This is a genomic window from Xanthobacter sp. DMC47 (genome assembly GCF_056313845.1).
The window spans coordinates 56,157-277,478 of sequence record NZ_JBQUZM010000006.1; the positions used below are offsets into that span (position 1 = coordinate 56,157).

At 67.9% G+C, this 221,322-nt stretch carries 217 protein-coding genes, 8 tRNA genes and 2 pseudogenes (1 of these 227 cut by a window edge); 124 read left to right on the forward strand and 103 right to left on the reverse strand.

Features of this window, described 5'->3' with window-relative positions:
• Window positions 1-282: the 5' portion of a DUF983 domain-containing protein gene (locus ACT54R_RS22340; protein ID WP_476330272.1), read on the reverse strand. 303 nt of this gene lie to the left of the window's left edge; the window shows 282 of its 585 coding nt (coding positions 1-282); the start codon lies at window positions 280-282; its stop codon lies beyond the left edge, outside the window.
• A gap of 66 nt (window positions 283-348) precedes the next feature.
• On the reverse strand, window positions 349-738 hold the full coding sequence (locus ACT54R_RS22345) for a hypothetical protein (RefSeq protein WP_476330275.1): 390 nt from the start codon (window positions 736-738) through the stop codon (window positions 349-351).
• A gap of 147 nt (window positions 739-885) precedes the next feature.
• On the opposite strand from ACT54R_RS22345, the gene ACT54R_RS22350 reads away from it, so the two are divergent.
• Window positions 886-1,722, forward strand: coding sequence for an aldo/keto reductase (locus ACT54R_RS22350; protein WP_476330278.1), 837 nt, complete (start codon window positions 886-888; stop codon window positions 1,720-1,722).
• Here ACT54R_RS22350 and ACT54R_RS22355 read toward each other — a convergent pair.
• The 5 genes from ACT54R_RS22355 to ACT54R_RS22375 form a co-directional block, all read right to left on the reverse strand.
• Entirely contained in the window at window positions 1,719-2,630 is a 912-nt protein-coding gene (locus tag ACT54R_RS22355) for a cation diffusion facilitator family transporter (RefSeq protein WP_476330280.1), read from the reverse strand. The genes ACT54R_RS22350 and ACT54R_RS22355 overlap by 4 nt on opposite strands.
• A gap of 75 nt (window positions 2,631-2,705) precedes the next feature.
• The gene (locus ACT54R_RS22360; RefSeq protein ID WP_476330283.1) at window positions 2,706-3,422 is read right to left on the reverse strand and encodes a TIGR02281 family clan AA aspartic protease; all 717 of its coding nucleotides are present in this window, start codon (window positions 3,420-3,422) and stop codon (window positions 2,706-2,708) included.
• 6 nt (window positions 3,423-3,428) lie between these two features.
• Window positions 3,429-3,665, reverse strand: a complete 237-nt coding sequence (locus ACT54R_RS22365) for a DUF1289 domain-containing protein (RefSeq protein ID WP_476330287.1) — start codon at window positions 3,663-3,665, stop codon at window positions 3,429-3,431.
• Between the two features lie 58 nt (window positions 3,666-3,723).
• Entirely contained in the window at window positions 3,724-4,512 is a 789-nt protein-coding gene (cobS, locus tag ACT54R_RS22370) for an adenosylcobinamide-GDP ribazoletransferase (RefSeq protein WP_168457824.1), read from the reverse strand.
• Between the two features lie 142 nt (window positions 4,513-4,654).
• Window positions 4,655-5,074, reverse strand: coding sequence for an outer membrane protein assembly factor BamE (locus tag ACT54R_RS22375; protein ID WP_168458261.1), 420 nt, complete (start codon window positions 5,072-5,074; stop codon window positions 4,655-4,657).
• Between the two features lie 236 nt (window positions 5,075-5,310).
• Here ACT54R_RS22375 and ACT54R_RS22380 point away from each other — a divergent pair, with 236 nt between their 5' ends.
• From ACT54R_RS22380 to ACT54R_RS22405, 6 genes and pseudogenes are all read left to right on the forward strand, one after another.
• Window positions 5,311-5,874, forward strand: a complete 564-nt coding sequence (locus ACT54R_RS22380) for a ubiquinol-cytochrome C chaperone family protein (RefSeq protein ID WP_476330293.1) — start codon at window positions 5,311-5,313, stop codon at window positions 5,872-5,874.
• Window positions 5,871-6,380, forward strand: a complete 510-nt coding sequence (locus ACT54R_RS22385; RefSeq protein ID WP_476330297.1) for a YceD family protein — start codon at window positions 5,871-5,873, stop codon at window positions 6,378-6,380. Before ACT54R_RS22380 ends, ACT54R_RS22385 begins: the two co-directional genes overlap by 4 nt.
• Before the next feature lie 171 nt (window positions 6,381-6,551).
• Window positions 6,552-7,622 carry a phosphate acyltransferase PlsX gene (gene plsX, locus ACT54R_RS22390; RefSeq protein ID WP_168457827.1) on the forward strand — a complete coding sequence of 357 codons (1,071 nt, stop codon included), beginning with the start codon at window positions 6,552-6,554 and terminating at the stop codon, window positions 7,620-7,622.
• Complete coding sequence (locus ACT54R_RS22395) at window positions 7,619-8,593, forward strand: beta-ketoacyl-ACP synthase III (RefSeq protein WP_476330302.1); 975 nt, start codon at window positions 7,619-7,621, stop codon at window positions 8,591-8,593. The genes plsX and ACT54R_RS22395 overlap by 4 nt, the downstream gene beginning before the upstream one ends.
• A 207-nt stretch (window positions 8,594-8,800) precedes the next feature.
• Entirely contained in the window at window positions 8,801-9,118 is a 318-nt protein-coding gene (locus ACT54R_RS22400; protein WP_168457829.1) for an integration host factor subunit alpha, read from the forward strand.
• Window positions 9,119-9,278: 160 nt separating this feature from the next.
• Window positions 9,279-9,557 (forward strand): annotated as a pseudogene (locus ACT54R_RS22405) (MerR family transcriptional regulator); the annotation flags it as partial.
• Between the two features lie 2,350 nt (window positions 9,558-11,907).
• Here ACT54R_RS22405 and ACT54R_RS22410 read toward each other — a convergent pair.
• Window positions 11,908-12,267 (reverse strand): septal ring lytic transglycosylase RlpA family protein, encoded by a 360-nt coding sequence (locus ACT54R_RS22410; RefSeq protein WP_476330307.1) that lies wholly within the window; start codon window positions 12,265-12,267, stop codon window positions 11,908-11,910.
• Window positions 12,268-12,529: 262 nt separating this feature from the next.
• Here ACT54R_RS22410 and ACT54R_RS22415 point away from each other — a divergent pair.
• Window positions 12,530-12,607: transfer RNA gene (locus ACT54R_RS22415), tRNA-Pro, on the forward strand.
• A 441-nt stretch (window positions 12,608-13,048) separates the two neighbouring features.
• Window positions 13,049-13,912 (forward strand): MBL fold metallo-hydrolase, encoded by an 864-nt coding sequence (locus ACT54R_RS22420; protein WP_476330311.1) that lies wholly within the window; start codon window positions 13,049-13,051, stop codon window positions 13,910-13,912.
• Window positions 13,913-14,102: 190 nt separating this feature from the next.
• On the opposite strand, the gene ACT54R_RS22425 is transcribed toward ACT54R_RS22420, so the two are convergent.
• Complete coding sequence (locus ACT54R_RS22425; RefSeq protein WP_476330316.1) at window positions 14,103-14,567, reverse strand: SAM-dependent methyltransferase; 465 nt, start codon at window positions 14,565-14,567, stop codon at window positions 14,103-14,105.
• A gap of 127 nt (window positions 14,568-14,694) precedes the next feature.
• Here ACT54R_RS22425 and mazG point away from each other — a divergent pair, with 127 nt between their 5' ends.
• Window positions 14,695-15,543 (forward strand): nucleoside triphosphate pyrophosphohydrolase, encoded by an 849-nt coding sequence (gene mazG, locus ACT54R_RS22430; protein WP_476330320.1) that lies wholly within the window; start codon window positions 14,695-14,697, stop codon window positions 15,541-15,543.
• 12 nt (window positions 15,544-15,555) lie between these two features.
• Here mazG and hflX read toward each other — a convergent pair whose 3' ends face one another.
• The 11 genes from hflX to dusB all read right to left on the reverse strand — a co-directional run bounded on the left by hflX (window position 15,556) and on the right by dusB (window position 29,818).
• Window positions 15,556-16,935 carry a GTPase HflX gene (gene hflX, locus ACT54R_RS22435; RefSeq protein WP_476330873.1) on the reverse strand — a complete coding sequence of 460 codons (1,380 nt, stop codon included), beginning with the start codon at window positions 16,933-16,935 and terminating at the stop codon, window positions 15,556-15,558.
• 170 nt (window positions 16,936-17,105) lie between these two features.
• Window positions 17,106-17,360, reverse strand: a complete 255-nt coding sequence (gene hfq, locus ACT54R_RS22440) for an RNA chaperone Hfq (RefSeq protein WP_024279016.1) — start codon at window positions 17,358-17,360, stop codon at window positions 17,106-17,108.
• A gap of 149 nt (window positions 17,361-17,509) precedes the next feature.
• Window positions 17,510-18,367, reverse strand: a complete 858-nt coding sequence (locus ACT54R_RS22445) for a D-amino-acid transaminase (RefSeq protein WP_476330323.1) — start codon at window positions 18,365-18,367, stop codon at window positions 17,510-17,512.
• Between the two features lie 14 nt (window positions 18,368-18,381).
• On the reverse strand, window positions 18,382-19,794 hold the full coding sequence (locus ACT54R_RS22450; protein ID WP_476330328.1) for a hypothetical protein: 1,413 nt from the start codon (window positions 19,792-19,794) through the stop codon (window positions 18,382-18,384).
• Window positions 19,795-19,817: 23 nt separating this feature from the next.
• Window positions 19,818-21,194 (reverse strand): Trk system potassium transporter TrkA, encoded by a 1,377-nt coding sequence (gene trkA, locus ACT54R_RS22455; protein ID WP_168457836.1) that lies wholly within the window; start codon window positions 21,192-21,194, stop codon window positions 19,818-19,820.
• Window positions 21,195-21,303: 109 nt separating this feature from the next.
• Complete coding sequence (ntrX, locus tag ACT54R_RS22460) at window positions 21,304-22,671, reverse strand: nitrogen assimilation response regulator NtrX (protein WP_168457837.1); 1,368 nt, start codon at window positions 22,669-22,671, stop codon at window positions 21,304-21,306.
• 3 nt (window positions 22,672-22,674) lie between these two features.
• On the reverse strand, window positions 22,675-24,870 hold the full coding sequence (locus ACT54R_RS22465; RefSeq protein WP_476330337.1) for a sensor histidine kinase NtrY-like: 2,196 nt from the start codon (window positions 24,868-24,870) through the stop codon (window positions 22,675-22,677).
• A gap of 278 nt (window positions 24,871-25,148) precedes the next feature.
• Complete coding sequence (locus ACT54R_RS22470) at window positions 25,149-25,964, reverse strand: substrate-binding domain-containing protein (protein ID WP_476330342.1); 816 nt, start codon at window positions 25,962-25,964, stop codon at window positions 25,149-25,151.
• A gap of 119 nt (window positions 25,965-26,083) precedes the next feature.
• Entirely contained in the window at window positions 26,084-27,526 is a 1,443-nt protein-coding gene (ntrC, locus tag ACT54R_RS22475; protein WP_168457840.1) for a nitrogen regulation protein NR(I), read from the reverse strand.
• 7 nt (window positions 27,527-27,533) lie between these two features.
• A complete protein-coding gene (locus ACT54R_RS22480; RefSeq protein WP_168458263.1) occupies window positions 27,534-28,619 on the reverse strand; it encodes a two-component system sensor histidine kinase NtrB in 1,086 nt (361 codons plus the stop codon).
• Between the two features lie 179 nt (window positions 28,620-28,798).
• The gene (gene dusB, locus ACT54R_RS22485; protein WP_476330348.1) at window positions 28,799-29,818 is read right to left on the reverse strand and encodes a tRNA dihydrouridine synthase DusB; all 1,020 of its coding nucleotides are present in this window, start codon (window positions 29,816-29,818) and stop codon (window positions 28,799-28,801) included.
• Between the two features lie 169 nt (window positions 29,819-29,987).
• Between dusB and ACT54R_RS22490 the strand changes: the two genes are divergently transcribed.
• Both ACT54R_RS22490 and ACT54R_RS22495 read left to right on the forward strand, forming a co-directional pair.
• Window positions 29,988-31,187 carry a bifunctional 2-C-methyl-D-erythritol 4-phosphate cytidylyltransferase/2-C-methyl-D-erythritol 2,4-cyclodiphosphate synthase gene (locus tag ACT54R_RS22490; RefSeq protein WP_476330352.1) on the forward strand — a complete coding sequence of 400 codons (1,200 nt, stop codon included), beginning with the start codon at window positions 29,988-29,990 and terminating at the stop codon, window positions 31,185-31,187.
• Window positions 31,188-31,189: 2 nt separating this feature from the next.
• Complete coding sequence (locus ACT54R_RS22495; RefSeq protein ID WP_476330356.1) at window positions 31,190-31,678, forward strand: CinA family protein; 489 nt, start codon at window positions 31,190-31,192, stop codon at window positions 31,676-31,678.
• A gap of 80 nt (window positions 31,679-31,758) precedes the next feature.
• Here the strand turns inward: ACT54R_RS22495 and ACT54R_RS22500 are convergent, their stop codons facing one another.
• From ACT54R_RS22500 to ACT54R_RS22510, 3 genes are all read right to left on the reverse strand, one after another.
• Window positions 31,759-33,504, reverse strand: coding sequence for an SPOR domain-containing protein (locus ACT54R_RS22500; protein ID WP_476330360.1), 1,746 nt, complete (start codon window positions 33,502-33,504; stop codon window positions 31,759-31,761).
• A 258-nt stretch (window positions 33,505-33,762) separates the two neighbouring features.
• Complete coding sequence (argS, locus tag ACT54R_RS22505; RefSeq protein ID WP_476330364.1) at window positions 33,763-35,523, reverse strand: arginine--tRNA ligase; 1,761 nt, start codon at window positions 35,521-35,523, stop codon at window positions 33,763-33,765.
• A gap of 36 nt (window positions 35,524-35,559) precedes the next feature.
• Window positions 35,560-36,765 (reverse strand): deoxyguanosinetriphosphate triphosphohydrolase, encoded by a 1,206-nt coding sequence (locus ACT54R_RS22510; protein ID WP_476330368.1) that lies wholly within the window; start codon window positions 36,763-36,765, stop codon window positions 35,560-35,562.
• 145 nt (window positions 36,766-36,910) lie between these two features.
• Here ACT54R_RS22510 and erpA point away from each other — a divergent pair, with 145 nt between their 5' ends.
• Entirely contained in the window at window positions 36,911-37,288 is a 378-nt protein-coding gene (gene erpA / locus ACT54R_RS22515; protein ID WP_081837719.1) for an iron-sulfur cluster insertion protein ErpA, read from the forward strand.
• A gap of 105 nt (window positions 37,289-37,393) precedes the next feature.
• Here the strand turns inward: erpA and ACT54R_RS22520 are convergent, their stop codons facing one another.
• Both ACT54R_RS22520 and ACT54R_RS22525 read right to left on the reverse strand, forming a co-directional pair.
• A complete protein-coding gene (locus tag ACT54R_RS22520) occupies window positions 37,394-38,560 on the reverse strand; it encodes an alginate O-acetyltransferase AlgX-related protein (RefSeq protein ID WP_476330373.1) in 1,167 nt (388 codons plus the stop codon).
• A 10-nt stretch (window positions 38,561-38,570) separates the two neighbouring features.
• Complete coding sequence (locus ACT54R_RS22525; RefSeq protein ID WP_476330378.1) at window positions 38,571-39,977, reverse strand: MBOAT family O-acyltransferase; 1,407 nt, start codon at window positions 39,975-39,977, stop codon at window positions 38,571-38,573.
• Window positions 39,978-40,141: 164 nt separating this feature from the next.
• Here ACT54R_RS22525 and xth point away from each other — a divergent pair, with 164 nt between their 5' ends.
• Window positions 40,142-40,930 (forward strand): exodeoxyribonuclease III, encoded by a 789-nt coding sequence (xth, locus tag ACT54R_RS22530; RefSeq protein WP_476330381.1) that lies wholly within the window; start codon window positions 40,142-40,144, stop codon window positions 40,928-40,930.
• Window positions 40,931-40,936: 6 nt separating this feature from the next.
• Window positions 40,937-41,353 carry a GFA family protein gene (locus ACT54R_RS22535; protein WP_476330384.1) on the forward strand — a complete coding sequence of 139 codons (417 nt, stop codon included), beginning with the start codon at window positions 40,937-40,939 and terminating at the stop codon, window positions 41,351-41,353.
• Between the two features lie 3 nt (window positions 41,354-41,356).
• On the opposite strand, the gene ACT54R_RS22540 is transcribed toward ACT54R_RS22535, so the two are convergent.
• From ACT54R_RS22540 to ACT54R_RS22560, 5 genes are all read right to left on the reverse strand, one after another.
• Window positions 41,357-42,202, reverse strand: coding sequence for a tetratricopeptide repeat protein (locus ACT54R_RS22540; protein WP_476330877.1), 846 nt, complete (start codon window positions 42,200-42,202; stop codon window positions 41,357-41,359).
• 554 nt (window positions 42,203-42,756) lie between these two features.
• Entirely contained in the window at window positions 42,757-45,546 is a 2,790-nt protein-coding gene (locus ACT54R_RS22545) for a valine--tRNA ligase (protein ID WP_476330387.1), read from the reverse strand.
• Window positions 45,547-45,831: 285 nt separating this feature from the next.
• The gene (locus ACT54R_RS22550) at window positions 45,832-46,215 is read right to left on the reverse strand and encodes a PopZ family protein (protein ID WP_476330880.1); all 384 of its coding nucleotides are present in this window, start codon (window positions 46,213-46,215) and stop codon (window positions 45,832-45,834) included.
• Window positions 46,216-46,838: 623 nt separating this feature from the next.
• Window positions 46,839-48,155, reverse strand: a complete 1,317-nt coding sequence (locus tag ACT54R_RS22555) for a TolC family outer membrane protein (RefSeq protein ID WP_476330390.1) — start codon at window positions 48,153-48,155, stop codon at window positions 46,839-46,841.
• A 229-nt stretch (window positions 48,156-48,384) separates the two neighbouring features.
• Window positions 48,385-49,047: a protein-L-isoaspartate O-methyltransferase family protein gene (locus ACT54R_RS22560; protein WP_476330394.1), complete on the reverse strand. Its 663-nt coding sequence runs from the start codon at window positions 49,045-49,047 to the stop codon at window positions 48,385-48,387.
• A 243-nt stretch (window positions 49,048-49,290) separates the two neighbouring features.
• Here ACT54R_RS22560 and ACT54R_RS22565 point away from each other — a divergent pair, with 243 nt between their 5' ends.
• On the forward strand, window positions 49,291-49,746 hold the full coding sequence (locus tag ACT54R_RS22565) for a group III truncated hemoglobin (RefSeq protein ID WP_476330401.1): 456 nt from the start codon (window positions 49,291-49,293) through the stop codon (window positions 49,744-49,746).
• 41 nt (window positions 49,747-49,787) lie between these two features.
• Here the strand turns inward: ACT54R_RS22565 and ACT54R_RS22570 are convergent, their stop codons facing one another.
• Entirely contained in the window at window positions 49,788-51,473 is a 1,686-nt protein-coding gene (locus tag ACT54R_RS22570) for a fibronectin type III domain-containing protein (protein ID WP_476330404.1), read from the reverse strand.
• Between the two features lie 288 nt (window positions 51,474-51,761).
• Here ACT54R_RS22570 and ACT54R_RS22575 point away from each other — a divergent pair, with 288 nt between their 5' ends.
• The 4 genes from ACT54R_RS22575 to ACT54R_RS22590 all read left to right on the forward strand — a co-directional run bounded on the left by ACT54R_RS22575 (window position 51,762) and on the right by ACT54R_RS22590 (window position 55,106).
• Window positions 51,762-52,742: a glycosyltransferase family 2 protein gene (locus ACT54R_RS22575; RefSeq protein ID WP_476330409.1), complete on the forward strand. Its 981-nt coding sequence runs from the start codon at window positions 51,762-51,764 to the stop codon at window positions 52,740-52,742.
• Window positions 52,743-52,825: 83 nt separating this feature from the next.
• Window positions 52,826-52,899: transfer RNA gene (locus ACT54R_RS22580), tRNA-Cys, on the forward strand.
• Window positions 52,900-53,055: 156 nt separating this feature from the next.
• Complete coding sequence (locus tag ACT54R_RS22585) at window positions 53,056-54,906, forward strand: ABC transporter ATP-binding protein (protein ID WP_476330413.1); 1,851 nt, start codon at window positions 53,056-53,058, stop codon at window positions 54,904-54,906.
• Between the two features lie 124 nt (window positions 54,907-55,030).
• Window positions 55,031-55,106: transfer RNA gene (locus tag ACT54R_RS22590), tRNA-Asn, on the forward strand.
• Between the two features lie 264 nt (window positions 55,107-55,370).
• Here ACT54R_RS22590 and ACT54R_RS22595 read toward each other — a convergent pair.
• The 13 genes and pseudogenes from ACT54R_RS22595 to ACT54R_RS22655 form a co-directional block, all read right to left on the reverse strand.
• Entirely contained in the window at window positions 55,371-56,489 is a 1,119-nt protein-coding gene (locus tag ACT54R_RS22595) for a tyrosine-type recombinase/integrase (protein WP_476330418.1), read from the reverse strand.
• A 23-nt stretch (window positions 56,490-56,512) separates the two neighbouring features.
• Window positions 56,513-56,776: pseudogene (locus ACT54R_RS22600) on the reverse strand (helix-turn-helix domain-containing protein); the annotation flags it as partial.
• Between the two features lie 130 nt (window positions 56,777-56,906).
• Window positions 56,907-57,872 (reverse strand): hypothetical protein, encoded by a 966-nt coding sequence (locus ACT54R_RS22605; protein ID WP_476330423.1) that lies wholly within the window; start codon window positions 57,870-57,872, stop codon window positions 56,907-56,909.
• Window positions 57,872-58,189 carry a DUF4326 domain-containing protein gene (locus ACT54R_RS22610; RefSeq protein ID WP_476330428.1) on the reverse strand — a complete coding sequence of 106 codons (318 nt, stop codon included), beginning with the start codon at window positions 58,187-58,189 and terminating at the stop codon, window positions 57,872-57,874. The genes ACT54R_RS22605 and ACT54R_RS22610 overlap by 1 nt, the downstream gene beginning before the upstream one ends.
• Window positions 58,186-59,160, reverse strand: coding sequence for a phage Gp37/Gp68 family protein (locus ACT54R_RS22615; protein ID WP_476330431.1), 975 nt, complete (start codon window positions 59,158-59,160; stop codon window positions 58,186-58,188). The genes ACT54R_RS22610 and ACT54R_RS22615 overlap by 4 nt, the downstream gene beginning before the upstream one ends.
• A 9-nt stretch (window positions 59,161-59,169) precedes the next feature.
• Window positions 59,170-59,619 (reverse strand): single-stranded DNA-binding protein, encoded by a 450-nt coding sequence (ssb, locus tag ACT54R_RS22620; RefSeq protein ID WP_476330435.1) that lies wholly within the window; start codon window positions 59,617-59,619, stop codon window positions 59,170-59,172.
• A gap of 2 nt (window positions 59,620-59,621) precedes the next feature.
• The gene (gene dnaN / locus ACT54R_RS22625) at window positions 59,622-60,743 is read right to left on the reverse strand and encodes a DNA polymerase III subunit beta (protein WP_476330439.1); all 1,122 of its coding nucleotides are present in this window, start codon (window positions 60,741-60,743) and stop codon (window positions 59,622-59,624) included.
• Window positions 60,740-60,946 (reverse strand): hypothetical protein, encoded by a 207-nt coding sequence (locus ACT54R_RS22630; RefSeq protein ID WP_476330444.1) that lies wholly within the window; start codon window positions 60,944-60,946, stop codon window positions 60,740-60,742. Before ACT54R_RS22630 ends, dnaN begins: the two co-directional genes overlap by 4 nt.
• A gap of 33 nt (window positions 60,947-60,979) precedes the next feature.
• A complete protein-coding gene (locus tag ACT54R_RS22635; protein WP_476330448.1) occupies window positions 60,980-61,294 on the reverse strand; it encodes a hypothetical protein in 315 nt (104 codons plus the stop codon).
• Window positions 61,295-61,435, reverse strand: coding sequence for a hypothetical protein (locus ACT54R_RS22640; protein WP_476330451.1), 141 nt, complete (start codon window positions 61,433-61,435; stop codon window positions 61,295-61,297).
• Window positions 61,436-61,440: 5 nt separating this feature from the next.
• Entirely contained in the window at window positions 61,441-61,632 is a 192-nt protein-coding gene (locus ACT54R_RS22645) for a hypothetical protein (protein ID WP_476330456.1), read from the reverse strand.
• A 98-nt stretch (window positions 61,633-61,730) separates the two neighbouring features.
• Window positions 61,731-62,492: a hypothetical protein gene (locus ACT54R_RS22650; protein WP_476330460.1), complete on the reverse strand. Its 762-nt coding sequence runs from the start codon at window positions 62,490-62,492 to the stop codon at window positions 61,731-61,733.
• Between the two features lie 63 nt (window positions 62,493-62,555).
• Window positions 62,556-63,356, reverse strand: a complete 801-nt coding sequence (locus ACT54R_RS22655; protein WP_296584259.1) for an XRE family transcriptional regulator — start codon at window positions 63,354-63,356, stop codon at window positions 62,556-62,558.
• Window positions 63,357-63,440: 84 nt separating this feature from the next.
• Between ACT54R_RS22655 and ACT54R_RS22660 the strand changes: the two genes are divergently transcribed.
• From ACT54R_RS22660 to ACT54R_RS22845, 38 genes are all read left to right on the forward strand, one after another.
• Entirely contained in the window at window positions 63,441-63,656 is a 216-nt protein-coding gene (locus tag ACT54R_RS22660) for a transcriptional regulator (protein WP_296584257.1), read from the forward strand.
• Window positions 63,657-63,962: 306 nt separating this feature from the next.
• Window positions 63,963-64,475 carry a hypothetical protein gene (locus ACT54R_RS22665; RefSeq protein ID WP_476330467.1) on the forward strand — a complete coding sequence of 171 codons (513 nt, stop codon included), beginning with the start codon at window positions 63,963-63,965 and terminating at the stop codon, window positions 64,473-64,475.
• Window positions 64,475-65,710 carry a DNA-methyltransferase gene (locus ACT54R_RS22670; RefSeq protein ID WP_476330472.1) on the forward strand — a complete coding sequence of 412 codons (1,236 nt, stop codon included), beginning with the start codon at window positions 64,475-64,477 and terminating at the stop codon, window positions 65,708-65,710. Before ACT54R_RS22665 ends, ACT54R_RS22670 begins: the two co-directional genes overlap by 1 nt.
• Window positions 65,707-66,693 (forward strand): hypothetical protein, encoded by a 987-nt coding sequence (locus tag ACT54R_RS22675; protein ID WP_476330476.1) that lies wholly within the window; start codon window positions 65,707-65,709, stop codon window positions 66,691-66,693. Before ACT54R_RS22670 ends, ACT54R_RS22675 begins: the two co-directional genes overlap by 4 nt.
• A complete protein-coding gene (locus tag ACT54R_RS22680) occupies window positions 66,690-67,898 on the forward strand; it encodes a DUF7146 domain-containing protein (RefSeq protein ID WP_476330479.1) in 1,209 nt (402 codons plus the stop codon). Before ACT54R_RS22675 ends, ACT54R_RS22680 begins: the two co-directional genes overlap by 4 nt.
• The gene (locus tag ACT54R_RS22685) at window positions 67,895-69,478 is read left to right on the forward strand and encodes a DUF5906 domain-containing protein (RefSeq protein ID WP_476330482.1); all 1,584 of its coding nucleotides are present in this window, start codon (window positions 67,895-67,897) and stop codon (window positions 69,476-69,478) included. The genes ACT54R_RS22680 and ACT54R_RS22685 overlap by 4 nt, the downstream gene beginning before the upstream one ends.
• 430 nt (window positions 69,479-69,908) lie before the next feature.
• A complete protein-coding gene (gene nusG, locus ACT54R_RS22690; RefSeq protein WP_476330485.1) occupies window positions 69,909-70,469 on the forward strand; it encodes a transcription termination/antitermination protein NusG in 561 nt (186 codons plus the stop codon).
• A 172-nt stretch (window positions 70,470-70,641) separates the two neighbouring features.
• Window positions 70,642-70,974 carry a hypothetical protein gene (locus tag ACT54R_RS22695; protein ID WP_476330489.1) on the forward strand — a complete coding sequence of 111 codons (333 nt, stop codon included), beginning with the start codon at window positions 70,642-70,644 and terminating at the stop codon, window positions 70,972-70,974.
• 170 nt (window positions 70,975-71,144) lie between these two features.
• The gene (locus ACT54R_RS22700) at window positions 71,145-71,786 is read left to right on the forward strand and encodes a P27 family phage terminase small subunit (protein WP_476330492.1); all 642 of its coding nucleotides are present in this window, start codon (window positions 71,145-71,147) and stop codon (window positions 71,784-71,786) included.
• 11 nt (window positions 71,787-71,797) lie between these two features.
• A complete protein-coding gene (locus ACT54R_RS22705) occupies window positions 71,798-73,591 on the forward strand; it encodes a terminase large subunit (RefSeq protein ID WP_476330495.1) in 1,794 nt (597 codons plus the stop codon).
• Window positions 73,588-74,820 carry a phage portal protein gene (locus ACT54R_RS22710; protein ID WP_476330499.1) on the forward strand — a complete coding sequence of 411 codons (1,233 nt, stop codon included), beginning with the start codon at window positions 73,588-73,590 and terminating at the stop codon, window positions 74,818-74,820. Before ACT54R_RS22705 ends, ACT54R_RS22710 begins: the two co-directional genes overlap by 4 nt.
• Entirely contained in the window at window positions 74,810-75,403 is a 594-nt protein-coding gene (locus ACT54R_RS22715) for an HK97 family phage prohead protease (RefSeq protein ID WP_476330502.1), read from the forward strand. The genes ACT54R_RS22710 and ACT54R_RS22715 overlap by 11 nt, the downstream gene beginning before the upstream one ends.
• A 49-nt stretch (window positions 75,404-75,452) precedes the next feature.
• Window positions 75,453-76,727, forward strand: a complete 1,275-nt coding sequence (locus tag ACT54R_RS22720; RefSeq protein ID WP_476330505.1) for a phage major capsid protein — start codon at window positions 75,453-75,455, stop codon at window positions 76,725-76,727.
• 51 nt (window positions 76,728-76,778) lie between these two features.
• On the forward strand, window positions 76,779-77,165 hold the full coding sequence (locus tag ACT54R_RS22725; RefSeq protein ID WP_476330508.1) for a hypothetical protein: 387 nt from the start codon (window positions 76,779-76,781) through the stop codon (window positions 77,163-77,165).
• Window positions 77,165-77,719, forward strand: coding sequence for a head-tail connector protein (locus ACT54R_RS22730; RefSeq protein WP_476330511.1), 555 nt, complete (start codon window positions 77,165-77,167; stop codon window positions 77,717-77,719). The genes ACT54R_RS22725 and ACT54R_RS22730 overlap by 1 nt, the downstream gene beginning before the upstream one ends.
• Window positions 77,720-77,891: 172 nt before the next feature.
• Window positions 77,892-78,395, forward strand: a complete 504-nt coding sequence (locus ACT54R_RS22735; protein WP_476330514.1) for a hypothetical protein — start codon at window positions 77,892-77,894, stop codon at window positions 78,393-78,395.
• 29 nt (window positions 78,396-78,424) lie between these two features.
• Window positions 78,425-78,751, forward strand: a complete 327-nt coding sequence (locus ACT54R_RS22740; RefSeq protein WP_476306431.1) for a head-tail adaptor protein — start codon at window positions 78,425-78,427, stop codon at window positions 78,749-78,751.
• Entirely contained in the window at window positions 78,751-79,212 is a 462-nt protein-coding gene (locus ACT54R_RS22745) for an HK97-gp10 family putative phage morphogenesis protein (protein WP_476330517.1), read from the forward strand. Before ACT54R_RS22740 ends, ACT54R_RS22745 begins: the two co-directional genes overlap by 1 nt.
• Complete coding sequence (locus ACT54R_RS22750) at window positions 79,209-79,622, forward strand: DUF3168 domain-containing protein (RefSeq protein WP_476330520.1); 414 nt, start codon at window positions 79,209-79,211, stop codon at window positions 79,620-79,622. Before ACT54R_RS22745 ends, ACT54R_RS22750 begins: the two co-directional genes overlap by 4 nt.
• 26 nt (window positions 79,623-79,648) lie before the next feature.
• Complete coding sequence (locus tag ACT54R_RS22755) at window positions 79,649-80,089, forward strand: phage tail tube protein (protein ID WP_394101886.1); 441 nt, start codon at window positions 79,649-79,651, stop codon at window positions 80,087-80,089.
• Window positions 80,089-80,523, forward strand: a complete 435-nt coding sequence (locus ACT54R_RS22760) for a gene transfer agent family protein (RefSeq protein WP_394105730.1) — start codon at window positions 80,089-80,091, stop codon at window positions 80,521-80,523. Before ACT54R_RS22755 ends, ACT54R_RS22760 begins: the two co-directional genes overlap by 1 nt.
• On the forward strand, window positions 80,520-80,693 hold the full coding sequence (locus ACT54R_RS22765; RefSeq protein ID WP_394105729.1) for a hypothetical protein: 174 nt from the start codon (window positions 80,520-80,522) through the stop codon (window positions 80,691-80,693). The genes ACT54R_RS22760 and ACT54R_RS22765 overlap by 4 nt, the downstream gene beginning before the upstream one ends.
• Complete coding sequence (locus ACT54R_RS22770) at window positions 80,677-82,740, forward strand: tape measure protein (RefSeq protein ID WP_476330523.1); 2,064 nt, start codon at window positions 80,677-80,679, stop codon at window positions 82,738-82,740. Before ACT54R_RS22765 ends, ACT54R_RS22770 begins: the two co-directional genes overlap by 17 nt.
• A gap of 1 nt (window position 82,741) precedes the next feature.
• Window positions 82,742-83,098 carry a hypothetical protein gene (locus ACT54R_RS22775; protein ID WP_476330526.1) on the forward strand — a complete coding sequence of 119 codons (357 nt, stop codon included), beginning with the start codon at window positions 82,742-82,744 and terminating at the stop codon, window positions 83,096-83,098.
• On the forward strand, window positions 83,098-83,607 hold the full coding sequence (locus tag ACT54R_RS22780) for a DUF1833 family protein (protein ID WP_476330529.1): 510 nt from the start codon (window positions 83,098-83,100) through the stop codon (window positions 83,605-83,607). The genes ACT54R_RS22775 and ACT54R_RS22780 overlap by 1 nt, the downstream gene beginning before the upstream one ends.
• Window positions 83,608-83,811: 204 nt before the next feature.
• Window positions 83,812-84,015: a hypothetical protein gene (locus ACT54R_RS22785; protein ID WP_476330532.1), complete on the forward strand. Its 204-nt coding sequence runs from the start codon at window positions 83,812-83,814 to the stop codon at window positions 84,013-84,015.
• Window positions 84,016-84,180: 165 nt separating this feature from the next.
• A complete protein-coding gene (locus ACT54R_RS22790; RefSeq protein WP_476330535.1) occupies window positions 84,181-84,627 on the forward strand; it encodes an NlpC/P60 family protein in 447 nt (148 codons plus the stop codon).
• Entirely contained in the window at window positions 84,624-88,052 is a 3,429-nt protein-coding gene (locus ACT54R_RS22795; protein ID WP_476330538.1) for a hypothetical protein, read from the forward strand. Before ACT54R_RS22790 ends, ACT54R_RS22795 begins: the two co-directional genes overlap by 4 nt.
• A 4-nt stretch (window positions 88,053-88,056) precedes the next feature.
• Window positions 88,057-89,937, forward strand: a complete 1,881-nt coding sequence (locus ACT54R_RS22800; RefSeq protein ID WP_476330541.1) for a sialate O-acetylesterase — start codon at window positions 88,057-88,059, stop codon at window positions 89,935-89,937.
• A 2-nt stretch (window positions 89,938-89,939) separates the two neighbouring features.
• Complete coding sequence (locus ACT54R_RS22805; protein WP_476330544.1) at window positions 89,940-90,752, forward strand: hypothetical protein; 813 nt, start codon at window positions 89,940-89,942, stop codon at window positions 90,750-90,752.
• Window positions 90,753-90,821: 69 nt separating this feature from the next.
• Window positions 90,822-92,177, forward strand: coding sequence for a hypothetical protein (locus ACT54R_RS22810; protein ID WP_476330547.1), 1,356 nt, complete (start codon window positions 90,822-90,824; stop codon window positions 92,175-92,177).
• Window positions 92,178-92,624: 447 nt separating this feature from the next.
• Window positions 92,625-93,410, forward strand: a complete 786-nt coding sequence (locus ACT54R_RS22815) for a M15 family metallopeptidase (RefSeq protein WP_476330550.1) — start codon at window positions 92,625-92,627, stop codon at window positions 93,408-93,410.
• A complete protein-coding gene (locus tag ACT54R_RS22820; RefSeq protein WP_476330553.1) occupies window positions 93,407-93,730 on the forward strand; it encodes a hypothetical protein in 324 nt (107 codons plus the stop codon). The genes ACT54R_RS22815 and ACT54R_RS22820 overlap by 4 nt, the downstream gene beginning before the upstream one ends.
• Window positions 93,727-94,155, forward strand: coding sequence for a hypothetical protein (locus ACT54R_RS22825; RefSeq protein ID WP_476330556.1), 429 nt, complete (start codon window positions 93,727-93,729; stop codon window positions 94,153-94,155). The genes ACT54R_RS22820 and ACT54R_RS22825 overlap by 4 nt, the downstream gene beginning before the upstream one ends.
• A 2-nt stretch (window positions 94,156-94,157) precedes the next feature.
• Window positions 94,158-94,460, forward strand: a complete 303-nt coding sequence (locus tag ACT54R_RS22830; RefSeq protein WP_476330559.1) for a hypothetical protein — start codon at window positions 94,158-94,160, stop codon at window positions 94,458-94,460.
• Window positions 94,457-94,783: a hypothetical protein gene (locus ACT54R_RS22835; RefSeq protein WP_476330562.1), complete on the forward strand. Its 327-nt coding sequence runs from the start codon at window positions 94,457-94,459 to the stop codon at window positions 94,781-94,783. The genes ACT54R_RS22830 and ACT54R_RS22835 overlap by 4 nt, the downstream gene beginning before the upstream one ends.
• A 34-nt stretch (window positions 94,784-94,817) precedes the next feature.
• A complete protein-coding gene (locus ACT54R_RS22840; RefSeq protein ID WP_476330565.1) occupies window positions 94,818-95,024 on the forward strand; it encodes a hypothetical protein in 207 nt (68 codons plus the stop codon).
• Window positions 95,025-95,447: 423 nt separating this feature from the next.
• Window positions 95,448-95,524 (forward strand) — tRNA-Pro (locus ACT54R_RS22845).
• A gap of 35 nt (window positions 95,525-95,559) precedes the next feature.
• Here the strand turns inward: ACT54R_RS22845 and ACT54R_RS22850 are convergent.
• The gene (locus ACT54R_RS22850; RefSeq protein ID WP_168457858.1) at window positions 95,560-95,706 is read right to left on the reverse strand and encodes a hypothetical protein; all 147 of its coding nucleotides are present in this window, start codon (window positions 95,704-95,706) and stop codon (window positions 95,560-95,562) included.
• 221 nt (window positions 95,707-95,927) lie between these two features.
• Between ACT54R_RS22850 and ACT54R_RS22855 the strand changes: the two genes are divergently transcribed.
• The gene (locus ACT54R_RS22855) at window positions 95,928-96,212 is read left to right on the forward strand and encodes a hypothetical protein (protein WP_168457859.1); all 285 of its coding nucleotides are present in this window, start codon (window positions 95,928-95,930) and stop codon (window positions 96,210-96,212) included.
• A gap of 185 nt (window positions 96,213-96,397) precedes the next feature.
• Here the strand turns inward: ACT54R_RS22855 and ACT54R_RS22860 are convergent, their stop codons facing one another.
• Window positions 96,398-97,252 (reverse strand): transporter, encoded by an 855-nt coding sequence (locus tag ACT54R_RS22860; protein ID WP_168457860.1) that lies wholly within the window; start codon window positions 97,250-97,252, stop codon window positions 96,398-96,400.
• Window positions 97,253-97,811: 559 nt separating this feature from the next.
• On the opposite strand from ACT54R_RS22860, the gene ACT54R_RS22865 reads away from it, so the two are divergent.
• The 3 genes from ACT54R_RS22865 to ACT54R_RS22875 are packed head-to-tail and all read left to right on the forward strand — an operon-like array spanning window position 97,812 to window position 99,868.
• The gene (locus tag ACT54R_RS22865) at window positions 97,812-98,648 is read left to right on the forward strand and encodes a hypothetical protein (protein WP_476330569.1); all 837 of its coding nucleotides are present in this window, start codon (window positions 97,812-97,814) and stop codon (window positions 98,646-98,648) included.
• Window positions 98,649-98,702: 54 nt separating this feature from the next.
• Window positions 98,703-99,320 carry a chromate transporter gene (locus tag ACT54R_RS22870; protein WP_476330572.1) on the forward strand — a complete coding sequence of 206 codons (618 nt, stop codon included), beginning with the start codon at window positions 98,703-98,705 and terminating at the stop codon, window positions 99,318-99,320.
• Window positions 99,317-99,868: a chromate transporter gene (locus ACT54R_RS22875; RefSeq protein ID WP_168457863.1), complete on the forward strand. Its 552-nt coding sequence runs from the start codon at window positions 99,317-99,319 to the stop codon at window positions 99,866-99,868. Before ACT54R_RS22870 ends, ACT54R_RS22875 begins: the two co-directional genes overlap by 4 nt.
• Before the next feature lie 12 nt (window positions 99,869-99,880).
• Here the strand turns inward: ACT54R_RS22875 and ACT54R_RS22880 are convergent, their stop codons facing one another.
• From ACT54R_RS22880 to ACT54R_RS22890, 3 genes are all read right to left on the reverse strand, one after another.
• A complete protein-coding gene (locus ACT54R_RS22880; protein ID WP_476330575.1) occupies window positions 99,881-100,402 on the reverse strand; it encodes a DUF192 domain-containing protein in 522 nt (173 codons plus the stop codon).
• Complete coding sequence (locus ACT54R_RS22885) at window positions 100,402-100,977, reverse strand: cold-shock protein (protein ID WP_476330578.1); 576 nt, start codon at window positions 100,975-100,977, stop codon at window positions 100,402-100,404. Before ACT54R_RS22885 ends, ACT54R_RS22880 begins: the two co-directional genes overlap by 1 nt.
• Before the next feature lie 98 nt (window positions 100,978-101,075).
• Window positions 101,076-101,846 carry an SIR2 family NAD-dependent protein deacylase gene (locus ACT54R_RS22890; RefSeq protein ID WP_476330581.1) on the reverse strand — a complete coding sequence of 257 codons (771 nt, stop codon included), beginning with the start codon at window positions 101,844-101,846 and terminating at the stop codon, window positions 101,076-101,078.
• 65 nt (window positions 101,847-101,911) lie between these two features.
• Here ACT54R_RS22890 and ACT54R_RS22895 point away from each other — a divergent pair, with 65 nt between their 5' ends.
• From ACT54R_RS22895 to ACT54R_RS22910, 4 genes are all read left to right on the forward strand, one after another.
• On the forward strand, window positions 101,912-102,334 hold the full coding sequence (locus ACT54R_RS22895) for a VOC family protein (RefSeq protein WP_024278979.1): 423 nt from the start codon (window positions 101,912-101,914) through the stop codon (window positions 102,332-102,334).
• A 185-nt stretch (window positions 102,335-102,519) separates the two neighbouring features.
• Window positions 102,520-102,594: transfer RNA gene (locus ACT54R_RS22900), tRNA-Glu, on the forward strand.
• Window positions 102,595-102,883: 289 nt separating this feature from the next.
• The gene (locus tag ACT54R_RS22905) at window positions 102,884-104,002 is read left to right on the forward strand and encodes a trypsin-like serine protease (RefSeq protein WP_476330583.1); all 1,119 of its coding nucleotides are present in this window, start codon (window positions 102,884-102,886) and stop codon (window positions 104,000-104,002) included.
• A 23-nt stretch (window positions 104,003-104,025) separates the two neighbouring features.
• Complete coding sequence (locus ACT54R_RS22910) at window positions 104,026-104,349, forward strand: hypothetical protein (protein ID WP_476330586.1); 324 nt, start codon at window positions 104,026-104,028, stop codon at window positions 104,347-104,349.
• Between the two features lie 43 nt (window positions 104,350-104,392).
• On the opposite strand, the gene ACT54R_RS22915 is transcribed toward ACT54R_RS22910, so the two are convergent.
• The 3 genes from ACT54R_RS22915 to ACT54R_RS22925 form a co-directional block, all read right to left on the reverse strand.
• Window positions 104,393-105,166 (reverse strand): queuosine precursor transporter, encoded by a 774-nt coding sequence (locus ACT54R_RS22915; protein WP_476330589.1) that lies wholly within the window; start codon window positions 105,164-105,166, stop codon window positions 104,393-104,395.
• 99 nt (window positions 105,167-105,265) lie between these two features.
• Window positions 105,266-106,462 (reverse strand): class I SAM-dependent RNA methyltransferase, encoded by a 1,197-nt coding sequence (locus ACT54R_RS22920; RefSeq protein ID WP_476330883.1) that lies wholly within the window; start codon window positions 106,460-106,462, stop codon window positions 105,266-105,268.
• A gap of 20 nt (window positions 106,463-106,482) precedes the next feature.
• Window positions 106,483-107,259: a TlyA family RNA methyltransferase gene (locus ACT54R_RS22925; protein ID WP_476330592.1), complete on the reverse strand. Its 777-nt coding sequence runs from the start codon at window positions 107,257-107,259 to the stop codon at window positions 106,483-106,485.
• Between the two features lie 57 nt (window positions 107,260-107,316).
• Between ACT54R_RS22925 and ACT54R_RS22930 the strand changes: the two genes are divergently transcribed.
• Together ACT54R_RS22930 and ACT54R_RS22935 are read left to right on the forward strand one after the other, a co-directional pair.
• Window positions 107,317-108,003: a hypothetical protein gene (locus tag ACT54R_RS22930; RefSeq protein WP_476330595.1), complete on the forward strand. Its 687-nt coding sequence runs from the start codon at window positions 107,317-107,319 to the stop codon at window positions 108,001-108,003.
• Window positions 108,004-108,097: 94 nt separating this feature from the next.
• Window positions 108,098-108,580 carry a hypothetical protein gene (locus ACT54R_RS22935; protein ID WP_168457870.1) on the forward strand — a complete coding sequence of 161 codons (483 nt, stop codon included), beginning with the start codon at window positions 108,098-108,100 and terminating at the stop codon, window positions 108,578-108,580.
• A gap of 36 nt (window positions 108,581-108,616) precedes the next feature.
• On the opposite strand, the gene ureG is transcribed toward ACT54R_RS22935, so the two are convergent.
• The 13 genes from ureG to urtA form a co-directional block, all read right to left on the reverse strand.
• A complete protein-coding gene (ureG, locus tag ACT54R_RS22940) occupies window positions 108,617-109,240 on the reverse strand; it encodes an urease accessory protein UreG (RefSeq protein ID WP_476330598.1) in 624 nt (207 codons plus the stop codon).
• Entirely contained in the window at window positions 109,237-109,956 is a 720-nt protein-coding gene (locus ACT54R_RS22945) for an urease accessory protein UreF (protein WP_476330601.1), read from the reverse strand. Before ACT54R_RS22945 ends, ureG begins: the two co-directional genes overlap by 4 nt.
• Complete coding sequence (gene ureE, locus ACT54R_RS22950; protein WP_476330604.1) at window positions 109,949-110,644, reverse strand: urease accessory protein UreE; 696 nt, start codon at window positions 110,642-110,644, stop codon at window positions 109,949-109,951. Before ureE ends, ACT54R_RS22945 begins: the two co-directional genes overlap by 8 nt.
• A gap of 64 nt (window positions 110,645-110,708) precedes the next feature.
• A complete protein-coding gene (locus ACT54R_RS22955; protein ID WP_197024034.1) occupies window positions 110,709-111,248 on the reverse strand; it encodes a Dps family protein in 540 nt (179 codons plus the stop codon).
• Window positions 111,249-111,335: 87 nt separating this feature from the next.
• Window positions 111,336-113,048, reverse strand: a complete 1,713-nt coding sequence (gene ureC, locus ACT54R_RS22960; protein WP_476330608.1) for an urease subunit alpha — start codon at window positions 113,046-113,048, stop codon at window positions 111,336-111,338.
• 38 nt (window positions 113,049-113,086) lie between these two features.
• Window positions 113,087-113,443 (reverse strand): GFA family protein, encoded by a 357-nt coding sequence (locus ACT54R_RS22965; RefSeq protein WP_476330611.1) that lies wholly within the window; start codon window positions 113,441-113,443, stop codon window positions 113,087-113,089.
• Window position 113,444: 1 nt separating this feature from the next.
• Window positions 113,445-114,065: an urease subunit gamma gene (locus ACT54R_RS22970; RefSeq protein WP_476330614.1), complete on the reverse strand. Its 621-nt coding sequence runs from the start codon at window positions 114,063-114,065 to the stop codon at window positions 113,445-113,447.
• 22 nt (window positions 114,066-114,087) lie between these two features.
• Window positions 114,088-114,957 carry an urease accessory protein UreD gene (locus ACT54R_RS22975; RefSeq protein ID WP_476330617.1) on the reverse strand — a complete coding sequence of 290 codons (870 nt, stop codon included), beginning with the start codon at window positions 114,955-114,957 and terminating at the stop codon, window positions 114,088-114,090.
• Window positions 114,923-115,618 (reverse strand): urea ABC transporter ATP-binding subunit UrtE, encoded by a 696-nt coding sequence (urtE, locus tag ACT54R_RS22980; RefSeq protein ID WP_168457876.1) that lies wholly within the window; start codon window positions 115,616-115,618, stop codon window positions 114,923-114,925. The genes ACT54R_RS22975 and urtE overlap by 35 nt, the downstream gene beginning before the upstream one ends.
• Before the next feature lie 4 nt (window positions 115,619-115,622).
• Window positions 115,623-116,369 (reverse strand): urea ABC transporter ATP-binding protein UrtD, encoded by a 747-nt coding sequence (gene urtD / locus ACT54R_RS22985; RefSeq protein WP_476330886.1) that lies wholly within the window; start codon window positions 116,367-116,369, stop codon window positions 115,623-115,625.
• A gap of 116 nt (window positions 116,370-116,485) precedes the next feature.
• Window positions 116,486-117,619, reverse strand: coding sequence for an urea ABC transporter permease subunit UrtC (gene urtC / locus ACT54R_RS22990; RefSeq protein ID WP_476330620.1), 1,134 nt, complete (start codon window positions 117,617-117,619; stop codon window positions 116,486-116,488).
• Window positions 117,616-119,274, reverse strand: a complete 1,659-nt coding sequence (gene urtB / locus ACT54R_RS22995) for an urea ABC transporter permease subunit UrtB (RefSeq protein WP_476330889.1) — start codon at window positions 119,272-119,274, stop codon at window positions 117,616-117,618. Before urtB ends, urtC begins: the two co-directional genes overlap by 4 nt.
• Window positions 119,275-119,459: 185 nt before the next feature.
• On the reverse strand, window positions 119,460-120,695 hold the full coding sequence (gene urtA / locus ACT54R_RS23000; RefSeq protein ID WP_476330892.1) for an urea ABC transporter substrate-binding protein: 1,236 nt from the start codon (window positions 120,693-120,695) through the stop codon (window positions 119,460-119,462).
• 689 nt (window positions 120,696-121,384) lie between these two features.
• On the opposite strand from urtA, the gene ACT54R_RS23005 reads away from it, so the two are divergent.
• Both ACT54R_RS23005 and mgtE read left to right on the forward strand, forming a co-directional pair.
• Window positions 121,385-121,996: a carbonic anhydrase gene (locus tag ACT54R_RS23005; protein ID WP_476330623.1), complete on the forward strand. Its 612-nt coding sequence runs from the start codon at window positions 121,385-121,387 to the stop codon at window positions 121,994-121,996.
• Window positions 121,997-122,185: 189 nt separating this feature from the next.
• Complete coding sequence (gene mgtE, locus ACT54R_RS23010; protein WP_476330626.1) at window positions 122,186-123,526, forward strand: magnesium transporter; 1,341 nt, start codon at window positions 122,186-122,188, stop codon at window positions 123,524-123,526.
• A 4-nt stretch (window positions 123,527-123,530) separates the two neighbouring features.
• Here the strand turns inward: mgtE and ACT54R_RS23015 are convergent, their stop codons facing one another.
• A complete protein-coding gene (locus ACT54R_RS23015; protein ID WP_168457881.1) occupies window positions 123,531-123,782 on the reverse strand; it encodes a hypothetical protein in 252 nt (83 codons plus the stop codon).
• A 194-nt stretch (window positions 123,783-123,976) separates the two neighbouring features.
• Between ACT54R_RS23015 and ACT54R_RS23020 the strand changes: the two genes are divergently transcribed.
• The gene (locus tag ACT54R_RS23020) at window positions 123,977-125,296 is read left to right on the forward strand and encodes an HdeD family acid-resistance protein (protein ID WP_476330629.1); all 1,320 of its coding nucleotides are present in this window, start codon (window positions 123,977-123,979) and stop codon (window positions 125,294-125,296) included.
• The gene (locus tag ACT54R_RS23025; protein ID WP_476330632.1) at window positions 125,293-126,465 is read left to right on the forward strand and encodes an MFS transporter; all 1,173 of its coding nucleotides are present in this window, start codon (window positions 125,293-125,295) and stop codon (window positions 126,463-126,465) included. Before ACT54R_RS23020 ends, ACT54R_RS23025 begins: the two co-directional genes overlap by 4 nt.
• A gap of 13 nt (window positions 126,466-126,478) precedes the next feature.
• On the opposite strand, the gene ACT54R_RS23030 is transcribed toward ACT54R_RS23025, so the two are convergent.
• Together ACT54R_RS23030 and ACT54R_RS23035 are read right to left on the reverse strand one after the other, a co-directional pair.
• Complete coding sequence (locus ACT54R_RS23030) at window positions 126,479-127,180, reverse strand: DUF1796 family putative cysteine peptidase (protein ID WP_476330635.1); 702 nt, start codon at window positions 127,178-127,180, stop codon at window positions 126,479-126,481.
• A gap of 150 nt (window positions 127,181-127,330) precedes the next feature.
• Window positions 127,331-127,407, reverse strand: a tRNA-Pro gene (locus ACT54R_RS23035).
• Between the two features lie 165 nt (window positions 127,408-127,572).
• On the opposite strand from ACT54R_RS23035, the gene fabI reads away from it, so the two are divergent.
• From fabI to ACT54R_RS23055, 4 genes are all read left to right on the forward strand, one after another.
• A complete protein-coding gene (gene fabI, locus ACT54R_RS23040) occupies window positions 127,573-128,400 on the forward strand; it encodes an enoyl-ACP reductase FabI (protein ID WP_024278954.1) in 828 nt (275 codons plus the stop codon).
• 31 nt (window positions 128,401-128,431) lie between these two features.
• Window positions 128,432-128,944 (forward strand): hypothetical protein, encoded by a 513-nt coding sequence (locus ACT54R_RS23045; RefSeq protein WP_476330637.1) that lies wholly within the window; start codon window positions 128,432-128,434, stop codon window positions 128,942-128,944.
• Between the two features lie 35 nt (window positions 128,945-128,979).
• Window positions 128,980-129,567 (forward strand): histidine phosphatase family protein, encoded by a 588-nt coding sequence (locus tag ACT54R_RS23050; protein ID WP_476330640.1) that lies wholly within the window; start codon window positions 128,980-128,982, stop codon window positions 129,565-129,567.
• A gap of 141 nt (window positions 129,568-129,708) precedes the next feature.
• Complete coding sequence (locus ACT54R_RS23055) at window positions 129,709-130,461, forward strand: hypothetical protein (RefSeq protein WP_476330643.1); 753 nt, start codon at window positions 129,709-129,711, stop codon at window positions 130,459-130,461.
• A gap of 54 nt (window positions 130,462-130,515) precedes the next feature.
• On the opposite strand, the gene ACT54R_RS23060 is transcribed toward ACT54R_RS23055, so the two are convergent.
• A complete protein-coding gene (locus tag ACT54R_RS23060; protein WP_476330646.1) occupies window positions 130,516-131,844 on the reverse strand; it encodes a hemolysin family protein in 1,329 nt (442 codons plus the stop codon).
• A gap of 165 nt (window positions 131,845-132,009) precedes the next feature.
• Between ACT54R_RS23060 and aroC the strand changes: the two genes are divergently transcribed.
• The 3 genes from aroC (at window position 132,010) to ACT54R_RS23075 (ending at window position 134,681) form a co-directional block, all read left to right on the forward strand.
• Entirely contained in the window at window positions 132,010-133,125 is a 1,116-nt protein-coding gene (gene aroC, locus ACT54R_RS23065; RefSeq protein ID WP_476330649.1) for a chorismate synthase, read from the forward strand.
• 12 nt (window positions 133,126-133,137) lie between these two features.
• Window positions 133,138-133,911: a polysaccharide deacetylase family protein gene (locus ACT54R_RS23070; protein WP_476330652.1), complete on the forward strand. Its 774-nt coding sequence runs from the start codon at window positions 133,138-133,140 to the stop codon at window positions 133,909-133,911.
• 116 nt (window positions 133,912-134,027) lie between these two features.
• Window positions 134,028-134,681: a LysE family transporter gene (locus ACT54R_RS23075; protein WP_476330655.1), complete on the forward strand. Its 654-nt coding sequence runs from the start codon at window positions 134,028-134,030 to the stop codon at window positions 134,679-134,681.
• A gap of 74 nt (window positions 134,682-134,755) precedes the next feature.
• Here the strand turns inward: ACT54R_RS23075 and ACT54R_RS23080 are convergent.
• Window positions 134,756-134,840: transfer RNA gene (locus tag ACT54R_RS23080), tRNA-Leu, on the reverse strand.
• A gap of 201 nt (window positions 134,841-135,041) precedes the next feature.
• Between ACT54R_RS23080 and lipB the strand changes: the two genes are divergently transcribed.
• A complete protein-coding gene (gene lipB / locus ACT54R_RS23085; RefSeq protein WP_476330658.1) occupies window positions 135,042-135,770 on the forward strand; it encodes a lipoyl(octanoyl) transferase LipB in 729 nt (242 codons plus the stop codon).
• 258 nt (window positions 135,771-136,028) lie between these two features.
• Here the strand turns inward: lipB and gatB are convergent, their stop codons facing one another.
• Window positions 136,029-137,519, reverse strand: coding sequence for an Asp-tRNA(Asn)/Glu-tRNA(Gln) amidotransferase subunit GatB (gatB, locus tag ACT54R_RS23090; protein ID WP_168457892.1), 1,491 nt, complete (start codon window positions 137,517-137,519; stop codon window positions 136,029-136,031).
• A 258-nt stretch (window positions 137,520-137,777) separates the two neighbouring features.
• Between gatB and ACT54R_RS23095 the strand changes: the two genes are divergently transcribed.
• Window positions 137,778-138,839, forward strand: coding sequence for a glycosyltransferase family 2 protein (locus ACT54R_RS23095; RefSeq protein WP_476330661.1), 1,062 nt, complete (start codon window positions 137,778-137,780; stop codon window positions 138,837-138,839).
• A gap of 54 nt (window positions 138,840-138,893) precedes the next feature.
• On the opposite strand, the gene gatA is transcribed toward ACT54R_RS23095, so the two are convergent.
• Together gatA and gatC are read right to left on the reverse strand one after the other, a co-directional pair.
• Window positions 138,894-140,378 carry an Asp-tRNA(Asn)/Glu-tRNA(Gln) amidotransferase subunit GatA gene (gatA, locus tag ACT54R_RS23100; RefSeq protein ID WP_168457894.1) on the reverse strand — a complete coding sequence of 495 codons (1,485 nt, stop codon included), beginning with the start codon at window positions 140,376-140,378 and terminating at the stop codon, window positions 138,894-138,896.
• The gene (gatC, locus tag ACT54R_RS23105; RefSeq protein WP_024278942.1) at window positions 140,375-140,662 is read right to left on the reverse strand and encodes an Asp-tRNA(Asn)/Glu-tRNA(Gln) amidotransferase subunit GatC; all 288 of its coding nucleotides are present in this window, start codon (window positions 140,660-140,662) and stop codon (window positions 140,375-140,377) included. Before gatC ends, gatA begins: the two co-directional genes overlap by 4 nt.
• A gap of 164 nt (window positions 140,663-140,826) precedes the next feature.
• Between gatC and ACT54R_RS23110 the strand changes: the two genes are divergently transcribed.
• The 4 genes from ACT54R_RS23110 (at window position 140,827) to ACT54R_RS23125 (ending at window position 143,055) form a co-directional block, all read left to right on the forward strand.
• Window positions 140,827-141,021: a type II toxin-antitoxin system VapB family antitoxin gene (locus ACT54R_RS23110; protein WP_476330665.1), complete on the forward strand. Its 195-nt coding sequence runs from the start codon at window positions 140,827-140,829 to the stop codon at window positions 141,019-141,021.
• Window positions 141,018-141,383 carry a type II toxin-antitoxin system VapC family toxin gene (locus ACT54R_RS23115; protein WP_476330668.1) on the forward strand — a complete coding sequence of 122 codons (366 nt, stop codon included), beginning with the start codon at window positions 141,018-141,020 and terminating at the stop codon, window positions 141,381-141,383. Before ACT54R_RS23110 ends, ACT54R_RS23115 begins: the two co-directional genes overlap by 4 nt.
• A 40-nt stretch (window positions 141,384-141,423) precedes the next feature.
• Complete coding sequence (ruvX, locus tag ACT54R_RS23120; protein ID WP_168457897.1) at window positions 141,424-141,942, forward strand: Holliday junction resolvase RuvX; 519 nt, start codon at window positions 141,424-141,426, stop codon at window positions 141,940-141,942.
• 177 nt (window positions 141,943-142,119) lie between these two features.
• Window positions 142,120-143,055 (forward strand): AEC family transporter, encoded by a 936-nt coding sequence (locus ACT54R_RS23125; RefSeq protein ID WP_168457898.1) that lies wholly within the window; start codon window positions 142,120-142,122, stop codon window positions 143,053-143,055.
• A gap of 60 nt (window positions 143,056-143,115) precedes the next feature.
• Here ACT54R_RS23125 and ACT54R_RS23130 read toward each other — a convergent pair whose 3' ends face one another.
• Entirely contained in the window at window positions 143,116-143,538 is a 423-nt protein-coding gene (locus ACT54R_RS23130; protein ID WP_168457899.1) for a hypothetical protein, read from the reverse strand.
• A gap of 244 nt (window positions 143,539-143,782) precedes the next feature.
• On the opposite strand from ACT54R_RS23130, the gene ACT54R_RS23135 reads away from it, so the two are divergent.
• Genes ACT54R_RS23135 through dprA form a run of 4 tightly spaced genes read left to right on the forward strand, consistent with a single transcriptional unit; the run spans window position 143,783 to window position 147,858 of the window.
• Window positions 143,783-144,730, forward strand: a complete 948-nt coding sequence (locus ACT54R_RS23135) for an aspartate carbamoyltransferase catalytic subunit (protein WP_168457900.1) — start codon at window positions 143,783-143,785, stop codon at window positions 144,728-144,730.
• Window positions 144,723-146,039, forward strand: coding sequence for a dihydroorotase (locus ACT54R_RS23140; protein ID WP_476330674.1), 1,317 nt, complete (start codon window positions 144,723-144,725; stop codon window positions 146,037-146,039). Before ACT54R_RS23135 ends, ACT54R_RS23140 begins: the two co-directional genes overlap by 8 nt.
• A 58-nt stretch (window positions 146,040-146,097) precedes the next feature.
• On the forward strand, window positions 146,098-146,703 hold the full coding sequence (gene plsY / locus ACT54R_RS23145) for a glycerol-3-phosphate 1-O-acyltransferase PlsY (protein ID WP_476330677.1): 606 nt from the start codon (window positions 146,098-146,100) through the stop codon (window positions 146,701-146,703).
• Between the two features lie 6 nt (window positions 146,704-146,709).
• Complete coding sequence (gene dprA / locus ACT54R_RS23150) at window positions 146,710-147,858, forward strand: DNA-processing protein DprA (protein WP_476330680.1); 1,149 nt, start codon at window positions 146,710-146,712, stop codon at window positions 147,856-147,858.
• Window positions 147,859-147,873: 15 nt separating this feature from the next.
• Here the strand turns inward: dprA and ACT54R_RS23155 are convergent, their stop codons facing one another.
• The gene (locus tag ACT54R_RS23155) at window positions 147,874-148,086 is read right to left on the reverse strand and encodes a hypothetical protein (protein WP_476330683.1); all 213 of its coding nucleotides are present in this window, start codon (window positions 148,084-148,086) and stop codon (window positions 147,874-147,876) included.
• Between the two features lie 332 nt (window positions 148,087-148,418).
• Here ACT54R_RS23155 and topA point away from each other — a divergent pair, with 332 nt between their 5' ends.
• Window positions 148,419-151,109 carry a type I DNA topoisomerase gene (gene topA / locus ACT54R_RS23160; RefSeq protein ID WP_476330686.1) on the forward strand — a complete coding sequence of 897 codons (2,691 nt, stop codon included), beginning with the start codon at window positions 148,419-148,421 and terminating at the stop codon, window positions 151,107-151,109.
• A 29-nt stretch (window positions 151,110-151,138) separates the two neighbouring features.
• Here the strand turns inward: topA and ACT54R_RS23165 are convergent, their stop codons facing one another.
• Complete coding sequence (locus ACT54R_RS23165) at window positions 151,139-152,683, reverse strand: MDR family MFS transporter (protein WP_476330689.1); 1,545 nt, start codon at window positions 152,681-152,683, stop codon at window positions 151,139-151,141.
• 103 nt (window positions 152,684-152,786) lie between these two features.
• Window positions 152,787-153,950 carry a zinc-binding metallopeptidase family protein gene (locus ACT54R_RS23170; protein ID WP_476330692.1) on the reverse strand — a complete coding sequence of 388 codons (1,164 nt, stop codon included), beginning with the start codon at window positions 153,948-153,950 and terminating at the stop codon, window positions 152,787-152,789.
• Between the two features lie 204 nt (window positions 153,951-154,154).
• On the opposite strand from ACT54R_RS23170, the gene ACT54R_RS23175 reads away from it, so the two are divergent.
• Window positions 154,155-154,622: a DUF488 domain-containing protein gene (locus ACT54R_RS23175; protein WP_168457908.1), complete on the forward strand. Its 468-nt coding sequence runs from the start codon at window positions 154,155-154,157 to the stop codon at window positions 154,620-154,622.
• Here the strand turns inward: ACT54R_RS23175 and ACT54R_RS23180 are convergent.
• From ACT54R_RS23180 to ACT54R_RS23190, 3 genes are all read right to left on the reverse strand, one after another.
• Window positions 154,594-156,246 (reverse strand): NTP transferase domain-containing protein, encoded by a 1,653-nt coding sequence (locus ACT54R_RS23180; RefSeq protein ID WP_476330695.1) that lies wholly within the window; start codon window positions 156,244-156,246, stop codon window positions 154,594-154,596. The two genes, ACT54R_RS23175 and ACT54R_RS23180, sit on opposite strands and share 29 nt — an antisense overlap.
• Window positions 156,243-156,941 (reverse strand): XdhC family protein, encoded by a 699-nt coding sequence (locus ACT54R_RS23185; protein WP_476330698.1) that lies wholly within the window; start codon window positions 156,939-156,941, stop codon window positions 156,243-156,245. Before ACT54R_RS23185 ends, ACT54R_RS23180 begins: the two co-directional genes overlap by 4 nt.
• 82 nt (window positions 156,942-157,023) lie before the next feature.
• Window positions 157,024-157,347: an XdhC family protein gene (locus ACT54R_RS23190; protein WP_476330701.1), complete on the reverse strand. Its 324-nt coding sequence runs from the start codon at window positions 157,345-157,347 to the stop codon at window positions 157,024-157,026.
• A gap of 62 nt (window positions 157,348-157,409) precedes the next feature.
• On the opposite strand from ACT54R_RS23190, the gene ACT54R_RS23195 reads away from it, so the two are divergent.
• Window positions 157,410-158,504, forward strand: a complete 1,095-nt coding sequence (locus ACT54R_RS23195) for a lysine-2,3-aminomutase-like protein (protein ID WP_476330704.1) — start codon at window positions 157,410-157,412, stop codon at window positions 158,502-158,504.
• Window positions 158,497-159,363: a PPC domain-containing DNA-binding protein gene (locus tag ACT54R_RS23200; RefSeq protein ID WP_476330707.1), complete on the forward strand. Its 867-nt coding sequence runs from the start codon at window positions 158,497-158,499 to the stop codon at window positions 159,361-159,363. The genes ACT54R_RS23195 and ACT54R_RS23200 overlap by 8 nt, the downstream gene beginning before the upstream one ends.
• Here ACT54R_RS23200 and ACT54R_RS23205 read toward each other — a convergent pair.
• From ACT54R_RS23205 to tpiA, 5 genes are all read right to left on the reverse strand, one after another.
• A complete protein-coding gene (locus ACT54R_RS23205; protein ID WP_476330710.1) occupies window positions 159,326-160,531 on the reverse strand; it encodes a vWA domain-containing protein in 1,206 nt (401 codons plus the stop codon). The genes ACT54R_RS23200 and ACT54R_RS23205 overlap by 38 nt on opposite strands.
• On the reverse strand, window positions 160,528-161,460 hold the full coding sequence (locus tag ACT54R_RS23210; protein ID WP_476330712.1) for an AAA family ATPase: 933 nt from the start codon (window positions 161,458-161,460) through the stop codon (window positions 160,528-160,530). Before ACT54R_RS23210 ends, ACT54R_RS23205 begins: the two co-directional genes overlap by 4 nt.
• Before the next feature lie 205 nt (window positions 161,461-161,665).
• A complete protein-coding gene (gene mfd, locus ACT54R_RS23215) occupies window positions 161,666-165,172 on the reverse strand; it encodes a transcription-repair coupling factor (protein WP_476330715.1) in 3,507 nt (1,168 codons plus the stop codon).
• Window positions 165,173-165,219: 47 nt separating this feature from the next.
• Complete coding sequence (locus ACT54R_RS23220) at window positions 165,220-165,516, reverse strand: succinate dehydrogenase assembly factor 2 (RefSeq protein ID WP_168457917.1); 297 nt, start codon at window positions 165,514-165,516, stop codon at window positions 165,220-165,222.
• A 334-nt stretch (window positions 165,517-165,850) separates the two neighbouring features.
• Window positions 165,851-166,600 (reverse strand): triose-phosphate isomerase, encoded by a 750-nt coding sequence (tpiA, locus tag ACT54R_RS23225; protein ID WP_476330718.1) that lies wholly within the window; start codon window positions 166,598-166,600, stop codon window positions 165,851-165,853.
• A 175-nt stretch (window positions 166,601-166,775) separates the two neighbouring features.
• Between tpiA and ACT54R_RS23230 the strand changes: the two genes are divergently transcribed.
• The 10 genes from ACT54R_RS23230 (at window position 166,776) to lexA (ending at window position 176,721) form a co-directional block, all read left to right on the forward strand.
• A complete protein-coding gene (locus ACT54R_RS23230; RefSeq protein WP_476330720.1) occupies window positions 166,776-168,668 on the forward strand; it encodes a peptidylprolyl isomerase in 1,893 nt (630 codons plus the stop codon).
• A gap of 12 nt (window positions 168,669-168,680) precedes the next feature.
• The gene (gene trpE / locus ACT54R_RS23235; RefSeq protein ID WP_476330722.1) at window positions 168,681-170,192 is read left to right on the forward strand and encodes an anthranilate synthase component I; all 1,512 of its coding nucleotides are present in this window, start codon (window positions 168,681-168,683) and stop codon (window positions 170,190-170,192) included.
• A 4-nt stretch (window positions 170,193-170,196) separates the two neighbouring features.
• Window positions 170,197-170,667, forward strand: coding sequence for a hypothetical protein (locus ACT54R_RS23240; RefSeq protein ID WP_476330725.1), 471 nt, complete (start codon window positions 170,197-170,199; stop codon window positions 170,665-170,667).
• A 323-nt stretch (window positions 170,668-170,990) separates the two neighbouring features.
• Window positions 170,991-171,608, forward strand: a complete 618-nt coding sequence (locus ACT54R_RS23245; RefSeq protein ID WP_476330728.1) for an anthranilate synthase component II — start codon at window positions 170,991-170,993, stop codon at window positions 171,606-171,608.
• Between the two features lie 21 nt (window positions 171,609-171,629).
• Window positions 171,630-172,664 carry an anthranilate phosphoribosyltransferase gene (gene trpD, locus ACT54R_RS23250; protein WP_476330730.1) on the forward strand — a complete coding sequence of 345 codons (1,035 nt, stop codon included), beginning with the start codon at window positions 171,630-171,632 and terminating at the stop codon, window positions 172,662-172,664.
• Window positions 172,661-173,452, forward strand: coding sequence for an indole-3-glycerol phosphate synthase TrpC (gene trpC / locus ACT54R_RS23255; protein WP_476330733.1), 792 nt, complete (start codon window positions 172,661-172,663; stop codon window positions 173,450-173,452). The genes trpD and trpC overlap by 4 nt, the downstream gene beginning before the upstream one ends.
• Before the next feature lie 106 nt (window positions 173,453-173,558).
• Complete coding sequence (locus ACT54R_RS23260; protein WP_476330736.1) at window positions 173,559-173,978, forward strand: DUF2147 domain-containing protein; 420 nt, start codon at window positions 173,559-173,561, stop codon at window positions 173,976-173,978.
• 120 nt (window positions 173,979-174,098) lie between these two features.
• Window positions 174,099-174,587: a cyclic pyranopterin monophosphate synthase MoaC gene (gene moaC, locus ACT54R_RS23265; RefSeq protein WP_476330739.1), complete on the forward strand. Its 489-nt coding sequence runs from the start codon at window positions 174,099-174,101 to the stop codon at window positions 174,585-174,587.
• Between the two features lie 52 nt (window positions 174,588-174,639).
• Complete coding sequence (locus ACT54R_RS23270; protein WP_476330741.1) at window positions 174,640-175,854, forward strand: molybdopterin molybdotransferase MoeA; 1,215 nt, start codon at window positions 174,640-174,642, stop codon at window positions 175,852-175,854.
• A gap of 156 nt (window positions 175,855-176,010) precedes the next feature.
• Window positions 176,011-176,721 (forward strand): transcriptional repressor LexA, encoded by a 711-nt coding sequence (lexA, locus tag ACT54R_RS23275; protein ID WP_168457927.1) that lies wholly within the window; start codon window positions 176,011-176,013, stop codon window positions 176,719-176,721.
• A 125-nt stretch (window positions 176,722-176,846) separates the two neighbouring features.
• On the opposite strand, the gene ACT54R_RS23280 is transcribed toward lexA, so the two are convergent.
• A complete protein-coding gene (locus ACT54R_RS23280; protein WP_476330744.1) occupies window positions 176,847-179,084 on the reverse strand; it encodes a ComEC/Rec2 family competence protein in 2,238 nt (745 codons plus the stop codon).
• Between the two features lie 171 nt (window positions 179,085-179,255).
• On the opposite strand from ACT54R_RS23280, the gene gltX reads away from it, so the two are divergent.
• Complete coding sequence (gltX, locus tag ACT54R_RS23285; protein ID WP_476330747.1) at window positions 179,256-180,671, forward strand: glutamate--tRNA ligase; 1,416 nt, start codon at window positions 179,256-179,258, stop codon at window positions 180,669-180,671.
• Window positions 180,668-180,907: a sulfurtransferase TusA family protein gene (locus ACT54R_RS23290; protein ID WP_476330750.1), complete on the forward strand. Its 240-nt coding sequence runs from the start codon at window positions 180,668-180,670 to the stop codon at window positions 180,905-180,907. Before gltX ends, ACT54R_RS23290 begins: the two co-directional genes overlap by 4 nt.
• 117 nt (window positions 180,908-181,024) lie before the next feature.
• Here ACT54R_RS23290 and ACT54R_RS23295 read toward each other — a convergent pair whose 3' ends face one another.
• On the reverse strand, window positions 181,025-182,191 hold the full coding sequence (locus ACT54R_RS23295; RefSeq protein ID WP_476330753.1) for a M20 aminoacylase family protein: 1,167 nt from the start codon (window positions 182,189-182,191) through the stop codon (window positions 181,025-181,027).
• Window positions 182,192-182,342: 151 nt separating this feature from the next.
• On the opposite strand from ACT54R_RS23295, the gene ACT54R_RS23300 reads away from it, so the two are divergent.
• Window positions 182,343-182,418: transfer RNA gene (locus ACT54R_RS23300), tRNA-Lys, on the forward strand.
• Between the two features lie 115 nt (window positions 182,419-182,533).
• Here the strand turns inward: ACT54R_RS23300 and ACT54R_RS23305 are convergent.
• Window positions 182,534-182,881 carry a hypothetical protein gene (locus ACT54R_RS23305; protein WP_476330756.1) on the reverse strand — a complete coding sequence of 116 codons (348 nt, stop codon included), beginning with the start codon at window positions 182,879-182,881 and terminating at the stop codon, window positions 182,534-182,536.
• 466 nt (window positions 182,882-183,347) lie between these two features.
• Between ACT54R_RS23305 and ribB the strand changes: the two genes are divergently transcribed.
• Window positions 183,348-184,655 carry a 3,4-dihydroxy-2-butanone-4-phosphate synthase gene (gene ribB / locus ACT54R_RS23310; protein WP_476330759.1) on the forward strand — a complete coding sequence of 436 codons (1,308 nt, stop codon included), beginning with the start codon at window positions 183,348-183,350 and terminating at the stop codon, window positions 184,653-184,655.
• Between the two features lie 226 nt (window positions 184,656-184,881).
• Window positions 184,882-185,739, forward strand: coding sequence for a DUF1194 domain-containing protein (locus ACT54R_RS23315; protein WP_476330895.1), 858 nt, complete (start codon window positions 184,882-184,884; stop codon window positions 185,737-185,739).
• 79 nt (window positions 185,740-185,818) lie between these two features.
• On the opposite strand, the gene fni is transcribed toward ACT54R_RS23315, so the two are convergent.
• Complete coding sequence (fni, locus tag ACT54R_RS23320; protein WP_476330761.1) at window positions 185,819-186,850, reverse strand: type 2 isopentenyl-diphosphate Delta-isomerase; 1,032 nt, start codon at window positions 186,848-186,850, stop codon at window positions 185,819-185,821.
• A 255-nt stretch (window positions 186,851-187,105) separates the two neighbouring features.
• Here fni and ACT54R_RS23325 point away from each other — a divergent pair, with 255 nt between their 5' ends.
• The 8 genes from ACT54R_RS23325 (at window position 187,106) to ACT54R_RS23360 (ending at window position 193,663) form a co-directional block, all read left to right on the forward strand.
• Window positions 187,106-188,110, forward strand: a complete 1,005-nt coding sequence (locus ACT54R_RS23325; RefSeq protein ID WP_476330764.1) for a polyprenyl synthetase family protein — start codon at window positions 187,106-187,108, stop codon at window positions 188,108-188,110.
• Complete coding sequence (locus ACT54R_RS23330; RefSeq protein ID WP_476330767.1) at window positions 188,107-189,081, forward strand: ABC transporter ATP-binding protein; 975 nt, start codon at window positions 188,107-188,109, stop codon at window positions 189,079-189,081. Before ACT54R_RS23325 ends, ACT54R_RS23330 begins: the two co-directional genes overlap by 4 nt.
• Window positions 189,078-190,268 carry an ABC transporter permease gene (locus ACT54R_RS23335; protein ID WP_476330770.1) on the forward strand — a complete coding sequence of 397 codons (1,191 nt, stop codon included), beginning with the start codon at window positions 189,078-189,080 and terminating at the stop codon, window positions 190,266-190,268. The genes ACT54R_RS23330 and ACT54R_RS23335 overlap by 4 nt, the downstream gene beginning before the upstream one ends.
• An 88-nt stretch (window positions 190,269-190,356) precedes the next feature.
• Window positions 190,357-191,088, forward strand: a complete 732-nt coding sequence (locus tag ACT54R_RS23340; protein WP_476330773.1) for a heme ABC transporter permease — start codon at window positions 190,357-190,359, stop codon at window positions 191,086-191,088.
• A 10-nt stretch (window positions 191,089-191,098) separates the two neighbouring features.
• Window positions 191,099-191,269 (forward strand): heme exporter protein CcmD, encoded by a 171-nt coding sequence (gene ccmD / locus ACT54R_RS23345; protein WP_394112276.1) that lies wholly within the window; start codon window positions 191,099-191,101, stop codon window positions 191,267-191,269.
• Window positions 191,266-191,862: a DsbE family thiol:disulfide interchange protein gene (locus tag ACT54R_RS23350; RefSeq protein ID WP_168457941.1), complete on the forward strand. Its 597-nt coding sequence runs from the start codon at window positions 191,266-191,268 to the stop codon at window positions 191,860-191,862. The genes ccmD and ACT54R_RS23350 overlap by 4 nt, the downstream gene beginning before the upstream one ends.
• A 37-nt stretch (window positions 191,863-191,899) precedes the next feature.
• Window positions 191,900-192,718 (forward strand): HesA/MoeB/ThiF family protein, encoded by an 819-nt coding sequence (locus ACT54R_RS23355; RefSeq protein WP_476330778.1) that lies wholly within the window; start codon window positions 191,900-191,902, stop codon window positions 192,716-192,718.
• 3 nt (window positions 192,719-192,721) lie between these two features.
• Complete coding sequence (locus tag ACT54R_RS23360; RefSeq protein WP_476330781.1) at window positions 192,722-193,663, forward strand: glycosyltransferase domain-containing protein; 942 nt, start codon at window positions 192,722-192,724, stop codon at window positions 193,661-193,663.
• 12 nt (window positions 193,664-193,675) lie between these two features.
• Here ACT54R_RS23360 and ACT54R_RS23365 read toward each other — a convergent pair whose 3' ends face one another.
• On the reverse strand, window positions 193,676-194,677 hold the full coding sequence (locus ACT54R_RS23365) for a 2-hydroxyacid dehydrogenase (protein ID WP_168457944.1): 1,002 nt from the start codon (window positions 194,675-194,677) through the stop codon (window positions 193,676-193,678).
• Between the two features lie 156 nt (window positions 194,678-194,833).
• Here ACT54R_RS23365 and ACT54R_RS23370 point away from each other — a divergent pair, with 156 nt between their 5' ends.
• Window positions 194,834-195,382, forward strand: coding sequence for an SH3 domain-containing protein (locus tag ACT54R_RS23370; RefSeq protein ID WP_476330784.1), 549 nt, complete (start codon window positions 194,834-194,836; stop codon window positions 195,380-195,382).
• A gap of 30 nt (window positions 195,383-195,412) precedes the next feature.
• Here the strand turns inward: ACT54R_RS23370 and ACT54R_RS23375 are convergent, their stop codons facing one another.
• Entirely contained in the window at window positions 195,413-195,733 is a 321-nt protein-coding gene (locus tag ACT54R_RS23375) for a 2Fe-2S iron-sulfur cluster-binding protein (protein WP_476330787.1), read from the reverse strand.
• 383 nt (window positions 195,734-196,116) lie between these two features.
• On the opposite strand from ACT54R_RS23375, the gene ACT54R_RS23380 reads away from it, so the two are divergent.
• From ACT54R_RS23380 to ACT54R_RS23390, 3 genes are all read left to right on the forward strand, one after another.
• Window positions 196,117-200,439 (forward strand): apolipoprotein A-IV repeat region-like domain-containing protein, encoded by a 4,323-nt coding sequence (locus ACT54R_RS23380; RefSeq protein ID WP_476330790.1) that lies wholly within the window; start codon window positions 196,117-196,119, stop codon window positions 200,437-200,439.
• A 139-nt stretch (window positions 200,440-200,578) separates the two neighbouring features.
• A complete protein-coding gene (locus ACT54R_RS23385) occupies window positions 200,579-201,571 on the forward strand; it encodes a P1 family peptidase (RefSeq protein ID WP_476330898.1) in 993 nt (330 codons plus the stop codon).
• 83 nt (window positions 201,572-201,654) lie between these two features.
• A complete protein-coding gene (locus ACT54R_RS23390; RefSeq protein WP_476330793.1) occupies window positions 201,655-202,200 on the forward strand; it encodes a hypothetical protein in 546 nt (181 codons plus the stop codon).
• On the opposite strand, the gene ACT54R_RS23395 is transcribed toward ACT54R_RS23390, so the two are convergent.
• A complete protein-coding gene (locus tag ACT54R_RS23395; protein WP_476330795.1) occupies window positions 202,188-203,708 on the reverse strand; it encodes an NAD(P)/FAD-dependent oxidoreductase in 1,521 nt (506 codons plus the stop codon). The two genes, ACT54R_RS23390 and ACT54R_RS23395, sit on opposite strands and share 13 nt — an antisense overlap.
• Before the next feature lie 189 nt (window positions 203,709-203,897).
• Between ACT54R_RS23395 and ACT54R_RS23400 the strand changes: the two genes are divergently transcribed.
• Both ACT54R_RS23400 and ACT54R_RS23405 read left to right on the forward strand, forming a co-directional pair.
• A complete protein-coding gene (locus ACT54R_RS23400) occupies window positions 203,898-204,419 on the forward strand; it encodes a SixA phosphatase family protein (protein WP_476330798.1) in 522 nt (173 codons plus the stop codon).
• A 2-nt stretch (window positions 204,420-204,421) separates the two neighbouring features.
• The gene (locus tag ACT54R_RS23405; protein WP_476330800.1) at window positions 204,422-205,888 is read left to right on the forward strand and encodes a YcjX family GTP-binding protein; all 1,467 of its coding nucleotides are present in this window, start codon (window positions 204,422-204,424) and stop codon (window positions 205,886-205,888) included.
• Window positions 205,889-205,913: 25 nt separating this feature from the next.
• Here the strand turns inward: ACT54R_RS23405 and ACT54R_RS23410 are convergent, their stop codons facing one another.
• The 4 genes from ACT54R_RS23410 to ACT54R_RS23425 all read right to left on the reverse strand — a co-directional run bounded on the left by ACT54R_RS23410 (window position 205,914) and on the right by ACT54R_RS23425 (window position 209,520).
• The gene (locus ACT54R_RS23410) at window positions 205,914-206,552 is read right to left on the reverse strand and encodes an ABC-type transport auxiliary lipoprotein family protein (RefSeq protein ID WP_476330803.1); all 639 of its coding nucleotides are present in this window, start codon (window positions 206,550-206,552) and stop codon (window positions 205,914-205,916) included.
• 7 nt (window positions 206,553-206,559) lie between these two features.
• Window positions 206,560-207,483, reverse strand: coding sequence for an MlaD family protein (locus ACT54R_RS23415; protein ID WP_476330806.1), 924 nt, complete (start codon window positions 207,481-207,483; stop codon window positions 206,560-206,562).
• 96 nt (window positions 207,484-207,579) lie between these two features.
• On the reverse strand, window positions 207,580-208,386 hold the full coding sequence (locus ACT54R_RS23420) for an ABC transporter ATP-binding protein (protein ID WP_168457953.1): 807 nt from the start codon (window positions 208,384-208,386) through the stop codon (window positions 207,580-207,582).
• A 6-nt stretch (window positions 208,387-208,392) separates the two neighbouring features.
• Window positions 208,393-209,520 carry an MlaE family lipid ABC transporter permease subunit gene (locus ACT54R_RS23425; RefSeq protein ID WP_476330809.1) on the reverse strand — a complete coding sequence of 376 codons (1,128 nt, stop codon included), beginning with the start codon at window positions 209,518-209,520 and terminating at the stop codon, window positions 208,393-208,395.
• Between the two features lie 295 nt (window positions 209,521-209,815).
• Here ACT54R_RS23425 and dgcA point away from each other — a divergent pair, with 295 nt between their 5' ends.
• On the forward strand, window positions 209,816-210,796 hold the full coding sequence (gene dgcA / locus ACT54R_RS23430) for an N-acetyl-D-Glu racemase DgcA (protein WP_476330812.1): 981 nt from the start codon (window positions 209,816-209,818) through the stop codon (window positions 210,794-210,796).
• On the opposite strand, the gene ACT54R_RS23435 is transcribed toward dgcA, so the two are convergent.
• The 4 genes from ACT54R_RS23435 to ACT54R_RS23450 are packed head-to-tail and all read right to left on the reverse strand — an operon-like array spanning window position 210,748 to window position 214,834.
• The gene (locus ACT54R_RS23435; RefSeq protein WP_476330815.1) at window positions 210,748-211,950 is read right to left on the reverse strand and encodes an MFS transporter; all 1,203 of its coding nucleotides are present in this window, start codon (window positions 211,948-211,950) and stop codon (window positions 210,748-210,750) included. The genes dgcA and ACT54R_RS23435 overlap by 49 nt on opposite strands.
• A gap of 6 nt (window positions 211,951-211,956) precedes the next feature.
• Window positions 211,957-212,958 (reverse strand): threonine ammonia-lyase, encoded by a 1,002-nt coding sequence (locus ACT54R_RS23440; RefSeq protein WP_476330818.1) that lies wholly within the window; start codon window positions 212,956-212,958, stop codon window positions 211,957-211,959.
• Complete coding sequence (locus tag ACT54R_RS23445) at window positions 212,955-214,022, reverse strand: glycosyltransferase family 4 protein (protein WP_476330821.1); 1,068 nt, start codon at window positions 214,020-214,022, stop codon at window positions 212,955-212,957. The genes ACT54R_RS23440 and ACT54R_RS23445 overlap by 4 nt, the downstream gene beginning before the upstream one ends.
• Complete coding sequence (locus ACT54R_RS23450) at window positions 214,022-214,834, reverse strand: UDP-2,3-diacylglucosamine diphosphatase (RefSeq protein ID WP_476330824.1); 813 nt, start codon at window positions 214,832-214,834, stop codon at window positions 214,022-214,024. The genes ACT54R_RS23445 and ACT54R_RS23450 overlap by 1 nt, the downstream gene beginning before the upstream one ends.
• 627 nt (window positions 214,835-215,461) lie before the next feature.
• On the opposite strand from ACT54R_RS23450, the gene ACT54R_RS23455 reads away from it, so the two are divergent.
• Window positions 215,462-216,310 (forward strand): fumarylacetoacetate hydrolase family protein, encoded by an 849-nt coding sequence (locus ACT54R_RS23455; RefSeq protein WP_476330826.1) that lies wholly within the window; start codon window positions 215,462-215,464, stop codon window positions 216,308-216,310.
• Between the two features lie 37 nt (window positions 216,311-216,347).
• Here ACT54R_RS23455 and mgtA read toward each other — a convergent pair whose 3' ends face one another.
• From mgtA to ACT54R_RS23470, 3 genes are all read right to left on the reverse strand, one after another.
• Window positions 216,348-218,993: a magnesium-translocating P-type ATPase gene (gene mgtA / locus ACT54R_RS23460; protein WP_476330829.1), complete on the reverse strand. Its 2,646-nt coding sequence runs from the start codon at window positions 218,991-218,993 to the stop codon at window positions 216,348-216,350.
• A 111-nt stretch (window positions 218,994-219,104) separates the two neighbouring features.
• Window positions 219,105-220,226, reverse strand: coding sequence for a carboxylate-amine ligase (locus ACT54R_RS23465; protein ID WP_476330832.1), 1,122 nt, complete (start codon window positions 220,224-220,226; stop codon window positions 219,105-219,107).
• 251 nt (window positions 220,227-220,477) lie between these two features.
• Window positions 220,478-221,203 carry a 16S rRNA (uracil(1498)-N(3))-methyltransferase gene (locus ACT54R_RS23470; protein ID WP_476330835.1) on the reverse strand — a complete coding sequence of 242 codons (726 nt, stop codon included), beginning with the start codon at window positions 221,201-221,203 and terminating at the stop codon, window positions 220,478-220,480.
• Window positions 221,204-221,322: the final 119 nt, after the last annotated feature.

Consider the following 221,322-nt stretch of genomic DNA (forward strand, 5'->3'; position numbering starts at 1 on the left):
ATGGCCCAGCGCCTCGTTGCAATGGGAGCACGTCTGCGAAACCTGCATCCAGCGTCCGAACAGGGCGCCCTCGCCGCAGGCCGGGCACCGGCCCGACCAGCCGCGCCGGGCGGCCGCCTCGATGGGGCGGGGCGGGTTGAAGCCGTTGGTGTGAAAGAGGCGGCGCGGCGCGCGGCGGGCCGGATCGAACGCTGTGCGGGTGGCGGCGCCGAATTCGGCGGACATGGCGGCGCGGGCGCGCGCAAGCGCCTCTGATGGCGCGTGAGATTGCGTGTCTGACATGGACGTAACCCGAAAGGCCGCGTCAGCGGCAGGGACCGGAGGCGCCGGGATGGCTCCCGCGCCGGTTCAGCTCTGGGTCACGTTCCCGGGGGGCCCGCGGGCCTGCGCGCCACGGGCCTCCTCGCCCGTCCGGCGATCGCTGCGCAGGGAGAGATGGGCAATAAGCCGCGCATCGGGCGCCGCCAGCGCGGGTTGCGGCTCGGCGGCAAGGCCGGACGCCGATGTGAGCACGCAGGCGTCGCAGGGATGCGCCTTGAGTACCGTTCCCGCGTCTCCACCGTTGAGGCAGAGGTCCGGCAGCGTCCCGTCCGGCAACGCGTAGGCTGCAAGATCGACCGGCGCTTCGGAGGAGGGCAGGGCGACAGGCTGATGGGCAAACCCGAGCGTCAACTGCGCCAGCACAAACAGTGCGGCAGCGGCCACCCGCAAGCCTTTGAATCCCAACCCGATGCCCATGTTCCGCTTGTGTGCAACGCGGCAGAAGGGGTCAAGCGCGTGAATCTACGCAGCGTCCCCCTGCCGCAGGCCGGCTCTGGACCTCCCAGAAGCAGGCGTTATGGTCGCCCGCAACCCGCCAGCGGAAAGCAGCCCCAAGGAACCGCCATGACCAAGACCGTGACCCTTTCCAATGGCGAGACGGTGCCCGCCCTCGGCCAGGGCACCTGGTACATGGGTGAGCGCTCGACGGCGCGCGCAACGGAGGCGAAGGCCCTGAGGCGGGGCATCGACCTTGGCCTGACGCTCATCGACACGGCGGAAATGTATGCCGATGGCGGCGCCGAGGAGGTGGTGGGGGAGGCGATCGCCGGGCGCCGGGACGAGGTGTTCCTCGTCAGCAAGGTCTATCCGCACAATGCCAGCCGGGCGGGCGTCGCCGCCGCCTGTGAGCGCAGCCTGAAGCGGATGAAGACCGATGTGATCGACCTCTATCTGCTGCACTGGCGCGGCAATCATCCCCTGTCCGAGACCGTCGCCGGATTCGAGGCGCTGCAGAAGGCGGGCAAGATTCGCCTGTGGGGCGTGAGCAACCTCGACACGGACGACATGGAGGAACTGCTCGCGATCAGGGGCGGGACTGCCTGCGCGGCCAACCAGGTGCTCTACAACCCGAGCCGCCGCGGGCCGGAATTCGACCTGTTCCCGGAGCTTCGCGCCGCGCACGTTCCGGTCATGGCCTACAGCCCCATCGAGCAGGCCCGCCTGCCCCGCGGCGGCGCACTGGGCAGCGTGGCCAAGAAGCACGGGGTGGACCCCTTCCAGGTGGCGCTGGCTTGGGTGATGCGCAGCGGCGACGTGATCGCCATCCCGAAGGCGAGCCACATCGAGCATGTGGAGATGAACGCCGCCGCACGCGATCTGGTGCTGGACGCCGAAGACCTGGCCGCCATCGACAAGGCCTTTCCCCCGCCGCGCCGGAAGGTCGGGCTGGAGATGCTCTAGGTCGCCTCTGCCGCAGGATCATAGGGCGTGGGGATCACCACCACGTCGGCGTCGGGAATGGCAGAAGTCAGCGTCTGTCGCAGGGCTTCCGTCACCGAGCTGACATCGGCGATGGTGCGCCCCGGCGCGAAGCCCACCGTGATCTCCACATGGGCCACATTGCCGGACTTGCGCGTGCGCACACTGATGAGCTGCTCATAGCGATCGAAATAGGCGGCGAGTGCGGAATTCACCTTCATCTGCAACGGCTCGGCCAGCGCCCGATCCAGCAGGTCGGGCAGGGCTTCCGAGATCATGCCGCCGCCGATCACCACCATGAAGGCCGCGCCGATGAGCCCGCCGATATCGTCAGCCGCCAGCCCCAACTCGGAGTGCGGAAACAGGACGTCGAGTGCGACACACACCACCACGGTCACCGAGGCGACGGCCTTGGCGATGCGGGCCCGGAACTGGCTGAGCACGATGATGGACGTGCCTGCGCGCGTCGCCCGCCACAGCGGAACCAGCGGCGCCAGATTGGTGAACAGGTTGTAGATGACGAGGGCCAGGGCGGCCGCCACCCAGAAGGGGGGCAGGGGTTCGGATTCGGTCGAATCCATCACCTTGATGAGGATGAACACGGCCGCCAGCAACAGCAGCACGCCAATAGCGGCCGAAAACATGCGCTCCAGCTTGCCGATGCCGAAATCGTAGAAATACAGGCGGCCGCGATGGGCGGCGCGCAGCGTCACCAGCGCGAGGCCTTCCACCAGCAGCAGCAGGCCGCCGCGCAGCATCTCCGCCAGCATGGCCACCGAGCCGATGCGCCACACCGTGACGAGGTAAGGCACGAAGACGCTGAAATCGAGAAGGATCGCGAACAGGATCGCGCGTTCCTTCTGGAGATCGGTCGCTGTGGGCACGCGCATGGGGCTTCGCAGATCAGGCCGGGGGGGGCGGACGCCCGAAAACCTAACCGAGGCCGGCAGCCAGCGGAAATACAATCATTTTCCGCCGCGCATGACCAATTTGTCGCCGCGGAACTCGAAGCCTTCGAGGCGCGACAGGAAGCTCATGCCGAGGAGGCTGGTGCGCAGCGCCCCGGCCGGCGACACCAGAGCCGGCACATGACGCTCGACAATGCTGCCGATGGTTATGGTGTCCAGCACCACGGCGGCTGCTCGTGTCCGTCCGGCGGCGGTATCCACGGGCACGTCATACTTCAGGAAGTCCACCGGCAGGCCCACCGCCTGCGCCGCCTCGTGGGTCAGCACCACGGACGAGGCGCCGGTGTCGACCAGCATGCTCACCCCGGAGCCGTTGATGCCCGCGCGCACGGCGAAGTCACCGCCGGCGCCGCGCGTGACCTCGACGATGCTGGTGCCGGTCTGCGCGAGGTTCACCGCATAGCCCGGCGCCACCTCGGCCAGCACCTTGCGGCCAACCTGTGCGAGGGGATCGCGATAGGTGTAGCCCAGCGCCAGCAGGGCGGCGAGCACCAGCCAGAAGGCGGCGGCCATGAGCGATTCGGCGATCCGTCCGCGAAAGATGGACCAGGCCGCTGCGCCGACGAATACGGCGATGGACAGTTGGCCCACCAGCGCACCGAACTTGTTGATGTCGATGCCGGCCACCTCGCCCTGCTCGTGGTTGACGGCGAGGATGACGCCGCCGGCGAACAGGCCGATCAGGAGAAGCCAGAGGAGGCGGTCGCTGCGCATGGCGGCCTATTCCAGGAAGGCGTCCGGCGCCGTCTCCTTCAGACGTGCCAGCCGCTCGGGAAGGACGGCCATGATCCGGTCGCGCGCCTCCGCAGAGAAGGAGGCCCAGCCGCCGATCTCGCGCAGCGTTCGTCCGCAGCCGATGCACAGCCCGCTCAAGGGCTCCACCACGCACAGCTTGATGCAAGGCGTGACGGTGGCGTTCGCCGCTGGAAGGGTCCGGGGTGCTGACGGTTCGATCATGGCTGCGCGGTTGTGCGCTCGGCTCCTTCGGGCTGGCGGGGCGGGAATCGCCGCTCGCCTACCGTCCGCCGAAGATAAGCACGCCGAGGAGGAACACAATCACCGCCACCTGCTGGGTGGCGCCGGCCACATCGCCGGTCTGCCCGCCGATGAGCCGGCTGGAGAGGCGCATCATCACGAGCAGAGCGAGGATCGGCCCGATCAGGCCGGCAAAGGCTGCACCGGTGCCGAAGGCCGCCACCATCACCACCGAGACGATCAGGGCGGCGACCAGCCCGCAGGACAGCGCCGCCGCTTCCGAGGGGCGGCCGACGGACGCGCCGGCGCCGTCGGTACGGGCAGGGGGGAGCGCGGCGATGAGCAGCACCCCGGCGGCGCGGGAGGCAGCCTCGCCGGCAATCAGGGCGAGCCCGGCGCGGAGCGGGCCGACCGAGACGGCGAGCGCCTCCAGCGCGCCGATCCGCAGCAGCAGCCCCAGCAGCAGCGCCGTCGCTCCGTAGGTGCCGATGCGGCTGTCGCGCATGATGGCGAGCTTGTGCGCACGGTCGCGGCCGCCGCCCAGCCCATCGGCGGTGTCGGCCAGCCCATCCTCGTGGAAGCATCCGGTGGCCAGCGCCAGCACCGCCACCGCCAGCACGGCGGCAAGAAACGCCGGAAGCTTCAACGCCATGGCGAGGATGAGCACCAGCGCCCCGATCAGGCCGAGCACCGCGCCGGCGATGGGCACCGCGTAGGCGATGCGGTCGATGTCGGGGGGGGCGAAGGCGGTGTCATCCCGCGCCGGCAGCGGCAGGCGGGAATAGAAGCGCAGCGCGGCGGCGAGGTCCTGTCCGAGTGTTCTGGCCATCGGTTGGGGCTCGTCGCTCCGGACGTTGCGGAAGGGGCGGCCGGTCTCCCGTGCCGCCCGGGTCCTTGGGAGCGCCATTTGCGGCGAAGGTCAAGGCCCGGCGCGTTGCCCCGCCAGACCCTCTCGCGATCCAGCCCCCGGATCAGAAGGTGATTAGGCCGATCATCTGGCGGATGAGGCTCAGTTCCTCGCCGCTGGTGGGCGTGGTCTGCGACACGAAGTCGAACACCTTGCCGTCCTTGAGCCCATACTGGGCGATGCGCGTCACCCGCTTGTTCTTGTCGAAATAGACCGCCAGCACCTTCTGCTCGGTGATTTCTGGCTTGAGGAAGGCGACGCGCTGCTGGGTCTGGGAGATGTAGAAGAAAGCGTCGCCGTTCAGGGTCGCAACGGTAGAGGGCGTGCCGAGCACGAGCAGCACCTGCTCCTGGCTCGATCCAACCGGAACCTGATCGAGCGCGCCCTCGGCCAGCACGTAGCCGCGCTGATAGGTGCGAACGACGCCAGTGAGCTGGCCGCCCGTGCCGTTCACGACCACCTGGTCGCAGCCGGCGAGCGCCATACCGGCGAGCAGGAGCGTGGCGGTCGCCGCAGGCCCGAGCCTCCGGCGTGAGGTGTTCCGCTCGGTCTTCGTGTGCCAGTGCCTCGTGTCAAGTGACGCCACACGCATCCCCATCTTTGTCCTTGTGAACGGCGCCCCGGCGCGCCGCCTCGGCTACCGCCCCTTGCCATGCGGGCGAGGGCGCGTTACGCCGCTTGCCCGTTCAACTGCCGCCGGACCTGGGCCCGGGATCCGAAATGCTCAACCTGTTCCGCTCGTCAAAGCGTGCCAAGTCCCGCGAGACCATCGAGCGCCTGTATGGCGCGATCGTGGCACAGTCGCGGCGGGCGGAGTTCTACACTGACTTCGGCGTTCCCGATACGCTGGAGGGACGCTTTGAAATGGTGGTGCTCCACACCGTCCTCGTCTGCCACCGCCTGAAGGGCGGCGACGACATCGCGCGCGCCATGTCGCAGGAGATTTTCGACGCCTTCGCCGCCGACATGGACGCCACCATGCGCGAACTGGGCGTGGGCGACCTCACCGTTCCGAAGAAGATGAAGAAGGTCGGCGAGGCCTTCTACGGCCGTGCTGCGGCATATGATACCGCGCTGGCCGCGTCCGGCAACGACCTGCTCGCCCTGGCGCTCGCCCGCAACATTCTCGGCACGGACGGCGCGGCGCCGGCGGCCAATCCGTTCGCGGCTTACGTTCGCAACGCAGCCGAGCGCCTTGCCGATACGCCGTTTGAAACTTTCGCCCGGGGCGTGCTGGCGCTGCCGAATCCCGAATACGGGCCTGCGCCGGAGGCCGGACAGTGAGCGACCTTCCTTATTCCTACATGATCTCTGTCGCGGACCTCCCGCCGCTTGGCCTCCACCTGAAGCTCGAGCTGGATGCCGAGACCACGGCGGCGCTTGCCCGTCACATCGGCGTCTTGCACGCCGAAGGGATCGTGGCGGCGCTTCACCTGGTGCCCGAAGGCAAGGAAGGCGTGCGCGTCTCCGGCCGACTCACGGCCACGGTCCGCCAGACCTGCGGGGTCACGCTCGAGCCGTTCGACGCGCCCCTCGACGAAGAGATCGACGTCCATTTTGCCCCCGCCGGCAGCTATGTGCGCTCGGAGGAGGACGAGGAAAACGGGATCGATCCGCCCGACGAGATCGTGGACGGGCGGATCGATGTGGGCGCGCTGCTGTGCGAGTTCCTCGCCCTCGGCGTCGATCCCTACCCGCGCAAGCCCGGCGCGGTGTTCGAGCCGCCGGCCGAGGATGCCGCCGCGCTTTCGCCCTTCTCCGCGCTCTCGCGGCTGAAGGACAAGGAGTGAGCACGCCTCGCCGCCGCGGAGCAGTTGCGATGCCGCCGCGACACGCTATTGTCCGCGCGCCGCAACGGCGACGGTAACGACGGGACATGCTTGCCGGGATTCCGATCCCACACTTTTTCCGCCAGGGCAGAGCCCGCCGCCATTTGATCGAAGCAGGGATTTACGCCTGAGATGACCGTAGCCGTCCGCATCGCCCTCGACGCCATGGGCGGCGACCATGGACCCGAGACGGTCCTTGCCGGAGCGGAAATCTCCCTCGGACGCCATCCGGACACAGCCTTTGTCCTCTATGGCGACGAGGCGCGGATCCGCGAGGTTCTGAAAAGCCATCCCAAGCTCGCGGCGGCCTCCCGCATCGTCCACACCGAGGTGGTGGTGGGCATGGACGACAAGCCGAGCCAGGCGCTGCGCCGCGGCCGCTACAAATCGTCCATGTGGAAGGCCATCGACGCGGTGAAGGTCCACGAGGCCGACGTCGCCGTCTCCGCCGGCAACACCGGCGCGCTGATGGCCATGGCCAACTTTAACCTGCGCACCATGCCCGGCATCAGCCGCCCCGCCATTGCCGCCATCTGGCCGACGCTGCGCGGCGAGACCGTGGTGCTGGACGTGGGTGCCTCCATCGGTGCCACCGCAAAGAGCCTCGTCGAGATGGCGATCATGGGCTCGGCCATGGCGCGCGTGCTGTTCGACATCGAGGAGCCGACCGTGGGTCTCCTCAACGTCGGGGTCGAGGAGATCAAGGGCGTCGAGGAGGTGAAGGAAGCCGCGCGCATCCTCCGGGAGGAGGGGGTGGCGGTGAACTATCACGGCTTCGTCGAGGGCAACGACATCGGCGCCGGTACGGTGGACGTGGTCGTTACCGAAGGCTTTTCCGGCAACATCGCGCTCAAGACCGCCGAGGGCACGGCCAAGCAGCTTGCCTCCTACCTGCGCTCGGCCATGAGCCGGACGCTGCGGGCGAGGATCGGCTATCTTTTCGCGCGCGACGCGTTTCGCGTGCTGAAGGAGAAGATGGACCCGCGCCGGGCCAACGGCGGCGTGTTCCTCGGCCTCAACGGCATCGTCATCAAGAGCCACGGGGGCACCGACGCGGAGGGCTTCGCCGCCGCCGTCGACCTCGCCTATGACATGGTGCGCCACGAACTGCTGGCGCGCATCGAACAGAGCCTCACCAGCCGCAGGCCTCCGGAGATTTCCGAGCGCCGGCCGGAGGCCGCAGGGGCGGAAGGACAATCGTGAGCGGTATCAGGTCCGTCGCCCGGGGCACCGGGTCCTATCTCCCCGAGCGGGTCCTCAGCAATGCCGATCTCGCGGCAAGCATGGACACGTCCGACGAGTGGATCGTCCAGCGCACCGGCATCCGCCAGCGGCACATCGCGGCGGAGGGCGAATACACCTCCCACCTCGCCATCAAGGCGGCCCAGCGCGCGCTTGATGCGTCCGGCCTCACCGCCGCCGACATCGACCTGATCGTCCTCGGCACGGCGACCCCTGACCAGACGTTTCCGGCCACCTCCGTGACCGTGCAGGCCGAACTGGGTATTACGCGCGGCGCGGCCTTCGACATCCAGGCGGTGTGCTCGGGCTTCGTCTTCGCCCTCGCCACGGCGGATGCCTATCTGAAGACCGGTGCCTTCAAGCGGGCGCTGGTGATCGGTGCCGAGACCTTCTCGCGCATCCTCGACTGGGAGGACCGCGGCACCTGCGTGCTGTTCGGCGACGGCGCCGGTGCGCTGGTGCTGGAAGGCGCGGATGCGGCGTCGGCCGGCAATTCCGGTCTCCTCACCTCCCACCTGCGTTCGGACGGACGGCATCGCGCCAAGCTCTATGTGGACGGCGGGCCCTCCACCACGGGCACCGCCGGCCATCTGCGCATGGAAGGCAAGGAAGTGTTCAAGCACGCGGTGGGGATGATCACCGACGTGATCGAGGATGCCTTCGCCGCCACCGGCGAGAGTGCCGCGAGCATCGACTGGTTCGTGCCCCATCAGGCCAACCGCCGCATCATCGACGCCAGCGCCCAGAAGCTGGGGATCGCGCCGGAGAAGGTGGTGACCACCGTGGACCTCCACGGCAACACCTCCGCCGCCTCCATCCCCCTGGCGCTTGATGTCGCAGTGCGGGATGGCCGCATTACGCAGGGTGATCTGGTCCTGCTTGAGGCGATGGGCGGTGGATTCACCTGGGGGTCGGCGTTGATCCGCTGGTAAGCCACATAAAGCGTTGACCTTGTTCGGCCCGCGCGGCTAGTTTGCCGGACGCCGTTGCCCACAGGCGCTGGGGCTCGTTGAGGTGCGGCGTCGTATCCGTCACATTCGTGCAGCCTCAACTGTTAAGAATTGCTGCGTTTGCAAGGCTGGGCGGTCGCAGGGCGTTGGCGGCCGGTCCGAGCGCGCTTTCAGGGGTCGGGGAGACATATGGCTGGTCGGACCGTAACGCGGGCGGATCTGTGTGAGGCCGTCTATCAGCAGGTAGGACTGTCTCGTACCGAGTCTGCCCAACTCGTCGAGATGGTTCTCAAGGAGATCGCGGACTGCCTCGCCCGTGGCGAGACGGTCAAGCTGTCTTCGTTCGGCTCCTTCGTCGTGCGCGACAAGGGCGAGCGCATCGGGCGCAATCCCAAGACCGGCCAGGAGGTGCCCATCGAGCCCCGCCGGGTCATGGTCTTCAAGCCCTCCAGCATCCTGAAGCACCGCATCAACGGCACCGAGCCGGACGGGACGGACGAGGACTGATCCTCGACGCCCGCCCAGCGGACAGGATTTCGTAACCGATCGCGCGAACACCCGGGGACAAGCCCTTGCCGTGGCTTGCCCGCCTTTCCGCATGCGCCAATCGCACCTATGATTCCTCGACGGGCTCTGGGCGATTCGGTCGAACGAGGCGGGAGACAAGGTGGGCGACGCGCGCGAGACGGAGAAAGCTCCGGACGCCTTCCGGACCATCAGCGAGGTGGCGGACGAGCTTGAGCTGCCGCAGCACGTCCTGCGTTTCTGGGAAAGCCGATTCACCCAGATCAAGCCGGTGAAGCGCGCCGGCGGCCGGCGATTCTATCGGCCGGAGGACGTGGACCTCCTGCGCGGCATCCGGCACCTGCTCTATACCGACGGCTTCACCATCAAGGGCGCCCAGCGGGTGCTGAAGGATCAGGGCGTGCGCTACGTCCAGGATCTCGGCATCGAGCGCGAGGTGGCGTCCATGCGGTCTGCCCGCCCGGCCCGTGCGGCAGGCGGGGAGGGGGTCACATTCGGCGGCCTGCTCGGCCTGCTTCCGCGCCGGCGTGGCAAGGGGCGGGGAGGGGAGGAGGATATACTTCCCGAGCTGCCCGAAAGCGCAGAGCTGCCGTTGCCCTTCCCCGATCCCGAAGCCGACCGCGATCTTGCATCCGAGCCGGCGAAGCCGCCCATGCCCCTGCGAGAAAGCCGCGCCCGCGCGGGCCAGGCGGAGCGGCGCGATCCCGCCTTCGATCGGCCCGCGCGCGAACTGCCTCTCCATCACCAGCCCGTCCGGGATGAACCCGGTTTTGATCCGCCCGTGCGCCATCCCGACCGAGGGGAGGCACAGCCCGAGCGCCGCCGCCCCGCCGAGTCCAATCTGCGCGGGGGAGGCGACGGCCGTCGCGAGCCTTCGTTCGGCGGCGTGCACGACGACCCGGACGATGTACCGCCGCGTCGTCCCGGCCCGCGGCGCGACGCGGATCTGGATCACGACACGGCGCCCCTGCCCCGCGGGGAATCCAAGAGGGAGCCGCAGGTGGACGCGCGCGCCGATCTGCAGTCCCGCCCGGCCCTGAATCTCGACGAGGACCATGGCCACCATTCCGAGCGGATGCCCGCCCGACGGGGCCCGCCGGACGGCCGTGCCAGCGAGCGCGTGGAGCCCCAGTTGCGCCCCATGCAGCGCCCGAGCCGGGGGCCTGCGTCGCGACTCGCCATGCAGGCCGACGACCCGGCGCCCCATTCGCCGGAGCTTGACGATCCTCTGCTGCCGTTCCTGGATGATTTTTCGCCGGGCCCGCAGGTGTCCGAGCCCATCGAGGACCGCATTCGTCGCCTGAAGGCGCAGGAAAGGCGCCCGCCGCGGCCCCATGAGGTGCCCGAGCACGATACGCGAGAGCAGGCGCCCGCGCCCGCCCGTGGCGATCATGCCGCGGCCCGGCTGTACGCGCGTGAAGAAGATGAGCCCGGCCCGCCGGATGATGACACGCCGCGCCGGTCCCGCCGCGCGGTCTCCGAAAGCCGCGACTGGCTGGAAGCCGAGCCGCCCCGGCCGCGCGATCGCGATACACGCGAGGGCCGGCTGCTGCGTGACGGCGAATGGCGGCAGACCGATTGGGTGGAAAGCGCTGCTGAACCCGCTGCCGAGGACACCTCCTGGGACGGCCCGGACACTCGCCGTGCCGGACATCACGACGCGGGTCGCGATGCCGAGTGGCGAGAGCGCGAATGGCGGGACGAACACCGGTGGGAGGAGGATCGCCACACCGAACCGCCTTACGCCCCCTCTGCGCACCCGACCGATGACGAATGGCCTGCGGCCGCCCCGCTGCCCGCCGAGGCGCCCGCCCCCTACCGCGAGGCCCTGAGGGGCACCGAGCCGGAGTATTCCATGAACGATCAGGATCGGCCCCAGGATCGGGCATATGATCGGTCCTTGGAGCGGCCGTTGGAGCGGGCTTCCGATCGTCGTCCCGTCGAGCGGCCTGCGGAACGGCCACGCCGGCCGGATATCCGTGCGGGGGACGCGCGGCGCGAGCCGCCGCTGGGCGTCGCCTCGGCGCATCCGCAGCGGGGCGGGGTGGAGCGCGCAGCTCCGCGCGATTCATACCCTTCGGAGGCCTACGGCCCCGCCGAGGTGTCGGCCCGCTTGCCCCGGTCGCCCGGAAGCTGGCAGGGCGAGGCCATGCGCCGCGCGATCGATGAGGAATGGGGAGAGGATGCGCCCCAGGCGCTGCCGCGCGCCACGCGCGTCGGCCCGCTGATCGGTCCCATCCGCGAGGAAGGCGAAGATGGCTTCCCGATGCCCGAGGCGGAGCAGCGGCTTCTGGCCGAGCGCATGGCCAGCCGGGGCGCGGCTCCCTCCCCACAGCCCCACTCCACGCAGTCCCATTCGGCACCGCCTCCGGCCACCCGCCAGCAGCCCGCGCGGGGCTGGTCCGCGCCCGCAGGGCCCGTGGAGGATGTCGCGGCCGCCGAGCCGCAGGCGGAGACAGCCCAGCGGCTGCCGCGCGAGCCCCTGCGCCCCGGTCCGCCGGAGCAGTATCTGCCACCCCATCTGCGGTCCGAGCCGCGGGTGGTGGGCCAGGCTCCCATGGCGGCGCCAGTGCTCTCCCGGGACGACGTGCATCGGATGCAGTCCGCCCTCTATGAACTGGGAGAATGCCGTCGCCTGATGGAAGGCCTGATCGGCCGGCGAGGCGAGGCCAGAACCGGCGACTGATCCACGCGCAGCCGAAAGCGGCAGAGGAGAGCCGGGCGGCAAACATTCCGCCGCGCGCCCGGCCTCGGTTTGTCGGTCGGTCCGGTCAGTCGACGACGGCGAGGGAAACGCGCGTGACGCCCGAGCCGGTGAAGCCGAGTTCTGACGCCGCGGCCTTGGACACGTCGATCACCCGGCCGCGGACGAACGGTCCGCGATCATTGATGCGGACGACGACGGCCTTTCCGTTACGGAGATTGGTGACACGCACCTTGGTGCCGAAGGGCAGGGAACGATGGGCGGCCGTATAGGCCGACGGGTTGAAACGTTCACCACTCGCGGTGCTGCGGCCTTGCCAATAGTAGGAGGCGATGCCGGTGGAGGTGTCCGCGTTCGCCAGGCTTGGAACGGCCATGGGGGCCGACAGGGACAGGGCGGCGCAGGACAGGACCACACGAATCTTCATCCGTTCAATCTTCCGTGTAATTGAGGAAGATCGCCGAATGACCGCGCAATCAGGCCACATTGACACCATTCGTCGGCGAAAGAGTGACGATTCGCTATCCGGCGCCACAATCCTGCCGCGATACAGGGTCGAAAGCCGCAGCCTAAGGTGGTATCTTTTTCCCGCCCGAATGATCCTTGGGGAGAGCGGCGCGCGCTTTGCACATTCGGTTCGGGAGGGGCTTGTCGGGGCCCCGGTGATGGTCTAAGCCTCCCCTCCACGTCGGAGCGTAGCGCAGCCCGGTTAGCGCACTAGTCTGGGGGACTAGGGGTCGGAGGTTCAAATCCTCTCGCTCCGACCATTCAAACCCCTGCCATCCGCCGCACCTCACCCTCCCAATCCGGTTGCGTGCGAGAGCCTGCTTCTCGCAGCCCTTGGCGCGGCAGCATTCTCCTTTCCGGCATTCCACATCCGGCGCCCGCATTGACGCACGCGAAGGGCGACATCGCGGCCGCCGTTCGCGCTGATGCGCCCTGCACAACAGCCGAGTGGCCAGATTCGCGTGATTGTTTACGCGAATCTCGGCCCACATCTCTTTGTTCTCAGGCCTATTTCTCAAGCGGCTTCACACGCTAGATGAGAAGCGCGGCTTCGGCGCTCTCGCCCTTTGGCGGCACCGAAACCCTTTCACCCTTACTGAACGTGCCGTCGCAATCGGTGCGCCGGTGTGACTCCGGGCGCGAATTGGAGCACCCTGCGGCGGATTCTGTGCCGGGCGATGCCGGCCGCCGGGAGAGATGTGATGCCCCCCTCCAGCGAGACCGCGACGCTGACCTTCACCATCCTTGGCTGCGGCTCTTCCGGGGGCGTGCCGCGGGTGGGGCAGGGATGGGGCGCCTGCGACCCCGCGAATCCGCGCAATCGCCGTCGGCGCTGCTCCATGCTCGTGGAGCGCGCGGGCGCGGGAGGCAAAACGACTGTCCTGGTGGATGCTTCGCCGGATCTGCGGGAGCAATTGCTCGGGGCCGACGTGACCCACCTCGACGCCGTGCTGTTCACGCACGAGCATGCCGACCACACCCACGGCATCGACGATCTGCGTCCCCTTGCCATCCACAATCGCAAACGCGTGGACATTTATGCGGATGAAGATACCGCCCGCGTGTTGCATCAACGCTTCGGCTACTGCTTCGCGACGCCGCCCGGTAGCGCCTATCCGCCGATCCTGAACGAGCACCGGTATCGGGAAGGCCGAGAGATCGTCATCGACGGGGCAGGTGGCCCGATCTGCGCCCTGCCATTCCGCCAGCGCCACGGCGACATCGACGCCTTCGGCTTCCGCTTCGGCGACGTGGCCTATTCAAGCGACGTAAACGGGTTCCCCGAGAACAGCCTCGCACATCTGCGCAATCTCGACGTCTGGCTCATCGATGCCCTGCGCGAGACGCCGCATCCCTCGCATTTCACGCTTCAGGAGGCGCTGGATCACGTGGCGATGCTAAAGCCCAATCTGGCGATCCTGACCAACCTCCATACCGACTTGGATTATTCGGCGTTGGCCGCGCGCCTGCCGGAGGGGGTCATCCCAGCCTATGACGGCCTGCAGTTCACGTCGGGCATCCGGAGCGGTGTGGCTGTCCCTGAGCGCAGCGATGCGGCCGATTGAAGGGCGCGGAGGGTCAGATGCCGCTTTTGAAGTTCTGGGCAAACTTCTGTAAAACAAAACTAATTTTGTGAAGTTTTAACGCAGGCGAACGCGCAGTCATCTCCATCAGCAGCGTTGCGCTAGAGGTCGGCTCGGTCTCGATATTCCATAATATCTCTTCTGCGTTTTTGCTTTCAGCTCATTCCTCATCTCACTCGTGTTGAACCTTGAGGTCCACGAGCGGCGTGCCGTCGAGGCAGTCGAGGCCGCGCACCAGCACCTTGTGCCCTTCCACGCCCACGAGCCGGACCACCGAGGATGCGATGGGATTGGGCCGCACGGGCGAGCGCAGCGCGAAGGTGCCTCGGGTGCCGCCGTCGCGCGGGCTCTGGAGGACGAGATCGCGGCGCGCACGGTCCATCCAGTAGAGCACCTGCAGGCGCGGGCAGTCGGCGACGCCCGTCAGCGCATCCGCCCAGCGGGCATCGATCTCCAGGGTGCAGACCGGTCCCTCCTCCGAGTCCCCCCGGCGCGGACAGGTGGCTCGGATCGTCCAGGGCGTGCGGATGCGGCCGATGAAATAGAGCCCCGCATCGAACCGCTCCGGCAGCGCGACGCTGGTCTCGCCGGGCCGGATGTCGTCGTCGATAGGTCCGGCGGGTGCGATTTCGATCATGGGCGGGAATCCCTCGGAGCCGCGCCAGCATAAGCCTCGCGTCCGCGCGCTTAAAGGCGGCATCGGGCGCAGTCGCGCGCGGCGTACCTGGGCATTAGGATGTCCACCCACCCTTCCGGAGTCCCCCATGCTGCCCTCCCGCGACATCGCGCGCCTCATCGAGATTATGGCGGCCCTGCGCACGCGGGGCACGGGTTGCCCGTGGGATCTGGAGCAGACCTTCGCAACCATCGCGCCCTACACGCTGGAGGAGGCCTATGAGGTGGCGGACGCCATCGCCCGCGCCGATCTGCCCGACCTGAAGGAGGAACTGGGCGACCTGCTGCTCCAGGTCGTCTTCCACGCCCGGCTCGCGGAAGAGGAAGGCGCCTTTGCCTTTCCCGACGTGGTGGAAGCCATCACCACCAAGCTGGTGCGCCGGCACCCCCATGTGTTCGGCGATGCCCGCGATCTCTCGCCCGAAGCGGTGAAGGGCCTGTGGGCCGAGATCAAGGCTCAGGAGAAGGCCGAGCGTGCTGCCGCCCGCGACGCCGCCGGGTTGGCGCCTGAGGAGGGCGGCAAGGGCGCTCTCTCCGGCGTCGCCCTGCCCCTCCCTGCCCTCACCCGCGCCTTGAAGCTTCAGGAGAAAGCGAGCCGCGTGGGCTTCGACTGGAACGATGCGCGGCAGGTGCTGGCCAAGATCCGCGAGGAGACTGAGGAGGTCGCGCAGGCCCTCGACGCAGGCGGTACCGAGGCCATTCGCGACGAGATGGGCGACCTGCTGTTTGCCGTGGTGAACCTCGCGCGCCACGCCGGCGTCGATCCCGAGACGGCGCTGCGGGGCACCAATGAGAAGTTCACCCGCCGCTTCGGCCATGTAGAGGCCCAGCTCGCCATGGCTGGCCGCCGCCCGGATGATGCCAGCCTGGAACAGATGGAAGCCCTTTGGCAGGACGCCAAGCGCCTTGAGAAACAGAGCGCGCGCGCAGCCGAATAGGCGGGCGCGGCCTTACATGGTGTGGACCCGCCGTGCCCCGAAGCGTCTGGCGACAAGACCGGCGCGCTCGGGCGGGATGCGCAGGGCCACCTGCAGCACGCCATCCTCGCCGGTGGATCGCTCCAGCACCTCGCCGTGACGGTAGAGCCAGCCGAGCCCCTCGCCGTCCTCAGCCGCAAGCGTGACGGAGAGCGTCACGCGCCCGGAGGTGATGCGCCGCTCGATGACGCCGAGGAGGTCGTCCGTCCCCTCCCCGGTCAGGGCCGAGACCGCGACCGGCGCGTCGGCGCCCGCCCGGAGGGTCTGATTCTGCACCTGCTCGCGGGCTTCGGGTGAAAGCCGGTCGATCTTGTTCCACACCTCGATGACGCGGCCGCCGTCCTTCACCTCGACGCCGAGGTCTTCCAGCACGTCGGCCACATCCGCCGCCTGGGCCTCGGTGTCGGGGTGGGAGATGTCGCGCACGTGCAGGATCAGGTCTGCCTCCAGAACCTCTTCCAGCGTGGCGCGGAAGGCGGCGACGAGCTGGGTCGGCAGTTCGGAGATGAACCCCACGGTGTCGGAGAGAATGATGCGGGTGCCGTGCGGCAGGTCCACGGCCCGAAGGGTCGGGTCAAGCGTGGCGAACAGCAGATCCTTGGCCATCACTTCAGCGCGGGTGAGCCGGTTGAACAGCGTGGACTTGCCGGCGTTGGTGTAGCCCACCAGTGCGACGATGGGATAGGGCACCCGCTTGCGGCTCGCCCGGTGCAGGCCGCGCGTGCGCTTGACCTGCTCCAGTTCCTTCTCGATGCGCACGATGCGCTCGCCGATGAGACGGCGGTCCGCCTCGATCTGCGTCTCGCCCGGGCCGCCGAGGAAGCCGAAGCCGCCGCGCTGGCGTTCAAGATGGGTCCAGGAGCGCACCAGCCGGGATCGCTGGTAATTGAGGTGGGCAAGCTCGACCTGCAGCGCGCCTTCCTTGGTGCGAGCGCGCATGCCGAAGATTTCGAGGATCAGCGCGGTACGGTCCACCACCTTGGTGGACCACGCCTTTTCCAGGTTGCGCTGCTGCACGGGCGACAAGGCGGCATCGAAGAAGACGAGATCCACATGCTCGGCCTTCACCACGTCCGCCAGCTCTTCCACCTTGCCGGTGCCGAGATAGGTCGCGGGCCGGATCTCCGAGAGGGAGACAAGGCCCGAGAAGACCACGTTCAGCTCGATGGCGGCAGCGAGGCCCACGGCTTCGTCCAGGCGGGCCTCGGGGCTGCGCCGCTCCGGCGCGCCTCCCCTGCCCCGCCGGCTGACCACCGGGGTCACGACGGCGCAACGCACGGCCGGCGCACGGCGGTCGATGCCGCCGCGCGTAGGCTCTCGGGTGATGTCGTGGGTGGGGCCTTCGGAATCCATCCCGGATTCGGGCAGCAGCGCATCATGCTCGCCGGGGATCAGAATATCCTCCCCGGCGTCGATGGCACCTTCAACCGTGCGGCCTGCGAGCTTGGACGTTGCCGTCTTCGATGGGTCTGCCTTGGACTTTGAACGTCCGCCCGCCTTCTTCCCGCTTTGATGCTCCACGCTTAGGCCTTTTCTCCCCCATCGTCCGTGGGATCGAACAACTGGACCGGGTGACCCGGCATGATGGTGGAAATAGCGTGCTTGTAAACCAGCTGGGAATGACCGTCCCGGCGCAGGAGCACGCAGAAATTATCGAACCAGGTAACGACGCCCTGCAATTTCACCCCGTTCACCAGGAAAATCGTGAGGGGAGTCTTGTTCTTGCGGACGTGATTGAGAAAAGTGTCTTGGAGATTTTGTGTCCGTTCCGCCGCCATTTTCGTATCCATTGTTTCGGCGTTGAGGCCCACGGCAAGCGCACGTCTGGAGTGTACACCCCCCGTGAGAGTTGGGCTGCTAGAATGGCACAGCCCCATGGCGGCGCAATATTATTTTGCTCCGCAACATGGAGCGTTGTGGAGCGACCTCACGCGACTTCCGAAAAGTCGTGGAATTTCAATCGCAAAGCCGCTGCGACCGGACCGGGGACACCCGCCCCCACCGGCACGCCGTCCACGGTCACCACCGGCATGATGACGGTCGTCGCCGCCGAGATAAAGGCCTCTTCGGCCGCATGGGCTTCCGCGACGGTGAACGGCCGCTCATCGATGGAATAGCCAAGGTCGGCCGCCACCTCGAACGCCACGGTGCGGGTGATCCCCCTGAGGATGCCGCTGTCCGCGGGGCGCGTGACGATGGTGCGACCGGCGGTCACGATCCAGGCGTTGGTGGAAGCGCCCTCGGTGACATAACCGTCGGCATCGACGAACCAAGCTTCCCGGGCGCCGGCCTCCTTGGCCAACTGCTTTGCCAGCACGTTCGGCAGCAGGGAAACGCTCTTGATGTCGACACGCGGCCAGCGATTCTCCGGCACGGTGATGACGGCAACGCCCTTGCGGGCCAGTGCCTCCTGCGCCTCCCGGTCGGTGCGGCGCGCTGTCACGACGACGGAGGGGACGGTACCGGGCGCGGGAAACGCATGGTCGCGACGGGCCACGCCCCGCGTCACCTGCAGATAGACCATGCCGTTGCGCACCCCATTGCGCCGCACCACTTCCCGCAGCACGGCCGAGAGCGCCGCGCGCGACATGGGCGCGGCGATCAAGAGTTCGTGCAGGGAGCGCTCGAGCCGGTCGAGATGGCGGCGCTCGTCCACGAGCCGGCCGCCCAGCACCTCGCAGACCTCATAAACGCCATCGGCGAACTGATAGCCGCGATCCTCCACATGCACGCTGGCGTCGTGATGGGGGAGATAGCGTCCGTTGACGTAGGCGATGCGCGACATGACTGCGTCGGCCCTCAGGTGCGCCAGATGGCGAGATGGATGAAGACGAAAAGCCCGATGATCTCCAAGCGCCCGGCAATCATGCCGATGCCGGCGACGAGCACCGAGCCCCACGGCAGGGAGGAGATGGCCGGCCAGCCGCCGCCCGCGGCGTCATAGACCGGGCCAGTATTGGTGACGACCGCCGCCGCCGCCGCCAGCGCGGCGTCCAGCGAGGGCAGTCCGGGGCTGAGCGCGATGACGCAGAGGCCATACATGAAGCCGAGGCTCGCCGCCCCGGCCCACACGCCCCGCATGGCGGAACCGACGCCGCCCTCCAGCGCCGAGGGCAACACAATGTGCGGATAGACGAGCCGCAGTAGATCGCCCCGCGTGCGCAGCAGGATGGCCCGCAGCCGCAGCATCTTGAGCCCGCCCGCCACCGACAGCGCGCCGCCGCCCAGCAGCACCACGAGGATGACGAGGCCGAGCGGCAGGTTGGCGTAGGTGCCTTCGTGCGGGCCGATGCCGCTGGTGGAGATCAGCGAGGCGGCGGTGAACAACCCGTCACGCACCGCGTCGAGGGACGACATCTCGTCCGTTCGGAACAGCAGCGCGCCAAGGATGATGCCGAGCACCGCCCACCAGCCGATGATGACGAGGCTTTCCACCTGCTCCGGTGCGGCGTTGATGCGGCGGGTAATCAGCGCCCGGTGCCACCGCACGCTGGTGGCGCTGAAGATGAGGAAGGGCAGCAGCAGCCACTTGGGCGTCTCGTCCAGCGCGAGGGCTAACTGCGCCTCGGGCGGCAGGTGGGCGCCGGCAGAGACCACGGCGGTCGCGAGGGTGAAAGCTACATAGAGGCTCTCGCCCGAGGCGAGCAGCACGAGCATCGCGAGCACGCTCGCGCCGAGATAGGCCGGCGCGATCTCGCGCAGCACCTGCACGAGGTCCACCACTTCGAGCGCCCGGCCACCCCGCGGGGTTCTGTCCGGCAGGCCACCGAGGCCCGCGGGGGCCAGAACGGCAACTGCGGTGACCACGGTCAGGAGACCGCCCGCCCATTGCAGGAGGCCGAGGAACACATAGAGGCTCGCAGGGCCCTGCTGGAGTGCGGTCAAGCCCGTCGCGGTGAAGGCGGAAAGCGCCTCGAACCAGGCCTGGAGCGGCGTCAGGCCGGAGACGATGGCCACCGCCGGCGTCGCCATCAGCGGCAGCACCAGCCACATGCACGCCACCAGAGCCACGGCGCCCGCCCGCGTCAGGCGCGTCTCCAGCCCGTGGGTGGTGAAGCGCAGCAGGCCGGCAAGGAACAGGCAGAAGCCGGAGGTCGCGACCCACACCGCCACCGGCCCGGTGCCGGTGCGCGCGGCAACCGCCATCGGCAGGAGCGCGAGCGCCCCGATGCCGGCAATGCCGGCGGCGAGCGGGCGGGCGGCGTTGGCCATGGGTGAGGAACCTTGAGGTCGGTTCAGAAGAATTCGAGCGCCACGCGGAACAGCTGCTCCACGCGCTTGATGCGGTCGGCGAGAGCAAACAGCACCACCCGGTCATGGGCGCGCACGACGAAATCGCCGCGCGGCAGCAGCACCTGCCCGTTGCGCACCACGGCGCCGATGCGCAGCCCGTCCAAAAGGCCGAGGTCGCGCAGGGGCTTACCCACCAGCGGCGAGGTTTCCAGCGCCTCCGCCTCGATCATCTCGCCCGAGCCATCGAGCAGCGCATGGACGCCGCGGATACGGCCGCGCCGCACGTGCTGGAGCACCTTGGAGACGGTGATTTGGCGCGGGTTCACATGGGCGTCGATGCCGAGGCCCCGGGCGAAGGTGGCGTAGCCCTGCTCGTTCAACAGAGCCAGGATGCGCTTCGCCCCCACCTGCTTGGAGAGCAGGCAGGAGAGGATATTGATGCGGTCGTCGTTGGTGAGGGCGATCATGGTGTCGGCCTCCCCCACCCCAGCCTCGTCGAGAATGGCGCGCTCCAGCGCGTCGCCATTGAGCACGACGGTGCGGCGCAGCTCTTCGGCGATGGCCTGCGACCGCTCGCGATTGGCCTCGATCAGCTTCACCCGGGCGGCGGCGTTGCGCTTCTCCAGCTCGGTCGCGACGTAGTAGCCGATGTTGCCGCCACCGGCGATGACGATGCGCTGGGCCGGCACCTCGTCGTGCCCGAACAGGGAGAGCGTGCGCTGCACGTGGTCTGCCTGCGCGACGAAATAGACCAGATCCCCGGTGAGGATCTGGTCGTTGGAGCGCGGCACGAACGAGCGGCCGCCCCGGCTCACCGCGACGATGGTCGCCTGGATGTCCGGGAACAGCTCGGTGAGCTGCTTCAGCGGCGTGTCCACCACCGGGCAGTCCTCAGTGCAGGAGACGCCGACGATCACCACCGCCCCGTCCGCGAAGCTCACCGTATCCGAGGCGCCGGGCAAAGAGAGGCGGCGCAGCACCATCTCGCCCACCTCCACCTCGGGGGAGATGATGACGTCGATGGGCAGCTGGTCGCGGGCGAACAGGTCGCGCCATTCGGGTGCGAGGTAGGTCTGGGCGCGGATGCGGGCAAGCTTGGTCGGCACGTTGAACAGCGCGTGGCCCACCTGGCAGGCCACCATGTTCACCTCGTCGTGGAGGGTCACGGCGATGAGCATGTCCGCCTGCTCGATGCCGGCACGGGCGAGCACGTCCGGGTGGGAGCCCTGCCCCACCACGCCGCGCACGTCGAGCTGTTCCGTCACCATCTGGATGCGGCGCGGGGACGTGTCGATGATGGACACGTCGTTCTGCTCACCGGCGAGGCGCTCGGCGATGCCGAACCCCACCTGGCCCGCGCCGCAGATCACGACCTTCATGAACCCTCCCCCCGGGCGCCCGGCCGTCGCTGGTCAGCGGACCGAACGCACCGATGCAGCCCCCTTTTCGGGCACCCCGTCAACCCGCCCCGGTCACGTCCGCGGACCTTCACCCTACGCCAAGAGCCTTAAGCTTTCGATGAAGGGCCGATCGCTCCATGCCGACGAATTCGGCGGTGCGCGAGATGTTGCCGCCGAAGCGGTTGATCTGCGCGGCGAGATATTCCCGCTCGAACACCTCGCGTGCCTCGCGCAGCGGCAGACCCATCAGATGCTCGCCGCCATTGCCGTTGGGAAGCGTGGGCACCAGAGCGCCCACGTCCGGCGGCAGCATGGCGGCGGTGATGGTCGCCTCCGGGTCGCCGCCGGCAAGAATGAGCAGACGCTCCACATTGTTGCGCAACTGGCGCACGTTGCCGGGCCAATCGTGGGATTGCAGCACCGCCATGGCGTCCTCGCCGATGGGCCGGCGCGGCAGTCCGGTAGTCTGGGAGATGCTGTCGAGGAAGAAGTCCACGAGATCGGGGATATCCTCGCGGCGCTCCGCCAGCGGCGGCACGCGGATCGGCACCACCGAGAGGCGGTGATAGAGATCCTCGCGGAAGCGGCCCTTGGCGATCTCCTCCTCCAGGTTGCGCCCGGTGGAGGAGATGATGCGCACGTCCACGCTCACCTTGTCGTTGGAGCCGACGCGGGTGAAGGTCTGCTCCACCAGCACGCGCAGCACGCGGTTCTGCGTCTCGCGCGGCATATCGGCGATCTCGTCGAGGAAGAGGGTGCCGCCATGGGCCTCTTCGAGCGCCCCGCGCTTCTGCTCCCTGCCCTCCCCTTCGGCGACGCCGAACAGCTCGAACTCCAGCCGCTCCGGCGTGATGGCCGCGGAATTCAGCACCACGAACGGCCCCTGAGCCCGGCCGGAGACGCCGTGGATGAGGCGCGCGGTGAGTTCCTTGCCGGAGCCGGAGGGGCCGACGATGAGGATACGGCTGTTGGTGGGCCCCACCCGATCGATGGTGCCCTTGAGCTGCTGGATCGCGCTGGAGCGGCCGACGAGCAGGCGCCCATGGGGCGTCATCTGCTTCAGCTCCTTCAGCTCGCGCTTGAGGCGCAGCGTTTCCAGCGCCCGCTCCGTGACCATCACCAGGCGGTCGGCGTTGAACGGCTTCTCGATGAAATCGTAGGCGCCGCGCTTGATGGCGGCGACTGCGGTCTCGATGTTGCCGTGGCCCGAGATCATCACCACCGGCAGGTCCGGATGCTGCGACTTGATCTCGTTGAGCAGTTCCAGCCCGTCGAGGCGGCTGCCCTGCAGCCAGATGTCGAGGAACACGAGGTTCGGCCGCCGCGTGGCGATGGCCCCGAGCGCGCCGTCGGCGTCCCGGGCGGTGCGGGCGGAATAGCCCTCGTCCTCCAGGATGCCGGCGACCAGTTCGCCGATATCGGCTTCGTCATCGACAATGAGGATGTCCATGGCCATGGATCAGGCCCTCCCTGCTTGAGGGACCGGTTGCGCCCCGCCCGCGCCGGCCGGTGGTAGACCATCCGCCCGCATCCGGAGCCTGATCCAGGCGCCGCGACCCTCGGGCGAATCGTTGAGTTCGATGCCGCCGCCGTGCTCTTCCATGATCTTGCCGACGATGGCGAGGCCGAGCCCCGTCCCCTTCTCGCGCGTGGTCACATAGGGCTCCAGAAGGCGGCTGCGTTTCTCGCGCGGCAGGCCCGCGCCGTTGTCGATGACGTCGATCAGGAGATCCTCCCCCGCCGCAGCGACACGGACGCGGATGCGGCCCTTGCCGCGCTCGGCGTCCGGGACGGCCTCGATGGCCTCCGCGGCGTTCTTGAGAATGTTGGTAAGCGCCTGGCTGATGAGCCGGCGATCGAAACGGGCCGGCTGCGCGGTGGGCAGTTCGGTCTCGAAGGTGACATCCGGGTGCCCGACCCGCATGAGGAAGACCGCCTGGCGGACGGTCTCGGCAAGATCCTGTGCGTCCACCACGGGCTTGGGCATCCGGGCGAAGGAGGAGAACTCATCCACCATGCGGCCGATGTCGCCGACCTGCCGGATGATGGTGTCCGTACACTGGTCGAACACGTCGCGATCCTGGGTGATGTGGCGGCCGTATTTGCGCTTCAGCCGCTCGGCGGAGAGCTGGATGGGGGTGAGCGGGTTCTTGATCTCGTGGGCGATGCGCCGCGCCACGTCCGCCCACGCCGAGGTGCGCTGGGCGGTGATGAGGGCGGTGATGTCATCGAGCGTCACCACCCAGCCGTGCGCTTCGGCTGCCGACTGCTCGGTGGTGACGCGCATGGCGAAGATTCGTTCGCGGCCGTCGCGCTGCACCGTGATGTTGCCTTGAACCGCGCGCTGACCGGCGCCCCGCGCCTCTTCGAGCAGGGTTGCCGTCTCTGGCACCACCTCGGCAAGCGGGCGACCCAGGCCCTCGGCCTCTGAGACACCCAGCAGCCGCTCCGCCGAAAGGTTGAGGATGGTGACGCGGGCGTCGGCATCAAGGCCGATCACCCCCGCGCCGACGCCGGAGAGCACCGCCTCGGTGAAGCGGCGGCGACTGTCCATCTGGTCTCGGGCGCTTACGAGGGCGTTGCGCTGGGTCTTCAGTTCGCCGGTCATCTTGTTGAAGGTTTCGCCGAGGGTTGCAAGGTCGCCCTCGGCGCGGTTCACCGGCACCTGGATGTCGAGATTGCCCTTGGCCACGCGATCTGCCGCCCACATCAGCCGGCGGATGGGCGCCACCAGCCATTTGGAAAACGTGACGCCGAGCCAGACCGCTGACAGGAGCACGATCAGCGTGACGATCGAATACATGGCGGCGAAGGCGAGCTGGACGCTGAACCGCCGCTGCTCCAGCGCGCGATAGTCGGCCAGCGTGTCGCTCGTCACCTTCAGATAGCCGAGAACGCGGGGATCGATCGGCCGGGCCACGTACAGGAAAAGATCGTCGAAGCCGGTGAGCGGCACCACGGCACCCACATAGTCGGAATCCACATAGATGATGGGCTGCTCGGTGGTCGCCTCGTTGATGGCGATGTTGGTGGGCACGAGGAACTCGCGGCCCGTGCGCAGGTTCGCCCGCTCCACCACGGACAGGTCGCGGTGGATGATCTGGGCGCCCGGCACGTTGCGCAGGGCGGCCTGGGCGGTCAGCACCTGGCGGAACTTGTCGATGTCCGTATCGTAGAGATTCTTCTGCTGCGACAGATCGTTGGCCATGGCCAACGCGTCACCGCGGATGGAGAGCGCGTGCTCGCGCACATAGGTCTGCGCCACAGAGGAGGCCGAGCCGACGATCTCCTGCGTGCGCTCGGAGAAATAACGGTCGAGGGTTCGATCGAGGGTGAAGCTCGCCACCAGAGCCACCACAACTGCCGGCACCACGGCGACGATGGCGAACAGGCCGATGATCCGCACGTGGAGCCGCGAGGCGGCGCGCCCGCGCGCCCGCGCCTGCCAGATGCGCCAGACTTCCCGGCCAATGATGGCAAGCAGCGAGAACGCAGCGACGGCCGATGCCGCGAGGGCCGCAATCGTCACCGTCGGCGTCGGCACGATGGAGGTGAGGCCCATGATGATGGCGAAGGTGGCCACCGCCAGAGCCAGCGACAGCACCACCACGACGGGCGCGAACAGGCGGGCGAACAGACTGCGCCGCGGCCTCATGTCTCTTGCGGCGTACCCGACCGGCTCATCGCTCATGTGTGCCTGACCGTCCCAGCGCTACCGGCCGGCGCGACGACTCGTGCGGCCCGGAGTGATGCAGTGGAACGACACTGGTGCAAAAATGTGACAGACGCATCCCCCTCCACCGGATTTGGTGCGAAGGCAGCGAAAGACAGGTAGCCGGGTCAGCGAATTCGCCCGCCTTTGCCCCGCCTCCCTGCGCGGCGGTGCCGCAGGACGCCTCTCCCCGCGGCAGGATGCGATGCGCCGCAGACGAATCAGCGTGCGGCCGGCAGCGTCACCGGGATGAATCCAAAATCCGCCAAGGTCTTCTGGCCAGTGGGCGAGAGGATGTACATGGCGAAATCCGCGGCGGGCAGCGAGGCCGTATTGGCGAGCGTCAGCCCGTACTCCGGCCCCACGGCGAGGTCGCGGGGCAGCGCTACCACCTTGTATTTCCCTGGGTCCGCCTTGCTCATCTCCTGCGTGCCCGAGCAGTAGTAGATGGCCACGTCCGCGCTCCGGTCACCGAGCGCCACGGCCAGCCTGTGGCGGCCATTGAGCGGACCGGTGGTCGCCGCGCCGCCAAACACTTGCTGGGCCTTGCCGCTCAACGCGGCGAACGCGCCCGGGCGCTGCTTATCGATCAGCGCGAACAGCTCCCACGTATAGTCGCCGCCCGGATCGGCCTTCGGCGTCGACGTGGCGAGGCGGATGTCCGGCTTCAGCAGCGTCTCCACCAGCGTGTCGGACGCGAGCGGTGGGCCATCCGAGAGCGCGATGGCGCACAGCGCATTACGGGCGAACAGCACGCTGTCGCTGGCAAGGCCCTTGTCCGTCAGCGCCTGCGCGTGGGGCAGAGCTGCGGAGGCGAAGATGTCGAAGGCGCCGCCGTTTTCCAGCTCCGTCCTGAGCACCCCGGACGGACCCCATCTGGTTGCGATGTGATCCTTGGGATGGGTGCGGCCATAGTCCGCGATCATCGCGTCGAACGCGCCGGTGAGGCTGCCCGCAGCAACAAGGCGGATGTCGTCAGCACGGGATGCTGCGGCGGAAAGGCAAAGAAAAACAACGGCGCAAATGCGGGCGCGCATGGCAAGGCTCCGAAATGAACAGGCGAATAAGCTATATTCATTTGGATATATCGTAGCCGTCAACAAACCCCGCGGATGGGACACCCGCGGGGCGTGTGCGTCGCCTCAAGACCCGGGGATCAGCGCGAGGTACGAATCACCTGGATGTCGAGATCGCGTATCTTCTTGCGCAGCGTGTTGCGGTTGAGCCCGAGCAGTTCCGCTGCCTTGATCTGGTTGCCGCGGGTGGCGGCGAGCGCAGCGGACAGCAGCGGATATTCCACGTCCTTCAAAATGCGGTGATAGAGGCCGGGCGGGGGCAGATTCTCGCCGAAGCCCGAGAAGTAGGTGTTGAGGTGCCGCTCCACCGAAGCGGCGAGCGTTGCATCCACCGGGCCCTCTTCCGACAGCATGTTCGGCATGGGCTCGGAAAGCTCGGCCTCGATGATGGCGGGGGTGATGACCTCTTGCGGGTAGAGCGCGGCGAGGCGGCGGACGAGGTTTTCCAGCTCGCGCACGTTGCCGGGCCAGCGATAGCGCTTGAGCCGGTCGAGGGCGGCCGCGTCGATCTGCTTGGCCGGCAGGCCTTCCCGCTCGGCCTGCAGGAAGAAGTGGCGGACGAGGTCGGGCACATCCTCCGACCGCTCGCGCAGGGGCGGCAGGCGCAGCGGCACCACGTTCAGGCGGAAGAACAGGTCCTCGCGGAACAGGCCCTGCTGGATCAGCGTGCGCAGATCCTTGTTGGTGGCGGCGATGATGCGCACGTCGGTCTTGATGGGCGTGCGTCCGCCGACCGTCGTGTATTCGCCCTGCTGGAGGACGCGCAGCAGGCGGGTCTGCGCCTCCATCGGCATGTCACCGATCTCGTCGAGGAAGAGCGTGCCGCCCTCGGCCTGCTCGAAGCGGCCGGGATTGCGGGTGGTGGCACCGGTGAACGAGCCCTTCTCGTGGCCGAACAGCTCCGATTCGATGAGGTCGCGCGGGATGGCCGCCATGTTGATGGCGACGAACGGCCCGGTGCGGCGCTTGCCGTAGTCGTGCAGTGCGCGGGCCACCAGCTCCTTGCCGGTGCCGCTCTCGCCCGCGATCATCACGGTGAGGTCGGTCTGCATCAGGCGGGCGAGGAGGCGGTAGATCTCCTGCATGGCGGGCGAGCGGCCCACCAACGGGATGTTGTCCTGCTCCTCGGGGGCGTGATGGCCGCCGTCGCCCTTCTTCGGCTCCGCGAGGGCGCGGCCGACGATGGAGATCAGCTCCTTCAGGTCGAAGGGCTTGGGCAGATATTCATAGGCCCCGCGCTCGGAGGCGCGGATGGCGGTCATGAAAGTGTTCTGCGCGCTCATGACGATGACCGGCAGGTCCGGCCGCGCCTTCTTGATGCGCGGCAGGAGGTCGAAGGCGTTCTCGTCGGGCATCACCACGTCGGTGATGACGAGATCGCCATCCCCCTGGCTCACCCAGCGCCACAACGTGGCGGCGTTGCCGCAGGAACGCACCTCATATCCCGCGCGCGAGAGCGCCTGGTTGAGCACGGTGCGGATCGCGGCATCGTCGTCGGCGACCAGGATGCTTCCGGATGGCATCGACACCTCAATTGTCCTCTCGAACAGGGCTCTTGCCGCGATACATGGGCAGGAGCACGCGGAACGTGGTGCGGCGGGGCTGGCTGTCGCATTCGACGATGCCGCCGTGGTCACCGATGATCTTCGCCACCAAAGCAAGACCGAGGCCAGAGCCGGTGGGCTTGGTGGTCACGAACGGGTCGAACAGGTGGGGCACGAGGTCTTCCGGCACGCCCTTGCCGTTGTCCCGCACGCAGAACTCGAGCGGCAGGCTGACCCGGGTGGAGGCACCGGGCACCATCAAACGCACGCCGGGGCGGAAGGCGGTGGAAAGCAGGATCTCGCCGTCCTGGTCGCTGTCGATGGCTTCCGCCGCATTCTTCACCAGGTTCAAGAACACCTGGATGAGCTGGTCGCGGTTGGCCAGCACCGGCGGCAGGGAGGGGTCGTACTCCTCCACGAAGCGGATATGGCGGGCAAAGCCTGAGGACGCCAGCGTGCGCACATGCTCCAGCACCGCATGGATGTTCACCGGCTCCCGCTCCACCGGGCGCTCGTCGGAGAACACCTCCATCCGATCCACCAGCTTCACGATGCGGTCGGCCTCGTCGCAGATCAGGCGGGTGAGCGCCCGGTCCTCGTCGTCGGCGGACTGCTCCAGAAGCTGCGCCGCGCCGCGGATGCCCGAGAGCGGGTTCTTGATCTCGTGGGCCAACATGGAGGCAAGCGCGCTCACCGAGCGGGCGGCGCCGCGATGGGTGAGCTGGCGGTCCATCTTGTCGGCGATGGTGCGCTCCTGAAGCATCACCACCACATTGTCCGGCTGCTCGTTCACCGGCGCCACGTGGATGTCCACGATGCGCTCGCCGCCGTTGCGCGGGGTGCCAAGGTCCACGCGATATTCGTTCACCGGCGCGCCCCGCTGGCGCACCTGATCGATCAGGCCGAGGAGCGGCGTGCCGAAGGGCACGAACTCGCTCAGGGGCCTCCGGCGCAGAAGGGGGGCGCTGACCTCGAAGAAGGCTTCAGCCGCCACATTGGCTTCCACCACATGGCCGTTGCCGGCGATGGTGAACAGCGGGTGCGGCACGGCGTCGAGAATGGCGCGCGTCATGCCCGGCTCGGCGCCGCCCGTCTTGGCGACCGGGTGAACAGGCGGGCTGACGGCTTCCTGCGCCGCCTCCTTGGCCGCCTCCTTGGCGACCTCCTTGCCCGCAGCCTTGGCCGCTGTCTTCGAACTGCCCTTGCGCTTTTGATCCATCTTCCGTGTGTCTTGCTTTCTGGCTTCGGCCGTCATGCCGCAGCCCTCCACATGAGTTCGTCGAAGGCCGCCACGATGCCGGCCTTCACCCGGCCCGGCTCGTCGAGCACAAGCAGCGCTTTGCGCCAGCGCTCCACGAAGGCGACCCGATCACTCCCCTGCCCTGCGGCGGCCGCATCGAGCGCCCAGCCGATATGCTTGCGCGCCTGCCGGACGCCGAGCGTCGTGCCGTAGAGCGACAGCCAGCCTTCGTAGAGTTCCAGCAGGATGTCCCGCTGGGCGTCGAGGGGCGGATCCTCGTCGACCACTCGGCCGGCCAGCGTCTGCGCCACACGGCCCGGAAACCACGGCCGGCCCTGCGCACCGCGGCCGATCATCAGCCCATCCGCGCCGGAAGCCGCGAGAATGCCCCGCCCGTCCGAAAGGCTCACCACGTCGCCGTTGGCGATCACGCGAATCGATACGGCGTCCTTGACCGCGCGGATGGCGCGCCAGTCGGCCCTGCCGGTGTAGAACTGGCAGCGGGTGCGGCCGTGGATGGTCACCATGGAAAGCCCGCACGCCTCGGCCATCTGCGCGAGAGCGACGGCGGTGGGCGAGCCATCGTCCCAGCCAAGCCGGGTCTTCACCGTCACGGGAACGCTGACCGCGCCGCGCACCGCCTCGAAGATCGCGCGGGCCAGCGGCAGGTCGCGCAAAAGGGCCGCCCCGGCGGCACCGGTGGTGACGCGCTTGGCGGGGCAGCCCATGTTGATATCGATCAGCCCGGCGCCGGCCGCCTCGGCCACGCGTGCCGCCTCGCCCATCAGGCGCGGGTCGTTGCCGGCGATCTGGACGGCATGGAACGGCACGCCCTCGCCCTCGGCGCGCAGCAGCATCTCGGGATGCCCGTCGAGGAGCGCCTCGCTGGCCAGCATTTCTGATATGACGAGCCCCGCGCCATGGCGGATCGCCATCCGTCGCACCGGCGCATCGGTGATTCCCGCCATGGGGGCGAGGAGCACCGGATTGGGCAGGGTCACGGCGCCGAGGCGCAACGCCGGAATGGACAATGGGACAGTCTCTTGCACAGAATTTAGGCCAGCTGTGTTCTGCCTACATCTTAGACAAATGTGCGCAGCACGCAAGGGCAGTGTGCGTGCCGCTGCACCGCAGCATGTCCGGCCCCACCTCGCGCTACCGGCCTGATCTCTCACCTTCGTTCCGAAGCGAGATCCGGCCATGACCGGAGCGTCGGCCACGAACTGCGTGGCGATCGTGGTGGCCGCCGGTCGCGGAAGCCGTGCAGGTGGCCCCTTGCCCAAGCAATATCAGCAACTTGGCGGCGAGCCGGTGCTGCGCCGCACGCTGCGCCTTTTTTGCGAGCATCCGGCCGTCACGGCCGTGCTCACGGTCATCCATAGCGATGATTCAGGCCTCTTTGCGGATGCTGCGGAAGGCTTGCCCAAGATTCTGGCACCAGTTTCCGGTGGCGCGACGCGCCAGGACTCGGTCCGAGCGGGGCTTGAGGCCCTCTCGGCTGCCCCTCAACCGACGATCGTGCTGGTGCACGATGCCGCCCGTCCTTATGCGACGCCCGATCTCATCGCCCGCGCCATCGCCGCGGTCGGCGCGGCCGATGCCGCGATCCCGGTGCTGGCGGTGACGGATACGGTGAAGCGCGTCGATGCGGACGGGGTGGTGGCGGAGACGCTGGACCGCGCGGCGCTGCGCGCCGTGCAGACGCCCCAGGCCTTCCGCTATGACCCGCTCGTCACCGCCCATCGGGCGGCGGCCGAGAGCAGCGTGACCACGCTGACTGACGATGCCTCGGTGATGGAATGGGCGGGCCATCGGGTCGCGACCTTCGCCGGCGAGACAGGGAACATCAAATTGACCACAGCCGAAGACATGACCCGTGCCGCCGCCTCCACACTCGCCGATCTACCGGACGTGCGCACCGGCACCGGCTTCGATGTCCATGCCTTCGGCCCGGGCGACCATGTGATGCTCGGCGGCGTCGCGGTGCCCCACGGATTCGGGCTGGTCGGCCATTCGGATGCGGACGTGGGCCTGCACGCCCTCACCGACGCCCTGCTCGGGGCGCTCTGCGACGGTGACATCGGCGCCCATTTCCCGCCCTCGGACCCGCAATGGAAGGGCGCGTCCTCGGACCGCTTCCTCGCCCATGCGGTGGAGAAGGTGACGGCGCGCGGCGGGCGGATCGCCCATCTCGACCTCACCCTCATCTGCGAGGCGCCGAAGGTCGGCCCCCATCGCGACGCCATCCGGGCCGAGATCGCCCGCATCACCGGCGTTCCGGTGGCCCGGATCTCGGTGAAGGCCACCACCACGGAGAAGCTCGGCTTCACCGGCCGGCGGGAAGGCATCGCCGCCATGGCCAGCGCCACCATCCGCCTGCCGGCGGGAGAGGATATCTGACGATGGACGAGGAGACCTACGCCCGCGCCGTCGCCGTCCTCGACGCCTTCCGCGCCCGCGGCTGGACGCTGGCGACGGCGGAATCCTGCACCGGCGGGCTCGTGGCCGGCGCCCTCACCGAGGTGCCGGGATCGTCCGACGTGGTGGACCGTGGCTTCGTCACCTATTCCAATGCTGCCAAGATGGCGATGCTCGGCGTGCCCGAGGCGACCCTTGCCGCCCATGGTGCCGTGAGCGAGGAAACCGCCCGTGCCATGGCCGAGGGGGCACGCAAGGCGGCAGGGGTGGATGCGGCGGTCGCCATCACCGGCGTGGCCGGGCCGGGCGGCGGCTCGGCGGCGAAGCCCGTGGGGCTCGTCCATTTCGCCTGTGCCCGCCGCGACGGCACGACCGTCCACCGCGAAAAGCGATTCGGCGAGATCGGCCGCGCCGAGGTGCGCCGGCTCTCCGTGCTGCAGGCGCTCGACCTGCTGCGCGAGGCGGCGGTCTGAGGTCTCGCGGGCATCTGTCCTAAAAAAGGGCCGCTCCGAGAGCGGCCCTTTTGCGTGGGAATGCGGTCTCGTCTGCCGCGTCAGTTCTTGGTCACGACACAGTCGCCGCCCTGCGCCCGCAGGGACTGGCAAAGGTCGTTGGCCTGATCGCGACCGGCGAAGGGACCGACCTGAGCGCGGTAGTAGATGCCCTTGTCGCCAAGGTCCGCCTTCTTGACCGTTGCCTTGTAGCTGCCCAGGAGGTTCGGATACTTGGCCTGCAGCGCCTTCCAGGAGCCGAGCGCGTCGCTCTCCGACCGCTGCGAGGCCACCTGCACCACATAAGTGCCGGCCGCCGTGGGCGCGGGAGACGTGCTGGCGGTCGCGTCCGCGGGAGCGGAGGCAGGCACGGTGGTCACGGGATTGGGCTGCGGCAGCCCCACCGGGATCGGATTCTGGCTCGGCGCATAGGCCGAGACGGCGCTGGAGGGCACGCCGGGCGTTACGCTGCCGTCGGCGCGCACGGTCATGGTCCGCACGCGCTTGGGCTCGGTGAGGTTCTGCGTCGCCTGCATGGGCTGCGCGGCGGGCGCCGGGCCGGTATCGGCGGGGGCGCGAGCGGCGGAGGTCACATCCACCGGCTGCTCCTCGCGCGGCACCATCTTCTCGTTTCCGGCGGTCACGGGCCCGCCGACGCGATCGTAGATCGACTTCTGCGCATCAGCCGTTGCGGGCGGCGTCGTGGTCTTGGCGGGAGCGGAATCCGCCTTGATGACCGGCGGCGTGCCGGAGGAGGATATCAGGCCGGAGCGGCCCACGGCCATGTTGTAGGCGAACACGCCGGCCACGCCCGCGACCACGAGACCCACGAGCGACACCCCGAGCACGAGCGCGGTGCGCCCGCGACGCCGCCGCGGCTCCGGCTCGTACATCTCCTCGCCGTGAGGCGGCATGTAGCCGTCGTCGGCATATTCGGGATCGTAGCGGTCGTCGTAGTCGTCGTAGTCGTAATCTTCGTCACGCCGTGCCGCGGAATAGGCGTAGCCCGCCTCATCCGTCTCGTCGTCGTAGCGCGCCGCCTGCTGGGCCGGCTGGCCGGAGGCGGGGCGGCGATCGTCCTGATACCGCGTGTCCTGATAGCGCGGCTCTTGCGAGCGCGGATCCTGGCGATACCCCTGGGCATCGTCGCGGCCGTAAGCCTGCTGTGACTGCGGAGCCTGAGCCTGCCCATAGCCGGCGGCCCGCGCCCTCGGATCCACGTTGCGCGAATCAGGCTGGCGGGGATCAGGCTGGCGCGGATCGTCTACGCCGTCGTCATAGTCATCGTCGTAATCGTCATAGTCCTGAGCCGGCTGCTGCTGAGCCGGCACGGCGCGAGCGGCGGCGGCATCGCGGGCGAGCGAGCCGTAACCCAGGCGAACGTCAGCCGCGCGCGCGTCCGCCGGGCGGGGCGCGGGGGCGTAGGACGGGGCAGGCTGGGCATAGCCGGACTGACCGTAGCCCTGCGGGGCGCGGGACTGAGGCTCCGGCGCGTAAGAGGGCGCGCTGCGGGCCGGAACGGCAGGCTGACGTGCGGGGGCGGTGTTCCACGCCTCGGCGTCGTCGTCCTCGTCGTATTCGGGTTCGACAGCAGCCGCGCGGGACGGCGGCTGGAGCGCGGCACGCGCGGGCTGGGGCGGTGCCAGGCGCTGCGCCGGCGCAGGTGAAGGAGACGCCGGAGGCGCATAGCGCTGCGCGGGCGCCCGGCGGGGATCGACCGACTGGGACGCACCCTGCTGGGGCGCGGCCGAGCGAGCCTGCTGTTCGGGCGGGAGCCCGTCGAAATCGTCGAAAGGATCGTGATCCATGAGCCGAGCCAGCTCGGCGAGGGGATCACGACCGGCCGCACGATCGCCACTCGCGGCCTGCGCCGGCCGGGAGCCGGGGCCGCTTTGCGTGGCAGCATCGTCACGCCGGTAGCGGTACCTGCTTTCGTCGCCCATGTCGCCTCGATGTGTTGCGCCGCCCACCCGGCCGGATTCTCGCGAAACCAATCTTCGCAAACCGGCCACCAAGCCCCGCCCGCACCTCGGCCAGCATACGCCGGACCGCAACCGGACGAGCGATTATTTCATCTCGTCAACGGCCTCAACTCCGAGCACCTTGAGACCGGAAGCGAGTACCGTGGCAACGCCATGCACCAATGCGAGGCGGGCCGAGGTCAAATCTCGATCATTCTCGATAATGAAGCGTAAATGTGGCAAGTCTTTTCCCCGGTTCCACTGGGCATGGAACTCGCTCGCCAGATCATGCAGGAAGAACGAAACGCGGTGCGGCTCGCGCGCCGTTGCCGCCTGCTCGACGAGACGCGGCCAGGAGGCGATGCGCCGCAGCAGCGTCAGCTCGCCCTCGTCATCGAGTCGGGCCAGGGCCGCTCCGGCGAAGCCTGCGGGCTCGGGGGGCAGGTCCGCGAACTGCTCGTGGGCGTTGCGCAGGATCGATTTGGCCCGGGCGTGCGCATACTGCACGTAGAAGACTGGATTCTCGCGGGACTGCTCGATCACCTTGCCGAGGTCGAAGTCCAGCGGAGCGTCGTTCTTGCGGAACAGCATCATGAAGCGCACCGCATCGCGGCCCACCTCGTCCACCACCTCGCGCAGAGTGACGAACGAGCCCGCGCGCTTGGACATGCGCACCGGCTCGCCATTGCGGAACAGGCGAACGAGCTGGATCAGCTCAACGTCGAGGCTGGCCTTGCCACCGGAGACCGCCTTCACCGCCGCCTGCATGCGCTTGACGTAGCCGCCATGGTCGGCGCCCCAGACATCGATCATCTTGAGGAAGCCGCGCTCCACCTTGTCCTTGTGGTAGGCGATGTCGCCGGCGAAATAAGTGTAGCTGCCGTCCGACTTCTTGAGCGGCCGGTCCACGTCGTCACCGAAATCGGTGGAGCGGAACAGGGTCTGCTCGCGGTCTTCCCAATCCTCGATAGGCGCGCCCTTGGGCGGCGGCAGGCGGCCCTCGTAGACCTCACCAGAGGCGCGCAGCGCCTCGATGGTGGCGCCCACCTTGTCCACCGCGCCGAAGGCCAGCGAGCGCTCGGAGAAGAACACGTCGAACTCGATGCCGAGGGCAGTGAGGTCGTCGCGGATCATTTCCATCATGCAGCCGATGGCGAAGGAGCGGAATACGGGCAGCCACTCGCTCTCCGGCGCAGCCATATACTCGCCGCCATGCATCTCGGCGAGCTGCTGGCCGACGGCGATGAGATAATCACCGGGATAGAGACCGTCCGGGATGTCCGCCGCCTCGCCCGTCACCGCCTCGCGGTAGCGCAGGAAGGCGGAGCGGCCGAGCACGTCCACCTGGGCGCCGGCATCGTTGATGTAATATTCCTTCGTCACCGCGAAGCCGGCGAACGCCAGGAGGCGCGCCATGGCATCGCCGAACACCGCACCCCGGCAATGGCCGACGTGCATGGGGCCGGTGGGGTTGGCGGAGACGTACTCCACATTCACCTTCTCGCCTGCCCCCAGCGTCGAGCGGCCGAAGTCGAGGCCCTGGGTGAGAGCGGCGGCGAGCACCTTGGGCCAGAAAGCCGCATCGAGGGCGATGTTGATGAAGCCGGGCCCGGCCACATCCACCCGCGCCACGCCCGGCACCGCCTGGAGCTTGCCGGCAATCTTCTCGGCGAGGTCGCGCGGCTTGAGGCCGGCATCCTTGGACAGCACCATGGCCGCGTTGGTGGCGAGGTCGCCATGGCTCGCATCGCGCGGCGGCTCCACCACCACGCGGGCGAGGTCGAGGCCGGCTTTGACGTGGCCCTCGGCAACAAGGGCGGCGACGGCTTCGCGGACGTGATCGGCGAAGATCGCGTAGACGTTCATGGAATGGGGTCCAATCGGGTTCGGTTGCCGGCGCGCCTAACGCAAGTCCGGTGTCGAGTCAAAGAAGCGGGCGTGCTGGTCGAGGGCGTAGCGGTCGGTCATGCCCGCGATGTAGTCGCAGACGCGGCGGGCGAGGCGCTCGCCCTCCAGCGCATCGATACCGTCTTGCCAGGAGGCCGGCAGATCCTTCGGGCGGTTGATGAAATAGGCGAACAGGTCGCGGATGACCCCCTGTGCCTCGGCCATGATGCGATTGACCCGCTCGTGCCGGTACATGCGGGGAAAGAGGAAGCCCTTGAGCGCCTTCTCCTTCTCCCGCATGGCGTCCGAGAAGGCGATGACGGGGGCGCCGAGCGCCCGCACGTCCTCCGCCGAAGCCACGCCGGCGGCCTGCGCGCGGCGCTGACTCTCGGCCACCACATCCTCGATGAGCAGGGTGATGACCAGCCTCAGCACCTCGTTCACCGTGCGCGGCACGTCGAGGCCGGGATAGCGCGCGCGGACGCTCGCCAGCGCCTCGCCCACCAGGGGCAGGCCGGCGATGTCGTCCAGGGTGAACATGTGGGCGCGCAGGCCGTCGTCGAGGTCGTGGACGTCATAGGCGATGTCGTCGGAGATGGCGGCGACCTGCGCCTCCGCCGAGGCGTGGCTCCACAGTTCGAGATCCTGCTGAGCCGAATGCACGCGGATGGCATGGGGCAGGCCGTCCCGATAGCGGCCGATGCCATTGCCCTCACGGTCGGTCAGCGGGCCGTTGTGCTTGGCAATGCCTTCCAGCGTCTCCCACGTCAGGTTCAGCCCGTCGAAGGCGGCGTAGCGGCCTTCGATGCGGGTGACGACGCGCAGGGACTGGGCGTTGTGATCGAAGCCCCCCTGCCCCGCCATGCAGGCGTCCAGCGCCCGCTCGCCGGCATGGGCGAAGGGCGGATGGCCGAGATCGTGCGCCAGCGCCAGCGCCTCGGCGAGGTCCTCGTCCAGCCCCAGCGCACGGGCGATGGAGCGGGCCACCTGCACCACCTCCAGCGTGTGGGTGAGGCGGGTGCGGTAATGGTCGCCCTCGTTGAAGACGAAGACCTGCGTCTTCTGCTTCAGCCGGCGGAAGGCGGTGGAATGGATGATGCGGTCGCAATCGCGCCGGAACGGGCTGCGCGGCGGCATCTCGGGTTCCGGGACAAGGCGGCCACGGGAGCGTTCGGCTTCGCTGGCCCAGGACACGCGGGGCGTCGCGCCGCTCACCGCCATGCCCGTCCCTCCCCCGCTCCGGCCCGCGCGGCACAGGAGCCTGCGGCGACGCACAAAACCCTTTTGCACCGCCCGCCCTTTAAATCGGGGGCGGATGGACTTACCTTAGAAGCCATTGCCAGCTTCAATTCGTAAAGTCGATACCATGGAAACCTCTCTCGCCCCGACAACCGCTCCCGCCGATGCTCCGGTGACGGAAGTGGATTTCACCGTGACCGACGCGGCCGCCCGCCGTATCTGCCAGATTCTGTCTCCCGAGCCTGCCGGCACCTTCCTGCGCATCAGCGTGGAAGGAGGCGGCTGCTCCGGCTTTTCCTACAAGTATGATGTGACGCAGGAACAGTCGGACGACGACCTCGTGATCGAGAAGGAAGGTGCCAAGATCGTGGTCGATCGGATGTCGCTCGACTATTTCAAGGGCTCCCAGCTCGACTACAAGGCGGACCTGATGGGCTCCGCCTTCAAGATCTCGAACCCCATGGCCACCGCCAAGTGCGGCTGCGGGTCCAGCTTCGCCGTTTGAGCTGCTCCTGGGCGCAGCCGCACGAAACGTAAGTAACCCGGCGGCTGCGGGTCCAGCTTCGCCGTTTGAGCTGCTCCTGGGCGCAGCCGCACTTAACCTGAGCGGCTACGGCGCGACGTTCCTCGGCACGGCGCTGCGCCACAGGCGCGGCAGGCCCTTGGGCCAATCGTCGCCGTAGCAGGGGAAGAAGCGCTCCGTGCGGGCATAGATGATGAGGTCCGGCGCGTAGCGCTTCACGTCGTCGAAGCTGAAATCGCAATTGCCCGTCACCCGCGCGGAGGCGTGCATCCATGCAACCTCCTTCACCGGCGCGTTGGCGAACAGGCGCGGCCAGGACATGGCGGTGAAGGAATCGCCCATGATGAGCACCTTCAGCCCCTCGGGCGCATAGTCCCGCACCACCGACTTGAAGGCGATGTGCTCGTTCAGGCTGCGCAGCACGGGGTCAAAACGCGGCTTTGAGGCCTTGCCGGGCAGGTTGAGGCGGAAATCCTCCTCCTTCACTTCGGGCGGCATGCGCATGGCGCGCAAAAGGTCGCCACGCGGTGCCGGCTCCAGCCCACCGACCACCTGCGCCGGGTCCACCTGCCAGTCGGGATGGCCGGCGGCGACCATCACGGCATTGAAGGCGAGCACGCTGGAGCGGGCGTTCCAGTGCGTGTCGGTGAGGAGGTAGCGCGGCGCCGGACTCGCCTTCAGCACCGGGCGCAGATCCACGGTCGTGATGCCCCGGGCCTTCAGGCCGGCCTGCGCGAGATCATATTCCGTCGTCGGGTAGGCGAGCGCATCGTTCCACAGCGGCAGCGCCTCGGTTTCCACCGACTGGGCATTCGGCGGCAAAGCGACCACGATCTTGGTGCCGGCGGGCGCGAGGATGCGCTGCATCTCGCCGAGCATGTCGACGAAGCGCTCCACGTTCGCTGCCCGCACCAGCGCCCCGGCCGATTGGGCCGGCGTCTGCTCCCGGCCCCAGAACAATTGGCCGTCGCGCCCGGCATAGAAGGGCTTGCTGTCCGGCGAGTTCAGCTCGGCCCGAAGCTCGCGGCGGAATACCGGGAGGGTGGCGCGGAAGCCGAAATTGTCCTGGATGAAAATGCCGATGTTGCGGAACCACAGGTCCAGCTTGCGGCTCAGCGCCCATTCAGGCGCCACCTTCACCCGCCACTGCATGCTCGCGAGCGGATCGGGAATGAGGTTCGACAGGAGCAGGAAGCCGAACAGGCCGGCGACCAGGATGCCCAGATAGCGGCGATGCCGGGAGAGGAGTGTCATCGGGCGCGCCTCAGAACCGGTAGTAGAGGAAGGGCGTGCCGTTGGTGCCGCCCACCCAGGCGACGCTCGCCAGCATCAGCACCGCGATCAGCGCGAAATCTGCCACCCGCGCCATAGCCCCCTCCCCCGACAGCATCTTCCAGCGCGGCCAGCGGAAGAAGCCGATCAGCCCGCCCACCACAAGAACTGTGATGGCGAGCGGCGTAAGGCCGAAGCCCAGCGCCATGGAGGCGCGGCTGAAGCCGTTGAGCCCGACGAGGCCGTGGAACATGTCGATGGCGCCCGGCAGGCTGTCGGCGCGGAACCACACCCAGCCGATCATCACCACCAGTACGGTATAGAGGTGGCTGACCGGCCCGGGCATCCGCTTCAGCCAGCGGCCGAGGAAGGCGCGCTCGATGATGAGGAAGGCACCGTGGTGCGCGCCCCAGATCACGAACGTCCAGCTCGCCCCGTGCCACAGGCCGCACAGCAGGAAGACGACGGAGAGGTTGATGTAGGTGCGCATCTCCCCGCGCCGGTTTCCGCCCAGCGGAATGTAGAGGTAATCCCGCAGGAAGGCCGACAGGCTCATGTGCCAGCGCCGCCAGAAATCGGTGATGGAGTGGGCGGTGTAGGGCAGCCGGAAGTTCCGCGGCAGCACGAAGCCCACCATCACGCCGAGGCCGACCGCCATGGTGGAATAGCCGGCGAAGTCGAAATAGATTTGCACCGTATAGGCGTAAAGGCCGAGCCATGCCTCCACGAAGGTCGGGTGGGTCGTTGTGTCGAACACCCCGTCTACCAGCCGCGCCACCTCGTCGGCGATCAGCACCTTCCAGGCGAGGCCGATGACGAACAGCCGCGCGCCCGCCGAGAACCGCCCCAGGGTCACCCGCCGCTCCGACAGCTGCCGCGCCACCGTGGCGTAGCGCACGATGGGGCCGGCAACGAGCTGCGGGAACATGCACATGTAGAGGGCGAACTGCGCCGGATCGCGGTTGGCGTGGACCTTCTTCTTGTAGATGTCGGCAAGGTACGAAATGGCGTGGAACGAATAGAAGGAAATGCCCAGCGGCAGCGAAATCTGCGGCACCGGGAGCACCAGCCCCATGGGCTCCACAATGGCGTTGAGGTTCTCCGCCAGGAAGCCGGTGTATTTGAACACCCCGAGCAGGAGGAGGTTCAGCGTCACGCCCAGCGCCAGCACGCGCTTGCGCTCGGCCCCCTCGCGCACCTCGATCGCCTTGGCCAGAAAGAAGTTGGCCGCGACGGAGGCGAGCAGGATCAGGATGTGTGGCGTATATCCCGCGGAATAGAAGACGAGCGAGAAGGCGAGAAAGATGTAGTTCCGCGTGGGGATGGTCTTCGCGGAGAAGTAAGCGACCAGAAAGAGCGGAAAAAAATAGAACAGGAATTCGATGGACGCGAAGGTCATGCCGCCCGGCCGCCAGAGATTGTCATCTGGCGTTCCTGCCACTCTTTGCCCGATGCCGCAACCCTTTGGGAGGTCACGACAGGTGTAGCGATAGGTAAGCCGCTCCGCCCCATTGCCTCCCCGGCGGTCCGGCGTATCCTCCCCCGCGAAGGAGCCGCCATCCCATGCGCATCGCCACCTGGAACGTGAATTCCATCCGCCAGCGCCTCGACCATGCGGTCCGCTGGCTCGGGGAGAGCCGGCCGGACGTGGTCTGCATCCAGGAGATCAAGTGCCAGACCGAGGCCTTCCCGATGGAGCCGTTCGAGGCGCTGGGCTATAATGTCAGCGTTCATGGGCAGAAGGGTTTCAATGGCGTTGCCCTCCTCTCCCGCCTGCCACTGGAGGACGTGACGCACGGCCTCGCCGGCGACGACGGGGACGAGCAGGCCCGCTTCATCGAGGCAGTGGTCTCCGTGAAAGGCGGCGTTGTGCGCGTCGCCTGCATCTATCTGCCCAACGGCAACCCGCCGGACACGGAAAAATACCCCTACAAGCTCGGCTTCATGGAGCGCCTCTCCGCCTTCGCCGCCGACCGGCTGAAGCTGGAGGAGCCGCTGGTGCTGGCCGGCGACTTCAACGTGATTCCCGAGCCGCGCGACGCCGCCGACCCCGCGGCGTGGACCGGCGATGCCCTCTTCCTGCCGCGCACCCGGCAGGCGTTCCGCTCCCTCCTCAATCTCGGCTTCACGGACGCCCTGCGCGCCACCTCCGACGCGGGGCGGCTCTATACCTTCTGGGATTACCAGGCCGGTGCGTGGCAGCGCGACAACGGCATCCGCATCGACCACCTTCTGCTGTCACCCCAGGCCGCCGACCGGCTCATCGCCACCGGCGTCGACAAGCATGTGCGCGCCTGGGAGAAGCCCTCGGACCATGTTCCGGTCTGGGCCGACTTCTCCATAGCGGCGTGACGCCCCGTGGCTGGAGAAACGACGCGCCTTGAGGGGGGCTGCCTGTGCGGCCGCCTGCGCTACCGGCTGGAGCGGGTGAAAAGCGCCTATTGGTGCCACTGCACCATGTGCCGCCGCGCCTCCGGCTCTGCCGCTTTGCCCTGGGTCTCGGTGGCGCGTGAAGATCTGGTCTTCATCGCCGGCACGCCGGCCGTCTTCGAATCGAGCCCCGGCGTCATCCGGCGCTTCTGCGGGGCTTGCGGAAGTCCGATCGTGTTCGACATGGCGCGGGAAAGCGATGTGGACGTGACCATCGGCACGCTGGACGATCCCGACCGCGTGCAGCCCACCCATCACATCTGGGTCGGCTCGGCGCTGCACATGGCGGACGGCCTGGGAGCGAGCTTGCCGCGATATGAGGGCGAACGCCCGCCCGAGGCGTGACGCTCAGCGCTTCGCTGTCTTCAGCCACACTTCCAGATAGCCGAGCGCCTTCTCGCGCTCGTCCGGCGTCGCCTCGGCGAAGGCCTGCTCGTGGGCGTTCACCACCCACTTGTCTTCGGGACGAACGGCGGAATCGCGGGCCAGCGTCAGCCACATGAGGCCACGGGCCGGCTGGCGGGGCACGCCCTCGTCGCCACGGAAGAGGAGCACGCCAAGGGTTGCCTGTGCCTCGTACTGGCCCTTCTGCGCCGCCAGCGTCAGCCAGCGGCCGGCGTTGCGCGCATCCCGGGGGCCGCCGACGCCTTCAAGATAGAGCTTGCCGAGCTGGTACTGGCCATCGGCGTCGCCGAAATAGGAGGCGGCATAGGAGAACATGTCCCGCGCGCGGGATGGATCGCGCTTCACCCCGGCGGAGGGGATGCCGACGAGGTAATAGGAGCCCAGCGCCACGAAGGCATTGGCCACGAACCGCGACTGCGCGGTGCCGGGATAATCCTCGGCGTGGCTGCTGGCGATCTTCTGGAAATAGTCGAAGGCCTTGGCGTCGTCGCGCTTCACGCCGTCGCCGTCCATGTAGATGCGGCCGAGCTTCCACTGGGCCATGGCGTGGCCCTGCGCGGCGGCATAGCCGAGGGCGTCGATGCCCTTGGCGGTCTGCCCGGCGCGGAGCGCCTGCGCCCCGGTGCGGAACGCCTCGTCCACGGGGCGCACCTGCGGCGCCAGCGGCACGTTGGCCGGTGGAGTCAGCGGCTGCATCTCATAGGGCTGGAGGGTCTGCGCGGTGCCGTCGAAGGCTTCGGCGCGTCCGGCCGCAAGACCGGCCACGGCGAGAAGAAGAACGCCTGCCATCGCTGCGGGGGTACGCACGCGACGGGGCTTGCGCACTGCGCTCACCCCCCGCCCTCTCACCCCGCTGAATGTCCCGTGTGTCGCAACCGAATTCATGATGGACGGAAGGTGACCGAACGCAGCGGCAATATCGGGGCCGAGGAGAGGCCGAGCAGCGGCACCTCTGGGGCGACCTTTCGGGCGAAGCCCGGCGCGGCCCGCCGGGGCATCCTCTCGCCATGTGCAACGACCGTCCATTCGGACCCACCCCAGGCGCGGCGTCCGGAAACACTTTCCGGGCTACGCTCACCGCCGCGCGTTGAAGTTCGATTTCGTGTCGTTTTGTGGCGAGTTCGCGGCGTAAGGCCCCTACGGGAACCCAGCACGTTCAAAGGATCGGGAGTGTGTCTTCTCTGTCACAATTTGCGGCGCCAAGAACCTGCAAGAAGGCGGCCGGATCGCGCAAGTCTTAACCATGATCTCGACGACCGGCAGAAACTGAGGCGCGGCGGCAACACTTGGCTCCGCGCCCCATTCTCCGCCGGTGCGTGGCGGCGGCTCCGGAAGGCGCCCGGTCAGGCGCCGCCGGAGAGCTGGCTGATGGCGGCGCGCACCTTTTCCTTGCGCACGATATATTCCTCGCGCTTCTCGCGCTCGGCCTCCACCACCTCCTCGGGCGCGCGGGCGACGAAGCTCTCATTGGAGAGCTTGGCATCGATGCGGGCGACTTCCTGATCGAGCTTGCCCTCTTCCTTGCGCAGGCGGGCGAGCTCCGCGCCGAGGTCCACCACGCCGGCGAGCGGCAGGGCCACCACTTCACCGCGCACCACCATCTGCACCGAGCTGGCGGGCACGACGTCCGACACCGAGACATCGGAGAGGCGGGCGAGCCGGCGGATGGCGTCGTCCCAGGCGGCCACACGCGCCGTGGTCTCCGCGCCGGGCTGCACCAGCACGAGGGGCACCTGCGCGCCGGCCGGCACGTTCATCTCCGCGCGCACGGAGCGGATCTCGGTGATGAGGTCGACGACCCAGCCGACCTCGGCCTCCGCATCGGGTGCCTCAAGGCCGGTCAGGTCCGGCCACGGCGCCAGCGCGAGCAAGCTGGTGCGCGCCGGCCCTTCCTTGCCGGTCTCCGACCACAATTCCTCGGTCAGGAACGGCATGAAGGGGTGCAGCAGGCCCATGGCCACGTCGAGAACGTACGCGGTGGCGGCGCGGGTCTCGTCCTTGGCGGCGCCGTCGGGGCCGGAGAGCACGGGCTTCGCCAGCTCCAGGTGCCAGTCGCACACCACGTTCCAGATGAAGCGGTAGACCGCCCCCGCCGCCTCGTTGAAGCGATAGGCGAGGATCGCCTCACTGACCTCTGACGAAGCCCGCGCCGCCTCGCCGATGATCCAGCGGTTGAGCGTGCCCTCCACCTTCGCCGGATCGAAGCCATCCGCCCGCACACACCCGTTCATCTGGGCGAAGCGCACGGCGTTCCAGAGCTTGGTCGCGAAGTTGCGGTAGCCCTCGACGCGCGAAGTCGCGAGCTTGATATCGCGCCCCTGCGCGGCCATGGCGGCCAGCGTGAAACGCAGGGCATCCGCGCCGTACTTCTCCACGAGGTCGAGCGGGTCGATGACGTTGCCCTTGGACTTCGACATCTTGGCGCCCTTCTCGTCGCGGACGAGGGCGTGGATGTAGACGTCCTTGAACGGCACTTCGCCGTCCATGAAGTGCAGGCCCATCATCATCATCCGGGCGACCCAGAAGAAGATGATGTCGAAGCCCGTCACCAGCACGCTGGTGGGATAGAACTTCTTCAGCTCGGCCGTCTCGTCCGGCCAGCCCATGGTGGAGAAGGGCCACAAAGCGGACGAGAACCATGTGTCCAGCACGTCCTCGTCGCGGGTGAGGAACCCTGCCCGCTTGTCGGCGTCGTCGATCAGCGCCTGGGCCTCGTCGGGCGACAGGCTCTCGTTGCCCACATTATGGGCCAGCGCTTCCTCGAACGCCTGGTCCTCGTCCTCGGCGACGAAGACGTTACCGAACGGGTCGTACCAGGCCGGGATCTGGTGGCCCCACCACAGCTGGCGCGAGATGCACCAGGGCTGGATGTTCTCCAGCCACTCGAAATAGGTCTTCTCCCAGTTCTTCGGCACGAAGGTGGTGCGCCCCTCGCGCACCGCCGCCAGCGCCGGCTGGGCGAGGGTCTTGGCGTCCACGTACCACTGGTCGGTCAGCCACGGCTCGATGACCACGTTGGAGCGGTCGCCGTGGGGCACCATGTGGGTGTGCGGCTCGATGGTGTCCAGCAGCTCCAGCGAGGTGAGCAGTTCGACGATGTGCTTGCGCGCCGCGAAGCGGTCCATGCCCGCCAGATGGCTGAGCACGCCCGCGGCGTCCGGCAGGTCCACATAGGCCTCGGGACGCTCGGCATAGTCGTCCTGGATGCCCTGCGGGTCGATGCGCGCCTCGGCGTCGAGCACATTGATCATCGGCAGATCGTGCCGTCGGCCTACCTCGAAGTCATTGAAGTCGTGCGCCGGGGTGATCTTCACCGCGCCCGAGCCCTTCTCCGGGTCGGAATACTCATCGGCAACGATGGGAATGCGCCGGCCCAGCAGCGGCAGGATGACGTTTTTGCCGATGAGGTCGCGATAGCGCTCGTCATCCGGATGCACCGCCACCGCCGTATCGCCGAGCATGGTCTCGGGACGGGTGGTGGCGACCACGATGAAGCGGTCCTTCTCGCCCTCGATGGGATAGCGCAAGTGCCAGAGATTGCCCTTCACCTCCACCTGCAGCACCTCGAGGTCCGAGATGGCGGTGATGAGCTTGGGGTCCCAATTGACGAGGCGCTTGTCCTTGTAGATCAGCCCCTCGCGATAGAGCTGCACGAACACCTTGAGGACGGCGCGGGAAAGCCCCTCGTCCATGGTGAAGCGCTCGCGCGACCAGTCGCAGGAGGCGCCGAGCTTCTTCAGCTGGTTGACGATGGTGCCGCCCGATTCGGCCTTCCACGCCCACACCTTCTCGATGAAGGCCTCGCGGCCGAGATCCCGGCGGCCCGGCAGCTTCTGGGCGGCGAGCTGGCGCTCCACCACCATCTGGGTGGCGATGCCGGCGTGGTCGGTGCCCGGCTGCCAGAGCACGTCCTTGCCGCGCATGCGCTCGAACCGTGCCAGGACGTCCTGGAGCGTGTTGTTGAGCGCGTGCCCCATGTGCAGTGAGCCGGTGACGTTCGGCGGCGGAATGACGATGGAGAAGCCTTCCGCATCCTTGCGCTCGGGGCGGCCGCAGCGGAATGCGCCGGCGTTTTCCCAGCGATCGGCGATGCGCTCTTCAACGGCGGCGGGATCGAAGACTTTTTCCAGCATGAACGGGACTCCGCGGTACCGCTCGGCCGCCGCCAGCGCAGCGCGCCGGGCCGGCTCCGCGTCCGCTGTGGTCGGAACGGGTCAGCCGGCGTTTAAGCCGGACGCACGGTCCGGCGTCAACACGCCGTCCGCGTGGGATTGGAAAGTGGGGCGGGCGGAAAGGCCCTGAGCCGAGCGCACGATCCGAGCGGATTGGAACAATCCGGTCGGCGCATCACCCTCTAAACTCAAGAAAGATAACGCCTGATCCGATCACACTGCGATGCCGTCTGATCGGCGCGTGCTCTAGCGCTGACGACGGGCAACGCGCTCGATCTCGGCCCGCACGAGATCCTCGACGATGGCGGGCAGGTTGGCATCCAGCCAGTCCTTGAGCATGGGGCGGAGAATCTCCTTCACGAGATCCTCCACGGTGCGCTCCTTCTGGGGCAGCAGGACGTCGCCGAGATTGCGGAAGGCGGCCATCACGGCGGCATCCGCATTGGGCGAAAGCAGATCCCGGCGGCGCGCCGCATCCGCGGAATGGCCACCCTCGGTGTGCTGCGCCGGGTGCTCCTCGAAGACAGGAGGTGCCGGCTGCGGCCGCATGGGGCGCGGCGGGGGCGCGGCAGCTTCGTGCCGATCGTCCCGCTCCTCGGCCGCGTGGTCGGAATAGGCCGGCTGCGGCACCGGCCGCAATGGCCGCGCCTCGCCACGCGACTCGGGACCGGCAGAGTGCTCGTGCCGGGACTGACGCAGAGCAGCTGCGGCCTCGGCGAAGACGGCTTCGTCCCGTTCATCCAGCCACGGGCGCTGGGCTCGTGCCGAAGGCTCCCCGACCGGCCGTTCGCCATTGGGACGCGCTTCGGCCACAGGCCGGGGCGCTGGGCGTTGTGCTGCTGCATAGGTCGGGGCGGGAGCGGCTTCCCGCGGGGGGGCCGGACGGCGGGGCACGGGTGGGGGCTCAAGCGGCGCCTGCCGTTGCGCTACCACGCGGGGATCCTGCGGTCGGCGGGGGCGCCCCTCCCCCGAAGGCGGAGCCTCGCTGCGGCGGGGACCCGCCTCGGCGTGCTGCGCCGGCTGTTCGTCATCCGCCATGATGCGGCGGATGGAAGCCAGGATTTCCTCCATCGACGGTTCCTGCACCTTGGGGCTCGCAGCCATGTCCCGACCTCGGCCGAAGACGAACCGTCGGCCCTGTGCGCGAGGACTTTATCCGCGCCCGCAGACCGACGGAGAGAATCGCCAGTTGAAGTAGGAGTATGGCACCGCCTCAGTTGGCAGCAACAACTGACGTACGGTCGGGCAGCGGATTATTTGCCGTCAGGCGTGCGAACACCGGCCCAGCTGTCACGCACCTGGTTGTAGTGAACACGCGGGTCGTAATAATTCACCTTCAGCCCGAGCGAGAGGGCATCCAGCCGGCCGATGGTGGAAACCAGCGCGTAGGCCGCCACCACCCGATCGCGCTGGGCGACGACGAGGGACGACTGCGAGTTGGTCAGGTCGCGCTGGGCGTTCAGCACGTCGGTGGTGGTGCGCTGGCCCACCCGCCATTCCTCGCGGACGCCTTCGAGGGCCAGCGTATTGGCGGCCACGGAGGCCTGCGCCGCCTGGATCTGTGCCTTCGCGGCCTCGAGCGCACCCCAATACTGCACCGCCTGGGCGCGGATGGTGTCGCGGTTGACGTCCACTTCGATGCGCGCCTGCGTCAGCAGTTCCTTGGCCTGACGGATGTTCGCGTATTCGACACCGCCCTGGTAGATCGGAACCGAGAGATTGAGCGTCACGGCGGCGCCGGACTGCGAATCCACCGAGAAGTTCTGATCGTAGGACTGGGAAAGCTGGCCCTGAAGCGAGAGGTTCGGCATCAGCCCGCCCTCAGCCACCTTCACCTGGAACATCGCCGCATCCACGGCAAATTCGGACGCCTTGACCGCGGGATGATTGTTGAGACCGGTGGAAATCACCTTGTCCACGGACGGCGGCAGCGTGGCCTCGATGGGGCGCGGGGTCGTGAGCTTGCCCGGCTCGACGCCGATCACCTGACGATAGTTCGCCTTCGCCGTCGACAGGTTCGCCACGGCCTGGCTCACCTGATACTGCGCGTCCGCCACCCGGGCCTCCGCCTGGGCCACGTCGGTGCGGGTCACTTCGCCCACGTTGAAGCGGTCGCGGGTGGCGCGCAATTCCTGCTGGAACGCCGCGAGGCTCTGATTCTGCAGGTCCAGCAGGGCGATGGCCTGGATGACGTTCATATAGGCGGTGACGCCGTTCAGCAGCACCGACTGCTCGGTGTTGCGCAGCGTCTCGCGCGAACCGCGCACCTGCGATTCCGCGTTGCGGGTCTGGTTCGCGGTGACGAAGCCGTTGAACAGCGTGTACGCCGCATTCAGCGCGAATGCCCGCGGCCAGAGCCATCCATTGGTCTTCACGCCCGAAGCCTGCTGCTTGGCGTATTCCGGCCCGGCCTGCGCCGTCGCGTTCAGGGTTGGGCGATAGCCGGACAGAGCCTGCGGCACGGTTTCATCCGTGGCGCGGGTTCCGGCACGCTGGGCATTCAGCGTGGGGTTGTTCGTGTAGGCCATGGCCAGCGCCTGATCCAGCGACTGGGCAGACGCGACACCCATAGCCAAAGCAAAGACACTGACGCCCGCCAAACATGCAACACCGCTTCGGCGAATGCGCTTTGCAACCGACATCCCAATCTCCCGATCCGACACGGCCATGCAGACTCGCCGCACCGACTCTGCCGCGCGGTAACTTTTCGGTAAGATATCGGTCCCGATCCCGATCCGAAACTGACCGGTTCGATCAAAGCGGCGTTTTCAGCCTACCGCTGCAAACGCGCCACACTGGTCAGAAAGTGAAGCGGGGAGCGGCTTTGAAGCCGGGGAGCGGCGGAACGGCCGCGTTGAACGCGACGCGTTCGCTCACGGAACCTGCCACTTTGGTAAACACGCAGGCCTTCCCCGCCCCGCCGTGACCGACCACCGCGACGAGGCGCCCGCCTTCCTTGACCTGCTCGAACAGGGCGGCCGGCACTTCGTCCACAGAGCCGTTGAGGAGGATGAGGTCGTAGGGCGCTTCGGCCTTCCAGCCCGCGTTCAGCGGCCCCTGCATCACCGCCACGTTGGCGACGCCGATCTCGGCGAGGGTGGCAGTCGCGGTCGCGGCGAGGCCGGCATCTTCTTCCACGGCCACGACCTGCTGGGCGAGGCGGGAGAGAACGGCGGCCGAATAGCCGGTGCCGCCGCCGATATCGAGCACGTGGTCATGCTCCTGCACGTCCGCCTCCTGGATGAGGCGCGCGAGGATCATCGGCTCGATGAGGTAGCGGGTGGGGTTGCCGGAGGTCAAAGCGAGGTCGTCGTCGATGTAGGCGAGCGACTTGAGCTGGGGCGGGACGAAAAGCTCGCGCGGGATTTCAAGCATCGCACCGACGATGCCCGGATCGGTGACGTTGTTGGTGCGCACCTGTCCGTCAACCATGCCGCGGCGAAGCTCGACGTAATCGATCATTTTCCCGTCTCCGGCCATCCCCTTGGCCCGGGGCGCTCAGCGGAGGCGTGTCCCGTGCCGTCGGGCTCAAGAGCCATATTGCCGCCCCTTTTGCAAGGCGCCCCTCGGGGTCGGCGAGGGCGTGGACGGGCTCATGTGGCCGCAAGTCGCATGGTTCCGGGCCGACAGCGGCGAGAGTGTCCTGCACCCTGACACAGGCGCGAGCCGATCCCCGCGCCGGCCGCCGCCGAGGAGGCGCGACGCATGACGGCAACCGACATCCCCTCCCCTCCTGCATCGCAGGACCCGCAACCCGAGGGCCTCGACGAAGCCGCGATCCATCGTCTGGTCCATACCTTCTACGCGCGCGTGCAGAAGGATGCGCTGCTCGGCCCCATCTTCGGCGGGCGCATCGCCGACGCGGCCTGGCCGGTGCATCTCGCCAAGATGTGCGACTTCTGGTCATCGGTGCTGCTGAAGTCCGGCCGCTACGAGGGCCGCCCCCTGCCGCCGCACCTGGCGCTGGGCGCCGATGCCGGCGAACCGCAATTCGCGCGCTGGCTGGCCCTGTTCCGCCCGACCGCCATCGAGGTGCTGCCGCCCGATGCCGCGCAGCTGGCCATCGCCCATGCCGAGCGGATGGCCTATTCCTTCCGCCTCGCGATTGCTTTCCACAAGGGCGAGGACACCACCCGGATCATCCCCTACGGCAACAGCTGAGCGGAAAGCGGAGCCCGCCGGCCCCGCCTTCCGGGCGCCCGTCAAAGCTGCTTGTCGGTGGTGCTGATGAACTTCATGCCGCTCGCGGTTTCGAGGTTGGTGAGCGCCGCGTCGATCACGGAGAAGATGGTCGCCCGGGCCGATGCCTTGCTCAGGTCAAGCTTGGCCGAGCTTGCGACCTTGAGCTTGGTCAGCGCCGAAGAGAAGGCCGCGCTGGCCTGCGCCGAAGTGTAGAATTGCGCGGGGTTCGTGCCGTTGGAATAGGACAGGGTCTGGGCAACCCTTGAGAAAACGTTGGCCAGCGCGCTCATGTTGAAGACGACGCTGTTGGTCGGCGTCGTCTTGAGCGACGGGCTCGTGGTCGGGATCGGGTTGTTGTAGAGCTGGTCCAGGTAATAATGGACCTGATACGGATACTGAACGTAGGTATCCGAGCTTCCCCAGGCCGACGTATAGCTGTTCACCGATGTCACGGTGGCGGCCGTCGCCGTCGCGCCGAGATTGCTGTAGCGGGACACGAGCGGTCCGTAGAAGCCCTGATTGTAGGCGACGTTCAGGATCACATCGAGGAAGCTGTTCGGCAGCGTCGTGAAGTTCTTCAGCGCCGCATCGAAGGCCGGCTCCCACGGGGTAGTCCAGCCCCCCGCACCCTTCCCGGTAACATTCAACGCAACCAGATCGTTGTAGTGGAAGTACGCGACCAGGGCCGGGCCGTAGTATTTGTTGTTGAAGGAAGCCGGCGTCGCCTTGGTGTATTGCGTGGCCGCATTGGCCATGGTGAAGCCGATGTTCTTCTGGATTGCCACATAATTTATGAGCGAGTGGCCTTTGGGCTGGTAGCTGCCAGAAACCATGTCCGCAGCATAGTTGTTGATCTGGTAGGGGCCGCCCTGGCCGACGCCCATGACCGCCTGCTGGTTTGCATTCGGATCAATGAGGTCGCTGCTCGCCCGGTAATATTGGGTCGCGATATTTTCCTGGAGCAGCTGCGCGAAGATGGATCCGTAGAGATAATCCTTGTTGTACTGGATACCGGGAAACCCTTCATCAATGAGATGGCCCAGCAGCACTCCGGCGATGATGTTCGACATGATCAGGTCGTCGAAATTTCCGCCTGTGAGGGTGAGCGAATCCTGGGCGGTGCCCACACCGAGCAGCAGATGGAAATTGATTGTCCCGGCGCTGGCCGTGCTCGGCGGGGGGGCACTGAGGGTCGTGACGGCGACCGGTGCCGATTTGGCCGAAGCACCGACCGAATCCACCGCCGCAACGGCGAAGCTGTAAGACGTGAGAGGTGTCAGGCCGGACAGCGTCACGCTGGCGCCTGCCGATGTCGTCGTCAGGGTGCCGTTCGTATAGATCTGGTAGCCGGTGATGGTGCAGTTCGCCACCGTCACCGGGGTCCATGTCAGCGTCGTCGCATTGCCTGTGGTTCCGGATGCGGCAAGGCCCGTGGGGACCGGCGGCACCGCAGTGCAATTGGAGCAGGATCCGGACTGGGTCCACGGCTGACCGCTGCCCGACCCGCCGCTGTTGGTGGCGGGGTCCTGATTCTGGGTCCACCAATTGGCGCGATAGATGATGCCATTCTCGCTGGCCTGCGCGCCCGCCAGATAGACGGACGACGAGTTCCAGGCTGCAGGGCAGGATTGGGCCCATGCCGATCCCGCAATCCAGGAGGTGAAGGCGGACACCAGGACGACGGACGTGGCGTGACGAATCCTCATGGCAGCCCCCATTTGACAGCCCTTATGGCGGTAGCTGTATAGGGCGGCGGATACTTCTGTCGATAGGCAAAGGTCTGGCTTGGCAACATCTGCCGCGTCGAAGCTATCGCGCCTTGGATTTCCGGACGGCACACGGCTCTCGCCTACTCGATCGCGTTCCACGAGGGTGAAGCCACCGACGCATCAGGCCCACGGGCGGCCGCGCCCCTCGACGGACAGGCTTCCCTTGGGTAATAAAGCTGCGGGGGCAACGGCCCTGCCGGATTCAGCTTCACCCTGGAAAAGCGATTGTCGATAACGATTGCCGCGGTCATCCCCCTCTACAATGGCGCGCCCTTTATCGGTGCCGCGCTTGGCAGCGTGCTGAATCAGACCCGTCCACCGGATGAAGTCATCGTCGTCAACGACGGCTCCACCGACGAGGGGCCGGCGATCGTCCAGGGGCTTGCGCGGGATCATCCGGTCCGCCTGCTGAACAAGCCGAACGGCGGGCAGTCCTCGGCCCGCAATCTCGCAATCCGCCAGACCTCCTGCTCCCATATCGCGCTCCTGGATCAGGACGACATCTGGTACGAGGACCATCTCGCCCTGCTGCAACAGCCGTTCGTGAACGCGGAGATCCGCCGGCTCGGCCTCGTCTACGGCAACCTCGACCAGATCGACCGCAATGGCCGGTTGATTACGGAACATTGCCTCGACCAGGTGCCGACGGCCCATCCCAAGCGCTCGCTGCTCCAGTGCCTGGAGCATGACATGTTCATCCTGCCGGGCGCCTCGCTGGTGGAGCGACAGGCCATGCTCGATGCGGGCCTCTTCGACGAGCGCCTCTCCGGCTACGAGGACGACGACCTGTTCGTCCGCCTCTACTCGATGGGCGTGAAGAGCCGCTATCTCGACAAGGCCGTCACCATGTGGCGCATCTATCCGCAATCCACCTCTTTCAGCGCCCGCATGGCGAAATCGCGGATGATCTATTTCGCCAAGCTGATCGAGGCCCATCCGGACGAGCCCCGCCTCGGGCTTTTCTGGCGGCGCGATGTCATTGCACCCCGCTTTGCGAAGATTCTCCGAAACGAGTTCATTGACGCATCGAGGGCCAGGGACTGGCCCCGCGTCGAGCGCGCATGGGAGGATCTGAAGATCGTAACGCGTCACATGAAAAGCAGCGTTCAGGCGCGGATGACGTTGCTGGGGCCGCTGATCGGCGCCGCCCTTGCTGGCCGGCTACCCAGCCTGTCGCGCCGGCTGCTGCGGCACACCTTGCGTTGATCGCCTGAGCACCGAAGGCAGGGGACAATCCCAACCGGCGCTTGCGCGGTCTGGGCGAACGCCTTAAGAACACGCGCTCGTGAGGCCACGTGGCGGAGTGGTTACGCAGCGGACTGCAAATCCGTGTACGGGGGTTCGATTCCCTCCGTGGCCTCCAGTTTTCCGCGAAAATCTAGGCCAGTGACCCGCTTCCGCCCGCTTAGCGGTGCTGCGATGCAGCACGCCTTCGGGCCTGCAAGTTGACTTGGCTCCCTGCTGGCGGTTCATGGGGACACCGAAGCGGTCCCGCATCCGGACGCCGCCGGAGATGTACATGAACGCGAAAGCCGCCCAGCGCCTCGGGCCTCCGCCCACTTCGGACGAGACCAATGCCGTCCTGCGGCGCCTCCTCCTGTCCGACGGCCGCAAGCACTGGAAGGGGTATGTGCTGGCCTTCGTCTTCATGGGCACCATGGCCGCCTGCACGGCGGGCCTCGCCTATCTGATGAACGATGCGGTGAACGCCATCTTCGTCCACCCGACCCCGGCGGCGGTGTGGGCGGTGTCCGGCATCGTGATGGCGCTCTCCATCATCAAGGGCGCCTCGGCCTACGGGCAGAGCATCACCATGGCGCGCATCGGCAACCGGGTGGTGGCCGACAACCAGAAGCGCGCCTTCGACCGGCTGCTGCTGCAGGATGCCGCCTATTTCGGCCATCGCCACACGGCGGAGATCACCACCCGCTTCACCGCCGGCGCCGCAGGTGCCCGGGGAGCGCTGGATCTCATCGTCACCAGCATCGGCCGCGATTTCCTTTCGCTGGTGATGCTGGCCGGCGTCGCCTTCGTGCAGGATCCCTTCCTCGCGGTGATCGCCCTCGTGGTGATGCCGGCGGCTGTGCTGGGCACGCGCAAGCTCATCAAGAAGGCCAAGACCATCTTCACCACCGGCTTCACCTCCGGCGTGAAGCTGTCCTCCATCGTCATGGAGGTGTTTCAGGGCATCCGCACGGTGAAGGCCTACACGCTCGAACCGGTGATGCGGGACCGCACCCACAAGTTCATCGACGACGTGGAGATCAACGCCAACCGCCTCGTGCGCACCCAGGCGAAATCCAGCCCCCTCATGGAGACGCTGGGCGGCCTCGCCATCGGCGGCGTGATTCTCTACGCCGGATATAACGTGATCGAGCTGGGCCGCTCGCCGGGCCAGTTCTTCTCGGTGCTCACGGCGCTGCTGCTGGCTTACGAGCCCGCCAAGCGCCTGTCGCGCCTGCATGTGGAGCTGGTGAGCCATGTGATGGGCGCGCGCATGCTGTTCGACCTGCTGGATGCACCCGCCCCCGACGCCGAAGCCCCGGACGTGGCCGCCCTGCCCCGTCCCCGCGGCCGGGTGGAGTTCAAGGACGTGGTGTTCGCCTATCGCCCCGGCGAGAACGTGCTGCGTGGCCTCGACCTCGTGGCCGAGCCCGGCCGGACGACCGCGCTGGTCGGCCAGTCCGGCGGCGGCAAGACCACCATCATCAATCTCATCGAACGATTCTACGATCCCCAGTCCGGCGCCGTGCGCATCGACGAGGTGGACACCCGCACCGTGTCGCGCACCTCCGTGCGGGCATCGGTGGCGCTCGTGAGCCAGGACGTCTACCTGTTCTCCGGCACCATCCGCGAGAACATCGGCTTTGGCAGGCCGGGCGCCTCGGAGGAGGAGATCATCGCGGCGGCCAAGGCCGCCCATGCGCATCCCTTCATCATGGGCTTCGAGAACGGCTACGACACCTTCGTGGGCGAACACGGGGCGCAGCTCTCCGGCGGCCAGCGCCAGCGCATCGCCATCGCCCGCGCCTTCCTGAAGAACGCGCCGATCCTGCTGCTGGACGAAGCCACCGCCGCGCTCGACTCCGAATCGGAGGCCGAGGTGCAGAAGGCCCTCGCGGAACTCGCCCACGAGCGCACCACCATCGTTATCGCCCACCGGCTCCAGACCGTGGTGCGCGCCGACCGCATCTGCGTGATCGAGGGCGGCCGCGTGATGGAGAGCGGCACCCATGACGAACTGATCGCCCGCCGTGGTCGCTATTACGGATTCTATTTCGCCCAGTTCGCTCACGAGAGCGGGAATCCCGGCTCAAGCGCGGGCGGAGCGGTGGCCTCCGACGGCGGGGGCGATCTGCTCCGCGCCTGAAGAATCCTGCACCGGCGCCACTTTGTGCGCCGGTGCGGCAACTTCCCCTGGAAAAGCGCGTCTTACGGCTTCACAAGCGGCGATGTGGTTGCTATATCGCCGGCCTCGGTCGCGAGACCCACGGTCCCTGATAGCTCAGTTGGTAGAGCGTTCGACTGTTAATCGAATGGTCGCAGGTTCGAGTCCTGCTCAGGGAGCCATCTTTACCTCCACCGCGCAACAGTCTCCTGTCCCGCTTTGGGTTGGCGCTCTTCGCCCGCTCCTGATGTTCGGTGCCGGCAGCGGACATCCGGTTGCGGATGCCTCGAATCGAGTGCCGACCGAGCATGAGTCCGCCCCCTTGCGCCACTCCTTCTGAAAATGTAGCAACGAAGCCGTTCGGCGGAATGTCGGAGCATAGCGCAGCCTGGTAGCGCATCTGCTTTGGGAGCGCGGGGCCGAACTATCCACATCCATTTGAATTGTCAGCGCTTCTTGCGGTTCGGGGTGGGTCCCTTCGGGATTTTTTCGGGATTCCGTGTCACGGGCTTTTCGGCCCCCTGCCCTGCCTCCACCTCCTCCATCGCCCGCCGCAGATCCTCGTCATGGGCGTGCGCGTATTTCGTCGTGGTGGTCACGTCCTCATGGCGCAGGAGCTTCTGCACGAGCTTGAGATTGCCGCTCGATCGCAGGAGGCGGGTGGCGGCGGTATGGCGCGTATCGTGGAAGCGGAAGTCGGACAGCTTCGCGGCGGCCTTCGCGCGGCGCCATTGCGTCTTGAGTCCTTCATAGGTCATGGGCATGCGCTGCCCCTTCCTCACCTCACCATCGGCCCGGTCCGCCACATAGGTGAAGACCGATTCCGCATGGCCGCCCTGGAGCGGCCACAGCAGCCGGCGCAGCCCGGCCGTGAGCGGGATGGTGGCCGGCTTGTCGCCCTTGCCGCGAATGGTGAGGGTACGCCCGCCCCAGTCCACATCCTGCCATGTGAGGCCGACACACTCGGCAAGCCGGCACCCGGACATGAGCGCGAAGCGCACCACCGGGTGATAGTCCGGCCGCAGCGCGGCGAATAAGCGCGCCTCCTCCTCCTCGCGCAGCTCGCGCACCCGCTCCTTGGGCTCGGCAAGCAGGAAGTCCCGCCATGGGATGTCCTGCACCGGCTGCTCCCAATGCTGGCGTGCGCGCGCGAGCACGCGCCGAAGGGGCTCGGTGACGGTGCGGTTGACCGTGGCATTGCTCACGCCCTCGGCCCGCCGGCGCGCGATGGCGGCGGATACCTGGCGCCGGCCGATCTCATTGAGAAGGGTTGTCTTGCCGAGTTCGGCGTTGAGCCAGCCGAGGGCGGCGAAGAAGGTGGCGTTGTAGCCGCCGCGGTAATGCTGGCCGACTTCCGTCCAGAACCGGGCCGTCGCCTGGGTAAGCGTCATGGGCGCGCCGCCCCGGCGCTGCTCTACCGCCTGCTTTGCGGCTTCCCGTTTCTGTTCTTCGATCCGTTCAGCTTCTCGGCGGCTCGTGCAGCCTGTAGTGCCGTGAAATCGAACACCTCGATATTGGAAATCGAAGTGGTAAATGCCGCTGATGGCGTGCTTGTAGACGGACACGGCTCCCGCTCCCTGCGCGCGGCGACAAAGGCCTGAAGGTCCACGGGATCGAACAGCCGACGCTTGCGCTTCTCCCCGCGCCCCATGGAAATGAAGGGTATCTCGCCATGGCGCACGTGCTCACGCAAGGTGCTGGTGCAGATGCCCAGTTCCTGGGCGGCCTCTTCCATGGTGAGGAGGCGAGGCACTGCTAGGCCTCCTGCGTGTCGGGGGATAGGGCGGCGCGGCCGGCGTCGGTCGGCACATAACGGCGCATTGTGGGCTTCCCGCCCGCCGGCAGGAGCCATCCCTTTTTGACCGCGCGCTTGCAGGCTCGATACATGCGACTGCCGCCCCAATGTGCGAGCGCATCGACGGTGATGGACCCGTTCCGCACAGCGATTGCAAGAGCGGTGCGCGCTGGAATGCCTTCCATCGTCAGCCCTCCTCTGCCGGCGGGGTGGGGAGGGGCGCCCCGTCGCGCTCGCCCTTCAGCGCATCCAGGGCGTCGATCTGAGCCCGCATCTTCTCGCGGTCACCTTGCTTGATCCCAGCATCGGTCATGATGCCCTCTTGCAAGCTCTCGATGAGCGTGTCTGCGGTTTCGATCCACGCTTTCCGTTCAGCCTCCGCCCCCGCGTCCCAGCCCGAGGGAGAGGGGGAGAGGGCGGAGAGGACAACTTCCCAGACTTGCCGCGCTCTCTCGATATGGTTTGGAATGCCGGCTGTCTCGCCGATTTTCCGTGCGACCAGGACAAGCTCCTCAGTCATTGGCTCACGCCCCTTTACCGCCCCGCCCGACTGCGGGGGCGGGGTGTGGGAGGCGCCGCAGATATCGCACGTCTCTCCCGGCTTGATGTGGCATTCGCCGCACGGCTCCTGTCCGTCTCGACGTTTCGGCTGCGGGAAGTTCTCCCCGCTCTCGGCGGGTGGGGAGACGGGGGCGGCGATGGCATCGCAAAAATATTCCAGGACCTGCGCACCAATCGTCTTGGTCTGCCCGTCGCCGTGATGGGTTCGGACGCTCAAATCCACGGATGCCGCGTAGGGTGTGCGCAGGTTTAGCCACGTCCGACCATCGCTTTCGCTGACGGACAGCTTCCACCCCTCCGGCACCGCCACCGGCTCCTGCGCGGGGGCGGGGGCGGCGCCCTCCCTTTCCCCAGCCGGCCCAACGCCGAGCATGATCGGCGGGTGCGCTGTTCCGAGGATGCGGACGTGCACGGCGGCGCCGGCCATGAGGGCGGCTACCTCGTCGGGCGTTGGGAGCCATGCCGTGACCATGCTGGGCGTGGCAGGGCCGTTGACGGTGCAATGTACCGGCTCATCGCGCAGCGGCAGGCCAAGATAGCCCTGGCTTTCGCCGATGGTGCGGGTGGCGCCGGGAATGCGGGCGATATCCATCAAGACGGCTCCTCGGTCGCGGGGGCGTTCGCCAGCTCGATCAACACGTCGGCGTGGCAGGGATCTTCAAGGGCGCACCAGCACGCGAGGGGCTTCCCCTTCAGTTCTGGCAGGCGGCGCAGGATTTCTGCGCGCCTGGCGTCGTGGACGGGGTGATAGCCCGCGAGCCAGCGGCGGTAGAGGTACGTTGCGTGGCCGTTGCCGCCGGGCGACGCCGGGAACGGGTTGCCCCACACCGTGGGGCAGCTCACCACCACGGCGCCCTCCGGCATGCGCCAGCCGGTCCGGCGCTGTCGCTGAATTCGGGCTGGGGTCATGCGGTCCTCCGGGGGAGATCGTTGTGCTCGCGGCCATCGAGGAGGCGGCCGGCGCGGGCCTTGCCGACGCGGCGCATCACGTGGAAGCGGTCGCCGTGGAAACCCCGGCCGCCGGCGAGGTTCAGCCAGCAGATGTCGGGCTTGCTGTCATCGAACTTGCAGGCGTAGTCGGCCCGCCAGTCCGGATCTTCATTGTCCCGGTCGACGGCGACTTCCCACGCGCCCCACTGCTTGAAGAAATAGGGGATGCCGTTTGCGGCGCAGAAGTCGCGGGCGGCGCGGTGCCAGTCGGGGTGCGTCGGCCGGGCGCCGGGGCCGCTCTCGCCGCCGGAGATGAGGCCGGAGAGGAATTCCCAGCCGGTCCAGTCCACCGGGCCGAGGGCGGGCTCATAGCTGACGAAGGTGCGCCAGCCGCGCTCGGCGAGGCTGCGCAGGTCGCGCCGCCGCTCATCGGCCCGGCGCTGGTCCTCCACCGAGACGCCGATCAGCACGTTGCGGAGCGGCCAGTCGTCCACCTCCCGCGCGCCGCCGCTGAAGCTGTACCAATTGGCGTAGATGTCATCGAGCATATCCGGCTGCTCAAGAATCTCCCGCATGCGGTCGCTGCGCTTGGTGAGGATCTGGAAGTCGTGCAGGTTCGCGATGGCCATCACCGTGAACACGTCGAGGATGTCGTCCACCCGCACCGCCGGGTGGAACGGGTCCGACATGGAATTCACGAAGATGCGGCGCGGCTTCTTCCAATCCAACGGCTTGAACAGCGCCGGGCGGTGCAGTCTCACCTTGCCCGTCCACACCGGCCCGGCGGCGCTGGGCTTGGTGCTGCCGGCATAGGCGGCCTGCCCCATGGCCTCCAGCCGCGCCGCCATGCGCATGGCATAGCAGTTCGTGCAGCCGGGCGAGACGAGCGAGCATCCGACGATGGGATTCCACGTGGCGTCGGTCCACTCGATGGCGGATTTGTCAGCCATCACCCCACCTCAGAACGGAATTTCGTCATCCACCCCGCCGGGCGGCGGGCTGGAGGTGTCGCGGGTCCGGGTGGTGCCGTAGTCGTCGGGGTCCGGCGTCGGCGTGCGCTCGGCCCGATCGAGGATCGTCAGTTCGCCGCGATAGGGCCGCAGCAGGATCTCGGTGACGGTCACCTCGACGTTGTTCTTGTTCGTGTACTTCCGGGTGCCGAGCTGGCCCTCGACATAGACATGCGAGCCCTTCTTGCAGAAGCGCTCGGCCACATCGACTAGATTGGTGTTGTAGACGATGACGCGGTGCCACTCGGTACGTTCGCGCCGCTCGCCGGTGGCCTTGTCACGCCAGCCTTCCGAGGTGGCGACATTGAGCGTCGCCACGCGCGAGCCCTCGCGCAGGGTGGAAATCTCCGGGTCGCGGCCGAGATAGCCCACGAGAATGACCTTGTTGACGCCAGCCATGGCTAGACCCTCATCGGCATGATGACGAAGAGGGAGCCGGAGGCGCCCTCCGGGGTGATGAGACAGGGGGAGCCGGGATCGGCGAAGGCCATGGCCACGGCCTTCCCCTGCTGGGCGCCGAGCATGTCAAGCACGTACCGGCCATTGAAGCCGATGGTGAGGGGCGCGGCCCCGTACTCGGCCTCCAGCTCGTCGGAGGCCTCGCCCGTCTCAGGGTTGTTGACCGATAGCGTGAGCTTGCCGTCCTCGAGGTGAAAGCGGACGGCGCGGGACTTGTCGCTGCAGACGGCGGCCACGCGATCGACGGCGGACGCCAGTTCATCGGCAGCAAGACGCGCCATGTGCGGATTGCCGCGCGGCACGACGCGCTCGTAATCCGGGAAGGTGCCATCCACCAGCTTGGTGGACATGGTGGTGATGCCGGCGACAAGCACCAGCGTCGTGGCGCGCACCGCCAGCGACACCTTTTCCTCGCCGAGGGGCTTCAGGAGGCGGGCCATCTCCTCGACGGCCTTGCGGGGCACGATCACGCCCGGCATACCGGCGGGAAGCGCGGGCACTTCCGCATCGTGCATGCCCAGCCGATGGCCGTCCGTCGCGACGCCGCGCAGCCTCAGGGCGCCATCCTCGGCCGTGACCACGTGCAGATAGATGCCATTGAGGTAATAGCGGGTCTCCTCGGTGGAGATGCAGAACGACACCCGATCGAGGAGCGTGAGGAGGTCGGACGCCGGGATTTCCACAAGGTGGAAGTCGCCCGCGGCGGCGGCGAAGTTCGGGAAATCCTCGGCCGGCAGCACGGGCACGCTCACGCGGCTGCGCCCGCTGGAAATGGCCAGCCGGTCCCCGGCGAGCTTCAGGGCCACCTTTGCGCCGGCGGGCAGCTTGCGGGCATAGTCCCGCGCGATGGCATGGGGAAAGGTGGTCTCCCCCAGCGCCTCGATCTCACCGGCGATGGTGGTGGCGATCTCCATATCGAGATCGGAGCCGCGCAATTCGATGCCGCCCTTGCGCGCCACCATCTTCACGTTGGCGAGGATGGGGATGGTGGTGCGCTTCTCCACCACCTTGGACAGGCGCTCCAAGGCGGCAAGGAAGGCGTCGCGCTCCAGCGTGAGAATCATATGGCGGCCCCGATGCGGGAGAAGAGATCGTCGACGGACGCCTTGGCCTGCCGTTCCGCGCGGATCTCCGCGCGCAGGAGGTCACAGGTCGTCTGCACGAGGGTGCGGGACAGGGCCGCGCAGCGGGCGTGCCGCCGCGTGGCCTTGTCATAGTCCGCCGCCAGCGTTTGCCGGCGGCTCCTGAGGGTGGGGATAGAGGCCATGAGCTCTCCTCAAGAATTCAGAGGGCGGGCGCCTCAGGGGCGCCAGTTGCGGCGGCGGTCGGCCGCGGTGCCGAGGTCGGCCGTCGCGCCGTAGCCAAGGGCGAGCGCGACGATGCCGGCGAACCACATGGCGCCGGCGATGGGGGCGAGTGCGCCCACGGTGCTCCAGCCGTGCCACCAGCCGAGCGCGCCGCCGGCGAGGCCGGCGAGCGCGACGGCAGATGAGAAGCGTGAGCGCTCGGCCGGTTCAGGCGTCGGGGCCGGGATGCTCGGCACGGTGCGCGGGCGGGTGGTGTTGTCCACCACGAGGCGCGGCTTGCGGCGGGGCAGGACAATGACGGTGCCCATTCACCCCTCCCCCTCCCCACCGGCGCGGCCGATGAGCCTGAAGAAGAGCCAGAGCCCGCCGAGCGTGAATGCCGCGCCGGCGAGGAATGCACTCGCCAGCACGGGCACCGAAACGATGGTTTCGAGGACGGGCGCGCACATGGCCGTCAGGCCGCGCGGGTGATGGGGCCGAGGCGGGTGCGGGCGGCGGAGAGGTGACGTTTCACCTCGTCCGGGCGCCAGCCGAGGCGCGCGAGGTCTTCCTCGGTGGCGGCGCCCTGGGCGGCGTAGAGGTCGCGCATGTCGGCGACCAGACGGTCAAGAACAGTGGGGTTGCGATTTTCGGTGACAGGAGGCATGGCCCGCGTCCTTTGTGGAGACGCGAGCGAGTAAAGTATCGCTTACCACTTATGTCAAGCCATACTTTCCATGCTTTCCATCGTGGGCGGCTGGAGCGCTATGAGGCCCCGACGCTGGTAGCGGTGATGCGAAACTCGTGGGTGTCGTCACCCACGGGGATGCGCACCACATATTGCTTCCCGCTACCACTGTCGGTCGCGAGATTGAACTCGATCGCGCCGCCATAGGCTTCGCCTGGCTGCAGCGTCTGGTCCATCAACATGACGCCCTCAAGCTCCTGCACCTTCCGATCGCCTTCAGCGAACGCGGCGGCGGCTCCTGCCGCGCCGGCGGCGGCGCCTGCAGCCTGCGCGGCCTGGGCGGCGGCGGGATTATAGGTGCGCCAGACATAGCTGCTGGTGCCGTATGGCGAGCGAACGGTGCCATAGGTTGTCGTGGTGCCCACGTTGTTCGCAGCGACGGCACCCGCCGCAACGCCGGCGCCAGCCATGAGAATGGCACCCGCCAGTGCCTCGCCCTGAGCTTCCGACTGGAGATCGTCCACCGAATAGACCTTGATCGGGCGATCGGTGCTGGCATCCCAAACGCCTATGTCGGCATAGCGCACCGTGACGGCTCCGCGGCTGCGATTTTCGATGACCGCGACCATGCGGGGCCGCGCCATGGTGCCGGACTTCCGAGACATAGGCATGAGGGTGACGGTCGAACTGGCCCGACTGGAGACAACCGCCTCGCGGCCCTGGCGCGTGACCACCTGCTGTTGCGGCCCCGGCGCAAAACTGTATTTCGCGAAGGTCTGGCACCCCGCCAGCGTCGCGCCCATGGCCGCAGCAACTGCGGCGCCCTTCAATCCGCGCATTCCCCGTCCCCTGCCCTAGTCGTTCAACTTTAACGCGAGGAGCGTCGGGGAGTCGATTCGGCCTTACCCAACGACGCCGAACCGGCGAAGCACGCGGCCGATGATCTGGAGTTCCGACAGGTAGCGTGTTTTCGGCTCGTGCTTGGGGTTGTCGGAAATGATCCGCACCTCAACCTCTTCGTCGCGCGGCCGGCTCACCACCTCAAGGCGCTTAACCACAAGCCCGCCGAAGTCGTCGGTTAGGCAATAAATGCCGTCAGGGGACGGCAGGCGATGCCGCGTGTCGACGAACACGAAGTCCCCTTCTGCCAACGTCCCCGACATGCTGTCGCCCTGGACAGGAACGACGATCACGTCTCTCGCGCGCAGCCCCAGCGCGGCGAGCACTTCGGTCGGCAGGCGCCAGAAATCGCGCACGTGCTCGGCGGCGAAGGTCATCCCAGCCCGCCCTGGCACGCCTTCGGACACGATCGTCAGCCCGCCGCCGCCCATCCCGGCGGTCACATCCAACTGAGCAGAGGCATCGTCGGGAATGTTGCGGCGCCCGGTTTCCGATCCAACCGTCATCGGGGCGCCGACCGGTGTGCCGATGGTCGCGGCAACATCTTCGGAACTCAGTTCATTGGGCGCATCCCGGTCACCTCGGCCCGTCGCCAGCCACCCGTAGTTGACGCCGGTCCATTCCGCCAATGCGCGCAGCTTCTCGGCTGTCGGCTCGGTCTGGCCTTTCTCCCACTGCGTTACAGCTGCACGGCTCACGCCCATGAGCCGGCCAAGCTCGGCCTGAGATCGGCCGCCGCGAGCGGTCCGAATGCGCGCACCGAGCGCGGCTTTTGAAGGTGTGACCTTGCGAGGCGGGTTCATGGCGGGACATTCCGACAATCGTTGCTTACCTGCGAGGAAAGTTTCGCTTGACGCACGTGGATAGCGTCGCTTACCTAGCTGGTTATGGATGGGCTCAAAAAAGCGATCGAAGCGGCTGGTGGCGGCGCCGAATTGGCGCGGCGCCTGAATGTCCGCCGACAGGCGATTTACCAATGGCGGGAAGTCCCGCCGTTGCGTGTGCTTGAGATCGAGCGTGTCACGGGCATTTCCCGGCACGTACTGCGCCCGGACCTCTATGGGCCGCCTCCGGCGCCAATCGTGCAGGAGACTGCGGCATGAGGCCGGCTCCCCTCCCCTTTCCCGCTCCTCCCTGTGGGCAACTCGGCGTCGGCGCGTTCACGCGTCGCGCCGCTTTCTCTTCCCGCGCGCGCCGGGGGCCGTGGTGCCCCGTGGCCTGCTGCGCGTCCCCGTTCGTCGGCCCCCTGAGGGTCATCGCCCTGCCTTTCCTGCTCAACGGGGAGGCGTCTCCGCCGTGATCTGACGGGGCCGACGAAACCACGAAACCGACCATTCCCGCACCGGGAAAGCGATACCGCTTTTCCCGCAACGGGAAGGCTTTGCCTGCAATATGAGGGAGATTTCACCATGGCCGAGCGGCCCGTCTCCGAACACTTTCTCCTCCGCCTCAAGGCAGCGACCCGGGACGCCATCACCGCCTGCGGCGGGGTGGAGCGTGCCGGCGTCATCACCGGCCTGAGCAAGAGCCAGATTTCCCGCTGCCAAGGCGTGGGGCAGCCGGACATCATCGACCTGCCGGCGGCCATGGCGCTCGAACAGGATTGCGGCGTGCCCTACATCACCGGCGTGATGGCCGAGGCGCACGGTCGGCGCCTGTCCGATGAGGTGGCCACGGCGGGCGCGGCCTCGGTGCTCGATCGCTACAGCACCCTTATGCGCCATTCGGCCGACACGGCCGCGCAGATCGCCATGGCCCTTGCCGATCACACCATCACCCCGGCCGAGGCGGAACAGATCGACCGCACCCTTTCACAGCAGGAAACGGCCATCCGGGAGATGCGCGCGGCCTGCGCCCGCATCCGCGCCGAGGGCGCCACGCCCGCCGGCGCCCCTGTCGCCAGTCTTCGGGCGGTGCCGTGATGCCGCTTGACAGCGTGGATTGCGTCGTCACCAGCCCGCCCTATTGGGGGCTGCGCGATTATGGCGTCGAAGGGCAGATCGGCCTTGAGGCGACGCTCGGCGAGCACCTGGCGGTGATGTTGGAGGTGTTCGCCCTCGTGCGGCGGGTGCTGAAGCCGACAGGCACGCTCTGGATCAACTATGGCGATTGCTACGCCACGGCCCCGAACGGGCGCAGCGCGGCCGACACCAAGGCGGCGGGCACGGATGACCGCACCTTCCGGGACAAGCCTTTCTCGACGGTCGGGCCGGTCACTGGCGGCTACCTGAAGCCCAAGGATCTCTGCATGGTGCCGAACCGCCTTGCCATCGCCCTGCAGGATGACGGCTGGTGGGTTCGCTCGGAAATCGTGTGGGGCAAGACCAATCCCATGCCGGACTCGTCCGGCGCCTATCGCCCCAGCACCGCGCACGAGAAAATCTTCCTTCTCACCAAGTCAGACGATGGCGAGGTGTACCGCGCGCGCGACACGGGCGAGATTTCGTTCTTCCCGGACCTGAGCGAGCGCTGCCCTCTGGTGACGGACCCGTCGCGAGAGGCGGCCCGCTGGTCCCGGATCGGCGCCTATTACGATGCCGAGGCGGTGCGGCAGGGTTCTTGGGACGGCAGTTCTCAGAAGATGCCAGACGGTTGGGACACCAGCGCTGGCGGGCATGGAAAATTCCATCGGAATGGCCGCGAGGCCGGGAAGCGCAACGACAAGCAATCGGGCCATTCCCGCTGCCATGATGGCTTCAATGAGCGTTGGGAAGCTGCGGAGACGCGGCGCGGCCTCACCCCGCGCCACGAGGGCGGCATCAACCACACGGGCCTCGCGGACCTTGGCCGCGGCGAGGGTCGGTTTCTGCGCAATTACGAGCCCGCGCCGCTCGTGGTCTGGCCGATGGCGACGAAGGCCTTCTCCGACGCCCACTTCGCCACCTTCCCGCCGGAGCTTGCCGCCCGCTGCATCGCCGCCGGGTGCCCGCCGGCTGGCCTCGTGCTCGATCCCTTCGGAGGCAGCGGCACCACGGCGCTGGTCGCTGCGCGGATGGGCCGGCGCGCCGCCCTGATCGAACTCAACCCCGACTATGCCGCCATGGCACGCCGTCGGATTGAGAGCGAATGGATGGGCGAGGTGGGGCGCGCCGCTCATTCGGGCGCTGACAGGGGTCTTGGTGCTGGACCGCTATTTGACCGCGAGGCTGCCGAATGATCCGCACCGGCCTGTTCCGCTATGTGCGCCATGCGGACGCCTTCGACTTCATGGCGCGGGGCTGGATGGTCGTGCGCGACCTCGGCCCGACGCACGGCGTCTGGTCCGTCCTCATGTGGCACTGCGAATGCGGCGAGGTGAGCCCGGACACATCTAGCTGTGATGCAAGTAACGGTCGTGACAATTTGGCATCGGAAATCGCCTCATCGGATGATGATGTCTTCCAGAGACCTCAGCTTTGCGCGCCCATCACGCACTATCCGCTTGATTTCCAGCTTATGATTGACGGTACTTTGAATTGCATTGTGGATGACAAGGCGGGCTATCTCGTCTCTGCGCTTCGATTCATCGGTCGATATCTTGGAGTCCAAAAAACTCCAATTATCGGATCTCCATTTGGATACCCCGTCAGATACTTCCTTCAACGAAAGGCTAAAGACCGTTCGGCTGGGATTTGTCGGCGACCCGAGCGGGTTGCGATTGATGTACGGTCCGAGTTCTTTAGCTGCATCGTCCAGTTCAGCAGCGGCCAAACGGATTCCATCGAACCAAGCGTCTTGTTTTTCGGACGACCAGTCAAAATCCGGAGACGTTTTGGCAAACTGGTTAATCTGCAAAAGCTTGCGCTCGATATCATCGATTACCACAAGTTCTGCCACGAACTGTTCTGTCGCATCGGCAGTGAGTTTATGGGCGGACACGGCTCGCACGCTTGCGTTTTGGGCAAGCGTTATCCTTATAGTCACAGCGGCTATGCAAGCAGCGATTACGCTTGCTGTGAGCGGCTGCCACGTTTTGAGAAAGGCTGCGACCTCGGACAGAGCCGGGGGGCCGGCAGCCAAAGATCCGCCAAGGGCGGCCCCAAGCAAGGACCCCGCAGCCAGCAAGGCGAGTGCGTTCCAGCTTCTCACATCCATTCTGCCAAGCTGCCGAATGCTTGTCAGAATGTCGAGAGGAGCACGCTCTATTGGGGGTTGGCATGAGCCGCGCGCCCTCCTCCGATTTCGCCGCCTGGGCTTCCGACGCGCGGGCCGTGTCGGTGCTCGAGGTGATCGACCGGCGCGGCATTCGCCTGAAGCGGTCCGGGACCGAGCTGGTGGGGCCGTGCCCCGTCTGCGGCGGAACGGACCGGTTCGGCGTGAGCATCCGCAAGAATGTCTTCCACTGCCGCGGGAGCGGTCGGGGCGGCGATGCGATTTCGCTGGTGCAGTACCTCGACGGGGCCGACTTCCTCGCCGCGTGCGAGGATCTGACCGGCCGCCCGCCGCCGCGCGGCGAGGGCACGCGGGCGAGCCTCGAGGAGCTTGCTGCGCGCGAGGAAGAGCGGCGGCGCAGGGCGGCCGAGCGGGACAAGGATGCCGCCACCTTCCGCGAGCGCGAGCGGCATCGGCTCTATGGGATCTGGAGGGCGGCGCGCCCGCTGCGGGGAACCGCGGCAGAGCAGTATCTCGCCCTGCGCGGCATCACGACCCCGCCCACATCGGCGCTGCGTTATGCGTCCTCGGTCCCATATTTTCATGGTTCCGCCACCCTGGAAGATGGCCGGCAGGCCATGAATGAGCTGGGCCGCGGCCCGGCTATGGTCGCCGCCATTACGGACCCGCTCGGCTTCTTCTTCGGCCTCCACATCACGTGGATCGACTTGAGCAAGCCCAAGGGGAAGGCCGAATGGGTCGACCCTGAGACGGGCGAGCTGCTGCCCTCAAAGAAGGTGCGCGGGTCCAAGCAAGGCGGCGCCATCCTGCTGGTCAAGGCGGGAGACGGAACACCGCGACGCATGTTCGCGGCGGAGGGGATCGAGACCGTTCTTTCGGTGTGGACCGCCATGGATGCCAAGGGCCTGGTGGCGCCGGACATGGCTTTCGTCTCCGGTGTCGATCTCGGCAACCTGTGCGGGCGTGCGACCGAGACGCTGGCGCACCCCTCGCTGAAGGTGGCCGACAAGCTGGGGCGGATGCGCGCGCCGCGCGTGCCCGGGCCGGAGCCGGATTTCGCCAGCCCCGCCATGTTCGTGCCGGAGAGCGTGAGCGACCTGCTCTTGCTGGGTGATGGCGACAGCGAGCCCGTGGCGACGCAATGGGCCATTGAGCGCGCGATGCGGCGCCATGCCCGCGAGGGGCGGAAAGTCGCCGTGGCATGGGCGCCGCCGGGGCGGGATTTCAACGATGTGCTGAGGGGCGCGGCATGACGGACGTTCCCCAGCTGCCGGCCTCCGGGCCGGAGGCCGTGCTTGCCATCGTGCAGGCGGCAGCCGCTGGGCTATCCCAGCCGGAACATGCCGCCCCGGGCGAGGGAGCGGCATCGGATTTTGCGGCCGAGGCCCCCGCTCCCGCGGCTGATGACGACGAAGGCGGCCCCGATGACGGGCGCTCCTGGCAGGAGGGAGAGGAGGTTCGCGGCGCGCGCCCTCTCGGCTTCGATGTGGACGATATGAACGAATCCTATGCGCTCTTGCTCATGGGGTCGAAGGCCGTGGTGGCGAAGGAACAGCCATCCGGGCCGGTGGAGGATCGGCTGCGCATCGTCGCGCTTGACGCCTTCATGAGCTGGTTCGCCAACACCTACACCGAAATCGTCACGCCGGACGGCAAGGTGAAGGGCATGACCTGGGGCAAGCGCTGGCACACCCATCCGCGCCGGCGCTCCTATGCCGGAATGGAGTTCTTCCCCAATCCGGACGGGGCGGCGAGCACGCCGGGCTATCTCAACCTCTGGCGCGGGTTCACCGTGACGCCGAAGGCGGGCGGCTCCTATGACATCTTCCGGGACCACCTGCTGAACAACGTCTGCGAGGGCGATGAGACGCTGTTCCAATGGGTGTTCGGCTGGTTTGCCCATCTGGTGCAACGCCCGCGCGAGCGGGTGGGCACGGCGCTGGTGATGCGCGGCAAGATGGGCACCGGCAAGACAAAGGTGGGCGAGGTGGTCGGCTCGCTCTTCCAAGCCCACTATTTCGCCGTGGATGACCCCCGCTATGTCACGGGGCAATTCAACGCCCACATGGCGAGCTGTCTGCTGCTGCAGGCCGAGGAGGCGGTGTGGGCGGGCGACAAGGCGGCCGAAGGACGGCTCAAGGGCCTCGTCACGTCGAAATTCCAGATGATCGAGGCCAAGGGCATCGACCCTATCCGGCTCGACAATTTCGTGCGCCTGCTGATGACCTCCAACGAAGATTGGGTGGTGCCGGCGGGCAAGGATGAACGGCGCTTCTGTGTGCTCGACGTGAACCCACGCTGCGCACAGAACACCGATTACTTCCGCGAGATGGATGCCGAGCTTGCCAATGGCGGGCGCGAGGCTCTGCTGCACGATCTGCTCACCTTCGACCTGTCACAGGTGGACTTGCGCAAGATTCCGCGCACGGGCGCGCTCCTTGAGCAGAAGCTGCGCTCCCTCGACAGCGTGGATAGCTGGTGGTTTGAGCGGGTGATGGCCGGCGCCACCACTTCGGGCGGCGAAAAATGGGTCAACGTGATCCCCATTGTGACGCTGTTCGATGACTACATCGCCGTGGCCGAGAAGGTGGGCGTGCGCCGCAAGAGCGAGATGACGGCCTTCGGCATCAAGATGCAGAAGCTCGTGCCGGGCATCGCCCGGGTAAAACGCATCATCGACTATGCCCCTGGCGTGTCCAAGCGCGTCTGGTGCTACCAGCTGCCGCCGCTCGCGGCATGCCGCGATGCCATAGAGGCGGACCTTGGGCAGGATGTCGGCTGGAGCCGCGAGGATGAGCGGGAGGCGGATTATGCCGATGATCCGCTGCCGTGATCCTGACGGCGCCCCACCTGAGGTGGGACGCGCCCGAAAGGTGGGGCGCTCGCAAACCGTTGCTGCGCAAGGGCGCGCCCCACCTGCCCCACCTGTCCCACCTTGATCCTCGCGCGTGTGTACGCGCGCGCACGACCTGCCCCTGTCGGGATGATGGGAATTTATGGCAGGCGATTTTAGGTGGGACAGGTGGGACAGGTGGGGCAGTTCAAGTGATGCCAACGGTTTGAGTGCGCCCCACCTTGTTCTTTCTTCTTGGGAGAGGTGGGGCAGGTGGGGCGCAAAGGGGACGGCGGCGCGGATGATCTGGCGAGGGAGCGGGGCTTGTCACGGCGCGCCCATGCATCGCCCCTCCCCGCGCTGCCCCGGACGGCCGCCCCGGCATGGCGGTGACCCTGGACCTGACATTGGCAAGGCCGAGGGTGGCGCGATGAGCACGAGATGGGTTTCCGTTTGCACGTTCGAGGGGCGCGAGTTCGATGCGGAGTTCGAGCTTTCGCGCGCCGGCTTCCGGGTGTTCGCCCCGTGGCAGATGGACGATGAGGAGGTGTTCCGGAATGGCCGCATGCGGCGCCGGTCCAAGAAGGTGGCCCGGTTCCCCGGCTACATCTTCGTGGAGCTGCTGGAGGGACATTCCCTCTACCGGCTCCAGCGCACCGGCGGCGTGATCTCCGTGGCCCGGCGGCAGGACGGGGCCGTGTTGCCCATCGCGGACAAGGTAATGGACCTGTTGCGCGAGGCCTGCACCCGCGACGGCTATTGGATGCCTGAGGCCTCCGAGGTGACGGACAAGCGGCAGGCTTCGGGAGGCTTCCTTGTGGGTGAGGTTGTGATGATCAAGGAAGGTCCGTTCGCAGGCTTCCCCGGCGTCGTGGAAAGGATTGACGCGGGCCGGCAAATCATGGTTGTGTCAATCTCTATATTCGGTCGCTCCACCTCTGTGGAGTGCCCCACCTCCTCGGCCTCCTACACCAAGGCCATGGCAGGATAGTGGGGCGGATCGGCGGAAGGGGCAGGATGGCCTCCCGGGGTACATCACCTCCGCCGCGTACGGTCGACGAACCGGAGTGACTGCATCTGCAGTCACCCGGAGTGCGCCAGCTTGGAGCGCCTTTCTGACACATCGCCCTCGGCTGTTCCGGCCCGGTCACGTCCGTGAGCGGGTGGAACTCAATCGCGAATATGACCGGCATCGCGGCTCGGCTCGTGAACGCGGCTACACCTCGGCATGGGACAAGGCGGCCAAGGCCCACCTGCAGCGGCAACCGCTGTGCGTCTACTGCCAGCTGGTGGAGGTGGTGCGCGTCGCCACTTGCGTCGATCACCTGTATCCACAGCGCCAGTTCCCCGGCACGTTCTGGCGTTCCGAATGGTGGTGCTCGTCGTGCAAGGAGTGCCACGACGGGTTCAAGCAATCGGTAGAGCGAAGGGGCCGCGCCGCCCTCGACGCCCTCGCCCAGCGCCTCGGCCTGCCCCTGCTGGGCGCGGACTACTGAGTGTCCTAGTAGGGCCTCACTGGCGCAAGATTTCGATCTCGTGTGGCATGGGGGGGGTGGGTCAAATCTCTGGCCCCGTCGAACGCCGGACCGGCGGCCCAGCATCGCGTTTTTCGGCGCGTAATTGACGGTAATGTTTTTTTGTCCCAGCCACTTGATGGAGGCGGACCATGGCGCGCGGACGACGCGGCGACCCGCCCGAGATCGAGGCGGCGAAAGGGTATCCCGGCCGGCGCAAGACGAAGGTCGACAAGGCGATCGAGCGGCAGCGACACCTCGCCGAACTTCTGGCGGCGGCGCCCGGCGACGGCGACAGTGCGCTGTCCCCTCCCCGCTTCATGGATGAGCGCTTCGGGGCGGCGCTGGCGGTGTGGCGGGACTACGTGCCGAAGCTAGCCAAGCTGCACCTGTTCGAGGCCTTGGACCGCTTCACCTTCGCGCTGTTCTGCGTCGCGGTTGGCGAGTGGGCCGAGGCCAATGAAGACATCGCCAAGACTGGATATTCGCGGAACGTGAAGACCGTTTCCGGCGACCTGATGCCGAGGGTCAATCCTTCGGTCGACCGGCGCGAGGCGGCATCCAAGATCATGTTCGAGATGTCCAAGCGGTTCGGCCTGACACCCCTCGACAGGGCGAACCTGTTCCGCAGCCATGCCGAGCTGCCGAACGGACGGGGACTGTTCGGAGACCCCGCGCGTCCCGACGCGGACCAGTCTGCCGCGTCGACCCAGCCTGAGGTGCCTGCGCCCGATGATGCGATCGGGTTGCTCGGCCGCTTCGATACGCCCCCGCCGGGGTCGCGCACCAACTGACGAGGGCCTTGATGGACGCCGCCGCAGGTGCGGCGCGGTCGCCCGTGGCAGCGAAGCCGCCGGGTGGCGGCGCCCGGGTTGTCGCCGAGCCGGAATGGCTCCGCCACGCCGCTGACGAACTCGGGTACGAGTGGGCGCGCATCGCCTGGCGCCGTGCCGCAGCGGTCCCCGGCGCGTGGTTCGACGCGGCGAAGGCCGATTCGGCTGTCCGCATCTGGCCGACTGTGTTCCGGCTGACGAGCGACCGATTTGCCGGAAAGCCGTTCGCCCTGATCGAGTGGCAGGAAGTCATCGTCCGTCTTCTTGTCGGGTGGAAGGGTCCCGTCGAAGTTGCAGACGAAGACACGGGGGCCGTCCGATTTGAGCATGCCCGCCTGTTCCGTAGGCTGATGCTTTGGGTCCCCCGCAAGAACGGCAAGAGCGAGTTTCTCGCGGCCCTCGCGCTGCTGTTCTATGCGGTAGACGGCGTGTTCGGCGGCGAAGGGTACGTCTTCGCCCGCGACGAGAAACAGGCCCGCATCGCCTTCAACAAGATGAAGGTGATGGCGGCCTTCTCCCCGCTCTTGCAGAAGCCGATCAAGGCTTACAAATCCTCGCTTTGGGTGCAGCAGACCCAATCGAAGTTCGAGCTGCTCACCGGCAAGGCGGAGGGCAAGCACGGCATGGCGCCGTCCGTCATTCTCGGTGACGAGATGCACGAGTGGCGCTCCACTGACGTGATGACGTTTCTGCGGCAGGGCACGGGCACGCGCCTGCAGCCGATCGAGCTTTACGCATCGACGGCCGGTCTCAAGTCCAATGAGACAGGCTGGCGGCTGTGGGAGGAAAGCCTCGCCATTCTCGATGGCCGGATCGAGGACCCTTCCACGCTGGTGGTGGTGTTCGCGGCCGATGCGGATGCGGACTGGCGGGACGAAAATGTGTGGCGGAAGCCGAACCCTTCGCTCGGCCGCTCGCCCACCATCGCGTTCCTGCGTCGCGAGGCGCAGCTCGCGAAGGACAATCCGCGCGCCGAGGCTGATTTCCGGCGCTACCACCTCAACCAGTGGGTGGAGGCCACGGCCCGCTGGCTCAACATCGAAAAGTGGGACGCCTGCGCCAGCGACCCGCTCGCCTGGCGCCACTACGCCGATCCTGAATGCGAGATGCTCAAGGGCCGCCGCGCGTTCGGCGCCCTCGACGTATCATCGACGCAGGACGTGACCTGCCTCCTATGGCTCTTCCCGCCGTGCGAGCAAGACAGCGCATGGCGGCTCGCCGCCCGTTTTTGGGTGCCGGAAGCGACGGTCGATGCCCGGGTGAAGAACGATCGCGTGCCCTATGACCGGTGGGCGGCCTCGGGCGCTCTCTCCACCACACCGGGCGATTACGTCGACCAGTCGTTCGTCATGAAGGCCCTGCAGGAGGGCCTTGGGGTCTATGACGTGGCCGGTGTCGGCTTCGATCCGTGGAACGCCCGGAAGCTCTACACGGACATGGTGGCGGAAGGGATGGACCCCGCCATGATGGTGGAGATGCGGCAAGGCATTCGCACCCTCGGAGAGCCCAGCCGGCATTTCGAGCGGCTCGTCTATGCCGGCGATCTGGACCACGGCGGCCACCCTGTCCTGCGGTGGATGGCCGGGAACGCGCAAGTCCGCTTCGACGAGAACATGAATTTCATGCCGGCGAAGAAATCGTCAGCGGAAAAGATCGACGGCATCGTCGCCGGCGTCATGGCCGCGGGGCTGGCGATGGCCGGCGACGACAACCGACCGCCCGCGTCGCCCTGGGATGATCCGGACTTCAGCTTGAGGGCTGCATGAGCGCAACCATCGAAAATCCGACCATCCCGGTGAGCGCCGAGAACTTCCTCGCGTTCTTCGGCGTCAGCTCGGTGAACCTCCCGGCGGTGTCCATCGACAGCGCCCTTACGGTGCCGGCGGTGTGGGCGGCGGTGGCGTTCCTCTCGCGCACGCTGGCGGCCATCCCGCTGCATCCCTATCGCCGCACCAAGAATGGGCCGGAGAAGCTCGAGGGCAAGCTCGCCATCGTCGTGCACGAGAACCCCAATCCGGAGATGGACTCCTTCAAGTTCCGGCAATGGTTCTGGCAGCAGGTGTTCACCGGCGGGCGTGGCCTCGCCTGGATCGAGCGGAATGGTCCGGGCCTTGAGGCCTTTTGGCCGATGGACCCGCGCAAGACGACGGTGAAGCGCGCAGCCGGCAAGACGGTCTATCGTTTCGAGGATAAGGAATATCCCGCGGCGGACGTGATCGACGTGCCGTTCATGCTGCGGTCCTGCGGGCTGAAGCACTACGGGCCGATCGCCATGGCCGGCAAGGCCATCCAGCTCGCCTTGGCCATGAACAGCTACGGCAGCAACTTCTTTGCCGGCGGCGGTGTCCCGCCTCTCGCCCTTGTCGGACCGCTCCCCGAAGGCCGAGACGGCATGAAGCGTGCCCTGGCGGATGTGCATCGCTCGATCGACGAGGCGAAGAGTAGCGAAAAGCCCCTCTTCCCGCTCCCGCCCGGTCATGAGCTGAAGCCTGTCGGCTTCGACCCGTCCAAGGGGCAGATGGTGGAGGCGCGGCGGTTCCAGATCGAGGAAATCGCGCGGGCCTATCAGCTGCCCCCGGTGTTTCTGCAGGACCTCAGCCGCGCCACGTTCACGAACGCGGAACAGCAGGATCTGCACCTTGTGAAGCACCTTATCGGCCAGTGGGCGGCGGCGCTGGAAGGCGAGATGAACCTCAAGGTGTTCGGCCGCATGAACAATGGCCGTTACGTGAAACACAATCTGGATGGGCTGTTGCGCGGCGACTTCGCCTCCCGCATGACCGGCTATGCCACATCGATCCAGAACGCGGTGCGCACGCCGAACGAGGTGCGCGCCCTTGAGGACCTTCCGGCCCATCCCGAAGGCAACAATCTGCTCCTGCAGGGGGCGACTGTGCCGCTCGGAACCACGGCTCCCTCGTCACCCGCCGGGGCGCCGCAGGCGCCGGCTCCGGCCGATCCGCAGGCACAGAAAGGACAGGGCAATGGGGCCTGAAAAGCGCGCGCTTGTCGCCCCGGTCGAATTCCGGGCCGAGGGCTCCGGACGCATCGTTGCGGGCTACGCGGCGGTGTTCAATCAGGAGGCCGACATTGGCGGCTTCTTCCGGGAGAAGTTCGCGCCCGGCGCCTTCACCGAGACCCTGAAGACGGCGGACGTGCGGGCCTATTTCGATCATGACACCGGCCGCGTGCTGGGCCGCTCCTCGGCGGGCACCCTGCGGCTAAAGGAGGATGCCAAGGGGCTCGCGACCGAGATCGACCTCCCGGCCACGAGCGACGGGAACGACGTTCAGGAGTTGATCCGTCGCGGCGACGTGACGGGCATGTCGTTCCGGTTCCGCGCCACGCGCGAAGAGTGGGATGAAACCCTGAAGGTTCCCCTGCGCACCATCATCACTGCCGAGCTCTACGAAGTTTCGGTGGTGTCCGAGCCCGCATATGACGGTACGTCGGTCGCGCTGCGCAGCCTTGAGGCCGCCCGGCAGGAGCGACGCCAGCACAATTTCAATGCCGCCGCCCGCCGCGTCGGCATGAAAGTCACCCTCGACCTGCATCTGCGGGCGAGGAGTAAGGCCTGAGGCCATCGGCCCGCGCCCAAGCACCCCGAACATCTTGAGGAGCTGAGCGATGTCCAATCGCATTAAGGAACTGCGTGAGAAGCAGGCCACCATCGTGTCCGAAGCCCGCGAGCGTCTGGGCCAGATCGATGGTGCGGACGAAGCCCGCACGCGGGAGCTGGAATCCCAACATGACGCCGCGATGGCCGAATATGACCGGATCGGCAAGCAGATCGAGCGCGAGGAGCACATCGCCGGGCTGGAGAAGAAGCAGGAGGAGGCCCGCGCCCGCCAGCGCCCCCACGCCCGAGACGGCGGCGAGGCCCGTGGGCAGGAGGATGCCGAGGCGCCGACCTATCGGGAGGTGTTCCATCGCATGATCCGCGCTGGCGGCGACCCGTCCGAACTTTCGGCGGAAGAGCGGGCCATTCTGCGGGGCGGCGCCGATGTGACCGCGCAGAACGAATTCCGTGCCCAGTCGGTCGGCACGTCGACGGCGGGCGGCTACACCGTGCCGACCGAGCTTTCCTCGCAGATCATCATTTCGATGAAGGCGTGGGGGCCGATGTACGACGAGGCGATCTGCACCGAGCTGAACACGGCTTCCGGCAACCCCATCAAGATTCCGACCACGGATGACACCAGCGTCACCGCTGTCGCGCACACGGAGGGCACCGCGCTCACCGACACCGGCGCGAAGGATGTGACCTTCGGGCAGAAGTCTCTCGACAGCTACGTTTTCGACACGCAGTTCGTGCGCTGGTCCTTCGAGCTGGCGCAGGACAGCATCTTCAACGTCGAGACGCTCCTCGCCGGCCTCCTGGGCGAACGCCTCGGCCGCATCGCCAACAGCCAGCTCACCACGGGCACCGGCTCCTCGGCGCCGAATGGCATCGTCACCGCCTCCACGCTGGGCAAGACCGCGGCCTCGGCCTCGGCCATCGCCTCCGATGAGATCATCGACCTGCTGCATTCGGTGGACCCGGCCTATCGCCAGTCCCCGAAAGCCCGGTTCATGTTCAACGATGCGACCCTCGCCGCCATCCGCAAGCTGAAGGATGGGCAGGGCAACTACCTCTGGCAGATGGGCGATGTCAGTAAGGGCCAGCCCGGCTCCCTGCTTGGCTACCCCTACTCCATCAACCAGGCCATGGCGTCCATCGCCACCGGCAACAAGACCATGCTGTTCGGCGACTTCGGCAAGTATTTCGTCCGCAAGGTTGGCTCGCCCGTCATCGGCGTCATGCGCGAGCGCTTCTGGCCGGACCTCGGCATTGCCGGCCTGATCCGTTTCGACGGCGAGCTGGGCGACACCGCCGCCGTCAAGCACCTCATTCAGGCGTGACGCAGGCGGCGGGCGCTTCGGTGCCCGCCGATCCTCCCGGAGGTTGATCCCATGAAAGTCAGAATGCTGGTGAGCATGGCGGGGGTGGATTTCGCCCTGTCGCCCGGCGACGTCACCGAGCGCTTCGGCGACGAAGAGGCGACGCGGCTCGTGCAGGCCGATTATGCGGTGGTGATCGCCGCCGGCGCCGAGACCACTGTGCAGGTGCCGATGGGCGAGGTGCGGAGCGGTGTGGGGGGCGAAGGTGCTGACCCCGCTGACCAGCCCGCGGGTGAAGGTGAGGCCTCCGCCGTCCCGGCCGGAGAGGCCAACGAAGCTGACGACAAGGCGGAGCTGCAGGCGGAAGCCGAAGCCCTCGGTGTCGATGTGGACAAGCGCTGGGGCATCGCCCGGCTGAAGTCCGAGATCGAGGCCGCCAAGGCGAAGGCCGCGGGCTGATGTGGCGCTTCGTCTCCGTCGCATCGCCGGCGGAACCCGTCTCAATCGAGCAGGCGCGCGAGCAATGCAATCTGCTCGCGGACGAAACCGAGTTTGACGGCAAGCTCGACCTGCTCATCACGACCGCGCGGCGCCACGTCGAGAAAGTCTGCGGCCTCTACTTCGGCACCCGTGCCGTGGTCATGACCAGCGACACCTTCTCCGATTTATCCCGCCTGCCTGTGGCTCCCGTCACCGCCATCGCGTCCATCGGCTACATCGATCCGGACGGCGCTCCGCAAGTGGTTCCTGAAGAAACCTACGAGCTTGTGAGTGATGACGAAGATGGCATCGAGCCCGCCGTCATCCCTGTCTATGGCGCATCCTGGCCCTCGATCCAGCCGGGCTCACAGATCACGCTCACCCTCTCCGCGGGTTTCGTCGCGACCCCCGAGCCCGTCCATCATGCCATGCTGTTGTGGGTCAGCGACGCCTTCGCCAGTCGCGAGCCGGAACCATCTGGCACCTGGACCACTGTCGACAGTCTGCTCTGCAATTACCGGCGCGGCGTCTGATGCCCTGGGTGCGGTTTCTTGCGCCGTTTCCCTGGAGCCCGCCGGAGCGTGGCGGGCGCGTCACCATCCAGTTTTCCGCGGGCTCCGTGCTGCTGGTGCGGCGCCGGTGCTCCGAAGATGCCATCGCGGCGGGTGCCGCAATCCTTGTCCCGAAACCTGAGGATCACCGCCGATGACCATCACCGCCGACATCTATGGGGGCATCAAGGGGCGCGAGCACGTGGTGGACGGCCCGACCGGACGTGTCATCACGCACGAGGTGGGCCTCAACACCGCGTTCGTCGACGGTCTCACGGACTTCAAGGCCGACCGCATCTGGTCCGATGAGCGTACTCTTTCCGCCAGTTCCGCCGACAGCCTCGACCTCGCCGGCGGCCTCACCGATTCCGCCGGCGCGGCGATCACTTTCGCCAAGGTACGCGCGATCGTCGTCAAGGCGGCACTCACCAATTCCGCCGATATCGTGGTGGGCGGGGCGGCCTCCAACACCTTCACCGGGCCTTTCGGCGGCGCCACCCACACCGTGGCCGTCAAGCCCGGCGGAACGCTGGTGCTGTGCGCGCCGAAGACGGGGTGGCCGGTGACGGCATCCACTGGCGATATCCTCAAGATCCTGAACGGCTCGGGCTCGGCGGCGGCCACCTATCAGGTCGCCATCCTCGGCAACTCGGCCTGATCGGCCTCGCCATGCCGTCCGCCGGCGCCATGACCCGCCGCCTCCGCTTCGAAAGCCCCGCCCCGGCGAGCAACGCGCTCAACGAAGTGGAGGATGGCTGGCAGGAGGAGTTCACGGTGTCGGCCGAGGTGTTTGCTCGCATGGGCTCGGAAACCGTCCTGGCGGCCCGCCTGACGGGCCTCCAGCCGGTGGAGATCACCGTGCGGCGGTCCACCTCCACCCGGCGCATCACCGCCGCGTGGCGCGCCGTGGACGTGCGCAGCGGTGAGGTATTTGCCCTTACCAGCCCGGCGGCGGACCCGGACGGCTCCCGCGCCTGGCTGAAGATGATGGGCACCGCGGGGGTCGCGGCCTGATGGCCATCAAGGGGCTCGCGAGCCTGCGCCGCAAGCTCAAGGCCATACCGGACGCCGCCAGAGAGGAAATCCGCAAGGCCATGGAAGACGCGGCGCAGGAGGTGGTGAACCTCGCGCGCCATCTTGTGCCGGTGGAACATGGCGACCTGCGCGACAGCATCGGTTGGACGTGGGGGGAGCCGCCCCGCGGCGCCATCGTCATAGCCAAGTCACGGCCGCGCAGGGGTGCAAAGGATATGCGCCTCACCATCTTCGCCGGCAATGACAAGGCCTTCTATGCGCGCTGGGTGGAGTTCGGCACGGCCTCGCATCGGAACAAAGGCAAGTTTGCCGGCACGCGCCATCCCGGCACGCGGGCGCAACCGTTCTTCTTTCCGGCCTACAGGGCAGAGCGGAAGAAGATGAAATCCAAGGTGTCGCGCGCCATCACCAAGGCGGCGAAGAAGGTGGCGGCGTCATGAGCGACCCTTACGTTCCGCTGGTCGGCGCCGTGGTCGCGGCACTTCTTTCCGACGCGACGCTGGCGGATCTGGTGGAGGGGCGCGTCTACGGCGCGCTGCCTACCGGCGAAGCGCCCGCGATGCCCTATGTGAACATCGCCTCCTATCAGTCCCTGGATGCCGGCACGGCCTGCACGGACGAAAGCGAGGTGTTCCTCGATATCGACGTTTGGACGCGCGAGGGCGGGCGGCAGCGGGCGGGGCTCATTCATTCCGCCGTTAGGTCCGCCCTGCACCTCGCCGATCTCGATCTCGGCGCCAGCCATGTGCTGGTGGAGATCGCCTATCGCGACGGCCGCGTTTTTGCCGATCCGGATGGCCGCACCACCCACGCCGTTCTCACTTTCCGGGCGCTGACAGAGGCGCCGTAATCCCTGGCGAAAATGGAGCATTCACGATGACGCAGGGCATTTCCGCCTCGGGGCGCAAGATGCTGGTGAAGCTGGGCGACGGCGCCAGCCCGGAGGTTTTCGCGGCGCCTTGCGCCATGACCTCGCGCGGGCTCAACCGCACCAAGGAGGTGAACGCCTCCACCAGCCCGGACTGTGACGACCTCGACGCCGTGCCGTGGACCGAACAGGAGGTGCTGTCCCGCTCGTGGGCGGTCTCGGGCTCCGGCAAGATCCTGAAGGCGCACGTGGCCATCTGGGATGACTTCTTTGACCTCGACACGGCGAAGAACCTGCAGGTGGACATCACCTTCTCGGATGCGACCGTGCGGCGCTACAGCGGCGCCGCCCACCTCACCGAGTTCAACATCACCGGCGAGGACGGCGACAAGGTGACCTATGACGTCACCCTCACCGGGGATGGCCCCCTCACGGCGGCGACCGTCTGATGGCGGCCTTCGACGCCCGGATCGTCCTGCCCTTCGGCGACGGCGACCAGACGTTCCGCCTGGCGCTGGCGCAGCTCCTCGAGTTGCAGGAAAAGACGAACGCCGGCCCCATGGATCTGTTCATGCGGCTGCGCGGCACCAGCTGGCGGGTGGAGGACATCCACGAGACGCTGCGGCTGGGCCTCATTGGCGGCGGCATGTCGGCGCCCGATGCGCTGCGCCTCGTGCAGCGCTACGCCTATCCGGCCCGCCCGCTGCTGGAATGCGTGCCCATCGCCGCCATGGTGGTGGGTGCTGCCCTGTCCACCCCGGACGCGGAGGGGCGCCAGCCGGGAAAAGCCGAGGCGGAAGCGGAGACGGGCGTCTCTCCGCCTCCGCCGTCTATGGAGCCGGCGCCATCCTCGGCCTCTCCCCCGACGCCATTGGAGGCATGAGCCTCTTCCAGTTCGGGGCTTATGTGGATGGCTGGCAGAAGGCGCAGGGCGGCGCGGCCCCTTCGGCCCCCAGCGATGCCGAATATGACGCGATGGTCGCGGCAAGCGATGCGCTGGATGCGCGGGCGGCGGCGCGAGGCGGCGAGGTGACGAATGGCGACCGAGCTTGAGCGTCTGACGGTCCAACTGGAGGCGCAGACCGCAAAGTTTGAAAAGGCCTTGGCGCGTGCGGAAGGTCGTTCGGCGGCCACGGCGAAGAAGGTCGAGCGCACCTTTGCCCAGATGCAGGGCAATATCGGGCGGTCATTCTCCGGCGTAGGAGGGCAGGCGCTCGGCGTGCTGGGCGTCGGCCTCGGCGTGCGCGAGGTGATCCAGTATGCCGACGCTTGGACCAAGGCCAACAACTCGCTGAAGGTGGCGGGCCTCTCCGGTGCGGCCGTCAAAGACACGCTTGACGCGCTCTATGCCGCTGCCCAGCGGCAGGGTGTGCCGCTGGAGGCCCTGACGACCCTTTATGGCCGCGCGGCACAGGCGCAGAAGGAGTTGGGCGCCAGCAGTTCCGAGCTGATCCAGTTCTCGGAAGACGTTGCCATGGCCCTGCGCGTCGCTGGCACCTCGCCCGACGAGGCGACCGGCGCGCTGCTCCAGCTTTCGCAGTTGCTGGGCTCCGCCCGCGTGCAGGCCGAGGAATTCAATTCCATCAATGAGGGCGCCCGGCCCATCCTGCAGGCCGTCGCGGCGGGTATCGAGGAAGCGGGCGGCAGCGTTTCCAAGCTGAAACAGCTGGTGAATGACGGCGAGATTTCCAACGTCGCGTTCTTCAAGGGCTTTCAGGCCGGGGTGCAGACCATCCGCGATGCGGCGGCCAATGCCGAGCCGACCATCTCGCAGGCCTTCACGCGCGTGCAGAACGCGGTCACCAAGCTTATCGGCGAGATCGACGCGGCCAACGGCTTTTCCCGGGCCTTTGTGTCCGAGTTGTCGTCGATGGCCGATGGCCTGCGGGAGCTTGAGCCGGCAATCCAGTTCGTGATCGATGCCCTCAAGATGCTGAAGGACCTTCAGGACTACGTGAACAAGAATGGGCTCAATCTCGGAACGAAGTTCAACGCCTTGTTCCAGCCCTCGCCGCAGCAACAGCTTTCCGATGCGCTGAAGGGCTACAACTATTCGGATACGGTCGCAAAATCGAACGAATACAATGCGGCGCTCATGCGCAGCGGCGGCATCGGCAGCGATCCCAGCCGTAACCTCGCCAAGCCCATCAAGGCGGCTGACTACCCGGTCATCGGCTCCGAGGAGGATGCATCCAAGGCCCGGGCCGATGCCTATGAGCGCGAGACGAAACAGATTCGCGAGAAAACCGCGGCTCTGGAGCTTGAGGCCGAGACCATGGGCCGCTCCACCTTCGAGGTCGAGAAGGCGAAGACGGCGCAGGAGCTGCTGAACGCCGCCAAGGATGCGGGCAAGACGATCACGCCGGAGTTGACGGCGCAGATCAATGCGCAGGCCGAGGCCTATGCTCGCGCGGCGGAGAAGGTGGACAAGGCTCGGGAATCCTACCGGATGGTGGAGGATGTGCAGGACGGCCTCGCCTCCTCCGTGTCTTCCAGCATTTCGGCCATCCGCCGGGGCGAAAGCGCCATCGACGCCATGACCGATGCGCTGGGGCGGATGCTCGACCAGCTCCTCGACATGATTTCCAAGCAGCTGTTCAAGCAGCTTTTCGAGGGCATCGGCTTTTCCGGCTTCGGCTTCTCCACCGGCGGAAGCGTCGGCGGGACGTCTGGCGCCTCCTATGTAAAGGCCGCGACGGGCGGCCGGGTTGTTGGCCCTGGCACGGGAACCTCCGATAGCATCCCGGCATGGGTTTCCAATGATGAATTCATCGTTCGCGCGGCCCCGGCCCGCCGCTATCGAAAGCTGCTGGAGGCGATAAATTCCGGAAGTTTGCATGTGCCCCACTTTGCCACCGGCGGCTCTGTCGGCGGCCTGCCGGCCCGGGCGGGCGGGTTCGGTGGCGGCACGTCGGTGCAGGTCGTGAACAACACCGGCGTGCAGGCGGGGGCGCGGGCCGAGACGACGCGCGGGCCGAACGGGCAGGCGGTGCTGCGTATCTTCCTCGACGCGGCCCGCAAGGATTTCGCCGGCGGCGGATATGATGGCGCGGCGCGCGGGCGGTATGCCCTGGCGCCGGCGCCGGTGCGGAGGGGCTGACATGGTGGATTGGCCCGCCTCCCTCCCGTGCCAGCCCGAGCAGGGCACATGGCAGGAGACGCCGAACCCGAACACCGTGTCTTTCGAGCCTGAGGTGGGGCCGACCATCGACCGCCGGCGCAGCACGGTGTTCTCGCTGGCGAGTAGCTGCACCTTCATGTTCACCAAGGCAGAATATGCGGTGTTCCTGGCCTGGTATCGCAGCGACCTGAAGAGCGGCGCCTTGCCCTTCTCCTTTGACCATCCGGTCACCGGGGTGCCCAGCCGGTGGAAGTTCCATCCGAAGCCCGGATGGAGCCTCGGCACGGTCACGAACCGCAAGGTGCAGGTGTCCGTGCAGCTACGGCAGATGCCCTGATGCGCCGTCTCATTCCTTCGTCGCTGCGGCGGGTGCTCGATCTTCAGGAAAGCGGGGTGGCCCTCATCGGCTTTCTCGCGATCTCCCATGCATCGCTCGCGACCCCCATCCGGGTCGCGAGCGATGGCGTGGACTACCTGTGGCAGGGCGAACGCTGGATCGGCTTCCCGTTCAAGTTCGCCCTGCTCTCCGATGGCGAGGCGGGGCCGCGCACACAGATCGAGGTGCAGAACGTCGACCGAAAGATCGGCGACGCCCTGCGGGCCATCACCTCTCCGGCGCGCGTGCAACTCAGTGTCGTCGCTTCCAGCGAGTTCGACGAAGCGGCCGACCCGCGCACGCCGCTTGGCACGCCGCTGCCGGCCTATGAGGCCGACCACCTGTTTCTTGTGAACGTGTCCGTGAATGCCCTGGCGGTCACGGGCGACCTCGTGAGCTGGGACTACACGCAAGACACCTATCCCGGCCGGCGTGCGACGCAGAACCGGTGTCCGGCCCTTTATCGATAGGAGGCTCTACATGTGCGGAATTAAAGGCGAAGCCGAAACCAAGATTGACCGCTTGATTCGCTCTATGGATCGGCTCAGTTCCGCTCTTGAGCGACCCGGGGAGAGCGCCCCGAGTGGCAAGGCGCCTCCGACTGAGGTGACCATCAAGCTGGTGGTGGTCACCGCGGAAACGCGTTCCCACCCGCAGCGACGGTGACCCCTGCCATGCCCTTCCCCGCCCGTTTCGTGGAAAACCTCGCCGAAATCTGCTGGCTCGACCAGATGCAGACGCCGTGGCCGCCGGCGGACGAAGCGCAGGCCGAGCAATGGCGCACCTATATGCGGGTGGCGCTGGAAACCCACGAGGAGCGCAAGGGTAAGGCCATGCGCTGGGATGGCGAGAAGTTCGTGGAAGTGGTGTCGCCGTGAGGGGTGCGGCGCTCTCCTTTGTCGCGGGTTGCGGTGTTCTGCTCGCAGCGATGATCGCCGGCGAGCTTGCGGACGCGGGCGCACCCGTATGGCTTTCCACGCTAGGCGGTGGGGGCTGCGGCGTGGGTCTCATCCTGCTGCTGGTCCGCCGCCGGCAGTGACCCGATGACATCACTGGCCTTGCGCCACCCGGCTCCCGCCGGGTGGGCGAACCCCTATGTCGGCATCCCCTTCCTTGACGGCGGGCGCGCCCGGGCCGGGTGCGACTGCTGGGGCCTCGTGCGGCTGGTCTATGCCGAGGTGCTGGGCATCGACCTGCCGACCTATGGCGAGATCTCCGCGCGCGATCTGGCGCGCGTGACCCGGACCATCCGGGATGACAGCGCCGTGGCGCCCTGGCTCCCCGTCGCCGGCGAGGCCCGCGCCTTCGACGTTCTGGTGATGAACGGGCGCCCCCGACACGTGGGCATGTTGCACGTGGGTGTGATGGTCGACACCCGAAACGTCCTGCACGTGGAGGCGGCGACAGCCGCCGTCATCGTTCCTGTAGCCCGCTCGCCGCAAGTCCGCTGGCGGCGGCTGTCCCTTCATCGGCACGAGGTGTTGGCGTGAAGCACGTTCGCCCACCCGAGGGCGCGCCCGTCTATTCCGTCGCCTATGGCGGCCCATTCATGGGCGTGCATGGGCAGTTCTATGCCGAGCACGGGCCGACCATTGGCGAACTGGTGGCCGCGACGCCGGACCTTCCGGCGGGCTTCGAACGCTATGGCGAGGTGTGTATCAGTGGCCACCTCGTGCCGCGGGAGCTGTGGTGCTGGGTGCGGCCGAAGCCCTCGGCCTCCGGCCTGCCCACCTATGTCACGTTGCACCTGGCGCCGCGCGGCGGGGACAACGGCGGCGGGGGAGGCGGAAAGGCCATTATCGGCATCGTGGCGGCGCTGGCGCTCACGCTGGCCACGGCGGGCATCGCTGGCGGCTTCCTGGCCGGGGCGACCGGATCGGCGCTGACCGGCGGCCTGTTCGCCTCCGGCGGCGCCCTATCCTTCCTCGGCACCGGCATCGGCGCCAAGGCTCTAGCGCTCGGTGTTGGTCTCGCCGGAGCGCTGGCGCTCGGCGCACTCACCTCCGCGCCCACGGACACCGCCCGCACCCGCAAGGCGGACAACCGCGGAGCGGCTTCCGCCTCCGGCAACATCATCGGCCCGGGCGAGGCGCTGCCCTGCGTGATCGGCACCTATCGCGTATTCCCGCCGCTGGTGAATGATGCCTGTTACGAGATCATCGATCAGGACGAATTCGTCACGGTCGTGTGCATGCTCGCTGGGCCGCACAAGCATGAGGCCATCCGCATCGGCGACGCCGGCATCGAAGATGCCGACGATATCGAATATGAGGTGCGCACTGGCTGGGATGATGACGCGCCGCTCACGCTCATCACCAAGCAAAGCCGGATCACGGGCACGTCCGTCGAATTGAGCCCCCATGTGCTCAATCCCGACAGCCAGCGCCGCCTGAAGCACCAGAGCAACCCCGCGCAGGACGTGCCCGCATGGCAGACGGTGGCGACGCGCCGCGCGCCGGACCGCGCCCGCATCCGCCTCGACTTTCCGCAGGGGCTGGGTTCCTCCGCCTCGGACAGTGAAAACAGCTATGCGATGATGGCCTTGCGGGTGGAAATCCGCCCGCGCGGGGCGGACGCCTGGACCGTGCTTCCCGAGCTCTGGTATTCCTCCCGCCGCACGGACCCGAAGAAGGGCGAGATCGTCCTCGACTGGACCGCCGAGCCGGGGACCGTGCCGAGCCCGCCTGAGAACAAAGGGTTCGTCTACGCCTTCCGCTCGGTGCCGGTGCAGACGGCTTCGCCCGCGGGCCTCGGCGGGCTCACGGCGCACAGCTATTTTTCCGATCCGTCCAAGACGGTCAACGTGCTCCAGACCGGCAACACCGCGACGACCGGTGTGCTGCACACCCACCTCACCAGCGACAGCGCGACGTTCTACCTTGACCCGGAGCTGTTCCCCAAGACGACCTATGAAATCCGCATTCGGCGGAGCGCGCTGGTTTCCAAATCGACGCTCACCACATCGAACTACACGGTCATTCTGACCGGTGTCGTCTATGACTACTTCGGATACTGGCTCAACACGGGCGTCTATCAGGTCATCAACGATGACGACTGGTTCGGCTCCGCCTACATGCTGCGATGTCAGTCGGAATGGGATGAAGACCCGGCGCCCCTCCCCGGCGATTTCAAGCTCGTGGTGCGGGCAAAGAACCGGGCGATCGAAAATATCTCGGTCCTCGCCTCCGGCTATGTGCCGGACATCACCGATCTGGACGGACCGTGGATCACCACCAGCAACCCGGCGCACCATTACCGTTTCGCCCTCGCAGGCAATCTGAACACCGATCCGCTGCCCCTTGATCTGATCGACGAGGATAGCCTCGACGACTGGCGCGCCACCTGCGACACCGAAGGCTACCAGTGCAACGCCATCGTGCAGGGCGATTCCGTGATGGATACGCTTGCCATGGCGGCGGCCTGCGGCTATGCGCGGCCGGCACAAAGCGAGGTGTGGGGCGTCTACGAGGACAAGGACCGTTCGGCCGAGGCGCCGGTGCAGATCTTCTCCTATCGCAACTCCTCCGGGCTGCGCTGGGAAAAGGCCCTCCCACGCCGTCCGGACGGGTTCCGGGTGACCCACCCGGATAAGTCCGCCGACTATGAGGATCAGCAGCTTGTCGTGATGCGCGCCGGCGCCACGGGAAGCAACCTCGAGGGTGTGACCTATAAGGGGCTGGTCACCGCGCCAGAGGTGCGGGCGCGTGCGGCCTTCGACCTGGCGCAGGGGGAAAAGCGCTCCACCTTCTATTACTGGAATGCCCCGGCGGAGGCGATTGTCTGCCGCCGTAGCTCGCTGGTGGGCCTCACCCACGATGTGCTCACGCGGCAGGCCGGATCGGCCCGCATCAAGTCCAAGATCGTCTCGGGCGGCGACATCACAGGCCTTGTGCTTGATGCCGGCGTCTATGTGACGGCTGAGACCTTCGGCGACATCACGGACATGAGCGAGGTGGAAAGCCTCTCGGATGTGGGCGTGCTTGGCCCTGTCGGCATCGTCATCCGCCGGGCGGATGGCACCTTCTCCACCCATCGCATCACCGAAGGCATGGGCTGGCACGAGACGGTGACGCTGGAAACGCCGATCCCCGACGCCACGGTGTCGCTGATCTCCGGCTTTGATATCCAGACCGTGCCCGCTGTCGGCGAGGGCGATGAGGGCTCGCTGGTCTATTGGGGGCCGGTGGACAGCGAGACGGTGCGCGTCCTCATCTTCAATATCGAGCGCGGCGACGACGACCTGACGTTTGCCCTTACGGCTGTTGACGAGGCGCCGGATCTGGTGCGCACGGCTGCGGGCACCTTTGATGCCCCTGGCAGCGTCACCTATGACCATGACGGCGCCTTCTGGTTCGTGGTGCCGAACTACGAGACCAGCCTGACGGTGACGCTGGTGGGCGGCTCGGCGGGGTCGCACGGCATCACCAATTCCAGCACCTTCCCGGCGGGCACGGCGGGCGGCGACACCACATTCGACGGCATGGTCGCGGGCGGGTCACCCGTGCCGGCGAGCCCCACGACGGGCGGGCTTGGCGGTGTCGGCTCCGGGGCGGGCACCGGCTCCAATGGCAATGCCGGCGGTTCGCCCACCGGCACGACGGCATCCGGCGTCGGCGGCAACGCGGTCGGCACCACAGGTACCGGCGGTGCGGCGGTGACGGCGAACGGCAACGGCAATCAGGGCACAGCCCCCGGCGCCGGCGCTTCCGGCGCGTTCCGAACCATCTCGGGCACAAACTACCTCACCTCGGGCACGGGCAGTGGCGCGCGGCGCCAACGGACCTACGCCCGCGGCGATCTCCTCCCCGGCACGGTGATGATGGTGACGGTCGGTGCCCCCGGCTTGCCCGGCGATGGCAGCTCTCAGGATGGCGCCCCGGGGCAGCGCGGCGAAGCAAATTTCAGTTGGAGTTGATGGCATGGTGACGCCCGTCTACCCCCCGAAATATCCCGACACCGATATCGACGGGAACGCCTATGCCGGCAGCGTCTATGACGCCATCGCGGCGTTGTGGGCGATCGTCAGTGGCATCGGCGGCGGGCTGATCGGGTCGGAAAGCACGCTGGGGCTCGTGGCGCCGCATGACCTGATCGGCGCCGGCGAAACCCCTGTCGCCTATATCGGAGACGATGCCGGAAACGGCGCGGCGGCTGTGCTGGATGACGGCACCTTTGCCCTCCCGCTTCTCCGGGCCGTGTCTGGCGCCATGCGCTCGCTGCGGCTGGGAAGCCCCGCCGGCAGCGATGGACTGCTGCATGAATTCCACGCCGAGGCCAACTATCACTGGGCCATTACCGACGAAGGCGGCAATGTCGTCATGGGCGTCGGCGACGACAACACCCTGTATCTCGCCCCTTCGCCCCTCTCCGGCCAAGACATCGTGGCGCTCGACCAGCGGAACAAGCTGGCGGCGGCGGCGTGGATGAACATCCCGATGACGGATATCCAGCTGCCCATGGCCGATCACAATACGATCGTCCTTTATGGGCAGTCCCTCGCCGCGGGGCAGGAGACGTGGCCTGCCCTGAGCAAGACGGCGCTTTTCGGCGCCACCATGCTGGGCGGCGATGTGCGGCCGCAGGAGGAAGACGGCACCACCTACACACAGCTTTCGCCCACAGGCTTCCAGCCGTTGGTGGCGAAGGTTCGGGCGGGCGCCGCGACGACGGTCTACACCGATGCGGAGGTTGCTGCGCTCTCGCCGGGGGATGCGGCGCGGGGTGAGAGCCCGGCCATCGGCGCGGTCCATGTGCTCGCCTGGCTGCTGGGGCGGCGCAGCCTCGGCGCCCCTCCCTCCTTCAACGTCGTCTGCCCCGCGGTGAGCGGCAAGACGATCGAGCAGCTTTCCAAGGTCAATGGGCAGGATGCGACGAACCGCTACAACCGCCTGATCTCCGCCGTGACGCAGGCCCACGCCGCTGCGACGGGCGCCTCTCAAACCCACGTCGTCACCGCCGTGATGTGGATGCAGGGCGAATACGACTATGCCACCACGTGGGGCTCCACCAAGGCCACGCGGGTGGCCTACAAGGCGGCGCTGGCCCAGCTGCATGCGGACATGGTGGCGGACATCAAAGCCATCACCGGGCAGGCCGAGGCGCCGCTGCTGCTGCTCTACCAGACCGGAGCGACCTATACACAGGACGCGGACAGCGCCGGCGCGCCCGGCCTTCACGTGGGCATGGCGCAGCTGGATTATGCCCTGGAGAACCCCGCGACCGTCATCCTCGCCGGCCCGGTCTATCCGATGCCGGACAAGAGCGGGCATCTCAACAGCAACGGTTCGCGCTGGTTCGGCCAGTGCATGGGGCGGGCGGCGGCGCGGGCCATCGGCGAAGGCAGGGCCTGGCGCCCGCTGTCTCCACTTGCGGTGGAGCGCGTGACGGCGCGCCTCCTGCGGGTACATTTCCACGTGCCGACGCCGCCGCTCCAGTGGCTGGACGCTCTGGTGGTGAACACGCCCACGAGCTTCGCGACCAAGGGCATCCGGGTTTCGACGGCGGCCAACGTCAGCATCGCGATCGCGTCCGTGACCATCGTGGCCGACACCATCATCGACGTCGAGACGTTCGCCGATATCCCGACCGATGGCCTGTTCTGGATTGCCCCGAGCGCAGTATTCGGCGGCGTTTCCAACATCGCGGACAGTGAAAACATGCCCGCCTATGACCTTTATTCCTACACCAGCGGCAGCGGACAATATGCCGGCGAAAATATCGCGGGCCTCGTCGGCAATCGCTACCCGCCGAACAACTATTCCGTCGCCGGCTGCTGGCCGGTCGGCTATTCGGAGTTCTGACGATGCCGCTCAAGATTGTCATCCCTGGGGCGGACTTCTCCGGCCTCGGCCTGCCGCGCTTCACGCCGCGGGCGCTCGGGTTCCCGTCCGAAGATCTCGCCGGGCTCTACCTCTTCGAGGATGGGACTGTCGGCGACGCGGTGTCCGTGGCCGTGGATTCCTCCGCGGCTGGGGCGAATGCCTCGCTTCTCTCCGGCTCGGCCTCCCCGACCCGCTCGGCCGAGGGCATCGCCTTTACAACCGGCAACGGCATCATGTGGGCGCCGCCCTTCGCCTATGGTGGGGCCATGTCCGGTGTCGCGGTGCTGCGCTGCACGACCGCTGCAGCCTCGGGCCTCTACCCGGCGCTCGCCAACCGCAGCGGCGCGGTGCCGAACCTCTCCGGTGACCCCTCCTATACCAACACGCTTGCGGTTTCGCTCTTTCGCGACCCTGGCACCACGACGCCCCGCCCGGCCCTTTTTGCCAATCCCAATTGGGTTTCCCCCTCCGGCGCCGCAAAGGTGCTCACCAACACCGGAACGGCCAATGACTGGTTCGCTGTGGCGTGGTCGGTCGATCCCGTCACCGGTGTAGTGCGGATGCGGACCAATCAGGATCAAGAGGTGACCGCCACCGAAACCGATCGAGTAGCCGAGTATGCGGCACGCTCGGCTGAGTTCTGGCGCGTTGGCCTGACCCGCATCAACGGAATCTCCGTGGCCGGGAGCATGGGGCTCTTCGCCCTCTACACCGCCGCCCGAGACCAGACCGGCCTTGCGGAGCTGATCTCTTCCGCCCGCACGCGGATGGCCGGGCGCGGCGTGACGATCTAGCGGGCCGCCCTCGGCCGGTCCGGCTTGCTGGTCCCGATCCTTCATAAATTCTGACCAAAGGAGGCGCACATGGCGCAGTCCCCTGGCGTCGTCACGAGCGGTAACAGTTTCGATATCACCCTGGCCAGCTATGAAATTCTCCACCTCACGGACGCGGGCGGCTGCGCCGGCACGCTCTACGAGCTGATCTCGGGTTCCTTCACTGAGGTATCCAAGATCGATCGCTATAGCCATGGGGCTACGGGGGGCATCGCAGGGCCTCGCACTCTTCGCGTCTCATGCTCCGCGGGGGCGATCGCCTATGATGTGGCCGGTTATCCGTCGTCGCTGGGCGCGGAATCTGGCATTTACAACTGGAACCCGGCCTTTCTCCGCCGCGCCGCCAAGGCGCTCGCCGATGTGCGCTCGGGCAAGGCGCGCGCCGTCATCAATTATCTTGGTGACAGCGGCGTCATGGGTGCCGGAGCGGGAGACGGTGGGGCTGGCAACACCAACGCCTGGGCGCGCAGCGCTGCCTACTACCTTGCGAAGGCGATCAACGCCGAGGACTCGGCCATTGCCGTGCGCCGGTCGGAATGGTTCGGCACCAAAAACATCACGACCGCAGCCGGCATCACTGCCTATGACCCGAGGATCACGTTCTCTGGAGGGGCGGCTGTCGATAACGGTGTGCGCCAGATCATCAATGGTTACTTCATCAAGCACACCGGCGCTGGCCAGACGAACTTCGCCCCAACCGAGCAATTCGACCGCATTCGCGTGTGGTATGGCATCGACAGCGGCCTGGGGACGTTCACGGTCGCTGTTGACGGCGGATCGACGCTCGCGACGCAGGCGACGGCCGGGACCACAAATCTCGGTTACGTCGATGTGACCTGCACCCTCGGGACGCACACCGTCAACATCGCCAACGCGAGCGGGAACCTCTTCCTGGTCGGCGTTGAGTGCTGGGCGTCCGGAACGGCAGATCTTATGGTCCGAAACCTCGGTTGGACCGGCGCGCAGTCGTACCACTGGGCGCAGGCCTTTTATCCCTATTCGCCGAAAAACTGCCTTGACGATCTCGGCGGCGCCCTGACCATCATCAAGCTCTATCGCAACGACCAGTATAACAACGTGACCCCCGCGACCTTCAAGACGAACATGAAGGCCATTCTGGACACAGTGAAGGTCTACAGCGATATAATCCTGATCCGTGGGCACGAGCCGTATGCGTGGGCGAATACCAACGATGCCAGCTTCTTGCAGGTGTTGAAGGAACTTTCGGACGAATACAGCGCGCCGCTGTTCGATATGGTGCAGCGGCAGGGAACTGGCCCCGTCGCCTACGCCAACGGCACCTTCAGCACCGACCTTATCCACTATGGACAGTCGGGCTGGGCGCAGGACGGCTACTGGCTTGGCCGGATGATCGCGAGCCTCTGACAGATCCTTCAGCCTCCCCATCCGCGCCGCCTCCGGGCGGCCTTTCGTGGCTTGAGGGCGAGCCGGGGGTGAGCCGGGTCCGGCGCAGGACTAGGCGGGCAATTTCACCGCCAGCACAGCGAGTGCCGCGAATGCGATGGTGATAGCAATCATTGCGAAATCCTAACGGCGGCTCACGACCGCCGACAAAAGCGTCGCCAGCAACAGTGCGACCACGACGAACTCCAAGAAACCCGGCATCGCTCAACCCTCTTCACGATCGGGTGAACCCCAAGGCGGGGGATGGTTCCGGGAGACCCTGCTTAGGCGGGGCGAGCCGGGCGAACTGGGGGGCAGACCGCCCGGCTCTCGTCCGCCTCGATGCTGGGGGGCCGAGGCGGACGCACTCTTTTAGCACGGCCGCCTTCGGGCGGCCTTTCCTTTTCCCATCACATCAACAGGTGACCTATGGATCTGCGCGACCTGCAGTCGGCGCTCAATGCGCGCGGCTGGACGCCCCCGCTTGCCCCCGATGGCGAATGGGGGCCGGCGACCGACAAGGCGGTTGCCGATCTCCTCACTTCGGCGGGCGTCGCCTTCGAGGACTGGCCTCCCGCCCGCCGGGCGCTGGCGGCCAAGCAGGCGCTGCTCGGCCTCGCCGGCATCGACGCCGGTACCATCGATGGCCGTGAGGGGCCGCAGACGCGGCACGCCCTTGAGGTGTGGGATGCCCGCCAGCGGGGCGACACCTCGGCCGAGACCTGGCGCGACCCGCCCGCGGTGCAGCCCATGGTGTGGCCCAAGCAGGTGGACGTGCAGCGCTTCTATGGCGCGCCCGGCGAAAACCAGACGATGCTGGCGCTGCCCTTCCCCATGCGCCTCGCGTGGGAAACGGACACCATCGTCAAGCGCATCTCGATCCACGAGAAAGTCCACGACAGCGCGGCCCGTGTCTTTGACCGGGTGCTGGACCACTACGGCATCGAGGGTATCCAGAAGCTCGGCGTGGATCTCTTCGGTGGCTCGCTCAATGTCCGGCGCATGCGCGGCGGCTCGGCCTGGTCCATGCACTCGTGGGGCATCGCCATCGACTTCGACCCCGACCGCAATCAGCTGAAATGGGGCCGTGACCGGGCGCGCCTTGCCCAGCCGGACGCCGAGGTGTGGTGGCAGCTGTGGGAAGAGGAAGGCTGGCTCTCCCTGGGCCGCTCTCGAAACTATGATTGGATGCACGTGCAGGCGGCGCGGCTGTGACCGACGCCGGCCCCGATCCTGACGACGCGCCGCTGCCCCGCCCCTCCTGGCGCACGCGGCGGCGCATCATCCTCGTGACGCTCCTCTTCTGTGCCGGCGAGGTGATCTACCTCACGGCCTGGGGGCGGGACACCAGCCTGCACGAGACTATCGCCAACGGCGCCTTCATCCTCGCCGGTGCCGTCATCGGCGCCTACGTGTTCGGCGCCGTGTGGGACGACGCCAACGTCATGTCGAACCTCGGCCGCCCGCGCCGCCCCAAGCGGATGGACTTCGAGGGCATCGATGCCCCCCAGCCCCCGAAGGACTACGGCTCATGAGCATCCTTGCCATGTTCGCGTCCGGCGCCATCTCCTGGCTGCTGGCGCTGGTGACCGGCGCCGCACTGCTGGTGGGCATTGCGGCCCTCGTCTGGTCGCGCATCCCGCGACTGCCTTACAGCCACCTTGCCGCCGGCCTCGCCGGGGCACTGCTATTCGTCGCCGGCTGGGTGGGGCACGCCTCCGACCAGAGGGGAAGGATGGAGCGGCAGGCGCTGATCGATGCCAACCGCGCCCTTGTGAAGGAGGTGACGGCCGAGCGGGGCAAGGTGGCGGCGCTGGCGCGCGACGCACAGACGGCCTCCGCCCATGCCGCCGCAGCGGAAGCGAAGGCCCGCGCGCTGGAAGAGATCATCGCGCAGACGCCCGACACCCCCGCCCTTGATGCCGACACCAGCGCCCGCGTGCGCGGCCTGTGGAGGTGACCATGACCCCGACGCGCATCTTGATCGCCGCCGCCTGCATCATCATGCTGGCCCTCGCCCTTGCCGGCTGCAGCAACACGACGGGTCGGGTGAGGCTCGATCTCGCCCCCATCCCCGAAGATCTGCGCGCATGTGCCCGGCGCTATGTGCCGCCCCCGGCCGGCGACAAGCCCCTGACACAGCGCGAGGTGGTCGCCCTGATCGGCCGCCTCAAGGCCAGCGAAGAAGCCAAGAGCGGCTGTCTCGCCCGGCTCATCGCCCTCTATGAATCGCAGGCGGAGATGGTGCGGGAGGCGCTGAAATGACCGGAGAGATCTCGGCGGCGGCCCGCTCTTCGGAGGGGGCCATCATCATTTCCGAACGGGCACTGGAGCTGATGGTGATCGAGGTCGCCGAGGATGCGGCCGAAAAGGCCGTCCGCAAGGTGCTCAAGGAGATCGGGCTTTCAACATCCGATGAAGCCCGGATCGAGGAGGCTCGCGCCGATATCGAGCACCTGCGCCGCTTCCGCCGGATGTGGAACCGCGCGGCGCTCGTCATCGGTACAGCCGTCCTCACGGTATTGGCCGGGGGCGCGCTCGCGGTGTTCTGGCTGGGGATCAAGACGCATGTCCTCAAACAGCCCTGAGGCTCGCGTCTCGATCGATTGGGATTGTGATGGCGTGTTCATGGTCATCACCCGGGCCGACCGGCCGGCCGAGGTGATTCGCCTGCCCGACCATGATCGGATTGCGACTGAGGCCATGACGGCCGCGCTCGCGATGCGCGGGCGTGTGGTGGTGAGGCCGGCGCGGTGGCCGACTTCTTTGCGTGAAATGCAAAGAAGTGAGGATCTGCCCGAATCGCACATCGGCCGATTCGGGGAGTAGCCTACCCCTCAAACCTTGGCAGGACCTGCCCCATTCTTGGCACGCCCGGCGCGTCCGCCTGCCGGGTCCATTTCGCCTCTGCCTCCGCAGCCGAGAGGCGCGCCCCGCACCGTTCGCACCGGAACCGCATCTCGCGCAGCGGTCGGGCCGGTAGCTGCCGTAGCGGCAGGTGTGCGGTCAGCTGACAGTGGTAGACCGAGACGGCCTCGTATTCGTATCGGGCGGCATCGGCCGGGGTGGCGTCCATGGCGAGCATGCGAGCCACGATATCGCGAGAACGGACGTGGAACAAACTTCGGGACTTCTTCGGGACTTTGCGTCACGAACCTCCCGAATTGTCCACCTTGCGTTCTCTTAATGGGGGTGCCACCCCTTGCGCCCCCCGTCCCGAAAATGTAGCAACGAAGCCGTTCGGCGGAATGTCGGAGCATAGCGCAGCCTGGTAGCGCATCTGCTTTGGGAGCAGAGGGTCGCAGGTTCAAATCCTGCTGCTCCGACCACCCTTCCCCACGCGCCTCCTCATCGCCCTGACGGCTCAGCGGCCCGGGGGATCGACCTTCACGCCGTTGGGCCCGATCTCGATCTGCATCGTGTTGCGGTCGCGCTCATAGGCCTGATAGGCGAACACGCCGCCGACAACGACCAGGATCGCGATCACTCCATAGAGGACGCTGCGCGGCATTCTGGCTGCTCCCGTTGTGAACTGGCTGACGGGAGCGGCAACGCCTTCGCTTGTCCGATTGTTCCGCAGCGGCCAAGTCAGGGCTAGTCTTGCCGGCAGGTGCTGCGGCACCGTGCAGGCGACTCAGCCGGCCAGGAGACGGCGGGTTGGCCGCTGGGCTGATTCCACGATGCGGCAAGGCTTGCGCCGCGAGGCAGGATTTTCAGGAAGGAAGATTGCAGATGGCTTCGGATACGGAGCTTGCCGAATGGCTCGGCTCGATGCTCAAGGCGGTGGGTACGACGCAGGCCCACACCATGGTGCAGCATTACATTCTGCGAGACATCGTCACCCAGCTCGCCGGGCTGCAAGATCGACCGGACAGCTTCATCGCCGACATGTTCGAGCGCGTCAGCGGTCTCGTCGACCAGTGCGAATTGGCCGGGAAGCCGGACATCGAAGCCGAAATGCGTTGGTATGCGGAGACGTTCTTTACCTCGATCGGCAAGACGCTCGAGTCGAAATGAGGCGCAAAGCCTCATGAGGCACGGACGCGACCCCGCCTCCGCGCGTGGTTCGCCAGACCTTCTGCGACGAAGGGGGTCGGCGAATTGCGTCACGGAGGCGGATCGGCCGCGCCGGTCCACGGATCGAGGCTCGGCCTCGCTCATGGCCAGACATCCCTGGCGAGGAAGCCCGGCCGCTTCGGGATTTACTTGTGCAGCAGCGCCGTCTGCTGGGTCGGCGCCGGCGGGTTCCAAAGCGGAACGATGATGCGGCCCCACAGTCGCGTATCGTTGCCGCCGTAGTTCTGCTCATAGACGTCGGTGGTTAGGTAGGCCTGCAGGATCACCGGCCCGAAGTCATAGCCGACAAGACCGCCGATCGCGAACTGGCTCTGCTTCTGGTAGAAGGGGATCGGGTTGTTCAGGTCGGTCGAATAATAGGCCACCGGGCCGATTTCGAACTTTCCGAACTTCTTCGTGGCGGTCAGATCGACGTTCAGGAAGTTCGGATTGATCGTGTTGCTGACGCCGTTCGCCTGGATGCCCCAGATGGCGTTCGCCGTCAGGTTCCAGCCATCCGCGGTATAGCTGAGGGCGAAGCGCTGGTTGAACGAGGTCGAATCGAAAGCGACACCCGTATTCACGCCGAGATAGAAGCCGGCCATGTAGCTGAAGCCGAAGCCGTTTCCGAGATCCCACGCCACCTGGGCGGCAAAGAACGGATTATAGAATCCGGAAGTATAATCGCCGTTCTGAACACCGACGCCCACCACAGGAACCGCCGTCAGAAGCTGCAGTCGTCCGCCGAACAAGAACACGGGCGTGGCCCAGGCGAGTACTGGAATGTCTACGCCGACGCAGGTGCTGTCCGGCGAGGTATTGCGGCAGCCGTAGTCGGCCGTATTGACCGCATACACACCTTCCGGCAGCGGCGCGCCGGCCGCCAGACCCACGGTTTCACCTGGCTGGGTCACGGAGCCGGCGTGTGCGGGCAGGGCTTCGGGCAGCATGGCTGCCGCAGACAAAGCGGCTACGGCCGCCATTCTTGCGAATGTCGTCATTTCTTCCTCCGAAAGGCGGAGCCCTGGACCGCCGTCCCAACGGCAGGGCTCGTCGCTGGCGCTTCCTTCGGCGCTAATGCGCCGCTCTCTTTTCAGCCCAAGGCATCGAGGCCATGGACAGCATCCCTGCCCGGCCCGCGAACGGGAGACGAGCGGAGTGGGCACTTCGGACAAACGCCCGGAGTGCAGAGGCATCAAACGGGGAATGCTAACGGCAGCGTGTCACGACCTTAGCGGCGCGGGGATAAAACCCAGGCGCCGCTCGGGACCTTCGAGGATGCCCGGTATCCCTTGTCCGGGTCCTTGAAGCCGAAGCGGCTTTAACGTTAGCCCAATTTAAGTGCAGGCAATACTCTTCAAGCGGTCAGGCCGCCCAAATCCAACGCAAACATGTCCGCTGTGACGTTCATGCAACAGTGCCCGAGCTTTGCCGGTGCTCAGTTGCAGATGGAGCGCGGCGAGGCAGTGGACATCTGGTCGCGGGCGACGGAATGTGTCGGCCTGCTTCGGATTCTGGGGTTCTAGCGAATCCGGCATTACCCAAGGTGAGCACGACGCCATGCTCGACATTCACTACCGTGAATACAAAATTCTGCTCCGGCCGCAGCAGTTCTACTCGCCCAAGCGTTTTGAGGACTATTGGGACGAGGTGAAGGCGGTCGCCAAAAAGCACGGGGTCGGCGTCGTGACCAACAAGGACGCCTTCCATCGGCAGGTCCGCGAGGTCCTGTTTTACGATACCCCCGACTTTGACCTGTACCGGAATTCCTTCATCCTGCGCAAACGCACGTTCTATGACGACGGCTGGCCGCGTCCGGAACATGAACTCGCCCTGAAATACCGCAGCCCCGATCGCGAGAAGGCGACCGCGGTGGAGATGGCGCCGCGCATCACCGGTGCGGTCCAGGTAAAGTTCAAGGAAGAAATTCTTCCCCTCAAGGACGAGCTGGGCGGCACCCGCTCGCTCTTCTCGCACAATTGCATCATTACGTCGCTCGGTGCGGTCCTGAGCCCGGCCCTGAAGAACATCATGACCATATTCCCCTCCATGTCGGCGGTGGATGCGGACGGCGACTCCCAGATCGACCTCGTGAACAGCATGGCAGTGGAAGAAATCCAGGTGGACCCCGGCCACTTCGACTTCGGCCACGGCTATGAGGCAAAGGCGACGATCGCCATCTGGCGCAACCGCGCGTCCGAGCAGTCCCTGGTGGGGGAATTCGCCTTCCAGGCGAAGTTCGACCACTACAGCGAGATCAACGACAAGGCGAAGCGCCTCTCGGAGGAGTTCTTCCGCGACGTGCAGAACATGGCGCCCGAATGGGTGCAGCTCGGCACCACAAAGACCGCGATGGTCTATGGCATCGGGGCCAAGGAAGTCGCCCACTCCGAATAGGGATCACGGCGGGCCCCACCGGCCCGCTCACCTTCACCCTCCCGGCGAAAATCCATGAGCGTCACCGAGCCGCCGATCCCAGCACCACCTCCCGCGCCCCCCGCCCCGCAGGACGCGCCCGCAGCGCAGGTTTCCCTTCTGGAAATCTTCATCACCTTCCTGATCATCGGCGGCATCAGCTTCGGCGGCGGCGTGGTGGCCTATCTGCGCAACGCGTTGGTGGTGGACAAAGGCTGGCTGGACGAGGAGGAATTCCTCACCGCGCTGGAGATTTCCCAGGCCCTGCCCGGCCTTAACGCCACCAACATGAGCGTCATCGTCGGCGATCGGCTGCGTGGTCCGGTGGGCGCGATCGTCGGCTTCCTCGGCATGACCCTGCCGGGCGGCCTGCTCGTGTTCGCGCTGGGCATCGTCTATGTGTCGAACCACGGCAACCCCACCATGCACAGCATCCTCGCCGGCATCGGTGCCGCCGCCGTGGGGCTGCTCGCAGCGGTGACGGTGCAGATCGGTCACAAGCAGCTGGAGCACCTCAGGGAGATCCTGCTCATCCTCATCACCGTGGTGATGGTGAGCTTCCTCCACGTCTCGCTGGTGCTGGTGCTGCTGACCGTGCTGCCGCTTGCCCTCTTCATCTATCGTCCGGGCCGTGGGGAGGCTGGCGAGCCGTGAACAACAATCCTCACACTGACCTCAGCATCCTCGGCGTCTTCTCGCTCCTCTCGCTCCTCGCCATCGGCGGCGGAACGGCCGTGCTGCCGGAGATGAAGGCGCTGACCATCGATGCCCACCACTGGCTCACCGATGGCCAGTTCCGCGACATCTACAGCCTCGGACAGGTCGCACCCGGGCCGAACATGCTGATGGTGATCGTCATCGGCTATCACGTCGCTGGCACGCCGGGGGCGATCCTCGCCTTCACCGGCTTCTTCCTGCCGGCTTCGGTGCTGGCGCTCGGCTCCTCGCGGCTGTGGAACCACTTCGACGGCTCGCCCTGGCGTCTCGCCCTTCAGAACGCGCTGGCCCCCATCGTCGTCGGCCTGATGGCCGCCGGCACCGTCGCGGTCGCCCGAACCGCCATCACCGGCACCGAGACGACGCTGATTGCGGTGGCAGTGTTCGTCCTCGTGTATTTCGGGCCGAAGATCATCGGGAAAAAGGTCAACCCGGCGCTCTACATCTTCGCCGGCGGGCTCCTCGGCTACCTGACCCTGAAATAGGCGGCGAAGCCCCTATTTGGCCGGAAACATGGGGTGGGCGATCTTGTCGCCGGCCTTGATGCCGAGCTTGCGGGCCTCTCCACCGCCGATCTCCAGCACGGCGCGCACCGGCTCACCAGAGGAAATGGTCTCGGTGGAGAGCGGCGTGGTCATCGCCGCAACGCGGGCGATGCTGCCATCGGCGCGGATGAACACCATGTCCAAGGGAATGAGGGTGTTTTTCATCCACATATAGACCGGCTGGTCGACCTTGAAGTCGAATAGCATGCCGCCCCGCTCGGGCAGCGTCTTGCGGCACATGAGGCCCTGGGTGCGCTGCTCATTGGTGCGCGCGACCTCCACCTGGAAGGCCAGGACGCCCTTGGCGGTGACGATCTCCAGCGGGTCCAGCGCCGGATTGGGATCGATCTTGATCTGGGCGCACTCGGCTTCGGCCGCGCGGGCGACTGCCGGAAGTCCGGCCATCGGAACGGCGAGCGCGAACGCGAGCGTAAGGGTGGCCGCCGTGGCGGCCCGCGAGAGAATCTGGATCATCAATTGTTCCCGCTGGGGCCGCCGTCGGCCTTCACTTCCGCAGCCATCAGGCCCTTGGAGCCGTCGCCATAGCGCACCAGCACGCTCTGGCCGGGACGCAGCTCGGTAAGGCCGTGACGGCGGAGGGTTTCCATATGAACGAAGATGTCGGGCGTGCCGTCGCCCTGGGTGAGGAAACCGAATCCGCGCAGCCGGTTGAACCATTTCACCGTGGCCCGCTCGAAGCCGCTCGTGGGCTCGACCACGTCGCGGGTGCGGGGTGCGGCCGGCGCGGTGTGGACGGCGGTCGACAGGTCGAGCGAAAGTACGCGGAAGGCCTGGCGCCCCTTGGCGCGCTGGATGGCCTCGCACACCACGCGGGCGCCCTCCATGGCGGTCTGAAAGCCGTCGCGACGCAGGCAGGTCACGTGAACGAGGACGTCGGGGCCGCCGTCGTCGGGCACGATGAAGCCGTAGCCCTTCGACGCGTCGAACCATTTGATGGCGCCGGTGACTTCGACGAGCCCGGCCGGCTCCTCGGTCCCGTCCTCCGAGCCGGCGGTCCGTGGCCCCAGCCCCAGTGCGTCAGACCCCATGACCACCCCGAAACTACGCGCGGCGGCGCACACGTTGCCGCGGAGACGGTAGGATAGCAACTGAATGGCGCAACGCCCACCCTCTTCGCGCGCCTTCCTCACCCATCGCCGGCAAACGGCGCGAGCACGTCGCCGATCTCGGTGCGGACCACCAGATCGGCCATGTCGTCGAACTCCGTCGGCTCGCGGTTGAGGATCACCAGCCGTGCCCCCTTCTTGCGCGCCTTGAGCGGGAATCCCGCCGCCGGAAAAACCACCAGCGAAGAGCCGATGACGATGAACAGGTCGCTGGCCATGGTCAGCGCATCGGCCCGCGCCATCTCCAGCTCGGGCATCGCCTGGCCGAAGGAAATGGTCGCCGCCTTCACCGGCCCGCCGCACTCCGGGCAATCCGGAGCGATGCCACCCGCGGCATCGAAGCGCGCCTTCACCCAGGCGAGTTCGTAGCGCGTGCCGCAGTCGAGGCAGGTGGCGTAGGTGCCATTGCCGTGCAGTTCCACCAGCGCGTCGTCCGGCACGCCGGAGGCCTGATGCAGGCCGTCGATGTTCTGGGTGATGACGCCGGCAAGGCGCCCGCCTCCCATGAGCCGGGCAAGGGCCCTGTGCCCCCGGCCGGGCCGCGCACCGGCGAAGGCCTCCTCCATGGCGAACTTGCGCCGCCACGCCTCGTTGCGCGCGGCCTTGTGGGCGACGAACACATCGAAGGGAATGGGCTTGTTCTGCGTCCACAATCCGCCGGGGGAACGGAAATCCGGAATGCCGCATTCCGTGGAGATGCCCGCCCCGGTAAAGGCGACCGCCCGCGCGGACCCGTCGAGAAGTTCCCGCAGGCGCTGCTGCGCCCCCTTGAGATCGCCTTCATAGATCATACGTCACCTGCTACTCCACCCCGGCCGGTCCGCCGGCTTGCCCCCTCATACGGACGAGACCCCCGATGCGCTTCCTGCACACCATGGTCCGCGTGACCGACATCGACCAGTCGCTGGACTTCTACTGCAACAAGCTGGGGCTCAAGGAGGTGCGCCGCAAGGAGGTGCCGCAGGGCCGCTACACCCTCGTCTTCCTCGCCCCTCCCGGCCAGGAGAACGTCGCCGAGATCGAGCTGACCTATAATTGGGACAAGGAGCCCTATGGCGAGGGTCGCAACTTCGGCCATCTCGCCTTCGAGGTGGAGGACATCTACGGCCTGTGCGAACGCCTGATGGCCTCCGGCGTCACCATCAACCGCCCGCCCCGCGACGGCTACATGGCCTTCGTGCGCTCCCCGGACAACGTCTCCGTCGAACTGCTGCAGAAGGGCGGCCCCAAGCCCCCGGCCGAGCCCTGGGCCTCCATGCCCAATACCGGCAAATGGTGAGGGCCTGAGGCCCCTCGGATGAGCCGCGGCACCGTCCCGCAGGCGGCCACCTGATCCCGGGCCGCGCCTTTCGCCCACAGGGTAAATGCGCGCGGCTTTGGATAATTCCCCCACAGGCTTGCAGCCAAGCCGCCCGCCCCCTATAAGGACGCCCTCTCCGGTGGCCAAAACCCCGGAGCGGCCGCGCGCCCTTCGTCTATCGGTTAGGACGCCACCCTTTCACGGTGGAGAGAGGGGTTCGACTCCCCTAGGGCGCGCCAGTTTTATAGTCCACGCGACGATGTGGTCCTTCCCGGCATATTGCACCCCTGCGCGTATTCAGAGGCTCCCGTCCCTCTCGCTGCTCCGCGCCTTCCGCTTGGCAGGCAACACGGGTCGTCCCCCATTTGCGGTATGCGGATGACCCTGGGCGGAGTGATTGTAACGACAGTTCAGCGAGGCCCCTCTCCGTTCAGACGCATCTGTTCGATGAACTCAGATCGGTATCGCGGATCATTCCAATAACAACGTTCCGGATCCGCGCCTGCACGGCAGCGGGGGATGTGATCCATGCTGTCAAAATCAATCCAGATCACCGTGACTGCATCGTCGATACTGCTTGTCACCCTCATCGGCTCGCCCAGAGCCGAGGCGCAGACCGCCCAAAACTGCCGGAATACATCGGAGGGCCGCGTCTGCGAGATCAGCCAGCCCCTCGTGAACGGTGACCCGCTCGATGTCGCGACCCTCAAGACGCGCGGGCTGGTGATCGTGAATGGCGGCTGCAGCGGCATCCTGCTGAACCGCTACTGGGTGCTCACCGCCCGCCATTGCACTACCAACGAACCGGCCGGCGCGACCGGAGCGGTCGATATCGGCTCGCCGGAGTTTCCAGCCAATCAGATCACGATCACCGCCGCCTGGGACCCGACGCTGAGCGCGCAGGCGTCCGACTATTATGAATTCGCGGTCAACCGAAACCTTGGCCCTGGCGCCATCCCGGCCCGCGATATCGTGATGGTCTATCTCGGCCTTGGCGATTTCGGTGCGGTGAACGGCATCCTGCCCTACATCGCCGAAGCCGAGGGGACGGCGCCGGATCGCTGGACGGGTGTTCGGCTTCAGACGAGCGACCACGTCATCCAGAACGGGCAGGGCTTCGGCACCTTCGCGAGCGGTGCCTTTCTCGCGAACGGGCGGCCGGATCCGAGCAATCCTCCGCAGCAGGCGGCGGGGCTTGGAACATACCGCAGCGGCCAGTTCACACCTTCCAGCATCACCGAGACCGGCTATTCGCTGGTCTTGAACTCCGCCGCCCAGGTCGGACAGGGCGGCGACAGCGGCGGCCCGACCCTGGTCGACCGGCGCGACGGCCGCGGGCTCGCGGTGGCCGGCGTCCAGTCCACCTGCAGCGCGACGGGCTACGTTTCCAATGCGCCGACGCCGGCCGGCGCTTCAAATCCGGGATGGATCTGGGCGACCGGGATCTCCAGCTGCCACTACGTCTCGGTGGAGCCTCTGGTGCGCGAAATCGGCGAAGCCATGGCGCGCGCACCGGTCTGCAAGACCGACGCGGAATGCACCGCGCAGGTTCTGCCGCTCATCCTCGACTACGTGCGGGACGAAGCCCCCAGCGGCGGGAATTCCAACCTGACGACCATCGTCAACTACCTCACCGACCACCAATGACGCCGAACTCAGGAGAAGCCGAAATGATCACCCGTATCGTGTGGGGCTGCGCAATCATTCTCGCGACCAACCTCGGCGTCAGCCAGACCGCCCGTGCCCAGCAGATCACCGTGACGGCAGGAACCGTGCTCAATGCCTTCGCCGATCCGTCCGATTTCGTAGTGGAGATGGACAAGGCGGGTCGCTGCGGCTCGAAATATTTCCATATCCAGCGCGCGAAGACCAACTTCAAGGAAGTCACGGCCGTGATGCTCACGGCTTTCACCACTGGAAAGCCCTTCACCGGCTTCATCGAGAGCTGCGCCGGTGACCGCAATATTCTCAGCCACGGCGAAGTGTCCCGCTGACCCGGCAAGGCGCTCGCGGCCGGAGCGCCCCTTCGGCCTCGCCTCACACCTTCACCCGGAACGGCGTGAAGTCCGTGCCCACGTCGTACACGTCAACGCCCTCCCGCCGCTTCATGAAGCCGACGATCTTGTAGGTGACGGGCGTGAGCACCGCTTCCCAGCCCACCTTGAGCAGGTAGTTGGAGACCATGACCGTCAGCACGAGGTGGGTGTCCCACACCCCGAGGAAGGCGAGCGGGTAGAAGATGAGGCTGTCCACGGCCTGCCCGACGATGGTGGAGCCGATGGTGCGGGTCCAGAGCATCCGGCCTCCCGTGAGCACCTTCATCCAGGCCAGCACGAAGGCGTTGGCGAACTCGCCGCACCAGAAGGCGAGGATGGAGGCGAAGAAGATGCGGGGCGTCTGGCCGAACACGCTGGTGATGGCATCCTGCCCCGTCCAGCCCGGCGCGGGCGGGATGGCGACGACGATGGCCGTCATCAGTGCCGCATAGACGGACGCGGCGAAGCCCACCCATACGATGCGGCGGGCTCGGGCATAGCCGTAGACCTCCGTCAGCACGTCGCCGAGCACATAGGACAGGGGAAAGAACAGCACCGCCGAGCCGAACACGAACGGACCGACGAGGGGCAGTTCTACGACCGACACCTTGGCGGCGCCGACAAGGTTGGAGCAGATCAGGATGACCGCAAAGGCCACCATGCAGTAGTCGTAGTAGCGCAAGCGCTTGCCTTCGAGGGCGCGCGCCTCCACCGGCGTGATGCCGGCGCGGGTCTCGACGCCATCGACGCCGAAGGGGGTGTTGTCAGAAAGCATGTGGGGCAGCCTCGATGCTGCACCGCATTAAACCGCAAAGTGCAGCCCAAGCCCAGCTGGCGCAGCGGAAGCCGGCCCGAAGGCTCAGCGCGAGCAGGGTCAACGCGAGAAGGTCGCCACCAGCTCGACATGGGCTGAATAGCGGAACTGGTCCACCGGCACCACGCCCTCCAGCCGCATCCCGCCGGCCACGAGAAGCGCCGCATCCCGGGCGAAGGTGGCGGCATTGCAGGAGACGTAGACGAGGCGGGGAAGCCGCGAGACCGCAAGCTCACGCGCCTGCGCCTCAGCGCCCTGTCGCGGCGGATCGATCACCACGGCATCGAAGGCGGCAAGCTCGGCCGCCATCAGCGGGCGGCGGAACAGGTCGCGCGCCTCGCCTTCCACCGACTTCAATCCCGGCGTGTGGCCAGCCTTGAGCAGAGCGGCGAGCGCACCGGCATGGCTTTCGGCGGCGAACACGCGCGCCGTCTCGGCAAGGCGCAAAGCGAAGGTGCCCACGCCCGCGAACAGGTCCGCCACCTTGCGGGCACCGGCCATGCCTGCCGTCACCCGTTCCGCCAACACCCGCTCGCCCTCCGCCGTCGCCTGGAGGAATGCGGCGGGCGGCAGATCCACCCGCGCCCGGCCCATGGCGAGGCGGGGCGGTTCGCGCTGGATGACGAGTTCACCATGGCGCGTCAGCCGGGCGAGGCGGAAGCGGTCGGCGATCACGGCGAGATCGGTGAGGAGCGCGGGCGGCAGCGGGCCGGAACCGCGCACGTCCATGTCCAGCCCGGTATCGGTGGCAATGATCTGGAGATCGAGCGGCTTCTTCAGCGGCGCCAGCGCCTCGGCCACCGCGCGGGAGGCCGGCAGCGCCTGGTCGAGGCTTGGGGCCAGCACGGGACAGGCGTCGATGGCAACCATGGCGTGCGACTTGCGCTCAGCGAAGCCGACCACCGTCCGCGCGCCATACTGGCGGGCGTGGAAGATCACCCGGCGCCGCCCGGCTCCATGCGCGTCGATCGTGGGGGCGACGTCCGCCTCGATCCCCTCGCGGGCGAGGGGATCCACCACCATCTGCCGTTTCCAGGCGAGATAGGGCGCGCCCTCCCAATGCTGGAGCAGGCAGCCGCCGCAGCGGCCGAAATGGGGGCAAGGGGGCTCCACCCGCTCGGCGCTGGGTTCGATAACGGCATCGAGGCGGATGCGCTCGCCCTCCGCCTCCCCGCGCACCAACTCACCGGCGAGGGTAAGCGGCGCGAACAGCGGACCGGTGGGGCCACGGACGATGCCATCGCCCTGCGCGCCCATGCGCTCGATGCGGAACTCGGTCACGGTCGGATGGCCCCCACGAGATATTCCTGATTGCCGTCGCCACCGGCGATGGGCGACGGGATGCGGCCGAGACCGCGCCAGCCCTGCGCCGCGATCTCCTGCTCCACCTTGGCGCAGACCTCTTCCCGTACCGCTGCGTCGCGCACCACGCCCTTGCGGACCAAGGCGCGCCCCGCCTCAAACTGCGGCTTCACCAGCGCGACGAGCCGCGCGCCGGGCGCTGCGAGCGAAAGTGCGGCCGGCAGCACCAGCGCCAGCGGAATGAAGCTGACGTCGATGACGATGAGGTCGAAGCCGCCCGGCACCAGGGCGGGATCGAAGGTGCGAATGTCCGTTTCCTCGAACAGGCGGACGCGCGGATCGTCCCTCAGCCGGGCATGGAACTGGTCGCGCCCCACATCCACCGCATGCACCCGGCGCGCACCGCGGCGCAGCAGCACTTCGGTGAAGCCGCCGGTGGAGGAGCCGACATCCAGCGCCTCGGCGCCGGCGGGATCAATGGCGAAGGCGTCGAGGCCCGCCGCAAGCTTGAGCGCGCCGCGCGACACGTAGTCGTGGACGTCCTCTGCCTCGATCCGCGCGCCGATGTCGATCTCCGCCGAGGCCTTGACCACCACGACGCCATCCACCTTCACCAGCCCGGCGGCCAGCGCGGCCTGGGCACGGGCGCGGCTGTCGAACAGGCCGCGCTCGACCAGAAGCCGGTCGAGCCGCATGCGCCGGCCGGCGTCCTGTTCGCCGGCACGGGCCGAATGCGAATGAGGTTTCAACATTTTTTGCCGCAGGGCTCCCTGCCCGATGTCGCGGGCGGCCGGGGGCCGTGATATGCGATGGCTGCGGGGGAAGCAAACACCAGTCGACAGTTGCGATTCGGAGGCCGGAGGCGCGTTCGCCCGGCGTCCGGTTCGGTTGACGATGCGGCAAGGGGCAAGGACCCGGTGGCAATGGGTGGATGGTTCTACGGCCGGTGCGCGATCCTTGCGGTCGCCACGGCGTTTGTGCTTGCCCCGGTCCCGGGCGAGGCTGCGCCGAAATCCACCGGCAAGTCCGGCGGAAAAACCGAGTCCAAAAAGGCTGAGTCCAAGGCTGATCCGCGGGTGTGGATGGTGGTCAAGGTCGACGAGACCTATGTGCTGCGCTTCGGCCTGCCGCGCACCGCTGATCCCGTCTTCGCCGTTTCGTGCCAGCCCGGCGCGCAGCTGATCCAGTTCACCGCCGAAGTGGCTTCGGGCAAGGTGAAGGCTGGTGATGGCGTCGCGCTCTCCCTCGCAGCCGGCAAGCGTCGGCTCGAGCTGGCCGCGTCCGCCTTCCGGGGCTCGGCGGAGGGCAAGGTGGTCGTGGAAGCGGCGGTCGCGCTCGACGGCCGGGTCCTCGACCTCTTCTCCGATGCGGACAATCTTGTCGTGCGCCTGCCAGGGGCCACCGAAACCTATCCGCTCTCAGGTGCCAAGCCCAAGCTGCCGGACTTCCGCCGTGCCTGCCTCGCCACGATGCCTGCTCCCGCCGACCGCAGATAAATTACTGATAAATAAAGAAAAAGACCGACAGACGCGGCATCTTTCCCTTTTGGGCCGAGCCGTTATGATCCGTCGCCGAAATAGGGACACTGACATGCTTCGTATTGCTCTCGCCGCTGCCATCTCCCTGCTCGCCATTGCCGGCCCCGCCGCCGCGCAGGACAAGCCGGCGGAAAAGATGACCTGGCACATCCAGGACAGCGAGGACACCGCCGCCCTGGTGTTCGGCGTGCCCGACAGCGACAAGGCTGCGATCTTCTTTCTCTGCCAGAAGGACGGATCGGCCATCACCGTCCAGTCCATGATCGGCTCGAAGGATCTGACGCGCGGCGCCGAGACGGCGATCGTGCTGACCGCAGGCAGCGTCAAGAAGAGCTTCCCCGGCAAGGCAGTCGCCATGGAAGAAGGCGACGCCGTCAACGTGGAGGCTCCGGCGCAGATGGCCGACCTGAAGGCACTGGTGAAGGCCTCAGGCACCCTGAATATCGAGGTGAAGGGCGCCAAGCGGGCCATTTCCCTCGCTGGCATCGGCCCGGGCGTCACCAAGTTCGAGACCGCCTGCAAACCCAAGAGCTGAAAAGCCAAGAGCTGAGCGGCTAGGCTCGCACGCGCCTCAGGCGGCGCCGACGAGCCCCCCGGCCTTCTCGATGAAGGCAGCCACCACCTCCACCCCCACGCCGTTGCGGATGGAGGAGAAGACGTAGGGCCGGCCCGCCCGCATCCGGATGGTGTCCGCTTCCATCACCTTGAGATCGGCGCCGACCATGGGCGCGAGATCGGTCTTGTTGACCACCAGCAGGTCGGAGCGCGTAATGCCCGGCCCGCCCTTGCGCGGGATCTTCTCTCCCCCCGCCACGTCGATGACGTAGATCGTGATGTCCGCCAGCTCGGGCGAGAAGGTCGCCGCGAGATTGTCGCCGCCGGATTCGATCAGCACCAGATCAAGGTCGGGGAAGCGGGCGTTCATGTCCGCGACGGCGCGCAGGTTGATGGACGCATCCTCACGGATCGCCGTATGCGGGCAGCCGCCGGTCTCGACACCGAGAATGCGCTCTGGCGGCAGTGCGCCGGCGACCGTCAGAAGCCGCGCGTCTTCCTTGGTGTAGATGTCGTTGGTGATGGCGCAGAGGTCGTAGCGGTCGCGGAAGGCCTTGCACAGCGCCTCCATCAGCGCGGTCTTGCCGGAACCGACCGGGCCGCCGACACCGACGCGCAGGGGATTCTTGCCGGAACTCATGAGCGGAACAGCCTCGTATACAGGGTTTCGTGGCGAAAGCTGCCGAGATCGGCGCGGAAGGTGGCGCTGCCGAGATCATCCAGCGTGAGGGCGGGGATGTCCGCCGCGAGCGCGCGGACCGTCGGGGCGAGGCCGGCGACGACGCGGGTGCCCGCCGTCTGCCCCACGGGGGCGAGGCGGATGCCGGACGACACCAAAGCCTGCACCAGCGCCAAGAGGAAGCCTTCCAGCGTCGGCGCGAGCGGAATGCCATGTGCCCCCGCCGCCAGCCCCACCGCGACGGGATAGGCCACCTCCCCGGAGAGAGCACCAGCCGCAGTCTCCAGCGCTGGCGAAGGCCATGCCGCCCGCACGGCATCGAGGAAGGACCGGCCCTGCTGGCAGGTTTCCAGCCTCAGCTCGGCGGATGGCGCGAGGCAGACGGCAAGCGCATTGATCTCGCGGATTGCTGCCCCGTCTTCCGCCACCGCCGCACGCCACGCATGGGCAAGCAGGATGCCGTCCGATCGTCCGAACCCGAGGCGCATCAGGTCCGACACTTGCGCCGCGAGGGTCGCCTCATCCCGCACGTCGCCGGCCTCCACCGCCCATTCCAAGGCGTGGGAATAGGCATAGGCGCCCACCGGGAAGGACGGCGAGAGCCAGGCGAAGAGCGGGAGCAGGTCGGGTTGCGCGGACCCGCCCTCGGCCGGCGCGTCGCCGGGCAGATCAGCCATGCTTGTGGTCGTGCCCGCAGCCGGGGCCGTGGACATGGCCTTCGGCGGCGTGGGCATGGTGATGGTCATGATCATGGGAATGGTCGTGGCCATGCTCATGGGGATGATGGTCGTGCGCGTGATCATGACCGCATCCGCACGCATCGCCGTGCGCATGGCCATCATGCTCATGCCCAAGGTGTTCATGACCATGATGGTCGTGATCGTGGTGGTCATGATCGTGATGCGCGTGGCCATGCCCGCCATGGGCGTCGGCGGCCTCATAGGCGCCCTTCTCGGGGCGGAAGGGCCGCGTCACCTTGGCGACGCCTGCACCGAGGCCGCGGACCATCTCGGTGAGCACGTGGTCGTCGACGAAATAGACGGCGGTCTCGGTGATCTCCGCCGGAACATGCCGGTTGCCGAGGTGCCAAGCCACCTTCATCAGCCGCAGCGGATTGGCGGTGGTGACCTCCACGAGGTCCTCGGCGGCTGCCTTGATGCGGACCAGGCGGCCGTCCTCCAGCTTCACCGCGTCGCCGTCGTCCAGCACGGTCGCCTTGTCGAGGTCGAGCAGAAACGAAAGGCCGCCGTCCGCCGTGAAGGCGAAGCGGCGGCGATGGCGCGCGTGGTGGTCGAGGGTGATTTCGTCCGCCACCTTCTCCGGGCGGACGGCGGGACGGCGGACGACGGTGGTGGCGCGGATCATCGGGTTACTCCGGTACAGCCGCCCGAGCGCCCTGCCCCACCGCGTTCGCGGGGTCCGGCTGCGCTCAGGTGGCGCTGTCCTGCCGATTCTGGTTGGTCTCGAACAGGAACCACAGGCGCTTCTCGGCCTCGTCCACATATTCTTCCAGCAGGCTGGCGGTGGCAATGTCCTCCGCCTCGTCGCAGATCTCGTGCGCTTCGCGCATGGTCTTGATGGCCGCCTTGTTGTCGGCGATCAGCTCCGCGAACATGGCCTCCGGCGAGACGTAGGGCTCGTTGTTCTCCTTGAGCCCCGTGAGCTTCAGGATCTCGCCATAGGAATGCACCGTCCGGCAGCCGATCTTGCGCACGCGCTCGGCCAGCGGGTCAATGGTGGCCTGGATGGTATCGGCCTGCTCGTCGAGCAGCAGGTGATAGTCGCGGAAGTGCTTGCCGCTGACGTGCCAGTGGAAGTTCTTGGTCTTCAGATAGAGCACGAAGCTGTCGGCCAGAACGCGGTTGATGGCATCCGCCACCTTCTGTGCCTTGGCGCTGTCGAGGTCGGTGGGGGTGGCGAGGGCAGAGGTCTTCGCCGGCTTCTTGGACAATGAACGAACGACGGCCATGGGTGTGGCTCCTCAAATGAAGCGTTGCAACACCCGCTGGAACGAGGAGCCACGGCGAAGGTTCCGCGGCGCCGTGGCGATATTCGCTCAGAACAGGAAGTAACGCTGCGCCATGGGCAGAACCTCCGCCGGCTCACAGACCAGCAGTTCGCCGTCCGCACGCACGTCGTAGGTCTCGGGATCGACCTCGATGTGGGGCGTGGCGTCGTTGTTGATCATGCTCTTCTTGGAGATGCCCGAGCGGGTGTTCTCCACCGCCACCAGTTCCTTGGCGATGCCGAGCCGCCCGGCGAGGCCGTCCTCGATGGCCACCTTCGAGACGAAGGTGAGGGAGGTGTGGGTCCGCGCCCGGCCATAGGCGCCGAACATGGGGCGGTAATGCACCGGCTGGGGCGTGGGGATGGAGGCGTTGGGATCGCCCATCTGCGCAATGGCGATGGCGCCCCCCTTGATGACGAGGTCCGGCTTCACGCCGAAGAAGGCCGGCGTCCACAGCACGAGATCGGCGAGCTTGCCTGCCTCCACCGACCCGATGTGCCGCGACATGCCATGGGAGATGGCCGGATTGATGGTGTACTTCGCGATGTAGCGGCGGGCGCGGATGTTGTCGCTGTCGGTCTCGCCCGGGAGCGGGCCGCGCTGGCGCTTCATCTTGTCTGCCGTCTGCCACGTGCGGATGATGACCTCGCCCACCCGGCCCATCGCCTGCGAATCCGAGCTCATCATCGAGAGCGCGCCGATATCGTGGAGGATGTCCTCCGCGGCAATGGTCTCCTTGCGGATGCGGCTTTCCGCGAAGGCGAGATCCTCGGCGATATCGGGATCGAGGTGGTGGCACACCATGAGCATGTCGAGATGCTCGTCGATGGTGTTGCGCGTGAACGGGCGCGTCGGATTGGTGGACGAGGGCAGCACGTTGGGCAGCCCCGCCACCTTGATGATGTCGGGCGCATGTCCCCCGCCCGCCCCTTCCGTATGGAAGGCGTGGATGGTGCGGCCCTTGAAGGCGGCGATGGTGTCTTCAACAAAGCCCGACTCGTTCAGCGTGTCCGAGTGGATCATCACCTGAACGTCCAGCGCATCGGCCACCGACAGGCAGCAATCGATGGCGGCGGGCGTGGTGCCCCAGTCCTCGTGCAGCTTGAGGGCGGCGGCGCCGGCCAGCACCATTTCCTCCAGCGCGCTGGGCAGCGAGGCGTTGCCCTTGCCGGCGAAGGCGAGGTTCATGGGGAAGGCGTCGGCCGCCTCGATCATGCGGGCGATGTGCCAGGGGCCGGGTGTGCAGGTGGTGGCGAAGGTGCCGGTCGCCGGCCCCGTGCCGCCGCCGAGCATGGTGGTGACGCCGGAGGCCAGCGCCTCCTCGATCTGCTGCGGGCAGATGAAATGGATGTGGCTGTCGAACCCGCCGGCGGTGAGGATCTTGCCCTCGCCCGCGATGATCTCGGTGCCGGGTCCGATGATGATGTCCACGCCCGCCTGCACGTCCGGGTTGCCGGCCTTGCCGATGCGGGCGATGCGCCCGTTCTTCAGGCCCACGTCCGCCTTCACCACCCCCCAGTGATCGAGGATGACGGCGTTGGTGATGACCGTATCCATCGCCCCGTCGGCATTGGTGACCTGCGACTGGCCCATGCCGTCGCGGATCACCTTGCCGCCGCCGAACTTCACCTCCTCGCCATGGACGGTGAAATCCTTCTCGATCTCGATCACCAGCGCGGTGTCGGCGAGGCGCACCCGGTCGCCCGTGGTGGGGCCGAACATGTGGGCATAGGCGGCGCGGGGCATGCGGCCGGTGGTCATGGTCTCGCTCCTGAAATCTCGCGCATGCGGGCCGGGGATTACTTGCTGGCGCCGTCGTATTCGATGGGGTGAAGGCTCTTGAGGTCCACGCCATCGAGGCAGCGGGCGTTCACCGCCACCGTCTCGGTGCCATCGGGCGCCGTGCCGCGGGCGAAGGATTCGATGCCGCAGGTGGTGCAGAACAGGTGGTGGATTTTGCCGGTATTGAAGAGATATTCGGTGGTCTTGCCCTCCCCCGATGTGAGGGTGAAGGCGCTCGCCGGTGCAAAGGCGAGGATGCCGCCGACGCGCCGGCAGCGGGAACAGTTGCAGGTCACCGTGCGGTCGAGATCGACATCCACTTCATAGTGGACAGCGCCGCACTGGCATCCGCCGGAATAGTGCTGAACCGCCATGTCAGAGCCCTCCCTGGATGGCGGCGCGGAAGCCGTAGACCTCCCGCTTGCCGCCGAACGGCACCAGCGTCACGTCCCGCGTTGCGCCCGGCTCGAAGCGCACCGCCGTGCCGGGGGCGATGTCGAGGCGCATGCCGCGCGCCTTGTCCCGGTCGAAGTCCAACGCCGGGTTGGTCTCGAAGAAATGGTAGTGGCTGCCCACCTGGATCGGCCGGTCGCCGGTGTTGGCGACGGTGAGGTGAACCCGCTCGGCGCCCTCGTTGAAATGGATGTCGCCTTCCTGCGGCAGCAACTCCCCGGGCACGCTCTCCGATGGCGTGCCACGGATGGGGTGATGGACGGTGACGAGCTTGGTGCCGTCCGGAAAGGTCGCCTCCACCTGGATGTCGTGGATCATTTCCGCAATGCCGTCCATCACCTGATCCGAGGTGAGCACCTTGGCACCGGCCTCCATCAGATCGGCGACGGTGCGGCCGTCGCGCGCCCCCTCCACCACGAAATCGGTGATGAGCGCGACCGCTTCCGGATGGTTCAGCTTCACGCCACGCGCGAGGCGCTTGCGCGCCACCTCGGCGGCCATGGCGACCAGGAGCTTGTCCTTCTCGCGCGGCGTCAGCAGCACGGCATCTCTCCTTGAACGAGCATCAGGTGGCCCACACCCGGGGCAGCGGAGCCTTTCGGAAGGCCATCAGAAACGAGGTCGCGGCCCGGCGCAACGTCCCGATGTCCGGAGCGAGCCAGCGTACGGCGAGAATGCCGTTCCAGGCGCTGGCGCCGGCCTCGCAGGGAACGCTCATCGGCACGTTCTCCATCAGCGCCCGCGCCTCCTCCAGACGCGCCTCGGCGTCGGGCGCGATGTAGAGGAGCGTCGCCAGCGCCCGCGCGCCTGCAGCAACCGCCGGGCGCTCCAGCAGCGGGCCGATGGGGCCGGACAGGCGGAAGGCGTCGGCGAAGATGAGCCCGCCAGCACGCCGGATGCGCCAGTGGTCCTCCAGATGGCCCTCCCCCATAGCATCGCCATGCGCAAGACGGCCGAGCATGAGCGCCTCGAAGGAGAGCAGGGTCGCGTCGGGCGCGAGGTCGACTTCGTAGCGGCGCTTCAGGCGGGCGCGGTCGAACAGGATGGTTTCTTGCGGCAGCCATTCCAGCCGCGCGCCTTCCGCTGCCGCCAGCGTCACCGAGATATCCGCCAAGGGCCCATCGGAACGATAGACCTTCTCGGCGGCCGGTGTCGCGACAGTGAGGTGCGCGCGCGGCCCGGCCGACGCTTCGATGGTGAAACGGTCGCCGCAACAGACCCCGCCGGCGGTGTTGACGATGACGGCTTCCAGCCCCGGCCCGCCGCGTGGAACGCGCAGGCGCATGGCGCCGCCCTCCGCGAGGTCGGCGACGCGCGTCACCGCGCCGAACTGCGCGGCGGCAATGCGAACGCGACCTTCGCTGCGCTGGCGCTGGGGCGGGAGGGGGGCCGACGTTTCGTCAGATCGCCATGAGGCGGCGGACATCGTCGCCATCAAGCCCGCTCCTGTCCCCGCTCGCCACCACCTCGCCGCGATCCATCAGGATGAAGCTGTCGGCGAGGTCGCGGGCGAACTCGAAATACTGCTCCACCAGCACGATGGCCATGTCACCCTTGTCCCTGAGATAGGAGATGGCGCGGCCGATGTCCTTGATGATGGAGGGCTGGATGCCCTCGGTCGGCTCGTCCAGCACCAGGAGGCGCGGGCGGGTGACGAGGGCGCGGCCGATGGCGAGCTGCTGCTGCTGACCGCCGGAAAGATCGCCGCCGCGCCGCCGGAGCATGGATTTCAGCACCGGGAAGAGGTCGAACACCTCCTGCGGCACATATTTCTCCTTGCCAGAGAGCCGGGCATAGCCCGTCTCCAGATTCTCCTTCACCGACAGCAGCGGGAACACCTCCCGCCCCTGCGGCACGAAGCCGATGCCCATCGCCGCGCGGTCGGGGGTGGAGAGCTTGGAGATCTCCTTCCCGTCCAGCGTGATGGAGCCGCCGGCAATGGGCCGCTGGCCGACGATGGCGCGCAGCAGGGACGTCTTGCCCACGCCGTTGCGGCCGAGCACGCACGTCACCTTGCCCGCCTCGGCCGAGACCGACACCTTCTTCAGGGTATGGGCGGCGCCGTAATAGAGGTCGAGGTTTTCCACCTTCAGCATGGCCTCACCTCCCCAGATAGACTTCGATGACGCGCTCGTCGGCGCTCACCTGATCGAGCGGACCTTCGGCCAGCACCGAGCCCTCGTGCAGCACCGTGACCTTCACGTCGAGGTCGCGCACAAACTGCATGTCGTGCTCCACCACCACCACCGAGTGGGTCTTGGCGATTTCCTTGAGGAGCACGGCGGTGTCCGCCGTCTCCTGGTCGGTCATGCCGGCGGCGGGCTCGTCGACCAAGAGCAGGCGCGGCTCCTGCGCCAACAGCATTCCGATCTCCAGCCACTGCTTCTGGCCGTGGGAGAGGTCGCCGGCGCGGCGGTAGCGGCTGTCCTTCAGGCGCACGCGCTCCAGAAGCTCCTCCACCCGCTCGCGCTCGTGCCGGCTCGGGTTCCACTCGATGTTTGCGAAGGGGCGCCGGTCGGCCTTCACCGCGAGGAGGATGTTGTCCTCCACGGAGTGCATGTCGAATACGGTCGGGGTCTGGAATTTCCGGCCGATGCCGAGCTGGGCGATGGACGCCTCGTTGAGGGTGGTGAGGTCGTTGGTGCCGGCGAACAGGGCGACGCCCTGGTTGGGCCGGGTCTTGCCGGTGATGACGTCCATCATCGTCGTCTTGCCCGCGCCGTTGGGGCCGATGATGGCCCGCATCTCCGCCTCGCCGATGACGAGGGAGAGCGCGTTCAGCGCCCGGAAGCCGTCGAAGGAGACGGTGATGTTGTCGAGATAGAGCAGCGCCGAGGTCAGGGCCATTCGGTCCGGGGCGGGCTGCTCGTCTTTCAGGAAGCCGAGTTCAGCCTCCAGCGAGAGCGCACCCTGCGACTTGACGGCATAGGGATCGGTGGAGGGAGACAGCATGCTCATGGGGCTCACTCCGCCGGTGTCGCGCTGGGTGTGGGCTCAGAGGACGGCCGGCGGGCCTTCCACTTCTCGGAGATGTTCGCCGCAAGGCCGAGCACTCCCTTGGGCAGGAACAGGGTCACCAGCACGAACAGCGCACCGAGGGCGAACAGCCAGGCCTCCGGCAGCACGCCGGTGAACCAGGTCTTGCCGGCATTGACGATCAGCGCGCCAAGCGCCGCCCCCACCAGCGTGCCGCGGCCACCCACCGCCACCCAGATCACCATCTCGATGGACTGGGCCGGAGCGAATTCGGACGGGTTGATGATGCCCACCTGCGGCACGTAGAGCGCCCCGGCGACGCCGGCCAGCATGGCCGAGAGCACCCAGGCGACCAGCTTGTAGTTCTCCACCCGGTAGCCGAGGAACCGCGTGCGGCTCTCCGCGTCGCGCACAGCCACCAGCACCTTGCCGTATTTGGAGGTGACGAGCGCCCGGCAGAGCAGATAGCCCGCCGCTAAGGCCAATGCGGAGAGGAAGAACAGGGTCAGGCGTGTCGAGGGGGCGGCGATCGGGAAGCCCAGGATGTCCTTGAAATCGGTGAGGCCATTATTGCCGCCGAAGCCCATGTCGTTCCGGAAGAAGGCGAGCATGAGCGCGAAGGTCATCGCCTGCGTGATGATGGACAGATAGACGCCGGTGACGCGCGAGCGGAAGGCGAACCAGCCGAACACGAAGGCGAGCGCCCCTGGCACAAGCACCACCATGAGCATGGCGAACGGGAAGATGTTGAAGCCTTCCCAGAACCAGGGCAGTTCCTTGTAGTTCAGGAACACCATGAAATCGGGCAGCACCGGATTGCCATAGACGCCGCGCGTCCCGATCTGGCGCATGAGGTACATGCCCATGGCGTAGCCACCGAGGGCGAAGAAGGCGCCGTGGCCGAGGGACAGCACCCCGCAATAGCCCCACACGAGGTCCACCGACACGGCGAGCAGCGCGTAGCACAGATACTTGCCGAGCAGCGGGATCATGTAGTCCGGCACATGCAGCGGATTGCCGGCAGGCAGCAGCAGGTTGGACGCGGGGATGAGTACCCCCGCCGCCAGCACCACGATAAGGAAGATGCCGCCGGTGCGGTCGATGATGCGGGTGCGGTTCATGATTCCACCGCCCGGCCCTTGAGCGCGAACAGGCCGCGCGGGCGCTTCTGGATGAACAGGATGATGAAGACGAGCAGCAGGATCTTGCCCAGCACGGCGCCGGCAAAGGGCTCCAGCAGCTTGTTGGCCACGCCCAGCGTGAAGGCGCCGACCAACGTCCCCCAGAGGTTTCCGACGCCGCCGAACACCACCACCATGAAGCTGTCGATGATGTAGCCCTGACCGAGGTTGGGGCTCACATTGTCGATCTGCGAGAGCGCCACGCCGGCGATGCCGGCGATGCCCGAGCCGAGGCCGAAGGTGAGCGCATCGATGCGCCCGGTGCGGATGCCCATGGCCGCGGCCATGCGCCGGTTCTGCGTCACCGCCCGCACATAGAGGCCGAGCGGCGTTCGCCTCAGCACCAGCAGCAGGGTGAAGAACACGATCAGCGCGAAGCAGATGATCCAGAGCCGGTTGTAGGTGATGGACAATTGCCCGATCTGGAACGCGCCGGACATCCAGGAGGGGGCGCCGACCTCCTGGTTGGTCGGGCCGAACACGCTGCGCACCGCCTGCTGGAGGATCAGCGAGACACCCCAGGTGGCGAGCAGGGTTTCCAGCGGCCGGCCGTAGAGGAAGCGGATGACCGTGCGCTCGATGAGGATGCCCACCAGCGCGGTAAACAGGAAGGCCAGCGGCAGGGCGATGGTGAGCGACCAGTCGAACAGATAAGGCGCCTTCTGGCGGATGAGTTCCTGCACCACGAAGGTGGTGTAGGCTCCAAGCATCACCATCTCGCCATGGGCCATGTTGATGACGCCCATCACGCCGAAGGTGATGGCGAGGCCGATGGCCGCCAGCAGCAGCACGGAACCGAGGGAGAGGCCGTACCAGACGTTCTGCGCCACGGCCCAGAATTTGAGGCTCTCCTCGGCCTTCGTGATCCCCGCCTCCGCTGCAGCCTTGAGGGCCGGAGGCGAATTCGCGGGCAGGCTGCGCAGCAGGCTGATGGATTCCTGATCACCGCGCGCGGCGATGAGCTGGATGGCGGCGCGGCGGTCGGCCTCGGGCGCGTCGGCCTTGCCGATGAGGATGGCGGCGCGCGCCTGCGCCAGCGCGGCCTTCACCGCCGGCACGGTCTCCTTGGCGATGGCCGCCTCGACCGTGGGGAGAGCCGCAGCGTCACGCGACTTGAACACGGCGCCCGCCGCATCGAGCCGCTTTGCCGGATCTGGGTTGAGCAGCGTGAGTGCACCGGCCGCGGCGTCCAGCGCGCGGCGGACGCGGTTGTTGGCCCGCACCGGAGACAGATTGGCCGGGGCATTGCCGACGATGGTGCCGGTGGCCGCATCGGCCATGCCGCCGGAGGTGCGGATGAAGACGGCCTTTGTCGCCGGATCATACAGCAGGGTGCCGGCAGCCAGCGCTTCCACGACGGCAGCCGCCTGCGGGCTGCCCGAGGTGGCGAGCGCGGCGATGGCGTCAGTGGTGTCGGAATAGCTGTCGTTGCCGAATTTGGCGACGATGCCGGAGATGTCCGGCTGGCCCTGCGCGCGAACCGGGGCCGAGGCGAAGATCCCGGCCATCAACACGGCGAAAAGGGCCAGAAACAGGTTTCGCAGGGTGCGCGAGGGAGAGACGTGAGCCGTCGGGACGGAAAGGGGCAGCCGCATCATTCAGGTCATCCGCTCCGGCGCGGCCGGCCATGCCGGCGGCCCTTAATCGGGAGTGCAGCAGGGCTTCCCCTCCCCTTGCGGGGAGAGGAAGGGGCGCCCCGAAGGACGGTACGAGAGGTCGAGATGAAACGTGAAGCTGGAAAAACGCGGGGACCGGATGATCCCCGCCAAGTGGCAGCCGCTTACTTCGCGGCGGCGCCCAGGCACTTGTTCGTGGTGGTGTCGTAGTTGCCGCAATTGTACTTCACCCAGTCGGCAACGAGGTTCTTCGAGCCTTCGAGGTACTTGGACCAGGCTTCGCCGGGGATCAGGTCCTTGGTCTTCCACACCACGTCGAACTGGCCGTTGTCCTTGATCTCGCCGATGAAGACCGGCTTGGTGATGTGGTGGTTCGGCAGCATCTGGGAGACGCCGCCCGTGAGGTTGGCCTGCTCGATGCCCGGCAGGGTGGCGATCACCTTGTCCGGATCGGTCGTGCCGGCCTTCTCAACCGCCTTCACCCACATGTTGAAGCCGATGTAGTGGGCTTCCATCGGGTCGTTGGTGACGCGCTTCGGGTTCTTGGTGAAGGCGTGCCACTTGTCGATGAACGCCTTGTTCTCGGGCGTATCGATGGACATGAAGTAGTTCCACGCCGCGAGGTGGCCGAGGAGCGGCTTGGTGTCGATGCCGGCGAGTTCTTCCTCGCCCACCGAGAAGGCCACGACCGGGATGTCGGTCGCCTTGATGCCCTGGTTGGCCAGCTCCTTGTAGAAGGGCACGTTGGCGTCACCATTGATGGTGGACACCACGGCGGTCTTCTTGCCGGCGGAGCCGAACTTCTTGATGTCGGACACGATCGTCTGCCAGTCGGAATGACCGAACGGCGTGTAGTTGATCATGATGTCCTCGGCCTTCACGCCGCGGGACTTCAGATAGGCTTCGAGGATCTTGTTGGTGGTGCGGGGATAGACATAGTCGGTGCCCGCGAGCACCCAGCGCTCCACCTTCTCCTCGTTGGCGAGGTAGTCGACCGCCGGGATCGCCTGCTGGTTCGGCGCGGCGCCGGTGTAGAAGACGTTCCGCTCGCTCTCCTCGCCCTCGTACTGGACGGGGTAGAAGAGGATGTTGTTCAGCTCCTTGAAGACCGGGAGCACGGACTTGCGGGACACGGAGGTCCAGCAGCCGAACACGGCCGCGACCTTGTCCTTGGTGATGAGCTCGCGGGCCTTTTCAGCAAACAGCGGCCAGTTGGAGGCCGGGTCCACCACCACGGCCTCGAGCTTCTTGCCCAGGAGGCCGCCCTTCTTGTTCTGCTCTTCGATGAGCATGAGCATCACGTCCTTCAGCGTAGTCTCGCTGATGGCCATGGTGCCCGACAGTGAATGCAGGATGCCGACCTTGATGGTGTCCTCGGCCCGTGCCGCGCCCACTCCCATCGTGCCCGCGACGACGGCGGCAGCGGCGAGCGCCCCGAATCCCCTTCTGGTCGTCCGTCCCAGCAAACCGAGCATGCGCTCTCTCCCCTATTCCGACGGCCCGGGCGGGCCGACCAGCGGAGAGTGAGCAAGGCGCGTGCCAAGGCAGGCGGCGCCGCTCAGCCGGGCACAACACCATACCTCGCCCGCGCCCTTCTGGACCGGAGCGGCGTGCGGCGAGGAGGAGTGCCTACGAATTCATCAATACTGGGATGACGCCTTGGTTAAGTATGCGCCACGACCGCGCTGGGCAATTTGAATGCACGCTCTGGCACATCAAGATACCGCCGATCTACGGGCGGCGCCCTCTTCCGGTCGATGATGCATCGGACTCGTCTGCCCATAAATTAATCGGCCGGGTTGGCCCCTTCCGCTTCAGCCGTCCAAACCGTCGCCGAGCGCGGCGATGGCCGCGCTCGGCAAATCACGTCAGAGGACGTTGAAGAGATAGAGAAGGACGATGACCGAGATCGGAACGCCCATGATCCAAAGCAGAATACCGCGCATGTTGTTGGCTCCACACGTTTCCAGACCGTCGCCATGAGAACGTGGCAAAGGGAAATCGGGTTCCGCTCCGCCTGGCGCCAATGCCCTTGACTTGTCCCGCAAGCTCAGACTTCCGTTGCCCGACAAGCGGAAGGAGCGATGGCGTGGACGAACTGATCTCGGGCTACCAACGGTTTCGCGAAACGGCATGGCCTGAGCGCAAGCTGCTGTTTGAACGGCTGGCGGCGCGTGGCCAGAAGCCGGAAACGCTCGTGATCGCCTGCTCGGACAGCCGCGTCGATCCGCAGATGATCTTCGATGCCGGCCCGGGCGAGATGTTCGTCGTGCGCAACGTCGCCAATCTCGTCCCGCCGTTCATGCCCGATGCCAATTATCACGGCACGTCGGCAGCCATCGAGTTCGCGGTGCGGGTGCTCAGGGTGAAGCAGGTGATGGTGCTCGGCCACGCCCAGTGCGGCGGCATCCATGCGCTGCTCGACGGGGCCCCTCCCGGCGCCGAGGACTTCGTGGCCGGCTGGATGAAGATCGCCGAGCCAGCGCGCCTCATGGCGGAAGACGCAAACCTTCCCGCCGACGAGCGGCAGCGCTTCTGCGAGCAGTGCTGCGTCAAGCTCTCGCTTGCCAATCTGGCCAGCTTCCCCTGGGTCGCGGAACGGGTCTCACAGGGCGACCTCATGCTCCACGGCGCCTATTTCGGCGTCGCCACCGGCCGTCTGGAGATGCTGGGCGACGACGGGACTTTCGCACCCGCCTGAACCCGGCTCAGACCGCGCGCCGAGCTGACCTAAAGGCGTGCCGTGAGGTCAACGCGGCCGGTTGTCCCGGCCGTGTTTCATCCCCTTGTATTAAATGGCGATTATCCGATATGGGTCGGCTGGACCGGCACCTTGCTTTTGTCGAGGCCGATCCCGCTTGAACATCCCCTCGAACCGGGACACACCCATATGACCGACGCGGCTATCGCTTCGCGGCTCGGGCACGAGCATGTCGCCGACATCGTCGAATTCCTGAACGGCAAGACAGCCGAGGAAGCGACCGGCGTGGTTTCGCATATGCCGCTCAAATGGGCGATCGAGGTGCTGGACCAGCCGCAGTTTCACGATGCCTGCGAGGTGATCGAGGCACTGCCGCAGGAAAAGGCAGTGGGCATTCTGGAAGGCATGTCCGCTGACCGGGCCGCTGATGTGCTCCGCTGGATCGAGGAGCCGGCGAAAGGCCGCCTCCGGGACGCGCTCAGCACCGAGGCGCAGGTCGCCATCGACCACCTGCTCACCTATCCCGAGGGGACCGCGGGCGCCCTGATGACCACCGAGTTCGTCTCGGTGCCCTCCAACTGGACGGTGCAGCAGACCCTCGACCATATCCGCGAGGTGGAGCGCAGCCGCGAGACGGTCTACGCCATCTATGTCCTGTCGCCGGGGACCCGCCGGCTGGTGAACACGGTTTCGCTGCGCCGGCTGATCTCGGGCAACCCGGGCGATTCGATCCTGTCGGTCGCGAACCCCTACACCCCCATCACCGTCCCGCCGAACCTGCCGCAGGAGGAGGTGGCGCGCACCATCTCCAAATACGACTTCCTTGCCGTGCCCGTGGTGGACACCACTGGCCATGTCCTCGGCATCGTGACGGTCGACGACGTGATCGACGCCATGATCGAGGAGCAGACCGAGGACGTCCAGCGCATGGGCGGCATGGAGGCCATCGACGAGCCCTATCTGGAAATCTCCTTCAAGGAGATGATCCGCAAGCGCGCCGGGTGGCTGTGCATCCTGTTCATCTCCGAGATGTTCACGGCGAGCGCGATGCAGTTCTTCTCCGATGAACTGGAAAAGGCGATCGTGCTGGCCCTGTTCATCCCGCTCGTCATGAGCTCGGGCGGCAATTCGGGGTCGCAGGCCACCTCGCTCATCATCCGCGCCCTCGCGCTGCACCAGGTGCGGCTGCGCGACTGGTGGCGCGTCGCCCTGCGCGAACTGCCCACGGGCATCACGCTCGGCACGATCCTCGGTGTCATCGGCATCATCCGCATCATTGTCTGGCAGCAGACCGGGCTGTTCGACTACGGCGAGTACTGGAAGCTTCTGGCCGTCACCATCGGCGCCGCGCTGATCGGCATCGTCACCTTCGGCTCGCTGGCAGGCTCGCTGATGCCGTTCCTGCTGAAGCGCCTCGGCTTCGACCCGGCGTCCGCGTCCGCGCCTTTCATTGCGACGCTGGTCGATGTGACCGGCATCGTGATCTATTTTTCCGTGGCGTGGCTATTCCTCCACGGCACCATCCTGTGAGGGCTCAGGCGCGCCGGACGAACCGCATCAGCGCGCCATAGCCGTCTTCCTCCACTTCCTCCGCTTCCGCCGGCGTTGCTCCATCGCTGGCGGCGGCGGCGAGGTCCGATGTCGTCACGTCGAACCCGCGCGAGGCAAGGAAGCGCACCGCATCGTCCGTGGAGGAAAATCCCTCCACCGCCTCGGCGAGGACGGCGCTGAGGCCGGTGTTGCCCGACGCATCGGTCTTCAGTCGATCCATATCCGCGTTCGTCATCTCAATACCCCTCGATGGTCTAGCGTTCTTAAGCCGAACACGAGACCCACCGCGAAGTTCCGATAGCCCGCGCAAAGCTGGCGCGAACGACTTGCGTTCTTGATCCCTTTACCGTCATCTTGCGGCAGTTTCCGCAAAGTGACCCACGCCCCGCTATGGTTAAGCTTGCCTTCCTCCTTGTCGGAGCCCGTGCATTGCGCGACCGCTGGTGGGTGCTCACCCTGCTTTCGGCAGCGCTCTTCCTTGTCGGCATACTGATCCTCCTCGACGCCATGGACGGCACCATGTCGGTGGCGACGCAGGTGTTCGGCGGCGTCTTCGTGTTCGAAGGCGTATTGGGGCTCCTCACGGCCTTCGCCTTTTCGGGCACGCGCAGCCGCGTCCTGGCCCTCGGGCGCGCCGCCGCGTTGATCTTCATCGGAACCTTCATTCTGGATTACCCGTCCCGGAACGGCATGGCGCTGTCGCTGCTGTTCGGCGCTGCCTTCCTCGTGGACGGGGCCGCCCGCATCGTCACCTCGGCGGTGGTCAGGTTTCGCCTGTGGCGATCGACCGTAGCTGTCGGCGTGATCGAGCTGTTTCTGGCCCTGTTCATCGGCAGCCACTGGCCCCTCGCCCACGAGCTCAAGGTGCCGCTCGCGGTGGCCATGCTCACGCTGATGTCCGGCTGGATCATTCTGCGCGCGAGCCTCATGCTGCGGGCCCACCTTGCCGAGATGACGATCCTGAGCCTGCCCATTTATGGCGGCCGCGACTGGTACGACAACGCGCCGGTGATCGTCGACGACACCGGCCCCCTCCCCCCTTGGGAAGGTCCGATGACCGTGCGGGTTTGGACGCCCACCGGCTCCGCCGACGTGAAGGACCATCATCCGGTCATTGATCGCTACATAGCGGCGGTGGACCGCAACGGTGCGATTTCGACAGGCCATGCCTCGCTTGAACTGAAGCCCGACCTCTACATCAGCCATTACCCAGCGGAGGAGATCGAGCACCCACCGGCGGAATTCGCCCGCATCCTGCGCGCCTCTTCGGAAAACGACGTGAAAGGCCGATTCCAGCCGTCCTACGCCTACGAATGCGCGAATTGGTGCGAGGCCGATCGAAAGGTGGAGTTCACCCGCTTCGATGCGCGGCGTCTCATGGCGTTCTGGGCCGGCTACCGGCAGGTGGACACCTACAACCTCACCGACCGGAACTGCTCGGTCGCGGTGGCCGCCGCGCTCGATTCCGCGCTGGAGGGCAGCCTTGCGAGCCGCATGCCCTGGCTGCGCGTGGCGACCCTCATGTTCAATCCGGACGTCTGGGCGGCGGCCTACATCCGCTCGCGGGCGGAGGCCATGAGTTGGACACCCGGCCTCGTGCTCGATTACGCCAGCACCATGAAGCGCATCATCGAGCCGGCGCCGCCGCCCTTCGCGCACCGGCTGAGGGACTTCCTGCGCCGCCTTGCCGCCGGGCGCCCCACACCCACGCCACGAAATACCCGGCCGGCGGAGCCTGTGCGTCCGTGACCCATCAGAGCATCGAACCTGCCCCCGCTGGGCTCCCCGACGCATCCACCGTCCTGGCCCGTGGCGCCGTCATCGCGACCGCCATGGTTTTCGGCCTCACCTATTCCCTGAGCGCCCCGCTGATCGCCTTTGATCTCGCCGCCCGGGGACTCAGCGAGGCGGCCATCGGCGCGAACGCCGCCATGCACGCGGTCGGGGTTCTGGTGACGGCGGTGGCGCTGCCGCGGATGGTCGCCGCATTCGGCCCGCGCCGCCTGATTCTGATGTCCATTGCCCTGTCGGCGCTGGTCCTGGCGGTTTTTCCCGTCATGCCCGCCATCTGGCTCTGGTTCGTGCTGCGCCTGTTCCTGGGCATGGCCGCGGAGGCGCTGTTCGTGACCTCGGAGACCTGGATCAACGCGCTCTCCACCGAGAGCACCCGCGCCCGTTCCATGGCGGCCTATACGGCCGCGCTCTCGGTGGGGCTTGCCCTCGGCCCGCTGATTCTTTCGCTGGTCGGAACGGAAGGGGCGGCACCCTATCTGCTCGGAGCCGGCGTCGCGCTGCTGGCTGCCCTTTTCGTCGCATCCCCGAAGGTGATCGCACCGCATTTCGATGAGCCGACCATCGGCAACCCCATGCGCTTCGTGCGGCTCGCGCCTCTGGCCCTCTCGGCGACCATGCTGAACGCAGCTATCGAGACGGCCGGGCTTTCCTTCCTCGCGCTCTATGCGGTGGGACTCGGCTGGGCGGAGGAGCACGCGACGCGGCTGATGTCGGTGATGATGATCGGCGCCATCATCCTCCAGCTGCCCATCGGATGGCTCGGCGACACCATGGACCGGCGACGGCTGGTCATCCTGCTCGCGGTCGTCTCTGCGGTTGGCGCGGCGGTATGGCCCTTCGCGCTCGGCAGCGCGGTGGCGACCTATGCCCTGCTGTTCGTGTGGGGCGGGGCCTTCGTGGGCATCTACACCATCATGATTACGCTGGTGGGCAGCCGCTTCAGGGGCGGCGACCTCGTGGGCATTTATGCGGTCTCGGGCCTGTTCTGGGGCCTCGGCGCCCTGGTCGGCCCGCTGGGAGCGGGATTTGCCATGCAGATCCATCCGCACGGCCTTGCCCTGTTCGCAACCCTCGCCTGCTCCCTCTTCGCCCTCGCCGCCTGGCGTCTGCGCGGGAGTGTGTGAGGCGGAGGGCGAATCAGCGGGACGATTCGAGCGTTTCAGTCAGATCATCGAATCGGAATTTTCTGCCGGGTCGACAGGCGATCCCGAGCGTCCGGAAGGTCCGATTCCATCCGCGTCGGGAGCCGAGATCGTTATAGTCACGCAGGCGGGGGACTGAAGCCGTCATCAGCCACGGTCGGGGCTGCACCGGCGCATAGTCCAGAAGCAGCAGCCGCGGGTCTGCGGCGAACGTAGCGAGCGCGGCATGGATCTGGTCGAGGGTCTCCTCGAGCGCGGCGTCCTTTGGGTCGTGCGCCGGCAGGCACTGGCGCACGAAGAGGGTCGTGCCTTCCGCGCAGTCGTTCACCAGCCTCGCCTGCAGCGCCTCGTACTTGGGAATCAACCGCGCCGCCATCTCTGCCTCGCCGAGGGCGAGATAGTCCTCGCCGGCTGGAAACTCATGTCGGTGAATAGTGCCGGACAGCTGCGAATAGAGCGCGGGCACGCCGCCATAATCCGGCACCTTCATGAGGTTCGCAGCCTCGAACACCGCAGGCGCCCCTGCCTCCAGCACCTTGAGGACGCTGCCGAGCGGCGTGACCCACCAGTCGAAGGGATATGCCCGCTCTGACCGGGTGAGGCGGCGCACCTGGTACGCGACCTCGCACACCGCGCCGAGACTCACGATTCGGTGGGGGATGAGAGCGGGCGCGGGGCGGCGGAAGAAGGACCACATGAGGGCCATTTACCATGAGACGGTAAATATGGCCTCTGCAACCGCGTGCCGGCGAACAAAGCCTGCCGCACAACGAAGTTCGTGCCGCGCAGCGGGAAAAGATTTCAGCAGGGAGGGGGACAGGGCTTCCGGCGAGGCCGGATTTTCATCTGGTCGGAGTGGCAGGATTTGAACCTGCGACCCCCACGTCCCGAACGTGGTGCGCTACCAGACTGCGCTACACTCCGATCCAGAGGCGCCGCATCTAGCATCCGCTCCTGGGGGATGCAAGGGGCATGGTGCGCCAGCTTCGCTTGAACGGTGGATGGCCCCATGCCATAGGAAGCGCGCTCATGGTGCGTCCTCGGGCGGCGCCATGGGTTTCAATGGCTTGAGCATGTGGAGTTGGGTCTATGGCGACGGACGGTTTCGCGAGCGGTCTTCTGAAGGGCAAGCGCGGGCTGATTCTCGGTGTCGCCAACAATCGATCCATCGCTTATGGAATCGCCAAGTCCGCGCGGGCCCATGGCGCCGAGCTGGCCCTCACCTACCAGGGCGAGGCGCTGCGGAAGCGGGTCGAGCCGCTGGCGGCGGAACTGGGCGGCCATCTCGTCGGCCACTGCGACGTGACCGAGCCGGAGACGCTGGATGCCGTCTTCGCTGAGACCGAGCGCCTGTTCGGCACCCTCGATTTCGTCATCCACTGCATCGCCTTCTCCAACAAGGACGAGTTGGACGGCCGCTATGTGGAAACCACGGCGGACAATTTCACCAAGACCATGCTCATCTCCTGCTACTCCTTTACCGCTGTCGCGCAGCGGGCGGAAAAGCTGATGACCAATGGCGGCTCCCTCATCACGCTCACCTATTACGGCGCGGAAAAGTGGATGCCCCACTACAACGTCATGGGCGTCGCGAAGGCTGCGCTCGAGGCCAGCGTGCGGTATCTGGCCGCTGACCTCGGCCCCAAGGCGATCCGCGTGAATGCCATCTCCGCCGGCCCCATCAAGACGCTGGCCGCTTCTGGAATCGGCGATTTCCGCTACATTCTGAAGTGGAACGAGCTGAACTCGCCGCTCCGCCGCACCGTCACCACCGATGAAGTCGGCGATGCGGGCGTCTATCTCCTCTCCGATTTGTCGCGGGGTGTGACCGGCGAGGTGCATCATGTGGATGCCGGGTACCATATTGTGGGCATGAAGCATCCCGACGCGCCGGACCTCGCCCTCGTCCGCGATTGATCACGGCGCGCGCCCACAAAGGAGACTCACGATGTCGGCGCTTGATACCCGGGCCGCCCGTTTCGCCCTCGCCGTTGCCGTCTCCGCGGGAATGCTCGTGTCTGCCGGGGCGGCGCTGGCGCAGAGCCCGCCGACCTTCCAGCAGTACCCTCTCCGAGATCGCGTATTTGGACCCGGCGGTGCGATCTTCCCGGATTATGTAAACCCGTCCGAGTATGGCGTGAGCTTCATGATCGGGGGCGGCGGCAGCCGGAGCGCGGTCTTCGCTGCCGGCACGTCCGACTACAACTGCCAGCAAACGCAGATTCCCAACATCCAGGTCCTCTCGGCCCCGCCCGGCGGCAAGGTCAGCATCCAGTATGGCCGCTTCGTCGCCACCGGAATCGATGGCGGGCGCACGACCAAGTGCATCGGCCAGCCGGCGAAGGGGCTCATCGTCAGCTTCAAGGGCAAGGCCGCGCCGGGCTCGACCCTCAAGCTGCGCGTAACCTACCCGCCGCGCGGCGAATGGTACGACCACGTAGTCGCGATTCCGCCGCGCTGAGTGATGCCGCGCCCGACGGGGCGGGCCGGAGAGAGATGACGACGCGACGCTTTTTTCTCGTCCGCCATGGCGAGACCGACTGGAATGTGGTGGGCCGGCTCCAGGGGCGCCGCGACGTGCCGCTGAACACGCTCGGCCGCATCCAGGCGGGTCAGGTGGGCCGCGTGCTCGCCCAGCTGGCGGGAGACACGCGCGCGCTCACCTATGTCTCCAGCCCCCTCTCGCGGGCGGTGGAAACCATGCGCATCCTGCGCACCGGACTCGATCTTCCGGTCGGCGAGTTCAAGACCGACGTGCGCTTCGCCGAAATCTCCTTCGGCATCTGGGAAGGCCAGACCTGGCCCGAGCTGCGCCGCCGCGATTATGAGGCCGTGCGCCGGCGCGACCTCGACCCCTGGAATTTCGCGCCCCCCGGCGGCGAGAGCTACCGCACCCTGTGCGAGCGCGTCGGCGCGGCCTGCGCCGAGATCGAGGATGACGCCGTGATCGTCACCCATGGCGGCGTCATCCGTGCGCTGCTGCATGTGAAGGCCGGCATGCCGGAGGCCGAAGCCTCCAATCTTCCGGTGCGTCAGGGCGCGGTCTACGTCGTGTCGCGCGGCGGGTTCGAGGTCGCAGACTGAGCGGCCGAGCCGCCCGCCCCCACTCTCCCCTTGGCATTTTTCTTGCTGCGTCAAACCGGTAGGCCCGGCGCCCGTGTCGTGAACGCGACGGGCGGGGTCTTTTCTTGACGCCTTTTCACCCGAGCCCCGGGGGGACTTTTCATGACCGACATGGCCGAACTGCAGAAGCGGAAGATGCCGCTCAACCTCGCCATCGTCCATGTGGATCCGGATGCCTTCATCGCCAACTACATGGGCTGGCTGGAGATCACCAAGTTCATCACCGCCCTGCGCGCCGGCGATGCGACGGTTCCGGCCGACGGCAAGACCCCCACCCTCAGCCCGGCCGATCTCGCCAACGGCGGCGTGCACAATGTCGCCAATGACGCCATGTTCGCCTTCTGCATGACCGCAGCGCTGAAAGGCGACAAGTCCGCGGTGGACAAGGTGGAGGCCGCCTTCATCGAGGCCTGGGGCAAGGAATATCCGGGCAACTTCGCCCTCTGGCACTTCCGCACCAACATCGAGACGCCCATCACGCTCGAGGATTTCGTGGGGCAAGCCGGCAAGAAGATGCTGCTGGGCGACATCCCACCCCCGCCGCTGCGGGCCAAGGAGAACTGGAGCGCGGGGCTGCGCTTCTTCGAGAAGGCGCGCAAATCCAATTTCGTCCACGAGATCATGTACCCGCTGGCCCTGTGGCACCGGGCCAAATGGACCGAGACGCTGGAGAAGGGCATCGCCTTCCTCAAGCACATCGAGGACACGGTGCCCGTGCTGCGGGACACGCTGGAAGAGAAGCGGAACGATCAGCCTTTCATCGCCAACATCCTGCTGAAGAATGCCTTCGGCGTGGATATGGAGCTGACCGAGGAATACGAGGGCTTTCTGCGCTCGCTGGCGCGGCGGGACTGACGCGCCAGTGAACGGTACGATGCGCTGGGCAGGCCTCACCCCTGCCCAGCGGCCTCAGCCCTGCCCGGCAACCTCTTGCCGGTGCAGCACGTGGGGCCGCGAGACCAGCAGCTTGTCGATGCGGCGGCCGTCCATATCCACAATCTCAAATCGCCAGCCGAGCGCGGTGAACACCTCACCCTCCTCCGGCAATTCCTTGAGGTGGGACAGGGCGAAGCCCGCCACGGTGTGAAAACCCTCGTCGGTGGGCAAGGCGACGTCGAGCAGGTCGCGCAGTTCGTCCACCGGGGTGTCACCCGCCACGAGATAGCTGCCGTCGTGGCGCTCGACCACGTGGCGCTCCACATGGGCGTCGCCCGGCTCATGGCCGGCTTCCACGGACCCGGTGATGGCGAGCAGCAGGTCGTAGCCGGTCACCACGCCGGCCATGTCGCCGTATTCGTCCACGACGATGGCCATAGGCACCTCGGCGCCGCGCAGCACGCGCATGGCCTCGAGCGCGCCGACGTTCTCCACGATAAAGGGCACCGTCTGCACATATTGGCGCGGGTCTGGCCGCTCGCCCTTCAGATAGGCGTCGAGGACGCGCTTGGCCTGGATGACGCCGATGGTCTCCTCAGGCGAACCGTCACAGGCCGGCAGGCGCGAGTGCGGTGTGGTGAGGAGGACATGGCGCACCTCCTCGGCATCCTTGGAGATGTCCACCCACTCCACATCGGGACGCGGTGTCATGATGGCCGTCACCGGCCGGTCGGCAAGGCGCATCACGCCGGAGATCATGCGCCGTTCGGCGGGGTCGATGACGCCCGCCGTCTCGGCCTCGGTAATGATGGCGCGAATTTCCTCGTCGGTGACCGAGCTGGAGCGGCTGCCGCCCCGGCCGAGCAGCGCCAGCACCGCGCGGGTGGAGGCGTCGAGCAGCCACACCATGGGCGCCGAGACCTTGGAGAGCGTGACCATCAGCGGCGCGACGACGCACGCCAGCGGCTCGGCATTCTGCAGGGCCAGCCGCTTGGGAATGAGTTCGCCGATCACCAGCGACACATAGGTGATGGCCACCACCACCGCCGTATATCCCAGCGGGTGGGCGATGCCGGTGGGGAGGCCGGCCTCCCGCAACGTCTCGCCCAGGAGATCGCCCAGGCTGGCGCCGGAGAAGGCGCCGGCCAGGATGCCGATGAGAGTGATGCCGATCTGGACGGTGGAGAGGAAGCGGCCGGGGTCCTCCGCCAGCCGCATGGCCGCCTTCGCCCCCTTGTTCCCGCGATCGGCCAGCGTCTTCAGCCGTGCGGGGCGAGACGAGACGATCGACAATTCCGCTGCTGCGAGAACGGCGTTGATGAGAACGAGGACGAGGACGATCAGGATTTCGAGTAGTGGCATGGCGGGGGTGTGGTGCTCCGTCGGCGCACGTCATAGCACAGGATGCCCCTCCTGTGTGACTGCGGTGCCACAAATGCCGGCGGGGGCGGGATATTCCCTTGATCGTTTCCTTGCAGGCCATCCTCGTCTATTGAGCCGGAAGCATCTCTAGGACCTGAAGCCGCCATGTCGTTCAACACCTTCGGCCACATGTTCCGCGTGACCACCTTCGGCGAAAGCCATGGGGTCGCCATCGGCTGCGTGGTGGATGGCTGCCCGCCCAACGTGCGCTTCACCGTCGAGGACGTGCAGGCCGCGCTCGACCGGCGGCGCCCCGGCCAGTCGCGTTTCACCACCCAGCGCCGGGAGCCGGACGAGGTGAAGGTGCTGTCCGGCACCCTGCCCCATCCCGAGGGCGGCCTCGTCACCACCGGCACGCCCATCGCGCTGCTGATCGAGAACGTGGACCAGCGGTCCAAGGATTATGCCGACATCGCCGGCGCCTACCGCCCCGGCCATGCGGATTTCACCTACGACATCAAATACGGCATCCGCGACCATCGTGGCGGCGGCCGCTCCTCGGCGCGCGAGACGGCGACCCGGGTCGCTGCCGGTGCCATCGCCGCCAAGGTGCTGCCCGGCGTGACCGTGCGTGGCGCGGTGGTGCGCATCGGCGAGATCGAGATCGACCGCTCCCGCTGGGACTGGGACGAAGTGGGCAACAACCCCTTCTTCTGCCCCGACCCGGGAACCGTGCCACTGTTCGAGGAATACCTCGACGGCATCCGCAAGGCCGGCTCCTCGGTTGGCGCGGTGGTGGAGTTGGTGGCGGAGGGCGTGCCGCCCGGCCTCGGCGCCCCGCTCTATGCCAAGCTCGACGGCGATCTCGCCTCCGCCCTCATGGGCATCAATGCCGCCAAGGGCGTCGAGATCGGCGAGGGCTTCAACGCCGCCCGCCTCACCGGCGAACAGAATGCGGACGAGATGCGCCTCGGCAACGAGGGGCGACCGCACTTCCTCGCGAACCATGCGGGTGGCATCCTCGGCGGCATCTCCACCGGCGCCCCCATCGTCGCGCGATTCGCGGTGAAGCCGACCTCCTCCATCCTGACGCCGCGCCAGACCGTGGATCGCGCCGGCCACGAGACCGAGATCTTCACCAAGGGCCGGCACGATCCCTGCGTCGGCATCCGCGCCGTGCCGGTGGGCGAGGCCATGGTGTGGTGCGTGCTGGCCGACCACCTCATCCGCCACCGCGGACAGGTGGGCCAGAGCCCCGCCTGGCCGTTCACTCACGGCTGACGGGAGGCGGGAATGAAGCAGCCGGCCCGCGCACGGCGCCTTCTTCTGGCGGCTGCCGCCCTCCTGCTCTGCGCGCCGGGGCAGGTGCTCGCTTGCGGGCCGGAGGCGCTGGGAACATCGCGGGTGATGGAGATCGACCCCAGGGGCCTGCGCGTCGGCAAGAAGTCCTTCCCCGACACCCTTCCGTTGGCGCCGAAGGAGGTCGTGCTGACCTTCGATGACGGACCATGGCCGACCACCACGGCCGCCGTGCTCGATGCGCTGAAGGCGGAGTGCGTGCGCGCCACCTTCTTCCTCATCGGCGAAAATGCCCGTGCCCGACCGCAACTGGTGAAGCGGGAACTGGCCGAAGGCCACACGGTCGCCCACCACACCATGACCCATCCCGCTGCGACGCTGGCGAAAATCCCCTCCGATGCGGCGGTGAAGGAGATCGAACGCGGCATGGCCGCCGACGATGCGGCGGCCTATGGCGCGGCCGGGACGGCGCCCCGCGTGCCCTTCTTCCGCTTCCCCGGATTCGCCTCGACGCCGCAGCTGCTGGCCTATCTTGAGACGAAGGGCATCGCCGTGTTCGGTGCGGACCTATGGGCCAGCGACTGGAACGTGATGACGCCGGAGGCCGAGCTGGACCTCATCATGAAGCGCCTGGAGGCGACGGGCGGCGGCATCGTGCTGTTTCACGACACCAAGCCCTACACCGCGGCAATGATTCCCGCCTTCCTCAAGGCCTTGAAGCAGAACGGCTATAGCGTCGTTCACATCGTTCCCAAGCCGGCCTCCTGATCCGCGACACGCGGTGAAGGTTCGTCCACGCATCGCAGCGGCATCCAGCGTTTGAGGGAAGCGCTTGTGGCACCAGGGTGTGCATATGCCTCCGCACGAACTGCGGAGACGATGGCATGTCCGACGCAACCCCTGCCCTGCTGGTCTTCGCGGGCACCTATGCGGCCATGGTTCTGGTCCCGGGCGCGAACTTCCTCGTGGTGAGCCGTGCGAGCCTTGCGGGCTGGCCCATCGGAATGGCCGCCGCGCTCGGTGTCTCGGCCGGTGCCACGGCCAATGTCACCACAGTGGTTATCGGCCTCGTCTTTCTGAGCGGGATTAATCCCTCGGGCGATCTGGGGTGGCTCCAGCTGGCGTTCTGCCTGCTCTACGCCGCGCTTCTTCTGCGGGCGGGAATCAGCTGCCTGCTTGAGGTCTGGATGTCGCGCGGTCACGCGGGGACGGCGCCCCAGGCCGTCGTCCAGCGCACCGGGCGCGAAGCGTTTCGGCTCGGCTTCCTCACGGCAGCGACCAACCCCATGTCGCTGTCGTTCTTCCTGGCCTCGGGCGGACTGCTCGCCGCGGCGGCCGGACGGGAGGCCATGTTCGCCAGCCCCCTTCTGGTGTTTTCAGTGGCCGCCGGGTGGTTCGGCGTCCTCGCCCTGCTCTTCTCGGCTCCGCCTGCCCGCCGCCTTTATCTGAAAATGCGACTGGCCGCCGATACCTGCATCGGTGCCTTGCTCGTCGTCGCCGGCGGCCTCGTGCTGCTGCGGGTGTTCTCCCGGCTTTGACGGACGCAAGCCCGGAAACGAAAAAGGCCCTCGCCGGAAGCCGGAGAGGGCCTTTTTCAAAAGCCAGATCAACCTGGTGCGGACGAGAGGACTCGAACCTCCACGGGTCTCCCCACTAGCACCTCAAGCTAGCGCGTCTACCAATTCCGCCACGACCGCAGTCAGGGATGGCACCGGTCTCAGGTTCCTCGGGAGAGGACCGCTTCCGGCCGGGGGCCATCGTCTAACAGATCGAATGTGCCGCCACAAGTGCCCGGCAAAGGTAAGCTGCACCACAGCGCCCGGCCTGTGGATGACGGTTCCGCGAACCCTGTGACGGCGGGGCTGGACCGGACGCGCGGATGGATTAAAGCAGTTCGCATGAACGCCAGCGCCCCCACCGCAGCCACGCCCCGCGCCAGCCTGGAAACCGATTTCCGTCCGCTCGATTCTTCCGCTCCGCCGGTGGAGTGGGTGGTGAGCGATGGTCTCGTGCCCTACCCGGAGGCTCTTGCCGCCATGGAGGCGCGCGCCGCCGCCATCGCCGAAGGCACCGCGGCGGAATGCGTCTGGCTGCTGGAGCATCCACCGCTCTACACCGCCGGCACCAGCGCCCGGCCGGAGGACCTCGTGGACGCGCGGTTCCCCGTCTACGAGACGGGCCGGGGCGGCCAGTTCACCTACCACGGCCCTGGCCAGCGGGTGGCTTATGCCATGCTCGACCTCAGGCGCCGCTCGCCGGACGTGCGGCGCTATGTGAGCGCGCTGGAGGCCTGGATCATCGGCACCCTCTCGGCCTTCAACGTCACCGGCGAGCGGCGGGAAGACCGGGTGGGCGTGTGGGTGCGCCGGAAGGGCGGCGGAGAGGACAAGATCGCCGCCATCGGCATCCGCGTGCGCCGCTGGGTGACGTTCCACGGCATCTCGCTGAACGTGGAGCCGGACCTCAGCCACTTCGGCGGCATCGTCCCCTGCGGCGTGCGCGAGCATGGCGTCACGAGCCTCGCCGACCTCGGGCTTCCAGTGACCATGGCCGAGGTGGATGCGGTGATGCGGGTGGCGTTCGAGGAGGTGTTCGGGGAAACGGTGCCGGGCGAGCCGCTCGGCTGAGGGAGCGGTCGCCTCCTCACCGCCGTCGCCCTCCGGCTTGACCGTAGGGCCTACCGTTCGGCCCGGCGCAGAGTGACACGTGGCGGGATGGGTGGTCCGGTCAAGCCGGACCACGACGGCCGAAAGGAACGGGCAGCGACGCCAGCCGCAGTGGTGCTGTCGGAGCCCCTGCGGCAGTCCCCTGCGCTGGGCCCCGGCTCGCATTCCGCTTCGCTGCATGCGTCCGGGGCGCGAGGGCGTGCCCCGAACATCGTCCCCTCAGATCCCGAGCTTCGCCTTCAGGATGTCGTTCAGCGCCTGGGGATTCGCCTTGCCGCCGGAGGCCTTCATGGCCTGGCCGACGAACCAGCCGAGCATGGTGGGCTTGGCCTGCACCTGGGCCACCTTGTCCGGATTGGCGGCGATGATTTCGTCCACCACCTTCTCGATGGCGCCGGTGTCCGTCACCTGCTTCATGCCGCGGGCCTCGACCACCACGCGCGGGTCGCCGCCCTCGGTGAAGATGATCTCGAACAGGTCCTTGGCGATCTTGGACGAGATGGTGCCCTCGCCGATGAGGTCGAGGATGGTGCCGATCTGCTGGGGTGTGACGGGCGAGGAGGTGATGTCCTTGCCCTCCTTGTTCAGCCGGCCGAACAGCTCATTGATGACGAAATTGGCCGCCGCCTTGCCGTCGCGCTTGGCGCCGCCGCCTTCCACCACCTGCTCGAAATAGTCGGCGGTGTCGCGCTCGGCCACGAGCACGCCGGCGTCGTAGGGCGAAAGGCCGTATTCGGCGATGAAGCGGGCCTTCTTCTCGTCCGGCAGCTCGGGCAGGTTGGCCTTCAGTTCCTCCACCCACTCCGACTTGATGTCGAGGGGCAGCAGGTCCGGATCGGGGAAGTAGCGGTAGTCGTGCGCCTCTTCCTTGGAGCGCATGGACCGCGTCTCGCCCTTGGTCGGGTCGAACAGCCGCGTTTCCTGGGCGATGGTGCCGCCGTCCTCGATGATCTCGATCTGCCGGCGGGCTTCCGCCTCCACCGCCTGGCCGATGAAGCGGATCGAATTGACGTTCTTGATCTCGCAGCGCGTGCCCAGCGGCCCACCGGGCCGGCGCACGGAGACATTCACGTCGGCGCGGAGATTCCCCTTCTCCATGTCGCCATCGCACGTGCCGAGATAGCGCAGGATGGTGCGCAGCTTGGTCACATAAGCCTTCGCCTCGTCCGCCGAGCGCAGGTCCGGGCGGGAAACGATCTCCATCAGCGCCACGCCGGAGCGGTTCAGGTCGACGAAAGAGAGGGTCGGCGACAGATCGTGGATGGACTTGCCGGCGTCCTGCTCCAGATGCAGGCGCTCGATGCCCACGGTGAAGCTCTCGCCGTCCGGCAGGTCGACGATCACCTCGCCCTCGCCTACCACGGGCTGCTTGTACTGGCTGATCTGGTAGCCCTGCGGCAGGTCCGGATAGAAATAGTTCTTCCGGTCGAACACCGAATGCAGGTTGATCTCGGCCTTCAGCCCGAGGCCGGTGCGCACGGCCTGCGCGACGCACTCCTTGTTGATGACGGGCAGCATGCCGGGCATGGCGGCGTCCACCAGCGACACGTGATCGTTGGGCTCGCCGCCGAAGGCGGTCGAAGCGCCGGAGAACAGCTTGGCATTGGAAGCGACCTGGGCGTGCACCTCCATGCCGATCACCACCTCCCAATCACCGGTGGCGCCGGAAATCAGCTTCTTGGCCTCCGCGGGCCGGGTGTGAAGGGTCATGGTCGTCCTATCGTCTGCGCGGATGGTCCACGCTGCCTGATCCTTGCGGCAGCGCCGCAATCTGGTCGGTGTCGTACCCCTAGGCGACATTGCAGGCAACGGCCATGCGGTGCCGAAAGGGCAGGATACACTTTGTTACACTAAGTTATCTGCGCCTTATTTCGCCCGCAAAACGGCCACGCCCTCGCTACGGCCCTACCCAAATTCCGCTCGCCCTGCCCGTAGATTGAGCACCGGGGCTTTGTAGGAGTAGGGCAGATGAGGCTGGCGGGGGTCTCCATCGTCCGCGACGAAGCGGATATAATCGAAGCTTGGGTGCGTCATAATCTATTTTTCTTAGACCACCTTTACATTGTCGACGACGGGAGTACCGACCAGACAACTCGCATCCTCGACATTCTGGTTACGGAAGGTCTTCCCATATCGGTGACTTCTGAAAAGTCACTGGCGGCTTATCATCAGGGCGAACGCACCACGGCCCTCATCGCCTACGCTATGGCAGCTGCATCCTGGGACTTCGTTTTCCCCCTGGATGGCGATGAGTTCATTGTTGCCGAGGACCGTGCAGCGCTCGAGACGGACCTCGCAGCCATCGGCGGCTACCGGCTCGGTGGGCTGAACCCGCGTCACTACCTGATGACCGACGAGGACGACATCGAAGAGCCCTGCCCGCTGACCCGGCTGCGGCACGTGGCGGTGCATGAGCCCTACATCTTCAAGGTGGTCGTGCCGGGTCAGCTCGCCTGCGAGCGCGGCTTCGCCATCGTCGATGGCAACCACCGGGCCACCAAGTGGGACGTCACCCTGCCGACCACGCTGCTTCCCAATGTCCAGCTTGCGCATTTCCCGGCCCGTTCGGAAGCACAACTGGTGAGCAAGGGGATCGCCGGCTATCTCCGCTGGACCGCCCGGACCGACTTTTCCGAAGGCGCCCCGGACCGGATCCTGGAAGGAGTGGGCATCCTGAAGGAGGAGTCGGACATCCGGGTGCGTGCGCTCGACCGGCTGGCGGAGGCCCTGGGTCCCGACCGGGGCGGCCGCCATGCGCGGCTCCAGCCCTTCGTCGAGCGTCGCGGCGAGGTGCGCTACCCCGAGCTTGCCCGCATCTTCCCCTATCGCCGTGTGCTGTCGGCGACCGATGATCTCGTCCACGCCTTCAAGGCGGCGCTCAACGAGAACAAGGAACTGCGGCAGGGCGATGCCACCATCTGGTCGCGCATGTCGCAGCTGTTCGCCCGGCGGCGGAAATCTCTGCGCAAGCGCCTCACCGCGCTCCGCGCCGGCCAGGATGTGCCGAAACAACCGCTTGGCTATTATTGAGGCATGCAATGGCGGAGTCGGGCAAAGGCCCCGGCTCCGCTAGCGCCATCTACTTCAGGACTTCCACCACAGATCCTCGACCGGGAAGCGGCCCGCAGCCTCCTCGATCACCTCGGCGAGGGAGAAGAGCGTTCCTTCCTCGAACGGACGGCCGATGAGCTGGAGCCCCAGCGGCAGACCATCGGCGGAAAGTCCGGCGGGGACGGAGATGCCCGGCAGGCCGGCCATGTTCACCGTCACGGTGAAGACGTCGTTGAGATACATCTCCACCGGGTCGGCCTTCAGCTTCTCGCCGATGCCGAAGGCGGGCGACGGCGTCGCCGGGGTGAGCACGGCATCGACGCCCTGCGCGAACGCCCGGTCGAAGTCGCGCTTGATGAGGCTGCGCACCTTCTGCGCGCGCAGGTAATAGGCATCATAATAGCCGGCGGACAGCACGTAGGTGCCGATCATGATGCGGCGGCGCACTTCCGGGCCGAAGCCGGCGGCGCGGGTGTTCTCATACATCTCCACCACGTCCTTGCCCGGCACGCGGGCGCCGTAGCGCACGCCGTCATAACGGGCGAGGTTGGAGGAGGCTTCCGCCGGGGCGACAATGTAATAGGCCGGCAAAGCATACTGGGTGTGGGGCAGCGAGATGTCGACGATCTCGGCACCGGCCTCTTCCAGCCACTTGGCGCCCTCGCGCCACAGGGTGTCGATCTCGTCGGCCATACCGTCCATGCGGTATTCGCGCGGAATGCCGATCTTCTTGCCCTTGATGGACGCGCCGACCGCCTCTTCATAATCCGGCACCGGCCGGTTGACGCAGGTGGAGTCCTTCGGATCGTAGCCGGCCATCGAACGCAGCAGGATGGCCGCGTCATTCACCGTGCGGGCAAACGGTCCGGCCTGGTCGAGGGACGAGGCGAAGGCAACGATGCCCCAGCGCGAGCAGCGGCCATAGGTGGGCTTGATGCCGACCGTGCCGGTGAAGGCCGCCGGCTGGCGGATGGAGCCGCCGGTGTCGGTGCCCGTCGCGCCGGCGCAGAGGAACGCCGCCACCGCCGCCGCCGAGCCGCCGGACGAGCCGCCGGGCACGATGGGGGTGTCGTCTCCGTCGCGATGCCAGGGCGACACCACCGGCCCGAAGGCCGAGGTCTCGTTGGACGAGCCCATGGCGAACTCGTCATTGTTGAGCTTGCCGAGCATCACCGCGCCGTCCCGCCACAGGTGGGAGGTGACGGTGGATTCATACTGCGGCACGAAGTTCTCAAGGATCTTCGAGCAGGCCGTGGTGCGCACGCCCTCGGTGGCGAACATGTCCTTGATGCCGAGGGGGATGCCCTCCAGCGGGCCGGTGTCGCCGGAGGCGATGCGCTTGTCGCTCTCCCGCGCCATCTCCAGCGCGATGTCCGGGGTTTCGAGCACATAGGCGTTGAGGGGGCGCGCCTCTTCCATGGCCTTCAGATAGGCCTCGGTGAGCTCGACGGAGGTGAACTCGCCCTGCGCAAGCCCCTCGCGCGCCTGGGTGAGGGTGAGCTTGGTGAGCTTGGTCATTCCACCACCTTCGGCACGGTAAAGAAGCCACCCTCGGCATCGGGGGCGTTGGCGAGCACCTTCTCGGGGCAGTTTCCGTCGGTCACGGCATCCTCCCGCATGGGCAGCTCCACGGGAACGACGCTGGTCAGCGGCTCGACGCCGGAAACGTCGAGATCGGCCAGTTGCTCGACGAAATCGAGGATGGCGTTAAGCTCGTTCTGAAGATGGCCGAGTTCCTCCTCGCGCACGGCGATGCGTGCGAGATGGGCCACCCGGCGGACTGTCGCCTGATCGACGGACATGAGTACGCTCCCAAAAGCTGCCCGCCGCTATAGCAAGGGGTATGCCGCGGTGGAAGGGTTTGGCGTCAGGAGAGGCGATCCGGACGGATGCGCGCATGCGCGATTTGCGCATCGAATGATGCTATTGTTCGTGCCAAGGCGATTTCATCAAAGGCCAGCTCCATATGCGGACCACCCTCGCCATAGACGATGAGCTTCTCTCCAGGGCGCAGGCCTTGACCGGGATGACGGAGAAATCAGCGCTCGTGCGCGAGGCCCTGAAGGCGTTGATCGCACGGGAAAGCGCATTGCGCCTTGCGCGCCTCGGAGGGAGCGAACCCCAACTGACGCCGGTCCGCAGACGGCGGCCAGACGAATGATTCTGGTCGATACCTCCATCTGGATCGACCACTTTCGCCAAGGGGAAATAAGGCTCGAGCAGGTACTGGCCGATGGCGCTGCGATGGTGCACCCCTTTGTCATCGGCGAACTGGCGCTTGGAAACTTGCGCCAGCGAGACGTCATTCTGGAAGCCCTCGCCGCATTGCCCCAGGCGACCGTTGCCGAGCCGGACGAGGTGCTTGATCTCGTGACGGCCGAAGCTCTCTATGGTCGAGGGATTGGCTATGTGGACGCCCACTTGATTGCGTCGGTTCGTTTGACGCCCGAAGCTGTTCTGTGGACGCGCGACAAGCGATTGGCAGCCATTGCAGAAGAACTGGGAATTGCGCTCGGGGCGTGATCCCCCTTGCCCCGCCCGACAATTCCTCTAACCCTCGCGCATGGCAGACACGCCCCTCCCCGCCCCCGTCGGTCCGCTCGCGGACATCGCCGCCCTCCTGCCGCCGCGCGGCGCGCTCATCGGGCTCGATCTTGGTACGAAAACCATCGGCGTCGCGGGCTCAGACCCCGACCGGCGCATCGCCACCGTGATCGAGACGGTGAAACGCACCAAATTCACCGCCGAGGCCCAGCGTCTGGTGGCTCTGGCGGACGAGCGGCGGGCGGTGGCCTTCGTGCTGGGGCTGCCCCTGAACATGGACGGATCGGAAGGTCCCCGCGCGCAAGCGAGCCGGGCATTTGCCCGGAACTTCGCGCGGCTGGCGGGACGGCCCATCGCCCTGTGGGACGAGCGCCTGTCCACGGCCGCCGTCGAGCGGGCGCTGATCTCGGCCGACATGAGCCGCGCGCGCCGGGCCGAAGTGGTGGACCAGCATGCAGCCGCCTTCATCCTCGAAGGCGCCCTCGGCTTCCTCGATCGCCTCGTGGAGAACCAAGAGGAAACCGACCGGGAGGACTGATTCGGTCCGCTCCCGTTCCCGGCGGGTTCTCGCCCGGCCGCCACCCTGTCCCGTTTCGGGACGATGGCGCTTTTCTTCTCCCGGCTCCGGGCCTAAAGCGGGCGCGCGGCAAATTCACGTCGCCGCCGAGGAATAATTGCCTGCCGCCGAACGGCCGGCACGGTAAGCGTCTGCCCTATGAGCCTCATCATCACGGCCCTCGTGCCGGTCTTCCTCATCATCGCCCTCGGCGCCGTGCTGCGGCGCATCCTCCTGAAGGATGCGGCCCATTGGGCGGCGCTGGAGAAGCTCACCTATTTCGTGCTGTTCCCGGCCCTGCTGGTGGTGTCCGCGGTGAAGGCCGACCTCAGCACGGTGAATGTCGTGGCAGTGGCCGGCGCGCTCATCGGCACGGTCATCCTTCTGTCGGGGCTCATCCTGCTCATGCACAGGCCGCTGATCGCGGCGCTTGCGGCGGACGGGCCCGGCTTCACCTCCCTGTTTCAGGGGGCGGTGCGCTGGAACACCTACATCGTGCTGGCGGTGGCGGGCGGCCTCTACGGCGCTGCGGGAATCACCATCGCAGCGCTGGCGCTGGTGGCGATGATCCCGGTGGTCAACGTCATCGCCGTGCTGGTGCTGGCCTCCTTCTCCGGCCGCCACCCGCCGACGTTCGCTTATGTGGCCGAGCAACTGGCGCGCAATCCCTACATCTGGGCGTGCTCGGCGGGCGCCCTGCTGAATGTAACGCACGCCCCGGTGCCGACCGTCCTGGTGGAGTTCGGCGATATTCTCGGCAAGGCCTCGCTGGCGCTGGGACTGCTGGTGGTCGGCGGCGGACTGATCCTCGATCGCCTGAAGCGGCCCCGCGCCATCGTGTTCGCCAGTCTCGCCCTGAAGCTGCTGGTGAAGCCGGCCATCGCCCTTGCGCTGGCGCTGGCCTTCGGGCTGCGCGGCACCGAGCTTGTGGTGGTGGCCATCACCGCCGCGGTTCCTTCGGCCCCCAACGGCTACGTGCTGGCACGGCAGATGGGCGGGGATGCGCCGCTCCTCGCCGAAATCCTGACCATCCAGATCATCGGCGCCGCCATCACGCTGCCGCTGGTGGTGACCATCGCCAAGATGCTGGCCTGACGGCCTGACCCAAACGAAAGGGCAGCCGAAGCCGCCCTGACGTATCTGCAGCCCCGCGACTCAGCAGGGCGAGAAATAGCCCTGCCCCATCGGCCCCGTCTGCACCCAGCAGCTGCGCGGGCGCGGCGGAGGCACCGGTTCCAGATAGACCCGCGGCGCGGGCTGGTAATAAACGACCGGCGGCTGCTCGTAATAGACGACCGGGGGCGGCGGGGGCGCGGCGGCAGCGCCGGCGATGGCTGCCGCACCCAGCACGCCGATGGCGACGCCGGCACCCAACGCGGCACCGTTGCCGCAATTCCAGCAGCCACCGTAATAGCGGCCGCGATACCAGTAGCCGACATCGGTGACACTCGCGGCCTTGGCCGGCGCCATGGCCAGCGCGCCGGTGCCGATGGCTGCCGCATGGCCCGTGCCGGCCCCGCCGGTGAGCACCACGGCGACGCCGAGCGCCATGAGGTTCGTCCGCATCAGAATGGACATAACGAGTAACTCCCAACCTCCGGGGCAACGGTCTGGCGGCTCGCTCCAGTCCGTCCGGTCCGGCTGCGAAAAGGCTCGGTGAGACTTCGATCCAAAGTGTGGCGACGCTGGGGAATCACCGGGACCGCCCTTCACGGATGGTGAACGTACGGTAAATCTCGTCGAGCGCGTTGGACCGAACCTTGCTCCATTCACAGGCTTCCCTTGCCGGGGCCGCGCTTGGGGGATATGCCTCCCGCCTGCCATGCAAGATGCTTCCGCCTTCACGCTCTCCGGCCGAGACCTCATCGGCATCGAAGGGCTTTCCGCCGGCGAGATCACGGGTCTGCTCGACCTCGCCGAGGAGTTCGTCGAACTCAACCGGCAGATCGAGAAGAAGCGCACGACGCTGCGCGGACGCACCCAGATCAACCTGTTCTTCGAGGCCTCAACCCGCACCCAGTCGTCTTTCGAGATCGCGGGCAAGCGGCTCGGAGCCGACGTGATGAACATGTCGGTCGCCTCGTCCTCGGTGAAGAAGGGCGAGACGCTGATCGACACCGCGATCACGCTGAACGCCATGCACCCGGACATCCTCGTCGTCCGGCATCACGCCTCCGGCGCGGTGGCACTCTTGGCGCGCAAGGTGGACTGCTGCGTGGTGAATGCCGGCGACGGCGCCCACGAGCACCCGACCCAGGCCCTGCTCGACGCCCTCACGATCCGCCGCAACAAGGGGCGCATCCAGGGCCTCACGGTCGCCATCTGCGGGGACGTGCTGCATTCGCGCGTGGCACGCTCCAACATCGCACTGCTCAACACCATGGGCGCCAAGGTGCGCGTGGTGGCACCCTCCACGCTCCTGCCCTCGGGCGTGGAGAGCCTCGGCGTCGAGGTTTTCCGCACCATGGAGGCGGGACTGGAGGGAGCGGACATCGTGATGATGCTGCGCCTGCAGCGTGAGCGCATGGCCGGCTCCTTCATCCCCTCGGTGAAGGAGTATTTCCACTATTTCGGCCTCGACGAGGCCAAGCTGCGCTACGCCGCGCCCGACGCGCTGGTGATGCACCCCGGCCCCATGAACCGCGGCGTGGAGATCGACTCGTCCATCGCCGACGGGGCGCAGTCCCTCATTCGAGAGCAGGTGGAGATGGGCGTCGCCGTGCGCATGGCGGTGCTCGATTCCCTCGCGCGGAAGCTTCCCAATGCGTAACGGCCGCTCCCATTCCAACGAAACCCGGCCGCTGCTGCTCGCCAATGCGCGGGTCATAGACCCCTCCCGCGGCGCGGACTTCCATGGCGATGTCTTCCTCGCCGACGGCGTGGTGAAAGACGCTGGATTCGGCATCGCCGCCGCCGGCATTCCGGACGGCGCCGAGGTGGTGGACTGCGCCGGGGCGGTGGTCGCCCCCGGCCTCGTGGACATGCGCGCCTTCGTGGGCGAGCCCGGCGCCGAGCATCGCGAGACGCTGGCATCGGCGAGCCACGCGGCGGCGGCGGGCGGGGTCACCACCATCATCTGCCAGCCGGACACCGACCCGGCGGTGGACGATCCGGCCATCGTGGACTTCATCCTGCGGCGGGCGCGGGACACGGCGGTGGTGCGGGTGCATCCCATGGCCGCCATCACCAAGGGCCTCGAAGGCCACGAGATGACGGAGATCGGCCTGCTGCAGGCCGCCGGCGCCGTCGCCTTCACCGATGGCCACAAGTCGATCATGAACGCCCAGGTGCTGCGCCGCGCGCTCACCTACGCTCGCGACTTTGACGCCCTTCTGGTGCACCACACCGAGGACGCCTCCATGTCGCAGGGGGCGATGAACGAGGGGGCCTTCGCCTCCCGCCTCGGCCTCTCGGGCAATCCCAAGGCGGCCGAAACCATCATTCTGGAGCGCGATGTGCGCCTCGTGGGCGCGGCGCGCTCGCGCTACCACGCGGCGGCGCTCACCTGCGCCGAATCGCTGGAGGTGCTGGAGCGGGCGAAGGCGGCGGGGCTGCCGGTGACGGCCTCGGTCAGCATCAACCACCTCTCGTTCAACGAACTGGATATCGGCGCCTACCGCACCTATTTCCGCCTCGCCCCGCCGTTGCGCGGGGAAGAGGACCGGCAGGCGCTGATCCGCGCGCTCGCCTCCGGCCTGCTGGATGTGGTGGTTTCCGACCATCTGCCGCAGGACGTGGAAGGCAAGCGCCTGCCCTTCTCGGAGGCCGAGCCCGGCGCCATCGGGCTGGAAACGCTGCTCTCCGCCGCGCTGCGCCTCGTCCATTCCGATCAGGTGGACCTCGTGAACCTGCTCGCGGCCCTCTCCACCCGGCCGGCGCAGATTCTGGGGCTGAACGCCGGCACGCTGCGGCCGGGCTCCTCGGCGGACGTGATCGTGTTCGATCCCGGCATGCCCTACGTGCTCGATCCCCGCTCCCTGAAGTCGCGCTGCCGGAACACGCCGTTCGACGAGGCGCGCCTCGACGGACGGGTGCTGCGTACCATCGTTGCCGGGCGCACCGTCTACGAATACGTTTGACCCACCGTGACCTGTGCCGTCCCGCCGCGGCGGCGCGGCGAGACCGTTCGAGGTGCGCATGCCTGATACCCCGCCCGCGCTCGTCCTGCTGATCGCCCTTGCGTTCGGCTACCTGCTCGGCTCGGTCCCATTCGGGCTCCTCCTCACCCGCTTTGCCGGCACCAAGGACCTGCGCACCATCGGCTCCGGCAATATCGGCGCCACCAATGTGCTGCGCACCGGGCGCAAGGATCTCGCCGCCGCCACCCTCCTGCTGGACGCGCTGAAGGGCACGGCCGCGGTGCTCGTCGCCCGCCATTTCGCTGGCGAGGCTGCCGCCATGGCGGCAGCGGTCGGCGCCTTCCTCGGCCACATCGCGCCGGTCTGGCTGCGCTTTCGGGGCGGCAAGGGTGTCGCGACCTTCCTGGGCGTGACCATCGGCCTGTTCTGGCCTGCCGCCATCGCCTTCGCGGTGGTGTGGCTGGGGGCGGCCTATTTCACGCGCTATTCCTCCCTCTCCGCGCTCATGGCGTCGGTCGCCACGGTGGTTGCGGCCATGGCGTTCGGGAACAACACTCTCGCCGTTCTGCTCGCCCTGCTCGCCATCCTGCTGTGGCTGAAGCATCACGAGAACATCCGCCGGCTGCTGGAAGGCACCGAGGGCAAGATCGGCGCGAAGGGCTGACCGGCCATGGCGCGGGGCAGGGCAAGCGGTCCCACCAGCGGGCCGGCGAAGGGCGAACTGCTTGGGCCCGAGCAGCGCCGCGACTGGCTGCGCCTGATCCGCACCGAGAATGTCGGCCCGCGCACCTTCCGCGCCCTCATCAACCAGTTCGGCGGCGCGGGCGCGGCGCTGGAGGCCCTGCCCTCCCTGGCCCGGCGCGGCGGACGGCTGATGCCGCCGCACACCCCGTCCGTTGCCGAGGCCGACGCCGAACTGGAGGCGCACGCCCGGATGGGTGCCCGTCTGGTGGCGCTCGGCGAGCGGGATTATCCCCCCGCCCTTGCCGCGCTCGATGACGCGCCGCCGCTGATCTCCGTGCGCGGCGAGGCCGAGGTGCTGCGCCGGCCCATGGTCGGCATCGTCGGCGCCCGCAACGCCTCTGCCGCCGGGCGGACCTTTGCGGCGCGCCTCGCCCGTGACCTCGCGGCGGGTGGCTGGGTGGTGGTGTCCGGCCTCGCGCGCGGCATCGATGCGGCCGCCCACGAAGCGAGCCTCGACGGCGGCACGGTGGGCGTGTTCGCCGGGGGGCTCGCCAAGCCCTATCCGCCGGAAAACCTCGGCCTGATGGACAAGGTGGCCGCGACGGGCGCGCTGGTGTCCGAGATGCCCATCGGCTGGGAGCCGCGCGCCCGCGACTTCCCCCGGCGCAACCGCCTCGTGTCCGGCATGAGCCTCGGCGTGGTGGTGGTGGAGGCGGCGGAACGGTCGGGCTCGCTCATCACCGCGCGCCTCGCCGCCGAGCAGGGGCGCGAGGTGTTCGCCGTGCCCGGCTCCCCGCTGGATCCCCGCGCGGGCGGCACCAATCGCCTTCTGAAGCGTGGCGCGACCCTCGTCACCGAAGCCGCCGATATCATCGAGGTGCTGACCCCCATCGCCGGGCGACGCGACGATCCGGTGGTGGAGGCGGAGGCGCCGTTCGTGCCGGCGGGGCCGGTGACGCCGGGGGACGATGCGCGGGCCCGGGTCGTCTCGCTCCTCGGTCCGGTTCCCACGCCGATCGACGATCTCGTCCGGCTGTCCGGCTGCACGGTCGCGGAAGTCCAGATCGTGCTGCTTGAACTCGAGCTTGCCGGTCGGCTCGACCGGCCCGGCACGGGGCGGGTGGCACTCAGATAGTCAGACGGCACAGCCTCACCGCGGCCCGATGTCGGCGTGGCCCGGCCCCTTGGAGGATACGCTGTCGGCCAGGGCTCGTGCCTCTTGCCGAGCCATGTCGAGCACGTAGGCGAGGGTGCTGAAGCCGTGGCTGCGGGCGAGGCGTGACAATTCGGCGGTAATGGCGGCGACATAGGCGGCCGTCGCAGCCGCGTCGCCGGCAATGTCGACGGGAGACCGTTCGGTCATGTCGGTTCCAAAGCCCCGTTTGGTATCTGATACCGGTCTTAAAGATTGAATTCGATATGAAAACATACTCTGGGTTGTAGTTTGATCAAACCTGCCGCTCCGCCCTGACGGGGCACCCCATTTGACAGGCGCCCCTCGGCTCCCCATGTTGCGGCGCTCTCGGCGTCGCGGTCCGCTCTTGCTGGGGATGACGGATCGCGATCAGACGCCGGGCACTGGAGCCGGAGCTTCATGCTTCGCCCCTGGGAGGCCGAACGGCAACCCGGGCTGCTCCCTCCCCTTTTCCAAGGCCGCGCAATGGGGCGGCGGCCCTTGATTGAGACACGGTCGTCATGCAGGTCGTCATCGTCGAATCGCCGGCCAAGGCGAAGACGATCAACAAATATCTCGGTCCCGGCTACGAGGTGTACGCCTCCTACGGCCACGTGCGCGACCTGCCGTCAAAGGACGGGTCGGTTGATCCGGACGCCGATTTCCGCATGCTGTGGGACGTGGATCCCAAGGCGCAGAAGCGGCTCAACGAGATCGCCGCCGCCGTGAAGGAGGCCGATGGCCTGATCCTCGCCACCGACCCGGATCGCGAAGGCGAGGCCATTTCCTGGCACGTGCTGGAGGTGCTGCGGCAGAAGAAGGCGCTCAAGGCCCAGAAGGTCGAGCGCGTCGTCTTCAACGCCATCACCAAGCAGGCGGTGCTGGAGGCCATGAAGGCACCCCGCGCCATCGACAGCGCGCTGGTGGACGCCTATCTCGCCCGCCGCGCCCTCGACTATCTGGTCGGCTTCACCCTCTCCCCCGTGCTGTGGCGCAAGCTGCCCGGCGCCCGCTCGGCGGGCCGCGTGCAGTCGGTGGCGCTGCGCCTCGTCTGCGACCGCGAGCGGGAGATCGAGACCTTCGTCGCCCGCGAATACTGGTCCATCGTCGCCCGCCTCGCGACACCCCGGAACGAAGAGTTCGAGGCGCGCCTCTCGGGCGCCGACGGCAAGAAGATCACCCGCCTTTCGGTGGGCACGGCGGAGGAGGCCAAGGCCTTCCGCGCGGCGCTGGAAAGCGCGGCCTTCCGGGTGCGGTCCATCGAAGCCAAGCCCATGAAGCGGCATCCCCAGCCGCCCTTCACCACCTCGACCCTGCAGCAGGAGGCGAGCCGCAAGCTCGGCCTCGCCCCGGCCCGCACCATGCAGATCGCCCAGCGCCTGTACGAGGGCGTGGACGTGGGCGGCGAGACGGTGGGCCTCATCACCTACATGCGAACCGACGGCGTGGACATGGCGCCCGAGGCCGTAGCCGCCACCCGCAGCGCCATCGGCAAGCAGTTCGGCCCGAAATACCTGCCCGGCGTGCCGCGCAAGTACACGACGAAGGCCAAGAACGCGCAGGAGGCCCACGAGGCCATCCGCCCGACCGACCCCTCACGCCATCCCCGCGAGGTCGCCCGCTATCTCGATGGCGAGCAGGCCAAGCTCTACGAGCTGATCTGGATCCGCACCGTGGCGAGCCAGATGGAATCGGCTGAGCTGGAGCGCACCACGGCGGACATCGAGGCGAAAGCCGGCGCCCGCACGCTGGATCTGACTGCCACCGGAACGGTGGTGAAGTTCGACGGCTTCCTCACCCTCTACCGCGAGGGCAAGGACGACGAGGACGACGACGAGGAAGGCCGCCGCCTGCCCGCCATGAGCGCCAACGAGGCGCTGGCCCGGCGCGACATTTCCACCACCCAGCATTTCACCGAGCCGCCGCCGCGCTATTCGGAAGCCTCGCTGGTGAAGCGGATGGAAGAGCTGGGCATCGGTCGTCCGTCCACCTACGCCGCCGTGCTCGCGGTGCTGCGCGACCGCGAATATGTGAAGCTCGACAAGAAGAAGCTGGTGCCGGAGGACAAGGGCCGGCTGGTCACCGCCTTCCTCGAAAGCTTCTTCAAGCGCTACGTGGAATACGACTTCACCGCCGACCTCGAGGAAAAGCTCGACGAGGTCTCGGCGGCGGAACTCGACTGGAAGGAGGTGCTGCGCGCCTTCTGGCAGGATTTCCACGCCGCCATCGAGGCCACCAAGGACCTGCGCGTGTCGCAGGTGCTGGACGCCCTCGATGAGATGCTCACCGCCCACATCTTCCCGCCCACCGAGGACGGCTCCGACCCGCGCCTGTGCCCCACCTGCGGCACCGGCCGGCTCTCGCTGAAGATGGGCAAGTTCGGCGCCTTCATCGGCTGCTCCAACTATCCCGAGTGCCGCCATACCCGTCCGCTCACCGGCGACAATGCGCAGGAGGGCGACGGCACCCGCGTGCTCGGTCTCGACCCGGATTCGGGCGAGGAAGTCACCATCCGCTCGGGCCGTTTCGGCACCTATCTCCAGCTCGGCGAGGGCAAGGACGGGGAGAAGCCCAAGCGCTCGTCCTTGCCCAAGGGCCTCGCCCCGGCTGACGTAGATTTGGAAACAGCTCTCAAGCTGCTCGCATTGCCGCGCGAGATCGGTCTCCATCCGGAGGATCGCGAGCCCATCCTCGCCGGCATCGGGCGCTATGGACCCTACGTCCAGCACGGGCGCACCTATGCCAATATCGAGGACGGCGACGACATCCTCGCCATCGGCCTCAACCGGGCGGTGGCGCTGATCGCGGAGAAGCAGTCCAAGGGCCGTGGCGGGCGCGGCGGCACGCCGGCCGGACGGGTGGTCGGCGATCACCCGACGCTGGGCGGGCCGATCACCGTGCGTCCCGGCCGCTTCGGGCCTTACGTGAACCACGGCAAGGTCAATGCGACCCTGCCCAAGTCCACCGATCCCGAGGCGCTGACGCTGGAACAGGCGGTGCAGCTCATCGACACCAAGGCTGCCTCTTCGCCGGCCAAGCCCGCGCGCGGCGGCGCCCGCAAGGCTGCCTCCGCCGATGGCGAGAAGGCCGCGCCGAAGAAGGCTGCGGCTGCAAAGAAGCCTGCTGCGAAGAAGCCGGCCGCGAAGGCTGCGGCTCCCAAGAAAGCTGCCGCCAAGAAGGCAGCGGCAAGCGAGCCCGACGCCGCCGAATAGGCGCCGCGTGAAACCCGGCTGGGGCAGCGTCAGACGATGCTGCCCTCGCCCTCGCTGGCATGGACCGAGTTGCGCAGCGGCCGTTCGGGCAGGAAGGCCAGCGCCATGGCCGCGAGCGCGGCCAGCACCGCCACGGTGAGGAACACCCGGCTGAACGCAGCCGAGAGCCGCGCCGGATCCGCGTTGCGTGCCACGCTCTCGATATCCCCTGCCCCGCCCGTGGCCAGTGTCGCAAGAAGCACGGCGCCCAGCACCGCGACCACGAGCGCACCGCCAAGCTGGCGGAAGAAGGTCATGACGCCGGTGGTGGTGCCCATCAGATGCGGTTGCACGGCATTCTGGATCGACACCGTGCAGACCGGCAGGGCCGTCCCCGTTCCCAACCCGATGACGGCGAACAGCACGAGCACGAGCGCGATCGGCATCGCGGGGAACAGGACGATGGCGAGGAGCCCGCAGACCGAGAGCGAGAGCCCGGCGATGGCTGGCCGCTTGTAGTGGGCCAGCCGCGCCATGGCGCGGCCGGAGAGCACCGCCCCCACCACCACGCCGCCCATGACCGGAATGAGGCCGAGCCCGGACTGGGTGGCCGAGAGTGCGCGGCCGGTCTCGAAATAGAGCGGCACGAAGATGGACAGGCCGACCATTCCCCCGAACGCGAGGAACGAGGCGATCATCCCCCAGCCAACGACCCTGTCGCCGAGCAGGCCGAGCGGCAGGAACGGCTCCTCGGCCCGCCGCATCCGCCAAAGGAACAGGCCCAGGAACAGCGCCGCGCCGGCGAACAGGCCGAGGATAAGCGGCGAGCCCCAGGGAAAGCGCACGCCACCCCAGCCGAGCGCAAGCAGCAGCAGCAGGCTCGCCACCGCCATGAGCAGGGCTCCGAGATAGTCCATCCGGTGCCGGCGCTCATGGCGCGGCAACTGGCGCAACCGGCGCTCGGTGATGACGAGGGCCGCAAGGCCGATGGGCAGGTTGATCCAGAAGATCAGGGTCCAGCTGAGATATTGCGCGAACAGGCCCCCAAGCACCGGACCGGCGATGCTGGAGGCGGCGAACACGCCAGCGATCTGCGCCTGGTAGCGCCCGCGCTCCCGCGGCGACACGAGATCGGCGATGATGGTCTGGGACAGGGAGATGAGGCCGCCGCCCCCCAGCCCCTGCACCGCCCGCGCGATAATGAGGGCGAGCAGGTTCGGCGCCAGCGCGCAGGCCACCGAACCGGCCGAGAACACGGCAACCGCGGTCAGCAGCATCACCCGCCGTCCATGGATGTCGCTCAGCTTGCCGTAGAGCGGCGTCGCCACCGTCGCGGAGAGCAGATAGGCCGTGACCACCCACGAGATGTTGGCGAAATCGCCGAACGCGTCGCCGATGGTGGGCAGGGCCGTGGCCACGATGGTCTGGTCCAGCGCACCCAGCAGCATCGCAAGCATCAAGCCGAAGATGATGCGGCGAATTTCGGCATGGGCCAGCGGGACGGTCGCCGCGGACGGCACAGGGTTCGGCGAAGGATTGGATCGGTGCATCAAGGGAATCGGCAGGCGGCGGGAGGTCGGATAGGAGGTCCCCATGGGCTCCTCCCCCGCACCGGATTGCAAGGCCGACGCGGCGGAAGGGGGTATCGCGACGGCTCCTGCGAAGCTTCACGAATGCGTGAAAGCCTCCCGGCGCGGCTCAAGCGACCGCGCTGATGGGGCTTCCCTCCGGCGCATCGGCGGCATTCTCCCCGCGCCCGGGCGGAACCTCCTCGACCACCGGCACCGGGTCGGCCTCCACCAGGCGATGCGCGAGCGCGTGGATGAAACCGATCTTGTCGATCACCCCCGGGCCGAGGATGAAGGGATAGGCGTCCGACATCCCAAGGCAGCGATTGAGGTTGTTGAGGGCGAACGAGATGGGCAGCCACGAATCCACCATCTGCTGAATGGCGCAGGCACGGTAGGGGTTGAAATCGACCTCCGCCCCGAGCTCGCCCGTTCGGTCGAGGCGCGGCTGCACGCGCATGCCGAAGGCCGCCGCCATCTCCAGCGTGTCCACGATGTGGATGTAATGCTTGAAGGTCTCGGCGAAGTCCTCCCACGGGTGGGCGGTGGCGTAGGCCGAGACGTAGTTTGTCTGCCAGTCAGGCTTCGGGCCATTGGCATAATAGGCCTTCAGGGCCTCGCCATAGTCCGCCGTCTCGTCGCCAAACAAGGCGCGAAAGGCCTGCAGCCGGCCGGCATCGCGCACCAGGCGGTTCCAGTAATAGTGCCCCGTCTCGTGCCGGAAATGGCCGAGCAGCGTGCGGTAAAGCTCGCCCAGCTCGCCCTTGCGGTGCTCGCGCTCGGCATCGTCGGCCTCAGCGAGGGCGATGGTGATGAGGCCTTCGTCGTGGCCGGTCATGATCTTCGGCGCCGAGCCATCCGGGTCGTCCGCGAGGAAGTCGAAGCAGAGGCCGCCCTCGCGGTCCTTGTTGCTTTCCAGCGGCAGGTTCAGGCGCAGCAGGGAATAGATGAGCCGGTGCTTGGCGATCTCCACCTTCTGCCACTTGCGCAGGTTCTCGGGCGCGGTGAGATCCGGCACGGTGCGATTGTGCCGGCAGGCGAGGCAGAATTCGCCCTCCTGGTCTGCGGGCACCAGCCAGTTGCAGGCGTCGAGCGCCGCATTGGCGCAGAAGCGGTAGCGCTGCTCGCCGCGGCCGACGGCGGTCCACAAGCCGCTCTCCGCCTCCCCGTCGCGCTCCAGCGGTACCAGTGCGTTGGCCTCAGGGATGTATCCCAGGTCGTGGCCGCACTTCTCGCAGCGGCGGTTCTCGAAATACAGGAGCTGATCGCAGGCGGCACAGCGAAACAGGCGCATGATGGGTCTCCCCCAAAGGCAAAACGGCCGTCATGCTGCGACGCCGTCCGGGTGGCTCTTGAACCCGGCGGGCGCCGTGCGGTTCCCCATTCTCCGCTTGCCCAACCGGAAAGTGGGCCTTTCTCCGGCGCAAGTCCATTTCGCACCTGCGGGATGACCGCCGGGTGGGATGACGGACCGACCGGCACGCGGCATGATCGAGCCATGAGCAGCCCGAAAGACAGCACCGCCCTCTTCACCATCGGCTATGAGCAGTCGACGCCCTCGGCCTTCCAGGCGGCGCTGGACGAGGCGAAAGTGGGCCTTCTGGTGGATGTGCGCGCCGTCGCGGCCTCACGCCGGCCGGGCTTTTCCAAGACGGCGCTGGCGGCGGGCATCGCCGAGCACGGCGTCGCCTATGTCCACCTCAGGGCGCTGGGCACGCCCAAGGAGGGTCGGCTCGCTGCGCGCAGCGGTGACCATGACGCCCTGATGCGCATCTACGACGCCCACCTCGCCACCGATCCGGCCAAGGCCGCGCTGGAGGAACTGGCCGGGCTCGCGCAAGGACGGCGCATCTGCCTCATGTGCTTCGAACGCCATGTGGAGGGGTGCCACCGGCTGCGGCTGGCCGAGTTCCTGTGCGAGCGCCTCGATATCGGCGTCACGCACCTTCAGCCGGCACCGTTCTGAGCTGGCGCTCGCCGTTGGCAGCGGCCTCGCGCGCCTCGGCGAGAAGGCGCGGCGTATCCACGTCGAGGAAAGCGCCCTCCTCCGCCGCCACCGGTACTTCCGCCACAAGCTCGGCATTGGCGGCGAGAATGGCGCGGGCGCCTACGTCTCCCTCCAGGGCCGAGAGTTCCGCGAAGAAGCGGCGTGACCACAGCACAGGATGGCCGCGCTGCCCGCCCTCCACCGGCGCCGCAATGAGCCGGCCGGCCGCGGGCGCATGGGCATCCATCAGCCGGTCGAGCAGGCCAGGGGCGAGGAGCGGCATGTCGCCGAGCACCACCAGCGCCCCCGCCACCGTTTCCGGCACGGCGGCGATACCGGCGCGCAGCGACGAGGCCATGCCCGTCGCATGATCGGGATTGTGGACGAAGCCCACGTCGAGCCCCGCCAGCGCCGCCTCCACGCGGCCGCGCTCGTGCCCGGTGACCACGATGACCGGCCGCGCCCGTGAGGCCAGCGTCGCTTCCGCCACGCGGCGGATCACCGGCCGGCCGCCCACCTCGGCGAGCAGCTTGTTGAGTCCCTCCCCCATGCGCGAAGAGCGGCCGGCAGCGAGGATGACGGCGGCAAAGCCCTCCTCGGCCTCGTCGCTCTCGGCGCGGGGGTGGGGGCGCGCGGCGATGTCCTGCAGCAGCCCGCCGGCACCGAGCCGGGCAATATCGCGGGCGCTCACCTCCAGCCCGGCGAGGAGGCGCTGCAGGATGAAATCGAAGCCGTTTTCCTTCGGGCTGCGCGCGCACCCCGGCGCGCCCAGCACCGGCACGGTTCCGAGCCGCCCGAGCATGAGAAGGTTGCCCGGGTCCACGGGCATGCCCAGCCGCTCGACCGCGCCCCCCGCCGCCACGAGGCCAGCGGGGATGACGTCGTTGCGGTCAGCGATCGCGGAGGCGCCGAAGACGATGACCAGTTCCGCACCGGCCGCTACCGCCGCCCTGAGCGCGGCGGCAAGGGCCGCCGTGTCATGCGGCAGGGTCTGGTGCGCGATCACCTCGGCCCCGGCCGGCGCGAGGCGCGCCCGGGTGACGGCCAGCGTCTTCGCCACCACCTTGTCGGCGAGGCCCGGCAGCAAGGTGGAGAGAACCGCCACCCGCTTCAGCCGGAACGGCGCAATGGACAGGACGCCCTGCGCAGCGGACGCAGCGGCTTCAACGAGCGCACCCGGGACGGCATACGGGATGATCTTGACGGTCCCCACCATGTCGCCGGCCGCCACCGCGCTGAATTCGCGCAAGGTCGCAAGGGTGATGGCTTCGTCCACCGCGTTGAAGGCGTCGAGCGCGTCCTCCGAAATGCGCAGCACGCCGGCGACGGCGGCATAAAGATTGGCCCGCCCGGTGAAGGCTGTGTCAGGCGTCACATGGGCGCCCGCGACCGCCTCGGCGAGCCGACGGGCGGCGGCATCCTCGGCCACATCCCCCGGCTCCATGCGCGCGGCCACCACCTCGCTCAGGCCAGCCGCGGCGAGGCGGGCGATGTCGGCCTCGGTCAGGCGCGTGCCCTTCTTGATGGTCCCGCCCGGCAGCCGCACGGAATGGGCGGCGATGGCGCCTTCGGCCTCGGCGAGCGGCAGGGGGCCAAATCTCACGCCGCCGCTCCCGCCGCAGCGCTCGCGCCGATACGCAGGGCGCGGATCACCTCGGCCAGCACGGCGACCGCGATCTCCGCGGGGCTGGAAGCGCCGATGTCCATGCCGATGGGGGCGTGGATGCGCGCGATGGCCTCTTGGGACAGCCCCGCCGCCGCCAGCCGCTCCACGCGCTTGGCATGGGTGCGGCGCGAGCCGAGCGCGCCCACGTAGAAGCACTCGGCCCGGAGCGCGGCGGCGATGGCCGGCTCGTCGATCTTGGGATCGTGGGTGAGGGCCACCAGCGCCGTGAAGGGGTCGAGCCCGTAGGCCGGCAACGCCTCCTCCGGCCATTCAGCGATCACCGGTACTTCGGGGAAGCGCTCGGGGGTGGCGAAGGCGGTGCGCGGGTCGAGGATGGTCAGGTCGAAGCCGGCGAGCCGGGCCATGGGCGCCAGCGCCTGCGAGATATGAACGGCGCCGATCACCAGCATGCGCGGCGGCGGCACATCCACCGCAAGGAAGACGCGCCCCTCTCCCGCCTTGCCGCTGCGCCGCGCCGCCAGCGCCGCCGCGATCTCAGGCCCGAGCGGGTCGGTGGCCAGCGTCGCGGCGGTGGCGAGCCGCTGAGCGCCGGTCGAAAGCTCGGTCACGACGACAGCCGCACGGCGGGCCGCGCGTTCCGCATTCAGCGCGGCGAGCAGGTCGAGACGCATGGTGGTCCTCCCTCAGGGAGCATCCGGATCATCTTCCCCACTGAATATAACGCCGCGCGCCCCGCGTCACGGCGCGCTTCATTCAGTCCACCGGCTCCACATAGACGGCGATCTTGCCGCCGCAGGAGAGGCCCACCTTCCAGGCGGTCTCGTCGGCGACGCCGAACTCCAACGTGCGCGGGGTGCCGGCTGCGATCACCTCCGCCGCCTCGTTCACCACCGCCCCCTCCACGCAGCCGCCGGAGACCGAGCCGAGGAAATTGCCCTCCGCATCGATGACGAGGCGGCTGCCCACCGGGCGGGGCGCAGAGCCCCAAGTTTCCAGCACGGTGGCGATGGCCACGCCCCGGCCCTCGCGGCGCCAGCGCTCGGCGGCGGCGAGGACATCGCTGTCGGTCACGTCCATGGGCGGCTCCCGTCTCGATTTGGCATCCCGGCAGGCTTCCCATATAGCTGTCCGCCGAGCCGATGCCGAACCCTCTCACCAAACTTGTGTCCTTGGCCGCCCGCGATCAAGGGACGCTGCGCACCGCCGGTGATCTCATCGGCGCGGGCCTCGCCGCGCCCGAGCAGCGGGATGCACTGGAAGAGGTGGCTGCCCGCTATGCCGTGGCGGTGACGCCCACGCTGGCCTCCGCCATCGACCCGACGGACGCCGCCGACCCCATCGCCCGCCAGTTCGTTCCCGATGCCGCCGAGCTGGAGGTGCGCCCGCAGGAACTGGCCGACCCCATCGGCGATGACGCCCACAGCCCCGTTCCCGGCGTGGTGCATCGCTATCCCGACCGGGCATTGCTGAAGATCGTCGGCGTCTGTGCCGTCTATTGCCGCTTCTGCTTCCGCCGCGAGATGGTGGGGCCGGGCGCGGCCTCTCTCCTCTCGGACGATGCGCTGGAGCAGGCGTTCGCCTATTTCGCCGAACATCCGGAGATCTGGGAGGTCATCCTCACCGGCGGCGATCCCTTCATGCTCTCAGCCCGGCGCATGGGCGAGGTGGTGGGGCGGCTTGCCGCCATCCCCCATGTGAAGATCGTGCGCCACCACACCCGCGTGCCCGTCGCGGCGCCGGAACGGGTAACTGCCGCCTTCATCGCCGCGCTCAAGGCGCCCGGCCTCACGCCCTATGTGGCGGTGCATGTGAACCATGCGCGCGAACTCACCCCCGCCGCCCGCGCCGCGCTGGCGCGCCTCGCGGATGCCGGCATTCCGCTCCTCTCTCAGACCGTGCTGCTGCGGGGGGTGAACGACAGCGCAGAGACGCTGGCCGAGCTGTTCCGTGCCCTCGTGGAATGCCGGGTGAAGCCCTATTACCTGCACCATCCCGACCTTGCCCCCGGCACCGGCCATTTCCGCCTGCCCATCGCCGAAGGGCAGGCGATCGTGCGCGCGTTGCGCGGCCGCCTCTCCGGTATCGCGCAGCCGACCTATGTGCTCGACATCCCCGGCGGGGCCGGGAAAGTACCGCTCACGCCGGGCCATCTGGCCGCGACCGAGAGCGGCTATCAGGTGAGCGACAATTGCGGCGGCCTGCACGCCTATGCGGATGAGGGACAAGATGGCTGAGCTGCGCCGCATCACCCAGCCCGGACCTGTCGCGGCCGAGCGCATTGAGAGCGCGGTGGGCACGCTGAAGGTGCTGGACTTCACTCTCCAGCCCGGCCTCACCATCAATGCCGCCATCTGCGGCCCGCTTCTGGAAGCGGGCATGGGCGCGGCGCAGGTGGAGATTTCCGGCGGCGCATTCGGCCCGTTTACCTATGTGATGCCCGCCGCCTCGCCGGACGACACCCACGCGGCTTGGTACAGCCGCGCCTTCTCGCCCGAGGGCGTCACAAAGCTGGAGCGCGGCAACGTCACCTTCGGACGGAAGGAGGGCGCGCCCTTCATCCATTGCCACGCCTTCTGGATCGAGCCGGACGGCACCCGCCACGGCGGCCATGTGATGCCGCACGAGGCGGTCGTCACCGCGCCCATCCGCGCCCGCGCCTATGGAGCCGCCGAGGTGGAGACATCAGCCGATTACGATCCCGAGACCAACTTCCCCCTTTTTACCCCCCATGCGGTGAACGCCCCCGCCGATGGCCCACGCATCGCCTTCGCGCGGGTGCGGCCCAACACGGAGCTGTTCGGCGCGGTGGAGGACATCTGCCGCCGGCACGGCTTTGCAGGCGGGCGGCTGCGCGGCGGGGTGGGCAGCATCATCGGCGCGCGCTTCCATGATGCGCCGGAGGTGAAGGACTACGCGACGGAGGTGTTCGTGACCTCTGGCGTAGTGACGCCGGATGCGACGGGCGCGCTGGTGGCGGATATCTCCCTCTCCCTCGTCGGCCTCTCCGGCGTGCTGGCCGAAGGGCGGCTGGTGCGCGGGGAAAATCCGGTGCTCATCACCTTCGAGTTGGCGGTGGAAGAGACCGCCGGCTGAGGGGGCCGGACAAGGCCGCCACGAGGCTTTCCAGGCTTTTGAGATCGTGGACCGGGCGCATCTCGTCCACCTGCGGCAGCATGGCCGCGACGCCCTGCGCCTTCGGCTCGAACCCCTCGTAGCGCAGCAGCGGGTTGAGCCAGACGAGCCGGCGGCAGGAGCGCTTGAGGCGCGCCATCTCGCCGGGCAGCGTATCGTCCACCTCCCGCTCCAGCCCGTCCGTGAAGAGGAGGACGACCGGATTCTGCGCCGTGACCCGCCGTGACCATTCCACGTTGAAGGCGCGCAGCGAAGCCGCGATGCGCGTTCCCCCGGCCCAGTCCCGCGCCGAAGCGGAAACGGCCGCCAGCGCCGCATCCGGATCGCGCCGCGCCAGCTGCCGCGTGACATTGGTGAGCCGCGTGCCGAACAGGAAGACGGACACCTTCCGCCGCCCCCCGAGCGCGTGGAGGAAGGAGAGGATGGGTCGCGAATAGTCCGCCATGGAGCCGGAGATATCCACCAGCGCCACCACCGGCGGCGGCTTCTCCTTCTCGCCGCGCCGCTTCAGCAGCACGAGGTCGCCGCCGGTCGCCAAGGCGGCGCGCAGCGAGGCGCGCAGATCGAGCCGACGGCCCTTCGGATCAGGCATCAGGCGGCGGGTGCGAGCGCGGTCGTCCGGCATCCGCAGTTGCGCGATGCGGCGGCGCGCCTCGGCGAGTTCGGCGGCCGACATCTGCGCAAAATCCTTGGTGCGCAGCACGTCCTCGACGGAGGCGGAGAGGCGCGCCTCCACCTCCACGCGGGGCTTTTCCACCTGCCGTTCGGTGCCGACCCCGGCGAATAGGGCTTCCTCCACCCGGCGGAGCACGCTCTCGCGCTTCTGCTCGCGCTGAGGCACGGCGACCGGCGAGAGCATGGCAATGAGCCGCTCCTGATGCGCCCGGCGGCGCCAGAACAGGCGGAAGGCCTGGTCGAACACCACGCTGTCCTCATGCCGCGAGACGAAGAGGGCGTGGAGCGTCCAGTAGAAGTCCTCGCGCGCGCCGACGCCCGCCATCTCCACCGCCGCCACCGCATCGAGAATGCGCCCCGGCCCCACCTTGAGGCCGGCAGCCCGCAAGGCGCGGCCGAACCAGGCGATGTTTTCGGCGAGCCGCCCGTCTGTGGCGGCAATCGTCCCGTTCACTCCGCCGCGCGCGAGGCCTGCCGCGCCTCCTCGATGAGGCGCTCGATACGGGGGGCGTCTGTGCGGGCGATGTCGTCCTGATACTTCAGCAGCACGCCCAGCGTGTCGCCGACGAGGCCGGGATCGAGCGAGACCGCATTCAGCTCCACCAGCGCCGACGCCCAATCCAGCGTCTCGGCGACGCCGGGCACCTTGAACAGGTCTTCCTTCCGAAGCGCCTGCACGAAGGCCACCACCTCGGCCGAAAGCCGCGTCGGCGCATCCGGCAGGCGGGCGCGCAGAATCTCCATCTCGCGGGCGGCGTCGGGATAATCCACCCAGTGATAGAGGCAGCGCCGCTTGAGCGCGTCGTGGATTTCGCGCGTTCGGTTGGAGGTGAGAAGCACGATGGGCGGGGCGGCGGCCTTGATGGTGCCCAGCTCCGGGATGGTCACTTGATGGTCGGAGAGCACCTCCAGCAGGAAGGCCTCGAAGGCTTCATCCGTGCGGTCCAGCTCATCCACCAGCAGCACGGGCGGGCCTTCCGCGTGGGGCTCCAGCGCTTCCAGCAGGGGCCGGCGCAGCAGATAGCGGTCGGAGAAGATGTCGGCGGCGATGGCGCCCCTGTCGCTCTCGCCGGAGGCTTCCGCGAGGCGGATGGCGATCATCTGGGCGGCGTGGTTCCACTCGTAGACGGCGGCAGCGAGGTCCAGCCCCTCATAGCATTGCAGGCGTATCAGGCGACGCCCGAGGGCGGCGGCAAGCGTCTTCGCCACCTCGGTCTTGCCGACGCCGGCCTCGCCTTCCAGCAGCAGCGGACGGCCCATGCGCAGAGCGAGAAAGACGACGGTGGAGAGCGCCCGATCGGCCACATAGCCCTGCCCGGCCAGCAGCCGGCCGGTGTCATCGATGGAGCCGGGCAAGGCGCCCCGTGTCGCGTCTGCGGTCATGGGGCGAGTAGAGCATGGGGGATGGGATGGGCCAAGCGGATGCGTCAGGCTTGGCGCGCCCGCCACCACCCCGGAGCCGCCGTCGTGCTCCGGCTTGACCCGAGCACCCATACCGACGTTTGCACCGGCGGAAGCATGGGCCCTCCGGTCAAGCCGGAGGGCGACAGCAGGATGGTCGCAGGGGTCGGTGAAGGTTCGGCGGGCCCTAAAGCCCCTTCTTCTTCGCCAGATCCGCAAGCTTCTTCAGCACGGTGAGGGTGCCCTTCAGCCGGTGCTCGGCGTTCGGCCAGTCGCGCAGGAAGACGACCTTGAAGTCCGGCCGCACCTTGGCCTGCGAGCCCTCGTTGGCGATCAGCTTCACGAGGCCCGAGGGGTCGGAGAACTCGTTGTTGCGGAAGGTGAGCACCACGCCCTTGGGGCCGGCATCCACCTTCTCCACATTGGCCTTGCGCGCGAGCGCCTTGATCTGGGTGAGCTTGAGGAGCTGGCCCACCTCTTCCGGCGTCGGGCCGAAGCGGTCCACCAGCTCGGCGCCGAAGGCGTCGATCTCGGCATCGTCCTGAATATCGGCGAGGCGGCGGTAGAGGGCGAGGCGGACGTGCAGGTCGGCCACATAATCCTCGGGGATCAGCACCGGCATGCCGATGGTGATGTTGGGCGACCACTTGTCGTCCACATAGTCGGTGATGCCGGCCTTGATGTGGGCGATCGCCTCCTGGAGCATCTCCTGGTACAGCTCGTAGCCCACTTCCTTGATGTGGCCGGACTGTTCGTCGCCCAGGAGATTGCCGGCGCCGCGGATATCGAGGTCGTGGCTCGCCAGCTGAAAGCCGGCACCCAAAGTCTCCAGCGATTGCAGCACCTTGAGCCGGCGCTCCGCCTGCACCGTCACGGGCTTGGTCGCCGGCACGGTGAAGATGGCATAGGCGCGCGCCTTGGCCCGGCCCACGCGGCCGCGCAGCTGGTAGAGCTGCGCGAGGCCGAACATGTCGGCCCGGTGGACGATGAGCGTGTTGGCGTTGGGTACGTCGAGGCCCGATTCCACGATGGTGGTGGAGAGCAGCACGTCGTACTGCCCATCGTAGAAGGCGGTCATGATGTCTTCGAGCGCGCCGGCGGCCAACTGGCCGTGGGCCACCGCCACCTTCACCTCGGGCACCGAGGCGGCGAGAAACTCCCGCACCTCGGCGAGATCCTCGATGCGCGGCACCACATAGAAGCTCTGGCCGCCGCGATAGCGCTCGCGCAGCAGCGCCTCGCGCACCACCAGCGGGTCGAACGGCGTCACGAAGGTGCGCACCGCGAGGCGGTCCACCGGCGGGGTGGCGATGATGGAAAGTTCGCGCACGCCGGTCATGGCCAGTTGCAGCGTGCGGGGGATGGGCGTGGCGGTCAGGGTCAGCACATGCACCTCGGCGCGCAGCTGCTTCAGCCGCTCCTTGTGGGCGACGCCGAAATGCTGCTCCTCGTCCACGATGACGAGGCCGAGATCCTTGAAGGCGATGCCCTTGCCGAGCAGCGCGTGGGTGCCGACCACGATGTCCAGCGTGCCGTCGGAAATGCCCTTCTTCACCGCCGTGAGGTCCTTGCCCGTCACCATGCGGGAGGCCTGGCCCACCTGCACGGGCAGGCCCTTGAAGCGGTCGGAGAAGGTCTTGAAATGCTGGCGCGCGAGGAGCGTGGTGGGCACCACCACCGCCACCTGCTTGCCGGAGAGCGCCACCGCGAAGGCCGCGCGCAGGGCGACTTCCGTCTTGCCGAAGCCCACGTCGCCGCACACGAGGCGATCCATGGGGTGGCCGGAGGCGAGGTCGTCCAGCACCGAGTCGATGGCGGCTTCCTGGTCGTCCGTCTCCTCATAGGGGAAGCGGGCGCGGAACTCGTCGTAGAGGCCCATGGCGGGCACCAGCTTCGGCGCCTCGCCGAGCTGGCGCTGGGCGGCGATCTTGATGAGTTCGGACGCCATCTCGCGGATGCGCTTCTTCATCCGCGCCTTGCGCTGCTGCCAGGCGCCGCCGCCCAGCTTGTCGAGCTGGGCCTCCGTCTCCTCCGAGCCGTAGCGGCTCAGGAGTTCGAGATTTTCCACCGGCAGGAACAGCTTGTCGCCGCCGGCGTAATGCAGCTCCAGGCAGTCATGGGGCGCACCCATGGCCTCCACGGTCTTCAGGCCGATGAAGCGGCCGATGCCGTGGTCCACATGCACCACGAGGTCGCCGGCGGTGAGCGCGGTCAACTCGGTGAGCACGTCCTGCGGACGGCGCGCCTTGCGCTTGGGGCGCACGAGGCGGTCGCCGAGGATGTCCTGCTCGCCGATGACGGCGAAGTCCGGCGTCTCGAAGCCCGCTTCCAGCCCGAACACGGCGAGCGCCGCCTGATTCTTTGGCAAAGCGGCAAGGCTGTCGAAGCGCGAGATGGCCGCGCAGCCCTTCAGCCCGTGGTCGGCCAGCACCGTGCCGAGCCGCTCGCGCGAGCCCTCCGACCAGCCGGCGAGGATCACCTTCTTGGACTTCTGCAGGTCCCGCACATGGGCGATGGCGGCGTCGAAGACGTTGGCGTCCGGGTCCGCACGCTCGGCGGCGAAGGAGCGGCCCTGCACGCCGCCGAGGTCGATCACCCGCCCTGCCCCGCCGTCCGGCATGGCGAAAGGCGAGAGGCGGGCGAGGCGCATGCCGGCGAGGCGCTTCGACCATTCCGGGCCCTGCAGATAAAGCCGGTCCGGCGGCAGCGGATTGTAGATCGGTCCGCCGCTAAGGTCCTGCGCCTGCCGGCGGGCGTCGTAATAGTCGGCGATCTGGGCGATGCGCTCGCCGCCGGCTTCCTCGGCAAGGGGGTCGAGCAGCAGCGTTCCGCCTTCGAGATAGTCGAACAGCGTGTCCATGCGCTCATGGAACAGCGGCAGCCAGTGCTCCATGCCGGCGTGGCGGCGGCCCTCGCTTACGGCCTCATAGAGCGTGTCGCCCTTCTGGGCGGCGCCGAACTGGGCGATGTAGGCCATGCGGAAGCGGCGCATTGTGTCGGTGGTGAGCTGGAACTCGGCCATGGGGACGAGTTCGAGAGACCGCAGCTGGGACGTGGTGCGCTGGGTCTCGGGATCGAAGGCGCGGATGCTCTCCAGCGTGTCGCCGAAGAAATCGAGGCGGATGGGCGCGTCGAGGCCGGGCGGGAACAGGTCGATCAGGCCGCCGCGCACGGCATATTCTCCGGTGTCCCGCACGGTGGGAGTGCGCAGGAAGCCGTTCTGCTCGGCCCATTCGGTCACGCCATCGAGCGCGATGGCATTGCCCGGCGCCGCCACGAGCGACTGCGCCGCCACCAGCCCCTTGGCCGGCACGCGCTGCACCGTGGCGTTGACGGTGGTCAGCAGCACGCTCGCCGCTCCGCCCTTGATGCGCGCGAGCTTCGCCAGCGCCGCCATGCGCCGCGCCACGATGGCGGCATTGGGCGAGGCGCGGTCGTAGGGCAGGCAGTCCCACGAGGGGAAGGAGATCACCTCCAGCTCGGGGGCAAAGAAGGCAAGGCCCCGCTCCAGAGCCGCCATGCGCTGGCCGTCGCGGCAGACCACCGTCAGGCTCGGCCACGGCGCGTTCTTCTGCGCGGCGAGGGAGCGCGCGAGGTCCGCGACCACCATGCCCTCCATGCCGTCGGCGACGCGCGAGAGGGTCAGCGGCCGGCCTTCGGCCAGCACGTCGGCGATGGGCTGGGGACGCTTCAAGACACGAACTCCGGAAGGACGCGGGCGGGGAGATCAGCCCGGCAAGATCAGCTCGGCAGGCCGCGGCCCGAGAAATGGAAGGCGCAGATCTTGCGGAACAGCTCGGTATCGAACTCCGGCGGGATCGCTTCGGTGCCGCTGACCCAGGAGAAGACCTTCTGGTCCTCGGGCTCCAGCAGTTCCTCGAAATCGGCGAGTTCCGCGTCCGAGAGCGCGGCGATCTCGGCATCGGCGAAACCGCCGAGGATGAGGTCCATCTCGCGCATCCCGCGATGGCGCGCCCGGAACAGGATGCGGCGGCGCCGCTCGTCGAGCCCGTCGCTGGACCTGATGATGCCGGACATGAGGGACCTCCAAAGCAGGGCGACGGCCGGTCCCAGAGGCCCGTCCGCTCGGCGCATATAGGGGCTTGGCCCCCGTTTTGGCCAGTGGGGGCGGGGATGGCGGCTGGTCGCGGTTGAATCTTCTCCTGGTGAAAAAGGAGAAGCGACCGTCAAAGAGCACGGCTGGTAGGACGGGGTGCGGCCGCGCTCCCTCTCCCCTTGCGGGAGAGGGCTGGGGTGAGGGGTATGCCTCCGCAGAGCCCAGTGGCACCCGCCCCCTCACCCGTCTCGCGGCAAGCCGCGATCCACCCTCTCCCGCAAGGGGAGAGGGGAACAAAGCGGCCTCCGCCTGCCCTCAGCCAGCCGCCCGCGCAATCGCGAGGAAGTCCGCAGCCTTCAGGCTCGCCCCACCCACCAGCGCGCCATCGACGTTGGAGACGGCGAGGAGGGCGGCGGCGTTGTCCGGCTTCACCGAACCGCCGTAGAGGATGCGGATGCCGTTCGCCTCAGCGCCGAAGCGCTCGGCGAGGATGTGACGGATGGCGCCATGTACTTCCGCAACGTCGTCGGTGGTGGGAGTGCGGCCGGTGCCGATGGCCCAGATGGGCTCATAGGCGATGACGAGGTTGGCCGCCGTCGCGCCGTCCGGCACGGACTGGCGCACCTGCCGCGTCACCACCGCGGAGGCCTCGCCCGCGTCCCGCTCCACCAGCGTCTCACCCACGCAGACCACGGGCAGCAGCCCCGCGCGCCACGCCGCCTTCACCTTGGCCTTGATGATGGCATCGCCCTCCTGATGGTCGATGCGGCGCTCGGAATGGCCGAGAATCACCGCCACCGCCCCGGCGTCGCGCAGCATCTCGGCGGAGATGTCGCCGGTGTGGGCGCCGCTCTCGGCCGGATGGCAGTCCTGACCGCCGATCATCAGCTGGGTGCCCGCGACGTCGGCGGCGAACGCACCGATGAGCGTGAAGGGCGGGCAGATCATGGTTTCCGCCGAAAGGCCGGCAAGGCCCGCCGCCACGGCCCGCAACTCGGATTTGGCCGCCCGCAGGCCGTTCATCTTCCAATTGCCTGCGATCAGGGGGCGGCGTTCGGCCGTCATGGCGGTTCCTCCGGGTTTTGCAGCAGCGGCAAGGCTCACGTAGGGGCCTCACCTACCAGAGCCGCGCGCCCGCTGGAAAGGGGTGCGACCATGCGCCGTTGCGAGGCCCCCTCCCCCTCCCTATGATGCGCCGCTTCCGCGCCGGGGCCTCCGGCGCTCTTTGAACGAATGAGCGATGGTCCTTCAGACACTCCGCAAGGGCGCCTCCGGCTGGATCGCCAAGATTTTCCTCGTCGTGCTCACCCTCAGCTTCGTGGTCTGGGGCATCGCCGACGTGTTCCGCGGCATGGGCGCGTCATCTGTCGCGAGCGTCGGCGGCACCGAGATTTCGGCGCAGGTCTTCCGCCAGCAGTATCTCGACCAGCTCCAGCGGATCAGCCGGCAGGCCGGCCGCGCCATCACGCCTGAACAGGCGCACGCCTTCGGGCTGGACCGGCAGGTGCTGAACCAGATGATCGCCGACGCGACCCTGGATGCCGAGGCCGCCCGCCTCTCGCTCGCCGTGTCCGACGCGCAGATCGCCCGCGAGATCGCCGACAATCCCAATTTCCGCGCCCCCGGCGCCAAGGCGTTCGACCCCGGCTATTTCCAGCAGATCCTGCGCTCCAACGGCCTGACGGAGCAGCGCTTCGTCGCCAGCGAGAAGCAGCGTCAGGTGCGTGACCAGCTCCTGCAGGCGCTCGGCGCCGGCGTTTCGGTGCCGCAGGTGCTGCTGGAGGCGGTCAACCGCTTCGAGGGCGAGACCCGCACCGCCTCCTACATCCGCGTGACGCCCACCGCCGCCGGCACCCTGCCTGCGCCGACCGAGGACGCGCTGCGCGCCTATTTCGATGCGCACAAGCTGGCGTTCCGCGCGCCGGAGTACCGCAAGATCAGCGTGCTCGCGCTCACCCCGGCCACGCTGTCCGCCGGAATCACCGTGACCGACGCGGACGCCAAGGCCGAGTACGATCGCACCATCGCCCGCTTCGGCAAGCCGGAGACGCGCGAAGTGCAGCAGATCGTCTTCACCAACGCTGCCGATGCTGCGGCCGCGGAGGAGAAGATCAAGGCCGGCGCGACCTTCGCCGACATCGCCACGGCGCGCGGCCTGACGCCCAAGGACACCGACCTCGGCCTCGTCGCCAAGTCGGCCATCCTCGATCCCAAGATCGCCGAGGCGGCCTTCTCGCTGGCGGATGGCGCGGTGAGCGGCCCCGTGGACGGGCGCTTCGGCACGGCGCTGGTGCATGTTACCAAGATCGTGCCCGGCGCCTACCAGCCGTTCGATCTGGTGAAGCCGCAGATCGTCTCCGAGCTGCAGCTCGACAAGGCCAAGCGCATCATCCTCGACATGCACGACAAGGTGGAGGACGAGCGCGCCTCCGGAGCCACCCTCCAGGAAACCGCGCAGAAGCTGGGCCTCAAGGTCCTGAGCTTCGACGTGGACCGCTCCGGCCACGATGCAGCCGGTGCCGCCGTGGACGTGCCCGGCGGGGCCGACGTGATCACCGGCGCCTTCTCCGCCCAGCCGGGCGTCGAGACCGACACGGTGCAACTGCCCCAGGGCGGCGGCTTCGTATGGTACGAGACCGCCGCCATCACCCCCGCCCGCGACCGCACCTTCGAGGAGGCGAAGGAGGCCGTGACCGCACGCTACACCGAGGCGGAGACGGAGAAGGCGGTGGAAGCCAAGGCCAAGGAACTGCTGGACCGGGCCAAGGCCGGCACGCCCCTCGCCCAGGTCTCGGCCGAGGCCGACATCCCGCTCCAGATCGCCGAGGGCCTGCATCGCGGCCGCGCCGAAGGCCCGTTCAGCGCCGAAAGCGTCACCTCCGTGTTCGACGTGAAGGACGGCGGCTTCGGCATCGCGCTGGCCACGCCCGAGCCGGACCGCATCGTGTTCCAGGTGACCAAGGTCGAGGTACCCCAGCAGATGCCGGACACCAGCCGCGTCAGCCAGGAGCTGTCGCGCCAGCTGGAGAACGACGTGCTGGTGCAATACCTCGCGGCCATCCAGAAGGAGCTGGGCGTGAAGATCAACGAGCGCCTGTTCGCCCAGGCGGTCGGCACCAACCCGGCGAACTGAAGGCCGGCGCCCGTGAACGCTCCCACCGACTTCGACCTCTTCGCCTCGCGCTACCTGCGGGGCGAGGCGCAGGTGGTTTCCACCACCCTCGTCGCCGATCTGGAAACGCCGGTTTCGGCCTTCCTCAAGCTCGCCGGCGACCAGCCCAACTCGTTCCTGCTCGAATCCGTCGAGGGCGGGCAGGCGCGCGGGCGTTATTCCATGATCGGGATGAAGCCCGATCTCATCTTCCGCGCGTCCGGTGATCTCGCCGAGATCAACCGCATGCCGGACCGCGACAAGGGCGCCTTCGTGCCCTGCGCCGAGCCGCCGCTGACCGCGCTGCGGGCTCTGCTAGCCGAATCTGCCATCGAGCTGCCGGAGGGCGCCCCGCCCATGGCGGCCGGCGTATTCGGCTATCTCGGCTATGATATGGTGCGGCAGATGGAGAAGCTCGGCCCGGCCAAGCCCGATCCCATCGGCGTACCCGAGGCGCTGCTCATCCGCCCCACCGTGATGGTGGTGTTCGACGCGGTGAAGGACGAGCTGACCGCCGTCACCCCTGTCCGCGCGAAGGAGGGCGTCTCGCCCCGCGCCGCGTGGGAGGCTGCGATCACCCGGCTCGACCAGGTGGTGGCGGACCTCGACCGTGCCATCGCCCACCCCGCGCCCGAGCCGTTCCACGGTGAGGTCTCGCAGGTCTCCAACACCGGCGCCGATGAGTTCTGCGCCATGGTGGACAAGGCGAAGGACTATATCCGCGCCGGCGACATCTTCCAGGTGGTGCTCTCCCAGCGCTTCGAGAGCCCGTTCACTTTGCCGCCCTTCGCCCTCTACCGGGCGCTGCGGCGGGTGAATCCGGCACCGTTCCTCGTCTATCTCAACTTCGACGGCTTCTCGGTGGTGTGCTCCTCGCCGGAGATCCTCGTGCGGGTGCGCGACGGCAAGGTCACGATCCGTCCCATCGCCGGCACCCGCAAGCGCGGCGCCACCCACGCGGAGGACGAGGCGCTGGCGGCCGAGCTGCTCGCCGATCCCAAGGAGCGGGCCGAGCATTTGATGCTGCTCGATCTCGGCCGCAATGATGCCGGCCGGGTCTCGCGCGTCGGCACGGTGAAGGTGACGGACAGCTTCTTCATCGAGCGCTACAGCCAGGTCATGCACATCGTCTCCAACGTGGAAGGCGCCATCGACACGCGCTTCGACGCGGTGGACGCGCTGGCGGCAGGCTTTCCGGCCGGTACGGTCTCCGGCGCGCCCAAGGTGCGGGCCATGGAGATCATTGACGAGCTGGAGAAGGACAAGCGCGGCATCTATGCCGGCGCCATCGGCTATTTCGGCGCCAATGGCGAGATGGACACCTGCATCGTGCTGCGCACGGCGGTGGTGAAGGACGGGCGCATGTTCGTCCAGGCCGGCGCCGGCATCGTCTACGACTCGGTGCCCGAGAGCGAGCACCAGGAGTGCGTGAACAAGGCCAAGGCCCTGTTCCGCGCCGGCGAGGAAGCCGTCCGCTTCGCCGCCCGCGCCGGGAAGGGGCAGTGAGGGGATGAGGGACGCCGTACGCCAGGGCGCCCTGATCATGCTCGGATTCGGCTTCTTCCTATCCCTCGCTCTCGCCGTCCACGTCACCAGCTATTCCCATTCCTCGCCGCAGCGGGCGATGGGAATTGCGGCCATCACCGGGTCCATCACGCTGGTGATGGGCCTTTTCTGGCGCTGGGTCGTGGTGATCCGAGGGCGTTTTCACCTCGTGGCGGGGGCATTGGCTGTGATGCTGGCGGTGCCGCTCGGCTTGTTCTTGGCCTTCCTCGTTCAAGTCGTCGGGGCGGCGCTGGCGGAGCCGGACCAGCTATCGAGCCTGATCTATAGCGTACCGCTCTCCGCTCTTTTTGCGTTTGGCGCCTTTCTGAACTTTCCGCGCGGCGTTGGTGCGGCACTCCTCACTGCTGCGGTGGTGGCCTACCTCGTGGGGCGATGGTGCCGTTCGCGATCTCTTGCGCCGGACGGCGTTGCTTGACCCCACGGTGTCCGCGGGTCTTTAACCTGAGGCAATTCCCGCAGCATGCGACATGGGATGAGGACTGAGATGACACGTCGCGAGCGATGGTGAAGCGGGAGCAGCCCTGACTCCCTCTCCCCTTGCGGGAGAGGGCCGGGGTGAGGGGTTCGCGCCGCTTGCACAGGGGCCGGGATGGCGCAGCCGCCCCCTCACCCCCAACCCCTCTCCCGCAAGGGGAGAGGGAGCTACGCGAGCTCCCTGCCCACCACCATTGACCGCCCGTCATTCCTCGCCTTAACACCCGCCATTCCCGCTGAAGCGGCGCGGGGCCGGAGTTCCAGATGTCCGCCACGAAGTCTCCGAAGGTCACGCTGATCGATAATTACGACAGCTTCACCTACAACCTCGTCCATTACCTCGGCGAGCTTGGCGCCACCGTTACCGTCCACCGCAACGACACGGTGAGCGTGGAGGACGTGCTCGCCGAGAAGCCGGATGCCATCGTGCTGTCTCCCGGCCCCTGCACGCCCAACGAGGCCGGCATCTGCCTCGATCTCATCGCCAAGGCGGGGGACAAGGTGCCGATCTTCGGCGTCTGCCTCGGTCACCAGTCCATCGGGCAGGTGTTCGGCGGCGACGTGGTGCGCGCGCCCTCCCCCATGCACGGCAAGATGAGCGAGATCCTGCATGAGGGCAAAAGCGTCTTCCGTGGGCTGAACCATTCCTTCCAGGCGACGCGCTACCACTCGCTGATCGTCGAGCGGGACACCCTGCCGGACGACCTGGAAGTGACCGCCCACACCGAAGACGGCCTCATCATGGGCCTTGCCCACAAGAGCCTGCCCATCCACGGCGTGCAGTTCCACCCCGAGAGCATCGCCTCGGAGAACGGGCACGCGCTGATCCGCAATTTCCTCGAGATCGCCGCCGCCTTCAACGCGCAGAAGGCCAAGGGCTGAGACGGGGGACGAGGACACACCATGGACCAGTTCAAACCCCTGCTCGGCAAGGTGGCCACGGGCGCGAGCCTCAGCCGCGACGAGGCCGCCTTCGTGTTCGACCGCATGATGTCCGGCGAGGCGACCCCCTCCCAGATGGGCGCGTTGCTCATGGGCCTGCGCGTGCGCGGCGAGACGGTGGAGGAGATCGCGGGCGCGGTCTCCGTCATGCGTGCCAAGATGCTCACCGTGGAGGCCCCCGACGAAGCGGTGGACGTGGTGGGCACCGGGGGCGACGCCTCCGGCTCCTACAACATCTCCACTTGCGCCAGCTTCATCGTGGCCGGCGCCGGGGTGCCGGTGGCGAAACACGGCAACAGGGCGCTCTCCTCAAAGTCCGGCGCGGCGGATGTGCTCTCCGCGTTGGGCGTGCGGCTGGATCTTGATCCGGCCGGCATCGCCCGCTGCATCGGCGAGGCCGGCATCGGATTCATGTTCGCCCCCTCCCACCATCCGGCCATGAAGCATGTGGGCCCGACACGGGTGGAGATGGGCACGCGCACCATTTTCAATCTACTCGGTCCGCTCTCCAATCCGGCCGGCGTGAAGCGGCAGATGGTGGGCGTGTTCGCGAAATCCTGGATCGTGCCCCTGGCCGAGGTGCTGAAGGCGCTGGGCTCGGAGAAGGCGTTTGTGGTCCACGGATCGGACGGGCTGGACGAGATCACCATCTCCGGCGGCACGGACATTGCCGTGCTGGAGGACGGCCGCATCCACACCTTCACCCTCAACCCGGAGGATGTGGGCCTCGCCCGCGCGCCCGCCGAGGCGCTGAAGGGCGGGGATGCCGCACATAATGCCGAAGCCCTGCGGGCCGTGCTGGACGGCGCCCCCGGCGCCTATCGCGACGTGGCGGTGCTGAACGCCGCCGCCGCCCTGGTGGTGGCCGGCCGCGCCAAGGACCTCACCGAAGGCGTCGCCATGGCGCAGACCAGCCTCGACACCGGCTCGGCCCGCGCGCGGCTGGAACGCCTCGTCACCCTCTCCGCCTCTCTCGCCCCGGAGGCCGCGCAATGAGCGACATCCTCACCAAGATCGAGGCCTACAAGCGCGAGGAAATCGCCGCCGCCAAGAAGGCCCGCCCGCTGGCCGAGATCGAGGCCGCCGCCCGCTGCGCGCCGCGCGTGCGCCCCTTCGCCGGGGCCATCGAGCAGAGCCTGTCCGAAGGCCGCACCGCGCTGATCGCCGAGATCAAGAAGGCCAGCCCCTCCAAGGGCCTGATCCGCGCGGACTTCGATCCGCCTTCGCTCGCCCGCGCCTACCAGCGCGGCGGCGCCACCTGCCTCTCGGTGCTCACGGACACGCCCTCCTTCCAGGGCGCGCCGGACTATCTGAAGGCCGCCCGCACGGCGGTGAGCCTGCCGGTGCTCCGCAAGGATTTCATGTACGACACCTATCAGGTGGCGGAGGCCCGCGCCTGGGGGGCGGACTGCATCCTCATCATCATGGCCGGTGTGGACGACGCCCTCGCCCGCGACCTCGCCGACGCGGCGGCCGCTTATGGCATGGACGCCATCGTCGAGGTGCATGACGGTGCCGAGCTCGACCGCGCGCTGGCGCTGCCCTGCCGGCTCGTCGGCATCAACAACCGCAATTTGCGCACCTTCGAGACCACGCTGGAAACCTCCGAACGCCTCGCGCCCCGCGTGCCGAAGGACCGCATCGTCATCGGCGAGAGCGGCATCTTCACGCCGGCCGACGTGGCCCGGCTGGCGCAGGTGGGCATCGGCACCATTCTGGTGGGCGAGAGCCTGATGCGGCAGGAGGATGTCGCATCCGCGACGTGCCAGCTCCTCGCCAGCTAGGCTTGCCGTATACGTGAAGTTACGCCTTAATACGTGAGGTGGCCCGACAAGAGGCCGCATGCACCGGCCCCTGCGCGGGCTGGTGCCTCACGGGAGGAAAAGCTTCATGAGGACGTTTCTTTGCGTGGCGCTTGCCGCCGCCAGCCTTATCGCCACGCCTGTTTTCGCCGCGGACCCGACCGGCCTGTGGCAGACCCCCACCCGCAGCGGGCAGGTGGAAATCTCCAAGTGCGGCGCCAGCCTCTGCGGCCGCCTCGTCTCCTCCGAGGGGCTGAAGGCCGATCCGGCGCTGAAAGACGTGAACAATTCCAACGCGTCCCTGCGCAGCCGCGCGCTGAAGGGCCTCACCATCCTCACCGGCTTCTCCGGCGGCCCGCAGGAATGGACCGGCGGCAGCATCTACAATGCCGAGGACGGCAAGACCTATTCAGGCACCATCACCATGGATGGCGACAGCACCCTGAAGCTGCGCGGCTGCGTGGTGGTGCCGCTCTGCAAGACGCAGGTCTGGACCCGCCTGCGCTGATCCAACCAACGCCGGCAACACAGCCTTTCCGCCGCCCTGTTCCTGCGGCGGTGGACAGGCGCCGCCGCGGACGCCATCTTCCCCGACCTCAGATCGATTCCGGGGAAGACCGCGACTTCCATGGCCAGCCTGACCCATCTCGACGAACAGGGCGCCGCCCGCATGGTGGACGTGTCGGACAAGGACGCGACCACCCGCGAGGCGCTGGCCGAGGGCCGCGTGGCGATGGCGCGCGAGACGCTGGATCTCATCCTCTCCGGCAACGCCAAGAAGGGCGACGTGTTGGGCGTGGCGCGCATCGCCGGCATCATGGCCGCCAAGCGCACCCATGAGCTGATCCCCCTCTGCCATCCCCTGATGCTGACCAAGGTGGAGGTGGAGGTGGTCCCCGATCCCGCCCTGCCCGGCCTTCGCGTCACCGCCCGCGCCAAGGTGACGGGCCAGACCGGCGTGGAGATGGAGGCGCTCACCGCCGTCTCGGTGGCCTGCCTCACCATCTACGACATGGCCAAGGCCGCCGACCGTGGCATGCGAATTGAAGGCATTCGCCTGCTGGAGAAATCCGGCGGCCGCAGCGGCCATTTCCGCGCCGAGACCGGGGCGGCCTGAGCCGGCCCGCCACCATGACCCGACAGCACGTGCAGAGTGAGGGAGCCGCGCCATGGCGCTCATGACCGTCGAGGAGGCCACCGCGCTCATTACTGAGGGCGTCGTCGCGCTCGGCGTCGAGGATGTGCCGGTGCAGGCGGCGGCCGGGCGGGTGCTGGCGCGCGACCTCGCAGCACGCCGCACCCAGCCCCCCGCCGACATGTCGGCCATGGACGGCTACGCCGTGCGCGGCGCCGACATCGCCGAGACGCCGGCGCACCTTGCAGTCATCGGCGAATCCGCCGCTGGCCGGCCCTTTGCCGGGACGATGGGCGCCGGACAGGCCGTGCGCATCTTCACCGGGGCCGTCGTGCCGGAGGGCGCCGACACGGTGGTGATCCAGGAAAACGTCACCCGCGACGGCGACACCATCACCACCACCGCCCCGACTGCCGCGCTCCGCAACGTGCGCAAGCGCGGCTGCGATTTTTCTGAAAGCGCACCCGGCCTGTTCGCCGGCCGGCGCCTGACCGGCCGCGACATCATGCTCGCCGCCGCCATGGACCATGCGACAGTGCCGGTCGCGCGCCGCCCGCGCGTCGCCTTGCTGCAGACCGGCGACGAACTGGTGCTGCCCGGCCAGGGCACCGGCAACGGCAGCGAGATCGTCGTCTCCAACGCCTTCGGCCTCGCCGAACTCGCCCGCCGCGCCGGGGCCGATGTGACCGACCTCGGCCTCATCAAGGACGACCTTGCGGCCATCCGCGCCGTGGTGGCGCGCGCGCTCTCCGGCGAATTCGATCTCGTGGTCTCCTCGGGTGGCGCCTCCGTGGGCGATCATGACCTGATGGCCCCGGCGCTGAAGGCCGAGGGGGTGGACCTCTCGGTGCATAAGATCGCGCTGCGCCCCGGAAAACCGCTGATGTTCGGCCATCGCGGCGCCGTGCGGGTGCTGGGGCTGCCGGGTAACCCGGTGTCCTCCCACGTCTGCGGGATGGTCTACCTCGTCCCCCTCATCCGCGCTCTGCAGGGTGATTCCCGCCCCGGCCCCGAGACCGTGCCGGCGCGCCTCGCGGCCGACCTGCCGCCCAACGATGTGCGGCGGGATTTCATGCGCGCCACCCTCGACCGGCGCGCGGATGGCTCGATCCACGCCATTCCCTGCGCCTCGCAGGACAGCGCCATGCTGAGCATTCTCTCCGCCGCCGACTGCCTTCTGGTGCGCCCGCCCTTCGCGCCTGCGGGGCGCGTCGGCGACCCCTGCGAGATTATTCCCTTCGACGATTGAGCGTTAACGGGGCCTTCACCACTTGCGGAACACAAAAGGAACAGATAAAGACTGTTCATGATTTGTTTCGCGGCGCACCGGGCTGGATGCGCCTTGAATCGGGACCGGCCGAGAGCGCCGCTTCCGGGCGGTGCCTGCAAGGAACGGGGCCAGGGAATGCTCACTCGGAAGCAATACGACCTTCTGCGCTTCATCCATGAGCGGCTCAAGGAAACCGGGGTCCCCCCCTCCTTCGACGAGATGAAGGAAGCGCTGGACCTGCGCTCCAAGTCTGGCATCCATCGCCTCATCACCGCCCTTGAAGAGCGCGGCTTCATCCGCCGCCTGCCCAACCGCGCCCGTGCGCTGGAAGTGGTGCGCCTGCCCGACAGCGTGGCGCCGGGCCTTGCCTCCGCCCGGTCCGCAGGGCGCGGCTTTTCCCCGTCGGTCATCGAGGGCAGCCTCGGCAAGGTCCGTCCGGTGCCGGAGGACGACGAGGCGGGCCAGGTGGTCTCGGTGCCGGTCATGGGCCGCATCGCCGCCGGCACGCCCATCTCCGCCATTCAGAGCCGCAGCCACACACTGAACATCCCGCCCGAGATGCTGGGATCCGGTGAGCACTTCGCCCTTGAGGTCCGGGGTGACAGCATGATCGAGGCCGGCATCCTCGACGGCGACACGGTGCTCATCCGCAAGTGCGACAGCGCCGATACCGGCGACATCATCGTCGCGCTGGTGGATGACGAGGAAGCCACCCTCAAGCGCCTGCGCAAGAAGGGCGCCTCCATCGCACTGGAGGCTGCCAATCCGGCCTACGAGACCCGCATCTTCGGGCCCGACCGCGTGCGCATCCAGGGCCGGCTCATCGGCCTGATGCGCCGCTACTGATCCTTATTTCTCCTGCGGGAGATCCGGAACGGGGTGAGGGGCGCGGCGGTCCACGCTCAACGGGCGCCTGCGCTTTTTCTTAGAGGCGTTGCCCCTCACCCCGACGCCTCTTGAAGCCCCTCCCATCAGGGCGCGGTCGCATCTGCCTGAGGGTCGCCGGCATCGGCGGTGGCGGGTTCGGATATGGGTTCCGGCGGCAGCGGCGCCATCCAGGGACGGGATACGCCAGCCTTGCGGCTGGATTCGGCGACGAGCGCGCCGTCGCGGAGGGCGAAGGCGAGCGTCCCTGTCCGCGCAAGTTTCGCCGGGGTCAGCACCTCTGCTGGGCAGGTCTTGGGCGGCGGATCGCGGGTGACGACCATACGGGCGTTCAGGCAGTCGGCCTCCAGGCTTTCGGCGCGGCGCGAAATGGCGATAGTGCCGCCGCCGGGCAGCGGCGCGGTGCAGCCGAGCGGATCGCAGGTGAATCCGGCGGCAAGGTCCTTCGTTCCGGCCGTGCGGCGGTCGCCCTCCCGCGTCAGCCACTGCTCCACCACGAGTTTCTGGCCCGAGGCGCCGAGCACCGAAAGCCGCCCGTCCGGCATCCGCACCGCTACCGTCTGCGCATCGGGCGCTATGAGGAGGTCCGGCTTCAGAGGCGCGCCTGCCACCAGGGCGGCGAGGCCGAGGGGCACCAGCGCCGCGAGGGTGAGGACGCCGCGCAGCAGGCAGAGGGCCAGCAACGCGAGCGAGAGCCACAGCAGCGTCCCGGTGCCGATGAAGGCGGCGCGGATGTCGGCGCCCGGCAGTGTGCCCACCCAGTCGGACACCGCCGTCATGATCTCGATGCCGCGCCCCATCACCGGCCAGGCGAGATGATCCCAGCCGAACGGCATCAGCAGCACGCCGGCCAGTCCCGCCGGCATCACCAGGAAGGACACCGCCGGCATGGCGGCGAGGTTGGCGAGAAGCCCATAGGGCGCGACCCGCTGAAAATGGAAGATGCCATAGGGCGCCGTCGCCAGCCCCGCGACCAGCGAGGTCAGCGCCGTGCCCGCCACCAGCACAGCCACCCACGAAACCACCGCGCCGGCGATGCCATCCGGCCGGGGGATCGCCCGCAAGGGCTGGAGCCGCTCATAGGCGGCGACGAGGGCGAGGGTAGCGGCAAACGACATCTGCGTTCCCGGGTCCAGCGCCGCCTCCGGCGTCAGCGCCAGCACCACCACCGCCGCAACGCCCACCGATCGCAGCGACAGGGACGGCCGCCCCACCATCACGCCCGCCAGCACGAGCCCGGTCATGACGAAGGAGCGCTGGGCCGGGACGTCGTTGCCCGACAGCACCAGATAGAAGGCGCTGCCCGAAAGCGCGATCAGCGCCGCGATGGACTTGATGGGCAACGACACCGCCAGCCCCGGCACCAGCGCCAGCAGGCCCCGCGCCAGCGCGAACAGGGTGCCGGCCACCAGCGCCATGTGCAGGCCGGAGATGGAGAGGATGTGCGAAAGGCCGGAGACGCGCATGCTCTCCTCCACCGCCCGCGGAATGCCGGAACGGTCGCCGGCGACCAGCGCCACCGCCACTTCGGCCGGGACGCCGGTGAGCGAGGCGCGGATCCGGGCCGAGAGGCTCTGGCGCACCCCATCCAGCCCCATGGCGAGGCGCACGGACAGGGGCGGATCGCGCGGCGCCGCAGCCTTCGGGCGGCCGAGCCCGTAGCCGATGGCGCCGATGCCCTGAAACCACGGCGCGCGGCCGAAATCGTGGGCGCCGGGCATGGCGGGGCCGGAGGGCGGCAGCAATTGCGCCAGCTGCGTTACATGGCTGCCCACCGGCGGCGCCCAGTCCTTGCGGAGCGAGAGCCGCACCAGCGCCGGGGCATTGGCGAGCCCGCGCACGGCGTCTCCATCAAGCCGCAGCAGGATGCGGTCGCCCGTGGTCCGCCGCTCCACGCGCTCGATGAAGCCGGACAGACGCACCGGGGTCTTTGGCGGCACGATCATCTCGTGGGCGATGAGCGCGGTGCGCACCCCGCCCGCCGCAAAACCGGCTGCAGTTGCGAGCAGTACCGCGGCGATGCCGAACGTCACGGGGCGGGCCCGCGCAGCCAAGGCTGCCGCCGCAAATGCGGCCACCAGGACGAGACTGGCGACGAGCGACGGCTCGGTGGACGCGCCGAAGTAGAGCAGGAGGCCGGCGGTAAAGGCGGCCGGAAGCCACAGGATCAGCCGCCCCGAGGCCGCCTCGGCAGCGACGTCACGGGCGATGCGGGCCTTTAGCGCATCGGCGAAGCGGACAAGCCCGCGCGTGGAGAGCGCCGGGAGCGCGCCCGCGGCTCCCCGCCCCCCTGTCCGCGCCCTGCCTGAGGCCCGCTCGTCCATCCTCGCCCGCCGAGGGGCCGGTCCGGGCCGCGCCCGCCCCGTGTTCCTTGTGCCCCGCCTCTATGCTACACGGGCGCCTCCCGCGCGCCATGTGGTTCGGTTTGCGTTCCGCAGGGCTGCCGCACGCGCGTCTTCCGTCCAAGCGGACCCAATCCCGCCGAGCCCCGCCCGATGTCGCAGATCGTCACCCGCTTCGCCCCCTCGCCCACCGGCTTCCTGCATATCGGCGGGGCGCGCACGGCGCTGTTCAACTGGCTCTATGCCCGCCACACCGGCGGCAAGATGCTGCTGCGCATCGAGGATACGGACCGCCAGCGCTCGACCAAGGAGGCCATCGACGCCATCCTCGAAGGCCTCTCCTGGCTCGGCATCGATTGGGATGGCGATCCCATCTACCAGTTCGCCCGCGCCGAGCGGCATCAGGCCGCGGTGGCGGAGATGCTGGCGAAGGGCAATGCCTATCGCTGCTATGCCACCCCCCAGGAGCTGGACGAGATGCGCGAGCTGGCCCGCAAGGAGGGCCGCCCGCCGCGCTATGACGGCCGCTGGCGCGACCGCGACCCCTCCGAGGCGCCGGCCGACCGCGCGCCCGTCATCCGCCTGCGCGCCCCGCAGGAGGGCGAGACGGTGATCGACGACATGGTGCAGGGCACCGTGACCTTCCCCAACAAGGATCTCGACGACCTCGTGCTGCTGCGATCGGACGGCACGCCCACCTACATGCTGGCGGTGGTGGTGGACGACCACGACATGGGCGTCACCCACATCATCCGCGGCGACGACCACCTCACCAACGCCGCCCGCCAGACGCAGATCTACCGCGCGCTGGGCTGGGACGTGCCGCGCATGGCCCACATCCCGCTCATCCACGGGCCGGATGGCGCGAAGCTCTCCAAGCGCCACGGTGCGCTGGGCGTCGATGCCTATCGCGACATGGGCTATCTGCCGGCGGCGCTGCGCAACTATCTGGTGCGCCTCGGCTGGAGCCATGGCGACCAGGAGGTGTTCTCCACCGGCGAGATGGTCGAGTTCTTCGACCTCGACAAGGTCGGCCGTTCGGCCGCGCGCTTCGACTTCGCCAAGCTCGAAAGCCTCAATGGCCACTACATGCGCGCCTCCAGCGATGCCGAACTGCTGGCCGCCATCGACGCGCTGCTGCCCCACCTGCCGGACGCCGAGCACCGCCTGCCGCGCATGACGGACACCCGCCGTGCCCAGCTCGCCGCCGCCATGCCGGGTCTGAAGGAGCGGGCGAAGACGCTGGTTGAGCTGCTCGACAACGCCGACTTCATCTTCGTCGAGCGGCCCATCCCGCTGGACGAGAAGGCGACGACCCTGCTCTCGGCCGAGGGCCGCGCCCACCTCGGCCGGCTCGTGCCGCTGCTGGAAGCCGTGGAATGGACCGCCGCCGCCACCGAGGCCGTGGTGCGCGGGTATGCGGAGGCGCAGGGCGTGAAGCTCGGCGCCGTGGCGCAGCCACTGCGCGCCGCGCTCACCGGCAAGTCCACCTCCCCGCCGGTGTTCGACGTGCTGATCGTGCTCGGCCGCGAGGAGAGCCTCGGCCGGCTCCGGGATCAGGCGGCTTGAAGGCGGCCACCGTCACCGTCGCGCTGGATCTGAAGGGGCTGAAATGCCCCCTGCCCGCTTTGCGCACCCGCAAGGCGCTGGCGCAGGCGGCGGCGGGCACACGGCTCGTCGTCACCTGCACGGACCCCATGGCGGTGATCGACATTCCGCACCTCGCCCACGAGACGGGCGCGGTGCTGGAGACGCAGGAGGTGGAGGCCGGCCTCCTGACGTTCGTGCTGGTGAAGCCGGCCTGAGATGAAGCCGGCCTGAGAGGCGCTTTGCCCCGCTCAAGCGCCGCGCGGGCTTTGCGTCTCGCTCAAACGCCTCGCGGGAGCTTTGCCTCGCTCAAGCGCCGCGCGGGCTTGGAGGGCTCACGCCGTCAGCGGCAGCGCCCGCTCCACCAGCCGCACCCAATAGGACGCCCCATAGGGAATCGCGGCATCGGCGAAGTCGTACTGCGGATGGTGCAGGCCGGCGGACGGACCGTTGCCGATGAAGATGTAGGCGCCGGGCTTCTCCTCCAGCATGTAGGCGAAGTCCTCGGCCGCCATCAGCGGCGGCGCGGCGGCGTCCACCTCCGAGGCGCCGGCCACCTCGCTCGCCACCTCGGCGGCGAAGGCCACCTGATCGGCGTGGTTGCTGGTGACGGGATAGCCTTCCTTGAAACTCACCGTGGCAGTGGCCCCATAAGCGGCGGCGACGCCTTCCGCCACCTGCCGGATGCGTTCGCGCAGCTGCGCGCGCACGCCCTGGTCCAGCGTGCGAGCGGTGCCGACGAGGGTGGCCGAGGGCGGCAGCACGTTGTCCGCCTCTCCCGCATGGAACATGGCGATGGAAACCACCGCCGCCTCCAGCGGATCCACATTGCGCGACACGATCTGCTGCAGCGCCATCACGATGGCGGCGCCGGTGAGCACCACGTCCACGCCCTGGTTGGGCCGAGCCGCATGGGCACCGCGCCCGTCCACCACGATCTCGATATGGTCAGCCGAGGCCATGATGCCGCCCGGCCGCATGGCGAAGCGGCCCACCTCCAGCCCCGGCAGATTGTGCATGCCGTAGACTTCGCGGACGGGGAAGCGCGCGAACAGGCCGTCGTCGATCATCGCCTTGGCACCGGCCCCACCCTCTTCCGCCGGCTGGAAGATGAGCACCGCCGTGCCGGAGAAGACGCGGGTTTCCGCCAGATGGCGTGCAGCGCCGAGCAACATGGCGGTGTGCCCGTCATGGCCACAGGCGTGCATCTTGCCGGGAGTCTCGGACGCATAGGCGGCGCCGGTCTTTTCCCGAATGGGCAGCGCGTCCATGTCGGCGCGCAGGCCGATGAGCGGGCCATCCCCCTTGCCGCGAACGATCCCCACCACGCCGGTGCGGCCGATGCCGGTGATGACCTCGTCGCAGCCGAAGGCGCGCAGCTTCTCCGCAACCGAAGCGCTGGTGCGGTCGAGGTCGTACATCAGTTCGGGATGGCGGTGGAAATCCTGCCGCCAGGCCGCGATCTCGTCGGCGCGGGCAGCGATGTGGTTGTTGACCGGCATGGCAATTCCAGAAGCAATTGAGCGACCATGGTGCGGAAGCCATCCTGCCCGGTCAATGCCCGCGCCCGCGCTGCCCCCGGCGAAATGCCGGGACATCCGCCCCGCCCGGCCTTGACCCCGCCGCCTTCGCACCCTAACCAACGCGTCAAGTGAGCCCGTAGCTCAGCCGGTAGAGCACGTGACTTTTAATCATGGGGTCTCGGGTTCGAATCCCGACGGGCTCACCAACCTCGCCTCGAGATATTTTTATTGCTGCAGTCTCAATGGGGTAGAGATACGGCAATTTGGTATTATGCCTTAGAAGGTGGACTAAACCCTAGACCAGCTCCCGCCGATCGCGACTCAGGAACCCAGCGCTTGAAGGGCCTCCCAAAGCTTTTGGACAAGAGGAACCGCTGCCGACACACCAATGACCCCATCCTTGAGCGACTTCATCAGAGCCGAAATTACCGCAGGCTTCCGCCCTTCAATTACTTGTTGCGAGAGCGCCTCGATCAATTCCACCATTTTCGCCTGTTCATCCGCCGTGAGCTCGTGAGCCGAGAGAACTACCGCAGTGAGTGCTTGAATTAGTTTTCCAATACCCTCGGCGTCCGACCCTTGAGTCTGCGTTATGGCAGTATCTATTTTTTGGATACTGCCGGTGTTGATGATACCGACTTGGCTGTTGGTCAAATTGAAATGGTTCAACGTGGGCGATCCTTGTATTGCACGAGCGAGCGGCTCAAGGGGTATTCGACCACCTGGAATAAGGGGCCACATCACTGCATCCATGTCGTCCAATGCCCGATTGGCCATTGCCGCGCTCATCAAGAAGTGTTGCGCGTGAATGCGAGAAAGGATTCCGTAGCAGTGGAGACATAGCGCTACCCCCTCCACTTCGTAGAAGGCCGGCCTTTCGCACTGGTGGCATTTCATCAGCGTGGACCTAAGGCTTCAATTGGATGCGCACACCCATAGGTAGCAGAAGTCAGGCTGCTTTGGCGATACTACGCCGCCGCCCTTGTCTCCCGGAACAACCGCCCTCACCTCTATTGGGCGCCCACGCTGGCCGTTCTTGCCGGAACAGACGAATTCAGCCTGAGCGAACATAGCGCCAAAATGGCTTGTTAGAATTTTTCATTGTCACTGAAATTCACCCTGCTATGCTTGCCCCATGAAGCTCGCGGAATGGCTCTCGGCAACCGGTACGAAGCGCAGCGCGTTCGCGCGGCAGGTGGGCATGTCCCCCGCCAGCGTGACGGCCCTGTGCAATGACGAGCGCGCCTGGATCTCCCGCGAGACGGCCGAAAAGATCGCCGAGGCGACCGGGCAGCAGGTGACGCCCAACGATTTCCTCGGCCTTTCCACGCCCATCCGAGGTTTGCCCGTGACCGATACCACCCAGGCCCGCGTCCAGTCCGCCATCGAAGCCATCGCGCGCGGGGAGATCATCGTCGTCACCGACGATGACGACCGCGAGAACGAAGGCGACCTCATCCTCGCCGCCTCGCTGGCGACGCCGGAGAAGATGGCCTTCGTCATCCGCAACACCTCCGGCATCGTCTGCACGCCTTTGCCCCCGTCCGAGGCGAAGCGGCTGCGGCTCGATCCCATGGTGTCGAACAACGACGCGCCCATGGGCACGGCCTTCACCGTCTCCATCGACGTGCGCCACGGCACCACCACAGGCATCTCGGCGGAAGAGCGCACCAACACCGTGCGGGCGCTCGCCAATCCCAACATGGGCGCCGGCGATTTCGTGCGGCCGGGCCATGTCTTCCCGCTGATCGCCCGCGAGGGCGGCGTGCTCATCCGCTCCGGACACACGGAAGCGGCGGTGGATCTGTGCCGCCTCGCCGGCCTACCGCCCATCGGCGTCATCGCCGAGCTGGTGAATGACGACGGCACGGTGCAGCGCGGGCCGCAGGTGACCGCCTTCGCCGAGAAGCACAACCTTACGCGTATCTCGGTGGCGGACCTCATCGCCTATCGCCAGGCGCGCGAAAAGCTGGTGACGCGGGCGGCGGAATTTCCGGTGCCGACCATCGTCGGCGAGTTGCAGGGCTATTCCTATGTGACGCCCTTCGACCCGGTGAACCACCTCGCCCTCGTCAAGGGTCGCATCGGCGACGGCGAGAAGGTGCTGGTGCGCCTGCACCGGGCCGATGCCATCGCCGACGCCTTCAGCGGCGGCAAGATCCTGCAGAAGAGCCTGGAGCGGATCGACGCCGAGGGCCGCGGCGTGCTGGTCTATCTGCGCGACGGCACCAGCGGCGTGCCGGCTGTCGCCATGGGCCAGAATTCCGAGAAGAGCACCAGCGAGCTGGAGCGCGATCGGCACTGGCGTGAGGTGGGCCTGGGGGCGCAGATCCTGCGCGACCTCGGCATCCAGTCGATCCGCCTTCTGGCATCCAAGACCCGCACCTATGTGGGCCTCGCCGGCTTCGGCATCGAGATCGTCGGCACCGACACGCTCGATTGAGCCATTAAGGGGCCGGGCAGGCGCCGGCCCCTAACCCGTTGTGAAGTTTCAAAGACACTTGCGTGACGCCTCCAGCGCACGCCATTGCAACGATTCCGCCGCAAAACGTGACAGGCCCTGAGGCGGCAAAGCTCTTCTCCCGGGACGGGATCGGTGTCAGCATTTCACGGACGTGATGCCGCACCGTTCCTTCCACGGGAGGAAGCTGTCCATGTCTTCGCGCCAAATGTCTTCGCGCTCGACGTCTTCGCGCCGGCTCTGTGCTGTCGATCCCGCCCGCCTGCTGACGGCGGGCCTTCTCGTCCTCGGCCTTCTCCACACAGCGCCCGCCGTTGCCGGCGGCTCCGGCAAGGTCGCCGTGGATGTGGAACTGGTCCTCGCGGTCGACGTCTCCTATTCCATGGACGCCGACGAGCTTGCCCTGCAGCGCGAGGGCTATGCTTCCGCCATCACCTCCCGCGAATTCCTCGATGCGCTGCGCCTCGGCCCCAACGGGCGCATCGCGGTCGAATATGTGGAGTGGGCCGGCGAGAACGAGCAGAAGATCGTGGTGGACTGGCGCATCATCGATGGCCCCGAGAGCGCGAAGGCGTTCTCCGAGGCGGTGCGGGCCGCGCCCATCCGGCGCATCTACCGCACCTCCATCTCCGGCGCCCTCTTGTTCGCCGCTGACCAGTTCGACCTCAACGGCTTCCGCGGCCTGCGCAAGGTCATCGACGTGTCAGGCGACGGCGTGAACAATCAGGGGCCGCCCGTGGCGCTGGCGCGCGATTCGGTGGTCAGGCGCGGCATCACGGTGAACGGGCTGCCGCTGCTGATGAAGCGCTCCGCCTCGTCGGCGCTCGATATCCCGGAGCTGGATATCTATTACGAGGACTGCGTGACCGGCGGCCCCGGCGCCTTCGTCATTCCGGTCGAGACCATGGCGGAGTTCTCCCGCGCCATCCGCACCAAGCTGGTGCTGGAGGTGGCGGGCGTGGTGCCGAAGCCGGCACCGGGCCTGATCCAGCACGCTTCCGCCGAGCAGCCACGCATCTCCTGCACCATCGGCGAGAAGATCTGGATGGATCATTGGGCGAATTGAGGCCGCGGCGGGATGGGCGTCCGTCTCGATAACGCAGTCGTCCTCCGGTTGAGCCGGAGGACGACGCAGATCGGCCGCTTCAGCGCGCGTCCACCAGCGGCACCCCGCGCAGGTCCTCGAGGCTGCCAGCTCCCGCAACGAAGGCGGCGATGCGCAACTGCTCGGCCAGCAGTTCGAAATGGGCAATGACGGCTTCGGTGGAGGTCACGGCCGCCTTCAGCGTCGCCGCCGCCTGTCCCACGAGATCGGCGCCGAGACGGATGGCCTTCGCCGCGTCCACGCCGTCGCGGATGCCGCCGGACGCGATGATGGGAACGTCCGGGAGCGCCGCGCGCACCTCCACCACCGCATCGGCGGTGGGAATGCCCCAGCCGGCGAAGGCGTCGGCCAGCGCACGCGTGCGGCCGGTGCCCCGGGCGCCTTCCACCAGCGCCCAGTTGGTGCCGCCCGCCCCCGCGACGTCGAGCGCGGCCACGCCGCACTTCACCAGCCGGCGGGCGACGGCGGCGGACAGGCCGAAGCCCACTTCCTTCACCACCACCGGCACATGGAGATAGACGCACAGGCTGGCGATGGCGTGAAGCACGCCGCGCCAGTCGCGGTCGCCGCCCTCCTGAATAGCCTCCTGCAGCGGATTGAGGTGAATGACGAGCGCATCCGCTCCAATCATCTCCACCGCGCGGCGCGCGTGGTCGCGGCCATTGGGGGCGAGCAGCTGGGCGGCACCGAGATTGGCCAAGAGGAGCACATCCGGCGCGCGCTTGCGCAGCTCGCCACCGAGCCCGCCGACCGCGCCGGTTTCCACCGCGATGCGCTGCGAACCCACGCCGAGGGCGATGCCCAGCGCCTGCGCAGCCTCGGCGAGGTGCGCGTTGATGGCCTCGGAGCGCGCCGGCCCACCGGTCATGGCGGAGATGAGAAGCGGCGCCTTCAGCCGGCGGCCGAGCACGCTGGTGGAGAGGTCCACCGCATCGAGGCTCAGCTCCGGCAGCGCGCAATGGACGAAGCGCCAGCGATCGAAGCCCGCATCCACGCGGGAGGCGACGCGATCACCGGAGAGAACGATGTCGATATGATCTTCCTTGCGCCGACCGGCTGCGTTCTCGTCCATGCCCCTCCCGGCACTCCTTCGTCCCGTCGATTGCCACGCGCGATTTGCGCCGCGGCGCAGGTGCCACAGGCCGGCAAAATGTGCGGCGCGGCACAGGTCCCGCACTGGCATCATTGTGTAAGCGGTGATCTAAAGTCATTCAAGGCAACGTATGTGCCTCATGCAGGGGGATCGTCGCTCCGGGCGGCCAAGAACAGAGTGAGGGGGCGTATGGGGCAGAAGGGCGGACGGGACCGGCGGACCGAAGCTTCGGCGATGGCCTCCCGGGAAGCGCTGTCGGCGGCGGCTGGCGGTGTCGTGCTCGCCGTGGCGGCGCCGGATCCCGAGCCCGCGCACGCCCCGGATACCGCCCTGCCGGAATTCCCGCCGCGCTCCCGGGACCTCTCCTATCTCCGTGCCGTTGTGGACCGCAGGCTCGGCCTGCTGGTGCCGCCGGCTGCGTCTCATCCTGCCGTGCTGCATGCCGCCATGCGGCACATCCTGCTCGCCCCCGGCAAGCGGCTGCGGCCGCTGCTCGTGATGGCGGCCGCCATGCAGCTCGACGCCTCCGAGCATGCGGTGCTCGATTTCGGCTGCGCGCTGGAGATGATCCACGCGTCGTCCCTCATCATCGACGATCTGCCGTGCATGGACGACGCCATGGTGCGCCGGGCCCAGCCGACCACCCATGTGAAGTACGGCGAGGACGTCGCCGTGCTGGCGGCGGTGGCGCTGCTGTCGCGGGCGCTCGGCGTCGCCGGTGCCGCGCCGGGCACGAGCGATCCTGTGCGGCTCGACGCGGTGTGCATCCTCTCCAAGGCGGTTGGCTCCCTCGGCCTGTGCGGCGGCCAGTATGACGACTTGCGCCCGAGCCCCGGCCGCTCCGTCGCGGCCACCGAGGACGTGAACCGCCGCAAGACCGGCGTGCTGTTCTCCGCCGCCGTGGAGATCGCCGGCCGCGCCGCCGCCGCTGACGAGGTACAGACCGGCCACCTCCGGGCGCTCGCCGGCCACGTGGGCAGCGCCTACCAGATTCTCGACGATATTCTCGACACCTCGGGCTCGGCCGCGGCCCTGGGCAAGGATGTGGGCAAGGACTCGAACAAGGCGACGGTCATCGCCTCTCTCGGCGCGCCGCGCGCGCGCAAGCTGTTGTCGGAGCACTTGGCGGGGGCGCTCGCAGCCTCTAAAGAACTGGGGCCCAACAAGGAGGGCCAGCAGCCCCTGCGAGATTTCATGACCGCTGCCTTCGGAGAACTGATGGGGCCGCTGGCGCCGTGAGCGCCGCCGCCCACCATTACGACGACCCGAAAGACGAAAGCCCGGCCCCGCCCCTCGCCATTCTCGGCCTCACCGCAGGCTATGGCGCGCGCAACGTGCTGGCTGGCGTCGATCTCGTGCTGCGCGCAGGAACGGTCACTGCCCTCGTCGGCCCCAATGGGGCAGGCAAGAGTACCTTGGTGCGGGCCATCTGCGGTCGCATCCCGCCGCGCACCGGAATCGTCCGCATCTGCGGCATCCCTGCCGCCGAGAGCGAGGCGCGGGCCCGCATCGGCCTCGCGCCGCAGGACATCGCCCTCTATCGCGCCCTGACCATCGCCGAGAACCTCGCCGTCTTCGCCCGCCTCGCCGGCGTGCGCCGGGCGGACGTACCCGCTTGCGTCGCCGGCGTGATGGCGCGCACCGGCATCGAGGAGCGCGCCCACGAGCGCATCGATCGGCTCTCCGGCGGCTGGCAGCGCCGCGCCAACGTGGCGGCGGCCCTCGTCGGCAATCCGCGCCTGCTGGTGCTGGACGAGCCGACCGTGGGTGTCGATGCCCCCGCCCGCGCCGACCTTGCCGCGCTGGTGCAGCGCCTCGCGGCGGATGGGCTCGGCATTCTCGTCATCACCCACGATTTCGCCTTCGCCGAAGAGGTGGCCGAGCGCGTCGCGATCCTGTCCGAGGGGCGTATTGCGCTCGAGGGGCGCCTCGCCGCCCTCATCGCCGCGCGCTTCCCTAACCAGCGGCGCGCCGCCGTGACCTTCGCCACGCCGCCCTCGCCCAACGGGCGGCAGGTGCTCGCCCTGCGTGGGCTGAGCGGCGATGAAGGCGGCACCTCCTTCAGCGGCGTCGTCTCCGATACGCCGGAGGGCGCGGGCGGGCTCATCGCCGCGCTCAAGGTGGCCGGCCTCGTGCCGCGCACCATCGCCTTCGAGGCCGCGGGCCTTGATGCGCTCTATGCCGACGTGACCGGGAGCCCGCCGCCATGATGGGCGCCATCGTTCGGGCCATGGCGCTCACCCTGATGCGCGACCGCGGCGCGCTGATGATGACGTTCGTGCTCCCACCGGTGCTGTTCATCCTGTTCGCCGCGGTGTTCGCCGGCACGGGGGGCGAAACCTCGGTCATCAAGGTGGCGGCGGCACGGACCACGGATGCGCCGTCGGCCACGGCCTTCCTCACGGCGCTCGGCCGCGCCAGCGACAACGATCTCGTCCTCGTCACGCCCGAGGAGGTCCGCGCCCGGGTGGCGGACGGCCGCGCCGATGTGGGTCTGGTGGTGCGGGGCGACGTGGCTGCCGCCACGGACAAGCCGCCGCTGCTGGTCATCACGGACCCCGCTCGCAATGTTGCCGCCGCCCTGCTCTCGGCGCGCATCCAGCGGGTGTTCACCGACGACCTCCCCGGCCTCGCCATCCGCCGCGTCGCGGCGCAGATCCAGGTGCTGGTGGGCGCCTTCTCGCCGGAGCAGACATCGCGGCTGGAACAGTCCATCGCCCGCGCGCCGGAGCTGGTCGCGGGGGGCGGCGCCGAGCTGATGGAGCGCCAGCCGCTCACCCGCCGCCGCTCCGAGCCGGGGGTGAGCTATTATGCCGGCGCCATCGCCATGCTGTTCCTGCTGTTCTCGGCCGTGCAGGGCGCCGGCAGCCTGGTGGAGGAGCGGCGATCCGGCGTGTTCGACCGCATCGTCATGAGCCGCGGCGGCGTGCTGGCGCTGGTGGGGGGCAAGCTCGCCTTCCTGATTTTGCAGGGCCTTGCGCTCTCGGCGGTGCTGTTTGCCGTGGCACAGATCGTCTATGGCGTGAACGTGCTGCCGAATTTCTGGACCTTCGCCGCCGTCGCGATCGCCGCCTCGGCCGCCGCCGCCGGCATCGCCCTGCCGCTGGCGGCGGTGTCGCGCACCCGCCAGCAGGCGCAGACGCTCTCCACCTTCGCGGTCCTGCTGCTCTCCGCCGTGGGCGGCAGCATGGTGCCGCGCTTCCTCATGCCGGAATGGTTGCAGCAGGCGGGTGTGCTGACCCCGACGGCCTGGGGCATCGAGGCCTTCCAGGGCGCTCTCTGGCGCGGCGAGGGCATGGCGACGCTGGCGCCGTCGCTCCTGATCCTGCTCGGCTGGGCCGCCGCCGGTGCCGCCGTCACGCTCTGGTTCATCCGCCGACAGGTCCGGCTGGCCTGACCGTCCGGCTCCGGTGGCCCCCTGCGACACGAAATCCTGAACGCCCTCTGCGCTTCCATCCGGCGCGCGCGCACACTAGAACGCGGTCATGGCGATCCTCGACCTTGCCAATCCGGTCCGCTTCCTCAGCCTGTCCGCGCGCATCCTGCCCTGGATCGCCGCCGCGGCGGTGGTGACGCTCGCAATCGGCTTTTATCTCGCCTTCCAGGCGCCGCCCGATTACCAGCAGGGCGAGACGGTCCGCATCATGTACATCCACGTGCCGTTCGCGTGGCTGGGCCTGTTCGGCTACTCGATGATGGCGGCCTCCTCCATCGGCATCCTCGTGTGGCGGCATCCCCTGGCGGACGTGGCGCACAAGGCCGCCGCGCCGGTGGGCGCGACCTTCACAGCTCTGTGCCTCATCACCGGCGCGCTCTGGGGCCGGCCCATGTGGGGCACCTATTGGGTGTGGGATGCGCGGCTCACCTCCATGCTGGTGCTGCTGCTGCTCTATCTCGGCCTGATGGCCCTGCGCGCGGCCATCGACGATCCCAACCGCGCCGGCCGCGCCGCCGCCGTGCTCACGCTGGTGGGCTTCATCAACGTGCCCATCGTGAAGTTCTCCGTGGACTGGTGGAATACCCTCCACCAGCCCGCCTCCGTCTTCCGCATGGGCGGCTCCACCATCGATTCGAGCCTGCTGTGGCCGCTGCTCATCTGCGCCGTCGGCTTCACGCTGGTGTTCATCGCTCTGCACATGCTCGGCATGCGCACGGAAATCCTTCGCCGCCGTGTGCAGGCGCTGGAAGCCCGCGCCGCCGCGGAAGCTTTGGCCTGAGCCCGCGCGCATGACCCATTTCGTCTTCATCGCCGCGTCCTACGGCGTCTCGCTCCTCGCCCTCGGGCTTCTGGCCCTCTGGCTGATGCTCGATTATCGCAGCCAGCGCCGCACCCTTTCGGAGCTGGAGGCGCGGGGCGTCGGCCGCCGCAGGGCCAATCGCACGGGAGAAGCGGAATGAGCGATCCCGTCGTTACCCCCGCCCGTCCGCGTCGCCGTCTCTGGCTGGTCGCGCTGCCGCTGGTGGTGTTCCTCGCTCTGGCCGCCTTGTTCTTCTCGCGGCTGGAGACCGGGGGCGATCCCTCGCGCATTCCCTCCGCGCTGGTGGGCAAGAAGGCGCCGGTCGTCACCCTGCCGCCGCTCGCCGGGCTGAAGGGGCCGGATGGCCAGCCCCTGCCCGGCATCGATCTCGCCGCGCTGGGCGGCAAGCCGGCGCTGGTAAATGTGTGGGCCTCCTGGTGCGGCCCGTGCCGCGACGAGCATCCCATCCTGATGCAGCTCGGCAAGGATCCGCGCTTCAGCCTCGTGGGCATCAATTACAAGGACGCGCCGGACAATGCCCGCCGCTTCCTCGGCCAGTTCGGCCTGCCCTATCAGGCGGTGGGGGTCGACCCCAACGGGCGCGCGGCCATAGAATGGGGCGTATACGGTGTGCCCGAAACCTTCGTGGTCTCGAAGGATGGCACCATCGTCCACAAGTTCGTGGGGCCCCTGACACCCGAGGTGGTGACGGGCACGCTCCTGCCGATGATGGCACGTCTCTCCGGCGGCTGAGGCCCAGCCCCCCGAGCCGTCGCCCGAGGAAATCCCGATGGCCTTCTCCCCCGAAGAGATCGAGCGCTACGCCCGCCACATCGTGCTGCATGACGTGGGCGGACCGGGCCAGCAGAAGCTCAAGGCGGCCACGGTGCTGGTGATCGGCGCGGGCGGCCTCGGCGCGCCGGTGCTGCTCTATCTTGCGGCGGCCGGGGTCGGGCGGCTGATCCTGGTGGAGGACGATGTCGTCTCCCTCTCCAATCTCCAGCGGCAGGTGATTCACCGCACCCAGGACATCGACCGGCTGAAGACCGACAGCGCCCGCGACGCGGTGGCCTCCCTCAACCCCCATGTGGAGCTGGTGACGCATCCGGTGCGGCTCGATGCCGGCAATGCGCTGGACCTTATCGCGCAGGCCGATCTGGTGGTGGACGGGTCGGACAATTTCTCCACCCGCTACCTCGTTTCGGATGCCTGCGTGCTGGCGAAGAAGCCGCTGGTGACGGCGGCGCTGGGGGCGTTTGATGCCACCATCACCACCATCCGCGCCCACGAGCGTGCGCCGGACGGCACGCCCAATCCCACCTATCGCTGCCTCTTCCCCGAGCCGCCGCCGGCCGGCACCGTGCCCGCCTGCGCCGAGGCTGGGGTGCTCGGCGCGCTGGCCGGGGTCGCTGGATCGCTCGCGGCGCTGGAGGCCATCCGCGCCATCGTCGGCTTCGGAGAACCGCTGGTGGGGCGCCTCTTGATGATCGACGCCCGCTCCATGCGCTTCGAGACTCTGAGCTATGGCTGGGACCCGGAGAATCCGCTGACCGGCGAAGGCCCGCGCATCACCGACCTGTCCGCGCACACGCGCGGCGTGGCGGCGTGAGGCATGACGGGACCGCGTGCGTGCGTTTATACGTGCCTCATCGGCGGCTACGAGGCGCTGAACGAGCAGCCCATGGCCGCCGCCTCCGGCCTCGACTTCCTCTGTTTCACCGATGATCCGACGCTCACCAGCGCCTCGTGGAAGCTGGTGCCCTATCCGCCGGCCTTCCCCCTCGACCCGGTGCGCAGCCAGCGGATCGTCAAGCTTTCGCCGCATGATGTGTTGCCGGGCTACGATGTCTCCCTCTACATCGACAACAGCGTCATCCTGACGGCGCCGCCTGAAGAGGTGATCGCGCGCTATCTGCCCGAAGGCCAAATGGCGGCCATGCCGGGGCACAGCTTCAGGGCCAGCGTGCGCGACGAATTCATGGAAGTGCTGCGCATGGGCCTCGACGATGGCGGCCGGGTGCTGGAACAGCTCAACCATTACATGCTGAGCGACCCAGCTGCGCTGGAGGCGGTGCCCTTTTGGTCCGCCATCATCCTGCGCCGCCACCACGACCCCGCGGTCATCACCGCCATGCGTCTCTGGCTAGCGCAGGTGCTGCGCTACTCCCGCCGCGACCAGCTCTCGGGCACCCATGCGCTGGGCCGATCCGGGCTGGAGGTGGCGCGATTCGAGGTGGACAATCTGGGGTCGTGGTTCCACCGCTGGCCCGTGACCCCCGCGCGCGACCGGGACGCCTTCCCCTTCTCGCCCACCCACAGCCAGATACCAGCCAGCCTGCTGGCGGACGACTGGCGGCGGGAGCGCGCGGCGCTGGAAGCGCGGATCGCGGCGCTGGAGCTGGCGCAGTCCGAGGCGACGGCTGTGTTCGGCACTGAATGCGCGCCGAACACGCCTGAACCGGTGCCGAACAGCCCCCGAACGGCACCGGAATCCGGGCCTGTCAGCCGGCTCGCACGCCTCGCGGCCCGCCTTGCCGGCCGCAGCCGGAGCTGAGGCGTTTCCGCCTCAGAGCATCGCCGGCAGCACGCGATCCGGCGGACGGTGGCCGTCCATGAAGGTCTTGATATTGACGATGACCTTCTCGCCCATGTCCACTCGGCCTTCCAGCGTCGCGGAGCCAAGGTGCGGCAGCAGAACGACTTTTCCCTGCTTGGCGAGGCGCACCAGCTTCGGGTTCACCGCCGGCTCGTGCTCGAACACGTCGAGACCCGCACCGGCGATCTCGCCGGCTTCCAGCAGGCGGGTCAAAGCGTTCTCGTCGATCACCTCGCCGCGCGCCGTATTCACCACATAAGCGTCTGGCTTCAACAACTTAAGGCGGCGAGCCGAGAGCAGGTGGTAGGTCGCGGGGGTGTGCGGGCAGTTCACGGACACGATGTCCATGCGCGCCAGCATCTGGTCCAGGCTGTCCCAATAGGTGGCGTCGAGCATTTCCTCGATGCCGGAATTGAGGCGGCGGCGGTTATGGTAATGAATCTGCAGGCCAAATGCCTTGGCGCGCCGCGCCACCGCCTGACCGATGCGGCCCATGCCGATGATGCCGAGGCGCTTGCCCCAGATCCGCCGGCCGAGCATCCAGGTGGGCGACCAGCCGGCCCATTCTTCCTTGTCGGCGATCATCACCTGTGCGCCTTCGGCGAGGCGCCGGGGCACGGAGAGGATCAGCGCCATGGTCATGTCCGCGGTGTCCTCGGTGAGGACGCCGGGGGTGTTGGTAACCGTGATGCCCCGGTTCAGCGCACTGGCAACGTCGATATGGTCGACGCCATTGGAGAAGGAGGCGATCAGTCGCAGGTTTTCCCCAGCCTGCGAGAGCACCGCCGTATCGATACGGTCGGTGACGGTCGGCACGAGAACGTCCGCCGTCTTCACCGCCTCCACCAGCGCGGCCTGATCCATGGGCACGTCGTCGATGTTGAGTTTCGCATCGAACAGCTCACGCATCCGCGTCTCGACCGAGTCGGGCAGCTTGCGCGTGACAACGACGAGGGGCTTGCGACGCACCATCGTTACTCCCCATTCCCCATTTCTTAACGGTTCTGGTCCCGTCTATCAGACAGCCGGGGAAACACAAGGCGCGCCGGGACGCAGGGCCTTGACGTGCCCGCCACGTCGGGGCACCCCTCCGGTCTGTTAGGTGCGATGCGAAAGGACGATCCCATCATGCCCGCAAAGCGAACTCATCTGAAGCGAAGCCTCGACAGCCGGTCGGTGAAAGCCCTGGCCCTTGCGGCGGCGATGATGGTGGGAACGGCTGTGGGGGCAGTCGCCGCCGAGCCCGGCACCTCCGGCCTCCCGGTCCCGCGCTTCGTCTCGCTCAAGGCCGACAAGGTGAACGTCCGCAACGGGCCGAACCGGGACCAGGACGTGGCCTGGGTGTTCAACCGCGCCGGCCTGCCCGTCGAGGTGACGGCCGAATACGAGACGTGGCGCCGCATCCGCGATGCCGACGGCGCGGAGGGATGGGTGTACCACTCCATGCTGTCGCTGCGGCGGACCGCCCTCGTCGCCCCCTGGCTGAAGGGCGAAACCGTGCCCCTGCGCGGCTCGGCCGACGCAGACGCCAAGGTCGTGGCCAAGCTCGAGCCGAGCGTGCTGGGCGTGGTGAAGGCCTGCGACGGCAAGTTCTGCCGCATCACCGGCGACGGCTTCGACGGCTATGTGCAGCAGAACCAGCTGTTCGGCGTCTATCCCGGCGAGAAGGTGGACTGAGGGGGGAGCCGCCCCCCTCGCCTGCCGGCTTCAGCCCTGGGTCTCGGGCGTGTGCAGCACCAGCCCGTCCAGCGCAGCCGTCAGCTTGATCTGGCAGGACAGGCGGGAGGTGGGGTGAAGGTCGGTCGCAAAATCGAGCATCCCTTCCTCCATCTCGGAGGGCTGGCCGACCTTTTCCATCCAGGCTTCGTCCACATAGACGTGGCAGGTCGCGCAGGCGCAGGCGCCACCGCATTCCGCGACGATGCCCGGAACGCCGTTGCGCACCGCAGTCTCCATGGCGGTAGCACCTTCCGGCCCATCGACCTTGTGGACCGCGCCTGTGTGTTCGATAAAGGTAATGGCAACCATAGAGTGTCGCTTCCCGGCTTCCGCCGCAGGCGCGGCGGTGGCTTCATCGGACGGCTCGCGCGCCTCGGCCTGATGACCGCGGCGGGGCCGCTTTCCGGCCACTGGCTATAGCGGCTTGCCTCGCGCCGCACCAGCGCGCGAGCCGATTGTCGCGGGCTGCGCGCGCAGCAGTCGAACGGCCAAGCTCAAGCCAAGTGGCTCGATATTAACGATATCTTCATTAATGCGGCAGGGGCGGTTCAAACGGAGCCGCGGCCTGTCTAGGATAAGAAACGATAAACCATCTTCGTCCGGCCTCGCCGGATGACGGGGGCGTGTACGGGTATCGGAGCCACGGGCGGCATCATGCCCCGGCACCGAAAGCGGGCAGAGGCGACAGCGAGATGAAGAACCCGAAGAAGATCCAGGATCCGACCGAGGCGGCTCTGTCGGCCATCCAGGAGGCTCTGACGCTCGAGCTCGACAATGCCGAGGCCAATGCGGCCGCGGCCAAGGGAGGCGATGCGCCCCTGCCGCCGGATCGCGGAACCCCGCTCGATCGACCGCCCGCGCCGGAACGTGTCCTCGCCGGTCCCGGACCGCAGCGCGAAGGCCGGCCCATCAACCGCCGCCCGCGGCCTCCCGAGGGCGGTGAGGTCCGTGTTGAAGGCGGCCGCCGCGAAGGCGCGCCCCGCCCTCGCAGCGAGGCCGAGCGCCGCGCCGCCAACGATGACCGCCAGCCCATCGGCCAACTCCTCGGCCAGTTGCAGAAGAAGCCCTCCGCCACGCCCTTCTACTGGGCGACGGGCGCCTCGCTGGTGTGGATCATCGTCGGCATCATCTTCGCCTACACCGTCCACCACGGCCTGATGGCAAGCTCAAACGGGCTCCAGTCGCTGGGCGACTCCCCGGCGCTGCTCGGCATTTTCGCCGGCATCCTCATTCCGCCGCTCGCCTTCTTCGGCATGGCCAGCATCGTGCGCCGCTCGCTGGAGCTGCAGGGCATCGCCCGCTCCATGACCGAGGTCGCCCTGCGCCTCGCCCAGCCGGAATCCATCGCCACCGAAAGCGTGGTCACGGTCGGTCAGGCCGTGCGCCGCGAGGTGGCCGCCATGGGTGACGGCATGGACCGCGCGGTCGCCCGCGCCGGCGAGCTGGAGGCCATGGTCCGCGCCGAGGTCGCCACCCTTGAGCGCGCCTATGAGGAGAACGAGACCCGTATCCGCACCCTCATCGACGACCTGCAGGCCGAGCGCCACAACATCCAGATCGAGACCGAGCGCCTGCGCGAGGGCATCATCGCCGCCGAGACGGTGCTCTCCAGCGAGGTGAAGGACGTCGCCTCGCGCATTCACACCACCATGATGGAAGCGAGCGAGCAGGTCACCGAGATCCTCGGCCAGAAGGGCGAGCACATCACCGCCGCTCTCGCCCGCGTCGGCGACAGCATGATCGACAGCCTGACCGCCAAGGGCGGCGAGCTGATCGACCGCCTCCAGCTCACCGGCTCCGACATCCGTCAGGACCTCTCCGAGTCCGGCGACCTGCTGGTGGAGACCCTGCGCTCGCGCACCGACGACCTCGCCTCCAACCTGCTCGCTACCACCACCGACGTGTCGCAGCTCGTGGAACGCTGGGGCGACGAGGTGAGCAGCAACATCGACCGCCTCAAGCAGGGCATCGCCGACACGCTGGCCGACAATGCCGGCCGCTTCGCAGACGACATCGACGTGCGCGTGGCCGAGGTGAACTCCGCCTTCCGTGCCACCAGCGAGAGCGCGGTGGTCGAGTTCTCCACCCGCGGCGGCGAACTCGTCCGCAAGCTGGAGGAGACCGGCGAGCGTGTCGCCGAGACGCTGGCCGTGCGCGGCACCGACCTCGCCGACCGCATCGAGGCCACCGGCAACCGGATCTACGAAGCTGTCGCCGTGCGCGGCGAGGACCTGCAGCAGCGCCTCTCCGAGACCGGCGAGCGCATCACCTCCTCGCTCGACCGCTCAAGCAACCAGGTGGTCACGGCGCTGGTGGACAAGAGCCACGAGGTCGCCGCGTCCCTCAACGGCGCTGGCGAGGACATGACCGAGCGCCTGTCGCGCGTCGCCACCGAAGTGACGCAGGCCATCGGCGCCCGCGGCTCCAAGGTCACGGAAGCCTTCCGCGAGACCGCCGACATCCTGGTCGCCACCATCGGCACCAAGAGCGACGCCATCAAGGAGATGCTCACCGCGCGCCTCAAGGCGATGGAGGAGACCATCACCGTGCGCGGCGCCGAACTGGCCGACCGCATGCAGCACGATGCGGCCCACCTCGCCCGCGCCATGCAGGACGGTGTGAAGAACTTCGACACCACGGTGAAGGTGCATGCGCCAGAGCTGGTGGACCAGATCACCCACCGGGTGGCGCTGGTGAACGAGAACCTGCGCCTCGCCACCTCCTCGCTGGACGAGCGCCTGTCCGCCACCACCGACACGGTGGCGACCATCATGGACCAGCGCTTCTCGCGCATCGAGCAGACGCTCGACCAGCGCGCCCAGAGCCTGACCGAGACGCTGGCCACGCGCACCGTCAACTTCGCCCGCACGATCGCCGAGGGCACGAAGAACGCCACCGAGTCCCTCGACAAGTCGGTGGAGACGCTGGAAACCTTCTTCGCCACGCGCTCCAAGGCGCTGGGCGAGGTGCTGACCGACCGCGCGGACGCGGTGAACCGCAATATCGGCGTGCGGGCGCAGGAGATCGCCTCCGTGCTCGACGGCCGTGTCCACCGCATCGAGGAACTGGTGCTCGGCCGCCTCGATGGCGTCGCCACGTCGCTGGAAGTGCGCGGCACGGCCATCGCGGATGCCCTCGTCGGCCGCATCGAGAACGTCTCCGGTGCCCTGCGCGCCGAGGCGAACGAGGTGGAGCGCTCGCTCACCACCCTCTCGGCCAACGTCAGCCGCACCCTGTCCGAGCATTCGGACAAGGTGGCGGACAATCTCGGCACCCGCCTGACCGAGATCGCCCATCTCATCGACGACAAGAACGGCACCTTCCTCTCCGCGCTGGAGCGCACCAGCCAGCGCGCCGTGTCGGAGATCACCGCCACCAACACCGCCCTGCGCACCGACGTGGGCGTCATCATCGAGCGTCTCGACGACGCCAACACCACCTTCCAGGGCGCGCTGACGCAGGCGGTGTCCAGCCTCGACGCCTTCGCGGGCACCTTCGCCCGCCAGGTGGAGAGCTTCGGTGGCGCCGTCTCCGGCATTACCCTCAGCGCCGATGCCACCGCCGAGCGCTTCCAGTCTCAGATCGGCTCGCTCAAGGAAGTGTCGGCCAGCGCGCTGGCGCAGATGTCGTCCCTCTCCGAGCGGCTCGACCAGAACCGCCGTCTCATGGACGAGGCGGCCCAGACTCTCGCCTCCACCCACGATCAGGTGGACAGCACCCTCGCCGCGCGCCGCGAAGCCATGGAGCAGCTTGCCCGCTCCCTCGCCCAGCGTGTCGGAGACGTGGAGAGCCGCCTCGCCGCCTTCCACACCATGCTCGACCAGACCTACGCCGCTTCCCAGCAGAGGGCCGGCGAGATCGCCAACGTCATTGCGGCGGCCACGTCCGGCTCGACGGATGCGGTGGCGCAGCAGCTCGCGCTGGTCCGCACGGCTGCCGACGCCGAGCGCGAGCGGTCCGCTGCCGCCCTGCGCGAGACCTACGAGGCCGCGCTGAACGACGTGCAAAGCCTCTTCGGCGAGACGGGCAACCGCTTCACCGCTGTGGCCACCGACCTAAAGCGGGTGGCCGAGGACGTGCAGCAGGCCATCACCCTCGCCCGCGAGGAGATGAAGCGCGGCATCCTCGAACTGCCCGCCGAGACCGAGGCCAGCGCCGCCACCATGCGCCGCGCAGTGGCCGAGCAGATCAAGGCCCTGGCCGAACTCAACGAGATCGTCGCCCGGCAGGGTCAGGCCCTCGACGTGGTGGAGGCTTCGGCCCGCGCCGCGCACCAGGAGACCACCCGCGCCTCCCGCGAAGCGCCGCGCGAGACGGCTTCCGCCCTGCGCAGCCGCCCGGAGCGCGAACCCCGCGCCGAGAGCCCCCGTTCGGAACTCCAGCGTCCCGAGCCGACCCGCGCCGACATCGTCCGCAGCGAAGCCAGCCGCTCCGAGCCGACCCGTTCCGAAGGCGCGAGCCTTCTGCAGTCGGAACTGCGCCGCGCCCCGAGCACCCCGACGAGCCGCCGCGCCGAGCCTGCGGAGCGGCCTGCGCCGCGGCCCGCCGGCCGCACCGAGGCCAATGGCGAGGAGCGCGACAGCTGGCTGACCGAGCTTCTTGCCCGCGCCTCCGGCGAACTCAACGAGGACACTCCCCGCGCTCCCCGTGCAGCGCCCCCGGCCCCGGTTCCGGCGCCGGAGAGCCTCGACGACCTCTCCGCCGACATCGCCCGCATGGTCGACCATCAGGCGGCCGTGGAGATGTGGGATCGCCACAACAACGGCGAAAGCCACGTCTTCTCCCGCCGCCTCTACACCCTGCAGGGGCAGCAGACCTTCGATGCCCTGAAGCGCCGCTACCGCGCCGATGCCGGCTTCCGCGAGACCGTGGATCGCTACGTCGCCGAGTTCGAGCGGCTCATCGATCAGGTGTCCGGCGACGACCGCGGCAGCACGCTGGCGCGCACCTACCTCACCTCCGACACGGGCAAGGTCTACACCATGCTCGCCCACGCCTCCGGGCGCCTCGACTGAGGCGGAGCTGACCGACCCGGCCGCCGCAGGCTGGACCACCATAAGAGCCGCGCCGGGCCCGAGACGCCCGGCGCGGTCTTTTTTATCCCGCCGCCTGTCGTATCTTCCGCCCAGCTTCGGCCAGCTTGAGGAGAGGGCGCTGCGCAATCTCATCACCGATGTCCCCGGCCTGCTGGTCGGCAACGCCACCGAGCCTCACATCGGCACCGGCGTCACCGTGATCCTCGCCGAGGAGCCGGCGGTGGCGGCCGTGGACGTGCGCGGCGGGGGCCCAGGCACGCGGGAAACCGACCTTCTGGACCCGGCGGCGACGGTGGAGCGCGTGGATGCCATCACCCTCTCGGGCGGCTCGGCCTTCGGCCTCGATGCGGCATCCGGCGTCATGGCGGGGCTGGCGGCGCGCGGACGAGGCTTTCCGGTCGGCACCGCGCGGGTGCCCATCGTGCCCGGCGCCATCCTGTTCGACCTGCTCAATGGCGGTGACAAGGGCTGGGAGGGCCATCCTCCTTACCTCCAGCTCGGTCGTGATGCCCTCGACGCCGCCGACGTGGACTTTCATCTCGGCTCGGTGGGGGCCGGCACCGGCTGCACCACGGCCACCGTCAAGGGCGGGCTCGGCTCGGCCTCGGCCGTGACCGCCACCGGCCATGTGGTCGGCGCCATTGTCGCGGTCAACGCCGCCGGAAGCCCCCTGTTCGGCGACGGCCCGCATTTCCGTGCCGGCCATTATGAACGGGATGGAGAATTCGGCGGGCTCGGTGCGCCAATGCATGTTCCGGATGAGGCCAGCGATCCCCGGCTCAAGGGTGGCATCTCGCGCTTCGCCACCACCATCGCCGTGGTCGCGACGGATGCGGTGCTGACCACGGTGCAGGCGCGACGGCTCGCCATCATGGCGCAGAACGGTCTCGCGCTCTCGCTGTTTCCCGTCCACACGCCGCTCGATGGCGACGTGGTGTTTGCCATGGCCACCGGGCGCAAGGTGCTGGACGCCCAGCTTCCCGACCTCGCGCGGCTGGGCGCCCTGGCTTCCATCGTGCTCGCGCGGGCGGTCGCGCGGGCGGTGCATGAGGCGCGACGCCTGCCCTTTCCGGACTGCCAGAAGAGCTGGCACGACCATTTCGGCAGCTGACGGAATTCACCCCGCGTCGGGCTGGCGTTGCCAGATGCGCGGCGCGCCGGATCGGCTATAAGCCGGGTGATCTGAGGATCCCCATGACCGCTCCGTCTACACCCCAAGTCCCGCTGCCCAAAGCCCCACTCCGAGCCCCCGCGCACGCGCCCGGCCAGCCCGAAGGCCCGACGCGACTCGGCGGAGCGCTGGCCTTCCTGTTCTGGTGCGCCTGCGGCATCGCCGCCTTGCCTCTGGCGGGGCTATTCACGCTGATTTCGGCGCTGGGCGTCACCGGCGCGCGCTCTGCCCTGTTCGATTCCTTTGCAGGTGCGGGCGTGGCGCAGCAGGTGCTGCGGCTGGGCTTGATGCCGCAGATCGTGCTGTTCGTCTGGGCGGTGACCATGGTTGTGCTGACGGTGGCCCGGGCGCGCATCGCGTTGCTGGTGCTACCCTGGCTGCTGGTGCTCTGGCTGGCGACGACTGGCTACAGCCAGTTCGCCATCCGCGACGCCATCGCGCCGGACGGGGCTGACCTCGGCGCGTTCGCGGCGCTCATGCCCGGGCTTCTGGCGCAGGCGGCGGGCGTCGCCGCCTTCTTCGGCTATTTCCGGGAAGGCGTCCGCCCCAAGAGCTTCTACCGCCGCTGAGGCGGCGCCTCCTCCTCCAGATCGCCGTGCGGCTCCGGTTGGGGGCGCCTGCGGCGGCGCGCACCTTCGGACGCCGCCCGCTCGGCGACGCCGGACGCCCAGCCAGAGGCGGCATGAAGCGCAGCCCGTGCTGCATGGCGGGAGGCCGAGGCGGCCGATGCAACGCTTCTCCGCGCCAGGGCGCCGGCCGTTGCCGGTGCTGGAAGCGGGGCGGGAAGGACCGGCTCCTCCGGCGGCGCCTGGGCGGGCAGGCTCTTCTCCATGTGGAGGCGTGCCGCGAGCCGCACATGCCAGAAGGCCGCAAAGCGCGCAGCACGCCCCGCCCATCCCGAAAGCCCGCCCGACGCGAAGGGCTGCAGCAGCGAAATCCGGTCGTCCCGGTCGGCGATGGCGCCGGAAATCAACCGCGCTGCCAGGAAATCGAGCCCCAGCAATCCGGCGCCGGGTGAAAGGGCATACCAGACACCGCGGTCCCCCTCGTGCAGCAACGGCATGCCGCCGGGCTCCGGCAGGGCACAGCGCCGCGCGCCCTCCACCAGCCCGGAACCGACCGGATAAACCTCGGCCGCGTGACGCCGCAGCACGCGCGCGGCGCCGACGCGGGTCAACGCCGGCAAAGCGGACTGCGCGGCGAGCGCCAGCCGGTCACCGTCGAAATGGTAGGCGAGGCCGGTGAGGCCGAACTCCTCGACGAGGCCGGCATAAGGCACGGTGCTGCCCGGCAGCCGGAAGCCCCCAGAAACCCACGGCGCCCGCGGCAGCCGTGCCACGCCCGAGCCGAGCCGGGCAAAGGCCGCCGGTCCGCATACAGCGACCTGAAAAGCGCGCACCCGCTGGCCTGCCATATCGAGATACTTGCGGACGCCCTTCAGATCGACTGAAAGGGCCCCCTCGACGTTCACGATGCGCACGCCGGACGTCCGCGCGGCCTCGTCGAGAGCCGCAGCGAGGGAGGCGGTGCGCACCCGTTCTGCCGGCACGACGCCAAGTCCGGCGGCAAATGTCTCCGTACCCAGCAATGCGACCAGGTCCTCTGCGCCGACGAAGACGGTGGTGTCGGGCGCCAATTCCTGACGCAGCTCATGCTCGCGATAAAGCGCGTCGGCCGCGTGGGCCCGGGCCACGGTGAGGCGGCCCCGCGGGCCGATCTCGACGCCGAGACGTTCGGCAAGCGCAAGCCCCGCATCCGCCGCCTGCGCGGAGAGGATGAGAAGTTCCTGCGCATCGTCGCGGCCGACACGGCTCGAAAGATCGAGGGTTGAGAGAGGAAAGCCGGGAGCGATGACGCTGTCGAGCGGCCAGGAGGGGGCAGCCGCCGACGGACCGGCCATGGCCAGCAGCACCACGTCGCGTCCGCGCCGGGCGAGATCCGCCGCCAGCACGAGGCCGGCGACATCTCCGCCGACCACGCAGACATCGCAGTCGATGATCCGCTTGGGACCGGCGGCGGAGCGCTCGGGCACCATCGCATCGTGCGCGGGGGGCCGGTGCGCAGACGTCTGGCTCATGAATTGGTCCAATAAGAGATGGGGAATGCTGACGCCGCCAGCTTGAGAAAGCGTTTATTTGCGGCGCTCTAATGGCGTTCGGCCGGCTATTGCGCCGGGGGGCGTGACGCTGCGGCGCGGCAGCAGACGTTGCGCTGCACAGGTCGCGTGCGTCATAAGGAGCCGCATTTCGTTGATCGGTTAGTAACCATGCGCCGACTCATATTGCTGCGTCATGCGAAGTCGGACTGGCCGGACGGCATCGCCGACCCGGAGCGGCCGCTTGCGGCCCGGGGCCGGAGCGCGGCGCCCCGCATTGGCGCCTATATCGCGCAGGAGCACCTGCTGGCCGATCGCATCCTGGTGTCCCCCGCCCGCCGTACACGCGAGACGTGGGACCTCGTGGCCGCCCGCCTGCCCCAGCCGAAGGTGGTGGCGAGCGAGCCCCGCGTCTACGACGCCTCCGCCGCCCGCCTTATGACCGTGCTGCGCGAGCAGCCGAAGGACGCCCACAGCGTGATGCTGGTGGGCCACAATCCCGGCCTCGAAGACCTCGCCGAGCTGCTTGTGGCTGCGGGTCCGGCGCCCCATCTTGCCAGCATGGCAGAGAAATTCCCGACCGGCGGCCTCGCCGTCATCGACCTTCCCGTGGACGAGTGGAGCGCAACCGCGCCCGGCATCGGCCGCCTCGACCGCTTCGTCACCCCGCGCGACCTCGGCGGAAACGACTGACGATGGCGTTCTTCACGGACGCCGTGGACGACGCGCGGATCGCGCTTCAGGCCCTGGCGGATCGGGTGGAGGGCATCGCCCATCCCACCCTCCGCCTCGGCGTGACCGGCCTGTCGCGGGCGGGAAAGACCATCTTCACCACGGCCCTCATCCACGCCCTCACCAAGGGCGCCCGGATGCCGGTGTTCGAGCCCTACCAGTCCGGCCGCATCGCCCGCGCCGAGCTGCAGCCCCAGCCGGACGACGCGGTGCCGCGGTTCGCCTATGAGGCCCATATGGAGATGCTGGGTGCGGAGCGGCGCTGGCCGTCCTCCACCACCCGCGTCAGCGAGCTGCGTCTCGCCATCCGCTACGCCACGCGACGCGGCAGCCTGAAAACCCTCACGCTGGACATCGTGGATTATCCCGGCGAGTGGCTGCTCGACCTGCCGCTTTTGAACATGTCCTACGCCGAATTCGCCCGCCAGAGCCTCGCCCTTGCGCGGGCGCAGGCGAGGGCCGAGGTAGCGGCGCCCTTCCTCGCTGCCGTGGCCGATGCCCCTGCAAGCGGACCGGCCGAAGAGGCCAGGGCGCGGGAGGTGGCGGCGCGCTTCACCGGCTATCTCGCCGCCTGTCGCAGCGAGCGGCTGGCCATGAGCCTACTCCCGCCCGGCCGTTTCCTGATGCCCGGCGACCTCGAAGGCTCCCCTGCTCTCACCTTCGCCCCGCTGGACGTGGAGGACGCGCCTTCCCGCGCCGATACGCTGGGCGGCATGATGGAGCGGCGTTTCGAGGCCTACAAGCACGCCGTGGTTCGGCCCTTCTTCCGCAACCACTTCGCCCGGCTGGATCGGCAGATCGTGCTGGTGGACACGCTGTCGGCCTTGAATGCCGGGCCCGCCGCCCTCGCCGATCTCGAGCGGGCACTGGACGGCATCCTCGCCGCCTTCCGCACGGGGCGGAACAGTCTGGTGAGCACCCTTTTCCGGCCGCGCATCGAGAAGGTGTTGTTCGCCGCGACCAAGGCGGACCACCTGCATCGCGCAAGCCATGACCGGCTGGAGGCGGTGCTCGGCCGCTTGGTGGAGCGGGCCCGCGAGCGGGCGCATGACCGTGGCGCGACCCTCGACGTGGTGGCCCTCGCCGCAATCCGCGCCACCCGCGAGGCGCGCGTGCGGCGGGGCGGACATGAGCTGGACGCCATCGTCGGTACACCAGAGGAGGGCCAGGAGGCCGGCGGCCACGTGTTCGACGGCGAGGAGGAGGTGGCAGTGTTTCCGGGCGAGCTGCCCGCCGACCCAGATGCGCTGTTCGATCCGTCGGGCGCGGGATTCCGGGGCCTCGCCTCGTCCGGGGCAGGCGATGGGCAGGGCGACGTGGATTTCCGCTTTCTGCGCTTCCGGCCGCCCGCCGGCATCGGCGAGGGACCAATCCCGCACATCCGGTTGGACCGGGCGCTTCAGTTCCTGCTGGCCGACCGGCTCGTGTGAGCCGGCGGGCAGTTCAGGCCGCCGGTCAGAACTTTGCGGACGCCCAGCGCACCATCTGAACCAGCACCTGCTCCTGCGCCTGATCGAGGGCGGCGGTGGCGGAGGGGCCGGCGGAGGAGGCAGCCGGCACGGCGGCGCGGAACACCTGCGCCGCCAGGATGCGACCGCTCTGGGTACCGATGAGCTTGGCGGAGATCTCAACCACCGCCACCGGTCCCTGATCGGTGATGCGCAGCGCGAAGGTGCGGATGTCCGTCACCAGCGTGTAGTCAGCGTTCACGCCGTCGCCGGGACGGGCGACGCGGCGCAGCTTGCTCGCATTCTCGAACGCCTGGATCGTGCGGGCGTGCAGCAGCGCCGGAAGATTGTCGCTCCACTGCGCATCAGCCAGATAGGCCACCTGCCCTGCGCCGGGCTCCACCATGATCTTGTCGGTGTTGAGCACGGCGAGCGCCGTCGGCGCCACCACCACGAGCTGACCGTTGCCGGCGCCGCCGGCCGTGAAGCCGCCGGGTGCGGAGAGATTGTAGGTCGGCGTCGGGGTCGAACCGCAGGCGGCGAGGGAAAGGGCGGCGCCGACGAACAGGAACGCGCCGAGCAGGCGGCGCGTCAGGGAAGCGGCACGGGTCGGCATACGGGTACGGGGGGCGGGAACGTCGCTCATGATCGGCTCATCGCCCGTATTTCGGAATGGAGGTGCCGCCGCCCAGGATGAATTGCTGGGGGTTGCGCTCGATGCCCCTGAGCACGCGGTCGATCTCGCCGAGGGTGCGGCGGCCGTCGGTCGCCAGCGCCTCGAACTGCTTGAGGCCGGGACCGGTGAAGCGGCTGATCTCGTTTGTGAGGAGGGCAGTCCGCTGGTCGAGATTGTCGGCCAGCTTGCGCACGGAGGTGGCGGCCTCGGTGGCCTGGTTGAGCAGGCCGTTCTTGTCCTCGGTCGCGGTCTTGAGGTTCGCAACCACCTCGTCGACCCGCTGCGCCACGCCGTTGAGCTGCTTCACGAGCACGTTCGCCTGCTCGATCACGCTCGCCACGTCGTCGGACTTGGAGGCGACAGCCTGCGAGAAGGTGTCGATGTTGTGGATGATGTTCTTGATCTCGTCCGGATTGATCGAGTCGAGCACCATCTCGATCTTCTTGGCGACGCCCTGCGCCGTATTGATGAGGCCGGACATGCCTGCGCCACCGTCCGCGGAGATGCGGGGAATGCCATTGGGGCCGGGCGGAAGGGGCGGCGCGTCCGGCTTTCCGCCGCGGATGGACACCGCGATGATGCCGGTGAGGCCCTGGGACTCCAGACCTGCGCGGGCGTCGGAGAGCACCGGCACCTTGTTGTCGATGCCGATGTGGACGAGCACCTGCCCAGGCTGCCCCGGCACGAGGCCGAGGCTCGTCACCTGGCCCACGGGAATACCGTTGAACAGCACCGAGTTGCCCTGGCGCAGGCCGGCCACCGAGCCGTCGAAGACGATCTCATAGACCTTGCGGGCCGTGGAATCGTGCGGCCCGGCGAACCAGTACACGAAGCCGAACGCGGCCGCGATGACGGCGAGCGTGAAGGCTCCGATGATGGTGTAGTTGGCCCGTGTTTCCATGCCTCATCCCGGTTCCGTTGCAGCCTGCCCCGCTTTACCGGCCTGCCCCTTGTCCTGGCGTGCCGCCAAACGCGGCGCGCACGTCTCATCCCGCGCCTACCGGCGCACGCTCTGAACCGCCCGTGCCCGCGTGCCGTGGAAATAGGCCCGCAGCCAAGGGTGTTGTTCCGCCATCATGTCCTCGATCGTTCCCGCCGCGATCACCTTGCCGTCGGCCAGTGCCGCGATCCGGTCGCACACCGTGTGAAGGCTGTCGAGATCGTGGGTTACCATGAAAACCGTAAGCCCCAAAGTCTGTTGCAGCGTGCGGATCAGTTCGTCGAAGTCGCCCGCACCGATGGGATCGAGCCCCGATGTCGGCTCGTCGAGAAAGAGGATTTCAGGATCGAGCGCCAGCGAACGGGCTAGCGCGGCGCGTTTTATCATGCCGCCGGACAGCTCGGAGGGTAACTTTTCGGCCACATCGCATTTCAGGCCGACCATCTCGATCTTGGTGAAGGCGATCTCATCCAGAAGCCGCTGGGACAGCTTGAGATTTTCCCGGAGTGGGAACTGGATGTTCTGCTTCACCGTGAGCGAGGAGAACAGCGCGCCCTGCTGGAACAACACGCCCCACCGCCGCTCCAGCGCGGAACGCTCGCGCTCGGAGAGGTCGTCGAGGTTCTGCCCGAACACCTCGACGGTCCCGGAGGTCTTCGGCACAAGTCCGAGGATGGTGCGCGTCAGCACCGACTTGCCGCCGCCCGACGTGCCGACGAAGCCCAGGATCTCGCCGCGATAGACATCGAGATTGAGGTGGTTCAGCACCACCCGGTCCCCAAAGCCGACGACGATGTCGCGCACCCGGATGATGGCTTCCCGGCCGCTGGTCTGGAGTGTGGAGGGGGAGGTCTGCGCGTCCATGGCCGCTCACATGTCGATCGCGGCGAAGAACATGGCGAACACACCGTCCATGACGATCACGAGGAAGATGGCCTTCACCACCGAGGCGGTGGTGTGCTCACCGAGGGATTCGGCGCTGCCGCCCACCCTCAGACCTTCCATGCAGGCGACGAGGCCGATGGTGGCGGCCATGAAGGGCGCCTTGTACATGCCGACCTTGAACTGATCGAGGTCGATGGCGAGCTTCAGCCGGTCGAGGAACACGTCGGGCGTGATGCCGCCATAGCCCCAGGACACCAGCCCGGCACCGAAAATGGCCGACATGGAGCCGATGAAGGTCAGCAGCGGCAGGGCGATGATGAGCGCCAGGATGCGGGGCACCACCAGCACCTCGATGGGATCGAAGCCCATGACGCGCAGCGCATCGATCTCCTCGCGCATGCGCATGGAGCCGAGCTCGGCCGTATAGGCGCTGCCCGAGCGGCCGGCGATCATGATGGAGACGATGAGCACGCCGAGCTCGCGGAGCACCAGCACGCCCACCATGTCCACGACATAGATGTCGGCACCGAAGCGGCGGAAATTGAAGATGCCCTGCTGCGCCAGGATGCAGCCGATCAGGAAGGTGATGAGCAGGATGATCGGCACGGCGCGGAAGCCCACGCGGTCGATCTGGTTCACCATGGAGGTGAAGCGGAAGCTGCGCGGGCGCGCCACCACCCGCAGCATGGCAGCCACGGTCGCGCCGATGAAGTTCAGCAGCGACAGCGCGTCCTTCGCGGCGTTGACCACCTCGTGGCCGAAGCGCTCCAGAATGCCTTCGTGCCGGCGCTTGGGCGGCACCGGCTCGTGGCCCATGCGGGCAAGTTCTTCCAGCAGCACCTTGTAGCGCGGTGCCAGCCCGACGACCTTCGGCTCGATACCGGCGCCGGCCCAGGCGCGGCGCAGCCGCTCCAGCAGCAGGGCGCCGAAGGTGTCCATGCGCTCCACGGAGGCGAGGTCGATCTCTACATCCTTGGGCTTGGCATAGGTATGGGCGGTGTCGTTGACCGCCGCCTCCAGTTCGTCGGCATATTCCGACGTCCACGCACCGCGACCGGCCACGGTCAGGCGGTCGTCCTGGCTGTGCACGGAAATCAACGAGGCGTGCGGCAACGCGGCGTCTCCAAAGGCGACCGGCGCGTCGCGCCGGCTGGTCTCAACTTCAAACGGGCTTCGGGCCTGACCGACCCGATTCCCTGCCGCGACACCGCCGCGGCCCGAACCGACGCCCCGCTTGCTCCGGCGGGTTCGCAAGGCCTCGCCAGCTGCGTCAAAGCCCCTGAGGCCCCAACGCAATCTAGCCATACAGAGATGCGGCGGCGGCGTCGAGATCAGCCAGGACACACTGCGCCACCATCGTCACCTGCCCGGCGATGGGCAGCGCGGAATCGGCTATTAAGCTTAACCCATGGCCGAACTGTCCCTGAGCGTCGAGCGCTTTCCCATCGCCGGTACCTTCACCATTGCCCGCGGCTCGAAGACCGAGGCGGTGGTGGTGGAGGTGCGCATAACCGCGGGCGGCATCACCGGCCGTGGCGAATGCGTGCCCTATGCCCGCTACGGCGAAAGCGTGGAGGGGGTGGTCGCAGCCATCGGGCAGCTCGCGCCCGAAATCGCAGCCGGCCTGAGCCGGGAAACGCTGCAGCACCGCTTGCCCGCCGGTGCCGCCCGCAATGCCATCGACTGCGCCTTGTGGGACCTCGAGGCGAAATCCTCCGGCATGGGCTGCGCCGAGCTTGCCGGCCTGCCGCCCCTGCGGCCTGTGGTCACGGCCTATACCCTGAGCCTCGGCACGGCCGAGGCCATGGCCAGCGCCGCGGCCGCGGCCACGGACCGCCCACTGCTCAAGCTGAAGCTCGGAGCCCCGGGTGATCGGGAACGTCTCGCGGCCGTGCGCGAGGCCGCGCCGGACAAGCGGCTGATCGTGGATGCCAACGAGGGTTGGAAGGCGGCCGACCTGCCCGCATTGTTCGAGGCCTGCGCCGCTGCCGGCGTCGAACTCATCGAGCAGCCGCTCCCGGCCGACGACGACCGCCGCCTCGCCCGGATCGACCGGCCGGTGCCGGTGTGCGCGGACGAGAGCGTCCACGACCGGGCCGGGCTCGCGGATCTGCGCACGCGCTACGACGCCATCAACGTGAAGCTCGACAAGGCGGGCGGCCTCACCGAGGCGCTGGCATTGGCAGAGGCGGCGCATGGCCTCGGATTCGGCGTCATGGTGGGCTGCATGCTGGCGTCGTCGCTGGCCATGGCCCCTGCCCTGCTGGTCGCCCAACGCGCCAAGTGGGTCGATCTCGACGGGCCGCTGCTGCTCGCCCGCGACCGCCTCCCCGGCCTTCACTACGAGGGCGCTGTCGTTTCCCCGCCCGAGCCCCTGCTCTGGGGCTGAATCCGCGCGGCGAGGAGGGCCACGCCCGCCCCTGCCAGTCCAACTGCGCAGCCCGCGAGGAAGGCCAGCGGACCGAACGCCGCCCAGAGCGGCCCCGCCGCCACGTTCGCTGCCGACGACATCAGGCTCGAGGTCCAGGCCGCGGTGGTCTGGCCCGTCCCGGATCGATGCTCGCTCACGCCGCGGGCCACGAGATCGACCATGGCGAGATAGGTGGCCGCGAAGGTCAGGGCGTGCAGCATTTGCAGCGGCAGCAGGACGGCGATGGGCGGATCGCTCGCCATCACCGCAAAGCGCACCACGGCCGCCGCGCCGCCGATGGCGATCATTCCATAGGCACCGAAACGCCCCAGCAGCGGCCGGCCGAAGCGGAACAGCACCATCTCGGCCGCCACGCCCACCGCCCACAGGATGCCGATGACCGACAGCGAGATGCCCTCCGACCGCCAGTGGACCGTGGCGAAGAGGTAAAGCACCGCGTGGCTCGCCTGCACGAGCCCCGCAGCGACGATGCCGGCGAGAAAGCCGAGCCGCGCGCGCCGGCCCGTGAGGGGCGAGGGCATGGGCTCGGCCTGCGGCAGTTCAGGCAGGCCGAAGGTCGCGAGCACATAGGCCATGTGGCCGGCGATCATCAGCAGGACGACCGAATCCGCGCCCAGCGCACCGACGATCACTCCACCGGCGAGGTTGGCAGCGAGGAAGCTCGCCGACCCCCATTGCCGCGCGCGGCCATATTCCGCCCGTCCCGCCCGGGCGAGGCGCGAGGTATAGGAATCCAGCAGCGAGAAGCCGGGGAACCATGCCGCAGACATGGCGCCGAGGATGAGCAGGATCGCCGGAAGGTTGGAGGTGAGGGCCAGCAGCACCATGGCCGCGACCGTGGCCATCCCCAGCAGCGTCAGCAGCGCCCTCGGCCGCCCCAGCCGGTCCGAAAGCAGACCGAGCAGGGGTGTCGCGGCGAGCCGGCTGAGCATGGGCACGGCCAGCACGAGGCCGATGGCCTCAGGCCCCAGCCCGCGCGCCTGCAGCCAGAGCGGCAGATAGGGCTGGAAGATGCCGAGGGCGATGAAGAAGGTGCCGTAGGCCGCCCCGAGCCTCAGCGCGAGCGCGCGCGGCGGCAGGTGGCCCTGCCCTGTCTCCCCCGCGCCCTCCACGATGCGTCAGGCGGAAGCGAGGCAGCGGGCGAAGGTTTCCGCATCCACATTGCCGCCCGAGAGGACGATCACCGCTGTGCCGCCGGAGACGTTGAGCCGTCCTTCCAGCAGGCTGGCCAGCGCCACGGCGCCGCCCGGCTCCACCACGAGCTTGAGTTCGCGGAAGGCGTATTCCACCGCTCGCGCCACCTCGGCGTCGGTCACGGACGCCGCCTCACCCACAATGCGGCGGGTGATCTCGAAGGTGATGGCTCCGGGCGTGGGCGCCAGCAACGCGTCGCAGAAGGAGCCGTCCGGCTGGGCGTTGCGCTCGCGCACGCCAGAGCGGAAGGAGCGGGCATGGTCGTCGAAGCCCGCCGGCTCGCACACCACCACCCGCGCCTGCGGCGCAACCCGCTTGACGGCGAGCGCGATGCCGGCCACGAGGCCACCACCAGACGCGTTGGCCGCCACGAGGTCCGGCACGCGGCCGAGCGCGGCGAGGTCCTGAACGATCTCCAGCCCCACCGTGCCCTGCCCGGCGATGATGTGGGGATCGTCATAGGGCGGCACCATGATGGCACCGCGCTCTGCGGCAATGGCGCGGGCGATGGCGTCGCGGTCCTCGGTGCGGCGGTCGTAGCCCACGACCTCGGCGCCGAGTGCGCGGGTGCGGTCGCGCTTCAGGGCCGGCGCGTCATGGGGCATGACGATGACCGCCGGCATGCCGAGGATCTTCGCCGCGGCGGCGACGCCCTGGGCATGATTGCCCGACGAGCAGGCGACGACGCCGGCGGCGCGCGCCGCTTCGGGAATCTGCACCATGCGGTTGAAGGCGCCGCGGAACTTGAAGGAGCCCGTGCGCTGAAGCGTCTCCGGCTTCAGGAAGACGTCGGCGCCGATGCGCTCGCTCAGCACCGGCGAGAACACCAGCGGCGTGCGCACGGCGAAGCCGAGCAGCCGCGCGGCGGCAGCATCGACATCTTCGGCGGTGGGAAGCGGGGCGGACTGAATCTCTAAGGCGCTCATGCGCCGGAAGCTACCCGACGCCGCCGCCGAAGGCGATAGCGCCGCGCGATGGGTCCGATGTCGTGGGCGATCAGCACATTGTCCAGAAACTGGCGCGCGCTCTCCCGCCACGTATAGCGCAGCGCGAAGCGGCGGGCGGCGGCGGGCGACAGTTCCAGCGCCTTGAGGCAGGCGGTGCGCAGATCCTCATCGAGAATGCCCACGGTTTCGGTGGCGTCCGCCAGAACGTCGGTCGGGCCCGTCACCGGATAGGCGGCAACCGGCAGGCCGCTGGCCAGCGCCTCCAGCAGCACGATGCCGAAGGTGTCGGTGCGGCTCGGGAAACAGAAGACGTCGCAGGCGGAATAGACCTGCGCCAGATCCTCGCCTTCCTTCGAGCCAAGGAAATGCACCGCCGGGAAGCGCTCCTTCAGGCTGGCGAGGGCGGGACCGTTGCCCACCACCACCTTGGAGCCGGGAAGATCGAGATTGAGGAACGCCTCGATGTTCTTCTCCACCGCGACCCGGCCGACGAAGAGATAGACCGGCCGCGGCAGGTTCAGCGTCGCTTCCGGACGCGGGCGAAACAGGTCCGCATCCACGCCGCGTGACCAGCGCATCAGCCGCTTGAAGCCGCGCGCTTCCAGATCCCGCTCCAGCGTGGCGGTGGAGACCATGACGCCGCCGCCCGCATTGTGGAACGAGCGCAGCCACGCATAGGTCAGCCGCTCCGGCACCGGGGCACGGGCGGCGAGATATTCCGGGAATTTCGTGTGATAGGAGGTGGTGAAGGTGCGGCGCGAGGCGATGCAGGCCCGGCGCACCAGGATGCCGATCGGCCCCTCGGTCGCGATATGCACGAAGTCCGGCTGCAGCGCCTCGATGCGCCGCATGATCATGCGCGGCGTGGCGAGGGCGAGCCTGATCTCGTTGTAGGTGGGCAGCGGAACGGTGCGGAAGCCCTGCGGGGTGAGGAACTGCATGTCCGCCCCGAGGTTCTCCGCCTCTCGGGCGGTATGCTCCAGGGAACGCACCACGCCGTTGATCTGGGGATGCCACGCATCGGTGGCCACAAGAACCCGCATCAGGCCGCCGCGCGCGCCCCCTCGACGACCTCGCCCTCCTCGGCCGGCGCACTCTTCTCGAGCTTGCGCGTCCAGGAGATGATCTCAAGGCGGCCGTCCTCGTGCTCGGCGACGGCAGTGCAGCTCTCCACCCAGTCGCCGCAATTCACGTAGCGGACGCCGAACTGGTCGTGGATGGCGGCGTGGTGGATGTGGCCGCAGATCACGCCGTCGACCTGATAGCGCTTGGCCTCCTCGGCCACCGCCTCCTCGAACTTGCCGATATAGTTGACCGCGTTCTTCACCTTGAGCTTTGCCCACTGGCTCAGCGACCAGTAAGTTAGGCCGAGGCGGCGGCGGATCTTGTTGAGATAGGTGTTGATGCCGAGCGCGGCGGTGTACGCCCAGTCGCCGAGGAAGGCGAGCCACTTGGCGTGGCGCACGACCAGATCGAACACGTCGCCATGGATCACCAGATAGCGCTTGCCGTCGGCCGCCTCGTGGATGGCAGTCTCCACAACTTCGATACCGCCGAAATGGGTGCCGTAATAGTCGCGCAGGAATTCGTCGTGATTGCCCGGCAGATACACCATGCGCGCGCCCTTGCGGCCCTTGCGCAGCAGCTTCTGCACCACGTCGTTGTGCTTCTGCGGCCAGTACCAGTTGGCCTTCAGCCGCCAGCCGTCGACAATGTCGCCGACGAGATAGACGGTGTCGGCTTCGTTGTACTTGAGGAAATCGAGGAGAAGTTCGGCCTGGCAGCCCTTGGTGCCGAGATGCACGTCGGAGATGAAGAGGGCGCGATAGCGGCGCGCTTCAGGACTGTCGCTCACGCCCGATACCTCCACCTTCCCGCGGCCCGCCGGTGCGGCCGTAACGGCTGAACCCGGCTAAGGCGGCATCTTGGCGCCCGTAAGGCGCCCCGTTCCAGTTCGCCGGCGGACCCACCGATGGACCTTACCGAAGGGCCTGCACGCTTGCCGTTGACGCTTCGGACTTAGCCGGAGTCGTGTATCCCTTTTATGACGTCGGCCTTCGAAAAGGAAGGCCGCCTGCCCAATCCTGCGCCGTGCACAGATTAGACGCATGCCATTTCTGCATTGGAAAGACGGCTAATAGTCGAAGGCCACATTGGTGAAGTCGTTGCGCCCCGTATCAGGCGGCGCGACCTGTCGAATCGCACCCCTTCATCTCTGGCGGCTGCTGCGCAGGGTGGGCACGCCACCGCGCTTCGGGGCTCGCAGGCCCGCGGCATATTGGCTCCGGCACGTCGCAAGAGGCACCCCTGCGTCACCTCCGGGCACCCAGGCGCCGGCCCCGCGGCCGCGAAAATTATCTGGCCCCGCCATTGACCTAAGCACAAGACCGCGCCAGCGTGCGCCGCCTTGGACGGAGCTGCCGACCTGCGCCGCCCGCCCGAACAAGAACGACGCCATACAATTCCATCAGGAGTCCCCCCGATGAAGCTGGTCCGCTTCGGCGACTTTGGACGAGAGAAGCCGGGTCTAATCGATTCAAACGGCAAGGTTCGCGACCTTTCCGGCGTCATCGCGGACCTCAACGGCGAGACGCTCGCCCCCGAGAGCCTGAAGAAGATCGCCGCCCTCGATCCCGCGTCCCTGCCTCTCGCGCCCGAGGGCGCGCGTCTTGGCGCCTGCGTCGCCCGTCCCGGCAATTTCGTCGCGGTCGGCCTCAATTTCGCGGACCACGCTGCCGAGACCAACAATCCGATCCCCGAAGAGCCGGTGCTCTTTAACAAGGCGCCGAACTGCATCGTCGGCCCGAATGACGACGTGATGATCCCGAAGGGCTCGCTGAAGCTCGATTGGGAGGTGGAGTTCGCCTTCGTCATCGGCAAGCGCGCCCGCTATGTCGAGGAGAAGGAAGCCCTCGATCACGTTGCCGGCTACTGCATCTGCAACGACGTCTCCGAGCGCCATTTCCAGATCGAGCGCTCCGGCCAGTGGATGAAGGGCAAGGGCTGCGAGACCTTCGGCCCGCTCGGCCCCTGGCTCGTCACCACCGACGAGATCGCCGACACCTCCACCCTCGCCATGTGGCTCGAAGTGAACGGGGAGCGCGTGCAGAACGGCTCCATGAAGACCATGATCTTCCGCATCCCGTTCCTGGTGCACTACATCAGCCAGTTCATGGTGCTCGATCCCGGCGACGTCATCACCACCGGCACCCCGCCCGGCGTCGGCCTCGGCTTCAAGCCGCCGCGCTTCCTGAAGGCCGGCGACGTGATGCGCGTCGGCATCGAGGGCCTCGGCGAACAGCAGCAGACCGTGGTTCCGTTCAAGCTCTGAGCGGTTACCCCCTTCACGGCAGACAACGGCCGCCGCTTCATCGGCGGCCGTTTTCATGTCCATGGGCGGACGCCACGCCCGTCGGTATCGCGCCCATGGCGTAGCGCTTCACCCATTGCGCGCAGGCGAGGTAGACCAGGGTGATGGCGGCGACGGCAATGAGGGTGGTGGCCGGGAGCGGCACGAAGCCGAACCAGCCGCCGAGACCGCTCAGGGGCACCACGAAGGCGACGGCCAGCGCGCCTAGGGCCGAGATGACCAGCGCCCGGTCCGGCGGCGCTTCGCCCAAGGGCAGACGGGTGCGGATGAGGAACACCACCAGCACCTGCGTGGCGATGGATTCCAGGAACCACGCCGTGCGGAAGGCATCCACCCCGGCGCCGAGCACCACCAGCAGCACGCCGAAGGTGAGGATGTCGAACAGCGAGGAGAGCGGCCCCATCACCGCCGCGAACCGCACCAGCCCCTTCATGTCCCACTGCTGGGGCGTGGCGAGGTCCGCCTCGTCCACGGCGTCGAAGGGAATGCCGACCTCGGAGAGGTCGTAGAGCAGGTTGTTGAGCAGGATCTGGGTGGCGAGCAGCGGCAGGAACGGCAGGAAGAGGCTGGCTGCGGCCATGGAGAGCATGTTGCCGAAGTTGGAGCTGGCGCCCATCCGCACATATTTCAGGATGTTGGCGAAGGTCCGCCGTCCCTCCTCCACCCCGTCCGCCACCACGTCGAGGTCGGGCGCGAGCAGGATCATGTCGGCGGCGGCGCGGGCGACGCCGGTCGCGCCGTCCACCGAGAGGCCGACGTCGGCGAGCTTCAGGCCCGGGGCGTCGTTCACCCCGTCGCCGAGGAAGCCGACGGTCTCGCCATCGGCCATAAGCGCCCGCACCACCCGCACCTTCTGGTTGGGCGTCATGCGGCCGTAGACGTTCACGCTGCGCACCCGGACGCGCAGGGCATCGTCGCTGAGGTGAGCCACCTCGGCCCCCGAGAGGATGTCCGCGGCATCGAGGCCGAGCTCCCCTGCGACGCGGGCGACCACCGTGGGATCGTCCCCCGACAGCACCTTGACCTTCACACCCGCCGCCGCGAGCCGCGCGAGGGCATGGGCTGCGCTGGGCTTGGGCGGGTCCTCGAACAGGCAGAAGCCTTCCAGCACGAGGCCGGATTCATCCTCCGGCTCCAGGCTGCCCGTGCGCGCCATGCCGTCCGGCGTGCCGGCCCGCGTCGCGATGGCAATGGCGCGCAGGCCCTGCTCCGCATGACGCTTGAGCTGAGCGGCGATGGCGGCACGGGCTTCTGCATCGAGACTGGCAAGGTCATCACCCAGCCGGCGATCGGTGCAGACGTCCATCACCGCTTCCGGCGCGCCCTTGCAGACGAGCAGGCGTTCGCCGGCCCCCTGCCCTGCCCGCTCCGCCAGCACGGAGCCGCGGCGGCGTTCATAGCCGAAGCCAAGGCGCGAGGGAGCCGTCCAGCCATCCGCGGCGTCGGGCGCGGCCGCGGCGAGGGCCGTGTCCATCCAGCTGCGGTCGCCGGCCAGCTCCGCGCACAAGGCCGCAAGCTCCGCGGGACGGCGCGACGCCTGCCCGCCCGCATCCTCGCTGCCGGCGAGCACGATCTCGGCGGAGGTGAGCGTGCCGGTCTTGTCCGTGCAGAGCACCGTCATGGCGCCGAGGTCGTGGATGGCGGTGAGGCGCTTCACGATCACCTTGCGCTGGGCCATGCGCACCGCCCCGCGCGAAAGGGTCACTGTGGTGATCATGGGCAGAAGCTCGGGGGTGAGCCCCACCGCCAGCGCCACCGCGAACATCAGCGATTCCAGAAGCGGCCGCCCCAGCACGAGGTTCACGGCCAGGACAGCCACGGACAGCACGCCCGCGGCGCGGGCGATGACGAAGCCCAATGCGCGCAGGTCGCGCTGGAAAGGCGAGAGGCCGGCGTCCTCCGCCAGAAGGGCGGCAGCGGAGCCGAACAGGGTTGCCTGGCCGGTGGCGACCGCGAGCGCCACCGCCTCACCGCTCTGCGCCACCGCACCCCGGAACAGGGCGTTCGTCGCCTCCGCCGCCACGGTAGACGAGACGGCGCCCGGACGCTTCTCCACCGCATAGGGTTCACCCGTGAGGGCGGCCTCATTGGCGGCGAAGCCGTCTGCCGAGAGGATCACCGCGTCTGCCGGGATAATGTCGCCGGTACGCACGCGGAACACGTCGCCAGGCACGATCCGGTCGGTGGGGAGCGTTGAGAACACGCCGTCACGGCACACCTCGGCGGTGAGCGCGACCTGCTCGCGCAAGGCCGCCGCCGCCCGGGAGGCCCGCGCTTCCTGAACCGTGTCGAGCCCGATGGACGCGACGATGACGAGGATGATGATGGCCGCGCTCGCTGCATCTCCCGTCGCGGCCGAGACCACGGCGGCAACGAGCAGCATCAGCACCAGCGGTTCCAGCAGGCGGCGCAACAGCGCGCGAAGGGGACCGGAGCGGCGCGGAGGCTTGTCGAGGTTGGGGCCGAAGCGCTCCAGCCGCTCGGCCGCCTCCCCTTGGGACAGCCCGGCGGTGCCGCAGCCGAGGCGATGGCAGAGGGCATCCGGCGCCTCCGTCCAGAAGGCTGCCGTCCCCGCATCCCCCGCCGCCGGCGATGAGGCCGAGCCGTGGCCGTTGCGCTGCGAACCTTTTGCGGCGATCTCCACGGGCGGCCTCCGGGCGCTAATCGAGCCGGCGGGAGCCTAGAGCACATTATCGGCCGGCAGATACCGGCCTTAATCAAGAAACGGCTGCGAAAGCGACCTTCCGCTGCGACCTCACTGCATGGTCGTCGTGGCGAGCCAGCTCTTCACCGCGCCCAGGGCCTCGGTGCGGTTGCCGGTGCGGTGCTGGGCTTCCTGGAAGACCGCGAGTTGCACGTCGGCGCTGGTGCCCTCCTCGGCAATGGTGCGCACGCGCATCAAAGCATCGAGGCAGCCCAGCGCCTCCGCATCCGAGGCGACGAGGTTGACGAGGCCATCCACCGCATCCCGCACCGCGACGGCGCGGCGCTGGGCGAGGTCAACGAACGAGCCGTGCACGCCGTAGCGCTGGGCGCGCCACTTGTTCTCGTCGGCAATGGCCCGGTCCACCGGCCCCACATCGCGATTGTGATGGGGATTGCGCACCAGGAAGCGCACCAGCGAGCGGTAGAGCGCGGCGATGGCCACCGTGTCGGTCGAGCGGGTGCAACTGTCCGGCGCGCGCAGCTCCAGTGTCGGCAGCTGGCGCGAGGGGCGGATGGCCCACCACACATAGCTCGAATCGGTGATTGCCCGCGCCGCCACCATGGCCTCCACATAACGCTCGTAGTCGCCGCTGTTCTCGAACATCTCCGGCAGGCCGGTGCGCGGCAGCTCGTCATAGGCGGCGAGCCGATAGCCCATCAGTCCGGTCTGCTTGGCGCCCCAGAAGGGCGAGGAGGTGGAGAGCGCGATGAAGTGCGGGATATACGGCACGATGCGGCGCATCACGTCGACCCGCTCGTCCGGGTCTGGCAGTTCCACGTGGACGTGCAGACCGCACACCATATTGCGCTCGCCCAGCATCTTGAGGTCGTTCATCACCCCGTCATAGCGATTGGCTCGCGTGGCGCGCACGCCGTCCCAGGTGGCGGTGGGGTGGGTGCCGGAGGCGATGACGGCGAGGCCGTGCTCGCTCGCGACATCCGACACGGCGTGGCGCAGGCCGCGGATTTCGTCCAGCGCGCTGCCGATGCCGGTGGTCGGCCTGGTGGCGATCTCAAGCTGCGACTGGAGCATCTCCACCGAGACGGATTCCCCCAGCCGCTCCTTCAGCTCGTCGAAAAAGCCTGCGGGCATGCGGCGTTGCACGGCCTTCGTGTGGGCGTCGACGACGAAGAACTCCTCTTCGATTCCAAAGCTGTAATCGTTCGACACGGAGCCCTCCACAAAACCTGACCTTGAAGCGAGCCAGTAACGCTCGTCCCATTGCGAAGTTCCGGGGAGACTGACGCCAAATCAGTCCAAATTTTGGCAGTGAATCACGCGCGGGATTGCACGTTACGGTTCAACATCTTGCCGCAGTGCACGCGATATGGACGAAGTCGAAAGTAGTTTACGAACGAATCGCAAGAACTATTTTATCCAGTGTGACGGAACAAAAACGCGCCCCGCGCGTTAATGCACCCTCATCGACGCGCCGCATTCACCAGCGCGAGGGCGGCCACGGCGGCAGTGTCGGCCCGCAGGATGCGCGGGCCAAGGCTGAGGGTGAGGCCTCGGGGGGCGATGCGGGTCCGCTCTTCCGGGCTGAACCCGCCTTCCGGGCCGATCAACACGCTTACCGGCCCTGGCCGCGCCTGCTTGAGCGCGGCGATGGGGTCTTCGTCATCGGAGGCTTCGTCGCAGAACACGAGGAGGCGGTCCTCTGCGAGGGACGACAGCCACGCGTCAAGCGGGCGGGGCTCCGCCACATGGGGTAGGCTGAGGATACCGCACTGTTCGGCGGCCTCGATGGCGTTGGCCGTCATGCGCTCGACATTGACGCGGGAGACCTGCGTGTAGCGGGTGAGGATGGGGCTCAGGATGCCCGCGCCCATCTCCACCGCCTTCTGGACCATGTAGTCGAGGCGCGCATGCTTCAGCGGCGCAAACGCATATTCCAGCGTCGGCGCGGGCGGCTGGGGCCGGGTCTCGCGCAGAACTTCGAGGCGCACCTCGCGCTTGCCGCCGGCGATGCGCGTCGCCCGCCATTCCCCATCGCAACCGTTGAACAGGAGGATGTCCTCGCCCACGCCCAGCCGGATCACGTTGGCAACGTAATGCGCCGCCTCGCGCTCCAGCACGATTTCGGCGCCCTCTGCCAGATCGGCGGCGACGTGCAGACGTTGGGCGTGGAAATCGTGCTCTGGCATGACGGCTCCTCTCGCCGGAGGGACACCACGCATCGGCCCGCGTTGCAAGCGTGCGCTTCAGGAGCGCCGCGGAACGAAAACAGGCGGAGACCCGAAGGACCCCCGCCTGTCCAGCCCCC

Excerpts from the sequence above, each read along its gene's own strand:
- ACT54R_RS22345 (WP_476330275.1), bottom strand. The coding sequence starts at position 738 with ATGGGCATCGGGTTGGGATTCAAAGGCTTGCGGGTGGCCGCTGCCGCA.
- ACT54R_RS22350 (WP_476330278.1), top strand. The coding sequence starts at position 886 with ATGACCAAGACCGTGACCCTTTCCAATGGCGAGACGGTGCCCGCCCTC.
- ACT54R_RS22355 (WP_476330280.1), bottom strand. The coding sequence starts at position 2,630 with ATGCGCGTGCCCACAGCGACCGATCTCCAGAAGGAACGCGCGATCCTG.
- ACT54R_RS22360 (WP_476330283.1), bottom strand. The coding sequence starts at position 3,422 with ATGCGCAGCGACCGCCTCCTCTGGCTTCTCCTGATCGGCCTGTTCGCC.
- ACT54R_RS22365 (WP_476330287.1), bottom strand. The coding sequence starts at position 3,665 with ATGATCGAACCGTCAGCACCCCGGACCCTTCCAGCGGCGAACGCCACC.
- cobS (WP_168457824.1), bottom strand. The coding sequence starts at position 4,512 with ATGGCCAGAACACTCGGACAGGACCTCGCCGCCGCGCTGCGCTTCTAT.
- ACT54R_RS22375 (WP_168458261.1), bottom strand. The coding sequence starts at position 5,074 with ATGGCGCTCGCCGGCTGCGACCAGGTGGTCGTGAACGGCACGGGCGGC.
- ACT54R_RS22380 (WP_476330293.1), top strand. The coding sequence starts at position 5,311 with ATGCTCAACCTGTTCCGCTCGTCAAAGCGTGCCAAGTCCCGCGAGACC.
- plsX (WP_168457827.1), top strand. The coding sequence starts at position 6,552 with ATGACCGTAGCCGTCCGCATCGCCCTCGACGCCATGGGCGGCGACCAT.
- ACT54R_RS22400 (WP_168457829.1), top strand. The coding sequence starts at position 8,801 with ATGGCTGGTCGGACCGTAACGCGGGCGGATCTGTGTGAGGCCGTCTAT.
- ACT54R_RS22410 (WP_476330307.1), bottom strand. The coding sequence starts at position 12,267 with ATGAAGATTCGTGTGGTCCTGTCCTGCGCCGCCCTGTCCCTGTCGGCC.
- ACT54R_RS22420 (WP_476330311.1), top strand. The coding sequence starts at position 13,049 with ATGCCCCCCTCCAGCGAGACCGCGACGCTGACCTTCACCATCCTTGGC.
- ACT54R_RS22425 (WP_476330316.1), bottom strand. The coding sequence starts at position 14,567 with ATGATCGAAATCGCACCCGCCGGACCTATCGACGACGACATCCGGCCC.
- mazG (WP_476330320.1), top strand. The coding sequence starts at position 14,695 with ATGCTGCCCTCCCGCGACATCGCGCGCCTCATCGAGATTATGGCGGCC.
- hflX (WP_476330873.1), bottom strand. The coding sequence starts at position 16,935 with ATGGATTCCGAAGGCCCCACCCACGACATCACCCGAGAGCCTACGCGC.
- hfq (WP_024279016.1), bottom strand. The coding sequence starts at position 17,360 with ATGGCGGCGGAACGGACACAAAATCTCCAAGACACTTTTCTCAATCAC.
- ACT54R_RS22445 (WP_476330323.1), bottom strand. The coding sequence starts at position 18,367 with ATGTCGCGCATCGCCTACGTCAACGGACGCTATCTCCCCCATCACGAC.
- ACT54R_RS22450 (WP_476330328.1), bottom strand. The coding sequence starts at position 19,794 with ATGGCCAACGCCGCCCGCCCGCTCGCCGCCGGCATTGCCGGCATCGGG.
- trkA (WP_168457836.1), bottom strand. The coding sequence starts at position 21,194 with ATGAAGGTCGTGATCTGCGGCGCGGGCCAGGTGGGGTTCGGCATCGCC.
- ntrX (WP_168457837.1), bottom strand. The coding sequence starts at position 22,671 with ATGGCCATGGACATCCTCATTGTCGATGACGAAGCCGATATCGGCGAA.
- ACT54R_RS22465 (WP_476330337.1), bottom strand. The coding sequence starts at position 24,870 with ATGAGGCCGCGGCGCAGTCTGTTCGCCCGCCTGTTCGCGCCCGTCGTG.
- ACT54R_RS22470 (WP_476330342.1), bottom strand. The coding sequence starts at position 25,964 with ATGCGCGCCCGCATTTGCGCCGTTGTTTTTCTTTGCCTTTCCGCCGCA.
- ntrC (WP_168457840.1), bottom strand. The coding sequence starts at position 27,526 with ATGCCATCCGGAAGCATCCTGGTCGCCGACGACGATGCCGCGATCCGC.
- ACT54R_RS22480 (WP_168458263.1), bottom strand. The coding sequence starts at position 28,619 with ATGACGCGCGCCATTCTCGACGCCGTGCCGCACCCGCTGTTCACCATC.
- ACT54R_RS22490 (WP_476330352.1), top strand. The coding sequence starts at position 29,988 with ATGACCGGAGCGTCGGCCACGAACTGCGTGGCGATCGTGGTGGCCGCC.
- ACT54R_RS22495 (WP_476330356.1), top strand. The coding sequence starts at position 31,190 with ATGGACGAGGAGACCTACGCCCGCGCCGTCGCCGTCCTCGACGCCTTC.
- ACT54R_RS22500 (WP_476330360.1), bottom strand. The coding sequence starts at position 33,504 with ATGGATCACGATCCTTTCGACGATTTCGACGGGCTCCCGCCCGAACAG.
- argS (WP_476330364.1), bottom strand. The coding sequence starts at position 35,523 with ATGAACGTCTACGCGATCTTCGCCGATCACGTCCGCGAAGCCGTCGCC.
- ACT54R_RS22510 (WP_476330368.1), bottom strand. The coding sequence starts at position 36,765 with ATGGCGGTGAGCGGCGCGACGCCCCGCGTGTCCTGGGCCAGCGAAGCC.
- erpA (WP_081837719.1), top strand. The coding sequence starts at position 36,911 with ATGGAAACCTCTCTCGCCCCGACAACCGCTCCCGCCGATGCTCCGGTG.
- ACT54R_RS22520 (WP_476330373.1), bottom strand. The coding sequence starts at position 38,560 with ATGACACTCCTCTCCCGGCATCGCCGCTATCTGGGCATCCTGGTCGCC.
- ACT54R_RS22525 (WP_476330378.1), bottom strand. The coding sequence starts at position 39,977 with ATGACCTTCGCGTCCATCGAATTCCTGTTCTATTTTTTTCCGCTCTTT.
- xth (WP_476330381.1), top strand. The coding sequence starts at position 40,142 with ATGCGCATCGCCACCTGGAACGTGAATTCCATCCGCCAGCGCCTCGAC.
- ACT54R_RS22540 (WP_476330877.1), bottom strand. The coding sequence starts at position 42,202 with ATGGCAGGCGTTCTTCTTCTCGCCGTGGCCGGTCTTGCGGCCGGACGC.
- ACT54R_RS22545 (WP_476330387.1), bottom strand. The coding sequence starts at position 45,546 with ATGCTGGAAAAAGTCTTCGATCCCGCCGCCGTTGAAGAGCGCATCGCC.
- ACT54R_RS22555 (WP_476330390.1), bottom strand. The coding sequence starts at position 48,155 with ATGGGTGTCGCGTCTGCCCAGTCGCTGGATCAGGCGCTGGCCATGGCC.
- ACT54R_RS22560 (WP_476330394.1), bottom strand. The coding sequence starts at position 49,047 with ATGATCGATTACGTCGAGCTTCGCCGCGGCATGGTTGACGGACAGGTG.
- ACT54R_RS22565 (WP_476330401.1), top strand. The coding sequence starts at position 49,291 with ATGACGGCAACCGACATCCCCTCCCCTCCTGCATCGCAGGACCCGCAA.
- ACT54R_RS22570 (WP_476330404.1), bottom strand. The coding sequence starts at position 51,473 with ATGAGGATTCGTCACGCCACGTCCGTCGTCCTGGTGTCCGCCTTCACC.
- ACT54R_RS22585 (WP_476330413.1), top strand. The coding sequence starts at position 53,056 with ATGAACGCGAAAGCCGCCCAGCGCCTCGGGCCTCCGCCCACTTCGGAC.
- ACT54R_RS22605 (WP_476330423.1), bottom strand. The coding sequence starts at position 57,872 with ATGGATATCGCCCGCATTCCCGGCGCCACCCGCACCATCGGCGAAAGC.
- ACT54R_RS22610 (WP_476330428.1), bottom strand. The coding sequence starts at position 58,189 with ATGACCCCAGCCCGAATTCAGCGACAGCGCCGGACCGGCTGGCGCATG.
- ACT54R_RS22615 (WP_476330431.1), bottom strand. The coding sequence starts at position 59,160 with ATGGCTGACAAATCCGCCATCGAGTGGACCGACGCCACGTGGAATCCC.
- ssb (WP_476330435.1), bottom strand. The coding sequence starts at position 59,619 with ATGGCTGGCGTCAACAAGGTCATTCTCGTGGGCTATCTCGGCCGCGAC.
- dnaN (WP_476330439.1), bottom strand. The coding sequence starts at position 60,743 with ATGATTCTCACGCTGGAGCGCGACGCCTTCCTTGCCGCCTTGGAGCGC.
- ACT54R_RS22630 (WP_476330444.1), bottom strand. The coding sequence starts at position 60,946 with ATGGCCTCTATCCCCACCCTCAGGAGCCGCCGGCAAACGCTGGCGGCG.
- ACT54R_RS22635 (WP_476330448.1), bottom strand. The coding sequence starts at position 61,294 with ATGGGCACCGTCATTGTCCTGCCCCGCCGCAAGCCGCGCCTCGTGGTG.
- ACT54R_RS22640 (WP_476330451.1), bottom strand. The coding sequence starts at position 61,435 with ATGTGCGCGCCCGTCCTCGAAACCATCGTTTCGGTGCCCGTGCTGGCG.
- ACT54R_RS22645 (WP_476330456.1), bottom strand. The coding sequence starts at position 61,632 with ATGCCTCCTGTCACCGAAAATCGCAACCCCACTGTTCTTGACCGTCTG.
- ACT54R_RS22650 (WP_476330460.1), bottom strand. The coding sequence starts at position 62,492 with ATGCGCGGATTGAAGGGCGCCGCAGTTGCTGCGGCCATGGGCGCGACG.
- ACT54R_RS22655 (WP_296584259.1), bottom strand. The coding sequence starts at position 63,356 with ATGAACCCGCCTCGCAAGGTCACACCTTCAAAAGCCGCGCTCGGTGCG.
- ACT54R_RS22660 (WP_296584257.1), top strand. The coding sequence starts at position 63,441 with ATGGATGGGCTCAAAAAAGCGATCGAAGCGGCTGGTGGCGGCGCCGAA.
- ACT54R_RS22665 (WP_476330467.1), top strand. The coding sequence starts at position 63,963 with ATGGCCGAGCGGCCCGTCTCCGAACACTTTCTCCTCCGCCTCAAGGCA.
- ACT54R_RS22670 (WP_476330472.1), top strand. The coding sequence starts at position 64,475 with ATGCCGCTTGACAGCGTGGATTGCGTCGTCACCAGCCCGCCCTATTGG.
- ACT54R_RS22675 (WP_476330476.1), top strand. The coding sequence starts at position 65,707 with ATGATCCGCACCGGCCTGTTCCGCTATGTGCGCCATGCGGACGCCTTC.
- ACT54R_RS22680 (WP_476330479.1), top strand. The coding sequence starts at position 66,690 with ATGAGCCGCGCGCCCTCCTCCGATTTCGCCGCCTGGGCTTCCGACGCG.
- ACT54R_RS22685 (WP_476330482.1), top strand. The coding sequence starts at position 67,895 with ATGACGGACGTTCCCCAGCTGCCGGCCTCCGGGCCGGAGGCCGTGCTT.
- nusG (WP_476330485.1), top strand. The coding sequence starts at position 69,909 with ATGAGCACGAGATGGGTTTCCGTTTGCACGTTCGAGGGGCGCGAGTTC.
- ACT54R_RS22700 (WP_476330492.1), top strand. The coding sequence starts at position 71,145 with ATGGCGCGCGGACGACGCGGCGACCCGCCCGAGATCGAGGCGGCGAAA.
- ACT54R_RS22705 (WP_476330495.1), top strand. The coding sequence starts at position 71,798 with ATGGACGCCGCCGCAGGTGCGGCGCGGTCGCCCGTGGCAGCGAAGCCG.
- ACT54R_RS22710 (WP_476330499.1), top strand. The coding sequence starts at position 73,588 with ATGAGCGCAACCATCGAAAATCCGACCATCCCGGTGAGCGCCGAGAAC.
- ACT54R_RS22715 (WP_476330502.1), top strand. The coding sequence starts at position 74,810 with ATGGGGCCTGAAAAGCGCGCGCTTGTCGCCCCGGTCGAATTCCGGGCC.
- ACT54R_RS22720 (WP_476330505.1), top strand. The coding sequence starts at position 75,453 with ATGTCCAATCGCATTAAGGAACTGCGTGAGAAGCAGGCCACCATCGTG.
- ACT54R_RS22725 (WP_476330508.1), top strand. The coding sequence starts at position 76,779 with ATGAAAGTCAGAATGCTGGTGAGCATGGCGGGGGTGGATTTCGCCCTG.
- ACT54R_RS22730 (WP_476330511.1), top strand. The coding sequence starts at position 77,165 with ATGTGGCGCTTCGTCTCCGTCGCATCGCCGGCGGAACCCGTCTCAATC.
- ACT54R_RS22735 (WP_476330514.1), top strand. The coding sequence starts at position 77,892 with ATGACCATCACCGCCGACATCTATGGGGGCATCAAGGGGCGCGAGCAC.
- ACT54R_RS22740 (WP_476306431.1), top strand. The coding sequence starts at position 78,425 with ATGACCCGCCGCCTCCGCTTCGAAAGCCCCGCCCCGGCGAGCAACGCG.
- ACT54R_RS22745 (WP_476330517.1), top strand. The coding sequence starts at position 78,751 with ATGGCCATCAAGGGGCTCGCGAGCCTGCGCCGCAAGCTCAAGGCCATA.
- ACT54R_RS22750 (WP_476330520.1), top strand. The coding sequence starts at position 79,209 with ATGAGCGACCCTTACGTTCCGCTGGTCGGCGCCGTGGTCGCGGCACTT.
- ACT54R_RS22755 (WP_394101886.1), top strand. The coding sequence starts at position 79,649 with ATGACGCAGGGCATTTCCGCCTCGGGGCGCAAGATGCTGGTGAAGCTG.
- ACT54R_RS22760 (WP_394105730.1), top strand. The coding sequence starts at position 80,089 with ATGGCGGCCTTCGACGCCCGGATCGTCCTGCCCTTCGGCGACGGCGAC.
- ACT54R_RS22765 (WP_394105729.1), top strand. The coding sequence starts at position 80,520 with ATGAGCCTCTTCCAGTTCGGGGCTTATGTGGATGGCTGGCAGAAGGCG.
- ACT54R_RS22770 (WP_476330523.1), top strand. The coding sequence starts at position 80,677 with ATGGCGACCGAGCTTGAGCGTCTGACGGTCCAACTGGAGGCGCAGACC.
- ACT54R_RS22775 (WP_476330526.1), top strand. The coding sequence starts at position 82,742 with ATGGTGGATTGGCCCGCCTCCCTCCCGTGCCAGCCCGAGCAGGGCACA.
- ACT54R_RS22780 (WP_476330529.1), top strand. The coding sequence starts at position 83,098 with ATGCGCCGTCTCATTCCTTCGTCGCTGCGGCGGGTGCTCGATCTTCAG.
- ACT54R_RS22785 (WP_476330532.1), top strand. The coding sequence starts at position 83,812 with ATGCCCTTCCCCGCCCGTTTCGTGGAAAACCTCGCCGAAATCTGCTGG.
- ACT54R_RS22790 (WP_476330535.1), top strand. The coding sequence starts at position 84,181 with ATGACATCACTGGCCTTGCGCCACCCGGCTCCCGCCGGGTGGGCGAAC.
- ACT54R_RS22800 (WP_476330541.1), top strand. The coding sequence starts at position 88,057 with ATGGTGACGCCCGTCTACCCCCCGAAATATCCCGACACCGATATCGAC.
- ACT54R_RS22805 (WP_476330544.1), top strand. The coding sequence starts at position 89,940 with ATGCCGCTCAAGATTGTCATCCCTGGGGCGGACTTCTCCGGCCTCGGC.
- ACT54R_RS22810 (WP_476330547.1), top strand. The coding sequence starts at position 90,822 with ATGGCGCAGTCCCCTGGCGTCGTCACGAGCGGTAACAGTTTCGATATC.
- ACT54R_RS22815 (WP_476330550.1), top strand. The coding sequence starts at position 92,625 with ATGGATCTGCGCGACCTGCAGTCGGCGCTCAATGCGCGCGGCTGGACG.
- ACT54R_RS22825 (WP_476330556.1), top strand. The coding sequence starts at position 93,727 with ATGAGCATCCTTGCCATGTTCGCGTCCGGCGCCATCTCCTGGCTGCTG.
- ACT54R_RS22830 (WP_476330559.1), top strand. The coding sequence starts at position 94,158 with ATGACCCCGACGCGCATCTTGATCGCCGCCGCCTGCATCATCATGCTG.
- ACT54R_RS22835 (WP_476330562.1), top strand. The coding sequence starts at position 94,457 with ATGACCGGAGAGATCTCGGCGGCGGCCCGCTCTTCGGAGGGGGCCATC.
- ACT54R_RS22850 (WP_168457858.1), bottom strand. The coding sequence starts at position 95,706 with ATGCCGCGCAGCGTCCTCTATGGAGTGATCGCGATCCTGGTCGTTGTC.
- ACT54R_RS22855 (WP_168457859.1), top strand. The coding sequence starts at position 95,928 with ATGGCTTCGGATACGGAGCTTGCCGAATGGCTCGGCTCGATGCTCAAG.
- ACT54R_RS22860 (WP_168457860.1), bottom strand. The coding sequence starts at position 97,252 with ATGACGACATTCGCAAGAATGGCGGCCGTAGCCGCTTTGTCTGCGGCA.
- ACT54R_RS22865 (WP_476330569.1), top strand. The coding sequence starts at position 97,812 with ATGCTCGACATTCACTACCGTGAATACAAAATTCTGCTCCGGCCGCAG.
- ACT54R_RS22870 (WP_476330572.1), top strand. The coding sequence starts at position 98,703 with ATGAGCGTCACCGAGCCGCCGATCCCAGCACCACCTCCCGCGCCCCCC.
- ACT54R_RS22880 (WP_476330575.1), bottom strand. The coding sequence starts at position 100,402 with ATGATCCAGATTCTCTCGCGGGCCGCCACGGCGGCCACCCTTACGCTC.
- ACT54R_RS22885 (WP_476330578.1), bottom strand. The coding sequence starts at position 100,977 with ATGGGGTCTGACGCACTGGGGCTGGGGCCACGGACCGCCGGCTCGGAG.
- ACT54R_RS22890 (WP_476330581.1), bottom strand. The coding sequence starts at position 101,846 with ATGATCTATGAAGGCGATCTCAAGGGGGCGCAGCAGCGCCTGCGGGAA.
- ACT54R_RS22895 (WP_024278979.1), top strand. The coding sequence starts at position 101,912 with ATGCGCTTCCTGCACACCATGGTCCGCGTGACCGACATCGACCAGTCG.
- ACT54R_RS22905 (WP_476330583.1), top strand. The coding sequence starts at position 102,884 with ATGCTGTCAAAATCAATCCAGATCACCGTGACTGCATCGTCGATACTG.
- ACT54R_RS22910 (WP_476330586.1), top strand. The coding sequence starts at position 104,026 with ATGATCACCCGTATCGTGTGGGGCTGCGCAATCATTCTCGCGACCAAC.
- ACT54R_RS22915 (WP_476330589.1), bottom strand. The coding sequence starts at position 105,166 with ATGCTTTCTGACAACACCCCCTTCGGCGTCGATGGCGTCGAGACCCGC.
- ACT54R_RS22920 (WP_476330883.1), bottom strand. The coding sequence starts at position 106,462 with ATGGGCGCGCAGGGCGATGGCATCGTCCGTGGCCCCACCGGTCCGCTG.
- ACT54R_RS22925 (WP_476330592.1), bottom strand. The coding sequence starts at position 107,259 with ATGTTGAAACCTCATTCGCATTCGGCCCGTGCCGGCGAACAGGACGCC.
- ACT54R_RS22930 (WP_476330595.1), top strand. The coding sequence starts at position 107,317 with ATGGCTGCGGGGGAAGCAAACACCAGTCGACAGTTGCGATTCGGAGGC.
- ACT54R_RS22935 (WP_168457870.1), top strand. The coding sequence starts at position 108,098 with ATGCTTCGTATTGCTCTCGCCGCTGCCATCTCCCTGCTCGCCATTGCC.
- ureG (WP_476330598.1), bottom strand. The coding sequence starts at position 109,240 with ATGAGTTCCGGCAAGAATCCCCTGCGCGTCGGTGTCGGCGGCCCGGTC.
- ACT54R_RS22945 (WP_476330601.1), bottom strand. The coding sequence starts at position 109,956 with ATGGCTGATCTGCCCGGCGACGCGCCGGCCGAGGGCGGGTCCGCGCAA.
- ureE (WP_476330604.1), bottom strand. The coding sequence starts at position 110,644 with ATGATCCGCGCCACCACCGTCGTCCGCCGTCCCGCCGTCCGCCCGGAG.
- ACT54R_RS22955 (WP_197024034.1), bottom strand. The coding sequence starts at position 111,248 with ATGGCCGTCGTTCGTTCATTGTCCAAGAAGCCGGCGAAGACCTCTGCC.
- ureC (WP_476330608.1), bottom strand. The coding sequence starts at position 113,048 with ATGACCACCGGCCGCATGCCCCGCGCCGCCTATGCCCACATGTTCGGC.
- ACT54R_RS22965 (WP_476330611.1), bottom strand. The coding sequence starts at position 113,443 with ATGGCGGTTCAGCACTATTCCGGCGGATGCCAGTGCGGCGCTGTCCAC.
- ACT54R_RS22975 (WP_476330617.1), bottom strand. The coding sequence starts at position 114,957 with ATGGCGACGATGTCCGCCGCCTCATGGCGATCTGACGAAACGTCGGCC.
- urtE (WP_168457876.1), bottom strand. The coding sequence starts at position 115,618 with ATGCTGAAGGTGGAAAACCTCGACCTCTATTACGGCGCCGCCCATACC.
- urtD (WP_476330886.1), bottom strand. The coding sequence starts at position 116,369 with ATGGCCCTGACCTCGGCGCTGCTCTATCTCGACAACATCACCGTCTCC.
- urtC (WP_476330620.1), bottom strand. The coding sequence starts at position 117,619 with ATGAACCGCACCCGCATCATCGACCGCACCGGCGGCATCTTCCTTATC.
- urtB (WP_476330889.1), bottom strand. The coding sequence starts at position 119,274 with ATGCGGCTGCCCCTTTCCGTCCCGACGGCTCACGTCTCTCCCTCGCGC.
- urtA (WP_476330892.1), bottom strand. The coding sequence starts at position 120,695 with ATGGGAGTGGGCGCGGCACGGGCCGAGGACACCATCAAGGTCGGCATC.
- mgtE (WP_476330626.1), top strand. The coding sequence starts at position 122,186 with ATGACCGACGCGGCTATCGCTTCGCGGCTCGGGCACGAGCATGTCGCC.
- ACT54R_RS23015 (WP_168457881.1), bottom strand. The coding sequence starts at position 123,782 with ATGACGAACGCGGATATGGATCGACTGAAGACCGATGCGTCGGGCAAC.
- ACT54R_RS23030 (WP_476330635.1), bottom strand. The coding sequence starts at position 127,180 with ATGTGGTCCTTCTTCCGCCGCCCCGCGCCCGCTCTCATCCCCCACCGA.
- fabI (WP_024278954.1), top strand. The coding sequence starts at position 127,573 with ATGGCGACGGACGGTTTCGCGAGCGGTCTTCTGAAGGGCAAGCGCGGG.
- ACT54R_RS23045 (WP_476330637.1), top strand. The coding sequence starts at position 128,432 with ATGTCGGCGCTTGATACCCGGGCCGCCCGTTTCGCCCTCGCCGTTGCC.
- ACT54R_RS23050 (WP_476330640.1), top strand. The coding sequence starts at position 128,980 with ATGACGACGCGACGCTTTTTTCTCGTCCGCCATGGCGAGACCGACTGG.
- ACT54R_RS23055 (WP_476330643.1), top strand. The coding sequence starts at position 129,709 with ATGACCGACATGGCCGAACTGCAGAAGCGGAAGATGCCGCTCAACCTC.
- ACT54R_RS23060 (WP_476330646.1), bottom strand. The coding sequence starts at position 131,844 with ATGCCACTACTCGAAATCCTGATCGTCCTCGTCCTCGTTCTCATCAAC.
- aroC (WP_476330649.1), top strand. The coding sequence starts at position 132,010 with ATGTCGTTCAACACCTTCGGCCACATGTTCCGCGTGACCACCTTCGGC.
- ACT54R_RS23070 (WP_476330652.1), top strand. The coding sequence starts at position 133,138 with ATGAAGCAGCCGGCCCGCGCACGGCGCCTTCTTCTGGCGGCTGCCGCC.
- ACT54R_RS23075 (WP_476330655.1), top strand. The coding sequence starts at position 134,028 with ATGTCCGACGCAACCCCTGCCCTGCTGGTCTTCGCGGGCACCTATGCG.
- lipB (WP_476330658.1), top strand. The coding sequence starts at position 135,042 with ATGAACGCCAGCGCCCCCACCGCAGCCACGCCCCGCGCCAGCCTGGAA.
- gatB (WP_168457892.1), bottom strand. The coding sequence starts at position 137,519 with ATGACCCTTCACACCCGGCCCGCGGAGGCCAAGAAGCTGATTTCCGGC.
- ACT54R_RS23095 (WP_476330661.1), top strand. The coding sequence starts at position 137,778 with ATGAGGCTGGCGGGGGTCTCCATCGTCCGCGACGAAGCGGATATAATC.
- gatA (WP_168457894.1), bottom strand. The coding sequence starts at position 140,378 with ATGACCAAGCTCACCAAGCTCACCCTCACCCAGGCGCGCGAGGGGCTT.
- gatC (WP_024278942.1), bottom strand. The coding sequence starts at position 140,662 with ATGTCCGTCGATCAGGCGACAGTCCGCCGGGTGGCCCATCTCGCACGC.
- ACT54R_RS23110 (WP_476330665.1), top strand. The coding sequence starts at position 140,827 with ATGCGGACCACCCTCGCCATAGACGATGAGCTTCTCTCCAGGGCGCAG.
- ACT54R_RS23115 (WP_476330668.1), top strand. The coding sequence starts at position 141,018 with ATGATTCTGGTCGATACCTCCATCTGGATCGACCACTTTCGCCAAGGG.
- ruvX (WP_168457897.1), top strand. The coding sequence starts at position 141,424 with ATGGCAGACACGCCCCTCCCCGCCCCCGTCGGTCCGCTCGCGGACATC.
- ACT54R_RS23125 (WP_168457898.1), top strand. The coding sequence starts at position 142,120 with ATGAGCCTCATCATCACGGCCCTCGTGCCGGTCTTCCTCATCATCGCC.
- ACT54R_RS23130 (WP_168457899.1), bottom strand. The coding sequence starts at position 143,538 with ATGTCCATTCTGATGCGGACGAACCTCATGGCGCTCGGCGTCGCCGTG.
- ACT54R_RS23135 (WP_168457900.1), top strand. The coding sequence starts at position 143,783 with ATGCAAGATGCTTCCGCCTTCACGCTCTCCGGCCGAGACCTCATCGGC.
- ACT54R_RS23140 (WP_476330674.1), top strand. The coding sequence starts at position 144,723 with ATGCGTAACGGCCGCTCCCATTCCAACGAAACCCGGCCGCTGCTGCTC.
- plsY (WP_476330677.1), top strand. The coding sequence starts at position 146,098 with ATGCCTGATACCCCGCCCGCGCTCGTCCTGCTGATCGCCCTTGCGTTC.
- dprA (WP_476330680.1), top strand. The coding sequence starts at position 146,710 with ATGGCGCGGGGCAGGGCAAGCGGTCCCACCAGCGGGCCGGCGAAGGGC.
- ACT54R_RS23155 (WP_476330683.1), bottom strand. The coding sequence starts at position 148,086 with ATGACCGAACGGTCTCCCGTCGACATTGCCGGCGACGCGGCTGCGACG.
- topA (WP_476330686.1), top strand. The coding sequence starts at position 148,419 with ATGCAGGTCGTCATCGTCGAATCGCCGGCCAAGGCGAAGACGATCAAC.
- ACT54R_RS23165 (WP_476330689.1), bottom strand. The coding sequence starts at position 152,683 with ATGGGGACCTCCTATCCGACCTCCCGCCGCCTGCCGATTCCCTTGATG.
- ACT54R_RS23170 (WP_476330692.1), bottom strand. The coding sequence starts at position 153,950 with ATGCGCCTGTTTCGCTGTGCCGCCTGCGATCAGCTCCTGTATTTCGAG.
- ACT54R_RS23175 (WP_168457908.1), top strand. The coding sequence starts at position 154,155 with ATGAGCAGCCCGAAAGACAGCACCGCCCTCTTCACCATCGGCTATGAG.
- ACT54R_RS23185 (WP_476330698.1), bottom strand. The coding sequence starts at position 156,941 with ATGCGTCTCGACCTGCTCGCCGCGCTGAATGCGGAACGCGCGGCCCGC.
- ACT54R_RS23190 (WP_476330701.1), bottom strand. The coding sequence starts at position 157,347 with ATGGACGTGACCGACAGCGATGTCCTCGCCGCCGCCGAGCGCTGGCGC.
- ACT54R_RS23195 (WP_476330704.1), top strand. The coding sequence starts at position 157,410 with ATGCCGAACCCTCTCACCAAACTTGTGTCCTTGGCCGCCCGCGATCAA.
- ACT54R_RS23200 (WP_476330707.1), top strand. The coding sequence starts at position 158,497 with ATGGCTGAGCTGCGCCGCATCACCCAGCCCGGACCTGTCGCGGCCGAG.
- ACT54R_RS23210 (WP_476330712.1), bottom strand. The coding sequence starts at position 161,460 with ATGACCGCAGACGCGACACGGGGCGCCTTGCCCGGCTCCATCGATGAC.
- ACT54R_RS23220 (WP_168457917.1), bottom strand. The coding sequence starts at position 165,516 with ATGTCCGGCATCATCAGGTCCAGCGACGGGCTCGACGAGCGGCGCCGC.
- tpiA (WP_476330718.1), bottom strand. The coding sequence starts at position 166,600 with ATGACGGCCGAACGCCGCCCCCTGATCGCAGGCAATTGGAAGATGAAC.
- ACT54R_RS23230 (WP_476330720.1), top strand. The coding sequence starts at position 166,776 with ATGGTCCTTCAGACACTCCGCAAGGGCGCCTCCGGCTGGATCGCCAAG.
- ACT54R_RS23240 (WP_476330725.1), top strand. The coding sequence starts at position 170,197 with ATGAGGGACGCCGTACGCCAGGGCGCCCTGATCATGCTCGGATTCGGC.
- ACT54R_RS23245 (WP_476330728.1), top strand. The coding sequence starts at position 170,991 with ATGTCCGCCACGAAGTCTCCGAAGGTCACGCTGATCGATAATTACGAC.
- trpD (WP_476330730.1), top strand. The coding sequence starts at position 171,630 with ATGGACCAGTTCAAACCCCTGCTCGGCAAGGTGGCCACGGGCGCGAGC.
- trpC (WP_476330733.1), top strand. The coding sequence starts at position 172,661 with ATGAGCGACATCCTCACCAAGATCGAGGCCTACAAGCGCGAGGAAATC.
- ACT54R_RS23260 (WP_476330736.1), top strand. The coding sequence starts at position 173,559 with ATGAGGACGTTTCTTTGCGTGGCGCTTGCCGCCGCCAGCCTTATCGCC.
- moaC (WP_476330739.1), top strand. The coding sequence starts at position 174,099 with ATGGCCAGCCTGACCCATCTCGACGAACAGGGCGCCGCCCGCATGGTG.
- ACT54R_RS23270 (WP_476330741.1), top strand. The coding sequence starts at position 174,640 with ATGGCGCTCATGACCGTCGAGGAGGCCACCGCGCTCATTACTGAGGGC.
- lexA (WP_168457927.1), top strand. The coding sequence starts at position 176,011 with ATGCTCACTCGGAAGCAATACGACCTTCTGCGCTTCATCCATGAGCGG.
- ACT54R_RS23280 (WP_476330744.1), bottom strand. The coding sequence starts at position 179,084 with ATGGACGAGCGGGCCTCAGGCAGGGCGCGGACAGGGGGGCGGGGAGCC.
- gltX (WP_476330747.1), top strand. The coding sequence starts at position 179,256 with ATGTCGCAGATCGTCACCCGCTTCGCCCCCTCGCCCACCGGCTTCCTG.
- ACT54R_RS23295 (WP_476330753.1), bottom strand. The coding sequence starts at position 182,191 with ATGCCGGTCAACAACCACATCGCTGCCCGCGCCGACGAGATCGCGGCC.
- ribB (WP_476330759.1), top strand. The coding sequence starts at position 183,348 with ATGAAGCTCGCGGAATGGCTCTCGGCAACCGGTACGAAGCGCAGCGCG.
- ACT54R_RS23315 (WP_476330895.1), top strand. The coding sequence starts at position 184,882 with ATGTCTTCGCGCTCGACGTCTTCGCGCCGGCTCTGTGCTGTCGATCCC.
- fni (WP_476330761.1), bottom strand. The coding sequence starts at position 186,850 with ATGGACGAGAACGCAGCCGGTCGGCGCAAGGAAGATCATATCGACATC.
- ACT54R_RS23325 (WP_476330764.1), top strand. The coding sequence starts at position 187,106 with ATGGCCTCCCGGGAAGCGCTGTCGGCGGCGGCTGGCGGTGTCGTGCTC.
- ACT54R_RS23335 (WP_476330770.1), top strand. The coding sequence starts at position 189,078 with ATGATGGGCGCCATCGTTCGGGCCATGGCGCTCACCCTGATGCGCGAC.
- ACT54R_RS23340 (WP_476330773.1), top strand. The coding sequence starts at position 190,357 with ATGGCGATCCTCGACCTTGCCAATCCGGTCCGCTTCCTCAGCCTGTCC.
- ccmD (WP_394112276.1), top strand. The coding sequence starts at position 191,099 with ATGACCCATTTCGTCTTCATCGCCGCGTCCTACGGCGTCTCGCTCCTC.
- ACT54R_RS23350 (WP_168457941.1), top strand. The coding sequence starts at position 191,266 with ATGAGCGATCCCGTCGTTACCCCCGCCCGTCCGCGTCGCCGTCTCTGG.
- ACT54R_RS23355 (WP_476330778.1), top strand. The coding sequence starts at position 191,900 with ATGGCCTTCTCCCCCGAAGAGATCGAGCGCTACGCCCGCCACATCGTG.
- ACT54R_RS23360 (WP_476330781.1), top strand. The coding sequence starts at position 192,722 with ATGACGGGACCGCGTGCGTGCGTTTATACGTGCCTCATCGGCGGCTAC.
- ACT54R_RS23365 (WP_168457944.1), bottom strand. The coding sequence starts at position 194,677 with ATGGTGCGTCGCAAGCCCCTCGTCGTTGTCACGCGCAAGCTGCCCGAC.
- ACT54R_RS23370 (WP_476330784.1), top strand. The coding sequence starts at position 194,834 with ATGCCCGCAAAGCGAACTCATCTGAAGCGAAGCCTCGACAGCCGGTCG.
- ACT54R_RS23375 (WP_476330787.1), bottom strand. The coding sequence starts at position 195,733 with ATGGTTGCCATTACCTTTATCGAACACACAGGCGCGGTCCACAAGGTC.
- ACT54R_RS23380 (WP_476330790.1), top strand. The coding sequence starts at position 196,117 with ATGAAGAACCCGAAGAAGATCCAGGATCCGACCGAGGCGGCTCTGTCG.
- ACT54R_RS23390 (WP_476330793.1), top strand. The coding sequence starts at position 201,655 with ATGACCGCTCCGTCTACACCCCAAGTCCCGCTGCCCAAAGCCCCACTC.
- ACT54R_RS23395 (WP_476330795.1), bottom strand. The coding sequence starts at position 203,708 with ATGAGCCAGACGTCTGCGCACCGGCCCCCCGCGCACGATGCGATGGTG.
- ACT54R_RS23400 (WP_476330798.1), top strand. The coding sequence starts at position 203,898 with ATGCGCCGACTCATATTGCTGCGTCATGCGAAGTCGGACTGGCCGGAC.
- ACT54R_RS23405 (WP_476330800.1), top strand. The coding sequence starts at position 204,422 with ATGGCGTTCTTCACGGACGCCGTGGACGACGCGCGGATCGCGCTTCAG.
- ACT54R_RS23410 (WP_476330803.1), bottom strand. The coding sequence starts at position 206,552 with ATGAGCGACGTTCCCGCCCCCCGTACCCGTATGCCGACCCGTGCCGCT.
- ACT54R_RS23415 (WP_476330806.1), bottom strand. The coding sequence starts at position 207,483 with ATGGAAACACGGGCCAACTACACCATCATCGGAGCCTTCACGCTCGCC.
- ACT54R_RS23420 (WP_168457953.1), bottom strand. The coding sequence starts at position 208,386 with ATGGACGCGCAGACCTCCCCCTCCACACTCCAGACCAGCGGCCGGGAA.
- dgcA (WP_476330812.1), top strand. The coding sequence starts at position 209,816 with ATGGCCGAACTGTCCCTGAGCGTCGAGCGCTTTCCCATCGCCGGTACC.
- ACT54R_RS23440 (WP_476330818.1), bottom strand. The coding sequence starts at position 212,958 with ATGAGCGCCTTAGAGATTCAGTCCGCCCCGCTTCCCACCGCCGAAGAT.
- ACT54R_RS23445 (WP_476330821.1), bottom strand. The coding sequence starts at position 214,022 with ATGCGGGTTCTTGTGGCCACCGATGCGTGGCATCCCCAGATCAACGGC.
- ACT54R_RS23455 (WP_476330826.1), top strand. The coding sequence starts at position 215,462 with ATGAAGCTGGTCCGCTTCGGCGACTTTGGACGAGAGAAGCCGGGTCTA.
- ACT54R_RS23470 (WP_476330835.1), bottom strand. The coding sequence starts at position 221,203 with ATGCCAGAGCACGATTTCCACGCCCAACGTCTGCACGTCGCCGCCGAT.